General features: G+C 69.2%; 194 protein-coding genes, 2 tRNA genes, 1 other RNA gene and 1 pseudogene (1 of these 198 cut by a window edge). 111 read left to right on the top strand and 87 right to left on the bottom strand.

What is annotated here, in order from left to right:
- A protein-coding gene (gene rho, locus WG922_RS06285; RefSeq protein ID WP_340281430.1) for a transcription termination factor Rho crosses the window boundary here: on the bottom strand, positions 1–12 show its 5' portion. The gene continues 1,254 nt to the left of window position 1, outside the view; 12 of the gene's 1,266 nt are visible here — the first part of the coding sequence; the start codon lies at positions 10–12; its stop codon lies off the left edge, out of view.
- 228 nt (positions 13–240) lie between these two features.
- A complete protein-coding gene (trxA, locus tag WG922_RS06280) occupies positions 241–573 on the bottom strand; it encodes a thioredoxin TrxA (protein ID WP_340281428.1) in 333 nt (110 codons plus the stop codon).
- Between the two features lie 89 nt (positions 574–662).
- On the opposite strand from trxA, the gene WG922_RS06275 reads away from it, so the two are divergent.
- The 3 genes from WG922_RS06275 to WG922_RS06265 are packed head-to-tail and all read left to right on the top strand — an operon-like array spanning position 663 to position 8,199.
- Entirely contained in the window at positions 663–3,224 is a 2,562-nt protein-coding gene (locus WG922_RS06275) for a PD-(D/E)XK nuclease family protein (protein WP_340281427.1), read from the top strand.
- Positions 3,221–6,859, top strand: coding sequence for a UvrD-helicase domain-containing protein (locus tag WG922_RS06270; protein WP_340281426.1), 3,639 nt, complete (start codon positions 3,221–3,223; stop codon positions 6,857–6,859). Before WG922_RS06275 ends, WG922_RS06270 begins: the two co-directional genes overlap by 4 nt.
- A gap of 2 nt (positions 6,860–6,861) precedes the next feature.
- Positions 6,862–8,199: a TIGR03862 family flavoprotein gene (locus WG922_RS06265; RefSeq protein ID WP_340281816.1), complete on the top strand. Its 1,338-nt coding sequence runs from the start codon at positions 6,862–6,864 to the stop codon at positions 8,197–8,199.
- Between the two features lie 78 nt (positions 8,200–8,277).
- Here the strand turns inward: WG922_RS06265 and WG922_RS06260 are convergent, their stop codons facing one another.
- Complete coding sequence (locus WG922_RS06260) at positions 8,278–8,703, bottom strand: hypothetical protein (protein ID WP_340281425.1); 426 nt, start codon at positions 8,701–8,703, stop codon at positions 8,278–8,280.
- Positions 8,704–9,007: 304 nt separating this feature from the next.
- On the opposite strand from WG922_RS06260, the gene WG922_RS06255 reads away from it, so the two are divergent.
- A complete protein-coding gene (locus WG922_RS06255) occupies positions 9,008–9,529 on the top strand; it encodes a superoxide dismutase family protein (protein WP_340281424.1) in 522 nt (173 codons plus the stop codon).
- A 30-nt stretch (positions 9,530–9,559) separates the two neighbouring features.
- On the opposite strand, the gene WG922_RS06250 is transcribed toward WG922_RS06255, so the two are convergent.
- Complete coding sequence (locus tag WG922_RS06250; protein WP_340281423.1) at positions 9,560–10,792, bottom strand: hypothetical protein; 1,233 nt, start codon at positions 10,790–10,792, stop codon at positions 9,560–9,562.
- Positions 10,793–10,990: 198 nt separating this feature from the next.
- On the opposite strand from WG922_RS06250, the gene fusA reads away from it, so the two are divergent.
- Positions 10,991–13,039, top strand: coding sequence for an elongation factor G (gene fusA, locus WG922_RS06245; RefSeq protein WP_340281421.1), 2,049 nt, complete (start codon positions 10,991–10,993; stop codon positions 13,037–13,039).
- A gap of 853 nt (positions 13,040–13,892) precedes the next feature.
- On the opposite strand, the gene ffs is transcribed toward fusA, so the two are convergent.
- An RNA gene (gene ffs / locus WG922_RS06240) (signal recognition particle sRNA small type) lies at positions 13,893–13,989 on the bottom strand.
- A gap of 138 nt (positions 13,990–14,127) precedes the next feature.
- Here ffs and dnaX point away from each other — a divergent pair.
- From dnaX to WG922_RS06215, 5 genes are all read left to right on the top strand, one after another.
- Positions 14,128–16,353, top strand: a complete 2,226-nt coding sequence (gene dnaX, locus WG922_RS06235) for a DNA polymerase III subunit gamma/tau (protein WP_340281419.1) — start codon at positions 14,128–14,130, stop codon at positions 16,351–16,353.
- 12 nt (positions 16,354–16,365) lie between these two features.
- Complete coding sequence (locus tag WG922_RS06230) at positions 16,366–16,698, top strand: YbaB/EbfC family nucleoid-associated protein (protein ID WP_340281418.1); 333 nt, start codon at positions 16,366–16,368, stop codon at positions 16,696–16,698.
- Between the two features lie 25 nt (positions 16,699–16,723).
- On the top strand, positions 16,724–17,311 hold the full coding sequence (recR, locus tag WG922_RS06225) for a recombination mediator RecR (RefSeq protein WP_340281417.1): 588 nt from the start codon (positions 16,724–16,726) through the stop codon (positions 17,309–17,311).
- Between the two features lie 49 nt (positions 17,312–17,360).
- Positions 17,361–17,774: an MAPEG family protein gene (locus WG922_RS06220; protein ID WP_340281416.1), complete on the top strand. Its 414-nt coding sequence runs from the start codon at positions 17,361–17,363 to the stop codon at positions 17,772–17,774.
- 122 nt (positions 17,775–17,896) lie between these two features.
- Entirely contained in the window at positions 17,897–18,943 is a 1,047-nt protein-coding gene (locus WG922_RS06215; protein WP_340281415.1) for an ABC transporter substrate-binding protein, read from the top strand.
- An 81-nt stretch (positions 18,944–19,024) separates the two neighbouring features.
- Here WG922_RS06215 and WG922_RS06210 read toward each other — a convergent pair whose 3' ends face one another.
- Positions 19,025–20,023 carry a Bug family tripartite tricarboxylate transporter substrate binding protein gene (locus WG922_RS06210; RefSeq protein ID WP_445322796.1) on the bottom strand — a complete coding sequence of 333 codons (999 nt, stop codon included), beginning with the start codon at positions 20,021–20,023 and terminating at the stop codon, positions 19,025–19,027.
- Between the two features lie 349 nt (positions 20,024–20,372).
- Between WG922_RS06210 and clpB the strand changes: the two genes are divergently transcribed.
- Complete coding sequence (clpB, locus tag WG922_RS06205) at positions 20,373–22,994, top strand: ATP-dependent chaperone ClpB (protein ID WP_340281414.1); 2,622 nt, start codon at positions 20,373–20,375, stop codon at positions 22,992–22,994.
- An 88-nt stretch (positions 22,995–23,082) separates the two neighbouring features.
- Positions 23,083–23,415 (top strand): hypothetical protein, encoded by a 333-nt coding sequence (locus tag WG922_RS06200; RefSeq protein ID WP_340281413.1) that lies wholly within the window; start codon positions 23,083–23,085, stop codon positions 23,413–23,415.
- A gap of 27 nt (positions 23,416–23,442) precedes the next feature.
- On the opposite strand, the gene WG922_RS06195 is transcribed toward WG922_RS06200, so the two are convergent.
- The 4 genes from WG922_RS06195 to WG922_RS06180 all read right to left on the bottom strand — a co-directional run bounded on the left by WG922_RS06195 (position 23,443) and on the right by WG922_RS06180 (position 35,285).
- Positions 23,443–24,783 (bottom strand): HlyD family type I secretion periplasmic adaptor subunit, encoded by a 1,341-nt coding sequence (locus tag WG922_RS06195; protein ID WP_340281411.1) that lies wholly within the window; start codon positions 24,781–24,783, stop codon positions 23,443–23,445.
- On the bottom strand, positions 24,780–26,501 hold the full coding sequence (locus tag WG922_RS06190; protein WP_340281409.1) for a type I secretion system permease/ATPase: 1,722 nt from the start codon (positions 26,499–26,501) through the stop codon (positions 24,780–24,782). The genes WG922_RS06195 and WG922_RS06190 overlap by 4 nt, the downstream gene beginning before the upstream one ends.
- Positions 26,502–26,598: 97 nt before the next feature.
- Complete coding sequence (locus WG922_RS06185) at positions 26,599–34,083, bottom strand: beta strand repeat-containing protein (protein ID WP_340281408.1); 7,485 nt, start codon at positions 34,081–34,083, stop codon at positions 26,599–26,601.
- Positions 34,084–34,460: 377 nt separating this feature from the next.
- Positions 34,461–35,285 carry an SDR family oxidoreductase gene (locus tag WG922_RS06180; RefSeq protein ID WP_340281407.1) on the bottom strand — a complete coding sequence of 275 codons (825 nt, stop codon included), beginning with the start codon at positions 35,283–35,285 and terminating at the stop codon, positions 34,461–34,463.
- Positions 35,286–35,401: 116 nt separating this feature from the next.
- On the opposite strand from WG922_RS06180, the gene WG922_RS06175 reads away from it, so the two are divergent.
- The 4 genes and pseudogenes from WG922_RS06175 to WG922_RS06160 all read left to right on the top strand — a co-directional run bounded on the left by WG922_RS06175 (position 35,402) and on the right by WG922_RS06160 (position 41,416).
- A complete protein-coding gene (locus WG922_RS06175) occupies positions 35,402–36,643 on the top strand; it encodes an MFS transporter (protein WP_340281406.1) in 1,242 nt (413 codons plus the stop codon).
- Between the two features lie 26 nt (positions 36,644–36,669).
- Positions 36,670–37,851, top strand: a pseudogene (locus tag WG922_RS06170) (AAA family ATPase); the annotation flags it as partial.
- Between the two features lie 988 nt (positions 37,852–38,839).
- On the top strand, positions 38,840–40,045 hold the full coding sequence (locus WG922_RS06165; protein ID WP_340281405.1) for a general secretion pathway protein GspB: 1,206 nt from the start codon (positions 38,840–38,842) through the stop codon (positions 40,043–40,045).
- A gap of 459 nt (positions 40,046–40,504) precedes the next feature.
- Positions 40,505–41,416, top strand: a complete 912-nt coding sequence (locus WG922_RS06160; RefSeq protein WP_340281404.1) for a hypothetical protein — start codon at positions 40,505–40,507, stop codon at positions 41,414–41,416.
- A 191-nt stretch (positions 41,417–41,607) separates the two neighbouring features.
- On the opposite strand, the gene WG922_RS06155 is transcribed toward WG922_RS06160, so the two are convergent.
- Positions 41,608–42,318, bottom strand: coding sequence for a hypothetical protein (locus WG922_RS06155; RefSeq protein ID WP_340281402.1), 711 nt, complete (start codon positions 42,316–42,318; stop codon positions 41,608–41,610).
- A gap of 232 nt (positions 42,319–42,550) precedes the next feature.
- Between WG922_RS06155 and WG922_RS06150 the strand changes: the two genes are divergently transcribed.
- On the top strand, positions 42,551–43,108 hold the full coding sequence (locus WG922_RS06150) for a bactofilin family protein (protein ID WP_340281401.1): 558 nt from the start codon (positions 42,551–42,553) through the stop codon (positions 43,106–43,108).
- Positions 43,109–43,259: 151 nt separating this feature from the next.
- Here WG922_RS06150 and WG922_RS06145 read toward each other — a convergent pair whose 3' ends face one another.
- Together WG922_RS06145 and WG922_RS06140 are read right to left on the bottom strand one after the other, a co-directional pair.
- The gene (locus tag WG922_RS06145; RefSeq protein WP_340281814.1) at positions 43,260–43,739 is read right to left on the bottom strand and encodes an SWIB/MDM2 domain-containing protein; all 480 of its coding nucleotides are present in this window, start codon (positions 43,737–43,739) and stop codon (positions 43,260–43,262) included.
- Positions 43,740–43,932: 193 nt separating this feature from the next.
- Positions 43,933–44,847, bottom strand: coding sequence for a DMT family transporter (locus tag WG922_RS06140; protein ID WP_340281399.1), 915 nt, complete (start codon positions 44,845–44,847; stop codon positions 43,933–43,935).
- Positions 44,848–45,145: 298 nt separating this feature from the next.
- Here WG922_RS06140 and aceA point away from each other — a divergent pair, with 298 nt between their 5' ends.
- From aceA to WG922_RS06090, 10 genes are all read left to right on the top strand, one after another.
- Positions 45,146–46,471 (top strand): isocitrate lyase, encoded by a 1,326-nt coding sequence (gene aceA / locus WG922_RS06135; protein WP_340281398.1) that lies wholly within the window; start codon positions 45,146–45,148, stop codon positions 46,469–46,471.
- A 248-nt stretch (positions 46,472–46,719) separates the two neighbouring features.
- A complete protein-coding gene (gene thrS, locus WG922_RS06130) occupies positions 46,720–48,627 on the top strand; it encodes a threonine--tRNA ligase (protein WP_340281397.1) in 1,908 nt (635 codons plus the stop codon).
- A gap of 19 nt (positions 48,628–48,646) precedes the next feature.
- Positions 48,647–49,243, top strand: coding sequence for a translation initiation factor IF-3 (infC, locus tag WG922_RS06125; RefSeq protein ID WP_340281813.1), 597 nt, complete (start codon positions 48,647–48,649; stop codon positions 49,241–49,243).
- A gap of 175 nt (positions 49,244–49,418) precedes the next feature.
- A complete protein-coding gene (gene rpmI, locus WG922_RS06120; RefSeq protein ID WP_340281812.1) occupies positions 49,419–49,622 on the top strand; it encodes a 50S ribosomal protein L35 in 204 nt (67 codons plus the stop codon).
- Between the two features lie 24 nt (positions 49,623–49,646).
- Positions 49,647–50,006 carry a 50S ribosomal protein L20 gene (gene rplT, locus WG922_RS06115; RefSeq protein WP_340281396.1) on the top strand — a complete coding sequence of 120 codons (360 nt, stop codon included), beginning with the start codon at positions 49,647–49,649 and terminating at the stop codon, positions 50,004–50,006.
- 93 nt (positions 50,007–50,099) lie between these two features.
- Positions 50,100–51,146 carry a phenylalanine--tRNA ligase subunit alpha gene (gene pheS / locus WG922_RS06110; protein ID WP_340281394.1) on the top strand — a complete coding sequence of 349 codons (1,047 nt, stop codon included), beginning with the start codon at positions 50,100–50,102 and terminating at the stop codon, positions 51,144–51,146.
- 33 nt (positions 51,147–51,179) lie between these two features.
- The gene (gene pheT / locus WG922_RS06105; RefSeq protein WP_340281393.1) at positions 51,180–53,600 is read left to right on the top strand and encodes a phenylalanine--tRNA ligase subunit beta; all 2,421 of its coding nucleotides are present in this window, start codon (positions 51,180–51,182) and stop codon (positions 53,598–53,600) included.
- A 48-nt stretch (positions 53,601–53,648) separates the two neighbouring features.
- Positions 53,649–53,996, top strand: a complete 348-nt coding sequence (locus WG922_RS06100) for an integration host factor subunit alpha (RefSeq protein WP_340281811.1) — start codon at positions 53,649–53,651, stop codon at positions 53,994–53,996.
- A 131-nt stretch (positions 53,997–54,127) separates the two neighbouring features.
- Positions 54,128–54,631 carry a MerR family transcriptional regulator gene (locus tag WG922_RS06095; protein ID WP_340281392.1) on the top strand — a complete coding sequence of 168 codons (504 nt, stop codon included), beginning with the start codon at positions 54,128–54,130 and terminating at the stop codon, positions 54,629–54,631.
- 229 nt (positions 54,632–54,860) lie between these two features.
- Positions 54,861–54,937 (top strand) — tRNA-Pro (locus WG922_RS06090).
- A 292-nt stretch (positions 54,938–55,229) separates the two neighbouring features.
- Here the strand turns inward: WG922_RS06090 and WG922_RS06085 are convergent.
- Positions 55,230–55,643, bottom strand: a complete 414-nt coding sequence (locus WG922_RS06085) for a hypothetical protein (RefSeq protein ID WP_340281390.1) — start codon at positions 55,641–55,643, stop codon at positions 55,230–55,232.
- Positions 55,644–55,935: 292 nt separating this feature from the next.
- Between WG922_RS06085 and WG922_RS06080 the strand changes: the two genes are divergently transcribed.
- Positions 55,936–56,688: a PRC-barrel domain-containing protein gene (locus tag WG922_RS06080; RefSeq protein WP_340281389.1), complete on the top strand. Its 753-nt coding sequence runs from the start codon at positions 55,936–55,938 to the stop codon at positions 56,686–56,688.
- Positions 56,689–56,717: 29 nt separating this feature from the next.
- Here the strand turns inward: WG922_RS06080 and WG922_RS06075 are convergent, their stop codons facing one another.
- Genes WG922_RS06075 through coxB form a run of 3 tightly spaced genes read right to left on the bottom strand, consistent with a single transcriptional unit; the run spans position 56,718 to position 60,417 of the window.
- Entirely contained in the window at positions 56,718–57,164 is a 447-nt protein-coding gene (locus WG922_RS06075; protein ID WP_340281388.1) for a hypothetical protein, read from the bottom strand.
- Positions 57,161–59,701 (bottom strand): cytochrome c oxidase subunit I, encoded by a 2,541-nt coding sequence (gene ctaD / locus WG922_RS06070; protein ID WP_340281387.1) that lies wholly within the window; start codon positions 59,699–59,701, stop codon positions 57,161–57,163. Before ctaD ends, WG922_RS06075 begins: the two co-directional genes overlap by 4 nt.
- Positions 59,698–60,417, bottom strand: a complete 720-nt coding sequence (gene coxB / locus WG922_RS06065; protein WP_340281386.1) for a cytochrome c oxidase subunit II — start codon at positions 60,415–60,417, stop codon at positions 59,698–59,700. Before coxB ends, ctaD begins: the two co-directional genes overlap by 4 nt.
- 9 nt (positions 60,418–60,426) lie before the next feature.
- Between coxB and WG922_RS06060 the strand changes: the two genes are divergently transcribed.
- The gene (locus WG922_RS06060) at positions 60,427–60,891 is read left to right on the top strand and encodes a DUF2231 domain-containing protein (RefSeq protein ID WP_340281384.1); all 465 of its coding nucleotides are present in this window, start codon (positions 60,427–60,429) and stop codon (positions 60,889–60,891) included.
- A 68-nt stretch (positions 60,892–60,959) separates the two neighbouring features.
- Here the strand turns inward: WG922_RS06060 and WG922_RS06055 are convergent, their stop codons facing one another.
- From WG922_RS06055 to WG922_RS06020, 8 genes are all read right to left on the bottom strand, one after another.
- The gene (locus WG922_RS06055; protein WP_340281383.1) at positions 60,960–61,388 is read right to left on the bottom strand and encodes a CopD family protein; all 429 of its coding nucleotides are present in this window, start codon (positions 61,386–61,388) and stop codon (positions 60,960–60,962) included.
- A gap of 324 nt (positions 61,389–61,712) precedes the next feature.
- Positions 61,713–62,258: an NUDIX hydrolase gene (locus WG922_RS06050; RefSeq protein ID WP_340281382.1), complete on the bottom strand. Its 546-nt coding sequence runs from the start codon at positions 62,256–62,258 to the stop codon at positions 61,713–61,715.
- A 101-nt stretch (positions 62,259–62,359) separates the two neighbouring features.
- Complete coding sequence (locus WG922_RS06045; protein WP_340281381.1) at positions 62,360–63,427, bottom strand: TRAP transporter substrate-binding protein; 1,068 nt, start codon at positions 63,425–63,427, stop codon at positions 62,360–62,362.
- Between the two features lie 66 nt (positions 63,428–63,493).
- Positions 63,494–64,813 (bottom strand): TRAP transporter large permease, encoded by a 1,320-nt coding sequence (locus tag WG922_RS06040; protein ID WP_340281379.1) that lies wholly within the window; start codon positions 64,811–64,813, stop codon positions 63,494–63,496.
- Entirely contained in the window at positions 64,810–65,286 is a 477-nt protein-coding gene (locus WG922_RS06035; protein WP_340281377.1) for a TRAP transporter small permease, read from the bottom strand. Before WG922_RS06035 ends, WG922_RS06040 begins: the two co-directional genes overlap by 4 nt.
- Before the next feature lie 126 nt (positions 65,287–65,412).
- Positions 65,413–66,114, bottom strand: coding sequence for a fumarylacetoacetate hydrolase family protein (locus tag WG922_RS06030; RefSeq protein ID WP_340281376.1), 702 nt, complete (start codon positions 66,112–66,114; stop codon positions 65,413–65,415).
- A complete protein-coding gene (gene gtdA, locus WG922_RS06025) occupies positions 66,111–67,166 on the bottom strand; it encodes a gentisate 1,2-dioxygenase (protein WP_340281375.1) in 1,056 nt (351 codons plus the stop codon). The genes WG922_RS06030 and gtdA overlap by 4 nt, the downstream gene beginning before the upstream one ends.
- Positions 67,167–67,185: 19 nt before the next feature.
- Positions 67,186–68,376: a 3-hydroxybenzoate 6-monooxygenase gene (locus WG922_RS06020; RefSeq protein ID WP_340281374.1), complete on the bottom strand. Its 1,191-nt coding sequence runs from the start codon at positions 68,374–68,376 to the stop codon at positions 67,186–67,188.
- A 143-nt stretch (positions 68,377–68,519) separates the two neighbouring features.
- Between WG922_RS06020 and WG922_RS06015 the strand changes: the two genes are divergently transcribed.
- A complete protein-coding gene (locus WG922_RS06015) occupies positions 68,520–68,975 on the top strand; it encodes a MarR family winged helix-turn-helix transcriptional regulator (protein WP_340281373.1) in 456 nt (151 codons plus the stop codon).
- 111 nt (positions 68,976–69,086) lie between these two features.
- On the top strand, positions 69,087–69,770 hold the full coding sequence (locus WG922_RS06010; protein ID WP_445322795.1) for an OmpA family protein: 684 nt from the start codon (positions 69,087–69,089) through the stop codon (positions 69,768–69,770).
- A gap of 157 nt (positions 69,771–69,927) precedes the next feature.
- On the opposite strand, the gene WG922_RS06005 is transcribed toward WG922_RS06010, so the two are convergent.
- From WG922_RS06005 to WG922_RS05995, 3 genes are read right to left on the bottom strand one after another with little or no spacing between them, the layout of a single operon-like run.
- Positions 69,928–70,227, bottom strand: coding sequence for an antibiotic biosynthesis monooxygenase family protein (locus WG922_RS06005; RefSeq protein WP_340281372.1), 300 nt, complete (start codon positions 70,225–70,227; stop codon positions 69,928–69,930).
- Positions 70,228–70,272: 45 nt separating this feature from the next.
- Complete coding sequence (locus tag WG922_RS06000; protein ID WP_340281370.1) at positions 70,273–71,757, bottom strand: glutamine synthetase family protein; 1,485 nt, start codon at positions 71,755–71,757, stop codon at positions 70,273–70,275.
- A complete protein-coding gene (locus WG922_RS05995; protein WP_340281369.1) occupies positions 71,754–73,142 on the bottom strand; it encodes a Rieske 2Fe-2S domain-containing protein in 1,389 nt (462 codons plus the stop codon). Before WG922_RS05995 ends, WG922_RS06000 begins: the two co-directional genes overlap by 4 nt.
- A 133-nt stretch (positions 73,143–73,275) precedes the next feature.
- Here WG922_RS05995 and maiA point away from each other — a divergent pair, with 133 nt between their 5' ends.
- Both maiA and pgeF read left to right on the top strand, forming a co-directional pair.
- Entirely contained in the window at positions 73,276–73,917 is a 642-nt protein-coding gene (gene maiA / locus WG922_RS05990; protein ID WP_340281368.1) for a maleylacetoacetate isomerase, read from the top strand.
- A 28-nt stretch (positions 73,918–73,945) separates the two neighbouring features.
- Positions 73,946–74,716 carry a peptidoglycan editing factor PgeF gene (pgeF, locus tag WG922_RS05985; protein WP_340281367.1) on the top strand — a complete coding sequence of 257 codons (771 nt, stop codon included), beginning with the start codon at positions 73,946–73,948 and terminating at the stop codon, positions 74,714–74,716.
- On the opposite strand, the gene WG922_RS05980 is transcribed toward pgeF, so the two are convergent.
- Positions 74,648–74,944: a hypothetical protein gene (locus tag WG922_RS05980; protein WP_340281366.1), complete on the bottom strand. Its 297-nt coding sequence runs from the start codon at positions 74,942–74,944 to the stop codon at positions 74,648–74,650. The genes pgeF and WG922_RS05980 overlap by 69 nt on opposite strands.
- A gap of 131 nt (positions 74,945–75,075) precedes the next feature.
- Here WG922_RS05980 and WG922_RS05975 point away from each other — a divergent pair, with 131 nt between their 5' ends.
- The 3 genes from WG922_RS05975 (at position 75,076) to phbB (ending at position 78,825) form a co-directional block, all read left to right on the top strand.
- Complete coding sequence (locus WG922_RS05975; protein ID WP_340281365.1) at positions 75,076–76,773, top strand: PHA/PHB synthase family protein; 1,698 nt, start codon at positions 75,076–75,078, stop codon at positions 76,771–76,773.
- A gap of 51 nt (positions 76,774–76,824) precedes the next feature.
- A complete protein-coding gene (locus WG922_RS05970) occupies positions 76,825–78,006 on the top strand; it encodes an acetyl-CoA C-acetyltransferase (RefSeq protein ID WP_340281364.1) in 1,182 nt (393 codons plus the stop codon).
- Between the two features lie 81 nt (positions 78,007–78,087).
- Positions 78,088–78,825 (top strand): acetoacetyl-CoA reductase, encoded by a 738-nt coding sequence (gene phbB, locus WG922_RS05965; RefSeq protein WP_340281363.1) that lies wholly within the window; start codon positions 78,088–78,090, stop codon positions 78,823–78,825.
- A gap of 297 nt (positions 78,826–79,122) precedes the next feature.
- On the opposite strand, the gene WG922_RS05960 is transcribed toward phbB, so the two are convergent.
- The 3 genes from WG922_RS05960 to WG922_RS05950 form a co-directional block, all read right to left on the bottom strand.
- A complete protein-coding gene (locus tag WG922_RS05960) occupies positions 79,123–79,524 on the bottom strand; it encodes an RNA-binding protein (RefSeq protein WP_340281362.1) in 402 nt (133 codons plus the stop codon).
- Between the two features lie 120 nt (positions 79,525–79,644).
- The gene (locus tag WG922_RS05955; protein WP_340281361.1) at positions 79,645–80,325 is read right to left on the bottom strand and encodes a hypothetical protein; all 681 of its coding nucleotides are present in this window, start codon (positions 80,323–80,325) and stop codon (positions 79,645–79,647) included.
- A 351-nt stretch (positions 80,326–80,676) separates the two neighbouring features.
- Positions 80,677–81,756, bottom strand: coding sequence for a TauD/TfdA family dioxygenase (locus tag WG922_RS05950; RefSeq protein ID WP_340281360.1), 1,080 nt, complete (start codon positions 81,754–81,756; stop codon positions 80,677–80,679).
- Between the two features lie 107 nt (positions 81,757–81,863).
- On the opposite strand from WG922_RS05950, the gene WG922_RS05945 reads away from it, so the two are divergent.
- Entirely contained in the window at positions 81,864–82,838 is a 975-nt protein-coding gene (locus tag WG922_RS05945; protein WP_340281358.1) for a LysR family transcriptional regulator, read from the top strand.
- A gap of 274 nt (positions 82,839–83,112) precedes the next feature.
- Here WG922_RS05945 and WG922_RS05940 read toward each other — a convergent pair whose 3' ends face one another.
- The 12 genes from WG922_RS05940 to WG922_RS05885 all read right to left on the bottom strand — a co-directional run bounded on the left by WG922_RS05940 (position 83,113) and on the right by WG922_RS05885 (position 94,309).
- Entirely contained in the window at positions 83,113–83,850 is a 738-nt protein-coding gene (locus tag WG922_RS05940; RefSeq protein ID WP_340281357.1) for a sulfite exporter TauE/SafE family protein, read from the bottom strand.
- Between the two features lie 34 nt (positions 83,851–83,884).
- Positions 83,885–84,883: a Bug family tripartite tricarboxylate transporter substrate binding protein gene (locus tag WG922_RS05935; protein ID WP_340281355.1), complete on the bottom strand. Its 999-nt coding sequence runs from the start codon at positions 84,881–84,883 to the stop codon at positions 83,885–83,887.
- The gene (locus WG922_RS05930; RefSeq protein WP_340281353.1) at positions 84,880–85,839 is read right to left on the bottom strand and encodes a LysR family transcriptional regulator; all 960 of its coding nucleotides are present in this window, start codon (positions 85,837–85,839) and stop codon (positions 84,880–84,882) included. The genes WG922_RS05935 and WG922_RS05930 overlap by 4 nt, the downstream gene beginning before the upstream one ends.
- Positions 85,840–85,885: 46 nt before the next feature.
- Positions 85,886–86,719, bottom strand: a complete 834-nt coding sequence (locus WG922_RS05925; RefSeq protein WP_340281351.1) for an amidohydrolase family protein — start codon at positions 86,717–86,719, stop codon at positions 85,886–85,888.
- Between the two features lie 40 nt (positions 86,720–86,759).
- Positions 86,760–87,458, bottom strand: a complete 699-nt coding sequence (locus WG922_RS05920; protein ID WP_340281350.1) for a fumarate hydratase C-terminal domain-containing protein — start codon at positions 87,456–87,458, stop codon at positions 86,760–86,762.
- Positions 87,452–88,390, bottom strand: coding sequence for a fumarate hydratase (locus WG922_RS05915; RefSeq protein ID WP_340281349.1), 939 nt, complete (start codon positions 88,388–88,390; stop codon positions 87,452–87,454). Before WG922_RS05915 ends, WG922_RS05920 begins: the two co-directional genes overlap by 7 nt.
- Before the next feature lie 26 nt (positions 88,391–88,416).
- Positions 88,417–90,168, bottom strand: coding sequence for an L-aspartate oxidase (locus WG922_RS05910; RefSeq protein WP_340281348.1), 1,752 nt, complete (start codon positions 90,166–90,168; stop codon positions 88,417–88,419).
- 1 nt (position 90,169) lies between these two features.
- Complete coding sequence (locus WG922_RS05905; protein WP_340281347.1) at positions 90,170–90,520, bottom strand: succinate dehydrogenase; 351 nt, start codon at positions 90,518–90,520, stop codon at positions 90,170–90,172.
- Complete coding sequence (locus tag WG922_RS05900; protein WP_340281345.1) at positions 90,517–90,852, bottom strand: succinate dehydrogenase; 336 nt, start codon at positions 90,850–90,852, stop codon at positions 90,517–90,519. The genes WG922_RS05905 and WG922_RS05900 overlap by 4 nt, the downstream gene beginning before the upstream one ends.
- A 1-nt stretch (position 90,853) precedes the next feature.
- Positions 90,854–91,594, bottom strand: a complete 741-nt coding sequence (locus WG922_RS05895) for a succinate dehydrogenase/fumarate reductase iron-sulfur subunit (protein ID WP_340281344.1) — start codon at positions 91,592–91,594, stop codon at positions 90,854–90,856.
- Positions 91,595–91,618: 24 nt separating this feature from the next.
- Positions 91,619–93,244 carry a thiamine pyrophosphate-binding protein gene (locus WG922_RS05890; RefSeq protein ID WP_340281342.1) on the bottom strand — a complete coding sequence of 542 codons (1,626 nt, stop codon included), beginning with the start codon at positions 93,242–93,244 and terminating at the stop codon, positions 91,619–91,621.
- A gap of 87 nt (positions 93,245–93,331) precedes the next feature.
- Positions 93,332–94,309, bottom strand: coding sequence for a LysR family transcriptional regulator (locus tag WG922_RS05885; RefSeq protein WP_340281809.1), 978 nt, complete (start codon positions 94,307–94,309; stop codon positions 93,332–93,334).
- Between the two features lie 163 nt (positions 94,310–94,472).
- Here WG922_RS05885 and WG922_RS05880 point away from each other — a divergent pair, with 163 nt between their 5' ends.
- The 5 genes from WG922_RS05880 to WG922_RS05860 all read left to right on the top strand — a co-directional run bounded on the left by WG922_RS05880 (position 94,473) and on the right by WG922_RS05860 (position 99,786).
- Positions 94,473–95,987, top strand: a complete 1,515-nt coding sequence (locus WG922_RS05880; RefSeq protein WP_340281341.1) for a CoA-acylating methylmalonate-semialdehyde dehydrogenase — start codon at positions 94,473–94,475, stop codon at positions 95,985–95,987.
- A gap of 197 nt (positions 95,988–96,184) precedes the next feature.
- Positions 96,185–96,889 carry an MEDS domain-containing protein gene (locus WG922_RS05875; RefSeq protein WP_340281340.1) on the top strand — a complete coding sequence of 235 codons (705 nt, stop codon included), beginning with the start codon at positions 96,185–96,187 and terminating at the stop codon, positions 96,887–96,889.
- Positions 96,876–98,069 carry a PAS domain-containing sensor histidine kinase gene (locus WG922_RS05870; protein ID WP_340281339.1) on the top strand — a complete coding sequence of 398 codons (1,194 nt, stop codon included), beginning with the start codon at positions 96,876–96,878 and terminating at the stop codon, positions 98,067–98,069. The genes WG922_RS05875 and WG922_RS05870 overlap by 14 nt, the downstream gene beginning before the upstream one ends.
- Positions 98,070–98,130: 61 nt before the next feature.
- Complete coding sequence (locus WG922_RS05865) at positions 98,131–98,454, top strand: 2Fe-2S iron-sulfur cluster-binding protein (RefSeq protein ID WP_340281338.1); 324 nt, start codon at positions 98,131–98,133, stop codon at positions 98,452–98,454.
- A 399-nt stretch (positions 98,455–98,853) separates the two neighbouring features.
- Positions 98,854–99,786, top strand: coding sequence for a Bug family tripartite tricarboxylate transporter substrate binding protein (locus WG922_RS05860; protein WP_340281337.1), 933 nt, complete (start codon positions 98,854–98,856; stop codon positions 99,784–99,786).
- 173 nt (positions 99,787–99,959) lie between these two features.
- Here WG922_RS05860 and WG922_RS05855 read toward each other — a convergent pair whose 3' ends face one another.
- Positions 99,960–101,114 (bottom strand): acyl-CoA dehydrogenase family protein, encoded by a 1,155-nt coding sequence (locus WG922_RS05855; RefSeq protein ID WP_340281336.1) that lies wholly within the window; start codon positions 101,112–101,114, stop codon positions 99,960–99,962.
- A 467-nt stretch (positions 101,115–101,581) separates the two neighbouring features.
- Here WG922_RS05855 and WG922_RS05850 point away from each other — a divergent pair, with 467 nt between their 5' ends.
- Both WG922_RS05850 and WG922_RS05845 read left to right on the top strand, forming a co-directional pair.
- Complete coding sequence (locus tag WG922_RS05850; protein WP_340281335.1) at positions 101,582–102,589, top strand: acrylyl-CoA reductase family protein; 1,008 nt, start codon at positions 101,582–101,584, stop codon at positions 102,587–102,589.
- A gap of 48 nt (positions 102,590–102,637) precedes the next feature.
- Complete coding sequence (locus WG922_RS05845) at positions 102,638–103,612, top strand: Bug family tripartite tricarboxylate transporter substrate binding protein (RefSeq protein ID WP_340281334.1); 975 nt, start codon at positions 102,638–102,640, stop codon at positions 103,610–103,612.
- Positions 103,613–103,660: 48 nt separating this feature from the next.
- Here the strand turns inward: WG922_RS05845 and WG922_RS05840 are convergent, their stop codons facing one another.
- The gene (locus WG922_RS05840) at positions 103,661–104,470 is read right to left on the bottom strand and encodes an IclR family transcriptional regulator (RefSeq protein WP_340281333.1); all 810 of its coding nucleotides are present in this window, start codon (positions 104,468–104,470) and stop codon (positions 103,661–103,663) included.
- 75 nt (positions 104,471–104,545) lie between these two features.
- On the opposite strand from WG922_RS05840, the gene WG922_RS05835 reads away from it, so the two are divergent.
- Positions 104,546–105,541 (top strand): LysR substrate-binding domain-containing protein, encoded by a 996-nt coding sequence (locus WG922_RS05835; RefSeq protein WP_340281332.1) that lies wholly within the window; start codon positions 104,546–104,548, stop codon positions 105,539–105,541.
- Here the strand turns inward: WG922_RS05835 and WG922_RS05830 are convergent.
- Both WG922_RS05830 and WG922_RS05825 read right to left on the bottom strand, forming a co-directional pair.
- Positions 105,538–106,620 carry a CaiB/BaiF CoA transferase family protein gene (locus WG922_RS05830; protein ID WP_340281330.1) on the bottom strand — a complete coding sequence of 361 codons (1,083 nt, stop codon included), beginning with the start codon at positions 106,618–106,620 and terminating at the stop codon, positions 105,538–105,540. The two genes, WG922_RS05835 and WG922_RS05830, sit on opposite strands and share 4 nt — an antisense overlap.
- The gene (locus tag WG922_RS05825; RefSeq protein ID WP_340281328.1) at positions 106,617–107,864 is read right to left on the bottom strand and encodes a CaiB/BaiF CoA transferase family protein; all 1,248 of its coding nucleotides are present in this window, start codon (positions 107,862–107,864) and stop codon (positions 106,617–106,619) included. Before WG922_RS05825 ends, WG922_RS05830 begins: the two co-directional genes overlap by 4 nt.
- A gap of 254 nt (positions 107,865–108,118) precedes the next feature.
- On the opposite strand from WG922_RS05825, the gene acdA reads away from it, so the two are divergent.
- The 4 genes from acdA to WG922_RS05805 all read left to right on the top strand — a co-directional run bounded on the left by acdA (position 108,119) and on the right by WG922_RS05805 (position 112,454).
- Positions 108,119–109,324, top strand: coding sequence for a 3-sulfinopropanoyl-CoA desulfinase (gene acdA / locus WG922_RS05820; RefSeq protein ID WP_340281327.1), 1,206 nt, complete (start codon positions 108,119–108,121; stop codon positions 109,322–109,324).
- Between the two features lie 20 nt (positions 109,325–109,344).
- A complete protein-coding gene (locus tag WG922_RS05815) occupies positions 109,345–110,373 on the top strand; it encodes an NADPH:quinone oxidoreductase family protein (protein WP_340281326.1) in 1,029 nt (342 codons plus the stop codon).
- A gap of 162 nt (positions 110,374–110,535) precedes the next feature.
- Complete coding sequence (locus WG922_RS05810; RefSeq protein ID WP_340281325.1) at positions 110,536–111,525, top strand: oxidoreductase; 990 nt, start codon at positions 110,536–110,538, stop codon at positions 111,523–111,525.
- Positions 111,526–111,608: 83 nt separating this feature from the next.
- On the top strand, positions 111,609–112,454 hold the full coding sequence (locus WG922_RS05805) for an NUDIX hydrolase (protein ID WP_340281324.1): 846 nt from the start codon (positions 111,609–111,611) through the stop codon (positions 112,452–112,454).
- A 35-nt stretch (positions 112,455–112,489) separates the two neighbouring features.
- On the opposite strand, the gene WG922_RS05800 is transcribed toward WG922_RS05805, so the two are convergent.
- The 5 genes from WG922_RS05800 to WG922_RS05780 all read right to left on the bottom strand — a co-directional run bounded on the left by WG922_RS05800 (position 112,490) and on the right by WG922_RS05780 (position 117,637).
- Complete coding sequence (locus WG922_RS05800) at positions 112,490–112,711, bottom strand: hypothetical protein (RefSeq protein WP_340281323.1); 222 nt, start codon at positions 112,709–112,711, stop codon at positions 112,490–112,492.
- Between the two features lie 90 nt (positions 112,712–112,801).
- Positions 112,802–113,038 carry a hypothetical protein gene (locus tag WG922_RS05795; RefSeq protein WP_340281322.1) on the bottom strand — a complete coding sequence of 79 codons (237 nt, stop codon included), beginning with the start codon at positions 113,036–113,038 and terminating at the stop codon, positions 112,802–112,804.
- A gap of 275 nt (positions 113,039–113,313) precedes the next feature.
- Positions 113,314–114,288, bottom strand: a complete 975-nt coding sequence (locus tag WG922_RS05790; RefSeq protein WP_340281321.1) for a Bug family tripartite tricarboxylate transporter substrate binding protein — start codon at positions 114,286–114,288, stop codon at positions 113,314–113,316.
- 55 nt (positions 114,289–114,343) lie between these two features.
- The gene (locus WG922_RS05785) at positions 114,344–116,320 is read right to left on the bottom strand and encodes a flavin-containing monooxygenase (protein WP_340281320.1); all 1,977 of its coding nucleotides are present in this window, start codon (positions 116,318–116,320) and stop codon (positions 114,344–114,346) included.
- A 48-nt stretch (positions 116,321–116,368) separates the two neighbouring features.
- On the bottom strand, positions 116,369–117,637 hold the full coding sequence (locus WG922_RS05780; RefSeq protein ID WP_340281319.1) for a carboxylesterase family protein: 1,269 nt from the start codon (positions 117,635–117,637) through the stop codon (positions 116,369–116,371).
- 162 nt (positions 117,638–117,799) lie between these two features.
- Here WG922_RS05780 and WG922_RS05775 point away from each other — a divergent pair, with 162 nt between their 5' ends.
- The 4 genes from WG922_RS05775 (at position 117,800) to WG922_RS05760 (ending at position 121,139) form a co-directional block, all read left to right on the top strand.
- On the top strand, positions 117,800–118,729 hold the full coding sequence (locus WG922_RS05775; RefSeq protein ID WP_340281317.1) for a LysR family transcriptional regulator: 930 nt from the start codon (positions 117,800–117,802) through the stop codon (positions 118,727–118,729).
- 170 nt (positions 118,730–118,899) lie between these two features.
- Positions 118,900–119,574: an isochorismatase family cysteine hydrolase gene (locus WG922_RS05770; protein ID WP_340281316.1), complete on the top strand. Its 675-nt coding sequence runs from the start codon at positions 118,900–118,902 to the stop codon at positions 119,572–119,574.
- A 10-nt stretch (positions 119,575–119,584) separates the two neighbouring features.
- A complete protein-coding gene (locus WG922_RS05765) occupies positions 119,585–120,088 on the top strand; it encodes a MarR family winged helix-turn-helix transcriptional regulator (protein WP_340281315.1) in 504 nt (167 codons plus the stop codon).
- A gap of 31 nt (positions 120,089–120,119) precedes the next feature.
- A complete protein-coding gene (locus WG922_RS05760; RefSeq protein WP_340281314.1) occupies positions 120,120–121,139 on the top strand; it encodes a TRAP transporter substrate-binding protein in 1,020 nt (339 codons plus the stop codon).
- Positions 121,140–121,354: 215 nt separating this feature from the next.
- Here WG922_RS05760 and WG922_RS05755 read toward each other — a convergent pair whose 3' ends face one another.
- A complete protein-coding gene (locus WG922_RS05755) occupies positions 121,355–121,972 on the bottom strand; it encodes a glutathione S-transferase family protein (protein ID WP_340281313.1) in 618 nt (205 codons plus the stop codon).
- 923 nt (positions 121,973–122,895) lie between these two features.
- Here WG922_RS05755 and WG922_RS05750 point away from each other — a divergent pair.
- Together WG922_RS05750 and WG922_RS05745 are read left to right on the top strand one after the other, a co-directional pair.
- A complete protein-coding gene (locus WG922_RS05750; protein WP_340281312.1) occupies positions 122,896–123,594 on the top strand; it encodes a hypothetical protein in 699 nt (232 codons plus the stop codon).
- 360 nt (positions 123,595–123,954) lie between these two features.
- Positions 123,955–124,938, top strand: a complete 984-nt coding sequence (locus WG922_RS05745) for a tripartite tricarboxylate transporter substrate binding protein (protein WP_340281311.1) — start codon at positions 123,955–123,957, stop codon at positions 124,936–124,938.
- A gap of 29 nt (positions 124,939–124,967) precedes the next feature.
- Here the strand turns inward: WG922_RS05745 and WG922_RS05740 are convergent, their stop codons facing one another.
- Positions 124,968–126,407, bottom strand: coding sequence for an aminotransferase-like domain-containing protein (locus tag WG922_RS05740; RefSeq protein WP_340281310.1), 1,440 nt, complete (start codon positions 126,405–126,407; stop codon positions 124,968–124,970).
- A gap of 126 nt (positions 126,408–126,533) precedes the next feature.
- Between WG922_RS05740 and gabT the strand changes: the two genes are divergently transcribed.
- From gabT to WG922_RS05690, 10 genes are all read left to right on the top strand, one after another.
- The gene (gene gabT / locus WG922_RS05735; RefSeq protein WP_340281308.1) at positions 126,534–127,838 is read left to right on the top strand and encodes a 4-aminobutyrate--2-oxoglutarate transaminase; all 1,305 of its coding nucleotides are present in this window, start codon (positions 126,534–126,536) and stop codon (positions 127,836–127,838) included.
- 11 nt (positions 127,839–127,849) lie between these two features.
- The gene (locus WG922_RS05730) at positions 127,850–129,421 is read left to right on the top strand and encodes an acetolactate synthase large subunit (protein ID WP_340281808.1); all 1,572 of its coding nucleotides are present in this window, start codon (positions 127,850–127,852) and stop codon (positions 129,419–129,421) included.
- A gap of 37 nt (positions 129,422–129,458) precedes the next feature.
- On the top strand, positions 129,459–130,442 hold the full coding sequence (locus WG922_RS05725; protein ID WP_340281307.1) for a Bug family tripartite tricarboxylate transporter substrate binding protein: 984 nt from the start codon (positions 129,459–129,461) through the stop codon (positions 130,440–130,442).
- A gap of 17 nt (positions 130,443–130,459) precedes the next feature.
- A complete protein-coding gene (locus WG922_RS05720) occupies positions 130,460–131,854 on the top strand; it encodes an amidase (RefSeq protein WP_340281306.1) in 1,395 nt (464 codons plus the stop codon).
- Positions 131,855–132,200: 346 nt separating this feature from the next.
- On the top strand, positions 132,201–133,151 hold the full coding sequence (gene dusA / locus WG922_RS05715; protein ID WP_340281807.1) for a tRNA dihydrouridine(20/20a) synthase DusA: 951 nt from the start codon (positions 132,201–132,203) through the stop codon (positions 133,149–133,151).
- 273 nt (positions 133,152–133,424) lie between these two features.
- Positions 133,425–135,761 carry a bifunctional salicylyl-CoA 5-hydroxylase/oxidoreductase gene (locus tag WG922_RS05710; RefSeq protein WP_340281305.1) on the top strand — a complete coding sequence of 779 codons (2,337 nt, stop codon included), beginning with the start codon at positions 133,425–133,427 and terminating at the stop codon, positions 135,759–135,761.
- A 30-nt stretch (positions 135,762–135,791) separates the two neighbouring features.
- The gene (locus tag WG922_RS05705; RefSeq protein WP_340281304.1) at positions 135,792–136,652 is read left to right on the top strand and encodes an enoyl-CoA hydratase family protein; all 861 of its coding nucleotides are present in this window, start codon (positions 135,792–135,794) and stop codon (positions 136,650–136,652) included.
- 1 nt (position 136,653) lies between these two features.
- Positions 136,654–137,805: an acyl-CoA dehydrogenase family protein gene (locus WG922_RS05700; protein WP_340281303.1), complete on the top strand. Its 1,152-nt coding sequence runs from the start codon at positions 136,654–136,656 to the stop codon at positions 137,803–137,805.
- Positions 137,802–138,230, top strand: coding sequence for a RidA family protein (locus WG922_RS05695; protein ID WP_340281302.1), 429 nt, complete (start codon positions 137,802–137,804; stop codon positions 138,228–138,230). Before WG922_RS05700 ends, WG922_RS05695 begins: the two co-directional genes overlap by 4 nt.
- A gap of 10 nt (positions 138,231–138,240) precedes the next feature.
- Positions 138,241–139,419 carry an acyl-CoA dehydrogenase gene (locus WG922_RS05690; protein ID WP_340281300.1) on the top strand — a complete coding sequence of 393 codons (1,179 nt, stop codon included), beginning with the start codon at positions 138,241–138,243 and terminating at the stop codon, positions 139,417–139,419.
- A gap of 176 nt (positions 139,420–139,595) precedes the next feature.
- Here the strand turns inward: WG922_RS05690 and WG922_RS05685 are convergent, their stop codons facing one another.
- Together WG922_RS05685 and WG922_RS05680 are read right to left on the bottom strand one after the other, a co-directional pair.
- Entirely contained in the window at positions 139,596–141,875 is a 2,280-nt protein-coding gene (locus WG922_RS05685; RefSeq protein WP_340281299.1) for a hypothetical protein, read from the bottom strand.
- Between the two features lie 129 nt (positions 141,876–142,004).
- The gene (locus WG922_RS05680; RefSeq protein ID WP_340281298.1) at positions 142,005–142,640 is read right to left on the bottom strand and encodes a DNA-3-methyladenine glycosylase; all 636 of its coding nucleotides are present in this window, start codon (positions 142,638–142,640) and stop codon (positions 142,005–142,007) included.
- Positions 142,641–142,772: 132 nt separating this feature from the next.
- Between WG922_RS05680 and imuA the strand changes: the two genes are divergently transcribed.
- The 8 genes from imuA (at position 142,773) to copM (ending at position 154,648) form a co-directional block, all read left to right on the top strand.
- On the top strand, positions 142,773–143,501 hold the full coding sequence (gene imuA, locus WG922_RS05675; protein WP_445322802.1) for a translesion DNA synthesis-associated protein ImuA: 729 nt from the start codon (positions 142,773–142,775) through the stop codon (positions 143,499–143,501).
- The gene (locus WG922_RS05670) at positions 143,470–145,095 is read left to right on the top strand and encodes a DNA polymerase Y family protein (protein ID WP_340281296.1); all 1,626 of its coding nucleotides are present in this window, start codon (positions 143,470–143,472) and stop codon (positions 145,093–145,095) included. Before imuA ends, WG922_RS05670 begins: the two co-directional genes overlap by 32 nt.
- A complete protein-coding gene (locus tag WG922_RS05665; protein WP_340281294.1) occupies positions 145,088–148,417 on the top strand; it encodes an error-prone DNA polymerase in 3,330 nt (1,109 codons plus the stop codon). The genes WG922_RS05670 and WG922_RS05665 overlap by 8 nt, the downstream gene beginning before the upstream one ends.
- Complete coding sequence (locus WG922_RS05660; protein WP_340281293.1) at positions 148,404–149,003, top strand: MOSC domain-containing protein; 600 nt, start codon at positions 148,404–148,406, stop codon at positions 149,001–149,003. The genes WG922_RS05665 and WG922_RS05660 overlap by 14 nt, the downstream gene beginning before the upstream one ends.
- Positions 148,981–149,535, top strand: a complete 555-nt coding sequence (gene thpR / locus WG922_RS05655; protein ID WP_340281292.1) for an RNA 2',3'-cyclic phosphodiesterase — start codon at positions 148,981–148,983, stop codon at positions 149,533–149,535. The genes WG922_RS05660 and thpR overlap by 23 nt, the downstream gene beginning before the upstream one ends.
- Positions 149,536–149,910: 375 nt before the next feature.
- On the top strand, positions 149,911–151,890 hold the full coding sequence (gene ligD, locus WG922_RS05650; protein ID WP_340281291.1) for a DNA ligase D: 1,980 nt from the start codon (positions 149,911–149,913) through the stop codon (positions 151,888–151,890).
- Between the two features lie 690 nt (positions 151,891–152,580).
- Positions 152,581–153,168, top strand: a complete 588-nt coding sequence (locus WG922_RS05645; protein WP_340281290.1) for a hemerythrin domain-containing protein — start codon at positions 152,581–152,583, stop codon at positions 153,166–153,168.
- A gap of 16 nt (positions 153,169–153,184) precedes the next feature.
- Positions 153,185–154,648: a CopM family metallochaperone gene (gene copM / locus WG922_RS05640; RefSeq protein ID WP_340281288.1), complete on the top strand. Its 1,464-nt coding sequence runs from the start codon at positions 153,185–153,187 to the stop codon at positions 154,646–154,648.
- 132 nt (positions 154,649–154,780) lie between these two features.
- On the opposite strand, the gene WG922_RS05635 is transcribed toward copM, so the two are convergent.
- Positions 154,781–156,079 (bottom strand): SGNH/GDSL hydrolase family protein, encoded by a 1,299-nt coding sequence (locus WG922_RS05635; protein WP_340281286.1) that lies wholly within the window; start codon positions 156,077–156,079, stop codon positions 154,781–154,783.
- Positions 156,080–156,377: 298 nt separating this feature from the next.
- On the opposite strand from WG922_RS05635, the gene WG922_RS05630 reads away from it, so the two are divergent.
- On the top strand, positions 156,378–158,366 hold the full coding sequence (locus WG922_RS05630) for an acyltransferase family protein (RefSeq protein ID WP_340281284.1): 1,989 nt from the start codon (positions 156,378–156,380) through the stop codon (positions 158,364–158,366).
- 166 nt (positions 158,367–158,532) lie between these two features.
- Here the strand turns inward: WG922_RS05630 and WG922_RS05625 are convergent, their stop codons facing one another.
- Positions 158,533–159,558 carry a uroporphyrinogen decarboxylase family protein gene (locus tag WG922_RS05625; protein ID WP_340281283.1) on the bottom strand — a complete coding sequence of 342 codons (1,026 nt, stop codon included), beginning with the start codon at positions 159,556–159,558 and terminating at the stop codon, positions 158,533–158,535.
- A gap of 288 nt (positions 159,559–159,846) precedes the next feature.
- Between WG922_RS05625 and WG922_RS05620 the strand changes: the two genes are divergently transcribed.
- Positions 159,847–160,296 (top strand): PACE efflux transporter, encoded by a 450-nt coding sequence (locus WG922_RS05620; protein ID WP_340281281.1) that lies wholly within the window; start codon positions 159,847–159,849, stop codon positions 160,294–160,296.
- Positions 160,297–160,372: 76 nt separating this feature from the next.
- On the opposite strand, the gene WG922_RS05615 is transcribed toward WG922_RS05620, so the two are convergent.
- Both WG922_RS05615 and WG922_RS05610 read right to left on the bottom strand, forming a co-directional pair.
- Positions 160,373–161,059: a hypothetical protein gene (locus WG922_RS05615; protein ID WP_340281279.1), complete on the bottom strand. Its 687-nt coding sequence runs from the start codon at positions 161,057–161,059 to the stop codon at positions 160,373–160,375.
- Between the two features lie 356 nt (positions 161,060–161,415).
- Complete coding sequence (locus WG922_RS05610; RefSeq protein WP_340281278.1) at positions 161,416–162,822, bottom strand: PRC-barrel domain-containing protein; 1,407 nt, start codon at positions 162,820–162,822, stop codon at positions 161,416–161,418.
- A gap of 834 nt (positions 162,823–163,656) precedes the next feature.
- Here WG922_RS05610 and WG922_RS05605 point away from each other — a divergent pair.
- On the top strand, positions 163,657–164,322 hold the full coding sequence (locus WG922_RS05605; RefSeq protein ID WP_340281277.1) for a hypothetical protein: 666 nt from the start codon (positions 163,657–163,659) through the stop codon (positions 164,320–164,322).
- A 314-nt stretch (positions 164,323–164,636) separates the two neighbouring features.
- On the opposite strand, the gene WG922_RS05600 is transcribed toward WG922_RS05605, so the two are convergent.
- Positions 164,637–164,710: transfer RNA gene (locus tag WG922_RS05600), tRNA-Gly, on the bottom strand.
- 491 nt (positions 164,711–165,201) lie between these two features.
- Positions 165,202–167,514, bottom strand: a complete 2,313-nt coding sequence (locus tag WG922_RS05595; RefSeq protein WP_340281275.1) for a hypothetical protein — start codon at positions 167,512–167,514, stop codon at positions 165,202–165,204.
- A 323-nt stretch (positions 167,515–167,837) separates the two neighbouring features.
- Here WG922_RS05595 and WG922_RS05590 point away from each other — a divergent pair, with 323 nt between their 5' ends.
- Both WG922_RS05590 and WG922_RS05585 read left to right on the top strand, forming a co-directional pair.
- Positions 167,838–168,116: a hypothetical protein gene (locus WG922_RS05590; RefSeq protein WP_340281273.1), complete on the top strand. Its 279-nt coding sequence runs from the start codon at positions 167,838–167,840 to the stop codon at positions 168,114–168,116.
- Positions 168,113–168,994, top strand: coding sequence for a YihY/virulence factor BrkB family protein (locus WG922_RS05585; RefSeq protein ID WP_340281272.1), 882 nt, complete (start codon positions 168,113–168,115; stop codon positions 168,992–168,994). Before WG922_RS05590 ends, WG922_RS05585 begins: the two co-directional genes overlap by 4 nt.
- A gap of 38 nt (positions 168,995–169,032) precedes the next feature.
- Here the strand turns inward: WG922_RS05585 and WG922_RS05580 are convergent, their stop codons facing one another.
- Both WG922_RS05580 and WG922_RS05575 read right to left on the bottom strand, forming a co-directional pair.
- Positions 169,033–169,611: a DNA-3-methyladenine glycosylase I gene (locus tag WG922_RS05580; RefSeq protein WP_340281271.1), complete on the bottom strand. Its 579-nt coding sequence runs from the start codon at positions 169,609–169,611 to the stop codon at positions 169,033–169,035.
- Positions 169,612–169,729: 118 nt separating this feature from the next.
- Positions 169,730–170,146 carry a helix-turn-helix transcriptional regulator gene (locus WG922_RS05575; RefSeq protein ID WP_340281269.1) on the bottom strand — a complete coding sequence of 139 codons (417 nt, stop codon included), beginning with the start codon at positions 170,144–170,146 and terminating at the stop codon, positions 169,730–169,732.
- Positions 170,147–170,255: 109 nt separating this feature from the next.
- Between WG922_RS05575 and WG922_RS05570 the strand changes: the two genes are divergently transcribed.
- Positions 170,256–171,311, top strand: coding sequence for a class I SAM-dependent methyltransferase (locus WG922_RS05570; RefSeq protein ID WP_340281267.1), 1,056 nt, complete (start codon positions 170,256–170,258; stop codon positions 171,309–171,311).
- 191 nt (positions 171,312–171,502) lie between these two features.
- On the opposite strand, the gene WG922_RS05565 is transcribed toward WG922_RS05570, so the two are convergent.
- On the bottom strand, positions 171,503–172,420 hold the full coding sequence (locus WG922_RS05565; protein WP_340281265.1) for an N-formylglutamate amidohydrolase: 918 nt from the start codon (positions 172,418–172,420) through the stop codon (positions 171,503–171,505).
- 207 nt (positions 172,421–172,627) lie between these two features.
- On the opposite strand from WG922_RS05565, the gene WG922_RS05560 reads away from it, so the two are divergent.
- Positions 172,628–173,851 (top strand): cation:proton antiporter, encoded by a 1,224-nt coding sequence (locus tag WG922_RS05560; RefSeq protein WP_340281263.1) that lies wholly within the window; start codon positions 172,628–172,630, stop codon positions 173,849–173,851.
- An 18-nt stretch (positions 173,852–173,869) separates the two neighbouring features.
- On the opposite strand, the gene WG922_RS05555 is transcribed toward WG922_RS05560, so the two are convergent.
- The gene (locus WG922_RS05555) at positions 173,870–174,295 is read right to left on the bottom strand and encodes a hypothetical protein (RefSeq protein ID WP_340281261.1); all 426 of its coding nucleotides are present in this window, start codon (positions 174,293–174,295) and stop codon (positions 173,870–173,872) included.
- 197 nt (positions 174,296–174,492) lie between these two features.
- Between WG922_RS05555 and WG922_RS05550 the strand changes: the two genes are divergently transcribed.
- Together WG922_RS05550 and WG922_RS05545 are read left to right on the top strand one after the other, a co-directional pair.
- Positions 174,493–175,221 carry a glutathione S-transferase gene (locus WG922_RS05550; RefSeq protein ID WP_340281259.1) on the top strand — a complete coding sequence of 243 codons (729 nt, stop codon included), beginning with the start codon at positions 174,493–174,495 and terminating at the stop codon, positions 175,219–175,221.
- A gap of 139 nt (positions 175,222–175,360) precedes the next feature.
- Positions 175,361–176,119, top strand: a complete 759-nt coding sequence (locus WG922_RS05545) for a hypothetical protein (RefSeq protein ID WP_340281258.1) — start codon at positions 175,361–175,363, stop codon at positions 176,117–176,119.
- A gap of 81 nt (positions 176,120–176,200) precedes the next feature.
- On the opposite strand, the gene WG922_RS05540 is transcribed toward WG922_RS05545, so the two are convergent.
- The 4 genes from WG922_RS05540 to WG922_RS05525 form a co-directional block, all read right to left on the bottom strand.
- The gene (locus tag WG922_RS05540; RefSeq protein WP_340281257.1) at positions 176,201–177,325 is read right to left on the bottom strand and encodes a hypothetical protein; all 1,125 of its coding nucleotides are present in this window, start codon (positions 177,323–177,325) and stop codon (positions 176,201–176,203) included.
- Positions 177,326–177,532: 207 nt separating this feature from the next.
- Positions 177,533–177,970, bottom strand: a complete 438-nt coding sequence (locus WG922_RS05535) for a hemerythrin domain-containing protein (RefSeq protein ID WP_340281255.1) — start codon at positions 177,968–177,970, stop codon at positions 177,533–177,535.
- Positions 177,971–178,229: 259 nt separating this feature from the next.
- A complete protein-coding gene (locus WG922_RS05530; RefSeq protein WP_340281253.1) occupies positions 178,230–178,682 on the bottom strand; it encodes a fasciclin domain-containing protein in 453 nt (150 codons plus the stop codon).
- A 69-nt stretch (positions 178,683–178,751) separates the two neighbouring features.
- Positions 178,752–179,249, bottom strand: coding sequence for a fasciclin domain-containing protein (locus tag WG922_RS05525; protein WP_340281252.1), 498 nt, complete (start codon positions 179,247–179,249; stop codon positions 178,752–178,754).
- Positions 179,250–179,338: 89 nt separating this feature from the next.
- Here WG922_RS05525 and WG922_RS05520 point away from each other — a divergent pair, with 89 nt between their 5' ends.
- The 3 genes from WG922_RS05520 (at position 179,339) to alaS (ending at position 185,224) form a co-directional block, all read left to right on the top strand.
- Positions 179,339–180,328 carry a MerR family transcriptional regulator gene (locus WG922_RS05520; protein WP_340281251.1) on the top strand — a complete coding sequence of 330 codons (990 nt, stop codon included), beginning with the start codon at positions 179,339–179,341 and terminating at the stop codon, positions 180,326–180,328.
- Between the two features lie 371 nt (positions 180,329–180,699).
- Positions 180,700–182,364, top strand: a complete 1,665-nt coding sequence (locus WG922_RS05515; RefSeq protein ID WP_340281249.1) for a hypothetical protein — start codon at positions 180,700–180,702, stop codon at positions 182,362–182,364.
- 223 nt (positions 182,365–182,587) lie between these two features.
- Positions 182,588–185,224 (top strand): alanine--tRNA ligase, encoded by a 2,637-nt coding sequence (alaS, locus tag WG922_RS05510; RefSeq protein WP_340281247.1) that lies wholly within the window; start codon positions 182,588–182,590, stop codon positions 185,222–185,224.
- 235 nt (positions 185,225–185,459) lie between these two features.
- Here alaS and trmB read toward each other — a convergent pair whose 3' ends face one another.
- On the bottom strand, positions 185,460–186,164 hold the full coding sequence (gene trmB, locus WG922_RS05505; protein ID WP_340281245.1) for a tRNA (guanosine(46)-N7)-methyltransferase TrmB: 705 nt from the start codon (positions 186,162–186,164) through the stop codon (positions 185,460–185,462).
- Positions 186,165–186,255: 91 nt separating this feature from the next.
- Between trmB and WG922_RS05500 the strand changes: the two genes are divergently transcribed.
- Positions 186,256–186,723: a CesT family type III secretion system chaperone gene (locus WG922_RS05500; protein WP_340281243.1), complete on the top strand. Its 468-nt coding sequence runs from the start codon at positions 186,256–186,258 to the stop codon at positions 186,721–186,723.
- Positions 186,724–187,228: 505 nt separating this feature from the next.
- Complete coding sequence (locus WG922_RS05495; RefSeq protein ID WP_340281241.1) at positions 187,229–188,410, top strand: hypothetical protein; 1,182 nt, start codon at positions 187,229–187,231, stop codon at positions 188,408–188,410.
- 17 nt (positions 188,411–188,427) lie between these two features.
- Here WG922_RS05495 and gluQRS read toward each other — a convergent pair whose 3' ends face one another.
- Genes gluQRS through WG922_RS05480 form a run of 3 tightly spaced genes read right to left on the bottom strand, consistent with a single transcriptional unit; the run spans position 188,428 to position 191,483 of the window.
- The gene (gene gluQRS / locus WG922_RS05490) at positions 188,428–189,318 is read right to left on the bottom strand and encodes a tRNA glutamyl-Q(34) synthetase GluQRS (protein ID WP_340281239.1); all 891 of its coding nucleotides are present in this window, start codon (positions 189,316–189,318) and stop codon (positions 188,428–188,430) included.
- Positions 189,319–189,332: 14 nt separating this feature from the next.
- Positions 189,333–190,451: an NAD(P)/FAD-dependent oxidoreductase gene (locus WG922_RS05485; protein ID WP_340281237.1), complete on the bottom strand. Its 1,119-nt coding sequence runs from the start codon at positions 190,449–190,451 to the stop codon at positions 189,333–189,335.
- Positions 190,452–190,511: 60 nt separating this feature from the next.
- Positions 190,512–191,483, bottom strand: coding sequence for a LysR family transcriptional regulator (locus WG922_RS05480; protein ID WP_340281236.1), 972 nt, complete (start codon positions 191,481–191,483; stop codon positions 190,512–190,514).
- Between the two features lie 114 nt (positions 191,484–191,597).
- Between WG922_RS05480 and WG922_RS05475 the strand changes: the two genes are divergently transcribed.
- The 5 genes from WG922_RS05475 (at position 191,598) to WG922_RS05455 (ending at position 194,872) form a co-directional block, all read left to right on the top strand.
- Positions 191,598–192,299 (top strand): pirin family protein, encoded by a 702-nt coding sequence (locus tag WG922_RS05475; protein WP_340281235.1) that lies wholly within the window; start codon positions 191,598–191,600, stop codon positions 192,297–192,299.
- A 77-nt stretch (positions 192,300–192,376) separates the two neighbouring features.
- Positions 192,377–192,820, top strand: a complete 444-nt coding sequence (locus tag WG922_RS05470) for a DoxX family protein (RefSeq protein ID WP_445322801.1) — start codon at positions 192,377–192,379, stop codon at positions 192,818–192,820.
- A gap of 60 nt (positions 192,821–192,880) precedes the next feature.
- The gene (locus tag WG922_RS05465; RefSeq protein ID WP_340281233.1) at positions 192,881–193,441 is read left to right on the top strand and encodes a flavodoxin family protein; all 561 of its coding nucleotides are present in this window, start codon (positions 192,881–192,883) and stop codon (positions 193,439–193,441) included.
- 10 nt (positions 193,442–193,451) lie between these two features.
- The gene (locus WG922_RS05460; RefSeq protein ID WP_340281232.1) at positions 193,452–194,375 is read left to right on the top strand and encodes a pirin family protein; all 924 of its coding nucleotides are present in this window, start codon (positions 193,452–193,454) and stop codon (positions 194,373–194,375) included.
- A gap of 278 nt (positions 194,376–194,653) precedes the next feature.
- Positions 194,654–194,872, top strand: a complete 219-nt coding sequence (locus WG922_RS05455; RefSeq protein ID WP_340281231.1) for a cold-shock protein — start codon at positions 194,654–194,656, stop codon at positions 194,870–194,872.
- Between the two features lie 87 nt (positions 194,873–194,959).
- On the opposite strand, the gene WG922_RS05450 is transcribed toward WG922_RS05455, so the two are convergent.
- Positions 194,960–195,301, bottom strand: coding sequence for a cupin domain-containing protein (locus WG922_RS05450; protein WP_340281230.1), 342 nt, complete (start codon positions 195,299–195,301; stop codon positions 194,960–194,962).
- A gap of 86 nt (positions 195,302–195,387) precedes the next feature.
- Here WG922_RS05450 and WG922_RS05445 point away from each other — a divergent pair, with 86 nt between their 5' ends.
- The 7 genes from WG922_RS05445 (at position 195,388) to WG922_RS05415 (ending at position 201,450) form a co-directional block, all read left to right on the top strand.
- On the top strand, positions 195,388–195,657 hold the full coding sequence (locus WG922_RS05445) for a hypothetical protein (protein ID WP_340281229.1): 270 nt from the start codon (positions 195,388–195,390) through the stop codon (positions 195,655–195,657).
- 147 nt (positions 195,658–195,804) lie between these two features.
- Positions 195,805–196,725: an alpha/beta hydrolase gene (locus WG922_RS05440; protein ID WP_340281228.1), complete on the top strand. Its 921-nt coding sequence runs from the start codon at positions 195,805–195,807 to the stop codon at positions 196,723–196,725.
- A gap of 114 nt (positions 196,726–196,839) precedes the next feature.
- Positions 196,840–197,991, top strand: a complete 1,152-nt coding sequence (locus tag WG922_RS05435) for an ABC transporter substrate-binding protein (RefSeq protein ID WP_340281227.1) — start codon at positions 196,840–196,842, stop codon at positions 197,989–197,991.
- 88 nt (positions 197,992–198,079) lie between these two features.
- Complete coding sequence (locus WG922_RS05430; RefSeq protein WP_340281226.1) at positions 198,080–198,970, top strand: branched-chain amino acid ABC transporter permease; 891 nt, start codon at positions 198,080–198,082, stop codon at positions 198,968–198,970.
- A complete protein-coding gene (locus WG922_RS05425) occupies positions 198,963–199,967 on the top strand; it encodes a branched-chain amino acid ABC transporter permease (RefSeq protein WP_340281225.1) in 1,005 nt (334 codons plus the stop codon). Before WG922_RS05430 ends, WG922_RS05425 begins: the two co-directional genes overlap by 8 nt.
- Entirely contained in the window at positions 199,964–200,719 is a 756-nt protein-coding gene (locus WG922_RS05420; protein ID WP_340281224.1) for an ABC transporter ATP-binding protein, read from the top strand. The genes WG922_RS05425 and WG922_RS05420 overlap by 4 nt, the downstream gene beginning before the upstream one ends.
- 2 nt (positions 200,720–200,721) lie before the next feature.
- Positions 200,722–201,450 carry an ABC transporter ATP-binding protein gene (locus WG922_RS05415; RefSeq protein ID WP_340281223.1) on the top strand — a complete coding sequence of 243 codons (729 nt, stop codon included), beginning with the start codon at positions 200,722–200,724 and terminating at the stop codon, positions 201,448–201,450.
- Positions 201,451–201,466: 16 nt separating this feature from the next.
- Here the strand turns inward: WG922_RS05415 and WG922_RS05410 are convergent, their stop codons facing one another.
- Positions 201,467–202,258, bottom strand: coding sequence for an SDR family NAD(P)-dependent oxidoreductase (locus WG922_RS05410; protein WP_340281222.1), 792 nt, complete (start codon positions 202,256–202,258; stop codon positions 201,467–201,469).
- A 113-nt stretch (positions 202,259–202,371) separates the two neighbouring features.
- On the opposite strand from WG922_RS05410, the gene WG922_RS05405 reads away from it, so the two are divergent.
- The 8 genes from WG922_RS05405 (at position 202,372) to WG922_RS05370 (ending at position 210,381) form a co-directional block, all read left to right on the top strand.
- On the top strand, positions 202,372–203,166 hold the full coding sequence (locus tag WG922_RS05405) for an enoyl-CoA hydratase-related protein (RefSeq protein ID WP_340281221.1): 795 nt from the start codon (positions 202,372–202,374) through the stop codon (positions 203,164–203,166).
- A gap of 26 nt (positions 203,167–203,192) precedes the next feature.
- The gene (locus tag WG922_RS05400) at positions 203,193–204,362 is read left to right on the top strand and encodes an acyl-CoA dehydrogenase family protein (protein ID WP_340281220.1); all 1,170 of its coding nucleotides are present in this window, start codon (positions 203,193–203,195) and stop codon (positions 204,360–204,362) included.
- A 26-nt stretch (positions 204,363–204,388) separates the two neighbouring features.
- Positions 204,389–205,087, top strand: a complete 699-nt coding sequence (locus tag WG922_RS05395; protein WP_340281219.1) for a TetR/AcrR family transcriptional regulator — start codon at positions 204,389–204,391, stop codon at positions 205,085–205,087.
- A 35-nt stretch (positions 205,088–205,122) separates the two neighbouring features.
- Positions 205,123–206,775 carry an AMP-binding protein gene (locus WG922_RS05390; RefSeq protein ID WP_340281217.1) on the top strand — a complete coding sequence of 551 codons (1,653 nt, stop codon included), beginning with the start codon at positions 205,123–205,125 and terminating at the stop codon, positions 206,773–206,775.
- 63 nt (positions 206,776–206,838) lie between these two features.
- On the top strand, positions 206,839–207,756 hold the full coding sequence (locus WG922_RS05385; protein WP_340281806.1) for a thiamine pyrophosphate-dependent dehydrogenase E1 component subunit alpha: 918 nt from the start codon (positions 206,839–206,841) through the stop codon (positions 207,754–207,756).
- Positions 207,753–208,724, top strand: a complete 972-nt coding sequence (locus tag WG922_RS05380; RefSeq protein WP_340281215.1) for an alpha-ketoacid dehydrogenase subunit beta — start codon at positions 207,753–207,755, stop codon at positions 208,722–208,724. The genes WG922_RS05385 and WG922_RS05380 overlap by 4 nt, the downstream gene beginning before the upstream one ends.
- Before the next feature lie 10 nt (positions 208,725–208,734).
- A complete protein-coding gene (locus tag WG922_RS05375; protein ID WP_340281214.1) occupies positions 208,735–210,084 on the top strand; it encodes a dihydrolipoamide acetyltransferase family protein in 1,350 nt (449 codons plus the stop codon).
- A gap of 30 nt (positions 210,085–210,114) precedes the next feature.
- Positions 210,115–210,381, top strand: a complete 267-nt coding sequence (locus WG922_RS05370; protein ID WP_340281212.1) for a DUF2164 domain-containing protein — start codon at positions 210,115–210,117, stop codon at positions 210,379–210,381.
- A gap of 67 nt (positions 210,382–210,448) precedes the next feature.
- On the opposite strand, the gene WG922_RS05365 is transcribed toward WG922_RS05370, so the two are convergent.
- Together WG922_RS05365 and WG922_RS05360 are read right to left on the bottom strand one after the other, a co-directional pair.
- On the bottom strand, positions 210,449–212,866 hold the full coding sequence (locus WG922_RS05365; RefSeq protein ID WP_340281210.1) for a beta-propeller fold lactonase family protein: 2,418 nt from the start codon (positions 212,864–212,866) through the stop codon (positions 210,449–210,451).
- Positions 212,867–213,093: 227 nt separating this feature from the next.
- Positions 213,094–214,131 (bottom strand): GlxA family transcriptional regulator, encoded by a 1,038-nt coding sequence (locus WG922_RS05360; RefSeq protein ID WP_340281209.1) that lies wholly within the window; start codon positions 214,129–214,131, stop codon positions 213,094–213,096.
- A 110-nt stretch (positions 214,132–214,241) separates the two neighbouring features.
- Between WG922_RS05360 and WG922_RS05355 the strand changes: the two genes are divergently transcribed.
- Entirely contained in the window at positions 214,242–215,540 is a 1,299-nt protein-coding gene (locus tag WG922_RS05355) for a tetratricopeptide repeat protein (RefSeq protein WP_340281208.1), read from the top strand.
- A 218-nt stretch (positions 215,541–215,758) separates the two neighbouring features.
- Here the strand turns inward: WG922_RS05355 and WG922_RS05350 are convergent, their stop codons facing one another.
- Positions 215,759–216,502, bottom strand: a complete 744-nt coding sequence (locus WG922_RS05350) for a phytanoyl-CoA dioxygenase family protein (RefSeq protein WP_340281206.1) — start codon at positions 216,500–216,502, stop codon at positions 215,759–215,761.
- A gap of 200 nt (positions 216,503–216,702) precedes the next feature.
- Here WG922_RS05350 and WG922_RS05345 point away from each other — a divergent pair, with 200 nt between their 5' ends.
- Positions 216,703–217,710, top strand: coding sequence for a cobalamin-independent methionine synthase II family protein (locus tag WG922_RS05345; protein WP_340281204.1), 1,008 nt, complete (start codon positions 216,703–216,705; stop codon positions 217,708–217,710).
- 190 nt (positions 217,711–217,900) lie between these two features.
- On the opposite strand, the gene WG922_RS05340 is transcribed toward WG922_RS05345, so the two are convergent.
- Positions 217,901–218,908: an ABC transporter substrate-binding protein gene (locus WG922_RS05340; protein ID WP_340281203.1), complete on the bottom strand. Its 1,008-nt coding sequence runs from the start codon at positions 218,906–218,908 to the stop codon at positions 217,901–217,903.
- Positions 218,909–219,235: 327 nt separating this feature from the next.
- On the opposite strand from WG922_RS05340, the gene WG922_RS05335 reads away from it, so the two are divergent.
- Both WG922_RS05335 and WG922_RS05330 read left to right on the top strand, forming a co-directional pair.
- Positions 219,236–220,003, top strand: a complete 768-nt coding sequence (locus tag WG922_RS05335) for an ABC transporter permease (RefSeq protein WP_340281202.1) — start codon at positions 219,236–219,238, stop codon at positions 220,001–220,003.
- Positions 220,000–220,818, top strand: coding sequence for an ABC transporter ATP-binding protein (locus WG922_RS05330; RefSeq protein ID WP_340281201.1), 819 nt, complete (start codon positions 220,000–220,002; stop codon positions 220,816–220,818). Before WG922_RS05335 ends, WG922_RS05330 begins: the two co-directional genes overlap by 4 nt.
- Positions 220,819–220,862: 44 nt before the next feature.
- On the opposite strand, the gene WG922_RS05325 is transcribed toward WG922_RS05330, so the two are convergent.
- The 6 genes from WG922_RS05325 to WG922_RS05300 all read right to left on the bottom strand — a co-directional run bounded on the left by WG922_RS05325 (position 220,863) and on the right by WG922_RS05300 (position 227,715).
- Positions 220,863–221,558: a Vgb family protein gene (locus tag WG922_RS05325; RefSeq protein ID WP_340281200.1), complete on the bottom strand. Its 696-nt coding sequence runs from the start codon at positions 221,556–221,558 to the stop codon at positions 220,863–220,865.
- A gap of 56 nt (positions 221,559–221,614) precedes the next feature.
- Positions 221,615–222,838, bottom strand: coding sequence for a helix-turn-helix domain-containing protein (locus WG922_RS05320; protein ID WP_340281198.1), 1,224 nt, complete (start codon positions 222,836–222,838; stop codon positions 221,615–221,617).
- Between the two features lie 220 nt (positions 222,839–223,058).
- Positions 223,059–224,438, bottom strand: a complete 1,380-nt coding sequence (locus WG922_RS05315; protein WP_340281196.1) for an aldehyde dehydrogenase family protein — start codon at positions 224,436–224,438, stop codon at positions 223,059–223,061.
- On the bottom strand, positions 224,435–225,211 hold the full coding sequence (locus tag WG922_RS05310) for a gamma-glutamyl-gamma-aminobutyrate hydrolase family protein (RefSeq protein WP_340281194.1): 777 nt from the start codon (positions 225,209–225,211) through the stop codon (positions 224,435–224,437). The genes WG922_RS05315 and WG922_RS05310 overlap by 4 nt, the downstream gene beginning before the upstream one ends.
- Complete coding sequence (locus WG922_RS05305; RefSeq protein ID WP_340281192.1) at positions 225,208–226,344, bottom strand: iron-containing alcohol dehydrogenase; 1,137 nt, start codon at positions 226,342–226,344, stop codon at positions 225,208–225,210. Before WG922_RS05305 ends, WG922_RS05310 begins: the two co-directional genes overlap by 4 nt.
- A 12-nt stretch (positions 226,345–226,356) precedes the next feature.
- A complete protein-coding gene (locus WG922_RS05300; RefSeq protein WP_340281190.1) occupies positions 226,357–227,715 on the bottom strand; it encodes a glutamine synthetase family protein in 1,359 nt (452 codons plus the stop codon).
- Positions 227,716–228,031 lie beyond the last annotated feature (316 nt).

Raw genomic sequence — 228,031 nt, 5'->3', positions numbered from 1 at the left:
GTTTAAGTGCATGGCGTGGGACTCGCGATGACACCCCTTGCGGAGTTCTTGTGGGATGGACGGGGAGGGTTCGCAAGCGAGGCGAGCAGTGTGCCTCGCGAACCGGGAGCTCGATCTGGGCGCCGTGCGGGCGACCAGTGAATGAGGGGCATTATAAGGACGAAAAAAAGGGCCCCAGAGGCCCTTTTCCGGTTGTGCTTGCGGGTTTACGCCGAGGCGCCCGCACGCCGCCGAAGGCGCTCAGGCCAGTTGCTGGTCGATGAAGGCCGTGAGCTGCGCCTTGCTCATGGCGCCCACCTTGGTGGCGGCCAGCTGGCCGTCCTTGAACAACATCAGGGTGGGAATGCCGCGGATGCCGAACTTGGCGGGGATGTCGCGGTTCTCGTCGACGTTCATCTTGGCGACCACCAGCTTGTCGCGGTAGGCGGTGGAGACTTCGTCGAGGATGGGCGCGATCATCTTGCACGGGCCACACCACTCGGCCCAATAGTCCACCAGCACGGGCTTGTCCGACTTGAGGACGTCGGATTCAAAGGAACTGTCGGAGATGTGCTTGATCAGGTCGCTGGCCATGATGAATTCCTGGGTGCTGCGGCAATGCCGCGTACGGGTACAGTTGCGGCCATTGTGACAGAAACGACGCCTTTCCTGCGGCCGCGCAGGTGCCCGCGGCTGCTATGGATGTGATAGCGGCGGGCGACACATCCCCGGGTCCTCTGGCCGCTTTGCTGCTGCGGCTGCACGAGCTGATCGGCGCACGCGGCGTGCACCCGGCGCGCGCCGTGGTGCTCGTGCCCTACGCCCAGCTGATGGCCTCGGCGCGCACGGCCTGGGCAGCGCTCGTGCCCGACGGCTTCGCGCCGCGCTTCGAAACCACCCTCAACCTCGCCGCGCGTTCAGGCTTCCACGGCGGCGTCGAAGACCTGGCGTTCGAGCGTGGCCTCGACCTGCTTGCGGCGCGCCACTGGCTCGAACGCGCGGGGCTCGCGCGCCTGGCTGCCGTGCTTGCGCCGCGTGTGGTCGATGCTGCCTGGCAGGTCGCCGCCCAGGCCGCCGCCGTGCATCCCGAAGCGCGCGCTGCCTGGGCCGAGCGCGCGCAGGCGGTGGCGAGCAGTGGCCTCGACCATCCCGTGCTCGCCATGGAGGCCGCCGTGGCGCGCATCGCGATCGCGTGGGCCGCAGCCTCGTCCTACGCCACCGACGCGCTGCTCGCAGGGCCGCTGCTGCACGACGTCGATCTGCTGGTGGTGATCGAGGGCCTGCAGCCCGACCCTGTGACGCGGGCCGTGGCCGCACGCGCCGGCCCGCGCGCCGTGACGTGGAGCCTGGACGACTCCGAGAGCGAAGTTGCACCGGGCGAGATCGTGTTGCACCACGCCGCCGATCCCGCCGACGAAGCCGAAATCGCCGCCGCGTGCGTGCTGCGCCACCTCGAGGCACGCCGCGCGCCGGTGGCGCTCGCTGCGATCGATCGCGTGCTCACGCGACGGGTGCGCGCGATGCTCGTGGCGCGGGGCGTCGTGCTGCGCGACGAGACCGGCTGGAAGCTCTCGACCACCCGCGCGGCGGCGCGGGTGATGGCGCTGCTTTCGGCCTGCGCCTGGGATGCGGGCAGCGACGCGGTGATCGATTGGCTCAAGAACACGCCGGCCGCCGCGCCTGCCACCGTGCAGGCGCTGGAGCGCCGCGTGCGCCGCGCGGGTCTTCGCAGCTGGTCTGCGGTGACCCCGGCGCGGCTGGGCGGCGAGCCGGGTGGCTGGAGCGCACTCATCGAGCAGGCCAACGGCTGGCGCGAACGCATGCGCCAGCCGCGGCCGCTGGCGGGCTGGCTGGATACGCTGCGCGATCTGCTGCAGACCGTGCAGCTGTGGGATCTGCTGGAAGCCGACAGCGCCGGGGCACAGCTGGTCAGCGAACTCGGACTTTCCGAAGACCCTGCCTTGCGTCCGTGGGCCCAGTGGCCGCAGGCGCAGCGGCGCATGGGGCTTGCCGAGTTCACCGGCTGGGTCAACGAGACGCTGGAGGCGGGCAGCTTCCTGCCGGACCGCGGCGGTCAGGAGGAGGTGGTGGTGCTGCCCTTCAGTCAGTTGCTGGGTCGCCGCTTCGCGGCCCTGGTGGTGCCCGGTTGCGACGAAGTGCGGCTCGACGCCGCGCCCGAGCCTCCGGGAGACTGGACCACTGCGCAGCGCGAAGCGCTCGGCCTGCCGCAACGCGAGCAGCTGGCGCGTGCGGTGCGCGGGGGCTGGCGCCATGCCATGCGCATGCCGCGCGTCGATCTGCTGGTGCGCCGCTGCGACGACAGCGGCGAGCCGCTGCTGCCGAGCCCGCTGGTGCAGGAGCTGGCGCTTGCCGGGTTCCTGCAAGAGGGGGACGACCCCCGCGCAGCGCGCGCCCTCGTTGCGGCCGCGGTCACCGCACCGGCGCCCGATGCCGCGGGATTGCCGCTCGCGCAACTCTCCGCCAGTGCCTACGAAGACCTGCGCCGCTGCCCCTATCGCTTCCACGCGCTGCGCCAGCTGGGACTGCACGAGGCCGACGAGATCGACGCCGATCTGGACAAGCGCGACTTCGGCAACTGGCTGCACGAGGTGCTGCTGCGCTTTCACCTTGCACTGCAGGCGCACCCCGGCGAAGCGGACCCCGCCGGGCGGCTGCGCCTTATCGACGAGGCCGCCGACCAGGCCAGCCGCAGCCTGCTGCTGCCCGAGGGCGAATTCCTGCCCTTCGCCGCCGCCTGGCCCCAGGTGCGCGATGGCTACCTGCAGGCGCTGGCGACGTTCGAGGCCGACCACGGTGCGCGCTTCGACAGCGCCGAGTCAGAGCACGAGATCCAGCTCGGACCGGTGCGGCTGGTCGGACGCATCGACCGCATCGACCGCCTGCCCGACGGCCGGCGCATGGTCATGGACTACAAGACCGAGTCCGACACGGTCACCGCCGCACGCGTGAAGAACCCGAGCGAGGACACCCAGCTCGCCTTCTACGCGGCCCTGCTCGAAGACGACACGCTGCGCGCCGCCTACGTCAACGTCGGCGAGCGCGGCATCACCCGCGTTATCGAGCAGGAGCAGGTGCACGAAGCCCGCGACGCGCTGGTCGAGGGCATCCTGCACGACCTGTCCCGCATCGCCGGGGGCGCACCGCTGCCGGCGCTGGGCGAGGGGCAGGTCTGCGAGTGGTGCGCCGCGCGCGGCCTGTGCCGCAAGGATTTCTGGGTCGCATGAGCAGCCACGATTTCGCCTACGAACACAACGCAGTGCGCGTCGAACGCGCAGCCTTCTACGCCATCGCCTGCGATCCGCGGCGCAGCGTCGCGGTGGAGGCCTGCGCCGGCGCCGGCAAGACCTGGATGCTGGTATCGCGCATGCTGCGCGCGCTGCTCGACGGTGCACAGCCGCACCAGATCCTCGCGATCACCTTCACGCGCAAGGCGGCCGGCGAGATGCGCCAGCGCCTGCATGACTGGCTGGCCGGCTTCGCGCAGGCCGACGACGCGACGCTGCGGATCGCGCTGGCGCAGCGCGGGCTGGTCGTGCCGCACGATTCGGCGCTGCCGCAGCGCCTGCGTGCGCTGCACGCCGAGGTGCTCGCCGCGGGCCGGCCGGTGCAGATACGCACCTTCCACAGCTGGTTCGCCGCGCTGCTGCGCAGCGCGCCACTGCGCGCGCTCGAGGACCTCGGTCTTCCCGCGCGCCACGAGCTGCTGGAAGACGATGCGCAGGCGGTGGCCCTCGTGTGGCGCCGGTTCTGGGACGTGGTGGTGGCCGACGAGGCGCTGCGCCGCGACCTGCAGGACAGCGTCGCCGCGTACGGCCGTGTGCCGACGCAAAAGGCGCTGGCCGCCGCCCTGAGCAAGCGCACCGAATTCGCGCTCGCCGACGCGCAGGGTGTGCTCGAGGCCTCCGTGCAGCCCTGGGCCGCGGTATTCCCCGACCTCGCCGGCCCGGAGCACCCGGCCGAGCTGCTGCAGGTAGCCGGCCCGCTGCGGGCGCTGCTGCAGGAGGCCGCAGTCCACCTGGGCCGCGCGCCGCAAAAGAGCTTCAGCGCCTGCGGCGAGCAGCTCGAGCGGGCGCTTGCCAGCGGCGACTTGAAGGGCGCGGTCGCCAGCCTCCTCACGCGCGAGGGCTCGGCCCGCAAGTTCAGCGACAAGCTGCCCGGACTCGAGCGCGTGCGCCTCGCCCAGGAGGCCGCCGAACGCCTGATGGCAGCCTGCTGCCAGCACGATGCCTGGCTGCACCAGGGCCGCATGACCCGGCTGGGGCGGGTGCTGTTGGCCGAGTACGCGGCCCTCAAGCGGGAGCGCGGATGGATCGACATGAACGATGTCGAGCGCGCGGCGCAGCGCCTGCTGTCCGATCCCGTGCTGTCCGGCTGGGTGCAGGAGCGGCTGGACGCCCGCATCGCGCACCTGCTGATCGACGAATTCCAGGACACCAACCCGCTGCAATGGCAGGCGCTGCACGCCTGGCTCAGCGGCTACGCCGGCGCGGGCGGCGGCAGCGCGCCCAGCGTGTTTCTGGTCGGAGACCCCAAGCAGAGCATCTATCGCTTCCGGCGGGCCGAACCCCAGGTGTTCCGGGCGGCGCAGCGTTTCGTCGCCCAGGCGCTCGGAGGCGACCAGCTCAGTTGCGACCACACGCACCGCAACGCGCCGGCCGTGCTCGGCGCCGTGAACGCCGTCATGGCCGCGGCGCAGGCGGCCGGCAGCTACGAGGGCTTTCGCGCCCACACGACCGAGTCCACCCACGCGGGCAGCGTCCGGCAGCTGCCCGCCGTGCCCCGCCCGCCCAGGACACGCCGAGGCACCGACGGGCAAGACGCGCCGCAGGACGAGCCGCTCACCTGGCGCGACAGCCTCACGACGCCCCGCGAGTTGCCCGAGGAGCGGCTGGTCACTCTCGAATGCCGCCAGGCCGCCCGCTGGATCGCCGCCCGGCTGGCCCAGGGTCTTGCGCCCAGCCAGGTGATGGTGCTGGCGCGCAAGCGCGACCGGCTGGTGGTGATGGAGGACGCGCTGCGCGCGCTCGGCATCCCCGCCCAGCAGCCCGAGAAAACGCGCCTGGGTGAGGCGCCCGAGGTACAGGACCTGGTGGCCCTGCTCGACGTGCTGGTCTCGCAGGGTCACGACCTGTCGCTCGCACGCGCCTTGCGCTCGCCCCTGTTCGCCGCCTCCGATGCGGCCCTGGTCGAACTGGCAGGCCGCGCCCGCCAAGCGCAGGCAGCCGGGCAGCCGCGCTCCTGGTGGGAGTTGCTCCAGGGCGGATCGCTCTCCACGCCAGGGCTCGATGCGGCGGGCACGACACTCGCGCGCTGGAAGCGCTGGGTCGATCGCCTGCCGCCGCACGATGCGCTGGACGCCATCTTCCACGACGGCGACGTGCTGGCCCGCTATGCCCGCTCGGCCCCGCCGGCGATGCGCGCGGGCGTGCTGGCCAACCTGCGCGCGCTGCTGGGTGCGGCGCTGCAGGTCGGCGGCGGTCGCTACGCCACGCCCTACGGTTTCGTGCGCACCTTGCGCACCGCCGGCGCGCAGGCGCCCGCGCTCGCCGATGCGGCCGCCGTGCGCCTGCTCACGGTGCATGGTGCCAAGGGCCTGGAGGCGCAGCTGGTGGTCCTGCTCGACACGGACGCGCCTGCCGCCCGCGCCGAGACGATGGGCGTGCTGGTCGATTGGCCCGGCGAGTCGCAGACGCCCAGGCGCTTCGCGTTCCTGGCCAACGAGAGCAGTCCGCCGACGTGCTGCGCTGGCGCACTGGCGCAGGAGCAGGCTGCCCGCGAGCGCGAGGAACTCAACGCCTTGTACGTGGCCATGACCCGCGCGGGGCGCGAGCTGGCGGTCTCCAGCGTAGAGCCGTACGTGGCGGCCGCGGGAAGCTGGTGGCAGCGCATCGCCCCCTGTGCGACGCCGGTCGATGCGGCGGCGCTGGAGGCGCTCCCGCAGGCCCCCGCCTGCACGACGGACGGGGGCCTGCTGCTGCCTGTGCTGCCCGGCGATCCGGAGCGTGTCGCGCAGGTCCAGGTGCGCACCAGCGCCGCCCCCTTGCTTGCGGGCGGTCCCACCAGCGACGAGGCGCGCTTCGGGCAAGCGATGCACCGGCTGCTCGAATGCGGTGCGGGCGCGGCAACGGGAGCAGCGTCTGCAGGCGGGATGGGAATCGGTTCCGCTCGCGGTGCTGCTTCGGTCGCAGCTTCAGGCGCAGGCGCAGGCACAGGCGTAGCAGAGGCCGAGCGAGGGGCGCGGGCACGCGCACCTACAGCAGCCGGTGAAGCAGCAGCAGATGCAGGTGCAGGTGCAGGTGCACGTGCAGGTGCAGGAGCACGTGCAGGTGCAGGAGCAGGTGCAGGAGCAGGAGCAGGAGCAGGAGCAGGTGCAGGAGCAGGTGCAGGTGCAGGTGCAGGTGCAGGTGCAGGTGCAGATGCAGGTGCAGGTGCAGGTGCAGGTGCAGGTGCAGGTGCAGGTTGTGCCGGCACTCCCTTCGCGCCCGGCCTGCTGCAGCGCGTGGCGCGGGAATTCCGCCTCTCGCCGCACGCCTTGCGGGACGCCGCCGCCATGGCTGCGCGCATCCTGCACGGGGAGGGCGCGTGGGCCTGGGACTCGGCGGAGATCGACTGGGGTGGCAATGAAGTCGAATTGCACCATCGCGGCGAGCTGCTGCGCCTGGACCGGCTCGTGCGCCGTCGCGAGGACGCCTCCTGGTGGGTGCTCGATTTCAAGTCCGCCGCCCAGCCGCAGCGGGACGAAGCGCTCGTAGCGCAGCTGCGCCGCTACCAGGAGGCGGTGCGCGCCGCCTACCCGGACGCTGTCGATGTGCGCTGCGCCTTCCTCACGGGCCAGGGCCGCCTGGTGTCGGTGTGCTGACCATGGTTGGCGGTGGAGCGATGGATGTCGTCGTGGTGGGCGCGGGTCCCGCCGGCCTCGCCGCGGCAGAGCGGCTCAGCGAGGCCGGACTGCGCGTGGCGGTCTACGACGCGATGCCTTCGGCGGGGCGCAAATTCCTGCTGGCCGGCCGCGGCGGACTGAACCTCACGCACTCCGAGCCGCTGCCGCAGTTTCTGGAGCGTTTCCGGCCGCCGGCGCCGCCGTTGCTGGACGCCGTGCGCGCATTCGATCCCACCGCGCTGCGCGAGTGGGCTGCCGGGCTGGGCATTGCAAGCTTCGTCGGCACGTCGGGCCGCGTGTTTCCCACCGACATGAAGGCTGCCCCGTTGCTGCGTGCCTGGCTGCACCGCCTGCGCGAACGCGGGGTCGTCTTCCACATGCGGCACCGCTGGATCGGATGGGCCTCGCCAGGCGAATGCGCAGACACCGACACCGAAGCACACGCCAGCGGGAATGCGAAGGCCGACGCCGAAGGTCGCGCCGGAGCCGCAGCCAACCCCGCGATCGCGCTGCGCATGGCCATGCCCGAGGGCGAACGCTACGTCGCCGCGCACGCCGTGGTGCTCGCCCTGGGCGGCGCGAGCTGGCCCCGCCTCGGCTCCGACGGGGCATGGCAGCCGCTGCTGCGGGATGCGGGCGTCGCGGTCTCGCCGCTGGTCGCTTCCAACTGCGGCTTCGACGTCGATGGCGGCTGGACTCCGCACTTCGCCACGCGCCATGCGGGCCAAGCTTTCAAGACGGTGGCGGTGGAGTTCGAGGGCGTGCGGCGACGAGGGGAATTCGTCGCCACCGCCACCGGCGTCGAGGGCAGCCTCATCTATGCGTTTTCGGCGGCCCTGCGCGAGGCCGTGGCCCGGTCGGGAGCAGCCGTGTTCCACATCGACCTGCTGCCCGGGCGCACGGACGAGCAGGTGCTGGCGCAGGTTGCCCATCCGCGCGGCTCACGTTCGCTTTCCAGTCACCTCAAGGGGCGACTCGCCCTCGATGGCATCAAGCTCGGCTTGCTGCACGAGGTGCTCGGGCGCGAGCAGATGCACGATCCGAAGCGACTTGCCGCGGCCATCAAGGCGCTGCCTGTGCGGCTGGTCGCGACGCGGCCCGTGCAGGAAGCGATCAGCAGCGCCGGCGGCGTGCGCTTCGATGCGCTCGATGACGCCTGCATGCTGCGCGCGCGCCCCGGCGTCTTTTGTGCGGGAGAGATGCTCGACTGGGACGCCCCGACCGGCGGCTATCTGCTCACGGCCAGCATGGCGACCGGGAGGCATGCGGCAGCCGGTGTGCTGCGCCACCTGCGCGCGGCGGGCGCGCCGCTGGCCTGACACCGGCCTCCGAGCCGCCTCGACCGCGCACGCCATCGGCGGGCGGGCAACGCCGGCACAACCCGTGGGGCGGACGCCTCAGAACTGCACCTTGTAGTACAGCCGCACGGCTCCGTTCTTGCGCCCGAGCGACAGCCTGGCACCGTTGTCCAGCTGCACGCCCAGCAGGTCCCGCAGGGACAAGCGCTTCGGCTGGGGCAGCTGCATTTCCAGTCCGGCGCCGTAGCGCGCCTGCGCAGGTCGGCCGTAGAGCAGGGCGTCCGCAGGGTTGTCCGCAGACACCCGGCGCCACACGGTCGCGTCCACCTGCCAGCCCGAGGCGCTGCTGCCTCCCTTCCACTGCAGCCCCAGCTTGAGCGCCTGTGCGCGGGCACTGGTGCCACGCTGCGCCCAGTTCAGCGGCGCAAGCTCCAGCGAGTCCGCAGGGTGCGCCAGCAGGATCAGGTCGGGCGTGGGCCAGACCCGGGCCGCGGCAGGGGGGTCACCGTCCTGCGCGGCGGCCATCGGAGCTGCCAGCAGGAGCAGCGCACCGGCTGCACAGCGCCGCCATCGTGGCACGGCCGCGACGCAGCGCTTGCGTCGCCCGAGGCGGGGGGCCTCGCGTGGGTCGCGGCGTGCTCGTCCTTCGGAATGACCGGGTTGCGGGCCGACGTGCTGCATTGTTCTGTACCTCCCGTGTGAGACTCAGCGTAGGAGCGCCCCCGCTGGGCTACGGTGGGAAGCCGGCGCGGGCGGATGTAGTCGCCGTCCGATTCAGCTTGCAGGCGCGCTGGCCCAGACTGGCGTTCCACAACAAGGAGACCGAACGATGAAGTACCCCCTACTTGCGGCCAGCGCCGCTGCGACCCTGGCGCTGGCCGGTTGCGCCACCGGGTTCGACCGCCCCACCGCGGTGGCCGAACTCCAACCCACCGCCGCCAACCAGGTGCGCGGCAGCGTGCGCTTCGAAGAGCGCGGCGGCGGCGTGCGCGTGGCGGGCGAGGTGCGCGGGCTGCGGCCCAACAGCGAGCACGGCTTCCATGTCCACGAGAAGGGCGATTGCAGCAGCCCCGATGCCAGCAGCGCCGGCGGGCACTTCAATCCGGCTGGCACGCCGCACGGGCATTTCGCGCGGACGCCGCACCATGCGGGCGACATGCCGAACCTGCAGGCCGATGGCGCCGGGGTGGCGCGCATCGACGTGCTGGTGCCGGCGCTGCGCGTGTCCGAAGGCGCCACCAGCGTGGTCGGCCGCGGCCTGGTGGTGCACCGCGAACCGGACGACTACCGCAGCCAGCCCGCAGGCGAGTCCGGCCCACGCGTGGCCTGCGCCGTGATCCGGCGCGGCTGAGGCCTTCCTGGCGGTCCGCTGGCCAGCGGATCAGGCCAGCGGGTCGCGGCGGCGCCGGCGCCAGTCGCGCCCCTCGAGGACCAAGGCGCCCGTCCCCGCCAGAACGAACAGCGCTAGCGCCAGCGCGCCCACTACCGGTACGTTGGACAGCAAGGTCAGCACCAGCAGCGCCAGGGCGATGAACACCATGTCGAGCACGAAGCCGCCGTCGGTGCGCCCGCGCCGCAGCGCACCTGACATCAGCCGTGCGAGGAACAGCACGCCCAGCAGCAGCCCCAGCAGCAACAGGCCCGGATACAGCGACAGCAGCATCAGGCCGATGGGGATGCCCAGCACCGTGATGAACAGCACGCCGGCGACCACCGGAACCGCGAGCGCCACCAGCAGTCCGAAACCCAGCGCCGGACCGGGCGCGATGCGGATGCGGTCGGCGGTGCGGGCGGCGAAGCCCGGCGCCACCAGCAGCATCACGGCAGCGAATGCAAGCACGCCCAGGAACAGCAGCGTGCCACCCACCCAGCCCGCGATGCGCAGGCCCCAGGTGCGCTCGCCCGCAGCCGCAGGCCCCTCGCGGCGCGCGGCGGCGGACGGCTCGGCGCGTCCCGACTCGCGTGTGATGGCGCCGGCAACGGTCGCGCCGGGCGCCATCACGAGTTCGGTCGGCGCGCTGTAGCGCAGCGCCCCCGCGACGCGCGCATTCGGCCCCAGTTCGATCTGGCGTGCGCTGAGATCGACATCGCCGCCGACCTCGCCGTCGAGCACGATGCGCCGCGCGCGGGCCTCGAGGGTTTCGCCGATGCGACCGCCGATCGTGAGCTCGCCGGCATACAGGCGGGCACCCCGCGCGATGCGGGTCGCCGGGCTGAGCGTCACGTTTCCGCCCATCACGAAAAGTTCGCCGCCGACGGTGCTGTCGAGCGAAACGTCGCCCGCACCGATACGCAGATCCTGCGCAACCGGTGCCCTCACCACGACCGAGCCGCCCGCCAGCGCCGCGTCGCCCGACACTGGCTGGTCCAACTCCACGCGGCCCGCGGCGCCGCTGAAATCACCGCGCACGGGCGCTTCGGGCTGCACCTTGCCGCCCGCGGCATAGACATTGCGCTCGACCTGCACCGATGCGGCGCCGTCCCCGGCGCTGGTGCTCACCTGGGCGTGCAGTGCGCCTGGTGCGGCGCAGCACAGCATCAGCAGGAGCAGGGGCACGAACGCCTGCATGCGGCTTGCGCGGCTCGGGTGCGGTGCGGTCGGGAACTGGCGCATGAGGTCCTCCCGGAGTGGAATGTCGCGACCATCGTAGTGGATGACGTGGCGAGCGCGACCAGCGGCTCTGCGAGAACCGCGCGCGGACGCTGCTGCTGCGGCCCGCCGGCCACTGCTTGTGCCGCCCGCGCGCTTGGCCTACGCTGGAGGCGTGCAGCGGCGCCGCCGTGGCGTCGGGCCCACCGGGGAGACTTGCCCATGCCAAGCCCATCGCGCGGCGGCACCGCCGCGATCCGCACCCTCGCCCTGGTCGGCCCCGCAGCGGCCGGCAAGACCAGCCTCTGCGAGGCCTTGCTGCACGCAAGCGGCGCGATCACCACCGCCGGCAGCGTCGAGCGGGGCAGCACCGTGAGCGATCACGATCCGCTGGAGCGGCGCATGCAGCACTCGCTCAACACCTCGGTGCTGCACCTGGAGCACGGCGACACCCGCATCCACCTCATCGACACGCCCGGAGCGCCGGACCTGCTGGGGCAGGCGCTGCCGGCGCTGGAGGCGGTGGAGACCGCGGCCATCGTCGTCAGTGCCGCCGCCGGACTCGAACCGATGGCCCTGCGCATGATGGAGTACGCCGCGGCCCGGCAGCTCGACCGGCTGGTGATCGTCAACAAGATCGATGCGGCCACCGACCTGCGGGCCCTGCTGGCGGACATCCAGTCGGCGCTCGGGCGCGAGTGCCTGCCGGTCAACCTGCCCGCCGACGGCGGCGCCCGGGTGGTGGACTGCTTTTTCAACCGCGAGGGCTCGAGCGACTTCGGCTCGGTCGAAGACGCGCACCGCGCATTGGTCGAGCAGGTGGTCGAGGTCGATGGCGCGTTCGTCGAGCGCTACCTGAACGAAGGCGATGTCGATCCGGGCGAGCTGCACGCGCCGCTCGAGCAGGCGCTGCGCGAGGGGCACCTGGTGCCGGTGTGCTTCGTCTGCGCGCGCACCGGGGCGGGCGTGGCGCAGCTGCTGGACGTCATCGATCGGCTGCTGCCCAACCCCACCGAAGGCAACCCGCCGCAGTTCCTGCGGGGGGAGGGCGCCGCGGCCGTGCCGGTGCGCGCGCAGCCCGATCCGCAGCAGCACGTGCTGGCGCACGTGTTCAAGGTGGCGGTCGATCCCTACATCGGCAAGCTCGGCATTTTTCGCGTCCACCAGGGCACCGTCACCCGCGACAGCGAGCTGTACGTCGGCGACGGTCGCAAGCCGTTCAAGGTCGGGCACCTGTTCATGCTGCAGGGCAAGGAGCACGTCGAAGTGTCCAGCGCGGTTCCCGGGGACATCTGCGCCATCGCCAAGGTGGACGAACTGCACCACGACGCGGTGCTGCACGACGCCGCCGAGGACGACCACATCCACCTCGCGCCGCTGGCCTTCCCGGTGCCGGTGCACGGGCTGGCCATCGCGCCGCGCCGACGCGGCGACGAGCAGCGGCTGTGGGACGTGCTGGCCAAGCTGGTCGATGAAGACCCGTGCCTCAGGGTGCAGCGCGATGCCGCCACGCACGAGACCATCGTCTATGGATTGGGCGAGCTGCACCTGCGCGTGCTGCTGGAGAGGCTGCGCGAGGCCTACAAGCTCGAAGTGGACACGCGGCCGCCGCGGGTGGCATACCGCGAGAGCGTCGGCGCCCCGGCCGAGGGACACCACCGGCACAAGAAGCAGACCGGAGGGGCCGGCCAGTTCGGGGAGGTGTCGCTGCGCGTCGAGCCGCTCGCGCGGGGCGCAGGGTTCGAGTTCGTCGATCAGGTCAAGGGCGGTGTCATTCCGACGCAGTTCATGCCGGCCGTGGAAAAGGGAGTGCGCCAGGCGATGGAGACCGGCGTCATCGCCGGCTACCCGGTGACCGACGTGCGCGTGGTGGTGCACGACGGCAAGCACCACAGCGTGGACAGCAAGGAGATCGCCTTCGTCACGGCGGCGCGCAAGGCCTTCATGGCCGCCGTGCGCGAGGCCCGGCCGGTGGTGCTCGAGCCCATCGTCGATGTCGAGATCACCGCGCCGGGCAGCGCCATGGGCGAGATCACGGGCGACCTGTCGTCGCGCCGCGGCCAGGTCAACGGCACCAGCCACGCCGCCGCGGGACAGATCGTCGTGCGCGGCCAGGCGCCGCTGTCCGAGATGATCTCCTACCAGTCGCGCCTGAATGCGATGACGAGCGGGCAGGGCCGCTACACGCTTTCGCTGTCGCACTACGACACGGTGCCGCCCAGTGTGCAGCAGGCGCTAGAAGGCCAGTGGCGCACCGGGGAGGAGGAGTGAGGCGGCGGAGACGTGGCTGCGTTGCAGCGGCGCCGACACCGCCGCGAGCGTGTGTGTGTCTGCATGAGTTTGGACGGTCCGGGGGGCAGCGCGGTGGCACAGCGGCAGCATGTCCCTCGAAAGCATGCGCCCTCCGATGCTGACTCCCGCTGCACGGCGAACATGGGTCAGCGTCCTACACCGCCGTGGGCCCGCGCCGGCTACGGTCAGTTCCCGCACTACGTGAAGTGACCTCATGTCCGACGTACCCGCTCCCGTCAATCCGTTTGGTTATCTCGTGGATCCCAGGCCTGCCGAAGAGGCCTCGCGCCGGCCCGGCAGGCTGCAAGGCCTGGTATCCCACGTCCACCGTCCCCTCATGAAAATCCGCGAGCCCGCTCCGCAGGTGGTCGCAGTTCCGCCTCGGCCGGCGCAGCCTGGCGTGCGCATTTGAGGCGCGGGCGCTCCGCGCAGCGACCTCGCGCGGGGCGTGCGCCAGCGCTGCCGGACGCATAGCGCGGAGATCGTTTCTCTCTCCACCTTTCGCGCGTTGAACTCTTTCGCCCGTCCTCGAGCCGGGCAAGCCGCTCCGCACGCAGCTTGGCTGCCTTGGTGCTGGCTTCCTTCAGGTCCTCAGTTTCCAAGGACGATCGGTGCGAGCACTCGGTGGCATGGAGGGAGGTGAGGTCGGCAGGGACCTTGATGCGCCACGGTCAACGGGTTGAGCGGGTGCGACGGCAGACGCCGGCATCCGCTTCGGCATCGAGTTGTCCTTGGTTGATGGCAAGGCGACACACTCTGGGTACACGCCGAAGCGGCTGAGAGGCCCCGCCAGCACGCACGTTGTTGCCGGCGCAGGTTTTCTAGGTATTTGGTTGACGAGCCTTACCCCCGGCACTGGCTACACAGTTAGGGCTGCTTGGTTCCCCACCTGACCCGTTTGGCCGCTTCACCATGCGGGGAGGCCCGTCAGCGGCGATTGTAGGCGAGGCGCCGCGGTCGGCCGGCGCGCGGGGTGCTGTTACCTCATGGTGCACAGGGCGATGGGCGCGGCGCGACTGCCGCGCCCGCGGTTGGGCAGGTGCGGGCGGCCCGTAGAATCCAGCGCCATGTCCTATCTCGTGCTGGCCCGCAAGTACCGTCCCAAGACGTTCAGCGAAATGGTGGGCCAGGAGCACGTGGTGCAGGCGCTCTCCAACGCGTTGACCCAGCAGCGGCTGCACCACGCCTATCTGTTCACCGGCACCCGCGGCGTGGGCAAGACGACGGTGTCGCGCGTGCTGGCGAAGTCGCTCAATTGCCAGGGCGCCGACGGCCAGGGCGGCATCACCGCGCAGCCCTGCGGCGTGTGCCAGGCCTGCGGCGACATCGACGCAGGGCGCTTCGTCGATTACACCGAACTCGATGCCGCCTCCAACCGCGGGGTGGACGAGGTGCAGGCGTTGCTGGAGCAGGCGGTCTACAAGCCGGTGCAGGGCCGCTTCAAGGTGTTCATGATCGACGAGGTGCACATGCTCACCGGGCATGCGTTCAACGCGATGCTCAAGACGCTGGAAGAGCCGCCCGAATACCTCAAGTTCGTCCTTGCCACGACCGATCCGCAGAAGGTGCCGGTGACGGTGCTTTCCCGCTGCCTGCAGTTCAACCTGCGCCCGATGGCGCCGGAGACGGTGCAAGACCACCTGGCCCGGGTGCTCGAGGTGGAGCAGGTGGAGGCAGAGCCTGCGGCCCTGCGCCTGCTGGCTCGCGCGGCCCGCGGCTCCATGCGCGACGCGCTTTCGCTGACCGACCAGGCCATCGCTTTCGGCAGCGGCCGGCTGGACGAGGCGGGTGTGCGCCAGATGCTCGGCAGCGTCGATCGCAGCCATGTGTTTCGCCTGATCGAGGCGCTGGCGGCGGGCGACGGTGCCAGCGTGGTGGCCACCTGCGACCAGCTGCGGCTGCATGGCCTGTCCGCGGCCTCCACGCTGGAAGAAATGAGTGCGGTGCTGCAGCGCATGGCGATCCTGCAGGCGGTGCCCTCGGCCGCGGACGACGCCGATGCCGAGTCGCGGGCGATGTTCGCGCTGGCGCAGGCACTTCCTGCCGACGAGACCCAGCTCCTCTACAGCATGTGCCTGCATGGGCGCGCCGAGCTGGGGCTCGCGCCCGACGAATATGCGGCGCTCACGATGGTGCTGCTGCGGCTGCTTGCCTTCAAGCCGCGACACGCCGCAACTTCGGCTCCGCAGGAAAAAAAAACTTCGCTTGATGCCGTGAGCGGCGCGCCCGCCGCGCCTCGTGCTTCCGGCGCCACGAACCCGACGGCGGCTGCTGGTTCCCCGGTCAAGCCCGAGCACACGGCGCGGGGCCCTGAGGCCGACTCGACGGCTGCGAAATCTGCTGGGTCGGCCAGTGGCAGCGTCGGCTCGCCCCACGAAACGCCCAGCCGCATCGGCGTCGGGGCGGGCGCAACGGGCGGCGCAGCCACCGCGGGGGCTGGCTGTCACGCGGCCGAGCACACCGCCACGCAGCCAACCACGCACCCGGCCGCTCGCCCCTCATCGCAGCGCCCGCCGCACGTCGCCGAGAGCTCCGCGGCCTTCGACGATCCGGACAATCTGCCCAGTCCCGGCGAGCCCGTGGACGACGATTCGCCCGAACTTTCAGCCGGTGTTGAGAGTGCAATCGCACAGGCCGCGCCTGGCCGCCGCGAACAGTCCGCGCCCGTGGAAGGCGCAAGGCCCGATGCCGTGCAGCACGCACGGGAAATCGCCGACGTACCTGCCGGTCACATGGTCCCCGTGCTGCGGCCCGAGGGGCGCCCGCAGCGCCAGGCGCAGCCGATCGATCAGGCGCGACCGCGCTCGCCGGTGCTGGGCGTGCCGGTGCGGCTTGCATCCGAGCCCCGGCGCGATGCGCCGGCCGCGCAGCGATCGGCGACGAGCTTCACTCCCACGGAAGAAGGCGATTTCTGGCACGCCACCGTGCAGCAGCTGGTGGCGGCCGAGGCGATCACGGCCCTGGTGCGCGAGCTGGCGCTGCAGTCGCAGCTGGTGGCGCGCGACACCGACCACTGGCTCTTGCGCATCGAACGCGAATCGCTGAACCAGAACTCCACGCGCGAGCGGCTGCAGGCCGCGCTCCAGGCCGCGGGCTTTCCCGTGACGCTCGGCGTCGAGATCGGCGCGGTCGTCGATAGCCCGGCGCGCCGCAACGCGCATGCCGCCGCCCAGCGCCAGCAGGCGGCCGAAGAGGTCATCCTGGCCGATCCGTTCGTGCAACAGATGATGCGGGACTTTGGCGCGAAAATCGTGCCTGGCAGCATCAAGCCGGTGAACGGCACCCACAGCTAAAGGAAACGACACATGTTCAACAAGGGACAGCTCGCCGGTCTGATGAAGCAGGCCCAGGCCATGCAGGACAACCTGAAGAAGGCACAGGACGAACTGGCCACCATCGAGGTCACCGGCGAGTCCGGCGCGGGCCTCGTCAAGGTGACGATGACCTGCAAGCACGACGTGAAGCGGGTGGAAATCGACCCCAGCCTGCTCGCCGACGACAAGGACATGCTCGAAGACCTCGTGGCCGCGGCCTTCAATGCCGCGGTGCGCAAGGCCGAAGAGACCTCGCAGGAGAAGATGGGCAAGATCACGGCGGGCATGCCTGGCCTGCCCGGCGGCATGAAGTTCCCCTTCTGACGCGCTACGCATCGTCCGCCCGCTCGTGTCCAGCAGCAGCCTGCCCGCGCTGATCGAGGCGCTGCGGCGCCTGCCGGGCGTCGGGCAGAAGTCCGCGTCGCGGATGGCCTACCACCTGCTGCAGCACGACCGCGAGGGCGCGCAGCTGCTCGCCCAGGCGCTGCAGCAGGCCGCGACGCGCATGCGCCATTGCAGCCAGTGCCACACCTTCACCGAAGACGAGGTCTGCGACACCTGTCGCAATCCGCAGCGTGACCGCGCCAAGCTCTGCGTCGTCGAAACACCGGCCGATCAGGCCGCCGTCGAGCGCACCGGCGCCTTCCGTGGGTTGTATTTCGTGCTCATGGGCAAGCTCAGCCCGCTCGACGGCATCGGGCCGAAGGACATCGGCCTGGCCACGCTGTTCGAGCGCGCCACCGCCGGCGAGGTGCAGGAGGTGATCCTCGCGACCAATTTCACCGCCGAGGGCGAGGCCACGGCGCACGTGATCGGCGAGGCGCTGAAGGCCCGCGGCCTGAAGGTCACGCGCCTGGCGCGCGGGGTTCCGGCTGGCAGCGAACTCGAGTACGTCGATCTCGGCACCATCGCACACGCGCTGGTCGATCGGCGTTGAAGCCGCGCCGACCAACCATGGTGCGAACCGCAAGCCAGGAGGGCCCGCGATGAACGGCATGCATTTCACGGTGGCCTACGGCTGCATCCTGGTGGCGGCGCTGCTGCCCTATGCCTGCGCATGGCTCGCCAAGGCGCACGGCTTCGGCAAGCCGCGGCGCGAGGGCGGCTACGACAACAACGAGCCGCGCGCCTGGCTGGCGGCGCAGACGGGCTTGTCGGCGCGCGCGAACGCAGCGCAGGCGAACAGCTTCGAGGCGCTGCCCTTCTTCATCGGCGCCGTCATCGTGGCGCATCAGCTCGGCGCCTCGCAGGCACTCATCGACACCCTGGCGGTTCTGTTCGTCACGCTACGCATCGTCTACGTCGCCCTGTACGTAGCCGGCCTGGCCGCGGCGCGCAGCCTGGTGTGGGTGCTGGCGCTGGCGGTCAACGTGGGCATCCTGCTCGCCGGCTGGCGCTGACGCCGGCACCTGCGGGGCCTTGAAGTGGGCCACGTTTTCCAACGGTGGAAACCCGAAGGGGGATGGTCCCGATGCAGTGGAAAGGCCGCGTGGCTAATCTGGCGGCTCCCAGGAGAGGAGCCATGTCCAGCCGCATCAGCCGCCGCGCCTTCGCCACGGCCGCCGTCTTCGTCGCGGCGGGCGCGGGCAGCGCCACGCTGCGCGCCCAGCCCCTGCGGCTCGAGAAGAATCGCATCGCGCTCGCTGTCGCCGGAAAGGCCAGTTTCTCGGCGCTTCCGCTGGTGATCGCTGAGCAGCTCGGATACTTTCGCTCGGAAGGCCTGGAGGTAGACCTCCAGGATCAGCCCACCGGCACCGGCCTGATGCACGATCGCCTGCCCGCAGCGGTCGATGTGCTCAGCGGCCCGTTCGAGCAGGTGGTGCAGCTGCAGGGGCGCAACCAGTTTTTCCAGGCCTTCGTACTGCAGGGCCGCGCGCCCCAGGTGGCGGTGGGCATCTCCACCCGCGCGTTGCCGGCCTATCGCACGGTGGCCGACCTGCGGGGGCGGCGCATCGGCGTCGCGGCGCCAGGCACTTCGTCCAACATGGTGGCCCGGCTGGTGCTCGCGCGCGGCGGCCTGACGCCGCGCGACGTGAGCTTCGTGGGGGTCAGCCAGATGTGGGACGCGACCAGTGCCTTCCGCACGGGGCAGATCGAAGCCATCAGCCACGTTGATCCGGTCATGACGCAGCTCGAGCAGCGCGGCGAGCTGCGCATCATCAGCGACACGCGCACGCTCAAGGGCACCCAGGAAGTCTTCGGAGGCCCGATGCCGGCGAGCTGCCTCTACGCCACCCAGGAGTTCGTGCAGAAGCACCCGGGCACCTGCCAGGCGTTGGCCAATGCCGTGGTGCATGCCCTCAAATGGCTGCAGACCGCCGGCCCCAGCGACCTCATCAAGACCGTCCCGGAGGCCTTCCTGCTCGGCGACCGCGCGCTCTACCTCGCGGCCTTCACCAAGGTGCGCGAAGCGATCTCGCCCGACGGCGTCATTCCCGTGGAGGGCGTGCGTACGGCGGTGCGCACCGTCGCCGCCTTCGATGCTGCAGTACGCGCGGATCGCATCGATCTCGCCCGCACCTACACCAACGATTTCGCCCGCCGCGCCAAGGACCGGTTCCACGCCTGAGGCCTGCCTGCACCGCCTGCCAGCCGCAGTGCGCCGCTCGAAGCGGTTGCCGCGGAGCGAGGCGTTCCGCGGTGGCGCCTACTACTTCGGCTGGAAGCCGCTCGCCTTGACGATGCGCGCCCAGACCTGGCCGTAGCGGCGCACCGATGCGGCGAACTGCGCCTGTGGCTCATAGCCGACGGTGAGCCCCATCGCGGTGAGGCGCTCGCGCACCTCGGGCGTTTCCACCACGCGTTGCAAGGCCTGGCCGAAGCGCTCCACCGTCGGCGCGGGCGTGCCGGCGGGCGCGAACACGCCGTAGTACGGCAGGTCGTCGAGGTTGGGCAGCCCCATCTCCGCGAACGTGGGGACCTGCGGCAGCAGGGGCTGTCGCTTGTCGCCGATGACGGCCACGATGCGCAGCTTGCCGGCGCGGTGGTTCTCGATGAAGTCGGGCACCGAGCCGATGCCCGCCTTGATCTGGTTGCCCAGCATGTCGGCCACCATCGGCGCACTGCCGCGGTAGGGCGCGGCCTGCACGTCGATGGCGTACTTGTCCTTGATCAGCCCGACCAGGAGCTCCGGGATCGAGGCTGGCGCCGGCACCCCGATGGTGTCCTTTCCGCCGGTGGCGCGCACGTGCTGCACGTACTCGGGGAAGGTCTTGGCCGGCGTGCCGCCGGAGAGGGCCAAGGCATTGGCGAAGGTGGCGAAGCCCGCTACCGGGACGAAGTCGGTTGCCGGGTCGAACCCCGGGTTGCGCGTGACCAGCGGGAGGATGGAGATGGAGTGGTCGTGGCTGATGAAGAAGGTGTGGCCGTCCGCCGCAGCGGCTTTCAGCGCCTGGGCCGCGAGCTGGCCGCCGGCGCCGGCCCGGTTCTCCACGACCACTGGGACTCCCAGCTGTTCCTTCAGCTTGTCCGCCAGGGTGCGCGCGATGGCGTCGGTGCCACCTCCGGGCGGGAAGCCCACCAGCAGCCGGATGGGCGCGCCCGACTGGCTCCAGGCGGGTGCGCCGGCCGTGAGGGCGGTCATGCCGAAGGCAGCCAGCAGGGCGCGGCGGCGCAGGGACAAGGAAGTGGCTGGGGCGGGGAAACTCATGGGTGGATCGACGTCGAGGAAATTCGGGTGCGGACGCGCTTGGCGCGGCGGGGCCGACAGAATACAAGAGGCCGGGCGTCCGGGCCGGGACGCCGGCTTCGGAGGTCAGGAGTGCAGGCCCGGGAGGCATGACCGCACCAGAGCTTGCCGGTGACCCGCCGCCGTGCCGGGCCGGGTGCTGCGCAGGTGGTACTTCGCCGCACTTGGGCGCCGACGGCGTGCCATCGGGGACAGGCGGCGCGGTGGCGCGCCGGCCACGCAGTAGCCTGTTGGGCGCACTCCGCTGGCGCTTGCCCCTTGAAATCGCGGGGTCAAGCCTAAAGCTGCGGTGCAACAAGGAGCGTTGGACATGCGACTCGACAAATTGACCACCAAGTTCGCCGAAGCATTGAGCGAGGCCCAGAGCCTCGCCCTGGCGAACGACCATGCCTACATCGAACCCGAGCACGTGCTGGTGGCCATGCTGCGCCAGGAGGACGGGCCGGCTGCGCTGCTGCAGCGCGCCGGGGTCAACGTGCCCGGGCTGCTGGCGTCGGCGGAAGCCGCCATGCACAAGCGGCCGCAGGTGCAGGGCCAGGAGCAGGTGCAGATCGGCCGGGAGCTGGTCGGCGTGTTGCAGGGCGCCGAAAAGGAAGGCCTCAAGCGGGGCGACCAGTTCATTGCCAGCGAACTGTTCATGCTCGCCATCGCCGACAGCAAGCAGGACATCGGCCGCATCGCGCGCGAGCACGGCCTCACCCGCAAGTCGCTGGAGTCGGCCATCGACGCGGTGCGCGGCGGCCAGAACGTGAACAGCGCCGATGCCGAAGGGCAGCGCGAGGCGCTGAAGAAGTACTGCCTGGACCTCACCGAGCGGGCCCGCATGGGCAAGCTCGATCCGGTGATCGGACGCGACGAGGAGATCCGCCGCGCCATCCAGGTGCTGCAGCGGCGCACCAAGAACAATCCGGTGCTGATCGGCGAGCCCGGCGTCGGCAAGACCGCCATCGTCGAGGGGCTGGCGCAGCGCATCGTCTCGGGCGAGGTGCCCGAAACCCTGAAGAACAAGCGCGTGCTCTCGCTGGACATGGCCGCGCTGCTGGCCGGTGCCAAGTACCGCGGCGAATTCGAGGAGCGCCTGAAGAACGTCCTGAGCGAGCTGGCCAAGGACGAAGGACAGACCATCGTCTTCATCGACGAGCTGCACACCATGGTGGGCGCGGGCAAGGCCGAGGGCGCGATGGATGCGGGCAACATGCTCAAGCCGGCGCTGGCGCGTGGCGAGCTGCACTGCGTGGGTGCGACGACTTTGAACGAATACCGCAAGTACATCGAGAAGGACGCGGCGCTCGAGCGGCGGTTCCAGAAGATTCTCGTGGGCGAGCCGACCGTGGAGGCGACCATCGCCATCCTGCGCGGCCTGCAGGACAAGTACGAGGCGCACCACGGCGTGGACATCACCGACCCGGCCATCGTGGCCGCGGCCGAGCTCTCGCACCGCTACATCACCGACCGTTTCCTGCCGGACAAGGCCATCGACCTGATCGATGAGGCGGCGAGCAAGATCAAGATCGAGATCGACTCCAAGCCCGAGGCCATCGACCGGCTCGACCGCCGCATGATCCAGCTGCAGATCGAACGCGAGGCCATGAAGAAGGAGACCGACGAGGCCTCCCGCAAGCGCATCGGCCTCATCGAGGAAGAAATCGCCAAGCTGCAAAAGGAAATCGCCGACCTCGAGGACATCTGGAAGGCCGAGAAGGCTGCGGCGCAGGGCAGCGCCCAGGTGCGCGAGGAAATGGACCGCGTGCGCTTCCAGATCGAGGAGTCCACGCGCAAGGGCGATTTCAACAAGGTCGCCGAGCTGCAGTACGGCAAGCTGCCGGAGCTCGAGCACAAGCTCAAGTCGGCGCAGGACCAGGAGAGCGGCAAGGCGAAGTCGGGGCGTCCGCAGCTGCTGCGCACCCAGGTCGGCGCCGAGGAGATCGCCGAGGTGGTGGCGCGGGCCACCGGAATTCCGGTGTCCAAGCTGATGCAGGGCGAGCGCGAGAAGCTGCTGCACATGGAAGAGCGCCTGCACCAGCGCGTGGTGGGGCAGGACGAGGCGATCAGCGCGGTGGCCAACGCCATCCGCCGCTCGCGCTCGGGCCTGTCCGACCCGAACCGCCCGACCGGATCGTTCCTGTTCCTCGGGCCTACCGGCGTGGGCAAGACCGAGCTGTGCAAGGCACTCGCCAATTTCCTCTTCGACAGCGAGGAGCACCTGGTTCGCATCGACATGAGCGAGTTCATGGAGAAGCACTCGGTGGCCCGCCTGATCGGCGCCCCCCCGGGCTACGTAGGCTACGAGGAGGGCGGCTATCTCACCGAGGCGGTGCGCCGCAAGCCCTACAGCGTGATCCTTCTCGACGAGGTCGAGAAGGCGCACCACGACGTGTTCAACGTGCTGCTGCAGGTGCTGGACGACGGCCGCCTCACCGACGGGCAGGGCCGCACGGTGGACTTCAAGAACACCGTGATCGTGATGACGAGCAACATCGGCTCGCACATGATCCAGGCCATGGTCGGCAAGCCGTACGAGGACGTGAAGGACGTCGTGTGGGACGAGCTGAAGAACCACTTCCGTCCCGAATTCCTCAACCGCATCGACGAGACGGTGGTGTTCCACGGGCTGGCCGCGGCGCACATCGCCCAGATCGCACGCATCCAGCTGCAGGTGCTGGAGCGCCGGCTGGCCAAGATGGACCTGTCGCTGCAGGTGTCCGAGGCGGCGCTGGAGGAACTCGCCAAGGTGGGGTTCGACCCGGTGTTCGGCGCCCGGCCGCTCAAGCGCGCCATCCAGCAGCGCATCGAGAACCCGCTGTCCAAGCTGATTCTCGAGGGGCGTTTTCCGCCCAAGAGCACCATTCCGGTCGAGGTCGATCCCGTGCTGGAGCCGGGGGTGTTCAAGTTCGGTAATGCGCAGTCGGCGCCGGAAGCGGCCGAGGCGTGAACTATCAGTGGGCGCCGTGGTCACAGGGGCGGGGAACGGTTCCCCGTCCTTTTTCATGCCTGCACCTTCTGATTCTTCACCCTACCTCATGAGCGATCTGTTCGAGCGGTTCGTCCGCGTCATCGTCCGCTGCGTGCTGCTCGTGCTCGGCCTCGTGGTGGCGGCCAGCCTCGCTTTCGCGGGGCTGGTCCTGCTGGGGGGCTGGGCGCTCTACGCCGGCTGGGCGCGCCTGACGGGGCGCCCGGTGGCGCCGTTCGTCATGCGCATGGATCCACGCGCGGGCTTCGGCCGCTTCTGGAGCCAGGCCGCTCGCGCGGAGGCACCCAGTCGCACCCCGCGCGCCGACGCGAACCGGGGAACTTCACCCGCTGCACGCCGGCTGGAGGTGACTGACGTCGAGGCGCGGGCGCCGCAGGACTGAACGGTCACGCAGCCCGGGGCGCCCGGCTCACCGTTCCCGCGCGGCGCGGTGCATCAGCAGGGTGATCGGCTCCAGCAGGTACTGCAACGGGGTGCGCTCCTCGCCCTGGATGAACACCTCTGCCGGCATGCCGGCCTGCAGCGTGAGCTGCCCGGCCTGCTGCAAGGAAGCCGCATCGGCCTCGATCAGCACGACGTAATACGGCTGCTGCGTCTCGCGCTGCACCAACCGGTCGGCCGAGACATAGAACACCTTCGCATCCACCATGGGCGTCGTCAACGCGTTGAAGGCGGAAAAGCGGATGTGGGCTGGCTGGCCCGGCTGCACGCGACGGATGTCCTCGGGACGAATCTGCGCCTCCACGACCAGGCGGGGATCGGCTGGCACGATGTCGGCAATCGGCTCGCGCGGGCTCACCACACCGCCCGGGCTGGTGTAGCGCAGGTTCATCACCTCGCCGGCGACGGGCGCGACGATCACCTGCCGCTCGGACGCGTCGGTGGACTTGCGCAGTTCCTGCTGAATCTCGGAGACGCGCACCAGGGCGACCTTGAGCTGGTCGCTCGCCTGCTGCCGGTATTCGCTCTCCAGGGCCCTGATGCGCAAATCGGTATCGACGGAGCGCTGCTCGGCGCGCGCCAGTTCGGAGCGCCGCTCCTCCAGCTTGACACCGTAGTCCGCGACGCCCGCCTCCAGCTGCGCGATGCGGGTGTCGGCGATGAAGCCTTCCTTGAGCAGCTGGCGATTGCGATCGAGCTCGAAGCGCTGGTGCTTCAGCGACGCCTGCGCCTGCTCGATCTGCGCCCGCAGGGCCGCTACCTCCTGCGCAATTTTTTCCCGCTGGGCCCGCAGCAGTGCGACCTGGCCCTGCAGCGCGTCGCGGCGGGCCTGGAACAGGGACCGCTCCTTGGCGAGCTGCTCCGCCAGGCGCGAGTCGGACCTGGCCGCCTCCAGCAACTGAGGCGGGAACATCAAGCGCGCCGCGCCGGCCTGCTCGGCCTCGAAGCGGACCACGCCAGCCTGCTCGGCCAGAAGTCGATAGCCCAGGCGGTTGACGTCGGCGTCCACCGCCACGTCGCCCAGCACCAGGAGGGGCTCGCCCTGGGCCACGCGCTGACCATCGCGCACCTTCACCTCGCGCACGATGCCGCCCTCCGCGTGCTGCACCGGCCGGCGGTCCAGATCGACCTTGACGTGCGCCTGTGCCACCACGGCAGCCGCCAGCGGTGCGAGCGCAAGCCAGGCGCCCATGGGCACCAGCGCCAGCCCCAGGATCAGCATCCCCGTGCGGATCAGGCGGCCGGACTCGGCCAGATGGCCGGCGACATTGCCGGCGGGCGGCAGTGCGGAAGGGGCAAGGGCATTCATGAAGTAACCGTCTCGATTGCCGGTGCGGCTGCCGGCATGGCTGCGACAGCGCCGCCGGACACAGGCGTCGCACCGTGCAGCGCTTTCAGCACCTCGGCCACGGTGCCGTAGTGCTGCGGTTTGCCGGCCTCGATCACCAGCATCTTGTCCACGTGCTGCACCAGCGCGCTGCGGTGCGTCACCACCACCACCGTCACCTGTCCGCGCAAGGCCTTCAGCGCCTCGGCCAGCGCAGCTTCGCCCGCGCCGTCTAAGTTGGAGTTGGGCTCGTCGAGCACCAGCAGCTTGGGGTCGCCATACAGCGCGCGGGCCAGGGCGATGCGCTGGCGCTGTCCGGGCGAGAGCAGGGCGGACCGTGGATCGATCATCGTGTCGTAGCCCTGCGGCAGCGACTGGATCATCTCGTGCACGCGCGCGCGCTGCGCCGCCTGCACCACCTTGGCCGGGTCCGGCAGGCCCAGGCGGGCGATGTTGTCGGCCACCGACCCTGCGAACAGCTCCACGTCTTGCGGCACATAGCCCAGCCACGGGCCGATCTGCTCGCGCGGCCACTGGGACAGGTCGAACCCGTCCAGCCGCACCACCCCCGCCGTGGGCTGCCACACGCCCGTGAGGAGGCGCAGCAGCGTGCTCTTGCCGGCGCCGCTCGGGCCCACGATGGCGAGCGACTCGCCGGCTTCCAGCTGCAGGGACACGCCCGCGAGCAGCAGGCGTTCGCCGCCCGGTGCGCGGTAGACGAGCTGGCGCCCTATGAGCTGGCCGCGTGGCGTCGGCAGCTCCATGCTCGGATCCTGCGCGGCGTCGGCGGCGAGCAGCTGCGCCAGTCGGCCGAACGCGGCGCGCGCCTCGGACAGGATCTTCCAGCTGCCCACCAGCTGCTCCACCGGCGCGAGCGCGCGCCCGAGCAGGATGGTGCAGGCGATGGTCACGCCCGGCGAGGCCTGGTTCGAAATGACCAGCCACGCGCCCACGGCCAGCATGCCCACCTGGACGGCCTGGCGCAGGCCGCGGGTGAGGGCGGCCATGCCCAGGGTCTTGCGCGCCGTGGGCAGTTGCAAGGCGGCGACCTCCGCGTTTTTGCGCTGCCAGCGCGCGAGCAGGGCGTCGGTCATGCCGAGGGTTTGGACGATCTCGGCATTGGCGAGGGAGGTTTCCAGATAGCGCGTGGCGGCCGCGGCCGAGCGCTGCAGGGCCTCGATGTCCTTGCGGGTGATCCAGTCGTTGACCAGCGTCAGCGCCAACATCAGGGCAGCGGCGCCGAGGGCTGTCATGCCCAGGTAGGGATGGGCCAGCCAGATAACGGCCACATAGAAGAACAGCCAGGGTGCATCGAACACCGCCAGCAGCCCCTGCGCCGAGAACGCCGACCGCAGCGCCTGCACGTCGCGCAGCCCCTCCGACGTGTTCCGGCCGCCGGTGAGCCGAGCGCCCTGCGCCACCGACAGCCGGGTGACCACCGGAGCCAGCGAATCGGCGATGACGTTGCCCGCCACGCCCTGGAGCCGCGCGCGCACGTAGTCGAGCGCCACCATCAGCGCCAGGCCCAGCGCCGCGCCCAGCGCCAGCACCACCAGGGTGTCCATGCTGCGCGAAACCAGCACCCGGTCGAACACCTGCAGCATGAAGATGGCCGGAACCAGCATCAGCAGGTTGATGAACAAGGAAAAGCCCGCAACGGACAGCAGCGGGCGTTTCAGGAGTTGGAGCAGGGGCTTCATACGACTGACCGAGCATCCGCAGCAAACCGAGGCAGGTCAAGCATGGGAAGCCCGCGAACGTGAACGATTCCGGGGCCGCAGCCCCGGAATCCACGCATCAAGCCAAGGGATAGGCGTTGATGTGGGGCGCGAGCGTCGTGAGGTCGATGCCGGTGACGCCTTGCAGCAACACCAGCTCCTGGAAGGACTCACCGGAGCCGCTGGCGTCGATGCTCACCATCGTGCCGGTCTCCGTGCTTTCGACGCGCACGAACTGCGACAGGTCGCCACCGGCGGCTTCTGGAAGGAGTCCGCCCAGGGCCAGCACATCGCCGCCTTCGCCGAGGGTGAAGTCGCTGATGGAATCGACCGCACCACCGAAGTCGCCGGTGCGCCAGACGAAGGTGTCGCTGCCCGCTGCGCCGGTGAGGATGTCCGCACCCTTGCCGCCGACCAGGATGTCGTCGCCCGCCGTGCCGGCAAGGATGTCGCTGCCGACGGTTCCCAGCACAGTGCCGTGGTCGGTGGCGGTGCTGGTGATGCGTGCCATGCCGTCGGCGCCGATCACGACCTGGAAGTCGCCTTCGGTGTAGCGGCCGATCACCGAGAACTGCGCCGCATTCGTACCATCGCTCACCATGAGCGTGCCGCCCGCGCCGGACGGCCCGGCGGCGTAGCTCACCTGGCTGCTGCCGGTGAACAGCACATCGGACAGGGCGATGGTGTCGCCACCGAGCAGACCGGTGATGGTCCCGGTGAACGCGGCGGGCTGGCCGAGCACCAGGGTGCCCTGGCCCGGACCTGCCCCGAAGTCGATATCTGCGTCGGTGGCCGCCGCGAAGGTGAGGGTGGAGCCGTCGCCGACCAGGGCGCTGCCGTTGCCCGTGGTGGCGCTGGCGACCACCAGCCCCGCGGCGCCCAGGGCGGCGAACAGGCCGCTGTTGACGACCACATTGCCGGCGGTATCGATCACCAGCGCGTGCTGCGTGCCGGTGGCGGCGATGGTGCCCTGGTTGATCAGCGTGAGCTGGCCATCGCCGATACGGCCGGCGCCGGAAATGGTGTTGTCGATGTTGGTCAGAGTCACCTCGGCCACGCTGCCGGCGATCACATTGCCGTCGCTGTCGGACAGGGTCACCTCGCCACCGCCTTGCAGCGTCACGCCCTGCTGCATCATCTGCAGGAGGGTGTAGGCGCCCTCGGATTCGAGGCTGATGGTGCCGGTGTTGTTCACGACGCCTGAAAAGGGAAGCATCGAGCCGGTGCCCAGGGTCATCGTGCCGGTGTTGTTCAGGACCGGGATTTCGTCGAACGTGAAGTTGGCCGCCGAAAGCTGGGCCGCGCTCACTCCCAGGATGGTCACGGTCATCCCGTCGCCGAAGGTGATGTGGGCATTGCCGTTTCCATCCTCGCCGAGGTGCGCCTGCAGGTCTACGAAGCTCGACGCACCGAAGGCGATGAGGTTGACCTTGTCGGCCGACGCGTCGAAGTGGTGGATGACGTGCGCGCCGATGGGGTTGGCGATGACGAAGGTGTCGGCGGCGGAGGAGCCGGAAAGGTGGTCGTCGCCGGACCAGCCGAAGATGGGGGAGCCGGGGGGGAAGGCTTCGATGTTGCTTGTAAGGATGTGCGTGCCGTGTGATCCGTCGAAGTGAACTGTGCTCAGGACGAGTTCCACGACGATTGCGCCTTGAAAGCTAGCGAGCGAGGTGATCGCTAGCGTGCCCAACTCGGGCGATTCGATCTGCCAAGACCCGTCGCATAAACGAACGCCCTGGTTAATGGACCAACCTTCAGGCACGCCGTGAACGATCATGCTGCTCACGTGTTGACCCGGCAGTTGATCTGCCAGCCCGAGCAGAATCGGCTCACCCGCAGCTCCCGCCGGGTACATCTGGAACGTGCTGCGAGATGTTGTAGCCCCGGCGCTCCCGTCGGCGAACTGATATGAGTTGAGCAGCGTCAGCGTGCCAGTTTGCGATGTGTTTCCGGTGAATCCTTGGAACTCGACAGTCAAGACCGTGTTACCGACGCTAAAAATAGAAGATTCGATTTGGGGTGTCAGCGTGGTGGACGAGCTTCCGTAGACGAACTGAAAGTCCACTTCAGAAATGGTGGAGACATCCACAGGTTTCGAGAATGTGATCGAGACAGTGGTCTTGTTCCCGCTCATGGTCGGCATGCCGATTGTTGCCGAGCCAGTAACTGCTGCATTGACCCTAACGGTCGCGGTGTCGGTAGCCGCAGAGAAGGCCGTCGTTCCTCCATTTACCGCGGTGGAAACTCTCGTTCCGGAGTCTCCGAAGCTTTGGTCCCATGCCCTGAACAACAACTCGCCTGTTCCGCCCGTGGTCGATTGAAAAAAGACCCGTGCGTTCGCGTCGGCCGCTAGCAGTAGCGCGGCCCCATCGCTGACGCTTCCGACGGCGGTCCAGTTTGTTCCGTTGTCGAGGCTGTAAAACCAGATACCAGAGCCACTTGTGCCGGTCAGCGCTACACCCAGGTGGGCGCTAGCATCGACATCGGTGACGTTGTCCACTTGTCCCGATGGCATAGCGAAGTCCACGAGTGAAGAGACAAGGGAGCCGACGGCTCCAGTCGGTACACCCGTGCTGGCGTTGACGTCTGCGAGTACTGGCGTCCTGCTGGCATCGAGAATTGGCGCATCGTTGGTTCCGAAAATCGTGACCGTGACCACTTGGGCGACGGTTCCGTCGATGGACGTGGCCGTGAACGAGTCGGTGAGCGACTGTCCCGCGCTGAGCTGCTGGATTGCAGCCTGGCTATTGGAAGCCGTATACGTCCAGTTGCCATTGGCATCTAGCGTGAAGGTTCCGAATCCATTGGAGCCCGCGCTAGCGGTCTGGACAATGAAGTTGGATTGCCCGGTATCGGCATCAACGATCGTGAGGGCACCGCTGGTAGTGATGTTGTCAGAGGCCACGGAGGTGTCCTCCTTTACCGTGCCGCTGAAGGTGCCGCCGATCACCGGGGCGTCGTTGGTGCCGGAAATGGTGATGGTCACCTGTTGATCGTCGGTCTCGGAGCCATCGTCCGAGACGATGGTGTAGGTCAGCGTCAGCGTCTCGCCCTCGGCCAGGAAGTCGAAGGCCTGGCTGCCGGAGCTGAAAGTCCAGGCGATGTTGGAGGAGTCACCGCTGTCGGCATCCACCGCGCCACCATCGACGCTCATCATGCCCAGGAGCGTGGCGCTGTTCGGAACGCTGGTGCCGCTATAGGTTCCACCGACGGACACGTTCGTCACTGCGTTGGTGACGGTGTCGCTGTCGTCGGCGTCGCGCACGGTGAGAGTGCCGCTGGCGGTGAGGCCGGCATCGTTCTCGTCAAGGGTCGAGGAGGCCGAGTCGCCCGTGTGCAGTGAGATCACCGGTGCGTCGTTGGTACCCGTGATGGTGACCTGGACCTGGGCGGTGTCGGTCAGCCCGCCGGTAGTGCGGTCGCGGACCGTGATGGTGAAGGTCTCGATGCGGGACTCGCCCTCGGCCAGGTAGGCCACATCGGCAGCGTTGACCGAGTAGCTCCAGGTCACGCCGTCGCCGGTGGCGTTGACGGCTGGGGTCAGCGTGCCCAGGGCCACGCCGCCTGGGGCGTTGGAGCCGCTGGCGGTCACTGCGACGTTGTGGCTGTCGCTGGTATCCGCATCGCTCAGCGAGATCACGCCGTTCAGAGCGATGGTTCCGGTGTCCACGTTCGAGCCCAGCTCGTTCGCGCTGACCGCCACGTCCGCTCCGAGGACCGGAGCGTCGTTGGTGCCGGTGATGGTGACCTGGACCTGGGCGGTGTCGGTCAGCCCGCCGGTAGCGCGGTCGCGAACCGTGATGGTGAAGGTCTCGACGCGGGACTCGCCCTCGGCGAGGTAGGCCACCGAGGCAGCGTTGACCGAGTAGCTCCAGGTCACTCCCTCGCCTGTGATGCTCGGGGTCAGCGTGCCGAGGGCCACGCCGCCGGCGGCGTTGGAGCCGCTGGCGGTCACTGCGACGTTGTGGCTGTCGCTGGTGTCGGCATCGCTCAGCGAAATCACGCCGTTGAGATCGATGGTTCCGGTATCCACGTTCGAGCCCAGCTCGTTCGCGCTGACCGCCACGTCCGCCCCGAGGACCGGTGCGTCGTTGGTACCCGTGATGGTGACCTGGACCTGGGCGGTATCGGTCAGTCCGCCGGTGGCACGGTCGCGGACGGTGATGGTGAAGGTCTCGACGCGGGACTCACCCTCGGCCAGGTAGGCCACCGAGGCAGCGCTGACCGAGTAGTTCCAGGTTACGCCGTCGCCGGTGGCGCTTACCGTCGGGGTCAGCGTGCCGAGGGCAGCGCCGCCGGGGGCGTTGGAGCCGCTGGCGGTCACTGCGACGGTGTGGCTGTCGCTGGTGTCGGCGTCGCTCAGCGAGATCACACCGTTCAGAGCGATGGTGCCGGTGTCGATGTTCGAGCCGAGTTCGTTCGCGCTGACCGCCACGTCCGCCCCGAGGACCGGGGCGTCGTTGGTGCCCGTGATGGTCACCTGAACCTGGGCGGTGTCGGTCAGACCGCCGGTAGCGCGGTCGCTGACCGTGATGGTGAAGGTCTCGATGCGGGACTCGCCCTCAGCCAGATAGGCCACCGAGGCAGCGTTGACCGAGTAGCTCCAGGTCACTCCGTCGCCCGTGGCATTGACGGCCGGGATCAGCGTGCCGAGGGCAGCGCCGCCGGGCGCGTTGGAGCCGCTGGCGGTCACTGCGACGTTGTGGCTGTCGCTGGTGTCGGCGTCGTTCAGCGAGATCACACCGTTCAGAGCGATGGTTCCGGTGTCGATGTTGGAGCCGAGCTCGTCCACCTGGACCGCCACGTCCGCTCCGAGGACCGGGGCGTCGTTCGTGCCGGTGATGGTCACACGCACGATGGCCGAGTCGCTCAAGGGAGTGCCATGGACGTCCAGCACGGTGACGGTGAACTCCTCGACGCGAGACTCGCCGGCGGCCAAATAGGCCACCAGGCTGGCATCGACGCTGTAGGCCCAGCTCACGGTGCCGGTGCCGTCGCCGGTGGCGACGTCGGAGATGCTCAGGCTGGTCAGCGTGCCCAGCGTCGTGCCCACCGCAGTGAAGCCCACGGTGTGGGTGTCGGACAGGTCGGCGTCGGCGAACTCGAAGGTGCCGGTGGCGCCGATCGGGCCGGTGTCGATGTTGGAGCCCAGCTCCGCGACGGTGCCGGAGAAGAGCTCGCCATCGATCACCGGTGCGTCGTTGGTACCCGTGATGGTGACCTGGACCTGGGCGGTATCGGTCAGTCCGCCGGTGGCACGGTCGCGGACGGTGATGGTGAAGGTCTCGACGCGGGACTCACCCTCGGCCAGGTAGGCCACCGAGGCAGCGCTGACCGAGTAGTTCCAGGTTACGCCGTCGCCGGTGGCGCTTACCGTCGGGGTCAGCGTGCCGAGGGCAGCGCCGCCGGGGGCGTTGGAGCCGCTGGCGGTCACTGCGACGGTGTGGCTGTCGCTGGTGTCGGCGTCGCTCAGCGAGATCACACCGTTCAGAGCGATGGTGCCGGTGTCGATGTTCGAGCCGAGTTCGTTCGCGCTGACCGCCACGTCCGCCCCGAGGACCGGGGCGTCGTTGGTGCCCGTGATGGTCACCTGAACCTGGGCGGTGTCGGTCAGACCGCCGGTAGCGCGGTCGCTGACCGTGATGGTGAAGGTCTCGATGCGGGACTCGCCCTCAGCCAGATAGGCCACCGAGGCAGCGTTGACCGAGTAGCTCCAGGTCACTCCGTCGCCCGTGGCATTGACGGCCGGGATCAGCGTGCCGAGGGCAGCGCCGCCGGGCGCGTTGGAGCCGCTGGCGGTCACTGCGACGTTGTGGCTGTCGCTGGTGTCGGCGTCGTTCAGCGAGATCACACCGTTCAGAGCGATGGTTCCGGTGTCGATGTTGGAGCCGAGCTCGTCCACCTGGACCGCCACGTCCGCTCCGAGGACCGGGGCGTCGTTCGTGCCGGTGATGGTCACACGCACGATGGCCGAGTCGCTCAAGGGAGTGCCATGGACGTCCAGCACGGTGACGGTGAACTCCTCGACGCGAGACTCGCCGGCGGCCAAATAGGCCACCAGGCTGGCATCGACGCTGTAGGCCCAGCTCACGGTGCCGGTGCCGGCGCCGGTGGCCACGTCGGAGATGCTCAGGCTGGTCAGCGTGCCCAGCGTCGTGCCCACCGCAGTGAAGCCCACGGTGTGGGTGTCGGACAGGTCGGCGTCGTCGAACTCGAAGGTGCCGGTGATGCCGATAGGCCCGGTATCGACGTTGGAGCCCAGCTCCGCAATGGTGCCGGTGAAACTGGAGCCATCGATCACCGGGGCGTCGTTGGTGCCGGTGATGGTGACAGTCACGATCTGGCTGACGAAGCCGCCGTTGCCGTCATCGAGGGTGACGGTATATACCAGCGTGAGCGTCTCGCCCTTGGCCAGGTACTCCACGGCAGCCGGTGCGACGCTGTAGGCCCAGTCGATGTTGCCGGCGGTGCTGGTTGCGGTGTCGCCGGAGACGGAGGCCGAGAAGGTGCCCACTGCGGCGGACAGATCGGCGGTGTTGCCGTTGATGGAGGTGAGCATGAAGCTCACTTCGTTCACATCGGTGACGTCCACATCGCTGAAGGCGATCAAGCCGGAGGCCGCCAGTGCCTCGGCGTCCTCGGCGGGGGTGCCGGTGACTTCGGTGATAGCGCCCTCGCCGGCTGCGCCGGTGATGACCGGTGCGTCGTTGGTGCCGGTGATGGTGACAGTCACGATCTGGCTGTCGAAGCCGCCGTTGCCGTCATCGAGGGTGACGGTATAGACCAGCGTGAGCGTCTCGCCCTTGGCCAGGTACTCCACGGCAGCCGGTGCGACGCTGTAGGCCCAGTCGATGCTGCCGGCGGTGGTGGCGTCCGTGTCGCCGGAGACGGAGGCCGAGAAGGTGCCCACTGCGGCGGACAGATCGGCGGTGTTGCCGTTGACGGAGGTGAGCACGAAGCTCACTTCGTTCACATCGGTGACGTCCACGTCGCTGAAGGCGATCGAGCCGGAGGCCTCCAACGCCTCGGCCTCCTCGGCGGGGGTGCCAGTGACTTCGGTGATAGTGCCCGCGCCAGCTGCGCCGGTGATCACCGGCGCATCGTTGGCACCCGTAATGGAGAACGTCACTTTAGCCCACGCCAGTGTCCCGTTCCCGAGCTGGATGGCGTAGACAAACGTGTCCTCGAAGGCCTCGCCCGCGCCCATCGCGCGGAGCTTGGCAAGGTACGCCTCGTCCACCCGAACCTGCACCTTGCCATCGACGATGCGCAACTCAGCACCTTGAGCGGTGCGTCCGTCGCATGCCGTGGCTACGTTCGTCGTGTCCGAGACCGTCAGGTCCTTCATGAACTCTGTAGTCGATCCAGTCCCGTCATCGACAGAGTACAGCGTCTTGGCCTTGCCGCCCAGGTCATTGGCCATGACATCGAAATAGAAGCAGCTGCCAACCTCCAACGCATCTTCTGCCATGTAGTCCAGGTACGAATCGCCGTTCGCCTGCGGCGTCTTCGAGAAGGAGACGGTGTTGACACCGTTGACCGTGTTCGTGCTGCTGGTCGCCATCGTCTACTCCATGTCCGGAAACGTCGCCGGAAGTGCTGCCACAAAACGCTGAGGTAAGCGCGGGAAGCGGAGTTTAGGAGTTGGCGCGACAACCTGTGTCAGGTTGTTACATATATCCGGGTTTGCACGGATGCAGGTTTGCGCGTCTGCAAGTTGGGTCGTAGACGAAAGATGTGGTGTGGAGCTAAAAAGTGATCGGAAAAAGATCCGACATCTGTAGCTTTAGCTCTTCAATCGAGCTGTCACATATAACGTATATCGCGCGCCGCTCGGTCCGCGCTTGCCTCGCGTGCGTCGCTTGTCTGCTCAGGGACGGCGCCAGGAAGGCCTGCCGACGGGTGCCGGTAGGCTAGCCGTCGGGCGTGTTACTCGGAGCGTTACGCCGACTGCGGCTTGGCTCCCCCGGCCTGCCTCGACGGCGGCTTGATCCCGTCATTCGCCTGCATGTGCTGCGCATAGAGCTTCTGCATCCCACCGATCCAGCGGTCGTAGTCCTGCGCCTTGGCCTGCACATACTGCGCTACCTCCGGGTGCGGCAAGGCGAGAAAGCGCTCGTCGCGCATGGTCTGCACCACCACCTCGGCGACCTGTTGCGGGGTCAGCATGCCGTCGTGGCCGGCCGATCCGCCGCCCGCGCGCGTCATCTCGGTGTGCACACCTTGCGGGCACAGGCAGGAGACGCGCACGCCGCGCCGGCCGTAGGCGATGCGCAGCCACTCGGCGAAGGCCACGGCCGCGTGCTTGGTCACGCCGTAGGGCGCCGACTCCACGATGTTGAGCAGGCCTGCCGCCGACGCGGTGACCACGAAATAGCCGTCGCCGCGCGCCACCATCTCCGGCACCACCGCACGCGCCGCCCAGACGTGCGCCATGGCGTGCACCTGCCACATGCTGTCCCACAGCGCGTCCTCGAGTTCGAAGCCGCCCGTGCGGCCCAGGATGCCGGCGTTGGAGACGAACACATCGACCTGCCCGAAGCGCGCGCGTGTGGCGTCCACGAGCGCGCGCAGGGACGACTCCTGGCGCACGTCGCAGTGCAGCGCGTGCGCACCGGCTTCGCGCGCGACGCGTTCGGCCTCCTCGAGCCGCAGGTCCGCCGCCACCACCGCGCGCGCGCCTTCCGCCACGAAGCGGCGCACGAGCCCCTCGCCGATGCCGCTGCCCCCGCCGGTCACGATGGCCACTTTTCCCTGCATTTCCATGGTGCTGTCCTTTCTGCGGCGGCCAGTATCGAACGCCACGACCCGGCGCGGCAGCCGCCGCCGCGACAGGACGACGGGCTGGGCCGGGGAGCGCGAAGCCGCTAGCATTCGCTTCCATGAACAGCAGTACCCACGGCAGCGCCCCCGCAGCGCCCTCCGTCCCGTTCCGTCAGGACGCCAGCGTCATCGGGCTCGTGGGCATTGCCCACCTCATCAGCCACTTCAGCCAGCTCCTGCTGGCGCCGCTGTTCCCCTGGCTCAAGGACGCCTTCCAGGTGAGCTACACCCAGCTCGGCTTCCTGATGACGCTGTTTTTCGTGGTGTCCTGCGCGGTGCAGGCTTCGTCCGGTTTCCTGGTCGATCGGCACGGGCCGCGGCCGGTGCTGTTCGCGGGGCTGGGCCTGCTCGGCGCCGCCGCCTTCGGCATGGCCACGGCGCCTACCTACTGGGCCCTGGCGGGTTGGGCAGTGATGGCGGGCATCGGCAATGGCGTGTTCCACCCCGTTGACTACACCCTCATCAACCGCAAGGTCAGCCAGGCGCGGCTGGGCCATGCGTACAGCTTTCACGGCGTGACCGGAAGCCTCGGCTGGGCGCTGGCGCCGGCGCTGCTGGTGCCGCTGGCCATCGCGTTCTCGTGGCGCGTGGCCCTGGCGGCCGCGGGCGTGCTGGCGTATGCCGTGCTGCTCGTGCTCTGGATCAACCGCGAACGCCTGCTGCTGGCGCCCGTCACGCCGCGCGCCGGCGGCGCCGACGCTGCGGGGGGCAACTTCGGCTTCCTGCGCATCCCCGCCGTGTGGATGTGCTTCTGGTTCTTCCTGTGCTGGGCCGCGGTCCTCACCGGCATCCAGGCCTATGCGCCACAGGCGGCGCGTTTCATCCATGGTGTGCCGGTGGCACTGGCGGCCATGTGCCTCACGGTCTACATGGTGTGCAGCGCCGGCGGCATGTTGCTGGGCGGCTTCCTCACGGCCGATGCGCAGCGCTGCGAGCGGGTGGTCGGCGCCGGCTTCGGCGCGGCGGCGCTGGTGGCGCTCGCAATCGCCTTCGTACCGATGCCGGGCTACCTGGTGCCCGTGCTGTTCGGCCTGATGGGCGTGGTCTCGGGACTGGCCGGGCCGTCGCGCGACCTGCTGGTCAAGCGCTCGACGCCCGAGAATGCCTCGGGCCGCGTCTATGGGGTGGTGTATTCGGGCCTGGACATCGGGCAGGCCGTGGCGCCACTGGCCTTCGGCATGCTGATGGACCGCCAGAACTACCAGGGCGTCTGGCTGGCGCTGGTGGCGGTGCAGCTGCTGCTGGTGGCGAGTGCGCTGCGCATGCGCCACGTACCGCGGGGCATGCCCGTTCCCGCCTGAGCAAGGGCGGGGGTATCCTGCTGCCCATGTACGCACCGTTCTTCGGCCTGCGGCACGAGCCGTTCTCCATCGCGCCCGACCCGCGCTACCTGTACATGAGCGAGCGCCACCGCGAGGCGCTCGCACACCTGCTCTACGGCGTCTCCTGCGGTGGCGGGTTCGTGCTGCTCACGGGCGAGATCGGCACCGGCAAGACCACCGTCTGCCGGGCCTTTCTCGAGCAGATTCCGCCGCATTGCGACGTCGCCTACATCTTCAATCCCAAGCTCACCGTCGTCGAGCTGCTGCAGACGATCTGCGAAGAGTTTCACGTGTCCGTGGCGCTGCCCGAGGGACGCGCCACCACGGTCAAGGACTACCTCGACCCGCTCAACGCCTACCTGCTGCGCGCGCATGCAGCCGGGCGCAACAGCGTGCTGATCATCGACGAGGCGCAGAACCTCTCGGCGCAGGTGCTCGAGCAGCTGCGCCTGCTCACCAACCTCGAGACGCCCTCGCGCAAGCTGCTGCAGATCGTGCTGATCGGCCAGCCCGAGCTGCGCGACTTGCTCGCCCGCCCCGAGCTGGAGCAGCTGGCGCAGCGGGTGGTCGCACGCTTCCACCTGCTGCCCCTGAACGAGGCCGAGACCGGCTGGTACGTGCGCCATCGGCTGGAGGTGGCGGGGCTCGACCGGGTGCCCCCCTTCGACCGCCGCGCGATCCGGCGCGTGCACCGGCACGCCCGGGGCATTCCCCGGCGCATCAACCTGCTGTGCGACCGCGCCCTGCTCGGCGCCTATGCCCACACCCGCGACCGCGTCGATGCGGCCACGGTCGAACAGGCTGCGCGGGAGGTGTTCGGTGGCCCGGGCGAGCGGGCCCGGTCCCGGCGGCCGCTCATGCGGCGTGCCGGCCTGGCGCTCGCCGGCGCCGGGCTCGCGCTGGCAGGGTGGGGCGCCGGCTCCGGTGCCCTGCACGCGGTGCCGATGCCGCCCGTGGACCGCTGGCTCGCGACGGCCTCCTGGAGCTGGTTGCCGGCAGCCGCGGTGTGGCAGGCGAGCGCCCCGGCGCAGCCGCCTGGACAAGCCGCGTCGGGGCCGCTGGCTGCGGCGCCGCTGCGGCCGTCTTCGGCGGGAGCCGATCAGGTCGGCGCGAACGGTGAAAGCCGCGGCATCGATGCGGGAAGGCGCGGCATGCCTGCGCTGGCTGTCGCGGCGGCAGCGCCGGCAGACCGCGCTGGCGACGCGTCTGCTACTGGGCCGTCCCGGGGCGGTGTCGGCGCGAGCGTCACCGCCGCCGGCGGCACGGTGAGAGCGGGTACGCATGGCGCCAGCAGCGAAGGCCACACCACGGTCGGCGCAGGGAAGGTCGGCCAGGCCGGTGCGGTCGGCGCCACGGGCTCCACGCGCGCCACAGGCATCACGGGAACTGCGGACGCCGCAGGCACCGCAGTCGGCAGTAGCACCTCGGGCGGCACAGGCAGCAGTGGCAGCGGCAGCGGCAGCGGCAGCGGCAGCGGCACCGCTCGCCTGGCCGAGGGTGTAGGTGCCACCAGCGAACCCACTGGTGCCGGCCGCTCAGGCTTCGTCGATAGCGTCTATAGCGGCGGAAAGAAGCCGACCCTGCTGCGCGACGAAGACTCGGCCTGGCGCGAGCTTGCGCGCCGCTGGAACATCGACATCCCACCGGGCGTGTCGGCCTGCGATGCGCTGGGCGGTCAGCAGCTTCGATGCTTCGCCGGCGTCAGCACCCTCGAGGAGATCCGGCGCCTCGACCGTCCCGGCATCCTCACCCTCGACGTGGCAACCGGCAGCCCGTCCTATGCGCTGCTGCTGGCGCTGACGCCGCACAGTGCCACCCTGCAGGCCGCGGGAACGCAGCAGACCGTCACGCTGCAGGCGTTGAAGGCCCGCTGGAGCGGCGACTTCGCCACCTTGTGGCGCACGCCGCCGAGCTACACCGGCACCGAAGGCGACCTGCGCCGCGACAGCGAGACGCTGGCCTGGGTGGCCGCGCAGCTCGCACAGAACGACGCGCGCGCAAGCGCCGAGATCGTCCGCTCGCCGAGCCTGCTGCGCAGCCGTGTGCGCCGTTTCCAGACGGCGCAGAACCTGCCCGTGAGCGGCATGCTTACGCCGCCCACCTACATGCAACTGAACCGGGTCGCAGGCGCAGACGAGCCGCGCCTGCACACCGCACCTTGAGCCCCGTACGACCATGTCCTTCATCCTCGATGCGCTGCGGCGCGCGGACGCCCAGCGCGAACGCGATGCGTCCCGCGGCATCCACGCCCAGGCGGGCGACGCGAACCAGCCTGCGGTGCCCGACGGGCGCACGCCTCCATCCGCGCTGCTGCGTTGGGGCGTCCCTGCGCTGGGCGTCGGCCTGCTCGCCGCGGCGGCATGGCAGTGGCTGCCCGTCGGCCATGCGCTGCCGCAGCTTGCGCAGGCGGCGCAGCCCGCCGGCGGCTCCCTCGTGGCGAGCGCCGGTGTGGAAGGCATGGCTGCGGCATCGCCGGGCGGGTCGGTGGGCGCATCGCCGGGCGGACCTGCGCAAGCTTCCGGACACAGGGAGCCACCGGCGCCCGCCGCGCCCGTGGTTTCCCGCGTGCCGGTGAACGCGATCCACCCGCCGCCGCCGCCCAGCCTTCCCGCCGCACGCCCGGTGCCGGCTGCTCCGGATGTGGCGCAGCAGGCGGCAGCCGGCATGCGCCGGGTGGGGGCCACCGCCGATGACGCAGCCGCCGCGGCCCGCGCGGCGGCCGACGCCCGCGCCCGCTCGCGTCCGGGGCTCGGTGCGGCGCCGGCTGCGGGGCAGGTCGGCGATGCTCCGGCGTCCGTGCAGCCGACACAGCAACCGGAGCAACCGCAGCAACCGGAGCAACCGCAGCAACCGCAGCAACCGCAGCAACCGCAGCAAGCGCAGCAAGCGCAGCAAGCGCAACCGGCGACACAACCGACCCAGCCACCGCAGGCTGCGCAGCCACCGCAACCGACCGAGCCTGCGCAGCCTCCGTCCCCGCCACGGTCCGTGCGCTCGGCTCCGGCCGGTCAGCGTGCCACACCGACTGCGCCTCTGCCGCCCGGGCAGCCTGCGCCTGGCGCTCCAGCGGCGGCCTCCGCAGGCCAGCCCGGGGCCGGATCACCGCCATCGCGCACGTCGCCAGCGCCGCAACAGCTGCCGCCGAGGGCGCCTGCATCCGCTCCGGCGGCGGCCGCCGCCAGCGTGCTGCCGCCCGACGCCCCCGCGGTCGCCATCAGTGGCGGTGTCTACTCCCGCGACCCGAGCAAGCGCATGCTGATCGTGAACGGCCAGGTGCATGGCGAAGGGGCCGAGCCGGTGCCCGGAGTGGTCATCGAGGCCATTCGCCCGAGCGGCGCCGTGCTGCGCTATCGGGGCCAGGAGCACACCGTCTCCTTCTGATGCGGTGCGCGCGCGTGCCGATAGAGCGCAGCGGCGCGAGGAAACCGCGCTTGCGCCTCGGCGCAGGCGCATTTCAGCCGCAAGGGCCGACAGCGCGCGCATCGCCGATGCGCGATGCGAACGGCACCTGGTAACCGCGGCGCCTTCGGCGCCACCCGGTGGATGCGCATGGGACACGGAGTGCCGGCGCCGGCACTCCGCGCGCTGCCGAACTGCCTGTTCAGGCGCCTCGGACTGCGTCAGCGACGAACTTTTGAGGTGAGTGCATCGGCCGCGGATCGGGGCGAATTGCACAGGCGGCCCACAAGCGCCCCACCAGCGCCATTCGGTCAGGTATCAGCAAGGGTGGAATCGCTTCGTCGAGAACTCGATCGCTCGCCGCGGTACCCATGCGCGCGCCCGCCGATTTGCCGGCCGGTGCACCGGTTCCGATCCGATTCCCACCGATTTCTACCTTCCATGAACAAGTACATCCGTGTGCAGCTCGCATTGTTCGGCTGCTTCCTCCTTGCAGCTTGCGCGTCTCCCCCGTCACCTCCTTCGCTCAAGGACCACAACAAGGCCCAGATCGAGGAGGGCACCCAGAGAGTCGAAATCTTCTACAGCCCGGAGGAGCACGGCGTTGTGCACATGTTCGGGGAGTCGGGCGCGAGCAGCATGGTGAACGCGGGCGCCCTCTTCGGCGCTGGTGGTGCGCTGTTCGGCGCGGTGCTGGCTCTTGCGGCCGAACGGCAAAGCGCCGAGGACAGCGCCGAGCGAAGCCGTGAGTTCGGCCGGCTTGCGTCCGAAGCCGCCGCGAGCGCCGGGCAGGACATGAACCGCGAATTCGCCGAGCAACTCGCCTCGCACGTGCGGGCGTCCGGCCGTGAGGTGCGCTTGACGCAGGTGAAGCGGCTGCCCGGGCACCTCCCCGGTAGTGGCGCCGACGCCGCCCGAGCGAAACCTGCGGCGGATGCGTGTGCAGGTGCGCAGTGCCCGACGCCGCCCGCTGCAGCGCAGCAGCCTCCTGCGCCCGCCACGACCGAGCCACCTGCAGTCGCCGCCGCGCAGGCCGGCGTGGGTTACTCACCCACCCCCGGCTACACGCCCTTGCTGGTTCGCATCACCACCGGGTATGGCGCCGCAAGCGTCATGAACAGCTATCGCCCGCTGGTCGTCGTGGAGTCGGCTCTGGTGGGCGCCGAACGCGGCGAGTACCTGGCGCACTCCAGGATCAGCCAGTCCCCCGAGGGCGACGATGCCAGGCAGTACCTGCGGTGGACCGAGCTGAAGGAGGATGTGCCGGCCGCCCGCCAGCAGCTCGCAACGCGCCTGTTCGGGCTGAGCGCGGGGGTGAAGGCAGCGCTTTTCGATTTCAGCGCTGCTCCCTGAGCAGACGCCGGCTCGCGCTGCACTGCCGGCGTCCTACGCCGGGGAAGCAATGGCGGTCCAAGGGCGCATGCGTGCGGCCTGCGTCACTGCCTTGGATCGCTGCTTTCGGACGAATGCGTTGCGCGGTGCTGGTTGGCAATTGCTTCTCGGCCTTGCTTTTTGCGGATGCGCGTCGGCCAGGCCCGGTCTGCTCAGTGCCCTCTCGGAGGCTGGAACACCGACCATTTGCCCTCCCGAAATAGGTACAGGGCAGAGGAAATGCGCGCGTGGCGGGCTCCGGCGTGCAAGGCCACGGCGCTGAAGCGCAGCTTGTCGACGGCCGCCTGGTCGTCCAGCGGCGCGAACACCAGCCCACCCTGCTGCGGGACAGCCGCGACCAGCCCGTTGGGATGCTGGCGCTGCTGGTCCAGCCAGAACTGGCGATCCAGGAAATAGCTGCTGCTGAGGTCATTGGCGCGGCCATCGACGCGCATGAGACCGCTGGCCCAGGGGCGCACCTGCGGCTCGCCGTAGATGCGGCGCAGGTTGCGTGCGGCGAGGGTCAGTGCCTGCTCGGCGTCGAGCCGCATGCGGACCAGGTCTTCGGGAGTGGCGCTCTGGAGCTTCTGTGGTCCGTCGAATACGAGCCGAATGTGCATGTCACCGAGGTAGTGGAACCAGCTGGCCTCGATCTCCAGCTCTCGCCCGTCTTCGAGCTGCATCGTGACCTTGCCCCAGGGCTCGAGCCGCTCGTCCTGCTTGTTGGCGCCAGCGCTCTCACGCAGGACGGCCATCAACGTAGCCGCGCCTGCATCGAGCGATTCGGAGGAGGCGGCTGCCGGAGATCCGCCACCCGAGAGGGCAGCGGCCAGCAGCAGGGCGGCGCCGGCGGAACGGACCGCCGGAACCCGGTGGCGTGTCATGCGAATCCCCTTCTCGTCACTGAAACTTTGTTGGCAAGCTCATCGTGCCCTGCCATATGTCACGGCGCAACGACGCTTACATTTTGGACGTGGGGCTGTAGCGTGCAATGCACGCGAACGATGACACAACGGACGTGTTTGGTTACCGAACTTGCGCATCTAAGCATGCGTTTGTGCTCAGCGGTTCTTAGCATTGCCGCTCCACTTTCAACCCGAGCGAGAGGACGTCCCCATGGCTTTGCAGTCTCCCTTCTTCAACAACAACAAGCGTGATGTGCCGGGCGACGCCCCTGCCACCGGTTCGCGCGCTGCCTCGCCGATCCTGGCCTCGCATGTAGCCGCACAGACGGCGCAAGCACAGACGGTCGCGGCCACCCCGGTGCCCGCCGCCATCTCCGCGCCTGCGGCCGTACAGGAGAGCGAAAGCCGCCTGACCGTAGGCCCCAACATCAAGCTCAAGGGAGTAGAGATCACCGACTGCGACACCCTGGTGGTGGAGGGCTCGGTCGAGGCGACGATGGACTCGCGCGTCATCCAGATCGCCGAGCGGGGCTCGTTCAAGGGTTCGGCGGAAATCGACATCGCTGAAATCCGTGGCCATTTCGACGGCAACCTCACCGTGCGCGAGAAGCTCACGATCTTTGCGACGGGCAAGGTCACCGGCCGCATCCGCTACGGCAAGGTGGTGATCGAGGAGGGCGGCCAGCTCTCCGGAGAAGTCGAGTTCGGCACGGCGCCCAAAGCTACCGCCACGCTCCCCGCGCGTCCGCTGCAGCAGGTCAACGGCTGATCCATCCCGCCTGTCCGCTGCCCCTCTCGACGGGGCGGCGACTGCCAGCGTCCTGCGCCGTGGCTGTCTGCGGCGGGGGCACACTCCGCACGCAGCGGAAAAAGAAAAGGGGCCGCGAAAGCGGCCCCTTTTCCTTGCCTGCAAAGGCGGCTTACTTGACGTGCTTGCCGATCAGGCCGGCCATCTCGAACATCGACACCTGGTTCTTGCCGAACAGCTCCTTGAGCTTGGCATCGGCATTGACCATGCGCTTGTTCTGCGCGTCCTGCAGCTTGTTCTTCTTGATGTAGGCCCACAGCTTGGAGACGATCTCGGTGCGGGGCAGGGGCTGGGAGCCCACCACCGCGGCGAGCGCGGGATCGGGCGTCAGGGGCTTCATGAAAGCGGCGTTGGGGGTGCGCTTCTTGGCGGGGGCCTTCTTGGCGGCAGCCTTCTTGGCCGGTGCCGCTGCCTTCTTCGCGGGAGCGGCCTTCTTCGCCGGAGCCGCCGCCTTCTTCGCGGGTGCGGCCTTCTTTGCCGGTGCCGCCGCCTTCTTCGCCACCGCCTTCTTGGCGGGCGCCGCCTTCTTCGCCGGAGCCGCCTTTTTGGCCGCCGGCGCTTTCTTCGCCGCAGCTTTCTTCGCAGTTGCCATTTGACTTTCCTTCTTGAAGTTGATCGTGACCACCAATGAAACGTGATTCACATTGGCAGTGCGGATGCTAAATGAGAAAAAACGCCGTTCCAAGGGAAAAATGGCTTTTTCCATTGGGGGCCGTTGCGTTTTTCCCCCGGGGCGGAGGGACTCGTTTGGCGCGTGTGGCGAGTGCGGGGATGCCGCGGATGTCTCAGCGGTCGCCGGACCGCCGCGAAGGCAGCGTCGCCAGCACGACGCCGAGGATGGCGAGTGCGAGGGCGGCAAGCTGCAGTGCCCCCCATGGCTCGTCGAGTGCAACGACTCCGACCAGCGCCGTGGACACGGGCAGCAGGACGGTGAAGACACCGCTCTCGGACGCAGGCACGTGGCGCAGCCCGGTCATCCACAGCCATACCGTCCAGACGCTGGCGGCCAGTCCGTAGAACAGCAGCAGCAGCCACAACGCCGGCGTCACCGAGGCGAAGTCGAAGCGCAGCGAGGCGTGCAGGCCGAAGGGCGTGACGAGTGCCAGTCCCCAGAGATTGATGAGGGCGCTGATGCGCCTGGGCCCCAGTGCTCCGGTGAGCCGCTTGCCGATCACGGCATAGGCCGCTTCGCAGAGCACCGCTGCGAACACGAGCAGGTTGCCGAGCCAGTACGTGCCGCGGTGCGCAGCGCCGGGGGCATCGATCTGCGCCAGCCCGAGCAGCCCGATTCCCGACGCGGCGCAGGCAAGCGCGAGCAAGGTGCGCGGAGCGATCCGCTCGCCGAGAAAGGCCCAGCTCATGACGGCCACCGCCGCCGGAATGGCCGCAAGGATGACGCCCGCCGAGACGGCGCTTGTCATGCTCACGCCCAGCAGCATGCAGACGGTGAAGAGAAAGTTTCCCAGGAACGATTCGAGGAACAGCAACAGGCGCGTACGCGGCGAGAGCGGCCCCTCCAGAGCGGGCTTGGGCAGCCAGTGCAGCATGGCAACGGCGCCGATTCCGAATCGCAGCCACGCCAGCAGCATCACCGGGAAGACCACGAGCAGTGGCTTGGACAGCGCTACGTAGCTGCCCACCAGCGTCATGCTGAGGGCAAGGCAGCCATAGGCGGCGAGCCGTTGCGAGCGGTTGGACATGCGGCGGTGAACTATCGGGGTGGCCGATCATGCATGAGCCGCGCTGCGGCTTTCCACATGCGTGTCGTCGTTTCACGATGCGACATATCGCCATGCTGCGTTGCCGCATTTTTTCTCAATATAAGAATGGCAATTCCACATTGAGGAAATAGAACGCCAAGTCATTGAAGTACATGGATATTTATTTTGTCTTGTATAAGACAGAAGAGGCGTTGCCGGTCTTCTATAAGACTAGAGTAGGACCCAGTAGCTCACGCACTTACGTCACCACTTTTCAGCAACCTCAAGGAGCGTTTTTATGACCGACTGGACCTCACTCTCGCGCGACCAGCAGATCGCCCAACTCGAGCAGGATTGGGCCGAGAACCCGCGCTGGCACGGCATCAAGCGCGGCTACAGCGCCGCCGACGTCGTGCGCCTGCGCGGCTCCCTGCCGATCGAGCACACGCTGGCAAAGCGCGGCGCGCAGAAGCTGTGGTCGCTGCTGCAGTCCGAGCCCTTCGTCAACTCGTTGGGCGCCTTGACCGGCAACCAGGCCATGCAGCAGGTGAAGGCCGGGCTGAAGGCCGTCTACCTCTCCGGCTGGCAAGTCGCGGGCGATGCCAACAGCAACGGCGAGATGTACCCCGACCAGTCGCTCTACTCGGTCGATTCCGTGCCGAAGGTGGTCAAGAAGATCAACGCGACTTTCGCCCGTGCCGACCAGATTCAGTGGAGCGAGGGCAAGACGCAGGAAGACCAGGGTTATATCGACTACTTCGCTCCCATCGTTGCCGATGCCGAGGCCGGCTTCGGCGGCGTGCTCAATGCGTTCGAACTCATGAAGGCCATGATCGAGGCGGGCGCCGCGGGCGTGCACTTCGAAGACCAGCTGGCTGCGGCGAAGAAGTGCGGCCACATGGGCGGCAAGGTGCTGGTGCCTACCCGCGAGGCAGTCTCGAAGCTGGTCGCCGCCCGGTTGGCTGCCGACGTGATGGGTACGCCCACCGTTCTGCTGGCGCGCACCGACGCCGAAGCGGCCAATCTCGTCACCAGCGACATCGATCCGACCGACCACGCCTTCCTCACCGGAGAGCGCACGGTGGAAGGCTTCTACCGCAGCCGCAACGGACTGGAGCAGGCGATCAGCCGCGGCCTCGCCTACGCCGAGTACGCCGACCTGATCTGGTGCGAGACGGGCACGCCCGACCTGGGTTTTGCCAAGGCGTTCGCGGACGCCATCCACGCCAAGTTCCCCGGCAAGCTGCTGGCCTACAACTGCTCGCCTTCGTTCAACTGGAAGAAGAACCTCGACGACGTGACCATCGCCCGCTTCCAGAAGGAACTCGGCGCCATGGGATACAAGTTCCAGTTCATCACGCTCGCCGGCTTCCACAGCCTGAATTACTCGATGTTCAACCTGGCATGGGGTTACGCGCGCCAGAACATGACGGCCTTCGTCGAGCTCCAGCAAGCCGAGTTCGCGGCGGCCGAGAAGGGATTTACGGCCGTCAAGCACCAGCGCGAGGTCGGCACGGGTTACTTCGACGCCGTCACCACGACCATCGAAGCGCAGGCCTCGACGGCTGCGCTGAAGGGCTCCACCGAAGACGAGCAGTTCTTCGAGCAGCGCAAGGCGGCATAAGGGCGCGGGGCGCCGCTCGCAGACGACGGCACGCTAGAATGCTTGCCTCGTCCGCCTACCTCGGGCGGCGCCACAAGAGCGAGAAAGGCACCCTGGTTATGACACCGCGAACTACTCCGGAAGGAAGCACCGTCGCCTGACGGTCGGGTAGTCGCGACTCGTTCCACGCTCCGCCTGGGGCAGCAAGAAGCAGAAGCGCGGCAATCGACCGCGCTTTCTTCTTTTTCTCGTTCTTCCATCTCCAGACCATGATTCAAGTCACGCTTCCCGACGGCTCACAGCGCGCATACCCCGGCCCCGTAACGGTCGCCGAAGTGGCCTCCTCGATCGGGGCCGGGCTGGCGAAGGCGGCCCTGGCCGGCAAGGTGGACGGCAAAGTTGTCGATACCGCGCATCTGATCGAGCACGACAGCAGGGTCTCCATCGTCACCGCCAAGGATCCCGACGGCCTCGACGTGATCCGCCACTCGACCGCGCACCTGCTGGCCTATGCCGTGAAGGAGCTGTTTCCCGATGCCCAGGTGACCATCGGGCCGGTTATCGAGAACGGGTTCTATTACGACTTCGCCTACAAGCGGCCCTTTACGCCCGAAGACCTCGCTGCCATCGAGCGGCGCATGGCGGACCTTGCGGCCAAGGACGAGCCCGTCACGCGGCGCGTGTTGCCGCGTGACGAGGCGGTCGCGCACTTCAAGGGCCTGGGCGAGCAGTACAAGGCCGAGATCATTTCCAACATTCCTTCTGGCGAGGATGTGTCCCTCTACCGGGAAGGCGGCTTCGAAGACCTGTGCCGCGGTCCGCACGTGCCGAGCACCGGAAAACTCAAGCATTTCAAGCTCATGAAAGTGGCCGGCGCTTACTGGCGCGGCGACCATCGCAACGAGATGCTCCAGCGCATCTACGGCACGGCCTGGTCCACCAAGGAGGAACTGCAGCAGTACCTCACCATGCTGGAAGAGGCTGAAAAGCGCGACCACCGTCGGCTCGGGCGCGAGCTCGACCTGTTCCACATCGACGACCATGCGCCAGGGGTGGTGTTCTGGCACCCCAAGGGCTGGACCGTCTGGCAGGAGGTCGAGCAGTACATGCGCCGTGTCTACCGCGACAACGGCTACCAGGAGGTCAAGGGGCCGCAGCTGCTCGACAAGACGCTCTGGGAGAAGACAGGCCACTGGGACAAGTACCGCGAGAACATGTTCACGACCGAATCGGAGAAGCGCGACTATGCGCTCAAGCCGATGAACTGCCCTGGGCACATCCTGATCTACAAGCAAGGCGTCAAGAGCTACCGCGATCTGCCGCTGCGCTACGGCGAGTTCGGCCAGTGCCACCGCAACGAGCCCACGGGCGGGCTGCACGGCATCATGCGGGTGCGCGGCTTCACCCAGGACGACGGCCACATCTTCTGCACCGAAGACCACATCCTGGGTGAATGCACTGCGTTCACCGCGCTGCTGCAGAAGGTCTATCGTGACTTCGGCTTCACGGAGGTGATCTACAAGGTGGCGACGCGGCCCGAAAAGCGCATCGGCTCCGATGAGAGCTGGGACAAGGCCGAGCACGCGCTCAAGGAAAGCCTGCGCGCATCGGACTGCGAGTTCGAGATCGCCCCGGGCGACGGCGCGTTCTATGGTCCGAAGATCGAGTACACGCTCAAGGACGCCATCGGGCGCCAGTGGCAGTGCGGCACGATGCAGGTCGATTTCTCCATGCCCGAGCGGCTGGACGCCGAGTACGTCGGAGAGGACGGCAACCGGCACCGGCCAGTCATGCTGCACCGGGCCATCGTGGGCAGCATGGAGCGTTTCCTCGGCATCCTCGTCGAGCAGCACGCCGGTGCACTGCCGGCGTGGCTCGCTCCGGTGCAGGTGGCCGTGCTGAACATCACCGACGCGCAAGCCGATTACGCCCGCGAAGTCGGCAAAACGCTGCTAAATCAAGGGCTTAGGGTAGAGCTCGACCTTCGCAACGAAAAAATCACGTATAAAATACGGGAGCATTCGCTGCAGAAGCTGCCCTACATCCTGGTCGTGGGCGACAAGGAAAAGGCTGCAGGCGCTGCATCGGTTCGCGCCCGGGGCAACAAGGATCTTGGCGTGATGGCGGTCGAGGAGTTCGTCCGCATCATCGCCCGAAACATTGCCGACAAGACCTGATTTTCAAAGGAAGCACACCATCGCTACTGATTTTCGCGACCGTCGCCACCGCGAGGAACGCAAGCACCGCCTGAACCGTGAAATCATGGCCCCTGAGGTTCGCCTCTCGGGTCCCGAGAACGAGCCGCTCGGCATCGTGAGCCTGCAGGAAGCTCTGCGCATGGCTGGCGAACTGGACGTGGACCTGGTCGAGATTGCGGCCACAGCCAATCCGCCGGTGTGTCGGCTGATGGACTACGGCAAGTTCAAGTACCAGGAGCAGAAGAAGGCGGCGGAAGCGAAAGCGAAGCAGACGGTCATCGAGATCAAGGAAGTCAAGTTTCGCCCGGGCACGGACGACGGTGACTACAACATCAAGATGCGCAACATTCGGCGGTTCCTGGCCGAGGGCGACAAGTGCAAGATCACGCTGCGCTTCCGGGGCCGCGAGATCACCCACCAGGAGATCGGGATGGCGCTGTTGAACCGCATCCGCGACGAGCTCGGCGACACCATCCTCGTGGAGCAGTTCCCCAAGCTCGAGGGGCGTCAGATGATCATGATGATCGCTCCTGGCCGCAAGAAGCCGCAGCCGGCGGCCAAGTCGCCTTCCGAGGCGCAGGGCGCTTCGGCCTGACATCCGAGGCGCGCGTCGCCTCGCACCAATTGCAGGTTGGTCGCGAGTGGGTTGGTCGCCCGCTCGTATCAAGAAGGGCGCTCTTCGGAGCGCCCGAATAGAAGTGGCTCGGGGCCAGCAAGTCCGCGGAAGGTTCGCGGCGCCTCACGAGCACAAATGAAGAAGGAGCATGTACATGCCCAAAATGAAGACCAAGAGCAGCGCGAAGAAGCGTTTTCGCGTTCGTCCCGGTGGAACCGTCAAGCGTGGACAGGCGTTCAAGCGCCACATCCTCACGAAGAAGACCACCAAGAACAAGCGGCACCTGCGTGGTGCGGTGACTGTGCATGAGACCAATATGGGTCACATCGCGCAGATGCTCCCGTTCGCGGGCCTCTGATCAACGACGAACAAGGAGTAACGCATGCCTCGCGTCAAACGTGGTGTAACAGCCCGCGCTCGCCACAAGAAAGTCCTCGCCCTGGCCAAGGGCTTCCGCGGCCGCCGCGGCAACGTCTTCCGCATCGCCAAAGAAGCGGTGATGAAGGCGGGGCAGTATGCCTATCGCGACCGTCGTACCAAGAAGCGCGTTTTCCGTCAGCTGTGGATTGCGCGTATCAACGCCGCCGCGCGTGAACTGGGCCTGACCTACAGCCAGTTCGCCAACGGGGTGCGCAAGGCCGGTATCGAGATCGACCGCAAGGTCCTCGCGGATATCGCCGTGCACGACAAGGCCGCTTTTGCCGGCATCGTGGAGCAAGTCAAGGCCAAGCTGGCGGCTTGAGTTCACGTCGCGCGCCGGCCCTTGGGTCGGCGCCCGGTGCAACCAACCTCGACAGGGCTAGGGCTTGCAGGCACTAGCCCTGTTTTTTTCCCCATGAGCAACGAACTCGATTCCATTGTCGATGCCGCGCGGGCGGCCTTCGCCCAGGCCGCTGCGCCGGCACAGCTCGAAGACGCCAAGGCGCGCTTCGTCGGCAAGTCCGGCCGCATCACCGAGTTGATGAAGGGCCTGGCCGCCCTCAGCCCCGAGGAAAAGAAAGGCCGCGGCGCCGCCATCAACCAGGCGAAACAGGCCATCGAGGACGCGTTGAATGCCCGACGCAAGGCGCTGGCCGATGCGGAGCTGCAAGCCCAGCTGGAAGCGGAGGCGCTCGATGTGACGCTGCCGGGCCGCCGCCGGGAGCTCGGCGGGCTGCACCCGGTGAGCCTCACCATGGAGCGCATCGAGCAGATCTTCGCGAGCATGGGCTTCGACGTAGCCGACGGGCCGGAAATCGAGAGCGATTGGCACAGCTTCACCTCGCTGAACAATCCGCCGAACCATCCTGCGCGGTCGATGCAGGACACCTTCTACGTCGATATCGACGGCGAAGACGGCATCCCCTACAACCTGCGCCCGCACACCAGCCCGATGCAGGTGCGCTACGCGCATGCGCACATCAAGAAGTTCGCCGGACGCGAGGACATGCCCGAGATACGTGTGATCGCGCCCGGACGCACCTACCGGGTGGACAGCGACGCCACGCACTCGCCCATGTTCCACCAGTGCGAGGGCCTCTGGCTTGGACAGAACGTGAGCTTCAAGGACCTGAAGGTCGTGTTCACCGCTTTCTGCCGCACCTTCTTCGAGAGCGACGACCTGGCACTGCGCTTTCGCCCGAGCTTCTTCCCGTTCACCGAGCCGAGTGCCGAAATCGACATCCAGTTCCAGAGCGGCCCGCTCGCCGGTCGCTGGCTCGAGGTGGCCGGCTCCGGACAGGTGCACCCGACCGTCGTGCGCAACATGGGACTCGACCCCGAGAAGTACATCGGCTTCGCGTTCGGCATGGGACCGGACCGTCTGACCATGCTGCGATACGGCGTGAACGACCTGCGCCTGTTCTTCGAGGGCGACATCCGCTTCCTGCGCCAGTTCCGCTGAGCCCGTTCCGCCAACCGACAACGACGACCCGACATGCAATTCCCCGAGTCCTGGCTGCGCGAATTCTGCAATCCGCCGCTCACCACCCGCGAACTCGCCGACACCCTGACCATGGGTGGCCTTGAAGTTGAAGATCTGCGGCCTGTGGCGCCGCCCTTCAGCCGCGTTGTGGTGGGTGAGATCCGCGAGGCCGCGCAGCACCCCAACGCCGACCGGCTGCGCGTCTGCCAGGTGGACGTTGGACAGGGCGCGCTTCTCAACATCGTCTGTGGGGCGCCGAACGCGCGTGCCGGCATTCGCGTGCCTTGTGCGCTGGTCGGCGCCGAGCTGCCGCCGGGCGAAGACGGCAAGCCTTTGCAGATCCAGCTGGGCAAGCTGCGCGGCGTGGAAAGCCAAGGGATGCTGTGCTCGGCCCGTGAACTGCAACTCAGCGAAGACCACGGGGGGCTGCTCGAACTTGCCGCAGACGCGCCGCTCGGCGCGGACGTGCGTTCGGTGCTTGCCCTCGACGACACCCTGTTCACGCTCAAACTCACACCCAACCTGGCGCACGCCTTGAGCGTCTATGGCGTCGCACGCGAGCTGTCCGCGCTCACCGGCGTGCCGTTGAAGGCGCCGCGATTCGCGCCGGTCCAGCCGCAGCACGACGCGCGGCTACGGGTGCGGGTCGAAGCCGCCGACCTCTGCGGGCGTTTTTCCGGCCGCATCGTGCGCAACGTGGACACGCGCGCGCGCACGCCGCAGTGGATGGTGGACCGGCTTGCGCGTTGCGGTCAGCGCAGCGTCACGGCGCTCGTGGACATCTCCAACTACGTGATGTTCGAGTTCGGGCGCCCCTCGCACATCTTCGATCTCGACAAGATCCACGGCGCGCTGGAAGTCCGCTGGGGCCGGGCGGGCGAAACGCTCAAGCTGCTCAATGGCAACGTCGTGGAACTCGACGAGCGCGTGGGCGTCATCGCGGACCAGGCGCAGGTGGAGTCGCTGGCCGGCATCATGGGCGGTGATTCGAGCGCCGTGTCGGACGCCACGCGCAACGTGTACGTGGAGGCTGCCTTCTGGCATCCGCAGGCCATCCAGGGCCGCTCGCGTCGCTTCAATTTCTCGACCGACGCCGGCCACCGGTTCGAACGCGGCGTGGACCCGAGCCAGACCGTCGAGCACATCGAGCACATCACCCGCCTGATCCAGGAGATCTGCGGCGGCGAAGCGGGCCCCATCGACGACCATGTGGTCGCGCTGCCCGAGCGCCAGCCGGTGCGGCTGCGGGCAACGCGCGCGGCCAAGGTGATCGGGATGCCGCTCACCGCCGCACAGTGCAGCGAGGCGCTGGGCCGCATGGGTCTGGACGTGGACATCGACGGTGACGTCCTCACCGTCGTGCCGCCGCCCCACCGATTCGATCTGGCGATCGAAGAGGACCTCATCGAAGAAGTGGTGCGCATCGTCGGGTACGACAATCTGCCCACTACTCCGCCGCTTGCGCCGGTCGTCGCCCGCCCGATACCCGAGTCTCGGCGCGGTCGCTTCGCCGTGCGGCGCCTGCTTGCCGCGCTCGGCTACCAGGAGACGATCAACTTCAGCTTCGTCGAGGAGGCCTGGGAGCGCGACCTCGCCGGTAACGCCAACCCCGTGCGCCTGCTCAACCCCATCGCCAGCCAGATGGGTGTGATGCGCTCCTCGCTCATGGGCTCCTTGCTGCAGGTGCTGCGACACAATCTCGATCGACGCGCGGAACGCGTGCGGGTGTTCGAGCTCGGGCGCGTGTTCCTGCGCGACGAAGGCGTCGAGACCACGGACACGACCGTGCGCGGCGTGCGCCAGCCGATGCGGATCGCCGGGCTCGCGTACGGCACCCCGGATGGCTTGCAGTGGGGTCGCAAGGGGCAGCCCGCGGCCGATTTCTTCGATCTCAAGGGCGACGTGGAGTCGCTGCTCGCACCCGCACGGGCCGAGTTCCGGGCGGCCGCGCATCCCGCACTGCATCCCGGGCGCTGCGCGTCCGTATGGTTCGGTGACCAGGAGATCGGCGTGCTGGGTGAGTTGCACCCGCAGTGGCGTCAGGGCTGGGAGCTGCCCGGTGCGCCGCTGCTGTTCGAGCTGGACCTCGACGCCGTCCTGGCGCGTCGGCAGCCGGTGTTCGAGCCAGTGCCGCGCTTCCAGCCGGTCGAGCGCGACCTGGCCATCATCGTGTCGGACGACGTGCGGCACGACGCGCTGCTGCAGGCGATCCACGCCGCAGATACCGGTGGGCTGCTGCGCGACGCGCTCCTGTTCGACGTGTACAAGCCGCAGCAGGCGATGGGTGGCCTTGCACCCGACGAGAAAAGCCTCGCGGTGCGCTTGACCCTGGGCAGCGCGCTGGCCACACTCACCGACGACCAGATCGACGCCGCCGTGCGTGCCGTGGTCGATCGCATCGCCTCCGACCTCGAGGGGCGGCTGAGAACCTGAGGCATGGACGCACGCACCAATCACAACGATGAGCTCGAGGGCGACGGGATGGATTTCACCGTCGAGAGCCTGGAGACGCCGGCCCTCACCAAGGCCCAGCTGTCCGAACTGCTGTTCGAGCAGATCGGCCTGAACAAGCGCGAGTCCAAGGACATGGTCGATGCCTTCTTCGACCTGATCGCCGCCAGCCTGATCGAGGGCAAGGACGTGAAGATCAGCGGCTTCGGCAACTTCCAGATCCGCACCAAGGCACCGCGCCCCGGACGCAATCCGCGCACGGGCGAGTCCATTCCGATCGAGGCACGCCGCGTCGTCACGTTCCATGCGAGCCACAAGCTCAAGGAGCAGATCCAGGGACCCGGGCCGGACTTGCTCGACGGGCGCGACGCTGAGTGAGGTCGTAGCGATAAAGGCACGGGCCGCACCCACACGTCTCCCAGCCCGGTGGTCGGCGCAGCTCGCGCTGGCGTGGTCCATGCGGCTGGAGTAACCTCGCAGCTCCCCGCTCACCCGCTTGCTGATCCGCCATGGAGAAGACGCTTCCTCCGATCCCCGCCAAACGCTACTTCACCATCGGCGAGGTCAGCGAGCTGTGCGGCGTCAAGCCCCATGTGCTGCGGTACTGGGAGCAGGAGTTCACCCAGCTGCGCCCGATGAAGCGCCGCGGCAACCGGCGCTACTACCAGCACCACGAGGTGCTCATGATTCGCCGCATCCGTGACCTGCTCTATGACCAGGGCTTCACCATCAGCGGCGCGCGCAACAAGCTCCAGGAACTGGCACAGGGCGATCGCGATCGCCGGCGCATCGGCGAGGCGATGCTGGCGGGCGACGAGTTGGTCGATCTGGATGCAAGCGACTCCGGTTTCGGCGGCGAGAGCGACTTCGGAGAGTCCGAACTGCAGGCAGCAGCGGAACCGGGCGACACTGCGCTCTCGGCTGGACTCGCAGTCGATGAGTTGGCGCACGCGCTCGGCCAGTTGCGGCAGGAACTGCGCGAAATCCGCGATCTCCTGTCGCCGCCGCGGTGAGCCTTGCCGTTCGGCGCCAGCGCGCGGTTTTCAGTGCGGTGCGGGAGTCGGCTGCGTTTGTGCAGGCAGTTCGTGCAGCATCGCGGCTGCAGGCAGCGACACTTCTGGCTTGTTTCTCGGCCGTGCAACCGGCAGCCCGATGCGTTCGAACACAGACCCACATTTAGTCGCCCGCTCTCGTCGAGCTGCAAAGAACGGCGCCAAACGCCGGCTATAATCTGAGGCTTGTCGGCGTGTAGCGCAGCCTGGTAGCGCACTTGCATGGGGTGCAAGGGGTCGCGAGTTCGAATCCCGCCACGCCGACCATTGACTCGAAAGCCCGGTACCTGAAAAGGTACCGGGCTGTTCTGCTTGTGCGCTCATCCCGCTGGGTGAGGGCAGTGGCCGCGCTATCAGCCGCCTGAAGGCGTGTGGAAACGCGACGTGCAGGGCACTCGAACATGCAGACGCGCGCCGCAGCGGGTTCGCATCGGAGCAATTGGGTAGAAGCCGTCCGGGCAAGCGACCAGGGTGCGTGGCTGTCGGGGAGGGCGCCCCGAGCGTGCGCTGGGGGCCCTTGCTTCGACTGCGCGCTCGCGCAGAGGGCGTCGAAGCTCTATCAGTTGCGGTCGGCACGCATGCGAGGCGCTTCGAACGTGCGTGCCGGCTCCTGTGGCGTGAACACCGGTGCCTGCGCCACCTGCGGCTCAGGCTGGCGCGGTTCGGGCTGCGCCTGGGCAACCCGCTCGGCCTCGGGCGGCGTCACGATGATGACTTCGGCGGGCGCCTGAACCACCGGTTGCGCCGGGGTCACCACGGCGATGGGCACGAATACGGCTGCCGGAGCCGCCTCGACCACTTCGTTGATGCCGGTCTCGCCCATCGGGGCGCCATAGGCATTCTGCTGGCCGGCTCCGATGGCTTCGTTCGCGACGTCGGCATCAGGGGGCACCGATTGGGCCAACGCGCCGCCCACGGCAAAGGCGGCGGCGGCAGCGGCCATCAGACCTTTCAGCTTGAATTGATCAGTCATGTCGTACTCCTTCTTGAATTGCTGGCGTATGGACAGGCGTTTTCGCCTGTGCCCCCATGGGACTGCATAGGGGCTCAGCATTGGCGTCGGGCCGCCGGGACGATCGGCGTCGGACGGCTGCGCACGGGTCGGTTGGCCCTGTCCTAACGATCCGATGCCCTGTCGGACGCCAGGCCGGACATCCCGCGCAATCGGCCCCGTCCTGCGCACGCGCTTGCAAGCGCATGTACGGTTGCGAACGAGCGATGCGGCTGCGCGTCCAACAGGATTGCAGACAACCGAGGAGAGCCACATGACATGCAGCATCAGCGAACTGACCAAGTTCGAAGTTCATGCACGCGACGGTCGCGTGGGGCGTGTGAAGGACGTCTATTTCGACGACGACCGGCTGATCGTGCGCCATCTGGTGGTGGACACCGGCGGCTGGATCACCGGACGCCAGGTGCTGGTGTCGCCCCATGCGGTCGAACGCCTCGACCACGACAGCCGCACCATCGTCGCCAATCTCAGCCGCGATCAGATCGAGAAGGCGCCCGGCATCGACACCGACAAACCGGTATCGCGGCAGCACGAGATGGAGCACTACGACTACTACGGCTACCCGTACTACTGGACCGGCTTCGAGACGTGGGGCGCACTGGCCTATCCCATGGCCTACGCAGGTCAGGCTGCGGGTGCCGGCGCTGCCGGTGCCATCGCCGCCGACCAGCGCGACGCGGCGCCGGCCGATCGCGTGGCGGCCGAAGAGCGCGAAGCCCTGCGGCGTGCGTCCGACCCGCACCTGCGCAGCAGCAGCGAAGTCATCGGCTACCACATCCGCGCGGTGGACGGCAGCATCGGCAGCCTGGACGATCTGCTGTTCGACGAAGGCACATGGCGCATCACGCAACTGATCGTCGATACCGGCAAGTGGCTCCCGGGCAAGCGCGTGGGAGTGGCCGCCGAGCGCCTGCACGGCGTCGATTGGGCGCAGCGCGAGGTGGAGGTCAACCTCACCCGCGAAGACATCAAGGCCAGCTCCCCTGCCGACGCGGACGGGACCTGACCGGCTCGCGCCGGAGCCCGTCGTTGCGCTCAGACGCAGGGCGGCACCATCAGCAGCGTCGCGGCAACGAACAGCGTCTGGGCCGACGCAGCGGCATAGAGCCAGCCGCTGGTGCGCGCGATGAAGCGCGTGCGCGCCGCCGGAGTCGAGGCCTTCGCGGGCGCCTCACCGGAGCGCGCTCCCATGGCGGCGACGGTGCTCGGGCGTGGCGTGATCGCCGGCTCCTCCTGCGAGGTGTCCGGTTGCGCGCGCGCGGCGCGCCAGCACGTCCAGGCTGCCCAGGCGAGGCCGGCCGCCACCGGCGCGGACAGCGCGAGCAGTGTGAAGTTGATCGCGTTCAGCGGACCGCGCGCAGGGTCGGGCGCCGCGAACACGCAGGCCACCGCCTGCGCGCCGTACACCAGGGCGAACCACAGCAGCCACGCCGACTGGCCCGCCACGAGTTGCAGCGGATGGTGGGGTGCGAAGAACCTCATCCTCCGTACGCTCCCATCAACGGCGGCAGCAGGGCCATCGCGCCCCACGCCACAAGCGCAGCCAGCGCGGTGAATTGCCACAGCATCAGCACGATGTGCGGCTCGTAGGGGGCGTCGGTGGACACGTAGCGCCAGCGCACGTGGGCACGTAGGGCCTGCAGGGCGCTGGCCACGCTGCACATCCCGCCGTGCACCACCAGGAACCACAGCGTGAAGGCCAGCAGGGCGTCGTGGGCGGTCTGCGTTGGCTGCAGTGGCGCGAAGAGCAGCAGCCAGGCCAGTCCGGCGCAGCCGGCGAGGCCGAGGGCGGCGGCCAGCAGCATGTGCCCACCCAGCCCCTTGCCTTCGCCGCGGCGCAGGCGCATGACGCTGCGGCGCGTCACCAGCATCGCGCAAATGAAAGCGAGCGCCACGCCGGCCAGCGGCACCATGCCGATCGGCGACTCTGCCGGCGGGTTCCACGCGGGCGCGACGGTCCACAGGTAGGCCCACGCGAACACCAGCGATGCGTAGAGGGCGGTGTCCGCCAGCAGCGTGAGGCCGGTGCCCCAGAGGCCGGGGCCGTCGAAGGTGCGTGGATGCAGTTCCAGGCCCTGCGGAAGGTCGGGGTCGTCCGGCGTTTCACCGAGTGCATGCTCCCCGTTCTCCCACGACCAGCGCAGCAGCACCAGCACCGCGAACACCGCCAGCCCGAGCGCCACCCAGTAGGTCTTGAGCAGCAGGCAGATGCACAAGGCGGCCAGCAGCAGCCCAGCCAGCAGCGGCCACCAGGAGTTGCCGGGCAGGTGGATCACCTCGCGCGGCTCGCCGCTGATCGGGTTGCAGCCCAGCGTTTCGCGCCGGCCGTGCGCAGCGTGCGGCAGGGCGTGCCGGCCGGTGGCGATCTCCTGCGCCAGCATGGGGTCGTCCCAGAGTGGGTGACGGGTGGGCAGCGGCGGCAGGCTTGCGAAGTTGTACGAACGCGGCGGCATCCCGGCGCCCCACTCGAGCGTGTCGGCCTGCCACGGATTGAAAAGCGCCTTGCGTCCCCAGCGGAAGTGCAGCAGCCAGTCGAGCAGCACCGCGGCGGTGCCCATGGCGAGCACGAAGGAGAAGATCGACGAGACCAGGTTGGGCATGGACCAGCCCAGGCCCTCGGCGTAGGTGAACACCCTTCGCGGCATGCCGATCAGCCCCGTCCAGTGCATGATGAGGAAGGTGCCGTTGAAGCCGATGAAGGTGAGCCAGAAGCCCACCTGCCCGAGCCGCTCGGAGGCCATGCGGCCGCTGAACAGCGGCAGCCAGTAGTAGATGGCCGCGACCAGCGGAAACAGCATGCCGCCGATCAGCACGTAGTGCAGGTGTGCCACCACGAAGTGCGTGTCGTGCACCTGCCAGTCGAAGGGCACGAAGGCGACCATGACCCCGGTCAGCCCGCCTGCCACGAAGATCGCCACGAAGCCCGCCAGCCACAGCATCGGCAGTGACCAGCGCGGGCGGCCGCTCCACAGGGTGGCGATCCAGGAGAACACCTGGATGCCGTTCGGGATCGCCACCAGCATGCTCGCCGCCGCGAAGAAGGCCTGCGCGAGCGCCGGGATGCCGACGGCGAACATGTGGTGCACCCACAGGCCGAAGCTCAGGAACCCGGTGGCGATCAGCGACAGCACGACCCAGCTGTAGCCCACCAGCGGCCTGCCTGCGAACACCGGCACCAGCGTGGAGACCACCCCCGCGGCGGGCAGGAAGATGATGTAGACCTCCGGATGGCCGAACAGCCAGAACAGGTGCTGCCAGAGCAACGGGTCGCCCCCGCGCTGTGGATCGAAGAAGGCCCAGCCGGCCGCGCGTTCGATCTCCAGAAGGATCGACCCGAGGATCAGCGGCGGAAAGCCCAGCACGATCATGAAGGAGCTGACCAGCACGGCCCAGGCGAAGACCGGCAGGTGCTGCAAGCCCATGCCCGTGGCGCGGGTGCGCAGGATCGAGACGATCAGGTCGATGGCAGCCGACATCGTGGAGATCTCCACGAAGGTGACGCCGAGCAGCCAGAAATCGGACTGCAATCCGGGCGTGAACTGGCTCGACAGGGGCGTGTACATGAACCAGCCGGCATCGGGCGCGAGACCCATCAGCAGGCTCGAGGTGAGGATGACGCCGCCGAACAGATAGCACCAGTATCCGAAGGCGGACAGCCGCGGAAAGACGAGGTCGCGCGCGCCCAGCATCTTGGGCAGCAGGTAGCCGGCGAGCCCCTGCAGCACCGGCACCGCGAACAGGAACATCATCATCGTCCCGTGCATGGTGAAGGCCTGCGCGTACGCCTCCCCGGTCATGAAGTGGTGCTCGGGCCGCGCCAGCTGCGCGCGCATGAGCATCGCCAGCAGACCTGCGATGAGGAAGAAGATCGCCGCGGTGACCATGAAGCGGCGCATCACGATCGTGTGGTTCACCACGGACAGCGCGCGCCATCCGGTGGGGTTGCCCCACACCCGCTCGAACTCTTCGTGCAGGCGGTCGGGGTCGCGCGCCGGGCCCTGCGCAAGAGGCTCGCTCATCGTGCGGGCTCCTGCATGGCAGCGCCGCGGCGCTGCGCGAGCCATTCGTCGAAAGCCTGCGGCTCCATCGCGTAAACCTCGAATTTCATGAAGGGGTGTTCCACGCCGCAGTACTCGGCGCATTGCCCCAGGAACCGGCCAGCCTGCTCGGGGTGCAGACGCAGCACCTGCACGCGCCCCGGCAGCGCGTCCAGCTTGCCTGCCAGGCGTGGAATCCAGAACGAGTGGATCACGTCGGCACTGGTCACGTGCACGTCCACGGCGCGTCCTACCGGCAGCCGCAGCTCGTTGCGCAGGCGAACCCCCGCCTCGGTGTAGTGCATCTCCCACCAGAAGCGGTTGCCCGTCACGCGTACCTCCAGCGCTTGCGGGCCTTCACCCGCGCTGCGTGCAAGCGGCAGCTGGTGCGTGCCGGCGGGTGCGCCGAAGAACATCAGCGCCAGGATGGCCGCCCCCGGCAGCAGCACCCCGCCGCCGATCAACCACCAGCGCGCGGCACGCTGCGCCTGTTGCGGCGTGTGGTCGCGGCGCGAGCGCATGGCCAGCAGCCACAGCACCAGCACCCCGGTCAGCACCACCACCGAAATACCGAGCATCCACCACCAGACCAGCGCGATGGCATCGGCCGAGCGGCCCATCGGAGCGAGCGTGGAGAGCGGCCCACCGCAGCCGGTCAGCGCGAGGAGGGCCCCCGCGCACCCCGCACGCGCTCCCATAATGCGTCCATGTCCGCCAACCCCGAGCCGATCCTCAGCGTCGCCGCGATCAAGGGTCATCCCCTGCATCCGATGATGATCCACTTTCCCGTGGCCGCCCTCATCGCGCTGGTGCCGGCGGACGTGGGCTTCCTGTGGAGCGGCGATCCGTTCTGGGCGCGCGTCGGACTCTGGCTGGCCGGGGTCGGCGCGGTCGGTGGATGGATCGCGAGCATGGCCGGCCTGGTCGATCTGTTGTTCGTGCGGCGCGTGCGCCGACTCATCACGGCCTGGGGGCACGCCTTGATGGCGGTCATGATGCTGTCGCTCGCCAGCATGAACTGGCTGCTGCGACTGAGCGTCGGTCCCGGCGATGCGGTCTATCCCTGGGGCGTCGGTGTGTCGGTCATCACGGCCGGCTTCATCGCACTGGCGGCGTATCTCGGCGGACGCCTGGTGTACGAACACGCCGTGGGCGTCGATACCACCGAATAAGGGCTGCTGCCTGTGCAGCGCCTGCAAGGGCGCGGCGCAGTGCGCGACGGAGGGTTCTCTCGCCATCGTCAAAACGGTTTCCCGAGCACCAGCCAGGCGATCAGTCCCACCCACAGCACCGAGCCCATCCCCACCAGGGTGCAGAACGTGCGGGTGAAGCGCGGCGGATGAGGCTGCGAGGCGCGCTCGGCCCGCAGGATGAGCATGCCGCACATGCCGTGCCCCAGCACCAGCAGGCCCACCACCGCGAGCTTGGCGATCAGCCACTGCGCGACGGGCCCGTACAGCAGGAAGATGGCGGTGCCCGATGCGATGGCGACCAGGGCGGCCGGCGTGGCGACCTGCGTGAACAGCATGCGAAGGCGGCCGCGCTGGTCCGGATCGACGACCTTCGCCGGCTGCGGTCCGGCCGCCACGGCGATCGCGGCGGGCAGGTACAACAGGGATCCGCACCACAACACGATGGCCGTGATGTGCAGCAATTTGAGCCAGGGCACGAGAGACTCCGCAGGAAGGGTGTGCCGCTGCACGCGGACGGCGAAACGACTCGGCCATATTGAGCCGTGTGGGCAGCCTCCTACGCTCCGGCAGGATGAAATTCTTGTAGGACGGCGCGCCTGCGGGCGACGCCTGTCAGGGGCAGCAGCGAAGCGGCTGCGGCAGTACGGGCGCAGGTGCCGCGCAGCGTCGCAGGAGCCTGGGGCGGGAGAACGCAGGAGGGAAAGGGCGAGGGGGTGGTCGAAGCAGGGGATTGCTCCGCCGTGCCCGCGCGGCAACCCCTTGTGCAGGGGCGTGTCCTTGCCGGGGGTGCGCGAGTGCGCCTAGTCGATGTCCAGGGTATGCACGCCGATGCTCCCCCGGCGGCGGTCATCGAAGTAGCGCATCAGGGTCTCGCGGACGGTGCGAAAAGCGATCTCGTCCCAGGGCACCTCGGCCTCGGTGAAGAGCCGCGCTTCGATGGTCTCTATGCCCGGCTCGAAGCGATCGCTGGTCAGTCGGGCGAGGTAGAACAGATGCACCTGGCTCACCCGGGGCACGCTCAGCACCGACAGCAGGCCTTCGAGCTGGAACTGCGCGCCGGCTTCCTCGACGGTCTCGCGCGCCGCACCTTCGGCGGTCGTTTCACCCAGCTCCATGAAGCCGGCCGGCAAGGTCCACTTGCCCCAGCGTGGTTCGATATTGCGTTTGCACAGCAGCACGCGATCGCCCAGGTAAGGCACGGTGCCCACCACGTTGAGCGGGTTTTCGTAGTGGATGGTGGCGCAGGAGGTGCAGACCGCGCGCTCGCGGGTGTCGCCGTCGTCGGGGAGCCGGTAGGCAACCACCGTGCCGCAGTTCCGGCAGTGTTTGATGGGGCTGCGCAGCATGGCCAAAGTGTAAGGGCGAAAAAAAAGCTCCCCGGGGGGAGCCTTGGAGAAACCGTTGCTGCGGATGCGTGGCGGGCGCAACCGCTGGCTGCTCGGCTCGGTCAGGCCTTGCGGGCTGCCGCGCCGCTGTTCTTGCCGTGCTTGTCGATCAGTGCGCGGGCGGTCTCGAGCAGCTTCTTGCCGTCGTAGCCGCGCTTGTCCATGTCGGCCGCCCACTCGACCTCGACCAGGCGCGCCTTGCGGCGGAACTCCTGGGCATCGGCCGCCGGGATGGTGTAGATCGTGTTCTTGCGGTCTTCGGCCGCCTTGCGGCCCACCGGGTCATTGCCCTGCTGGACCTTGCCCAGCCAGGCCGAGGTGGCCTGGCCCGAGTTGGCGTCGATCACCTTCTTCAGCTCGGGCGACAGCGACTCGTACTTGTTCTTGTTCATCGCCATCACGAAGGTCGTGGTGTAGAGCGCCCCGCCGGCCGGATCGAACTCGCTGTGGTACTTGGTGAGCTCGTGCACCTTGACGGAGGGCACCACCTCCCAGGGAATCACGCAGCCGTCGATGGTGCCTTTGGACAGGGCATCTGGAATCTGCGGCAGCGGCATGCCCACCGGCACCGCGCCCAGGTAACCCAGCATCTTGGTGATCTGGCGCGTGGGGCCGCGCACCTTCATGCCGCGCAGGTCGTTGGCGCTCCTGATCAGCTTGTCGCGGGTGTGGAACATGCCCGGGCCGTGCACGTGCAGCGCCAGCACCTGCGTGTCCTTGAATTCGTCCGGCGCCATCGTCTGCACGTAGTCCCAGTACGCCTTCGAGGTGGCCTCGGCGTTGTTCATGATGAACGGCAGCTCGAACACCTCGATGCGCGGGAAGCGCCCCGCGGTGTTGCCGGGCAAGGTCCAGACGATATCGACCACGCCGTCCTTGGCCTGGTCGTACAGCTGCACCGGCGTGCCGCCCAGCTGCATGGCGGGATAGCCCTCGAACTTGATGCGGCCGCCGGAGTCCTTCTCGACCTTGTCCATCCATGGCTTGTGCATGGTGAGCCACACGTTGGACTGCGGCGCCATGAAGGTGTGGAACTTGAGGGTGACGGCCTGCTGCGCCAGGCCGCTGAGGCCGGGGGCGCCCAGGGCCACGGCGGCCGAGGACTTGAGCAGGGTACGACGCTGGATCATGCTTGTCTCCGAAAGGGATGGCCGGACCATACCCTCTGGAGAGCGCCCCGGCTTCGGGGCTTTCCCTCAAACGAGGTACTGCACCAGCCAGAGCGAGATCGAGGGAAAGAACAGCAGCAGCAGCGTGCGGACCACATCGCTAAGCAGAAACGGCAGCACGCCGCGGTAGCTTTCGCCGATGGGGACGTCCTTGGCCAGCCCGTTCACGACGTACACGTTCAGGCCGACCGGCGGCGCAAGCAGGCCGAAGCCGACGGTCATGAGCACCATGATGCCGAACCAGATGGCGACCGAATCGGGCGGCATGCCGAAGTCGAGGCCCATGACGACCGGATAGAAGATCGGGATCGTGAGCAGGATCATGGACAGCTCGTCCATCACCGCGCCGAGCACCACGTAGAGCGCCAGGATGGCTGCGACCACCACGAGCGGGGAGACGTCCCAGCCCTTGACCAGATCGCCCAGCTGCGCGGGCACCTGCGTCAGCGCCAGCGCCGAGTTCATGAGGTCGGCACCGAGGAAGATCATGAAGATCATGGCCGAGGCCTGGGCAGTTGCGTAGAAGCATTGCTTGAACTTGCCCCAGGTCATCTCGCCCTTCAGGAGCGCCGCCACGAAGGTGGAGGCGGCACCCACGGCCGCACCCTCCGTGGGCGTGAACAGGCCGCCGTAGATGCCGCCGAAGACCAGCATGAAGATCACGGCGATCGGCAGCACGCCCACCAGCATCGAGCCGGTCAGGCGCGGGCGGTCATCGTCGTGTTCGGGCGCGTGCCCCGGGAAGATGCGCACGTACAGCGCGATGGCGATGATGTAGCCCAGCACCGCGATCAGGCCCGGCACCATGGCGGCGGCGAACAGCTTGGCGATGTTCTGTTCGGCCAGGATGGCGTAGATCACCAGCGGCACCGACGGTGGGATGAGGATGCCCAGCGTTCCGCCGGCTGCCAGCGTCCCGGTGGCGAGCCGGCCGGAGTAGCCGTGGCGCTTCATCTCGGGCAGGGCCACCGAGGTGATGGTCGCCGCGGTCGCCACCGACGATCCGCAAATGGCGCCGAAGGCTGCGCTGGCGGTCACGGCGGCCATGGCCAGGCCACCGCGGAAGCGCCCCATGATGACGCTGGCGAACTCGAACAGCGCTTTCGAGATTCCGCCCTGGGTGGCGAAGTTGCCCATCAGGATGAACAGCGGAATGACCGAGAGGTCGTAGCTGGCGAAGCGCGCGAAGGCCTGCGTGTTGAGGAAGTTCGCCAGCGGCAGCCAGCCCGCCTGCAGCACATAGCCGATGGCGCCTGCAACGAACATCGCGATGGCGATGGGCGTGCGGATCGCCATCAGCAGCAGCATCATCGCGAAGATGAGGATGGTCAGGGCGAACGGGCTCACGGACGATCCTCCGGGCCGAAGCCCTGCACGGCCTGCACCAGGCCGATGACGGCCGTGAGCGCGATGGACGGCACCATGACCGCATAGACCATCCACTCGGGAAAGCCGAGCATCATCGTTCCCGAGCCGGTTTCCCAGGCGTTCAGGCCACCCACGGAGGTGCGCCAGGTGAGCAGCGCCATGGCAATCGCGAGCAGCAGGGCGCCGAAGCGGTCGAGGGTGCGGGTGGTGCCCGTGCCCGCCCGCGCGGTGAAGAAGTCGACGATGATGTTCGCGCGCGTCGCCTGCGCCCAGGGCAGGAAGAGTGCGATCGCCGCGCCGGTGGCGACGCCGGTGAGCTCGAAATCACCGACCAGGGTCGTTCCGGTCGTGTTGCGGCCGATCAGGCTGGCACACGTCATCAGCGTGATGAACGTGAGCAGCACACCGGCCAGGATGGCGCACAACTTCGCCAGGGCTTCCAGAAAGCGCAAACGGGTCTCCTCGATGTTCGTGGCATGTCGAGGCGCAAGACACCGGCGCATCCGGGCGCCCCTGCGCCCCGGCGCATCCTGCGGGCGGCGGCGGCGAAAAGCGCGAGCCCCTCACCGCACAGGCGATCAGGCCGCCTGCACCTTCACGCTGATCGGCGTCAGGCCTTCGACATGGCCCGCGAGCGTATCACCTGGCTGGACCGCCGCGACACCTTCGGGCGTTCCCGTGAAGATCAGATCGCCCGGTTGCAGCTCCCATGCGGCCGAGAGGTGCTCGATGGTTTCACCGATATTCCAGATCAGCTTGGAGATGGTGCTGCGCTGGCGATCGCTGCCGTTGACCTGCAGCCAGATGGCGGCGTTGACGATATCGCCGGCCTGCTCGGCGGGCGTGATCGGGCCCATCGGAGCGGACTGGTCGAAGGCCTTGCCGATGCACCAGGGGCGGCCCTGCTTCTTCATTTCGCCTTGCAGGTCGCGGCGCGTCATGTCCAGGCCCACGGCATAGCCGTAGATGTGGCGCTGCGCGTCAGCAGCCTTGATGTTGCGCCCGCCCGTGCCGATGGCCACCACCAATTCGATCTCGTGGTGGAAGTTGCTGGTGAGCGTGGGGTAGGGAATGGAGGCGGTGCTGCCGGCATCGACCACCACCAGCGCATCGGCCGGCTTGAGGAAGAAGAACGGCGGCTCGCGGCCGGTATAGCCCATCTCCTTGGCATGCTCCTCGTAGTTGCGGCCCACGCAGTAGATGCGGTGTACGGGGAAGCGCTCCGCGCGGCCCACGACGGGGGCCGAGACGGGGGCGGGGGGTTGGAATACGTAGCTCATTGCAGCCTTTCTTCTTTGTGGATGCCCAGCGCCTGGTGCACCGGACGGTCGGAGTAACTGAAAAGCACGCAGCCGGCGTCGGATTCGAAGCGGGCCGTGTGCCAGGAAGGAACGACGAAATGGTCGCGCGCGCCGACCTCGAATTGCTGCGTGCCGCGCGGCGAATCGAGGTGCACCACGGCAGCGCCCTCGACCACGCTGTACACCGCGCCGTCGGTCTGGCGCCATCCGCGGCCGCGGAAACCGGCCGGCAGCCTCTGCATGAAGGTGGCCATCGTCGGCATGGGCGAGCCGCCGGTGAGCGGATTCACGTAGCGCAGCTTGACGCCGTCCCACGCGTCCACCGGCGCGTCGCGCTCCAGCCGCTCCAGGGCCTCGCGGCTGCGTTCGTACGGGTAGCTGAAGATCGGCGACGTCGCGCCGAAGGGAGCGTCGTGGCGCACGGGCGCCATGTTGTGCCCGTAGCGCGCGAAGCTGGTGCCCTCGCGTCGGGTGACCTCCTGCGAACGCGCCGCACCGTTTTCGGCGAAGCCGGCGTCGAGGAAGCGGATCATGGGGATGTCCAGCCCGTCGAGCCAGACCACCGGCCCTTCGGCCTCGCTGCCATGGTCGTGGAAGGTCCAGCTGGGCGTGATGATGAAGTCGCCGGGCCGCATGCTGGTGCGTTCGCCGTCCACCGCGGTGTAGGCGCCGGTGCCTTCGACGATGAATCGCAGCGCGCTCTGGGTGTGGCGGTGGGCGGGAGCGACCTCGCCGGGCAGGATCAGCTGCAGCCCGGCGTAGAGCGACTGCGTGATGGCCGACTGTCCGCGCAGCGCCGGGTTCTCCAGGATCAGCACGCGCCGCACGGCCTCTTCGGCCGTGATGGCGGCGCCGGCGCGCAGCAGCAGCGGGCGCACCGTGTCCCATTTCCAGAGCGCCGGCACGCAGGGCGTGGCCGGCTCGCGCGGCACGAGCGCATGCAGCACTTCCCACAGGGGCGTGAGGTTCAGCGGATCCATGTCGCGATACAGCTGCTCGCGCTCGCGTGCCGACGGATGGGGAGCGTTCATGGGGTCTCCTTTGAAGCGTTCAGTCGAACAGGCGATCGGGATCGATGCCCTCGTACATCCACTTGAGGCCGGCGAAGCCGGCGGATTCGGTGCCGCTCTGGAACATGCGGTTGCGCAACTCGCGCTGGACGCCGCTTGCATGATAGATGTCGCCGTAGAAGCGCGCGGTGAGCTGCACGCGCCCGGTGCGCAGGTAGCGTGTCTTCTGGTACAGCTCGAACGCCGCCTCGGGCGTGCTGGCCGCCTTCAGCGCCTGGCCGAGCACCACCGCATCCTCGATGGCCTGGCCGGCGCCCTGCGCCAGGTACTGCAGCATGGGATGCGCGGCGTCGCCCAGCAGCGTCACGCGGCCCTGCGTCCAGCGGGCCACCGGATCGCGGTCGCACAGCACCCACATCTTCCAGGTCTCGATCTTGCCGAGCAGTTCCCGCACCTGCGGCACCGCGTCGGCGAAGCGCTCGTTCAGCTCGGCGGTGTCGCCGAAGGTGTTCCAGCCCTCGTCGTACTTGCTGCTGTGGAAGACGGCGACGAGGTTGAACAGCTCGCCGCGTCGCAGCGGGTAGTGCACCAGATGGGTCTTTTCGCCGCCCCACAGCAGCACGTCGTCGTTCCACAGGTGCGTCGGCACGTCTTCGCGCCTGAGCACGGCGCGGTAGGCGATGTGGCCCGACACCCGTGGCTTGCCGTCGCCCACCACCGCTTCGCGGATGCGGCTCCAGAGCCCGTCGGCACCGATCAGGGCGTCTGCCGCGAGCTCTTCGCCACCGGCCAGGCGCACCCGCACGCCGCGAGCGTCCTGCGCGAAGGACTCCACTTTCGCTCCCGTGCGCAGCGTGACGCCGGGCAGGGCCCGGCAGGCTTCGAGAAACACGTCGTGCAGGTCGGCGCGGTAGATCACGCCGTAGGGATAGCCGTAGGCGGCGCGGGCGGTGTCGCCGAGCGGCACGCGGACCACGCGCTCGCCGGTGCGCACGTCGTTCATGCCCAGTCCGGGCGGGAAGTACGCCACCGCGCTGACCGCCTCGGTCAGGCCCAGCCACTCGAACATCTTGAAGATGTTCGGCCCCAGCTGGATGCCCGCGCCGATCTCGCCGAAGGCCGCGGACTGCTCGAGCACGGTGACCCTGTGGCCGCCGCGCGCCAGCACGTAGGCGGCCGCCAGGCCGCCGATGCCGCCACCGGCGACGATGAGGTGAAGTCCGTGTTGCATGGCCGTGTCTCCAGGAGCCCATGTGGGCGCGGCAGGAAGTGCTCGCCCGCGGTGCGTGTGCCGCCGAGCGCTCGAGGTTCATAAGCATACATACGATATGCACGCATTGCAATCCGGGCGGCGGCGCCACTACACTGTCCGCCATGGCGAAGGGCTTCGATTTCCAGGACGCGCCGGGCCACCTGATCCGGCGTGCCCAGCAGGTGGCCGTGGCCGTCTTCAACGAGGAGACGGCCGCCTTCGAGGTCACGCCCGTGCAGTTCGCCATTCTCAACGCGCTCATCGACGGCCCCGGCGAAGACCAGGTCACCCTGGCCGCGAAGGTGGCATTCGACGCGGCGACCTTCGGCTCGGTCATTGCGCGCCTCGAAGCGCGCGGCTGGGTGCGCCGGGAGGCCGACGCCATCGACCGCCGCCGCAAGCGCCTGTGGATCACGGCCGAGGGGCAGCGTGTCGCGCTGCAGATGAAGCGCGCCGTGGCGCGCGCCCAGACGCGCATCGTCGGCCCGCTGGACGATGCCGAGCGGGCGCAGCTGGTCTCCTTGCTGGCCAAGCTGGTCGCCGGCCACGAAGCGGCATCGACCGGAACCGCCGGCTGAGCGCGGGCTGCGTCCCGCCTGCGTCCTACGGCAATGTCGGAAGGGGACGGCAGCTCCAGGCTCAACGGGTGCGTTGAATATGGCTTTGGAACTTCAAGAAAGGATGACTCCATGAACACCCTGCCAGCTCCACGCGCGGGCAGCCGCGTGCTGCTCGCCACCGCGATCGTGGTCGGCCTTGGCGCCGCGGGATGCGCCAACATGGACATGGGCGCGATGACGCCCACGCAACGCAACGCAGCCATCGGCGCCGGCATCGGCGCGCTCGGCGGCGCCGCCATCGGGCGCGACGTGAAGGGCGCTGCCATCGGCGCCGGCGTCGGCGCACTCGGCGGCTATGTCTGGTCGCAGCAGATGGAGCAGCGCCGCCGCACCATGGAACGTGCCACCGTCGGCACCGGGGTGCAGGTGTCGCAGACGGCGGACAACCAGCTGAAGCTGGACATTCCGAGCGACGTGTCCTTCGACACCGGCCGCGCCGACATCCGTCCGAACCTGCGGCCCATCCTGGACCAGTTCGCCGCCGGCCTGGCCAACCAGCCCAACACCGAGGTGCGCATCATCGGCCACACCGACAGCACCGGTCCCGACGACCTGAACGAGCGTCTATCCCTGCAGCGTGCGCAGTCCACGCGCGACTACCTCAGCGCCAGGGGCGTCGATCCGCGCCAGGTAGTCATCGCCGGACGCGGCGAGCGCGAGCCCATCGCTGACAACACCACGGACGCGGGTCGCGCGAAGAACCGGCGGGTCGAGATCTACCTCGGCGAGCGTTCCAGCGTGGCTGCTCGCTGAGGCTGCCGCTCGGGGCGGCAGCACCGGTGCAGCGCCGCGCAGGTGGACGACGCACGGTCGCGTGGCCTGGACACGGCTGGAAGACGGCGCCAGGCGCGGCTACGAACAGGGCGTCCGGCTGCGAGCCGGGCAGGGCCAGGCGAGCGCGCGAGCTCCCTCAGCTCTTGGCGAGCAGCGTGAAGTGCTCCACCACCGGAGGCGCTGCGAAGAAGGGACCCACGATCGCGCGCCACTGCGCGAAGAGCGGGCCTTCGCGAAACGCTACGGTATGGTCCTCCAGACGCTCCCAGAAGATCTGCAGCACATAGCGCTGCGGCGTCTCGATGCACTTGTCCACCTTGTAGCCGCGCATGCCCTGCGCCTGCGCGATGACGGTGCTCAGGCCGCGCTGGATGGCTTCGTCGAACTCGGCTTCGCGGCCGGCGTGAATGCGGATGTCGGCGATCTCGAGAATCATGGAATCGGTCCTTCGTGGTCGTGATCGGCTCGGCGCGGGGCGCGTTCAGATGCGGCTGAAGTACTCGCGGCGCTGGAAGGCGTCCTTGTCCTCGGCCTGATCGAAGCGCTGCAGTTCGCTGCGCTTGACCTGCACCAGGTAGTCGATGAACGCGGGGCCGAACGCCGTGCCCAGCCCGTTGTCGTCCTGCAGCGCCTGCAAGGCTTCGCCGAGGCTGGTGGGCAGCAGCTCGCCACCACTGGCATACGGTGCCTCGGTGGCGGGCGGCGGCTGCAGCTTCCGCTCGATGCCGTCGAGCCCCGCGTGGATCTGCGAGGCCAGGTACAGGTACGGGTTGGCCGCCGGCTCGCCGATGCGGTTCTCCAGGCGCGTGCCGGGGTCGCCGCACTGGCCCACCAGGCGCAGCATCGCGCCGCGGTTGTCGCGGCCCCAGAGCACCGATTGCGGCGCAAGGGCGTTGGGGCGAAAGCGCCCGTAACCGTTCGCCGTGGGCGTGCAGAACACCGCCATGCCGCGCGCGTGTGCCAGCAGGCCGGCCAGCCACTGGGCGCCCAGGTCTGACAGCACCTGGCGCGCATCGCGTGCGTCGCCGCCGGCGGCGGGCTGCTCGCGCCGGAACAGGTTGGCGCCGGTGGCTGCATCCACCAGCGACTGGTGCAGGTGCCAGCCGCTGGACATGATGTTGGGGAAGGGCGGCCGGCACATGAAGGTGGCGTGATAGCCGGCGCGGCGCAGCGCCTGCTTCACGCCATTGCGAAACAGCACCATGTTGTCCGCGGCGGTGAGCGCATCGGTCGCGTCGAACACGGCTTCGACCTGGCTCGGGCCGAGCTCGATTTCGAGCGAGCACAGCGGCAGGCCCAGTGCCTGGGCCGTGCGTTGCACGATGCGCAGCGGCTCTTCGGCCATGTCGAACCAGCCTTCGGTGAGCAGGTTGTAGCCCGGGTGCACGAGGCTGACCTCGGGCGGCAGGCCCGGCCAGTCGGCCCGCTGCGGGTCGCGCTGGGCCGCGTCGTCGTCGATGCGGTAGATGTGGAACTCGACCTCCAGGCCGCAGCGCAGGCCCCAGCCGCGTGCTGCGAGCCGCTCGAGTGCCCGTTCGAGCACGCGTCGCGTGTCGATTTCGACCGCGCGGCCGTCGGGGAAGAAGGGCTGGGCGCGCACCCAGCCGCTGCCCTCGGACCAGGGCAAGGCCCGCAGGCTGGCCGGGTCGGCCAGCAGCATGACGTTGCTCGCACCGGCAAAACCGGGCAGCTGGTCGGTGCCGCCGCGTTCGAACACGCGAAAGGCCGTACGGTCCGAGCTGTCCTTGAGCATCAGCGTGCCGACCATGCCCAGTCCCTGGCGCATGGCCTGCACCGCGGCCTGCGCGGTGAGCGTCTTACCGCGGGTCACGCCGTGCAGGTCGCACCACGCGAAGCGCACGAGATCGAGCCGACGGCTCTCGATCTCCTTCTCGAAGCGCTGCAGCGCCTGCTCGCGTGCGCCGTCGTGGATGCCGCAGCGTTCGGCGAAGCTGCCCGCGCTCATTCGGCCGAGACGGCAGCGGCCGGCGTGGCGGCGGCCCAGGGCGCGCCGTCGCGCTTGGCCTGCACGCGCTCGCGCCACCACTGCGGCCAGGTGCCGGCGGGGGCGATGCCATCGACGGTGTCGGGGCCACGCAGCGCGTCGTGGCAGGCGAGGTCGGCCGCGCCGGGGGGCGTGCCCCCCGCGCGCACGGTCTCGATGGCCTGCAGCAGCATCCGGCGGTTGGCCATGATCACCTTGTCGCTGGTGCCCAGGTGCTCGCGGGTGCGGTCCTGGATGGGGCCCATGCTCTCGACGGCCCATTGGTCGTGGACGTTGATGTCGTCCTCGCCCATGCCGAGGAAGGTACGCGTGTTCTGCTCGGCCGCGTCGAAGCCCCAGTTGTCGTGGCGCCCCGATGTGGGCACGTAGTCGGGCAGCTGCGTGTACTTCAGGCGCTGCGCCCGCATGGCCTCCTTGTCAACGGGCCCGGCAAAGCTCGTGAAGATGGAATACCAGTAGGTGTGCGTGTCGTCCACCGGCACGTGCATCTGCGTGATGGTGAGCGTCTCGGACAGCGGGATCACGAAGGTGTGCGGGAACACGGCCTGGGTGACGCGCACGTGCGTGAGCTCGGGCGTCATGGGCCGCAGCGTCGTCAGCTGCAGGCCCCAGGGCCGCGGCTCGAAGCTGATGTCGGGCTGGTGGAACTCGCGCATGATGCGCGTCATCGGCCAGCGTTCGCCCTCGGCCTCTCCCACGCTCGCGCTGCGGAACTGCTTGCCGCCTGCGTTGTCGCCTATCGCATCGAGCGATTCGTCGCTCAGGAACCGGTGCAGGAAGGACGGATGCGCAGGATCGATCCCCACTTCGAAGGCCTGCAGCCAGTTGCAGTGCCACAGCCCCTTGAACGCAAAGGTGTGGCTGCCGGGCGCCACCAGGCAATCGAAGCCGGGCAGCGGGGGCGGCTCAACGCCCGGCTCACCCATCCAGGCGAACAGGATGCCGCTGCGCTCCTGCACCGGGTAGCTGCGTTGGCGCACGCGTTCGCACAACCGGCTGCCGGCCGGCTCGGCCGGCGTCTCCAGGCAGCGGCCGGTCGCCTCGAACTTCCAGCCGTGGAAGGGGCAGCGCAGGCCGTCGCCCTCGTGCCGGCCGAAGGACAGGTCGGCGCCGCGATGCGGGCAGTCGCGGTCCAGCAGTCCCCAGCGGCCCTGCTGGTCGCGAAACAGCACCAGGTCCTGACCGAGCAGTTTCACCGCCTTCACCGGCCGCTCGGCCATGCGCGGATCGAGCGCCGCATTGAATTCATCGAGCAGCGCCACCGGCTGCCAGTAGCGCCGCATGAGTTCGCCGCACGGCGTGCCCGGGCCGATGCGGGTCACGAGTTCGTTCTGTTCTGCTTTCATCTCGAGAGGGTCCTGTGATCGAATGTCTCCAGACCCCATTCTGGCCCCGTCGCCCCCGAGGCGGTCAACCGTGCTTGCCCCTTGTCACCCGTGCCGGTGCGGATGTGCCGTGTCCGCGGTTTATCCTTGACCCATGAAGCTGTACAACTACTTTCGCTCCTCGGCCTCGTTCCGCGTGCGCATCGCGCTCGAGCTCAAGGGCCTGCCCTACGAGTACGTTCCCGTCCACCTCGTCAAGGGTGAACACCGGCAGCCGCACTACAGCGCCATTTCCGCGACGCAACTCGTGCCCACGCTGGTCACGCCCAGCCAGGAGCGGCTTGGGCAGTCGATGGCCATCATCGAATACCTCGACGAGGTGTATCCCCAGCCGGCCCTGCTGCCCACCGACGCGCTGGCCCGCGCGCAGGTGCGCGCCCTCGCACAGCTGGTGGCATGCGAAATCCATCCGCTGAACAACCTCCGCGTGCTCAAGTACCTCGTCAAGGAACTGGGAGTCGACGACGACGCCAAGAACACGTGGTATCGCCACTGGGTGCGCACCGGCATGGAGGCCTTCGAGGCCGAGCTGGCGCAGCTGCCGCCGTCCACCTTTTGCTATGGCGACACGCCCACGCTGGCCGACTGCTGCCTGGTGCCGCAGATCTTCAATGGCCAGCGCTTCGGATGCGACTTCTCGGGCCTGCCGCGCACCATGGCGGCTTTCGAAGCCTGCATGCAGCTGCCGGCCTTCCAGAAGGCGCAGCCCTCCAGCTGCCCCGACAACGAACCCTGAAGCGCCGCGCCGCGCCGCGCCCGTCACCATGACGCTGCTCCCCGACTGGCCCGCTCCCGCCCGCGTGCGGGCGCTGTGCAGCACGCGCGCGGGCGGCGTCAGCGCGCCACCGTGGGACAGCCTCAACCTCGGCGACCACGTCGGAGACCGTGCGGACCACGTGGCCGCCAACCGCACGCGCTATGCAGAGCTCCTCGGTGCCCGGCCCGTGTTCCTGCGGCAGGTGCACGGCAGCGCCGTCGTGCGCGTAGCGTCGCCAACGCCCGACGGTGATGCGGCCGACGCCTGCGTGAGCACCGGCCCCGGCGTGGCCTGCACCATCATGGTGGCCGACTGCCTGCCGGTCCTGCTGTGCGACGTGGAAGGGCGCGCCGTCGCGGCGGCGCATGCCGGCTGGCGCGGCCTGGCCGGCAACGACGGAAGGGGCGTGCTCGAAGCCACGCTGGACGCACTCGGCGCCTGCCTCGGCGAAGCGGCGCCCGAGATCGCGCCGGGGCTGCTGGCCTGGCTGGGTCCCTGCATCGGCCCGGACGCCTTCGAGGTTGGTGCGGAGGTCCGCGCCGCCTTCACCGCACACGACCCCGGCGCGACCGCGCTGTTCCGACCCCACGGCGAACGCAAGTGGCTCGCCGACCTGCCCGCGCTGGCTCGCCGGCGCCTGCTCGCGCTGGGGGTCGGGGGCGTGTACGGCAACGACGGCACTGCATCCTGGTGCACCGTCGGCAACCCCTCAGTCTTTTTCTCGCACCGGCGCGACGGCACCAGCGGGCGCTTCGCCGCCAGCATCTGGCTGACCTGAGGCCGGCGTGCGTGCCTCGCGCGCGGCAGCCGCTTCGGCGGCTTCGCGCGCCTTGATCGCGCGCTTGCGGCCCGGCGTTCCCATGATGTAGATCAGCAGCGCAATGGGCAGCAGTCCATAGAGTAGGAATGTCACGATGGCGCCGAGCACGCTGCCGGTGGTGTTGGTCGCTTCCGCCACGGACATCATGAGCGCGACGTACAACCAACCGATGATTACGAGGTACATGGAATGATTTTTTCTACGGATGAGCTTTGCCGGCTGATCGAGTTGCGGTGATACTCAAATCAAACGCTCGGCGAGACCGGGGTGGCGACGCAGCCGACGATGTGGAAATAAGAAAGAAGGCAGGAGACGTGATGAATTCTCAAGCAGACTGGGCGCAGGCCGCGAGCCAGCTTCCGCAGCAGATGGCGCAGGGCTGGGCGCAAGCCCTCGAATCCTTCCAGCGCATGGCCGGCGCCACGCCCGGTTCGCTTGCCCCGACACCCACGATCGGGTTCGACACGAATCGCCTTCAGGAGTTGCAGCAGGCGTATGTGCGCGAAGCCGCCGAACTCTGGAACCGCAGCCTGCAGCCCGGCGGCGGCGCTGCCGACCGGCGCTTCGCCTCCGAGGCCTGGACCAGCAACCCGGTGAGCGGTTTCTCCGCTGCGGTGTACCTGCTCAACGCCCGCACCCTGCTCGGCCTGGTCGAGGCGAGCGAGGCCGACGAGAAGACCAAGTCCCGGCTGCGCTTCGCAGTCGAGCAGTGGCTCGCAGCTTCCGCGCCCAGCAACTTCCTCGCGCTCAATCCCGAGGCGCAGAAGAAAGCCGTCGAGACCAAGGGCGAGAGCATCGCCCGCGGCCTGCAGAACCTCTGGCGCGACATCCAGCAGGGGCACGTCTCCATGACCGACGAGAGCGCCTTCGAGGTCGGCCGCAACGTCGCGACCACCGAAGGTGCCGTCGTGTTCGAGAACGCGCTGTTCCAGCTCATCGAATACAAGCCGCTCACGGCCAAGGTCCACGAGCGCCCCTTCCTTGTCGTGCCGCCCTGCATCAACAAGTTCTACATCCTCGACCTGCAGCCCGAGAACTCGCTCGTGCGCTTCCTCGTCGAGCAGGGCCATCGCACCTTCGTGGTCAGCTGGCGCAATGCCGACGACACCCTGCAGGACGCCACCTGGGACGACTACGTGGGCGAGGGTGCCCTGTGCGCCATCGAGACCGTGCGCGCCATCGCGAACACGCAGCAGATCAACGCGCTCGGCTTCTGCGTGGGCGGCACCATCCTGGGCACGGCGCTGTCGGTCCTGCGTGCACGCGGCGACGATCCGGTCGCTTCGGTGACGCTGCTCACCACCTTTCTGGATTTCAGCGAAACAGGTGTCCTCGACCTGTTCATCGACGAGAACTTCGTCAAGTTGCGCGAGGCGCAGATGGGCAAGCGCGGCCTGCTCAAGGGCCAGGAGCTGGCCTCGACCTTCAGCTTCCTGCGGCCCAACGACCTCGTCTGGAACTATGTCGTCGGCAATTACCTGAAAGGCGAGACCCCGCCGCCGTTCGACCTCCTCTACTGGAACAGCGACTCCACCAACCTGCCGGGGCCCATGTACGCCTGGTACCTGCGCAACACCTACTTCGAGAACAACCTTGCCAAGCCCGGCAAGCTCACCGTCTGCGGCCAGAAGGTCGATCTCGGCAAGGTGGACATGCCCGCCTACATCTACGGCTCGCGCGAGGACCACATCGTTCCCATTGCCGGTGCCTATGCCTCGGTCAACCACCTCAGCGGAAAGAAGCGCTTCGTGATGGGCGCTTCGGGACACATTGCCGGCGTGATCAACCCGCCGGCCAAGAAGAAGCGGTCCTACTGGACCAACACCAAGCTGCCGCGCAGTTTCGACGAGTGGCTCGCCGGCGCCACCGAACACCCGGGCAGCTGGTGGACCGACTGGAGCGAGTGGCTCAAGCCGCACGCCGGCAAGCAGGTGCCTGCGCCCAAGTCCTACGGCCGCGGCAAGTACAAGGCCATCGAGCCGGCCCCCGGCCGCTACGTGCAGGCCAAGGCCTGAGCCGCGCCGGGCCCCAACCATTTGGATTTCTGGACATTGAAGGAGTACCCCATGGAAGACATCGTCATCGTTTCGGCCGTCCGCACCGCGGTCGGCAAGTTCGGCGGCTCGCTGGCCAAGGTTCCGGCGCCGGAGCTCGGCGCAATCGTCATCCGCGAGGCGCTGGCGCGTGCCCGCGTCGAGCCGGGCCAGGTGGGCGAGGTCATCATGGGCCAGGTGCTTGCCGCCGGAGCCGGCCAGAACCCGGCGCGCCAGGCCCTCATGAAAGCCGGACTGCCCAAGGAGGTCCCCGGCCTGACCATCAACGCGGTCTGCGGCTCGGGCCTGAAGGCGGTCATGCTCGCCGCGCAGGCGATCGCCTGGGGCGACTCCGACATCGTGGTCGCCGGCGGCCAGGAGAACATGAGCGCCGCACCGCACGTGCTGCTCGGCTCGCGCGACGGCCAGCGCATGGGTGACTGGAAGATGGTCGATTCCATGATCGTCGACGGGCTCTGGGATGTCTACAACCAGTACCACATGGGCATCACGGCCGAGAACGTCGCCAAGGCGCACGGCATCGACCGCGCCGCACAGGATGCGCTGGCCCTGGGCAGCCAGCAGAAGGCCGCCGCCGCCCAGGAAGCGGGCCGCTTCAAGGACGAGATCGTGCCGGTCTCCATTCCGCAGCGAAAGGGCGATCCGCTGTCCTTCGACACCGACGAATTCATCAACAAGAAGACCAGCTCCGAAGCGCTGGGCGGGCTGCGGCCTGCCTTCGACAAGAGTGGCACCGTCACGGCCGGCAACGCCTCGGGCATCAACGACGGCGCTGCGGCAGTGGTCGTCATGAGTGCCAAGCGGGCCGCCGCGCTGGGCCTGAAGCCGCTGGCGCGCATCGCGTCCTTCGCCACCTCGGGCCTTGATCCGGCAACCATGGGCATGGGACCGGTGCCGGCCTCGCGCAAGGCCCTCGAGCGGGCCGGATGGAGCGCGCAGGACGTGCAGCTGTTCGAGCTCAACGAAGCCTTCGCCGCCCAGGCCTGCGCCGTCAACAAGGAGCTGGGCATCGATCCCGCCAAGGTCAACGTCAACGGCGGCGCCATCGCCATCGGCCACCCGATCGGAGCGTCCGGCTGCCGCATCCTGGTCACCCTGCTGCACGAGATGCAGCGCCGCGAAGCCCGCAAGGGGCTGGCCGCGCTGTGCATCGGCGGCGGCATGGGCGTCTCCCTCGCGGTCGAGCGCGCTTGAACGACAACCGAGTGAACCACGACGAACGGCGCGTCCTGCGCCCTCGCGGTGTGCTTTGCAATCACTAGCAAGGAGAACGATGTGAGTAAAAAAATCGCGTATGTGACCGGCGGCATGGGGGGCATCGGCACGGCGATCTGCCAGCGCCTGCACAAGGAGGGCTTCACCGTCATTGCCGGCTGCGGCCCGACCCGGGATTTCGCCAAGTGGATTGGAGAGCAGAAGGCGCTGGGCTATACCTTCTACGCCTCGGTCGGCAACGTCGGCGACTGGGACTCGACCGTCGAGGCGTTCACCAAGGCCAAGGCCGAGCACGGCCCCATCGACGTGCTGGTCAACAACGCCGGCATCACCCGCGACCGCATGTTCCTCAAGATGTCGCGCGAGGACTGGGACGCGGTGATCGAGACCAACCTCAACTCGATGTTCAACGTCACCAAGCAGGTGGTCGGCGACATGGTGGAGCGGGGCTGGGGCCGCATCGTCAACATCAGCTCGGTCAACGGCGAAAAAGGGCAGGCGGGGCAGACCAACTATTCCGCTGCCAAGGCCGGTATGCATGGTTTCACCATGGCCCTGGCACAGGAGCTGGCGAGCAAGGGTGTGACGGTCAACACCGTGAGCCCCGGCTACATCGGCACGGACATGGTCAAGGCGATCCGACAGGACGTGCTCGACAAGATTGTCGCCACCATCCCCGTCAAGCGCCTGGGCCAGCCCGAAGAGATCGCGTCCATCATTGCGTGGCTGGCGTCCGAAGAGGGCGGCTACTCCACCGGCGCCGACTTTTCGGTCAACGGCGGCTTGCACATGGGCTGACGCGGCTCGGGGCTGCTGCGGCCGAAAGGCTGGCGCGGCCCCCGCCACTGCCGACCCTGCGCGGCTGCGCGAGGGGCACGCGTCATCGAGGGCGGTTCACCACGCACCGCCCAGGCGTTGACGACCGGACGTGCGACGCACGACGCCGGTGGCAGACCAGCAAAGCGCCCCGCACCTCACGCAGTCGCACGACGCGGCCTGCGGGGTGCGCGCCAAGCCGTACATGGGGGGTGCTTTTGTACGAACACACCCACCTGCCGCACCGCGTGTGCGGCCTGGACGCGATTCTCAGCGTCCTTACAAGTCTTCGATCACCAGCTGCCGGTACTTCTGCGCGTAGCTCATCGGCACGCCGCGCAGCGCTTCCATGATCACGTCGCCGTCCTTCTGGTGGGGCGCGTGCACCATGAGCCCCCAGTGCCCCTGCGCGGCCAGGTGCGTCATCTGCCGAACGGTGTCGGCCTCGGTGCCTACTGAAGGCATCGGGATGTCGGCGCTGCCGACCGTGCGTGCCACATCGTCCAGGATCACTTCGGGCGACATCACGGAGATATCGTCCTCGGCAACGCCTGCGTCGGTCAGGGTCTTGGCGGCGCGTCGCGCCTCGTCCTTGCTGGGGAACATGAGCACCGCGTGGCCGGTGGGATAGAACACGCCGGCCATGGTCGTCATGCTGGAATCCAGGATGAAGGGTTTCATGGGTCCTCCTTTGTCTTCGCCTGCAAAAGCAAGCCGATGAGTCATTAGGCGCACGATTGCGAACCGCCGCTGTCAGCACCGCCGCCAGCGGGTTGTAGGACAGGCGCCGCGAGGAAAACGTCAGGGCTGGGCCGGTGGTGCCTCGAAGCGAACTTCAAGCGGGTGCGGCAGCGGGATGCGCTGCTCTCCGAGCCACTGGCGCGCGAACTCCTCTACCGTCTTGCGTGCGGCAGGCGCCTGGGCCTCCAGATAGTGCGGCTGCTTTCCGCGTGCGTTGAGCTCGGGCCCGAGATGGCGCACCACGTTCTCTCGATTCGCGGCGGCCGGCGGAGACAGCCAGCCCTTGACCGGCGTCTCCAACTCCATGGTGGACGTGTCGAACGCCACCGGCTCCTGCAGCTGCGGCCGCGGAACGCTGAGCACGTAGCGGTCCCCCTGCCATTGCAGCCGCCACTGCTCGGCCAGCGGCACCCGATAGACGTAGTGCGCCCGCACCCGTACGCGCGAGATGGTCGGCGTCAGCACCTTCGAGCAGTCGATGAGCGGACAGGTGTAGCGCGAACTCCAGCCGAAGGACTCGGTGCGCTCCAGCGTCGCCACCTCCAGCAGCCCGCCGGGTGTGCGCACCAGCACGACCTCGGCGGGGTCGAGCATGGGCTGGGCCTGCTCGCGCATCGGCGTCCACCCGCGCACCAGCAGCAGGGCCACCCCTGCAGCCACTGCGAGCACCAGCAGGGCGACCAGTGCGGGAAGCACCCAGGTGGGGCGCTGCCTCGGGCGAAGAGACGGTTCGGACGTCACGTTGCGCAGGTGGAATGGTGGTGGGTGCCGGTGCGCCCGGCCGGCCCATTCTAGGAGCCGCGCGAGGTTCGGGGAGAGACGTGAGGGACGGGAGAGACAGGAGACGCGTAGATCGCGGGGCCGGGCGGCGCTGCAAGCGCTTCGCCCTGGCCAACGCCAACGCCAACGCGCCTCCTGCTGGAGCGACACCGTCAGATGCACCTCCCGCAGCGCCCGCACCGCCAGAGGCCGGCCCTCACATGGCAGGAGTCAGCCGCTGTGTCCACACTGCGCGCGCCGCGCCGAGCACGCGCAGCGAAGACTCGCATGTCTGCGGAGAGTGCCGCCCGCATCCCAGGGCGCGAAAGGAGCTCAGTCCGGATTGACGGCGAACGTGAGCTCCGTGCCTTGCACGATGATGCCGCCGCGCTCGCCCGGGGTGAGCGAGCCGTAGCGCGCCGCGAAGGAAGCGGGCAGGCTGCGGCCTTCGCGCGGAGCCAGCCACAGCCGGAACAGGTGGCGCCGGCGCTCCGGTTCCGGCCAGTCCTCGAAGTCGGTGCGCGCGTGCAGGATCTGGTGGTTGTGCAGGAACTGCATGTCGCCGGGGCGGAACTCCATCTTCAGACACAGGGCCGGGTCGTTGGCCAGCGTGTCCAGGAAATCCAGCGCCTCGATTTCCAGGGGCGTCAGGCGCCGAGCAGCGGGGAAGTTCTCCTGTGCGCTGCGGATGTACTGGCCCACGTAGATGGTGGTGAGCTGCCCGTCGAGCCAGTTGAACACGGGGACGTCGAACCACGGATCGGCGCCCACCGGGACCTCGCCGCGGCGATCGGTGGGGAAGGCGTGGAACAGCTGCGCGGCCAGATCGGGCCGGCGCCGCATCATCTCGTTGTACAGCGTGACCGAGCTCACGATGCGGCTCTCGCCGCCCGACTTGGAAGCTTTCAGGCACAGCAGGCCGACGATGTCGCAGGAATCGGTGTGGAACTCGAGCTCGCGGTTGGTCTGGTAGTAGCGCGTGGTCGGCTGGCGGATGTCGGCGCCGGTGTCGCGCACGTGGCCCAGCAGGTGGCCTCTCGCGTTCTGCGATCGGAAGCTCCCGAGCCAGCTGCCCACGCCCAGGTAGGCGATGGCGGCCTGCTCGACGCTGTAGCGGCTGAGGTCCAGGCCGCGCAGCAGCACGAAGCCGCGCCCGTGCAGCAGCTCGCCGAGGATGCGCTTGAGGCGCGGGCCCAGCGTGGGCAGCTCGAAGCTGGCGGGGCTGATCGCGCCGAGGCCGAGGCCGCTCGCCTGCAGGCGGTGCACGGCGGTGTCGATCTCCTCGAGTTCGCGCGCATCGAGCCGCTCGATCCAGTCGCTTCGCTGCTGCAGCTGCGGCCCGATCCAGGCCGCGGGGCCGTCGATGTGCGTGGGCGGGGCGGTCTCGGAGGGCGATTGCAGCACGGCGTTCATGGTGTCTCCTTCAGGTCTGCGGCGGTGTTCGATGGGCCGGACTCTAGGCCGTCCGCGCCATCCAGTCCAACGAGTAATATCGATTCATAAATCGATCGGAGCGATGGATGAACGTCACCCTCAAGCAGCTGCGCGCCTTCGTGGCAGTAGCGCACGCGCAGAGCTTCACCGGCGCCGCCGCCCAGCTGCACGTGACGCAATCGACGCTCACGGCGTCCATCCAGATCCTCGAAGGCGAGATCGGCATGCGCCTGTTCGACCGCTCCACCCGCGCGGTGCAGCTCACGGCGCAGGGGCAGCAGTTCCTGCCGGCGGCGCAGCGCCTGCTGCGCGAGCTGCAGCAGGCGCTGGACGACATGCGTCAGACGGCCGACCTGCAGCGCGGCACCGTGGCAGTGGCGGCGGCGGCCTCGTTCATCGACTACGTGCTGTCCGCGGCCGTGGCGGACATGGCGCACAGCTATCCGGGCATCCGCGTGCGGCTCACCGAGGCCACCACCGACGATGCCTGCGCGATGGTGCTGGACGGCGAGGTGGATTTCGCCGTCACCACGCTGGTGGAGCGGCCCGCGCTGCTCGACGCGGCGCTGGTGCTGACCGACACCTACGGATCCGTGCAGCATGCGGAGCATCCGCTCAGCGCCGAGACCGGGCCCATGCGCTGGAGCCGGCTCGCGCCGCACGTCATGGTGGCATTGCCGAAGGCCAGCGGCATTCGCGCGCTCGTGGACCAGCAGCCGCAGATCGCGGACCGGCTGAAGCAGCCGGCCTACGAAGTCGCCTCGATGTCCTCGCTCTCGCCGCTGCTCGCGCGCGGCTTCGGCTATGCGGTGCTGCCGGCGCTCGCGGCGCAGCCGCTGGTCGAGGACGGCCTGCGCTTCGTGCCGCTGCGCGAGCCGGTGCTGCGGCGCAGCCTGTTCGTGTTCAAGAAGCGCGGCCGCGCACTCACGCCCGCGGCCCAGGCGCTCCTGGAGAAAACCTGCGGTGCGCTGCAGGCGCTGGCAACGGCACGCCACGTCAAGCTGTACCTCGACGAGGCCGCCGTACGCGTGTTCGCGCAACCCGGCCGACCAACTGCGTGACGGCGGCGAAGGGGGGAAGCCGGGTGCGGGGCCGGCGCCGTGCGGTGCGGTGCGGTGCGGTGGGGTGCGGTGCGGTGGGGTGCGGTGCGGTGCGGTGCAGTGCGCGGGCATTTGCGGCAGGCGCGCCGCGCGTCCGTACGGCGGGGCCCGCAGCGCTTGATCGTGGCGCGGCCGGAGCTCGCCGGCGCGCAGCTTTGACGACGGCATCAACGCCGCAGCGCCGCCGCGCCGCCGCGGCTCGGCTTGATTCGGTTCAGAAAGGAGTCGGGCGCGCTCAGGCGAGGCCGCGCAGCAGCACGCCGCAGCCGCCGGCGGTCAGCAGCAGCAGCACCACGCGCTTGCGCGCCGTCGCCGAAATGCGGTGGCGCAGCCGAGAGCCGAAGGCCAGCCCGACCAGGCAGCAGGGCAGGGCGAAGGCCGCGGTGAGCCACAGCTGCTTTTCCAGCAGCAGGCCGGCGGCGGCGAACGCCACCAGCCGCACGATGGCGCTCATGAACACCACCGAGGAGATCGTCGCGCGAAAGCGCTCGGGCTCTTCGATGCGGCGCGCCAGGTACATGGTGTAGATCGGCCCGCCAGTGCCGAAGAGCGCGCTGAAGACGCCGCCCACCGTCCCGGCCGGCACCACCCAGAACCCGTGCAGCCCCGAACCCGGCACGGGCGGCGACAGCAGGCTGCGCAGCGCGATGAAGATCACGAAGATGCCCAGCACGACCAGCAGCCAGCGCGAATCGGCCGAGGCCAGCACGCCGGCCCCGAACGCGATCCCCACCAGCATGAAGGGCAGCAGGCGCCCGAGCTCGCCACGGGCGATGAGCTTGTGATTGCCCACCCCCACGCTGGCGGTGGACACCAGGTCCATCAGCAGGATCAGCGGCACGGCCAGCTGCAGCGGCATGAACTGCACCAGCACCGGCACGGCCACGATGGCCGCACCGAAGCCGGTCATGCCGAACACTGCGTAGGCAGTGGCGACGGCGCCCGCGAGCAGCGCGTACTCGGCGGGGCTCACCGCGCAGTGTCCGTGCCGTAGCGCATCTGCGGGCCTACTTCAGCTCGATCCCGGTCTTCTGGATCAGATCGACGTAGGTCTTGTAGTTCTCGGCGATGTACTTCTCGGTCTCCTGCGGCGACAGGATCTTCGGAATGCCGCCGTAAGTAGCGTTGCCCGCGATCCAGCGCGGATCCGTGGAGGCCTTCTGCAGCACCTCGGCCCAGCGTTTGACGGCTTCGGGCGCCATGTTCGGCGGGCCGTACAGCGCGCTCCAGCCGACCACCGCTTCCATGGGCTGGAAGCCCAGCTCGCGCGCGGTAGGCACGTCGGGGAACTGCTTCAGGCGCTCGGGCGTGGTGGTCACCAGCGCGCGCAGCTTGCCGCCGGCGATCTGGCCGGTCATGGAGCTGAGGTTGTTGCAGGTGAAATCGACATCGCGGCTCACCACGGCGAGCGTGGCGTCGCCGCCGCCCTTGTAGTTCACGGCGACGGCGCCGTCCGGCTTCATGTCGAGGTTCTGCAGCAGCAGCTGGGGCGCGAGGCTGGGCACCGTGGCGGGGCCCGAGGTGCTGTAGTTCAGCTTGCCGGGCCGCGCCTTCAGGTCCTTGGTGAGATCGGCGAAGGTCTTGTAGTTCGACTCGGGGTGGACCACGCAGACCACGGGGTTCAGCTCGAGCAGGCCGATGAAGGTGAAGTCATTCCACTTGTACGAAAGCCCCGGCGGCTTGAGCGCAGGCAGCAGCACGTTGGAGCCGATGCGCGCGAGCAGCAGGGTGTGGCCGTCCGGTGCGGCGTCCTTGACGACCTGCGAGCCGATCGCGCCGTTGGCGCCGGCGCGGTTGACCACCACCACGGGCTGGCCGAGCACGCCGGTAGCGGTGGCTGCCAGGTTGCGCGCGGACTGGTCCGAGTCGCCGCCCGCGCTGAACGGCACGATGATCTGCACCGGGCGGCTGGGGTAGCTCTGCGCGTGCGCCGCGACCGCGGCGGTCGCCACGAGGGCAAGGGCGAGCGGCTTCACGAGGCCGACCCGAGATAGGTGCTTTGTCATTGCAGTGTCTCCTTGGTTGTCATGTCGATCACATCGACGTTGGGGGAATTTCGCGGCTGCACCGGAGCCTTCTTCACGCGCCGCTCGCCGGCGCCCGAGACGGCGCACAGCGCATCGTGCAGCAGGCGCGACAGGTGGGCGCGGGGGTTCTCGCGCGGCACGAGCACGCCCAGGCGGCGGGTGAGCGGCGGCGAGCCGAACGGAATGGTGCGGATGGCGGCGGGGAACTCGTTCTTCACGTCGCGCGCCGGAACGACCGAGCTGCCCAGGCCGTTGGCCACCATGGCGATCACGCCCTCGAGGTTGTCGATCTCCATCACCGAGCGCACCTCGATCTTGCGCCGCACGATCTCCTCGTGGATCAGGTAGCCGACGCGGGCGGCGCGGTTGAAGCGCACGTACGGCGTGGACTGCAGCACCTGCTCGTCGGTGTCTCCCGGCGTGCTGCGGTGGGTGATGACCACGTAGGGTTCGTCGGCGAACGGCAGGAACTCCAGGTCGCTGCGCAGCGCCTCGGGTTCGGTGACGACAGCCACGTCGAGCTGGCGGTGGTGGACCGCCTTCTCCAGTTCGTGGGTGAGCCCGGTGGTCAGGTGGATATCGACCCGATGGCCCTGCTGCTGCATGCGTTTGAGGGCCAGGGGCAGCACGCCCGACACGCAGGTGTGGACCGAGCCGAGCTTGAGCAGGCCGCCCGCGGCATCCTTCTTGAGCGCCGCACTCATGCTCTCCCAGTGCGCGATCAGCTCGCGCGCGCGGTGGGTGAGCGCCAGTCCCGCGTCGGTCAGCACCGGGGGCCGGCGGCTGCGGTCGAAGATCGTGGTGCCCAGCTCCTCCTCCAGCGCGCGCATCTGCATGCTCACGGCCGACAGCGACAGGCCGATGGCGTTGCCGGCTTCGGCGAAGCTGCCGCGGTCGGCGATGGCGATGAGCGTGTAGAGGGTCTTGACGTCCATGGGGTGCGTGGTGCGGGCCGGGAAGCGCCTGCGCTCCCGCGGTCGCTCAGAGCTTCAGCAGCCTGCGGGCGTTGCCGCCCATCACCTTCTCGAGGTTCTCGGGCCGCATCGGCAGGCGCTCGAACCACTCCTTGTATGGCTTGACCGGACAGAACGGGAAGGAGCTCGCATACAGCATGCGGTCGGCCAGGAAGGTGTCGGCGGCCTTCACGTACTCCTCCCAGCCGGGCATGCGCGAGAAGTACATGTCGGGGGACAGCCACATGTTCTGGCGGCGAAAGCCCAGGTGCAGGATTTCGGTGACCCACGGCCAGCCGCCGTGGGCGACCACCACGTCCAGGCGGGGGAAATCCGTCAGCACGCGGTCGGTGCGGATCGGGTCGGAATAGCTCAGGTCCGGCCCGGCGGTGCCGCCCACCATCATGATCACCGGCACGCCCAGGTCTTCGCAGTGCGCGTAGATCGGGTAGAGGCGCCGGTCGTCTGCGTACATGGGAATGGGGTAGGAGCCCGGCTCGATGTTGACCAGCTTGAAGCCGTCCCGCACCGCCTGCGTGATGGTGTCGCAGGCGCGCCGGCGGTCCGTGGGGTCGATCGAGGCCGCGCCGATGAAGCGCTGCGGATGGTCGGCCACGATGCGCTGCACGTCCTCGTTGGGCACGCTGCCCAGCACGCCGGCCAGCCGTCCGACGACCACGCCCCTATCGACGCCGGCCTCGTCCATCTCGCGCAGCAGCAGCTCCATCGATTGCTCCTGCGCCGCTCGCGAAGGCTCGAAGCCCACGGTGCGGGTGAAGCCGTCGCGGCGCTCGCCGGCCGAGTACATCAGCGTGTTCAGGAAGCCGCCCACGGGCGGGCGGATGCGGAAGTCGATGATCATGGAATGCTTCGTGTTCTGGCCGGGGGTGCGCCGCGCGGGCTCACATCACTTCGTTCTTGCGGTCGCTGGTCTCGCCGTAGCGGTGCAACGCCGGCGGCTTCAGGCCCGCGTAGAGCTTCTCGATGCCGGCGTTGATCTGTTCGCCGTGCAGCGCGAAGAGCGAATTGCCTGCGATGTCGCTCTCGACGATGAAGGGGCCGAAGTTCTGCACCTCGAACATCCACATCGCCTGTGCGATGCCGAGCTCGTCCAGCCAGTGCACGGCGCGCACCTTGCGGATGCCGCGCCCGAGCAGCGCGCCGGTGCCGTAGCCCACCGTGGTGAGGTAGACGGCGCCGAGCGGCGCCAGCACCTTCTTGTAGTCCTCGGCGGGCATGCCGCCCTTGCCGATGATGATGCGCGCGCCGGTGCGCTCGATCCACTGCGGCAGCCACTTGGAAAAGCGGAAGCTCGCGGTGGCCGTGACGGCGCCCACCTTGTAGCCGCCCTGGCCGTCCTCGGCCGCGGCCGGCGAGCAGTGGAAGTTGACGTTGCTGATCGACGCCAGGTCGGGCTCGGGCAGGGCCTCGCCCTGCTCCAGCACCTTCTTGTAGACGCCTTCGCGGGCGGTGTAGACCACGCCGTTGAGGTACACGGCCGAGCCGAGTTCCAGCTTGGCGATGTCCTCCTGCCGGGCGGGCAGGTCCAGGTGGACGACCTTCATCTCGTCGTCCTTCTCGAAGTTGGTGCTCTCTACCATTCGACCGTCTCCCTGCGCATGTAGGGCGTGAACCATTGGGGATCCGTGCGGTACTCGATCCGCCCGTCGGGGTGGATGCGGGCCGTGGCACGGCGCGAGGACAGGCAGAAGGTGTGGATGCTGATCGGCATGCCCCCGGTGTGGGTGTAGCCCACCTCGATGTGGCAGTCCACCACCATCGAGGTGCCGACGAAGCCCATGGCGCCCATGCCGATGGAGTTGCCCAGCTTCATCAGCTCCAGCTCCAGCTCGGCGATCTTGGGGTCGGGGTTGCGGTCGCCCACCGTGCGCAGGCAGGCCGCCTGCTTGCCCAGCTGCATGCAGGTGTCCTTGGAGCCGCCCAGACCGATGCCGACGATGGCCGGTTGGCACGCGAGGCCGCGCTTGCCAAAGGCGATGAGGGTGTCCAGCACGAAGCGCTTGATGCCGTCGATGCCGTCGCCCGGGAACAGCATGCGGTAGTCGGTGCCGAACAGGCCGCCCTTGTGCACCGTGGTGACGTCGATCCAGTCGGCGCCCGGCTCGAACGACCACTCGATCTCGGGCGCGTTGATACCGACGTTGTTGTTGTGGTCGGTGCGCCAGAGCGGATGCACGCGGTTGGGCCGCAGCGGGATCGCGGTGGTCGCGTCGGCGGTGGCCTTGCGCAGCGCGTGCTCGACGGCCACGAAGCCCTGCTCGATGGCGGCGTCGTTGCCCACCTTCACGTAGTAGCGCGGCACGCCCGTGTCGGCGCACATGGGGCGGCGGTCTTCATCGGCCGCGTCCCAGTTGTCCTGCATGGCGTGGATGACGAAGCGCGCGAGCTTGCCGGTCTCCACCTTCTGCAGGGACTTGATGCCCTCGCGGTAGTCCTGCGGGATCTCGATGGCCGCGCGCTTCATGATTTCGAGCGCGGCTTCTTCGACTTTCTGGATCGGTATCTTGGTCATGGTGTGTCTCTCTCGGGCGGCGGGCTTCAGGCGGCCAGGGCAACCGGCGGCGCGCCCGCCTCGCCGGTGATCAGGGATTCGCCGGGTCGCACGATGTCGAACTTCACCGGCACCATCTCCAGGCTGATGTCGTCGCCGTCGGCGCCCACGCGGGTGTAGCAGCTCGTGTGCAGATCGCCTGCGTCGGGGAAGTCTTCGCGGTAATGTGCGCCGCGGCTGTTCTCGCGGGCCAGCGCCGAGACGGCGATGACCTTCGACATGATGACCAGGCTTTCGAGGTTGAGCCAGTCGTGCCAGCTCACGTTGTAGCGGCGGTCGCCGTCGGGCAGCCCCATGGCGTACAGCGCCTCGCGGTGGCGCGCGATGCCGGCGAGGCCCCGCTCCATGTCGGCGTGGTTGCGCAGCACGCCCACGTCGTCCCACATGGTCTGCGCGAGCGCGTCGCGCAGCTCGTGGATGGGGCCGCTGCGGCGCGAGAAGGGGAATTCGGCCCGCTCGATGCCCGCCTGGATCACGCGCTGGTCCGGGTCGCGCCAGCGGCCTTCGCGGCCCACGTAGGCGGCCATCGAATCGCCGGCGATGCCGCCGAACACCGTGGAGTTGGCGACGCCGTTGCCGCCGAGGCGGTTGGCGCCGTGCACGCCGCCGCAGTCCTCGCCCGCGGCGAACAGCCCGGGCGAGGCAGTGGAGCAATCGACCTCGAACTCGAGCCCGCCCATCAGGTAGTGCGCGGTGGGGACCACCTCGACCAGGCCGCCGGCGAGGTCGAAGCCGCAGTCCTTGCAGCGGTTCACCATGCCCGGGAAGGACTTGGCGACCTTCTCCGGGCCGAGGTGGCTCATCTGGATGTAGACGCCGCCCATCGGGCCGGTGCGGCCCGCGCGCATCTCGGCGTAGATGCCGCGGCTGACCACGTCGCGCGTGGCGCGCTCGCCCCGCTTGTCGTAGTTGGTCATGAAGCGCTCGCCGTCGCCGTTGAGCAGGTAGCCGCCCGCGCCGCGCAGGCCTTCCTCGAGCACGGTGCCGGTCATGCGGGTGTCCGGTCCGCCGAGCAGGCCGGTGGGGTGGAACTGCACCATCTCCATGTCGCGCAGCTTGAGCCCGTAGCGCAGCGCCATCGCCAGGCCGTCGCAGGTCTTGTCGCCCGAGGGCGTGTGGTAGCGGTACATGGTCGGGCCCGCGCCGGTGGCCAGCAGCACGGCCTTGGCCTGCACGAAGCGGTAGGTGCCGGCGCGCGTGTCGATGAACAGCACGCCGGCGATGCCCGAGCCGTCGGCCGCGGGCACCAGCTCGATGGCGCGGTGCTCCTCCATCTCGTCGACGTTCACCGCCCGCACCTGCTCCATGAGGCGGTTGATGATCTCGATGCCCGTGAGGTCGGCCTTGTGCACCGTGCGGTCGAAGCTCTGGCCGGCAAAGGCCTTCTGGTGGAGCGTGCCGTCGGGGTTGCGGTCGAAGAAGCAGCCGATCTCGTTCTCGAGCTCGCGCACCCGCTCGATCGCACCCTCGACCAGGCGCCACGCCAGGTCCTGGCGCGGCAGCCACTTGCCGCCCTCGATGGTGTCCATGAAGTGGCGCTCGACCGAATCGCCGGCCGAGAGCGCCACGTTGTAGCCGCCCTGCACCATGCGCGTGCAGCCGGATTTGCCCAGCAGGCCCTTGGCCGCCACGGTGACCTGCAGCGCGGGGTTGGCCTTCTTGGCATGCAGCGCCGCGAACAGGCCGGCGCCGCCGGTGCCCAGGATCAGGATGTCCGTTCGGTAGTGCTCGATGTCCATGTCAGATGATTCTCGCGACGAAAACGAAGCCGATGGCCAGCGACAGCGCGCCACCCCAGCCGATCCACGACAGCCGCGCGTCGCGCGTGCTGCTCCAGGGCAGCAGCTCCAGCGCCAGCAGGCGCAGGCCGAAGAACATGTGCAGCGACAGCAGCAGCACGAGGCCCCATTCGCCGACCTTCACCACGGCGAGGTCGGAAAACTTCAGGAAGCCGTCCAGGCGCTGCCCGTCTTCCTCGAGCGCCAGGCCCAGCACGTAGAAGTGCACCGGCAGGAAGATGGCCAGGGCGAGGCCGGAGAGGCGGTGGCCCAGGAAAGCCCAGTAGCCGCGGTGGTTGCGGGGCGACTTCATGCGGCGAGCCCTCCCACGGCGACCACGGCGCGCAGCCCCATGGCCAGCAGCACCAGGCCGAGCGCCAGCGCCAGCGCGGTGGCGGCCGGCCGGCCGATGCGGCCCCACTCGATCAGGATGTTGCGCACGCCGATGGGCACGTGCACCGCCACGGCGATCACGAACAGCCCGTAGAACGCGATCCAGCCCCAGTTGCCCTGGGTGCGCGCCAGGATCTCGCCGGTGGTCAGGCCGCCGCGCACGGCGTAGACGATCACCGCGAGGTGGATCAGCACGAAGGGCGCCATGACCATCGCCGAGAGGCGTTGCAGCGCGAAAAGCCGTTGCTCCATCTCAGCCTCGCTTGAAGAAGCTCAGGAGCGCCTGCTTCTTCAGGCCCGCGATGCTGCCGGTGGGGCTCAGGTCCACCGGGCAGTGCGTCATGCAGCTGCCCTGCGTGTGGCACGAGTTGCAGCCGCTGCCGGAGGTGGCTGCCTTGAGCACGCCCTTGGGGTCGGCGTGGCGCTCGTCGTTGTAGAGGGTCCAGGCGCGGTTGAGGGCGGCCGGGCCGAGGTATTCCTTGTCCCAGCTCACCACGTCGCAGGCGGCATAGCAGACGCCGCAGTTGATGCATTCGATGGCGGCGTCGGCCAGCTTGCGCTTCTTGCTTTCGGGCGAGACGTTGGCGGGCGGGTCCTCGCGGGTCGCGGTGCCGACGAAGGTGTTGCCCGCCTTCTTCCACTTCTGGAAGAACTCGCTCATGTCCACCACCAGGTCCTTGATGCGGGGCATGTTGCGCAGCGGCTCGATGACGATCACGCCGTCTTCCTCGACGCGGCTCACGTGCGTGCGGCAGGTCCAGCGCGGCTTGCCGTTGACGGTCATGGCGCAGGAGCCGCACACGCCGACGCGGCAGGCGAAGCGGTAGGACAGCGTGGGCTCCAGGCGCCGCTGCACCTCGGTGACCACGTCGAGCACGGTCTGGTTGTCGCGCCAGGGGATCGAGTAGGTGCTGTACTCGCCCTCGGCCGTGCCGCGGGCGATGCGCACGGTGAGCATGCGCTGAGCCTGCTCGGCGACAGGGCTGTCTTGCATGTAGGTTTCTCCGGAAGTTCGGGTTCAGTGCACGGCGGCGGCCTGCGAGAAGGCGGGCGCCGGGCGGCCGTCGATGGCGACGTTGAGGCAGGCCGGCTTGCCGCTCTCCAGCGCAGCGCGCAAGGCGCCGTCGAGCGCCTGCGGCTCCTGCACCGCGGCGCCGAAGCCGCCGAGTGCCTGGGCCGCCTCGTCATAGCGGGCGGTGGGGCTGAGGCTGCAGCCGATCAGGCGGTCGGGGCCGTAGCTGCGCATCTGGATCACGTGTTCGGCGTTCCAGCGCAGGTCGTTGCCGATCACGCCCAGGAAGGCGGCGTTCTCGCGCACGGCGGTGTCGTATTCGGTGAAGTGGAAGCCGGCGGTGCCGTCGCCCATGAGCAGCACCACCGTGGCGTCGGGTTGTGCGATCTTGGCGGCCAGCGCATAGCAGATGCCGCCGCCGATGGCGCCGGACATGCCGTTGACGATGCGCACCGGCGCCTTGCAGAAGGCCTGCGCCCACTGGCCGAACTCACCTCCGTCGCACACCAGGATGGGGTTGGGCGCGGTGTCCAGCACGCGCTGCACCGCCTCGCACAGCGCCTGCGAGCCGATGGCGCCCTGCGGCGCGGCGGGCGCGTCCTTCAGGCTGCGCACCGCGATGGCACGGGCCACCGCGTTCATCCAGGCGGTGCGGTCGCCGCCGGGCTTGGCACTGCGTGCAATGGCATCGACGGTGGGCTGCACGTCGCCCTGGCAGCGGGCCACCAGGCGTTCGCCGAGCAGCCGCCCGGCGCGTTCGAGCATGTCGGCCTGCGGATCGATGGCGACCACGCGGGCGGTCTCGCCGAAGGCCGCCTTGCGGCCGAAGCCGACGGTGAAATCGAGGCGCTTGCCGGCCAGCACGATCAGGTCGGCCTCGGCGATGCGGTCCGACACGCAGCCGAGCGACGGATCGCGCAGGCCGCGCGGGCTTTCCATAGGGACTACCGGCACCTGCAGCGCGCTGGCCAGGGCTTCCCAGCGCGCGCGATGGCGCTGGCGTGCCTGCGAGGGGCCCAGCAGCAGCACGGGACGCTGGGCGGCGGCCAGCAGCGAGGCGATCTGCTGCACCACCTCGGAGGGCGGCTGGGCGGCGGCGGCCTTCTCCGCAGCCGGCGGCAGCGCGTCGAAGCCGCTTTCGTCGTTCAGCAGGTCGAAGGGGAGGGCGAGGTGCACCGGGCCGGGACGGCCGGCCAGCGCGAGAGTCACGGCTTCGTCGATCGAGGGGGCGAGTTCCGCGGCCGACCCCACGCGGCGGGAGAGCTTGGTCAGCGGCCGCGTGATGGCGGCCTGGTCCATCTCCTGGAACGAGCCCATGCCGTCTTCCGACAAGGGCGAATCGCCGGACAGCAGCAGCACGGGGCTTTCGGACTGCAGGGCCGAGAACAGCGGCGCCACGCCGTTGGACAGGCCGGGGCCGGCCGTGAGCATGGCCACGCCCACCTCGCCGGTGACCTGCGACCAGGCGTCGGCCATGAACACGGCCGCGGCCTCGTGGCGCACGTGCACGATGCGGATGCGTGCGTCGATGCACGCGTCGTACAGCGGCATGATCTGGTTGCCCGACAGGCTGAAGATCGTCCTCACACCGCGCCGGGCAAGGGCACGCACCACCAGATCAGCTCCACGCATCGCGTTGTCTCCTCAGGGGCAGGCGCCCCTGTGGCGCCGCCTTCGTTTGCAAAGATGGCGGCAGTCTAGTGATTCAATTCGTCGCGATCAAGCTTTTTTTGGTTGCGATTCTTTGAAGATATTGCCTGCCGGGCTGCGTGGCGCGAATCCCTGGCCGAACCATTGGCGCAGGTGCGTGACGAAGGCCTGCAGCGCCCTGGAGGGGTGGCTCGCGTGGGGGCGCACCGCGTAGAGCGCGTCGCCGAAGGCGCCGGTCGAGCGCCAGCGCGGCAGCACCTCCACCAGTTCTCCGGACTCGAGCGCGGCCTGCGCGGTGAAGTCCGGCAGCAGGGCGATCCCCAGCCCCGCCGCCGCCGCGTCGCGCAGTGCCTCGCTGTTGTTGACCGCGAGCGCTCCACCGATGGCGACGGTGACCGACTCACCGGCGGCGCTTCGTGCCCCCCGGGCGGCAGAGGCCGGCGCGAAGCTCCAGGCCGGGGTGCCTTCGGCGCGCGGGTAGTGCAGGCACGCGTGCGCGCGCAGCTGCTCGGGCGACTGGGGCGCGCCGCGCTCGCGCAGGTAGTGGGGGCTGGCCGCCAGGATGGTGCGGGTTGCGGTCAGGCGCTGCGCGATGTGGGTCTCGGGCGGCGTGCTGGTGTGGCGAACCGCCAGGTCGAACCCCTCGACCGCCAGCGACGCCAGCCGGTCGGACATGTTCAGTTCGAGCCGCACCTCGGGAAATGCCTGCAGGAACTGCGGCAGCCGCGCGACGAGCTGCTGCCGCGCGAAAGCCACCGGGGCGGTGACGCGCAGCAGTCCGCGCGGGGCCGCCGCCAGATCGCGCACGCCCGCGAACGCGTGGCCGATCTGCTCGAACGACTCGCGCGTCTGTTCCACCAGGCGCTCGCCGGCTTCGGTGAGGCGCACGCTGCGCGTGGTGCGCTGCACCAGCGCGACCCCGGCGGCACGCTCGAGCTGCGCGATGTGCTGGCTCATCGCCGCCTTGCTGACCCCCAGGCGAGCGGCCGCCGCGGTGAAGCTCTTGTGCTCGTGCAGCACCGTGAGCCAGTGCAGGTGGTCCCACATCGGGGCGTTTTCTATTTTGGTTTTCACGCCCGCATTGTTTGCGCATGTGAACAAAGAGTTCAACTGCGGCGGCTAGGCGGGCGCCGGCCATGTGCCTAGACTCGAGGCTTCCGGCAGGCCTGTGTGTCCTGCGTCCGTCCCCGTTTTTTCTGCGAGATCCACCATGGTCCAAGCTTTCACCGATTCCAGCGAAGTCGCCCATTTCGTCGCCGGGGCGCCGCTGCGCGGCAGCAGCACGCGCACCCAGGCCGTCTACAACCCGGCTACCGGCGAGCAGGCGCGCCAGGTGCGCCTGGCCACGCGTGAAGATGTGGACGCGGCGGTGGCCAGCGCCGTGCAGGCGTTTCCCAAGTGGGCCGATACGCCGCCGATCCGGCGCGCCCGCATCATGCTGAAGTTCCTGGAGCTGATGAACCAGCACAAGGACGAACTGGCCGCGATCATCACCGCCGAGCACGGCAAGGTCTTCAGCGATGCCCAGGGCGAGGTGATGCGCGGCATCGACATCGTCGAGTTCGCCTGCGGTATCCCGCAGCTGCTCAAGGGCGACTACACCGACCAGGTCTCCACCGGCATCGACAACTGGACGATGCGCCAGCCGCTGGGCGTGGTGGCGGGCATCACCCCCTTCAACTTCCCCTGCATGGTGCCGTGCTGGATGTTCCCGGTGGCCATCGCCGCGGGCAACTGCTTCATCCTCAAGCCCAGCGAGCGCGATCCGTCGGCGTCGTTGTTCATGGCGCGGCTGCTGCAGCAGGCCGGCCTGCCCGACGGCGTGTTCAACGTGGTGCAGGGCGACAAGCTCGCGGTGGACACCCTGCTCGAGCACCCCGACGTGCGCGCCATCAGCTTCGTCGGCTCCACGCCGATCGCCAACTACATCTACGAGACCGGCGCGCGACACGGCAAGCGCGTGCAGGCCCTGGGCGGCGCCAAGAACCACATGGTGGTCCTGCCGGACGCCGACATCGACCAGGCCGTCGATGCGCTGGTGGGCGCGGGCTACGGCTCGGCGGGCGAGCGCTGCATGGCCATTTCGGTGGCGGTGCTGGTGGGCGACGCCGCCGACCGGATCGTGCCGAAGCTGGCCGAGCGGGCTCGCCAGCTGGTGGTGAAGAACGGCATGAACCCCGACGCCGAGATGGGCCCCGTCATCACGCGCCAGGCCCTGGAGCGCATCGAGGGCTACATCGCCCTGGGCGTGGAAGAGGGTGCCGAGCTGGTGGTGGACGGCCGCAACTTCAAGGTGTCCGGCCACGAAGGCGGCTTCTTCACCGGCGGCACGCTGTTCGACAAGGTGACGCCGCAGATGCGCATCTACAAGGAAGAGATTTTCGGGCCGGTACTCGCCTGCGTGCGCGTGCCCGACTTCGCCGCCGCCATCGAACTGGTCAACGCGCACGAGTTCGGCAATGGCGTGGCCTGCTTCACCCGTGACGGCAACGTGGCGCGCGAGTTCTCGCGCCGCGTGCAGGTGGGCATGGTCGGCATCAACGTGCCGATTCCGGTGCCCATGGCCTGGCACGGCTTCGGCGGCTGGAAGAAGAGCCTGTTCGGCGACATGCATGCCTACGGCGAAGAGGGCGTGCGCTTCTACACCAAGCAGAAGTCGATCATGCAGCGCTGGCCCGAGAGCATCGGCAAGGGCGCCGAGTTCGCGATGCCGACGGCGAAGTAAGTTCGCGGGCGCCGGCGCACCCGGCGCTCGCGCAGCCCGACGCGACGTTGTTCGGCGTGCGTCACGGGCTTCGGGCATGCAAGCGCCCGGTGACGATGCACGCGGGCGGCGACATCGGGCCGTGTAAAGTGCCGTGTCCATTCGGCGCGGCATGCCGCGTCGAGTGTTTCCCCCTCCTGCGTTTCCTGGAGCAGTGCATGCAGCAGTCCGACAGCCGCGAATGGAGCCGACTGGCCCAGACGCGGATTCCACCTCCCGACACCACCCGCCCCCTTCAGGCCCACGACCACGCCGCACTCGTGTACTGGAGCCGCGAAGAGTTCCTGCAGACCATCGTGCCCTTTCTCGCCGACGGGCTGCGCGCCGGAGACCTGGTGGTGCATGTGGCGCACGACGAGCCGATCGAGCCGGTGGTTGCCGGCCTGGAGGCGCTTGGTTTCGACACCCAGGCTGAAATCGCGCGCGGCAAACTGGCGTTGCTGACCGCATCACAAGCCTTCGCACCTCTGGGGCACTTCGATCTCGAAGGTGCAGCGGCCGGCCTGAAGGACATGATCCGCTCGGCACAGGCGGCCGGCGCCCCCCGGGTGCGTTTTTCGGTGGACCTCAGCTACATCCTCTCGAGTACGCCGGGCATCGAAGATTTCATGGTCTTCGACGCGCGCGCCAACGAGGACATATTCCCGACTTTTCCCTTCATTTGCATCTGCGCCTACGACGCCGCGCGTGGCGTGAACACGCTGGTCGAGGACATGTTCCTGACCCATCCGCTGGTGTACGTGCGGGGCATCCCGATGGCCAATCCCTACTACCAGCCGTGGCAGCAACTGCGCGGGCAGGGCGCGCTCCTGCATCGCTGGAAGAGCCGCTACAGCGCCGCCGCCGCACGTGCACGGGCCTGATGCCTCGGACGATGCGGGGGCGTCGCGCGCGGCGTCACCCGGCGGCGACGTGGTGTCGGCCTTCGAGCAGCTGCGGCGTACCCGCCAGCGGATCGACGGCATCCTGCAGGTCGTCGTGGGCGACGACGGCGTCCTGGTGCAGGACTTCACCGGCCGCATCGCCTATGCCAACGCACCGGCGGCGCTCATGCTGGGAGCCGCCTCGCCCGAAGCCTTGCTGCGCACGCCGCAGGAGGAGCTGCTCGGCGCCCTGGTGATCCGCGACGAGGCCGGCAGCGATGTCTCGGGTGAACTGCCTGGCACCGCAGTGCTGCGGGGCGGGGAGGGCGGCGAGCGCGTCCTGCGGATGTCGGCGGCGCCGGGGGGCGAGCGCTGGGTGCGCGTGCGCACCGCACCGATGCGCGACGACCGGGGCCTGGTCGCATCGGTGGTCACGGTGCTGCGCGACGAGACCGGTACGCGGCGTGCCGCCGAATTCCGGGACAACCTGCTGGGCATCGCGAGCCATGACCTGCGCGGGCCGCTGTCCGCCATCGTGATGGGAGCCAGCGCCGTGGCGCAGCGCGCGCACACCCTGGACCCCAACATCGCCAAGCTCATGGGACTGATCCAGTCGTCCGCGGAGAAGGCGGGTCGCATGGTCCATGACCTGCTCGACCTCACGCAGGCGCGGCTCGGGGGAGGCATTCCGGTGACGCGGCGCGAGTCGTCCGCCGAGCAGCTGCTCAAGGAAGTGATCGACGAGCTCGCCGCCATCCACCACGGCCGCGCCATCGTCGCACGCTGCACCACGCGCGCTCGCACCGTGTGCTGGGACCCCGACCGCGTAAGCCAGGTGATCGCGAACCTCGTGAACAACGCCATCACCTACGGCGACCCCGGCACGCCGGTGACCGTCACCGTGGCCGATGCGCAGGCGCAGGCGCAGGAGGGCCGGGCGCAGACGCAGGAGCGGGTGGCGATCAGCGTCCACAACCATGGTCCGGAGATTGCATCGAGCAATCTCGAAAGCATGTTCGAGCCCTACACGCGCGGCAGTGCCGCCGGGCGCCACCAGCGCAGCGTCGGCCTGGGCCTGTACATCGTCAAGGAAATCGTCGCCGCCCACGGCGGGGTCGTCTCCGCCACCTCGAGCCGGCAGGAGGGCACCTGCTTCACGGTGCTGCTGCCGGTGGGGTGAGTGCGCGACGTGCGCGGGCGATGCATGCGCGAGAATCGCGGGCTTTATCTGCCCCTCAGCCATGACCCTCGTGACCTTTCTTTCCCCCGACGGCAACCCGGTGTGCGATGTCGAGGTGCCGGCAGGCGAGTCGCTGATGCTGGCGGCCCTGCGGACCGACGTGCAGGGCATCGAGGCCGAATGCGGCGGCTGCGCCACCTGCGGCACCTGCCACGTGTATGTGGAGCAGGGCCTGGAGGCGCTGCCGCCACCGGCTTACGACGAAGCGGCCATGCTCGAATTCGTGGCCGACGAGCGGCGCGCCAACAGCCGCCTCAGCTGCCAGCTCCTGGGCGCCACGGATCTGCCGGCGCTCACGGTGCGACTGCCCCGGCGCCAGGTCTGATGCGCTGGCCGGCATAGCGCCGCGCGGACGTTCCATCGTCCGCGTGTGCGCGCGGGCAGGCGCCGGCCCCGCTGAGCAGGTTGTACGCGAACGGGCAGGCCTCGCCACACGATGTGCTGCGGTGCAATGCCGCGCACGCGAGCGCGCCGCCCGTACCGCCGAGCGCGCCGAAGCGTCTGTCACGGTTGCGTTTGGCCGCGGCGAACGCCGCCTTCGGAAAGCTGAAATTCCTCGGGAGGGACCACCTGCCTACACTGACCTGCGCCAAGCTCGACCGACTAAGCGGAGTGACACGCCCAGGGTCGGCCCAGATGCCTTCGCACACTACAGGAGACACATCCGATGTCGATGACCCTCAGCAGACGCCGCCTGCTCCTTGGCGCTTCCCTCCTTTCAACCATGCCTGCACTGGGATGGGCGCAATCCGACAAGTGGCCGTCCAAGCCGGTGAAGGTGGTCGTGGGATTCCCGGCAGGGCAGGCGACCGACATCATCGCCAGGACCTTCTGCGACGAACTCGGCAAGGATCTCGGGCAGAACTTCATCGTCGAGAACCGCCCCGGCGCGGGCAGCATGCTCTCGGCGCAGACGGTGATGAAGGCGCCCCCGGACGGCTATACCCTCATGTGGGGAGGCAGCGGCAATCTGGGCATCGCGCCCTACCTGTACAGCAACGCGGGGTACAAGCCCGTCTCGGACTTCGACACCATCATGGTGAGCGGCGTCGTCCCGATGCTGCTCGTGGTGAAGGCCGACTCCGAATTCAAGAGCTTCGAGCAGCTGCTCGCGGCCATCCGTTCGCGGAGGCTCAACTATGGCTCCGGCGGAAGCGGGGTGACCAACCATCTCGCGACCGAGCTGCTCAAGTTGATGGCCAACCTCAACATCGATCACGTCCCGTACAAAGGCGACGCGCCCGCCCTGCAGGACCTGATGGGTGGACAGTTCGACTTCATGTTCGCCAGCCTGCCGGCGTGCATCAACCAGATCCGCGCGGGCCGGCTGCGGGCCTTGGCGACGTCCACCGCCAGGCGGCTCGACCCGATCGAGATCCTTCGCGAGGTGCCGGCAGTCGCCGAGCACGTCCCCGGCTACGAATGCGTGGCCTGGACGGCGCTCGTCGGGCCGAAGGGGCTTCCCGAGGACGTGAAGGCCCGCCTCGCCACCGCGACGGGCAAGGTGATGCAGAACCCGGCGATCCGGTCGAAGTTCGAGCAGATGGGCAACTTCGTCGATCCCACGATGACCATGGAGCGCAGCCGCGACTGGATCAGGTCCGAAGGCGAGAAATTCAGCCGCATCATCTCCTCGGCGAAGATTTCGGTGACCTGATCGGGTCGGGCAGTGCGGCCGGGGGGCGGGGCTTTCCGGCCGCTTCGCCGCTGCCCCGCCAATCGCCCCGCGTGCGGCATGCAGCGAAGGGTACGCAGCACGCAGTACGCAGTACGCGGCACGCCAGCTGCAAGGGGACCAGCCGCGTCAGGACGCCTGGTCCGTGAAGCCCGTCAGCGGAACGCGTCCAGGCCGGTGAGCTCCCGCCCCTGGATCAGGGCCAGGATGCCCGGGGTGCCGTCGGGCATGGTCAGCGTCCGCACGTCGCGCGCGAGCTGCTCCAGCCCGAGTTCCCGGCTGAGGCCCATGGCGCCGTGCACGCGCATGGCAATGGCGATCGCCTTTTCACTGGCCTCGACGGCATAGCGCTTGGCCATGGCAGACAGGCCATTGGCCCGCTCGCCGCGATCGATCGCGGCCAGGGCGTGGTAGCACGCGAGGCGCGCGGTAACGACCAGCGTCTCGATGTCCGCCAGGTCGTTCTGGATGACCTGGAACGCTCCGATGGGCTTGCCGAACTGCTTGCGCACGCCCGCATATTCGCGCGCCATGTCCAGTGCGCGCTGGGCGAGGCCGACCGCCATCAGACCCACGGCGGGCCGGTTGGCCAGCCAGGTGATGGTCAGCAGGCGCGCGGCATCGGCGCTCTCGGGGCAGAGGTTGTGCTGCGGAACGACGCAGTTCTCGAACAGCACCTCGCCCAGCGGCGCCTGGCACAGGCCATGCATCTCGAGCTCGCGCGTCTCGAACGGCGTTTCGCTCCGATCGACCAGCACGCGGGCGGGCTTGAAGGCTCCGGCTTCGTCGGGCATGCGACAGGTCACATACATCAGGTCGCAGATCGGCGCGTTCGAGATCCACTGCTTGCGACCCTTCAGGATGACATTGCCCTTGCCGTCCGGAGTCACGGTGGTCTTGATGCCGCGCGGGTCCGATCCATGGTCGGGCTCGGTGCTGCCCGTCGCGCCGATCCTGCGCCCCGCCATCAGGTCGGGCAGGAAGCGTTCGCGCTGCTGCGGCGACCCGCCGAAGAAGATGCGGGTGGTGGTGGCTTCGTGCGGCTGCACCATCAGCATGATGGTCGGCGGAAGCTGCTCGACCATCAGTCCGTAGTCGAGCATCTTCAGGCCCGCACCGCCGCCTTCCTCGGGAATGCGTGCGGCCGTGAGCCCCAGGTCGGCGACCTTCTGCATGACGCTGAGCACCGCCTCTTTCGGCAGGGGCTTCAAGCGGTCATGCGCATCGAGCAGCGGTTGCACGAACTTCTCGTTCAGCCGCCGCGCGGCATCCACCATCATCTGCTGGTCATCACTAAGCGCGAAATCCACTGCTGCTCCTGGCTGTCTGTGAGAGGGGAGCGCGCCGCGCCACCTGCGCGCCACGCGGTGCCTTTGCTCCTGGTTGGTCTGCAATGCAGACCTGGTCATTGCGCAGGCGATGGACCGATGCTAAAAGGCGGCTTTTCGGGATGTCAAAGGGTTTTCACCCGAAAAGGGTTTGTGAAAAATGGCTTGGTCTGCATTGCAGACTGTCGTGTGCGCGGCTGACCCGCCCTAGGTCCGCGTGGCGCAACGGCAATCGGCCCAGCCGTGGCGCCGCATGGTGCAGGCGGCGTTCGGGTCAACCGAATGCGGCCTTCCAGCGATCCAGATTCACAGGGGGAGGTCCGGGTCCAAGAATCGAAGCTCACTATCCGGCAACCCGCGAGGCACCGGGCGCGAGCGCCTCGTGCGAACAGCCGGCGAGCAACCGGGAAGGCGCCCAGGCGCCCGCCCTCACGACAGCGACATTCACCATGGAAACGTTCAAGGCCTTTCGTGTCCACACCATCGACGGCAAGCCGGTCTGCAAGTTCGAGCAGCTGACGATGGAGCAGATCGACCCCGGTCCGGTGGTCATTCGCACCGCGTTCTCCGCGATCACCTACAAGGACGCGATGGCCGCGCGCGGCGTGGGAAAGAACGTGCGCACCGACCGGCCCTGCGTGACCGGGGTGGACCTGTCGGGGGTCGTCGTGACGTCCGAGGACGAGCGGTTCAAGGAAGGCGACCAGGTGGTCGTCACCAACTACCAGCTGGGCACGCAGCACGACGGTGCCTACGCCGACTACGCACGCGTGCCCGCCGAGTGGATCGTGCCGCTGCCCCCCGGGCTGTCGCTGTACGAGGCGATGGGGCTGGGCACCTCGGGGCTGACCGCCGCACTGGCGGTGGACCGCTTCGAGAAAGCCGGGCTCACACCCAGCGATGGCCCTGTCGCGGTTACCGGCGCGAGCGGCGGCGTGGGCAGCCTGGCGGTGAACATGCTGGCGGGCAAGGGCTATGAGGTGGTCGCCATCTCAGGCAAGGCCGACCAGACCGAGTTCCTCAAGGCCATCGGCGCCTCGCGGGTGCTGGCGCGCGACGAGTTCATGAAGGACAAGTCGCCGCTGGTGAGCTCGCCCCCCTTCGCCGGTGCCCTCGACAACGTCGGCGGCGCGATGCTGGACCGGCTCGCAGCCAACCTCATGCCGCACGGCAAGGTGGCCGTCGCCGGCATGGTGGGCGTCGAGATGACCACGACCGTGCTGCCGCTGGTGCTGCGTTCGATCGACATCCTCGGCATCAACGTGTCGCGCCAACTGAAGATGCCCGAGCGGCGCCGGCTCTGGGAGCGCATGGGCAGCGACCTGAAGCCGCGCGATTTCGACAAGATCTGCCGGCCCATCCCGTTCTCCGAACTCGACAACACCATGGACAGCTTCTTCAAGGTGTCTTCGGTGGGGCGCGTGGTGGTCGAGGTGGGATCCAAAGCACCCAGGTAATCCGGCCTGATGTGAAAGCGCAAGACGAGAACCAATGAAGGAGACGCAATGAACAGACGCACCGTCCTGATAGCTGCCGCGTGCGCGGCCATGTCGAGCCTGGCGCATGCGCAGGCATTTCCGGCCAAGCCGGTGACCTTCGTGGTGGGCTACCCCGCGGGCGGCTCCGTCGATGGCGTCGCGCGCTCGCTCGGAAACCGCATGGCGGAGAAGCTGGGCCAGAGCATCGTGGTGGAGAACAAGCCTGGCGCCAGCGAGACGCTCGCCGCGAGCCAGGTGGCGAAGGCCCGGCCCGACGGCTACACGCTCCTGATCTCCACCGAGGCGCCCATCACCCAGAACCAGTTTCTCTACAAGTCCCTGAACTACAACCCCGACACCGAACTGCTGCCGGTGAGCATCCTGGTGCGGGTGCCGGTGGCGCTCGCGGTGCCGACGCAGTTCCCGGCCGAGTCGTTCACCGCATTCCTCAAGGACGTCAAGGCCCGCAAGGCCGGGCAAGAGGTGAAGTTCGGATCGGCCGGCGTCGGCGGTGTGACCCACCTGCCGGCGGCCATGCTGGCCACCAAGGCCGGATTCGAGTGGGTGCACGTGCCCTACAAGGGCTCGCCGCCGCTGCTGCAGGATCTGATCGCCGGGCGGGTCGATGCGGCCTTCACCGGCTTCTCGAACGTCCTGCCCCACCACACCAGCGGCAGGCTGCGCATCATCGGCGTGGGGGCCGGCTCGCGGATCAAGTCGATTCCGAACGTGCCGACCTTCCGCGAACTCGGCCTGCAGGAGATCGGGGCCGAATACATCATCATGCTGTCCGCCCCCGCCGGCACGCCCCCCGACGTTCTCGAGAAACTCTCAGCCACGGCCAAGGCGGTCGTGCAGGAGAAGGAGTACCAGGACAAGTACCTGGAGCCGGTCGGCCTGGAGCCCATCGGATCGACAGCGGACGAAGCGGTCAAGTACATCGCCGCCGACCGGCCCCTGCAGCGAGAACGCATCAAGGTCTCGGGCGCCAAGCTCGATTGACGGGTGCCGGCACGATGAAGGGCAGGGGGCGACGCAGGTCGCCCCCTTTCACGTCTGGAGCGCCGCGCGCGCGCCGGACGCCGCGGGCAGGCGATAGCCCAGGTCCCGCGAGATGGTGTCGGCGGCCTGCTGGACGTGGGGAATCGTGGTCCGCACGACTTCCGCCGTCATGCGGTAGATCGGCATGGCCACGCCCACCGAGGCCACGACCTCGCCGGTGTGGTCGCGAATGGGGGCAGCGATGCCGCCCATCTCGGGGTGGTTCTCGCCGCGCGTCACGGCGTAGCCCTCATGGCGAACGCGGGCCAGCAGGCGGCGCAATTCGTGCACGTCGGTGACGGTGCGGGGCGTGCGCTGCTCCAGCGGTTCCGACAGCACGCGCTCGGTCGCAACGGCGTGATGCGCCAGGAGCGAACGGCCGGTGGCCGTGCACCACGACGGGCTCAGCTTGCCCAGGCGCGTCTGCGCCGCGATCGATTTGGGGCTGACGACCTTGGCGACGTAGACGATCTCTGCGGACGGCTCGAGCACCGCCAGGTGCACCGTTTCGCCCGACTCGGAACGCAGCCGGTCGAGGGTGGGCCGCGCCAGGTGCACGAGGTCGAAATCGCGCAGGGCACTGGAGCCGATCCACCAGGCCTTCAGCGTGAGCGCGTAGGTGCCCGAGGCGCGCGAGTAGGTGGCGAAACCCGTGTTCACGAGTGTCGAAACCATCCGGTGCACGGTCCCCTTGGGCCTGCCCGTCGCCTGCACCAGCCGTGCGAGCGTCATGGGCCCTTCGGCACGCCCCAGCGCCTCGAGTACCTCGAGGGTTCCTGCGGCGGCAGCGATGACCTGGTTTCTGGTGAGTGCGGCCATGGTCGGCAGTGTAGGGCGAGGGTGCGTTTCTATAATCCTGCGCAGGATGCAACCTCTACGCTGAAGGATCCCGGTTTGCACTTCGACCTCGCAGATCTCCGGCTGTTCCTTCACCTCGCCGAGCGCAAGAACCTCACCCGCGGCGCCAGCGCAGCGTCGCTGTCACCGGCCGCGGCCAGCAGCCGCCTGAAGGCGCTGGAAAACCAGCTCAACGCCCGCCTCTTCTACCGCGACAGCCGCGGCCTCGCGCTGACCCATGCGGGCGAGATGCTGCAGCGCCACGCGCGGGCCATCCTGCGGCAGGTCGAGCACGTGCGCAACGATTTCATGGCGCTGTCCAGCGACAGCGTCGGCCACTTCCGGATCTTCGCGAACACCACCCCCATCACGGAGACCCTGCCTCCGGTTCTCGCCGCCTTCATGAAGGATCGGCCGAGCGTCACGGTGGACATCCAGGAGCGCAACACGCGCGAGGTCGTGCGCGGGGTCCTCGACAGTGCGGCGGACATCGGCGTGCTGTCCGTCCCCGGCCCGTTCGATGCGGGGGACCTCCAGAGCCGCTTGTTCACCACCGACCGGCTGGTGCTGGTGGTGCCGAAAGGACATCCGCTCGGCGAGCGCGGCACCCTGAGCTTCGAGGAGTGCCTCAATGTTCCGCATGTCGGTTTCCGCGAGAGCACGCTGCAAAGCTACATCACGGAGCAGGCGAGTCTCCTGAACCGCAAGCTGACCATGAAGGTCCTGATGAGCAGCTACGAGACGATGTGCAGCATGATCGCCGTCGGCATCGGCATCGGCGTGGGCGTGCTGCCCGAGAGCTGTGTCACGCGCTACATCCGTGCCGGCATGCCGTTGCAGGTGGTGCAGCTCTCGGACGCGTGGTCTTTGCGCGAGCGGCACATCATCTACCGCGACCTCGACGCGCTCCCGCTCTGCGCACGGGCCTTCGTCGATACGCTCGTGGGCATGCAGGCTTCTGCGCAGAGCAATGGCGCGCCGCCTCGGCCCCCAACCGCGAGCGAGGCGCCCGAAGGCGGGGTCGCCCCCCTGCCTACACACACCGCCGGCTAACGCGCCTGGGCCCATTGGGCCAGCACGTCGTCGAGAGACATCTTGCGCGACTCGACGGCCACCGCGGGGCGCTCGCCGTCGAAGCGCGGTGCCGACGCCGGTACATGCCCGCCGCCCCAGGCCACGAACGTTCCGCGGGCCGCCAGGTGCGCGTCGTGGGGCGCTTCCACGAGCGACAGCACCGGCGAGACGCAGGCGTCGCTGCCCTCGAAGTGTCGGGCCCATTCGTCGCGGCTGCGTCCCGCGAAAACCTCCTCGAAACGCTGCCGGATCGCCGGCCAGTTCTGCGGATCCGCGCGGTCGGGCACGCTGCCCGCAAGCCCGAGCCGTTCGAGCAGTTCGGCATAGAACTGCGGCTCGAGCGCGCCCACCGCGACGAATTTTCCGTCGGCGGTGCGGTAGGTGTCGTACCACGGCACGCCGCCGTCCAGCGGGTTGCTGGCGCGCTGGTCCGTCCACTGGCCCATCAGCAGGCGGCTGTAGATCATGGCCATCAAAGTGGCGCTGCCATCGACCATGGCGGCGTCCACCACATGGCCGCGTCCGCCGGCGCGCACCTGCCACAGCGCCGCGAGCAGCCCGATCACCAGGAAGGCCGCGCCGCCACCGAAATCGCCGATCACGTTCAGCGGCGGCACGGGCTTGTCCTTGCCGCCGATGGCGTGCAGCGCGCCGGACAGCGCGATGTAGTTGATGTCGTGGCCGGCCTGCTGCGCCATCGGGCCGTCCTGTCCCCAGCCGGTCATGCGGCCGTAGACCAGCTTGGGGTTCAGTGCGAGCGCCGCGTCGGGGCCGAGCCCCAGGCGCTCCATGACGCCGGGGCGAAGCCCTTCGAGCAGCACGTCGGCCTGGGCGATGAGCCGGCCGGCCGCCTCGCGCCCCTCGGGCGACTTGAGGTCGAGTTCCACCTGCAGGCGCCCACGACGCACGGCGCCGAGCGTGTCGCGCTCCGCTGCGCTGTTCGGTCGCTCGATGCGGACCACGCTCGCGCCGAGGTCGGCCAGCAGCATGCCCGTCCAGGGGACCGGGCCGATGGCGGCGAACTCCACCACCCGCAGGCCGCGGAGGATGCCGGTCACCGGAGCGCCTTCTGCGGGTCGCAGGAAATCACGCCTTCGGCCTGGAGGGCGTCGAGTTCGCTGTCGGTCAGGCCGGCGAGTTCGCGCAGCACCTCGCGGGTGTCCTGGCCCAGCCGGTGGCCCGACCAGCGTATGCGCCCGGGCGTGGCCGAGAGCTTGGGAACGACGCCGGCGAGCGTGACCGAGCCGAGGTCGTCGTCGGGCGTCGGCACCAGCATGTCGCGCTCCTTGAAGTGCGGGTCCTGGAAGATGTCGGCGACGGTGTAGATGGTGGTGGCGGGCACCTCGGCCGCCTCGAGCTTCGCCTTCAGCTCGGCCGCGTCGTGCGCCATCGTCCAGTCGGTGATCATGCGCTCGAGTTCCGCCTCGTTCTGGTTGCGCGGCGCCTGCAGGGCGAACCTGGGATCGGTCCCGAGCTCGGGTCGGCCCATGGCGGTGGTCAGGCGCCGGAACACGGCGTCGGCCAGTGCGGCGATGTGGATCCAGGTTCCGTCGCGCGTGGGAAAGAGGGTATTCGGCGCGCTGTTGGCAAGCTTGGGGCCCGAGCGCATCCCGATCTCCCCGGTCTTCTCGAACGCCGGCACGTGCGCTTCCATGAAGCTGAACGCCGATTCGAGCAGGCTGGCATCGACGTACTGGCCCTTGCCGGTGCGCTCGCGGGCCAGCACCGCCATCACGGTGCCCAGCGCCGCATACAGCCCGGTGATGTAGTCGGTGAGGGGCATCGCCACGCGCGAGGGCGGCCGGTCGGCGTCGCCGATGAGGTGGCGCAGCCCGCTCATGGCTTCTCCGATCACGCCGTACCCCGGCCGGGCGCTGTAAGGGCCGGTCTGCCCGAAGCCGCTGACGCGGGTCAGCACCAGCTCGGGCCGCAAGCGCGTCAAGGTCTCGTACGACAGCCCCCACTTCTCCAGCGTGCCCGGGCGAAAGTTCTCCACGACGATGTCGAAGCCGGGGATGAGCTGGGTGAGGATTTCGCGGCCCTTGGGGGTGCGCAGGTTCAGCGAAATGATCCTCTTGTTGCGCAGGATGGAGGCCGCGTAGAGGGACTTGCCTTGCACCGTGTGGCCCAGCTCGCGGATGGTGTCGCCCTCCTGTGCCTCGACCTTGATGACTTCCGCGCCGAAATCGGCGAGCAGTCGCGCGCAGAACGGGCCCGCCGCGGTAGAGCCCAGCTCCAGGACGCGGTAGCCCGTCAGCGGCCCGCTCGGCGCTGACGGGGTGGAGGTTGCGTGCGTGTTCATTCGGGATTCACTTCCTGTCATTGCGGGGAAATTCTGTCAGGGCACGCGCGCGAGATGAATCCGCATTCTCGGAACGCGCCCTTCGGCTCTGCCGAACGTCGTGCGCAGCTGCGCATTCCGCTGGGGCTAACGCTCTCTTCGGATTTGCGGAATTCCACGCGCGAAAGGCCGCACCTACACTGAGCCGCGGCAAGCCCCACGTCGCCCGCAGCACCCGGATGGGGAAGCCTGCGGCCAACCGCTTCGAGGTCCTCATGGTTGAACTCTCCCCCGAACAGCGCGCACTGCAGCAACGTGCCCGCGAACTCGCCCAGACCCACTTCGCCGGCAAGGCCGCAGAGATCGACCGGACGGAGGAGTACCCCTGGGACCAGGTCGCTTTGCTGCGCGACGCCGGCTTCATGACCATGACCCTGCCCAGGCACATGGGCGGCATGGGGCTGTCGTATTTCGACGCCGTGCTGGTCATCGAGGAGGTCTCCAAGGCCTGCGCGACCATGGGTCGCATCACGGTCGATGCCAGCATGGGCTGCGTCGGCGCCATAGGCAAGTACGGCACCAAAGAGCAGTTCCAGCTGGCGGCCGACCTGCTGAAATCCGGCGACAAGCCGGCGCTGTGCATCACCGAGCCGGAGACGGGCAGCGCCGCCACCGCCATGGCCACGCGGGCCGACCGCAAGGGCGACCACTACGTGCTCAACGGAGAGAAGTACTGGATCACCGGCGGCGGCGTGTCCCGGCTGCACCTGGTGTTCGCCCGCGTATTCGACGACGGCGTCGAGCAGGGGATCGGCGGCTTCATCGTCGTGCGCGACGGCAGCAAGCCCGACGGCTTCGTGGTGGGCGAGCGCATCTACGCGATGGGCGTGCGCGGCATCCCCGAGACGCACCTCCACTTCAGGGACCTGCAGGTGCACAAGTCGATGCTGCTGATGCCGCCGGAGGGCCTCAAGCGCGGGTTCGCTTCGCTGATGGCGGCCTACAACGCGCAGCGCGTCGGCGCGGGCACCGTCGCGCTGGGCATTGCGCAGGGCGCCTTCGAAGAGGCGATCGCCCGCGTCAAGTCGCGCGAACAGTTCGGCCGGCCGATCGCGGAGTTCCAGGGGCTGCAATGGATGCTGGCGGACATGTCCGTGCAGATCGAGGCGGCACGCCTGCTGCTGTGGCGCGCGGCGCTCAGCGGCGGCGAGTTTCCCGACATGGACAAAGCCGCGCAGGCGAAGATCTTCACCGCGGAGATGGCGTTCAAGGTGGCCAGCGACGCGCTGCAGATGTTCGGCTCGAGCGGCTATGGCCGCAACCTTCCGATGGAGCGCCACGTGCGCGACGCCCGCATGTTCACTATCGCCGGTGGCACCGCGCAGATCCTGCGCACGCAGGTGGCGAGCGCCATCCTGGGCATGAAGCTGCCGCAGACGCGCACCGGCTACGCCGAGCTCGCGCAGCGCAGCCCCGCGTGATGCACGGCACAGGGGCCGCCATGAAAGCGATCGTTTGCGAGGCCTATGCGCCGCTGGAAGCGCTGCGGTGGCAGGACACGGAACTCCCGGCAGTCGGGCGCGGCGAGGTGCGGCTGCGCGTGTGCGCGGCCGGCGTCAACTTCGCCGACACCTTGAAGGTGCAGGGCAAGCACCAGACCAGGCCGCCCCTTCCGTGGACGCCCGGGGCCGAGGTCGCCGGGGTGGTGGAGCAGGTGGGCGAGGGCGTCGGGCAGCTGCGCGAGGGCGACCACGTGCTCGGCGTGCCGGACGACCGCGCGGGCGGCTTCGCCGAGGCCATCGTGCTGGATGCCGAACGCGTGCTGCGCATTCCGGACGGAACGTCGATGGTGCATGCGGCGGCGCTTCCCGCGGCCTATGGAACCGCGCTGTACGCGCTCAAGCAGCGCGGACGGCTGATGGCGGGCGAGCGGGTGCTGGTGCTCGGCGCGGCCGGCGGCGTGGGGCTTGCAGCAGTGCAGATCGCCGTCGCGATGGGCGCAGACGTCATCGCGGGGGCGAGCACGCAGGACAAGCGCGACCTCGCGCTGCGGCACGGTGCGTCCGCCAGCATCGACTACACGCAGGCGGGCTGGCGCCAGCGGGTGCTGGAGCTCGCCGGCCCGGGGGGCATCCAGGCGGTGTTCGATCCGGTCGGCGGCGACGTGTTCGACGAAGCCGTGCGCACCGTGGGCTGGGACGGACGCTACCTGGTGGTGGGCTTCGCGGCCGGGCGCATTCCGGAGCTCAGGATGAACCATCCGCTGGTCAAGGGCTACGACGTGGTGGGCATCCGCTACGACGTGTGGCGCGACCGGTTCTGGCCGCAGGCGCGCGCCAACCTCGAGCAGATCCTGGCGTGGTGCGCCGAAGGAAAGGTGCGGCCGGTGGTGGCACGCACCGAACCGCTGTCGCGGGCCGTGCAGGCCATGCGCGCGCTTGCAGATCGGCAGGTCGTCGGGAAGGTGGTCTTGACTGCGCCAGCCGACGCCGGCGCTGAGGCTGCTCCTTCCGGCGCGCCCGATGCGTGACCGGAAGGCATGCCGCAGCGCCCGGGCAAGCGCCCGGGCCGCGCGGCTGCGGTGCGCACCGGGGTCTTGCCGCCTCGTTCGCGGAGAGCGAAGCTTGTCGATCGCCGCAGGTGCGTGCCCTGACGCGCGCATGCCGAGTCAATCGTCATCAAGGAGAACACCATGAAGGCCTATCTCATCGACAAGGACGCCGCCAGCGGCAAGGCCCGCGGCCGCTGGGCCGAGCTCGACCCGCAGCAGCTGGACGCCGGAGAACTCACGCTGCGCGTGCTCTATTCGAGCGTCAACTACAAGGACGCGCTCGCGGCAACCGGCGCCGGCAAAATCATCCGGCGCTTTCCCTGCGTGGGCGGCATCGACATGGTGGGCGAGGTGACCGAGAGCCTCGATCCGACGTTCAAGCCGGGAGACAAGGTCATCGCGACCAGCTTCGACATCGGCGTGGCGCACCACGGCGGCTACGCCGAGCAGGCGCGCGTGCCGGCCGCATGGGCCGTGCCGCTGCCGCCCGGGATGACGCCCTTCGAAGCCATGGCGCTGGGAACGGCCGGATTCACCGCGGGGCTCGCCGTCGTCCGCATGGAAGACAACGGCCTCACGCCGGGCAAGGGCCCCGTGGTGGTGTCCGGCGCCACCGGCGGCGTGGGCAGCCTGGCGATCAACATGCTCTCGCGGCTGGGGTACGAGGTCGTGGCACTGACGCGCAAGAGCCAGGAGGCGGACTACCTCAAGAGGCTGGGCGCTGCGCGCATCCAGCCCCTGGACGAGCTGAAGCTGGACCAGACGCGGCCGATGGAGGCCGGGCAATGGGCAGGCGCGGTCGATAACGTCGGAGGCGCCGTGCTGCACTGGATGCTCGCGACGATGCACCAGGCCGGCTGCGTGGCGAGCATCGGCAACGCCGCCAGCGTGGAGCTGCACACCAGCGTGTTCCCCTTCATCCTGCGCGGCGTGAGCCTGCTGGGCATCGACTCGGGCTACATGGGATTTCCCACGCGCGCCAAGGTCTGGCAGCGGCTCGGCACCGATCTCAAGCCGACCTGCCTCGAGCAGGTCACCCGCACGGTCGATTTCGCCGACCTGCCGCCGGTCTTCGACGACCTGATCGCCGGCCGCGGGAAGGGGCGGTGCGTCGTGCGCATCGGCGGTTGATGGGGGAGGCACCGCGTGGGGGCCGCACACGCATGGTCGGCGTTGCAGCGGGTGCCGAGGGTGTTGACGCCCGCGCCCCCGCCATGAACATGCACGCCGGCGCCCCACCTCCCACACCCGCGGCGACGGTCGTGGTCGTGCGCGATGGCGCGGGTTCGCTGGAGGTCCTGATGCTGTGCCGCCAGGTGGGGCTCGCGGTCCACGGCGGCGCCTACGTGTTCCCCGGCGGCAAGGTCGAGAGCGGCGACGCGCTGCTGGAGGAAGCGTTGTGCCACGAGCGCCCCCGTGCGTTGCGCGACGCCCTTGGCGAGCCGGAGCTCTCGGAGGACGAGGCGGTGGCGCTGTACGTGGCGGCAGTGCGCGAGACCTACGAAGACGCCGGGATCCTGCTTGCCGAGAGCGCGTCGTGCGAGGGGGCTTGCGCCGTCGCGGTGGAACGCGCAGAGCCCTTCGCGGACATCGTGCGCCGCTACGACCTGCGGCTGTCGACACTGGTGCCCTGGTCGCGCTGGATCACGCCGGCCGCGTCGTTCACCTCGAGCCGTCGCTTCGACACGCGGTTCTTCGTGTGCGCCGCACCCGAGGGCCAACTGGCTCGCCATGACGTGGGCGAATCGAGCGAGGCGGTGTGGCTCACCCCGCAGGAGGCCCTGAGGCGCTTCGCGTGCGGTGAGATCAAGCTGTTGCCGCCGCAGTTCATGACCTTGACCCACATCGCCACGTTCATGGACGTGGCGTCCGTCATTGCAGCGGCGCACGGCAGACGCCCGTATGTCGTGCGGCCGGTGCCGCTGGGCGAGGGCGATCACAGGATGGTGGTGTACCCCGGCGACGAACTCCACCCGCAGCGAGAGCGGGTGATGCCGGGGCCCACGCGGCTGTTCTTCGTGGACGGGCGCTACGCGCCGGCGGTGCCGCGGCCGGGCTGAGGCGGCTGGGCGTTCGTCGGCGTTTCGCCGGTCCCTCAACCTTTCGGAAGGTTGCGAATAGTGGCCGCGGCCACGAAGTTGGCCGCGATCACATGGGCCATTGCGACAACCAGTTGGGCGCGGGTGTCGCCGCTCACGTTACGGAACCGCTCCTTGACGAGGCGCTCTGCCTCGGCCAACTGCGCTTCAGAGCTTTCGATGGCGCTTTCAAGCAATCTCTGGGCCGTGCCGCCAAACTCATCAGGATGTGTGGACATGAAGCTTCTCCGAGCGAAAGCCGGTAGACCCGAGTAGGCGACACGGCGTTCCCGGCGGCGCAAGACGCCCGGTGAGAGCAAGAACCCGGATCAGATAGTCAATGGCCGGCGACATGCCTGCAGCGTGCGGTGCGTGACCTGTGCAACGAGGTCCCTTAGCTCGGCCTGTGTCATCGGCACACAGCCGCCGCCGCTGATGCACGCTTCTGCGTAGCCCGGCTTCATCTGCAACCAGTCGGGGTACTCGGAAGTGTTGGCTTCGGTGCTTGAGTACCCGCCGAAGGCGGACAACAGGAGGACGACGAGGACAGCGAGAAGTGGTCTCATGGAAATCCTTTGGCTCAGTACGGAACATCGCCAGACGGCTTGGCTGGCGGCGCCTCCGACCCTCCCACGAGGCCGGGACGAACTGGCGTCGGAGAAGCCCGCCGAATTCGGTGCGGCTGCACGCCATGTCGCTTCCGTTACGGGATGCTGCGCTTCCCGTCGTCGATCCTGCCGCGGCTTGGCGCCTGTACGCCGCGCCAAAAAAGGGGGGCGAGCTGCAGCTCGCCCCCTCAAGTGAATCGCTCACCCGGACGTCTTGCGACGTGCGAGCGGGATCAGTTGATGCGGATGCCGGCGCCCCGGATCACGCCGCGCCATTTCTCTGCTTCGGTGGTGACGAAGCTCTGCAGGGCATCCGGCGTCGAGCCGACGGCTTCCATGCCTTTGGCCGCGGTGCTCTTCTTGAAGGACTCTTCCGCCAGCACGGCGTTGATCATTCCGTTGAGCTTGTCGATCTGCTCGCGCTTCATTCCTTTGGGGGCGACCAGCGAAATCCAGGTCATGGCTTCGTAGTCGGGATACCCTGCCTCGGCCACGGTGGGAACGTTCGGCAGTGCGGAAGGCCGCTTGCTTCCCGTGGTGGCCAGCGCGACGATCCGTCCCGAGTTGATCAGCGGCAGGGAGGCCGTGAGGTCCAGGAATCCGACCTGCACCCGTCCGCCTGCGATGTCCTGCAGGGCGCCTGGCGTGCCGGTGTACGGAATGTTCAGCATGAAGATGCCGGCCTTCTGCTTGAACAGCTCGCCCGCGAGGTGGTGGCTGGTGCCGACGCCGTTGGTGGCATAGGACAGCTCGCCGGGCTTTGCCTTCGCCCGCTGGACCAGTTCCTTGATGGATGTCAGCCCCGACTCGCGGCTGGCAACGATCGCCACGGGCGCCTGCGCCAGCATCGAGATGCCGGTCAGGTCCGTTTCCGGGCGATACCCCAGGTTGGGGTAGAGCTCCGGGTTGATCACCATCGCGCCGGTGACACCCACCAGGATGGTGTAGCCGTCGTTGGGGGACTTGACGACGTAGCCCGTGGCCAGGTTGCCGCCGGCACCCGGCTTGTTCTCGATCAGGAAGGTGCCGTTGCCCTTGGCCTGGAGCCTCTCGGCAAGCTCCCGGGTGACTGCGTCGGCCGAGCCGCCCGGCGGGAAGGGCAGGACGAACCTGACCGGCTTGTCGGGATAGTCCTGGGCGGCAGCGAGCGTCGTCATCAACGCGCCGAGACTGATCGCGACGACGGATCGGATGGCTGATCTGAACATATGTCTCCTTGGGATTGGATTGGTTGGTCGGGTGACGGGGAAGCAAACCTCGAGCTCACGAGAGCACGTGGTCCTCAGGTTTGAACTCGGATGTGAGGTTCCAGTATTCCAGCATGCCGAACGGCCAGGTCTGTGCGGCGCGCCCGCTCTTGTTCTTGTACCAGCTGGTCGTCTTGGCAACGGCCCATGCCTTCGTTTCGTTGCCCTGGTCGATGTAGGCGTTGTAGCGGACATAGGGCTCCGGCCGGCAATCGACCGCCTTGAACCCGTGGCTCAGCACGTGGCGCAGCGCGCGCATCGTGTACTCCACCTGGTACTCGGCCGAGCAGATGGCGCTGCCGTTGACTACCACGCCGGTGTTCGGGCCGCTGGTCATGAACAGGTTGGGGAACCCGGGCACCGAAATGCCGAGGTACGCGCGGCAATCCCCCTCCCAGTACGCGTGCAGGTCCTGCGAGCCGCGGCCGGTCACCTTCAAGGGGTAGAGGAAATCGGCCGCCTTGAACCCGGTGGCGCAGATGACCATGTCCACCGGATAGGACTTGCCGTCCTTGGTGTGGATGGCGTCCTCCGTCAGGTGCGAGATCTCCTGCGTGACGAGGCCGACCTGTTCGGCCTTGAGCATCTCGGGCCAGGTGCCGTTGTCCCGCAGCATGCGCTTGGCTCCCGGGGGATAGTTCGGGATCACGTGCTGCAGCAGGTCCGGGCGATCGACGTACTGTTTCTGCAGCTCGACCAGGCACTCCTGGCGCAGCGCCTCGTTGCCTGCGCTGATCGACACCTCGTGCTTCCAGGCCGGATCCACTTCCACCAGGTGCAGACGGCCTTCCACCCCGATCCAGAACTGCCAGAAGCGAACCCAGCGGCCGTAGTAGGGGACGTGCTTCAGCAGCCACTGCATTCCCGGCTTGAGGTCGTCGTGGTAGGTGGGCGTCGGCAGCATCCAGGCGGGGTTGCGCTGGAACACGTACAACTGCTTCACCCGGGAATAGATCTCGGGACCGATCTGGAACGCGCTGGCGCCCGTTCCGATCAGCGCGACGCGCTTGCCACGGACGTCCACATCCTTGCGCCACGCGGCGGAGTGGACGATCTCGCCCTTGAAGGAAGCGATTCTCGGGAAGTCGGGGATATGGGGCCGGTTCAGGAGTCCCATGGCGGTGATGACGAAGTTGAAGTGCTCGACGTGCGCGCTGCCGTCGGAAGCACGGGCCGTCACCTTCCAGGACGATCGCGCCTCGTCGAACTCCAGCTTTTCGACTTCGGTGTTCAGGCGCATGTGCTCACGGATGCCGGCGCGACGGGACACGTCGAGGAGATAGCGCAGGATCTCGGGCTGCTGCGAGAACTGCTGGGTCCAGTCCTGCTTCTGCGCGAACGAGAGGCTGTAGGCGAAGTTGGGCGTGTCCAGGCGGCACCCCGGGTAGGTGTTCTCCCACCAGACGCCGCCGATCTCGCTGTTCTTCTCGAACAGCGTGAAATCGAGGCCGGCCTGCTTGAGCCGATACGCCGCGGCCAGGCCCGCGAAGCCCGAACCGATCACCGCCACCTTCACGCCTGCTGCGTGGGGAAAGTCGCGCACGTGCCATCCGGGGGCGCCCCGGTCGTCCGGAACGTTGACCTCGTGGCGCAGCAGGTCCATCAGCTCGTCATGGCCGGGGCGGATCAGGAACTTCACGATCCGGTCGAGCCATTCCTGCGGGGGTGTGGGAGCGGCGGGACAGCCCGCGTCGCGATAACGGATCAAGGCCTGTGTCGCCAATGCGCGGCCCCTGGCCTGTGCTTGCGCGGACATGCCGCCTTGCGGCGCGATGCGGGCGGTCATCGACGGAGACGGCGGCTTGAGCTCGTCCGCGAGCAGCGCCGGATCCTGGGTCAGCATCGCCAGGGTCGCCAGGAGCGCGGGAAGGTCGGCATCGCGCACGGCGGCTTCGATCTCGGCGTCGGAGGCGACGAGCGGCTGCACGCGGTCGAACGCAGCAAGGGTTTCGTCTTCGGACATCGTGGGCAGGTCTCCTGCTTTCAGTCGCATGGGATTGTCTCGGCTGGGGCGTTTAACAAAGGAAGAGGGTGAACGGACTCACGCGAAGACGTGGACCTGCGGGCTCGGCGCCCACTGCAGGGGCTTGCCACGCACGAAGTCGAGCCAGGCACCCTGCATGTCGTGCGTGAGGCGGCGGGCATCGGCGGGGTCGATCCCCGCGAACATCGGGGCCGACGTGAATGCATCGACCGTGCCGAAAACGAAGGGCAGTTCCGCGCAATGGCAGGCGCCCAGCGGCAGCCCCGGTGGGCCGTCGAATCGGTAGAGCCAGGCCGAGCGGCCGGCGTGCGCCGCCTGCGCTGCCCACTGGCGCGCCGGCGCCGCAAAGCGCTGCTCCGTCTGCTCGTCGCTCGCCGGTGTGCCGGGCGGCGTGAAGGCGCGCATCTCGTCGTGGTTCCAGCCTGCGAGGACATCGACCCGGGTTGCCGCCGCGGACGCCAGGGGTGTGGGAAACCGCGCCACCGTCTGGCCATCCAGCACCGGGCCAAAGAGGCCGTGACCATCGGCCTGCGCGCGCACCGCGGCAGTGACCTCCGGGGCCGATTGGGCGCGCAGCAGCGCCTGCACCGGCAGGGCGCGCGCCTGCTCGAGATCGGGCGCGCCTGCGGCGTGCAGCAGCGTCTTGCCGATCGACAGCGCGGCGGCGGCCGAGCGGAAGCTGCGGCCCAGCGGCGCGCTCTGGAGAATCGCGCGCTGGAACAGCAGCGGGTCCCCGTCCATCAGCAAGGCCGCGATGTTGACGCCGCCCGCGGACTGCCCCATCGCCGTGACCTGTGCAGGATCGCCGCCGAAGGCCGCGATGTGCTGCGAAACCCACTGGAAGGCGAGCTTCAGATCGAGCAGGCCGACGTTGGCCACGCCGCCCTCGGCCAGCAGCCAGCCCAGGGGACCCTGGCGGGCGTTCACCGCCACGACGACCACGTTGCCGCGGCGCGCCAGCGCTTCACCGTCGTACCAGTCCAGCACGCCGCCGTTCTGCCAGGCGCCCCCGTGGCACCACACGACGACGGGGCGCTGCTCCGCATCCGCGCCAGGAGTCCAGACGGTCAGGTGCAGGCAGTCCTCGGACTGCGGCGCCTCGCAGGGGCCCATCACGTGGGAAAGCTGTGAAGGCAGCTGGGGCGCGATGGGGCCGATGCCGGTCGCGTCCACCCCGCCTTGCAAAGGCGCCGGCACGGGCGGCGCAAACCGCAGTTGGCCAACCGGCGCACGTGCGTAGCGGAGCCCGCCGAACCGTGCCACGCCCGGACGCTGGATCCCGGTCAAGGTGGCCGGGCCAAGCTGCAGCTTCACGATTTCACGCATGCGGACGTGCCGGGGCTGCGGCGTAGAACTGCTGAGCGGAGCGAGCGGTTGTGTGGTTCACGGGAGGGGCAGGGGCGCCAACGAATGAGGAACCAACCTATTGAAGTCGAGAACCGTTCATTCGTAAATCGACAAATATTCAACCATCCATAAAATGACCTGATGAATAAAGACCGCGTGACCGGGCTGACCTTGAAGCAGTTGCGCGCCTTCGTGGCGGTCTACAAGCTGCGGCGCCTCAGCGCGGCGGCAGCCCAGCTCTACGTCACGCAGTCCGCGGTGAGCATGTTGATCCGCCAGCTGGAAGAGGAGCTCGGCGTGCGCATGTTCGACCGCACGACGCGCTCGCTGCAGCCCACCCCGGCAGCCAACGACATCATCGAGATCGCGCAGCGCGTACTGCGCGACATCGACTCCCTGAGCGCCGGCATCGACGACGTGTCGGCGCTGCGCCGCGGACGCGTCATCGTGGCCTGCACGCCGACCCTGGCCGAAGTCCTGTTGCCGCCGGTGATCCGCGAGTTCAGCCAGCTGCATCCGCACATCTACGTCAACGTCGACGACAGCGCGCCCGATCAGTTCGTCGCGCGCCTGATCGGCGAGCACGCGGATTTCGGCATCGGCACGCCCGACCGGGCGGAGGAGGGCGTGCGTACGGAGCGCCTCGTCGGCGATCACCTGAGCGTGGTCTGCCGCGCGGACTCCCCGATGGCTGCGCGCAAGTCGGTGCGCTGGAAGGATCTGGACGGCGTTGCCGTGATCACCGTGCGGCCGGGCTTCGGCGTGCGGCCGCTGATCGACCAGTCCGCTGCGCGGGCGGGAATCCGGCTCAACGTGGCACGGGAGGTGTCCTTGCTCTCCACGGCCCTGTGGATGACGTCGTGCGGCATGGGGCCCTCGCTCATGCCCGCGGCCTACGTGCGCTACTCCCGCGACCCGGACCTGGTGACGCGCCCCTTGATCGGGCCGCGCGTGTCGCGCGACATCTACGTGCTGGTCAAGGAAGGGCGCTCGCTGTCGCCGGCGGCGCAGCAATTCGTCGATGTGCTGCATGCGCACGTGGGCACGCTGTCCCGCACGGGGAACGGCTGAGCCCGCGACTCGCCTCGCCGATGACGGCGTGCAGGTGCCGCGTTCCAGGGTGTCCGGATCGGCCCCTACTCGGAAACCAGCGTTGACATCGCGCGCGACCCGACTAGTATGGTTTCATCTGAAACTTACGTCTGTCCGTGGTTCTTCGCGGCATAGGAAGGGTCTCCGCCATGGCTTTCACTCCCCGTGTTCAGGATGGCATCCTTCGCCGGCGCGAGCAGGTTCCCATCTACGACACGCTCGATCCTGCCCGCACGGCCCTGGTGGTCGTGGATATGCAGAACGCGTTCTGCAAGCCGGGCGGAATCCTGTCCGTCGATTCTGCGAGGTCGATCGTTCCGAACATCAACACGCTGGCCGCGAGCCTGCGCCGCGCGGGCGGGTCGGTGTTCTGGATCCAGATGAAGATCGCGTCCAAGGCGCATTGGCCGGTCTATCTGGGAGACCTCGTTTCCCGGCCGGACGCCGTCGAGGCCATCCTGGCAGACCTCTCGCCCACGGGCGAGGGAACCGAGCTGTGGCCGGAACTGCAGGTCGATCCAGCCGATACGGTGCTGCCGAAGGATCGGTTCAGCGCCTTCCTGTCGAAAGCCTGCACGCTGATGGAGCATCTGGACCGCAAGGGGATCGACACCGTCATCATCGCCGGCACGCTGACCAACATCTGCTGCGAGAGTTCGGCCCGCGACGCTGCGATGCACGACTACAAGGTGGTTTTTCCGTCTGACGCCAATGCCGCCCGCTACGAGGACGTGCACGAACGCTCGCTCGAGACCATCGCGCAGTGTTTCGGCGACGTGCGGACCACCGAGGACATCGTCGCAATGATCGACCGCGGCCGGTGAGATGCCAGCCATGGCTGCCCTGCGCCCCGACGAATGGAACGTCACCCATCAGCTTCTCTATCACCTGAGCTTCACCAGTGAGCTCATCGGGATCCAGGAAGAGGTCATGCTGCAGCGTGAATGCGCCCTGACGCTGTCGGAGTGGCGGATCATGAGTGTCATCGCGTCCTTCACGCCCATCGCATCGAAGGACATCACGAAGGTCACGACGCTGAACAAGGTTGCGGTAAGTCGCTCACTGGCGAAGCTGGTGGGCGAGGGTCTGGTCGAGCGGACGGTGTCCGACGGCGACAGCCGCATGCAGTACCTCGCGCTGTCCCGCGCGGGCAAGCAGCGCTTCCGCAAGGCGCAGGGCCATTTCCTGCGGTGGTCGGAGTCGCTGTTCGGCGCCTTGAGTCCTGCGGAGACGAAGGCCCTGAAGCTGTCCCTCACGAAGGTTCGCCGGCGTCTTGCAGAGATCACGGACGAGGAGCGGGCCCTCAGCGAAGAGTTCATTTTCGGCGCAAGCCCCTAGCGCGCCTTTCTTCAAACCCCAGGAGTTCTTCATGCGCATATCCGTCGCAACTCGTGCGGCTGCAGCCGCGGCCTTCATCGCAGTGTCTCCTGCACAGGCGCAGACCGTTCTGACCGTCTCCAGCTGGGTGCCCGCCAGCGTGCCGCTGAGCCTCGTCCAGAAGGAGTGGTGCGACCTGCTGGAAAAGAACACGGGCTCGAAGATGCGCTGCAATCATCTGCCGCGCGCCGTCGCCAACCCCCCGGGCACATACGACGCGATCAAGTCGGGGCTCGCCGACATCTCCTTCGCAGTTCCCGGGTACACCCCCGGCCGCTTCGTGCTGCCCCAGATTGCGGAGTTCCCGTTCCTCGGCGATTCGGCCGAAGCGATCTCCGCAGCATTCAGCCGTGTTGCGGCCAGGTACCCGCAGTTCTCGAAGGAGATGGACGAGGTGCATGTGCTCGCGTACTTCACGGATGCGCCCGGCATGCTGCTCAACACCAAGCGCCCGGTGACCAAGCTGGAGGATCTGCAGGGCCTGAAGTGGCGCATCACCGGCGGCATCGTCGGTGAGATGTCGCAGGCCCTGGGCATGAACGGGACGCTCAAGCCTGCGACCGATACCTATGAGCTGCTGTCGAGCGGCATCATGGATGGCACGCTCTTCCCCGCAGATGCCATCGAGCCGTGGAAGCTCGAGAAGCTGATCAAGCACGCCACGGTGATTCCCGGCGGGCTCTACAACACGGGCTTCGTGTTCATCATGAACAAGGCGCGCTACGACAAGCTGGCGCCCGAGGAGAAGAAGGCGATCGACGCCATCTCGGGCGAAGTTGCCGCGCGGATGTTCGGTCGTGGCTGGGACAAGGCCGACCGCCGCGGCTACGCGCTCATGCAGGCGAACGACGTGAAGATCGTCAAGGCCGATCCGAAGTTCGTGGCGGACATCAAGGCGCGCGTCGCTCCCGTGGAGAACGCGTGGGTGGAGCGGGCCAAGGCCAAGGGCCTGCCCGACCCCGCCAAGGTGCTGCAGGAGTTCCGCACGGAGATCACCAAAGCCGCAAAGTAGGCGATTCAAGCGCCTGCAGGGGCAGACGCTCTGCCGCGATCGGCGGCGATCTTTTCGATGTCGGTTGACTGCTCGGCTCGCCAGGTGCGGCGGCTTCATCGATTCGCGCCGTTCGCGCCGTTCGCGCCGTCGAACAGGCGAACAGGCGAACAGGCGAACAGGCGAACTGCGTCGGCGCCGTGATCGCGCCGGATCGCACGCCCTCGCAGGGCCGCTCAGGCGTGCAGCGCCATCACCTTCTGCACCTGCGGCTGCGCATTCATCCGCTGCAGCAGGGCCGCGACCTTGGGAAACTGCGCCACGTCGATATCGTTCGCGTACAGCCAGCGCGCCACGGTGAACAGGTAGATGTCGCTCGTGCTGAAGCGCTCGCCCAGCACCCAGGGACCCTGGAGGTAGCTGCCCTCGATGAGCGAGAAGTTCTCCGTGAGGTTCTGCGCCACCTTCCGTTTCATCGACTCCCACGCCGCCTCGTCGTCTGCCCAGCGCGCGCCGCGGCCCTTGTGCGCGTGGTTCACATGCACCGTGGAACAGAGGTAGGCGTTGATCTCGTTCATTTTCGCCAGCAGGAAATGGTCCTCGAGCGGTGCGAGCGCAGCCCGCGGGTATTCCTGCGCCACGTACAGCAGCAGCGCCGGCGTTTCGGTGAGCACGCCCCGCTCGGTGACGAGCGCCGGTACGCGCCCCTTGGGGTTGATGGCCAGATAAGCCGGGTCTCGCTGTTGCTGTCTCTGGAAATCGATCAGCTCCGCTTCATAGGGCGCCTGGGCCCACTCCAGGGCAAGGTGCACGGCGAGTGCGCAGGTGTTCTTGGCGTAGTAGAGCTTGAGCATGGGTTCGTCGGGGTGGGTTGAGCACTTCCCAGCGCACGCCGGGTCCGTCGCCTTCTTGGCAGCAGCCGGGGTCCGCAGCGTGGGGGCGTGCGGCCATTGTGCGGGAGGCCCGGAGCCGGCGAACACGGCGCGCGTATTGCATGCCTGTTGCTTCGCCGCAGACGCGGGCGCTATCCGCGAAGCCCCGCAGCCCGTCCGGTTGCAACGCCGCCGGCCGAGAAGCGCCCACGTCCGGCTCTTGCGCGGCCGAACGTATGGCGAACACGATCCGGCGCATCCATCGGGTTCGTGGTGGGAGGGATCTACTGGATCACCCAGGAGGTTTGCCCTATGCCGCCACAGGAGCTCCCGGGCATTTACCAGCTTCGTCCTCGGCCGTGAAATGGACTCAGGCAGACCGCATCACCTGTGCTTGCATTCAGCGGTCCGATTTGCTGGAGCGATGGATGAGAAGAGCAGCCGGGCGGAGGACTTCTGAAATCCTGTCACTGATGGCGTTGGTGGCGCTGGCGGGATGTGGCGGGGGAGGTGGCGGCGGGGATGATGCCGCTGCCGCTGCCGCTGCCGCTGCCGCTGGCACGCCGTCCCTACCGTCTGCCCCGATCGCCCAGGCTCCCTCCGACTCGCCGTTCCCCTCCGCGAACTCGCCAGCCCCGGCCCCGACGACGGCAGCGCCAGGACCAGCGCCAGCGCCATCGCCATCGCCATCGCCATCGCCATCCCCATCCCCATCCCCATCCCCATCCCCATCCCCATTACCTGTGCCGTCGCAAGCGCCGCCGCTACCACCGTCGCCTTCGCCCGACCCCACGCCAGCGCCAGCGCCGGAGCCTGCACCTGCACCTGCACCTGCACCTGCGCCTGCGCCTGCGCCTGCGCCTGCGCCCGCACCCGCGCCCGCACCCGCACCGCTTCCGAACACGGTGCAGGGCACCGACTTCTCCGATCGGCTGGAGGCGTCCGACACGCCCGCCACCCTGATCGGCGGTCTTGGAGACGATGTGTATGTCGTCCGCCAGCAGGGCGTCCAAATCCTCGAGTACCCAAACGAGGGGATCGATACCGTCGAGACCTGGGTGCCATTCACGCTGCCAGACCACGTCGAAAACCTGCGCGCCGTCTATTCGCACCTGGAGGGGGGCGACACGCTCATCGGCAACAGCCTCGACAACCACATCGTCGGTGCACCGTTCACCTACGACCGCATCTTCGGGCTCGAAGGCAACGACATCCTCGACGGTGGCGGCCGCCACGGCGGCTACCTGAGCGGTGGCCCCGGCAATGACCGCCTGATCGTGAGCTTCGGGGAACTGCTCGGCGGCCCCGGTGCGGACACCTTCGTCGCCGGCGGCCGGGGCGCACACACCTCGCCCGACGCCGCCATCGACATCCTGGACTTCACGCCCGGTGACGGCGACCGCATCGAGATCGACGCGATGGACCCAGGCCTCTCGGCCGCGGACCTGTTTGCGCAGGGCTACCTGCAGTTCGACCCGTCACGGAACATGCTTGTCCTGTATGCCGGGCCCGCGGGAGAAGGCCCGCAGAACGTGGAGCAGGTCTTCATCCTGCGCGGCATCACGAGCTTCGATCCGGCCTGGCTCACGCTCGTATCGCGCTGACCCGCGGCTCGATGACGGCGGGGCGGTGCACCTCCGCGGCGGCCTATCTCCAGAACCGGGGAGCTACGAGCCTTCGCATTCCACCCGTGCAACGTTCGTGCTTGCGTGCCTGCCAGGACTATCGGCAGACGGAGCCCGCGTGATCCGTCACGCATAAAGACGAAGCGCGCCGCAAGCCGCAGTGACCCCCGGGGCACGCGCGAGGCTTCTATTCAGCTGCTGTGCGTGCGGGTTTTCATGTACTGGTCGCGGGCTCGGTACAGAGCGATCGAAAAGCCGGCCTTCTGTACCTGTTGGCGAGAACGGGCGATTCCTACAGTGGCCTCAAGTTGCCTTCCGCTTTTCGACAGGAGATCCCACGTGATTCGAAAATTGCTCGCATCCGGCATCGCCGCCATCTTCGGCCTCGCGCTCGCCCCGGCCGCGTCCGCACAGGCCGAAGCTGCTTATCCGACGCGCCAGGTCACCATCGTCGTGCCCACCACGGCGGGCGGCATTGCGGACAACATGGCGCGGCTGCTCGGCTCGAAGCTCGCCGAGCTCTGGGGCCAGCCCGTGGTGGTGGAGAACCGCGCCGGTGCGGGCACCCAGATCGGCTCCGAAGTCGTCGCCCGGGCGAAGCCAGACGGGTACACGCTGATGGTGGCCTACACGGACCTGGCCATCCTGCCGGCCCTCAATCCGAAGCTGCGCTTCGACGTGCTGAACGACTTCACCCGCATCGGGAAGCTCGGAAGCGTGCCGGCCGTGGTGCTGGTGCACCCGTCGATGAAGGCGAACAGCCTGCAGGAGCTGGTCGGCGTGCTCAAGGCAGAGCCCGGCCGCTACAACTTCGGCTCCGGCGGGCCGGGGTCGATCCTGCAGTTGTACGGCGAGATGTTCAAGCAGGCCGCCGGCGTCGATATCGTCCACGTGCCCTACAAGGGGTCAATCGAAGCGACCTCGGCCCTCATGGCCAACCAGGTCGATATCGTGTTCCAGCTCGCGTCCGCCAACGTGGCTCAGCAGATTGCTGTGGGCAAACTCAAGGGGCTGGCGGCGAGTTCGCCTGCCCGTATCCCCACGCTTCCGGACATTCCGACCACGGCCGAGGCGGGGCTGAAGTCGTTCCAGGCCGGCGCCTGGTATGGCGTCTTCGCACCGGCCGGCGTCCCGCGTTCCATCGTCGATAAAGTCAACGCCGACGTGGCACGCGTCATGGCCATGCCGGACGTGCGGGCCAAGGTGGCTACCCTGGGCATGGCGGTCGAGGGCGGCAGCGCCGACGACTTCGATCGCTTCTTCCGGGCGGACCACGACCGGTGGAGCCGCACGGTGAAGGCCGCCGGCATCAAGGTCGATTGAAGGCGCGCCCGCTTTTCAAAGCCGGCTCCCTACGACGCGGCACCGTCCGTGGCGTCCTCTGTGGCGGTGCCCGTTCCTTCGCGCAGCGCCGCTTCGAGGAAGGCGAAAATGGCTTCGTCGCCGCAGTACGCGACGTTGAAGCGAAGCCATGGGCTCGGCTGCTGATCGACCTGGAACAGGTGCCCGGGGCCGAGGAGGATGCTTTGTTGCGCCGCCGTCTTCGCGAGCACGCCGGCATCCGGCGCGGCCGGATGCCGCACCCACATGAACAGGCCGGCGCCCGGTTCGCAGAAGATCTCGAATCCCAGGTCGGCGAGGCGCCCGGACACCCCCTCATGCGCCAGGGCCAGGCGGTTGCGCAGGCTTTTGTTGTGCCGGCGTGAACGCCCGTCGATGAGCGCGCCGTGGACCAGCCGTTCGCTGAATTCGGACGACGTCAACCCGGAGAGCAGCTTGAGCCGGGTCAGCCCCTCGATCACGTCCGGCCGCGCCGTGACGTAGCCCACCCGAAGGTTGGGCGAGATCGTCTTGGAAAAGCTGCTCAGGTAGATGACGCGTCGCAGCTGGTCGAGGCTGGCCAGCGAGGGACGCGGCTCTGGGTCGAGGTCGGCATAGATGTCGTTCTCCACCAGGGTCAGGTCGTACTTCTCGGCGAGCTGAACCAACCGATGCAGCTGGGAGAGCTGCGCCGTCGAGCCCGTGGGACTCTGGAGGCGCGGCTGGGTGAAGAAGACCTTGGGCCGCTCCTGCTGCAGGTGATGCTCGAGCTGCTCGAAGTCGTAGCCCGTGGGTGTGCGCGCGACGCCCAGCAGGCGTGCGTTCTGGTGCCGCAGCGACACCAGCTGGTTGGCGTAACCGGGATCATCGACGAGCACCGGATCGCCGTCCCGCACCAACAGGCGGGCCACCAGGTTCATCGCCAGGCTGGAGCCGGCGGTGAGCAGAATCTGTTCGGTGGCCACGGCGACCTGATGCTCGGCCAGCGCGTCGCGCACCCACTGGCGAAGCGGCGGGTAGCCCTTGGGCTCGCCGTAGCCGCCGAGGTCCACCTCGTCGTGGGCGAGGTTGCGCAAGCTGCGGCGCAGGCCATCCTGGAACAGCCACTCGCCAGGCAGCCAGCCGCAGCCCGGCTTGATCTTCAGGAGGCGGTTTTCGAACATCTGGCGCAGGTACCAGTCGGAGCCGAAGCTGGGCTCGGCGGCCTTCGGCGCGGGCTCCGCGCCCTGGTGGGACGGCTGGCGTCGCACGAAAAAGCCCGACTGCGGCTGCGAAACGAAGTAGCCCTGGGCCACCAGGCGGTCGTAGGCATCGGCTACGGTGTAGATGCTCACCTGGTGGGCGCTGGCGAGCTGGCGGATGGAAGGCAGCTTGCTCCCTGGTCGCAACTTGTTCTCGTCTATCAACCTGCGGAATCCGTCCACGATCTGGGTGACCAGAGGGGTCGAGGACTTGGGCGTCAAAGAAAACATGAACGAGGGTAATCCTGTAGTGGCGCGCGGCACGGTACAGAAGGTCCGCCCGAGCCGTCGATCTGTATCTGTCGCCCCGCGAGGGCAGTCATTACATTGCGTCGAAGTTCAAGTACCGAAGAGCCCATGCAACGAGATAACTTCCCCACCAGCGCCGACCTCATGTCCCGCCGCCGCGCGGCGATCCCCCGCGGCGTGGGTCATACGCACGACATTTTCGTGGCCCGCGCGGAGAACGCCGAGGCCTGGGACGTGGAAGGACGGCGGTACGTGGATTTCGCGGGCGGCATCGCCGTGCTGAATACCGGGCACCGCCACCCCGCGGTCATTGCCGCCGTGAAGGAGCAGCTGGATCACTATACCCACACCTGTTTCCAGGTCTTGGCGTACGAACCCTATGTGGAGCTCGCGGAGAAGCTCAACGCGCTCGCCCCCGGCGATTTCGAGAAGAAGACCCTGTTCCTCACCACCGGTGCCGAGGCGGTCGAGAACGCGATCAAGATCGCGCGTGCGTATACCGGCAGGCCGGGTGTGATCGCCTTCTCCGGCGGCTACCACGGTCGCACGCTTCTCACTCTGGGTCTGACCGGCAAGGTCGTTCCCTACAAGTCGGGCTTCGGCCCGTTCCCGGCCGACGTGTTCCATGCGGCCTTCCCGGATGCCCTGCAAGGCGTGACCGTGGACGATGCGATGGCCTCCATCGAGGGCATCTTCCGACACGGGATCGAGCCTTCGCGCGTGGCCGCGCTGATCGTGGAGCCGGTCCAGGGCGAAGGGGGCTTCAACATCGCCCCGCCCGAGTTCCTGCAGCGGCTGCGCGCGCTGTGCGATCGGCACGGCATCGTCATGATCGCCGACGAGGTCCAGACCGGGGCCGGCCGCACCGGCCGATGGTTGGCCATGGAACACAGTGGCGTGGCCGCCGACCTGGTAACCATGGCGAAGTCCCTGGCGGGTGGGTTCCCGCTGTCGGCCGTGACTGGCCGCGCCGAGATCATGGACGCGCCGGCAGCGGGCGGCCTGGGCGGCACCTACGCCGGCAATCCCCTGTCCTGCGTGGCCGCGCTGGCCGTGCTCGCCGCCTTCGAGCAGGAGCAGCTCCTGGACCGCAGCCGCGCCGTCGGGGAGCGGCTGATGGCCGGGCTGCGTGCGCTCCGGCAGCGGCATCCCTGCATGCTGGACGTGCGGGGTCTGGGCGCCATGGTCGCCGTCGCCTTCCACCAGGGCGGTGACCCCCATCGGCCTGACGCGGATCTGGCGCGCCGCCTTTGCGCCGAGGCCGCGCGACGTGGACTGATCCTGCTGACCTGCGGCACCTACGGGAACGTCGTGCGCATCCTGGTGCCGCTGACGGCCAGCGATGCCGTGCTCGACGAGGGACTGGCCATCATCGGCGCGTCGCTCGACCATCTCGAGGCGACATCGGCGTGAGCGGGGCGCTCGTGAACGGGGCGGACAGCCTCTGCGAAACACTGTTGGCCAACGGCGTGGAGGTCTGCTTCGCCAATCCGGGCACATCGGAGATGCACTTTGTCGCCGCGCTGGATCGGCAGCCGCGCATGCGCTGCATCCTGGGCACCTCAGAGGGCGTGGTAACGGGCGCGGCTGACGGCTGGGGGCGCATGAGCGGCCGCCCTGCGGCCACGCTGCTCCATCTCGGACCGGGCCTGGCCAACGGCCTGGCCAACCTCCACAACGCCCGCCGCGCGCGCACCCCGCTGGTGAACATCGTCGGCGACCACGCGTCCGATCACCTGCAGTACGACGCACCTCTCACCAGCGACATCGAGTCCCTCGCCCGGCCCATGTCCCACCACGTTCGCCGGATCGCCTCGGTCGGCGACGTGGCCGCCGCGACGGCGCAGGCCGTCGGCATCGCCCGACAGCCGCCCGGCAACGTGGCGACCTTGATCCTGCCCGCGGACACGGCGTGGACGGCCCTGCCGGCGACGCAATCCCCCGGCCGGACACCACCGGTCGCCGCGCTCCGCGGCCCGACGGCTCCGGCCGCCGATGCCGTCCGGGCCGCGGCCGATGCCCTGCGCCGGCACGGCGCTGCCACCACGCTGCTGATGGGGGGGGCGGCGCTGCAGGGGCGTGCCCTGGTGCAGGCCGGGCGCATCGCGAGGGCCACCGGCGCGCGGCTGCTGGCGGAAACGGCCAACGCACGCATGGCGCGCGGGCGATCGCGCACGCCCATTGCGCGGCTGCCGTATGGCGTGGACCTGGCGCGCGCCACGCTCGCTCCCGTGCGCGCGCTCGTGCGCGTCGGTGCCCGCGAGCCCGTGGCGTTCTTCCGGTATCCGGACAAGCCCAGCGTGCTGGTGCCGGACGGCTGCGAGGGTGTCGAGCTGGCCGATGTCGGAGTCGATCTGGCGCTGGCGCTGGATTGGCTCGCCGATGAGCTTGGCCTGGGGCCCGCTGCGCCGGGCCTGCCGTCCGCGGCGCCGGTCGCAGCCTTCGACCCCACCGCGCCACTGAGTGGACGGCAGATCTGCGCCGTGGTCGCCGCACTGCTGCCCGACAACGCGATCGTCTGCGACGAATCGATCTCACAAGGCCGCGACTTCTGCCCGTTCAGCGAAGGTGCCAGCCCGCACGACTACCTGCAGCTGACCGGCGGCGCCATCGGGATCGGCATGCCCCTCGCCACCGGCGCCGCCCTCGCGTGTCCCGACCGCAAGGTGGTGACGCTCCAGGCGGACGGCAGCGGCCTCTACACCTTGCAGGCGCTGTGGACGCAAGCGCGCGAGTCGCTCGACTGTCTCACCATCATTTTCGCGAACCGCAGCTACGCCACGCTGCACGGGGAAATGCGGGGAGTGGGGGCGAGCGGAGCGGGTCGCAACGCCCGCCGCATGCTGGACCTCGTCGAGCCGGCCCACGACTGGGTGGCGCTGGCCCGCGGCATGGGGGTGCCTGGCATCCGGGTGGCCGACACCGCAGCCTTCGCCCGCGCGTTCGCGGCGGCCTGCAGCGAACGCGGACCTTTCCTGATCGAAGCCCACATCTGACCGACCCTTCAATGGCCCTCAAACCCAAGGAGAACTCATGAAAATCAACCTGCGTCGCCGTGACTTGCTGGCGCTCACCGCTGCCTCCTGCCTTCCCGCCGCGAATGCCTTCGCGCAAGGCGCCACGTATCCGAACAAGGCAATACGCCTCATCGTGCCGTACCCCGCGGGCGGCAGCACGGATATCCCGGCCCGCATCATCATGGAACGCGTCTCCCAGATCCTCGGCCAGCCCGTCGTGGTGGACAACCGGGCGGGTGCCGGTGGCCGCATCGGCGCGGAGCTCGTCGCCCGCGCGGCTCCCGACGGCTACACGCTGGCGATCGCCAACTCATCGACGCATGTACTGCCGGCCGCCCTGCACAAGACCCCGCCGCCCTACGATTCGCAGCGGGACTTCACGCCCATTGGCCGCACGCTCATCGCCTCGGTGATGGTGATGGTCAATCCGCAACTGCCGGTGAAGAACATCCCCGAGTTCCTGGCCTACATCAAGGCCAACCCCGGGAAGGTCACCATCGCCAGCCCCGGACTCGGTACCCTGACGCACCTGTCCGGAGAAATGCTCAAGCTGCGCACCGGCATCGACGTGCCGTTCGTGCACTACAAGGGCGACGTCGCCGCGATGACCGACACGATCGCCGGGCACGTGATGGCCATCGTGACGCCGGCCGGCGAGCAGCAGCACAAGGCCGGCAAGCTGCGCGCCATCGGCGTTACCGGAAGCAGTCGCATGCCCGGCATGCCGGACGTCCCGACGATCGCCGAGCAGGGTGTCGAGGGATTCAACGTCGTGGGGTGGAACGGAGTCGTCGGTCCGGCAAACCTGCCCAAGCCCATCACCGATAAGCTGAACAAGGCGCTCGTCCAGGCCTTGCAAGCGCCCGATGTGCTGTCGCAGCTGCGCGAGAAGGGCTTCGTTGTTTCCACGAGCACCCCCGATGAGCTGGAACGCCAGATCCGCGACGAGGTCGCGCTCTGGCGCGACGTCGGCAAGAAGGCCAACATCGTTCTCGAGTGAACACCAGGAGACCCGTCGTGACGTATTCCCCCCGCAGCTTCAAAGCCCTGTCCTTCCATGACGCCCGCGCGGCTTTCCTGGACGGCCGCGACACCCCCCGCGCCTACCTGGAGCGTTGTCTCGAGACCATTGCTGCCCGCGACAGCGTGGTGCAGGCCTGGGTGGTCCGCAACGAGGAAGGCGCCCGCGCAGCGGCCGACGCGGCCACCGAACGGTATCGGCGAGGCCAGACGCTGTCGCCGCTTGACGGCATGCCCATCGGTATCAAGGACCTGTTCGAGACCCGCGACATGCCCACCCAGATGGGCAGCCCTCTGTACGCCGGAAACCACCCCAAGCGGGACAGCGCGCTGGTCCAGGCCCTGCGGCAGTCGGGTGCCATCGTGCTGGGCAAGCTCGTGACCACCGAGCTGGGCATGTCGACCGCAGGGCCCACCACCAACCCCTTCGACCCGAAGCGCACGCCGGGCGGGTCGTCCAGCGGCACGGGCGCCGCGATCGGGGCGCGCATGGTTCCGGCGGCAATCGGCTCCCATGCCTGGGGCTCCGGGCTCCGCCCGGCGAGCTTCTGCGCGAACTACACGCTCAAACCCACCTTCGGCGCCATCAACCGCGGCGAGCGCCAGGGCTCCAGCCTCTCGCACATCAGTGTGCATGCCGGCTCGCTTGAGGACATGTGGCGGGTCGCCATCGAAATCGCCAACCGGGCAGGCGGCGACGCCGGCTACCCGGGCCTGTATGGGCCCGTGGAGCCGCCCGCTACCGTGCGGCCCAGCCGCCTGATCCTGATGCAGACGGCCGGATGGAGCGACGTGGACGCCGCCACGCATGCCGCATTGGACGGCTTGCTTGAGCAATTGCGCGGGCAGGGCGTGAAGATCGTCGATCGCACCGACGATCCCCTCATCGAGGCGTTCGAGAACGCGGTGGTCGATAGCTCCTTCATCGTGCGGGACCTGCTGTCGTATGAATCGCGCATGGCCTGGGAGAACCTGTACGCCCAGAACCCCGACAAGCTGAGCCCCAGCCTGATCGGCCGGCTGGAAGTGGGGCGGCAGTTGACGCCGCGGGATTACCGCAACGTGCTCGCGCAGCGGGACAACGCTCGGCGGCTGCATGCGGCCCTTGCGCCGTTGGCAGATGCCATCGTTACGTTGTCTTCGGTCGGGCCGGCCCCGCTCATGGGCACCACCGGCGGCAGCGACGGCAAGATCACCCACACGACCGGCGATCCGGTGTTCAACGCACCGTCATCCATCCTCGGCGCGCCGGCGATCTCCATTCCCCTCATGGGTGTCGGCGGCATGCCCGTGGGCCTGCAGCTCATGGGGCAGCCGCATGCGGATGCCCGCCTGGCGGGAATCGCCCGCTGGATGGGCGAGAACCTCGTTCCGGTGGAGGTCGAGGGCTGAACGGCGAGCACGGGCGCACGGGGCGGTACACGACTGCTCCCCTCGGCAGGAAACGTCCGTCGAGTGCCGGAAGCCGGCGGGGCCCGCGCTGCAGCGATACGCGATCGGATCGGCGGTTTCGGCCTGGCCTCTCCACGCCGCCGCAAACACGCGACGCGGCGCCAGCATGGGTTTCCGCGCGGGGCGCGCGCCATGCCTCAAGAGCTGGAAAAATAGAGCCTCCGCATGCGGGGCCGTGCACCGCGCGCACGTGCAAGCCGCACTCCTGACCAAGCCTCGCCGAAGCCCAACAGCAACAGTATTCGTGAACCACCAGATCACGCAGTGGCGCCTGTCCGTCGCCCCCATGATGGATTGGACGGACCGCCACTGCCGCTATTTCCACCGCCTGCTGACCCGCCGGGCGCTGCTCTACACCGAGATGGTGACCACCGGCGCCTTGCTGCACGGGGACGTTCCGCGCCACCTCGAATTCCACCCCGAGGAGCACCCGGTGGCGCTGCAGCTCGGCGGCAGCGAGCCGGCCGATCTGGCACAGGCGGCGCGGCTGGGCGAGCGCTGGGGCTACGACGAGATCAACCTCAACTGCGGCTGCCCCAGCGAACGGGTGCAGCGCGGTGCCTTCGGCGCCTGCCTCATGGCCGAGCCGCGGCTGGTGGCCGACTGCGTGAAGGCGATGCGGGACGCCGTGGGAGTGCCGGTCACGGTCAAGCACCGCATCGGCATCGACCGCGGCGAGAGCTACGACTTCGTGCGCGACTTCGTGGGCACGGTGGCGCAGGCCGGTTGCGGCGTCTTCATCGTGCATGCCCGCAACGCATGGCTGCAGGGCCTGTCGCCCAAGGAGAACCGCGAGATACCGCCGCTGCGCTACGAGGTGGTTCACCGCCTCAAGCGCGACTTCCCCGATCTGGTGATCGCGGTGAACGGCGGCTTCACCGACACCGGGCAGGTGCAGCAGCAACTGGCCCTGCTCGACGGCGTGATGATCGGTCGAGAGGCTTACCACAATCCCTGGTGGCTGGCCTCCTGGGACGAGGCGTTTTTCGGCGCCGGGGAGGCGTCCGCCAGCAGCCGCGAGTCCGTGGAGGAGGCGATGGTCGCCTACATGCTGCGCGAGGCAGCGGCGAATGGCACCCCCTGGAACGCCATTGCCCGCCACATGCTGGGCCTCTATAACGGCCTGCCGGGTGCGCGCAAGTGGCGCCAGGTCTGGAGCGACCACCGACTCAAGCAGCTCCCTGCCCACGAGGTGCTGGCACTGGCCCGCGCGGCGCGCCAGCCGCTGGCCGCCTGAGCAGCCGCGCCCGCGCCCCAACCCTGGGGGCAGCCGAAGCTGCCCGCCTGCGGGGCGGCGGCGCAGACTCGTGCGGGCGGTGCCGCTCGCCCGCTTCTGCACAGCGTCCACCCAGGCGCGCCGCGACCGTGCGCGCCCGTTCAACCCGCCGGCTCGCGCCGGGCAACGCAGCAAGCCGGCACATCCTTGTAACCGCCCCTGGTTTACCGATTCCGGGCTAGGAGCCCGCGCGCAAAAGCTTTAAACTTCAAATATCCAGGCTGGGAGCAATCCATGAATATCGTCTGCATCGGCGGCGGCCCCGCGGGTCTCTATTTCGCTCTGCTGATGAAAAAGCAGAACCCCGAGCACCAGATCACGGTGGTCGAGCGCAACCGCCCCTACGACACCTTCGGCTGGGGCGTGGTCTTTTCCGACCAGACGCTCGGCAACCTGCAACAGGCCGACCCGCCCACGGCCGACGAGATCCTCGGGGCGTTCAACCACTGGGACGACATCGAGGTGAACATCCGCGGCCACCGCGTGCGCTCGGGCGGCCACGGCTTCTGCGGCATCGGCCGCAAGCGCCTGCTCAACATCCTGCAGCGCCGCTGCGAGGACCTCGGCGTGCGCCTGCAGTTCGAGACCGACGTGCAGGGCGACGAGCAATACCCCGAGGCCGACCTCATCATCGCCTGCGACGGACTCAACAGCCGCATCCGCACGAAGTACGCCGAGACGTACCAGCCCGACATCGACCTGCGCGATTGCCGCTTCGTCTGGCTGGGCACGCATAAGAAGTTCGAGGCCTTCACCTTCGCCTTCGAAGAGACCGAGCACGGCTGGTTCCAGGCGCACGCCTACCAGTTCGACGAAGACACCGCCACCTTCATCGTCGAGACGCCAGAGGAGGTCTGGAAGAAGGCTGGCCTGGACACGATGGAAAAAGAGGAGGCCATCGCCTTCTGCGAGCGCCTGTTCGCCAAGTACCTCGACGGCCATTCCCTCATGTCCAATGCCGCCCACCTGCGCGGATCGGCGCAGTGGATCCGGTTTCCGCGCGTGGTGTGCCAGACCTGGGTGCACCACAACGGCCGCCAGCCGGTGGTGCTGATGGGGGATGCCGCGCACACGGCGCACTTCTCCATCGGTTCAGGCACCAAGCTCGCGCTGGAAGACGCGATCGAGCTGGCGCGCTGCATCGGCCGCCAGCCGCAGGACCTGGGCCAGGCGCTGCGGGAATACGAGGCGGTGCGCAGCGTCGAGGTGCTGAAGATCCAGAACGCCGCGCGCAACTCCACCGAGTGGTTCGAGAACGTGGCGCGCTACGTGAGCCTGCCGCCCGAGCAGTTCGCCTACTCGCTGCTGACGCGCAGCCAGCGCATCAGCCACGAGAACCTGCGCTTGCGCGACCGTGAATACGTGGAAGGCTACGAAGACTGGCTGGCGTCGCTGGCCGGCGTGCGCCGCGCGCAGGGCCGCCAGCCGATTCCGCCGATGTTCACGCCATTCACGCTGCGCGGCACCACGCTCAAGAACCGCGTGGTCGTCTCGCCCATGGCGCAATACCTCTGTGCCGACGGCGTCCCCGCCGACTACCACCTGGTGCACCTGGGCGCGCGGGCACTCGGTGGCGCGGGGCTGGTGATGGCCGAGATGACCTGCACCTCGCCCGACGCCCGCATCACCCCGGGATGCCCGGGCCTGTGGAGCGACGAGCAGCAGGCCGGCTGGCGGCGCATCGTCGATTTCGTGCACGCGAACTCGGACGCGAAGATCGGCATGCAGCTCGGGCACGCCGGCCCCAAAGGCTCGACCCGGGTGCCATGGGAGGGCGAAGACCAGCCGCTCGCCGAGGGCAACTGGCCGCTGCTCGCGGCGTCGCCGCAGCAGTACCTGGACGGCGTGAGCGACTGGGCCCGCCCCATGACGCGCGAGGACATGGACCGTGTCCGCGACGACTTCGTGCGCAGCACGCGCCATGCGGCCGAGGCGGGCTTCGACTGGCTCGAGCTGCACTGCGCCCACGGCTACCTGCTCTCCAGCTTCATCTCGCCGCTGACCAACCAACGCACCGACGACTACGGCGGCTCGCTCGAAAACCGCCTGCGCTACCCGCTGGAAGTGTTCCGCGCCATGCGCGCCGCCTGGCCCGCGCACCTGCCCATGTCAGTGCGCATTTCGGCCCACGACTGGGTCGAGGGCGGCATCACGCCGGACGACGCCGTCGAGATCGCCCGCGCCTTCAAGGCCGCCGGCTGCGACATGATCGACTGCTCCTCCGGCCAGGTGAGCAAGCGCCAGAAGCCGGTGTATGGCCGCATGTACCAGACGCCGTTCGCCGACCGCGTGCGCAACGAGGTGGGTATCGCCACCATGGCGGTGGGCGCCATCTCCGAGGCCGACCACGTCAACAGCATCATCGCGGCCGGCCGCGCCGACCTGTGCGCGGTGGCGCGCCCGCACCTGGCCAACCCGGCATGGGCGCTGCTGGAGGCCGCCAAGATCGGCTACCGCGACGTGGCCTGGCCGGTGCAGTACCGCTCCGGCAAGCAGCAGCTCGAGCGCAACCTCGAGCGCGAGAAGGCGATGGCCGCCATGCCCGCACCGGTGCGCGCGGAAGAAGGTTGATCCGTTCGAGCGCACAGCAGAAAGGCACGCATGACTCCCTCCACCCCCGAACTCGATCCGGCGCTGGCCGCCGGCAACCGCCAGCAGCTCGCCGCCTACCAGGCGCAGCATTTCCGCTGGGAAGCCGACGCCGGCGTCGCCACCGTGACGCTGAACCGCCCCGAGCGCAAGAACCCGCTCACCTTCGAGTCCTACGCCGAGCTGCGCGACCTGTTCGGCCGCCTCAGGTACGCGACCGACATCCACGCCGTCGTCCTGGCCGGCGCCGGCGACAACTTCTGCTCGGGCGGTGACGTGCACGAGATCATCGGCCCGCTGGTGCGCCTGAAGGCACCCGAGCTGCTGATGTTCACCCGCATGACGGGCGACCTGGTCAAGGCGATGCGCGCCTGCCCGCAGCCCATCGTGGCTGCCGTCGATGGCGTGTGCGCCGGCGCCGGCGCCATCCTCGCGATGGCGTCCGACATGCGCCTGGGCACCGCCCGCAGCAAGACCGCGTTCCTGTTCAACCGCGTGGGGCTGGCCGGCTGTGACATGGGCGCGTGCGCCATGCTCCCGCGCATCGTGGGCCAGGGCCGCGCCAGCGAGCTGCTCTATACCGGCCGCGCACTGGGCGGCGAAGAGGGCGAACGCTGGGGTTTCTTCAACCGCCTGTGCGCGCCCGAGGACCTGCTCGCCCAGGCGCACAAGCTGGCGGCCGACCTGGCAGCAGGGCCCACCTTCGCCAACGGCATCACCAAGACCATGCTGCACCAGGAATGGGCCATGACCCTCGAGCAGGCCATCGAGTCCGAGGCCCAGGCCCAGGCGCTGTGCATGCTCACCGGCGACTTCCGGCGCGCCTACGAAGCGTTCGTCGCCAAGCAGAAGCCCCGCTTCGAGGGGAACTGAGATGCGCGACGCCGCCTACCTCGACTGGCCTTTTTTCGAGGACCACCATCGCACGCTGGCGCGCGAGCTCGACGCCTGGGCCACCCGGCACATCGCTGCCCACCACGGCGACGATGTGGATGCCGAGTGCCGCGCGCTCGTGAAGGCGCTGGGCGCGGGCGGCTGGCTGCGCCATGCGGTCGCCGGGCCGGGCCAGGCGATCGACACGCGCGCCATCTGCCTCATCCGCGAGACGCTGGGCCGCCACAGCGGCCTGGCCGACTTCGCCTTCGCCATGCAGGGGCTGGGGTCGGGCGCGATCAGCCTGCAGGGCACGCCCGGACAGCGCGCGCGCTACCTCGACAGGGTGGCGCGCGGCGAGGCCATCGCGGCCTTCGCGCTGTCCGAGCCGCAGGCGGGCTCGGACGTGGCCGCCATGCAGTGCGCCGCGCGCATCGAGGGCGACCACGCCGTGATCGATGGTGAAAAGACCTGGATCTCCAACGGCGGCATCGCCGATTTCTACGTGGTGTTCTGCCGCACCGGCGAGGCGCCCGGGGCGCGTGGAATCTCGGCCTTCATCGTGGACGCCGATACGCCCGGGCTGCACATCGCCGAGCGCATCGAGGTGATCGCGCCGCACCCGCTGGCGCGGCTGCGCTTCGAGAACTGCCGCGTGCCGCTCACGCAGCGCATCGGCGAGGCGGGCGAGGGCTTCAAGGTCGCGATGCGCACGCTCGACGTGTTCCGCACCTCGGTGGCGGCCGCCGCGCTCGGCTTCGCCCGGCGCGCGCTCGACGAAGGGCTGGCCCATGCCACGCAGCGGCGCATGTTCAACCAGGCGCTGGCCGACTTCCAGCTCACGCAGGCCAAGCTCGCCGACATGGCCACCACCGTGGACAGCGCGGCACTGCTGGTCTATCGCGCGGCGTGGCAGCGCGACCAGGGCCGCCCGGTCACCCGCGAAGCCGCCATGGCCAAGCTCAGCGCCACCGAAGGCGCGCAGCGCGTCATCGACGCGGCGGTGCAGATGTTCGGCGGCCTGGGCGTCACGCGCGGCCAGATGGTCGAGAGCCTCTACCGCGAAATCCGCGCCCTCCGCATCTACGAGGGCGCCAGCGAGGTGCAGCAGCTGATCATTGCGCGCGAACTGCTCAAGGAGATGAAGTCATGAGTGATGCCAAGCAAGCCCCCGCCGCCAAGCAGGCGATCCTGCCCGAGGGCTGGCCCCGCCCGAAGGGCTATGCCAACGGCGTCGCCGCCAGCGGGCGCCAGATCTATGTGGCCGGCATGATCGGCTGGGACCCCGACGGCGTGTTCCACACCGACGACTTCGGCGGGCAGGCGCGGCAGGCGCTGGCCAATGTCGCCGACGTGCTGCGCAGCGCCGGCGCGACGCCGCACAATATCGTGCGCATGACCTGGTATGTCACCGACAAGCGCGAGTACCTGGCGGCCGGCCGCGAGATCGGCCGGGCGTTTCGCGAGATCATCGGAGACTACGACATCGCCATGACGGCGGTGGAGGTCAAGGCCCTCATCGAGGACCGCGCCAAGGTCGAAATCGAAGTAACGGCCGTCGTGCCGGATCAGGAGTAACAGCATCACCATGGCCACCAAGGCAAGCTTCAACTGGGCCGACCCCCTGCTGCTGGACGCGCAGCTCACCGACGAGGAGCGCGCCGTGCGCGAAGCCGCGCACGCCTACTGCCAGGACAAGCTGGCCCCGCGCGTGTTGGAGGCCTTCCGCAGCGAGACCACCGACCCCGGCATATTCCGCGAGATGGGCGAGCTGGGCCTGCTGGGCCCGACCATCCCCGAGCAGTACGGCGGCGCCGGCCTCAACTACGTGAGCTACGGGCTGATCGCCCGCGAAGTCGAGCGCGTCGATTCGGGCTACCGCTCGATGATGAGCGTGCAGTCCTCGCTGGTGATGGTGCCGATCAACGAGTTCGGCAACGAAGCCACCAAGGAAAAGTACCTGCCCAAGCTCGCGACGGGCGAGTACATCGGCTGCTTCGGCCTGACCGAGCCCAACCACGGTTCGGACCCCGGCAGCATGGTCACCCGCGCGCGCAAGGTCGATGGCGGCTACAAGCTCACCGGCAGCAAGATGTGGATCTCCAACTCGCCTTTCTCCGACGTGTTCGTCGTGTGGGCCAAGGACGATGAAGGCGCCATCCGCGGCTTCGTGCTGGAGAAGGGCTGGAAGGGGCTTTCGGCGCCCAAGATCCACGGCAAGGTGGGCCTGCGCGCCTCGGTCACCGGCGAGATCGTGATGGACGAGGTGTTCTGCCCCGACGAGAACGCCTTCCCCGAAGTGCGCGGCCTCAAGGGTCCGTTCACCTGCCTCAACTCGGCCCGCTACGGCATCGCGTGGGGCGCCCTGGGCGCGGCCGAGGACTGCTGGCACCGCGCCCGCCAATACGTGCTCGATCGCAAGCAGTTCGGCAAGCCGCTCGCCGCCAACCAGCTGGTGCAAAAAAAGCTGGCCGACATGCAGACCGAGATCACGCTGGGGCTGCAAGGCTGCCTGCGCCTGGGGCGCATGAAGGACGAGGGCACGGCCGCCGTGGAGATCACCTCCATCATGAAGCGCAACTCCTGCGGCAAGGCGCTCGACATCGCGCGCCTGGCCCGCGACATGATGGGCGGCAACGGCATCAGCGACGAGTTCGGCGTGGCGCGCCACCTGGTCAACCTCGAGGTGGTGAACACCTATGAGGGCACGCACGACATCCACGCGCTGATCCTCGGGCGCGCGCAGACGGGCATCGCGGCGTTCTGAGCGCCGGCGCCGGCTCTGTCCGGCGCCCTTGCGACGCAGCCGCACGGGAACCGGCTCCGGCAGCCGGCCCCTGAACGCGCTTGCATGTGCCTTGCAAGCGTCGCCTCACCCGAGGGTCTGTCCGCTCCGTGGCAGCAGGCACGGAACACGAGTCCACGCGCCGTGCGAACGCCGCATCACCCCAGGGGCCCGTCCGCCGCGCCGCTTCGGTGAGGCGGCGCTTCGCTCGACGCTTCGCCATTCTTCGACCCTTCGGGGCCGCAGGCCGGTGGCTGCACTTCCCACGCTCGCGCGTGTGCCTGCGCCTGCCTGATGGCCTCCATCTCGGCGGCATGGGCGCTGATCTGCGGGCGCAGTTCGGCCAGCGACCGTCCGCGCGCGCCGACGATCGCCGCCCGCTTCTGCGCGCCTGCAGCCGGTTTCGCCTCGCCGTGTCCCGGGCCGGTCTTCGCGTCGGCCCGCGCCGGCGCCTGGGAGCTGCGCGAATCGCGGGGCGCGTGCAGGACGACGATCCGCTCGCTGGCCTCGATGACGTCGTCCAGCAGCTTCTGCCACGCCTGGCTGGCCGACCGCAAGGTCTCGCTCGCCGTGAGGCGCTGCAGCTGCGCCTGCAGCGTCGGGATGTGCGGCCGCAGCAGCAGGCATGCCTCTGTCGAGCGGGCGCGGTCCATGGCGGCTGCGATCACGGGCGAGAGCCCGGCGCGCAATTTCGCAGCGAGCAGCTCCAGTGCGGCAAGCGCCTGCGCGGCGGGCTGGTCCGCCGTGAGCGCCTCGTGCGCACTGGCCAGCCACGCGCCGGAGACCTCGTGACCACACAGCAGAGCGACGTCCGCGATCGTCTCCGCGAGTTTCCTGGGAGGCAGTCCTGCCTGTTGCAGCCGCTGCGGCAGGTCGTCCGGCAGGGTCGCTCCGGCCGCCAGCCGCGCCGCATGGGCGGCGGCCAGGCAGCTGGCTACGGGAGCAGCCATTTCAGGCTGCAGCCGGAGGTGGGCTGCAGGCCCTCGCGCGGCCATCCAGTCGAGTGTCCCTGTGTCCTTGACGAGGCGCGCGAGGTCACGCCCGTTCTCTACGACCAACTGCAGGCACCAGCGCAGCTGCTCGCGTCCGTACGACACGGCAGTGTCCGCGACGGCGTCACCAGCCCCGCCATGCCACTCGCGCAGAACGCGCGAACCTCGCGTCGGCTCGCCACCCGCGACGTCGCCTCTGCGAGGTACGGCCGATGCGAGCGCGATCCCCAGGTGCGGGCGCCGCGTCTGCAGCCCCTTGGGCAGATTCAGCCGCAGCAGGAACTGATAGAGGAAATCGATGGCGTCGTCGCTGTCGGCGGCCGCGCTCAGCCCCCGCATGACGGCGATGCTCCAGGCCTGCGGATTGGAGGCGTGCAGCAGTTGCTCCAGCAGCTGCATGGTGCGGGGACCACCTTCGGCCAGCACCGCCCGGCCGATGGCACCGGCGAGTGAGGCGAGGGGCTGCGCCGGCCACCAGGCGCAGCAGACCGCGAATTCGGCGATCAGGTTGCCGGGCGCCATGTGGCAGGCCCCCCGGACGTCCTGCATCGCGCTGCGTTCCAGCCAGCTGCGCAGCACCAGCGTGAGGGCCGCTGCCTTCCAGCCGGGTTCGTGCGTCCACGCGGGCAGGGACAGGAAACGCTCGCAGAACCACCGGTTCGGCGCACCTGCCTCGAGCTGTGCACTCTGGCTGAGCGCTTTCACCAAGGCCGGGGTCAGCTCCGGCGCGGCGCGCTCGCAGATCACTCCGAGGATCTGGTCCAGGCGTGAAGCGGTGAGGCGCGGTCCCCCGAGCCACCGCATCACCAGTCCCGCTGTCGCGTGGATGCGTTCACGGAACTCGTCCGCTCCGAGGGTCGGCGGGCAGGTCTGCGTGGCCAGCTCCGCCAGCAGAGCCACACCCCGGGCGAAACGCTTCTCATCGACCGCGCCTGGCGGACCCACCCGCTGGGCAATGTGCCGGCGGAACGCTGCCGTGAAAGCAGCGTCCGGCAGGCCGAACAGTTCGGCGCAGCTCTTGTTCGCGCCTGCCTTGAACGATGCGAAGGAGGCGAAGGAGGCGAAGGATGTGGCGACCGTGGCAGCGAAGGAGCCGGGGAGGCTCGATATGCGTGGCGGGCGCACGCTCTCGGCCTTGCGATCGCGCAGTGCCGGGCGCAGGTCCGGTTGCAGGGTCCGCTCGAGAGCCGGAAGCGTCGCGTCGCGCATCTGCTGCGTCAGGAGCAGGTCGGCCCGAGGTGTGGCGCCGCAGCGGTAGCGGCCGTACGTATAGAGCGCTGTATCGATCCGCAATTGCTGGAGCGAGGCGCGGGAGCGGGGAGCTGTCTTGGCGTCGTCGATGGCCTGCGCCTTGGGGTCCGCGGCGACGGCCGACGCGTGGGGCGAGGGGGCCGAAGAAGAGGGCGGGGTGCCGGGCCGGCTGGACAGGCGGTTGGACGGGTGCATGCGATTTCTCTCTCCTGTGAGGCTCGGGGCCGGTGTGGAATCGGATCCAGAGAGGAAATGTAGCCTTTGGTGTTCACGCCTCCCCTTGTGCGGACCTCGCGCGCTCCACGGCTGGCCGCGACGAGAGGCTCAGAACGCCTTCGCCGCCCTGGCCGGCAGCTGCATCGCCCGGCTCAGGAACTTCGAGCCCGCCCAGCCGAAGCGCCAGGGCACGTCCACGGCCTTGGAGATCCCGATGCGCGGCCCCGTGGCCACGGGCACGTCCGGCGGCCCCCATGACAGTGCGAATGGCGGCTCGTCCAGGCGCCAGCCGTTCATGCCGTGCGTGATGCCCAGTGCCTGGCCGACCCGCCCCGGGCCCGAGCACAGCAATCGGGGGTCCTCCAGCCCGCGCCGCTCGCGCATGCGCTCCAGCCCCTGCGTCGGCTCGATGGCGCGGATCAGCACCCCCGCGCCATGGCCCTGTTCCCGGCAGACGAAGTTCAGGCACCAGTGGATGCCGTAGGAGCGGTAGACGTAGGCGCGGGCCGGCGGGCCGAACATGGCGGCGTTGCGCGGGCTGGGGCCGGTGAACGTGTGCGAGGCCGGGTCGCCCTGGTCGTAGGCCTCGGTCTCCACGATCACCCCGCCCACGCCGTCCACCAGGAAGGTCGCGCCGATGAGCCGGCGGGCGATCTCCCAGGCGTCTGCGGCGAAATCCTCAGGCTGGATCGGGCGGGGCGGGGAAGACAGCAGGGACGACAGCGGGGACGACGGTTGAGGCATGTGAAAAAGGCGGACAAGTCGCAAGCTTGAGCGCAGGGCAGGGTCAAACCGGCTTTCCTGGATGGCGAATAACTGTATAAACAGACAGTTGTTTTCGTCTTCCCGGCTTTGCCGCTGCACCCCGTGTCCGCCATTCTGTCTCCATCGTCCCCTTCCGATTTCGAGTTGCCCGAGCACGTCTGGCGGGTCGATCAGCTGGCTGCGCGCGAGGAGCAGACCCTGTCCACCGGCCTGCCTGCGCTCGACGCCGTGCTGCCCGGCGGCGGCTGGCCGGTGGGGCAGCTGGTGGAGCTGCTGCAGGCGCGGCCGCAGCAGCACGTGTGGCGCTTGCTGGTGCCGGCGCTGGCCCGTGCGGTGCAGGGGCAGGGCGGGCCGGTGGTGCTGGTGGCGCCGCCGCACCCGGTGTTCGCGCCCAGCCTGCAGGCGCAGGGGCTGCCTGCGCAGCGCCTGCTGTGGGTGCGGGCCGACAAGCCCGCGGCCCGGCTCTGGGCCAGCGAGCAGGCCCTGCGCTGCGCCGAGGCGGCGGCCGTGCTGGCCTGGCTGCCGCAGGCGCAGGCGTCCGATCTGCGCCGGCTGCACCTGGCCGCCCAGCAGCACCGGCGCCTGCTGTTCGTCCTGCGTCCCGAGGCCGCGCGCCAGCAGAACTCGCCGGCGCGGCTGCGCCTGCTGCTGGAATCGGGCGAGGCGCTCAAGGTGCACGTGCTCAAGCGGCGCGGCCCGCCCCTGGTCTCGCCCGTGCTGCTGCCGCCTCTGCACGCGCTGCTCGCCGCCTTGCTGCAGGCGCGGCGGGCCCCCGATCCGCAGCCGGCCCCCCCACGCAAGGAGCTCCATGCACTGGATCGCGCTGCAAGTGCCGCATGAAGACGTGGCGGCCTGGGGCTGGCACTGCCTGCGGTTCACGCCGCGGGTCACCCGGCTCGAAGAAGCCTGGCTGCTGGAAGTCTCGGCCAGCGAGCGCCTGTTCGGCGGGCGCGAGGCACTGCTGCACCAGCTGCTGTCGCCCGAAGCCCTGCCCGAGGGGCTGGTCCAGCCCGCACAGCCGGGAGAGCCCGGGCGGCCTGCGCGGCTCGCGTCGCCTGCGTCGCCTGCGGCGGCTGCGGCGCCTGCGGCGACTGCGGCGGATGTATCCGCGTCATCCGCAGCTGCATCCGCGTCTGCCTCCGTACCAACCGCACCTGCGTTCCATGTGCCTGTATCGGCATCTCTTGAGCAGCCCCCGGCCCTGTACGCCGTTCCCTGGTCCGAGGGCCCCAGTTGCCTCGTGGCCCTGGCCCTGTTGCGGCTGAAGGTGGCGGGCGCCGCGCCGCCGCCGCGGGTGCCGCACGACCTGCCCCTGCCCCTGCTGTCGGCGGCCGCGCCGCACGCGCCGCTGCTCGAGCGCACCGGCTGCCGCAGCTGGGGGGCGCTGCGCGCCTTGCCGCGCGGCCCGGTGGCGCGGCGTTTCGGTGCGGCCCTGCTGGAGGCGCTGGACGTCGCCTGGGGTGAGCGGCCTGCCCGCCACGCCTGGCTGCAGCTGCCCGAGGTGTTCGACCTGCGGCTCGAGCTGCCCGCGCTGGCCAGCAGCGCGCCCGAGCTGATGTGGACCGCCCAGCGCCTGCTGGCCCAGCTGCAGCTGTGGCTGCGGGCGCGCCACCGGGGCGTGCTGGGGCTGGAGCTGGAGTGGACGCTGGACCTCAAGCGCCTGGACGGCGTCGCGCTGCCGCCGCACGAGCGGCTGGTGGTGCGCACGGCCGAGGCGGCGCAGGAGATGGCGCACCTGCGCCGCCTGGTCGGCGAGCAGCTGGCCCGCGCCCGGCTGGCCGCACCCGCCAACCACCTGCGCCTGCGCACCCTGGAGACCGCGCCCTGGTCAGACGCCAGCCGCAGCTTCCTGCCCGAGGACAACGTCACCGGCGAGCGCCTGCACCAGCTGGTGGAGCGGCTGTCGGCCCGCCTGGGCGAAGACCGGGTGCTGGTGCCGCTGCCGCGGGCCGACTGGCGGCCCGAGCGCATGCAGTGCTGGGAGCCCGCGGTGCGGCACCTGCCCGCGTTGCTGGCACCGGGCAAGGCGGCCGGCCGGGCGCGCGTGGCCTCCCGGCTGCGGGTGGGCGAGGCGCGCGGCGGGGAGCGCACCGCCGGGAAGGCAGGGCTTCCTGCGTCGCTCCCGGGCTCCGGCTCGCCTGCGCAGGACGGCGCGAAGGATGAAACGGCTTGCCCGCGCAGCCTCTATCCGCCCTGGCTGCTGCCGCAGCCGCTGCGGCTCGAAGTGCGCGGCGAACGGCCCTGGTACGAGGGGCCGCTGCGCCTGCTCACGCAACGCCAGCGGATCGAGACCGGCTGGTGGGAGGAGGGCGGGGCGGTGGTGCGCGACTACTGCATCGCCCGCAGCGAGCGGGCGGGCCTGCTCTGGATCTACTGCGAGCACGGCGCTCCCGGCGTTGCGCCGCGCTGGTACCTGCAGGGGCTCTATGCCTGAGCGCCAGCTGCCGCCCCTCGAGCCCGAGGACGCGAGCGAAGACGACATCCCGCCGGTGCTGGCCCCGGGCGCGGACCCGCTGCCCGCCTATGCCGAGCTGCACTGCATCAGCAACTTCAGCTTCCAGCGCGGCGCCTCGCATCCGCACGAGCTGGTGCAGCGCGCCTACAACCTGGGCTACGAGGCGCTGGCCCTCACCGACGAGTGTTCGGTGGCCGGCGTGGTGCAGGCCCACGTGGCGCTGCGCGATCACCTCAAGGAAGCCGCTCGCCTGCAGTCCGAAGACTCCGCCCGCCCGCGCGTGCGGCCGTTCCGCCTGCTGTTCGGCAGCGAGTTCCGGCTGCCCGGCGGCACCGTGGTGGCGCTCGCGCGCAACGCTTTCGGCTGGGGCGACCTGTGCGAGTTCATCAGCGCCGCGCGGCGCCAGGCCCCCAAGGGCGACTACGCGGTCGACTGGGACGCGAGCGACTGGCGCCTGCTGGCCGGATGCGAGCGCCTCTGGGTGCCCGATCGCGATGCGCCGCAGGCCTTCGACCTGCACCGCCTCACCGAGCAGTTGCGGCGCGCCCGCGAGCACCTGGGCGAGCGCCTCTGGCTGGGCGTGCGCCTGAGTGGCGAGCTCGGCGACGCGCTCTGGCTCGCACTGCTGCGCCAGGCCGGGGCGGCCTGCGGCGTGCCGCTGGTGGCCACGGGCGGGGTGCTGATGCACCGGCGCTCGCGCAAGCGGCTGCACGACGTGATCACCGCCGTGCGCGAGGGCCGGCCGGTGGCCGAGTGCGGCTTCGCGCTGCAGCCCAACGCCCAGCGCTATCTGCGCTATCGCGCCCGTCTCGCGCAGCTGCATCCGCCCGAGCTGCTCGCGGCCACGCGGGCGGTTGCCGCGCGCTGCCGCTTCACGCTCGACGAGATCCGCTACAACTACCCGCTGGAGACGGTGCGCGCCGGCTGCACGCCCATCGGCATGCTCGTGCGCCTGACGCTGCGCGGCGCGCGCCGGCGCTACCCGCAGGGCCTCGCGCCCGAGCACCGGGCCCAGCTCGCCAAGGAGCTGCGCATCATCCGGGCCAAGCGCTACGAGATGTTCTTCCTCACCGTGGAGGACATCGTGCGCTACGCCCGCGACCAGGGCATCCTGTGCCAGGGCCGCGGCTCCTCGGCCAACTCGCTGGTGTGCTATTGCCTGCACATCACCGAGGTCTCGCCCGAGCGCACACGCATGCTGTTCGAGCGCTTCATCAGCATGGAGCGGCACGAGGCGCCCGACATCGACGTCGATTTCGAGCACCAGCGCCGCGAGGAGGTCATCCAGTACATCTACCGCAAGTACGGCCGCGAGCGCGCCGCCATCGCCGCGGTGGTGGTGCGCTACCGCAGCCGCATGGCGATCCGCGACGCGGGCAAGGCGCTGGCCATCGACGAGCGCCTGGTCGATGCCTTCGCCAAGGACCACCACTGGTTCGAGGTCGATATCCAGGCCGACCGCCTCGCGGCGCTGGCACGCGACATGGGCATCGACGAGACGCCGCACCGCATCGGCCTGTGGATGGCCCTCGCGCAGCAGCTGCGGGGGTTTCCGCGCCACCTGAGCCAGCACGTGGGCGGCTTCGTGCTCACGCAGGACAAGCTCACGCGGCTGGTGCCGGTGGAGAACGCCTCCATGCCCGAGCGCTCCATCATCCAGTGGGAAAAAGACGACCTGGAGGCCATGGGCATGCTCAAGGTCGATGTGCTGGCGCTGGGCATGCTCAGCGCGCTGCGCCGCTGCCTGCAGCTGTCCAACGCCTGGCGCGGCCGCAAGGACGACGCGGCCTGGCACCTGCAGCACATCCCCGAGGAAGACCCGCAGGTCTACGAGATGCTGTGCCGCGCCGACAGCGTGGGCGTGTTCCAGGTCGAGAGCCGCGCCCAGATGGCCATGCTGCCCCGCCTGCGGCCACGCCGTTATTACGACCTGGTGGTGCAGGTGGCCATCGTGCGGCCCGGCCCCATCCAGGGCGGCATGGTCCATCCCTACCTGCGCGCGCGCCAGCGCGAGCGCCAGGGGCTGGCGGTGCGCTACGTCAAGGACGAACTGGCCGTGCCGCTGGGCCGCACGCTGGGCGTGCCGATCTTCCAGGAGCAGGTGATGCAGCTGGCCATGGTGGCGGCCGGCTTCAGCGCCGACCAGGCCGACGCGCTGCGCCGCTCGATGGCGGCCTGGTCGCGCCGCGGCGGCGTGCACAAGTTCCGCGTGCCGCTGGTCGAGGGCATGGTGGTGCGGGGCTACCCGCGCGATTTCGCCGAAGGCATCTTCAAGCAGATCGAAGGCTTCGGCGAATACGGCTTCCCCGAGAGCCACGCCGCCAGCTTCGCGCTGCTGGTGTATTTCAGCAGCTGGTTCAAGTGCCACGAGCCGGCCTGCTTCCTGGCCGGCATGCTCAACGCCCAGCCCATGGGTTTCTACACGCCCTCGCAGTTGATCCAGGACGCCCAGCGCCACGGCGTGGAGGTGCGGCCGGTGGACGTGACGGCCAGCCGCTGGGACTGCACCCTGGAGGCGCCGGGCACGGCCCGCGAGGCCGGCGAGCCGCTGGACGGGCGGGGCAGCGGCACCCTGCAGCCCGCCGTGCGCCTGGGCCTGCGGCAGATCGGCGGGCTGAGCGAAAAGGGCGGCGCGCGCATCGAGGCCGCGCGCGATGCGCGGCCCTTCACCGACGTCGAAGACCTGGCCCTGCGCGCCGCGCTCGATCGCAAGGACATGGGCCTGCTGGCCGCGGCCGATGCGCTGTCCAGCCTGGCGGGGCACCGGCGCCAGCAGGTCTGGGCCGCCACCGGCGCCCGGCGCGCGCATGGCCTGCTGCGCGATGCCCCCATCCAGGAAGACCTGCTGCACCTGCCGGCCGCGGGCGAGGGCGAGGACATCGTCTTCGACTATGCCGCCACCGGCCTCACCCTGCGCCGCCATCCGCTCGCGCTGCTGCGGCCCCGGCTGGACGCCCAGGGCTGGCACAGCGCGCAGCGGCTCAACCGCCTGCCGCACGATGCCCCGGCGCGGGCCTGCGGCATCGTCAACATGCGCCAGCGCCCGCCCACCGCCAAGGGCACGCTCTTCGTCACCATCGAGGACGAGACCGGCACCGTCAACGTGATCGTCTGGAACGACCTGGTCGAGCGCCAGCGCGACGCGCTGCTGCGCTCGCGCCTGCTCGCCATCGAGGGCGTGTGGCAGCGCGATCCGCACAGCGGCGGCCGGGTGCGCCACCTGCTGGCCCACCGCGTCGAGGACCTCACCGCCTGGCTGGGCCGCCTGGCGGGGCAGGGCCGCAGCCGTGATTTCCACTGAGGCACCCGAGCTCTCGCATAAGCTGGCCGCCATGGACGACCTGCGCCGCCTCACCGCCTGCTTCCCCCACTGCGGACGCCTCGACGCGATCCTGTTGCGGCCTGCCCGCGCGTTGGCCGTGCAGTCCGTCGCCGAGGCCACCGCCATCGCAGGCCGCGGCCTGGAGGGCGACCGCAGCGCGGCGGGCCGCGGCGGCGGCAAGCGCCAGGTGACGCTGGTGCAGGCCGAGCACCTTGCGGTGGTCGCCCACATGCTGCGACGCGAATCGCTCGAGGCGGACCTGCTGCGCCGCAACCTCGTGGTCTCCGGCCTGAACCTGCTGGCCGCGCGCCCGCTGTTCGCCGACCAGCCGCTGCGGCTTGCCCTGGGCGCCGACGTGCTGCTGGAGATCACCGGCCCGTGCGAGCCCTGCTCCAAGATGGAGCGGGCGCTCGGCCCCGGCGCCTACAACGCCCTGCGCGGCCACGGGGGCCTCACCGCACGCGTGCTGCGCGGCGGCGTGCTGCGCAGGGGCGACGCCGTGGGCGTGCTCGTCGGCCACGCGCAAGCCCATGATGGTGCCCATGGAACCCGCTTCGCCTCCTGAAGCCGAGCGCCGGCTGTTCGTCGGCCTCATGGCCCCGCCGACCGTGCGCGAGGCGGTTCTCGCATGGCGGGGGCAGTGGCAGTGGCCGCACCGCAGCGCGCTGTCCGCACCGGCGCACCTGCACCTCACGCTGTTCTTCCTGGGGCAGACACCCGAGTCCCGCATCGATGCGCTGGTGCAGGCCCTCTCGGCGGTGCCCTTCGAGCCGTTCACCATCCACCTGGGACGGCCCGAGCACTGGCCGCGCGGGCTGGTCGTGTTGCGCCCCGCGCCGCAACCGAAGCTGGACGCGCTGCACGCGGCCGTGGTTCTCGCCCTGCGCTCGGCCGGCTTCGATGCGCCCGAGGCACTCGCCTGGAAGCCCCATCTCACCCTTGCGCGCAAGGCCGTCGCAGCACGTCCGCCCGCGCAGGGCCTCCAGGTGGACTGGCCGGTGGGCCGCTTCGCCCTCGTCTGGTCGCGCCTGCCGCCGAGCGTCCCGCGCGCGCACTACGAGCCCATCGCGCAGTGGCCCGACGCGCCGTCGGCGTGAGGGGACGCAGGCCTGGCAGGCAGGCGGGGTGACAGGCAGCCAGCCCAGCAAAGCCGGCCGCCAGCCCGCCAGGCCAGCCCTCGACGAAACCGTCCACCCGACCGTCCTGCTCACGAATTAAGCAGCTCGGCCGTACACCTTATGCAACGGGGCTTCCCGACGAAGCCACAGCGCTTTCTCACAGAGTTATTCACAGAAGCTGTGGGAATCGGGCCGTCAGAAGCGTAAGGCTTTGTCCTACATACGCCGTGGCCAGGCACTGCGCGGCGCCGCGCGCGCGATCGGGGGCTGTCCTACACGCCCGCGCTGCCCCGGCTGCCTATGCTGAGCCTGCAAACCGTTCCCAGCCTCCGAGTCACCACACCACCCGGTCCCATGCCCCGCCTCCGCCTCTCAGCGCCCGCCGGAGCGCAGCCCGCGCCGCTGCCGGCCGTGCTGCAGCCGGCCTTGGCGGCGCTCGTCGCGCAGCCGCCTGCCGGCGCCTGGCTGTTCGAGATCAAGTTCGACGGCTATCGGATGCTGGCGCGCATCGTCCGGCCAGGCGGGCCGGTGCAGTTGCTCACGCGCAATGGCCATGACTGGACCGAGCGTTTTCCCACCCTCGTTCGGGCCCTGCGGGCCGCCCGGCTGCCGCCTGGCTGGTACGACGGCGAGATCGTGATGCCCGATGCGCAGGGGCGCCCGAGTTTCCACGCGCTGCAGGCGGCCATCGCCGGGGCCGACAACAGCCGCATCGTCTACACCCTGTTCGACTTGCCCTTCGCCGACGGACTGGACCTCAGGCGCGTGGCGGTGGAGCAGCGGCGCGCGATGCTGCAGGCGCTGGTGCCCGAGGGCGAGCAGCTGCGCTTCAGCCATGCATTGGAGGCCCCCATCGACTCCCTGCTCGCGAGCGCCTGCGACATGGGGCTCGAAGGGCTGATCGGCAAGCGCCTGGGCTCACCCTACGCCGACGGCCGCCGCACCGGCGATTGGATCAAGCTCAAATGCACCCGCCGGCAGGAGTTCGTCATCGGCGGCTTCACACCGCAGGAAGGCACCGGCGCCGGCATCGGAGCGCTCCTCGTCGGCACCTGGGACGCGGCCGGCGCCCTGCACTACGCAGGCAAGGTCGGCTCGGGCTTCGGCGGCGACGAGTTGACGCGGCTGCGCCAGCGGCTCGACGCCATCCGGCAGCCGCACCACCCCTTCGCCGAAGCCACTGGTCACGAGCGGCGTGCCACCTGGGTGCGGCCCGAGCTGGTGTGCGAGCTGGCCTACGGGGAATGGGCCGAGGGGCGCCAGCTGCGGCATGCGGCGTTCAAGGGCCTGCGTGAAGACACGCCGCCGCGCAGCGTGGGGCGCGAACGCCCGCTGGAGCGCGTGGCGGCCGCGGCGCCCCCGGTACGGGCCCGGGGCGCGGCGGCGTCGGCCGGCCTGAGCACCACTGCTGCCGAGGCGGCGCAGCCGGCCCGCCGTGCGGCGCTGCCCGCGAGCGCGCCCGCCGTGCTCACCCACGCGCTGCGGGTCATCGATGCGTCCACCGGCCGCACCAAGCAGGACCTGTTCGACTACTACGAAGCGGTAGCGCCGCTGATGCTGCCGCACGTGCAGGACCGGCTGGTCTACCTGCTGCGCGCGCCGCAGGGCCTGTCGGGCGCGACTTTCTTCCAGCGCCATCCGGGCGCGCTGAAGGGCCTGCGCGCGGCCGATCCGGCGCTGTGGCCGGGGCACGCGCCGGGCATCGTGATCGACTCCGCCGCCGATCTGCTGGCGGCGGTGCAGCTGGGCGCCATCGAATTCCATGTGCGCAACACGCGCAACCGGCACATCGACCGACCGGACCGCGTGGTGTTCGACCTCGACCCTGGCGAGGGCGTCGCCTGGCAGGAAGTGCAGGAGGCGGCGCTGCTGGTGCGCACGCTGCTGCACGAGCTGGGCCTGCAGGCATGGCTCAAGACCAGCGGCGGCAGGGGCCTGCACGTGGTGGTGCCCTGCAGGCCCGAGTTCAGCGTGGAGACGGTGCGGGACTGGTCACAGGCCGTGGTGCGGCACATGGCGCGCACCATCGCGCAGCGCTTTGTCGCGCGGCCCGGCGCGGCGCGGCGCGTCGGCCGCATCTTCATCGACTGGCTGCGCAATGGCCGCGAGCAGTCCACCGTGGCTGCCTACTCGGCGCGGGCACGGCCCGGGCTCGGCGTATCGATGCCGCTTGCATGGGAACTGCTGGACGGCGTCACCGGCGGCGCGCATTGGGACACGGCAAGCGCCCCCGCACACCTGGCGCAGCGCGCGCAGGACCCGTGGGGTGGGGCCACGAGCGGGCGCCAGAGCCTGCGGGCGGCGCTCGGGCGGCTCGGTGCGGGCGCGGGCTGAAGGGCCGCCGCTTGCCCGCTGCCGGCGGGTGCAATCAATGCCCGCGCGCGGTGTCGCCCTGGTCCTACGCCTGCCGCATCGAGCCATCGCCAGCATCGCCCGTTTCCTGGAAAGGCAAGCGAATGGAGTGCAGTGTGGTGGCTCGGTGGGGTGAGGGCGATACCTGGGGGCGGGGAATGGGTGGGGCGTCCGTCCGACGCCTTGCGCGCGGGGTGCATGTGCGCCCCTACGGTGGCGCGTCGGCTTCTCACGCGGCGCTTGCGTTCGCGGTGGACGCAAGTGCGCCCGCGCCGTTGCTGGTGGGGGCGCTGGTGGCTGCCTCGGTCGCATTCGGCGCAGGCGCCGCGCGCATGCGGGCGCGGCTGCGGCGGCGACGGATGCAGGAGGATGCGGCCTTTCGGCGGGAGCAGGAGTACAAGCGGCACTGAGGGGCGTCTGGGTTTGCTCGTTGCGCCGGCGCGTGTCGGATCGGGTTGGCGTTGAAGTGGGAGTTACCCGGGAATCGCCAGCTTGTCTTTAGGCGCTTTTCGCTGTAGCGGCGTGCCGGGGTTTCGCCCCGGCGGGCGGGTCACTTTCTTTTGCTTTGTCAAGGACGAAGCTCCGGCTGCATGCTCTGCCGTCGGGTGCGGAAAGCGCGGCGTGAGGCGTGCGCCTACGCGTGCGATGAAGCACTTGCGCGAGCATCGCGGCATGGACAACAAATCCGGCGGCGACGACTCGGCGCGGCGCGAGGAACTCGGCAGGCGAGTTTTGCTGATGGGCAGTGGCGCGGCGTTGCTCACGCTGCTGGCGGTGCAGGCACAGCGTGATCCCGTGGGCTCTGCCGCCGCGCCGGCGGGCGCAGACACCATCGCGCGCCACCACGCACTGCTCGCGCAGCTGCTCAAGGAGTTGCCGTACCAGGAGCACCCCGGCCGTGCGCTGGAGACCGCCCGACGCATCCGCTATCTGGTGAGTGCGCATCTGTATGCCGAAGAGCATTCGCTCTATCCGCTTGCACACCAGAGTGGCCTGCACGAGGACATGCGCGAGGTGTTCGCGGATCACGCCGACCAGACGCTGAGAGCGGCGGAGCTCGAGCGCCTCCTGCACGCTGGTGAGATGGCGCGCGCCCGAAGTGCCGCCGGCGCATTGCGCGAGCAGGTCGTGCGGCATTCGACCGAGGAAGAGCGGGGCATCTATCGCGACGTCACCGACCGGTGGGGCTCCGAAGTCGTGTATCAGTACGAACGTGCTTTCGCATCGGTGCGGCCCGGCCAGGTGCGCTGGCTGCCCTGACAGACAAGGGATCACGATGCATCGTCTGCTGTGCCATGACCGCCCGACCGCGTCGCGCGGGGCTTTTCGCCTCGCGGCTGCGGCGACCTTGTTCGCCGCCCCCATGACGGCGGCGGCCCACGTGAAGTGGTTCGCCCCGTACATCGTCGAGGCGCCGCCGCAGCGCATCATGGAGACGCTGACCGACCGCTGGTTCTGGGCCGGGATCGTGCTGGTGGTCGTCTTCTTCCTCGCCACGCGGGCTCTGGAGCGCACGCGCGCGGGCGACGCCATCCTGGGGGGCTTCGACAAGGTGTCCGGCCCGCTGTGGGCCCGCGGCGACGACTTCATGCGCTTCGTGATCGCCGCCTTCTTCGTGGCGATCTTCGCGGTGGGCGGCGTGTATCTCACGCCGGACCTCAAGACCCCGCACGAGTGGGTCTCGTGGATGCAGCTGGTCATCGCGGGGCTGGTGTTCTCGCGCAAGACCATGCCGCTCGCGGCGGCCGGCATTATTGGCCTGTGGCTGCTGGCGCTGAGCCAGTACGAGCTGTTCCATCTGCTGGACTACCTGGCGCTCGGCGTCGGCGTGGCGGCCTACCTGGTGCTCGCGGCCTCCGACAAGCCGCATTGGCATGCCTACCGTTTCGTGGTGCTGCGCTGGGGCGTCGCGATCGCGCTGATGTGGTCGAGCCTGGAGAAGTTCGCCTATCCCGACTGGTTCTATCCGCTGGTCGAGGAGAAGCCGTTCCTGACGTTCGGCATGCCGCGCGACGTGTTCATCCCGATGGCGGGCGTGGCCGAGTTCACGATGGGGTTCGGGCTGCTGTGGACTGCGCTGGTGCGGCGCCTCTCGGCGCTGGCGCTGTTCGTCATCTTCAATGCGGCGGTGTACCCCTTCGGGCGGCTGGACCTGGTGGGGCACGCGCTCATCATGGCCGTCATCGTCATCATCTTCGCGGATCCGACGCCGCAGGTGCGCTTCGCGCTGCGGCGGACCCTGGCCGCGATTCCCGCCACGCTGGTGGCGACGATGGCCGTGTTCGCGCTGAGCTACTGGGGGCTGCACCTCGCGCTGTACGGCGCGGACGGCCGCTCCGGCATCGCGGCGGTCAACAACCCCGCGCAGTCTCGCGCGACCCACACGCACGATCCGGAGCGGCCGCACGCGGCCCCTGCCGAGCCCGTGCATCGCGGCCACACGGTCGCTGCGCAGCCCGGCACCGATGGCAGTGCGCAGGCGGCCTACCTGGCCAGCATGCAGCGCATGCACGAGGACATGGACACGGGCATCCGGCACCCCGATCCCGACCAGGCCTTCGTGCGCGGGATGATCGCCCACCACCGCGCTGCCATCGAGATGGCCGAGATCCAGTTGCGGCACGGCAGCGACGCCCAGCAGCGCAGGCTGGCGCAGGACATCATCGCCACGCAGCGGCGCGAGATCGAGCAGATGCAGGAGTGGCTCAAGCGGCGGGGCGGAACGGGAGACGCTTCGTAGCCGCGCCGGGGCTCGCCCGACTCGGGCCCATTGGATCGCGTCGCACCGCGTCATCGTTGCCCAGCATGCGTGCGGTGGGCCTGCAGGCTCCTGGCGAACGTCCTCTCGGCCGTTCGCCGCGACAGCGCTTCATCACGGGGTGACGCCGGCGGCGCGCAGCCGGGCGGCGATGGTCCGGCCCAGGTGACGGTGGCCCTCGGCGTTGGGATGCACGCGATCGGCGTTGGTATAGGTGTCCATGTTGGCGGCCGTCACGATGCCCTCGAGATCGATGAAGGTCACGCCGTTGCGTTCGGCGCCGGCGATCAACAGCTCGCGCATCGCCTGCGTCTCGCGCGCTGCTCCGAGAGGCGTCCAGGGGCCGAGCGTCACGATGCGGGCCTGCGGCCATGCCGCGCGGATGCGTGCCACGGTGGCGTCGTAGCGCGCAGCCACCGCGGCGAGATCGCCGAAGCGGTCGTTGTAGCCGAGCGCCGTCACGACGATTGCGGGTGCCTTGTTCAGGAGCGCGAGCGTGCCATCGACCCGCGCCCCCGGGTCATGCGCGCCGCCGCTCAGCCAGCCTGTGCCGCCGACGCCTTCCGTCCAGAGCTCCACCCCCAGCTCGTCGGCTGCGACGCCGGCGTAGGTCTGCCGCGCCGAGGGTGCGCCGCTTCCCTGGGTGTAGGAGTCGCCGGGCGCGAAGGCCACCAGCGGGCGGGCATCTTCGGCAGCCGGGTAGGTGAGCGTGCTGCCGGCGGGAACCCAGGCGCCGCCGAAGGGCAGAAAGCGTCCGAAGAGCTCATAGCTGCGGCTGCGGGCGCCAGCGGGAAAGTCCAGGCGGACGACGCGCGGCCGCCAGTCGTCGCCGAGCCGCAGCGCAGTGGCGGTCACGGGCACACCATCGACGCGGATTTCGACCTGGGTGTTGCCCCAGGCGAGCAGGCGCAGCTCGATGCTGGGCGCATCGCTCACGAAGGACACCTTCAGGCTCTGCGAGGGCAGGCCGGCGGCCATGCGGAAACTCGCGTCGGCACTCCACGGGCGCGGCGCCGCTGCAATGGTGCGGAAGGCCCGATCGTCGGCAGCGACCTGGCGCGCACCGGCGATGCTCGTGCCGTCGGCCTGCGCCACGCGCACCGTGGGCGCCGGATCAAGCGCAGGCGGGGGAGGATCTTCCACCCCCGGCGTGGTGGGCGGCGGATCGATGGCGGGTGGCGAGGACGGAGCATCGACCACCGGCGTGCCGGGCGGCTCCTGCCCGTCGGCGGGCTCCGGTGCGGCGGCGGGTGGCGCGGTCCCGGGCTGCGGCGCGGATGGCGTCGGCTCGGAAGGCGGCGCCGATGCGAGCGGCGACTCGTCGCCTGCTCCGATGACGCGATCTGCGGAGCCGCCGCCCCCGCAGCCCGCCAGCAGCAGCGCGAGCCAGGCAGCGATGAAGGGGGAGGGCATGGACTGCATCGGGCGTTTCGATGAATGGTCGGGTTCATCGTAGGGAATCGATCAGCCACGGCGCGTGGGACAAGGGCGCATGCGCAGCACTGCCGTTCGCCGCGCCTGCACCCTGCACCACGCACCGGGCAGCGGGCACCGCAAGCGATTCGCGCGCGCAGCGTGCATCGCACGATCGCCATTGGCTCAGGTTGCCTCGTCGTGCTTTCACCTCATGCGTGCTACCTCATGAAGATGACAGCGCGCATGGCAGCAGGACTACGCCTCGTGTGGCCCGGGCGCTACTCACAATCCGGCCATGATTGCAACGTCGGCGGCCTCGCTGCGTGCCACGACGAAGGACCAGTCCTTCCCCCATGTGGCGTATCGCGCAGACATCGACGGACTGCGTGCGGTTGCGGTGATGGCGGTGGTCATCCACCACATCGCACCGGAGCTTCTGCACGGCGGCTTCGTCGGTGTCGATGTGTTCTTCGTCATCTCCGGTTTCCTCATCACGAAGATCATCCACACCGAGATGCGCGAGCAGCGCTTCTCGTTCCTGGAGTTCTACGCGCGCAGGGCGCGGCGCATCCTGCCGGCGCTGCTCGCCGTCGTCGTGGCCACGCTGGCCGCCGGCTGGCTGCTGCAGCTGCCCAGCGACTACCGCGCCACGCTGCGCAGTGCGGTGGCGGCGGTGTTCTCGGTCTCCAACATCCTCTTTTCCACCACCACCAAGGGGTACTTCGACGAGACAGACGAGCGGCTGAATCCCTTGCTGCACACCTGGTCGCTCGGGGTGGAGGAGCAGTTCTACCTCTTCTTTCCCTTCGCCCTGCTTGTCTGGATGCGTCTGCCGCGCAGCCTGCGCGTCGCGGCCCTGCTGGTCGCCGGAGTGATCAGTCTCGCGGCGGCACAGGCGCTGGTGCAGCGCTATCCCGACTACGTGTTCTACCTGCTGCCGTTCCGGGCCTGGGAATTCATGGTGGGCGGAGCGCTCGCCATCGGCCTGGTGCCGGCGCCGAAGCGCGCGGTCATGCGCTCGCTGCTGGTGGCCTGCGGCCTGGCCGCCATTGCGTGGAGTTGCCTGTATCTGAGCGCCGCCACGCCGTTCCCCGGCCTGGCGGCCCTGCTGCCGGTGTGCGGCGCCGCGGCCGTGATCCACGCCGGCAGCGGCGGCGCGATCTCCGGGCTCGGCCGGGTGCTGGCCTGGCGACCGGTCGTGTTCGTGGGGCTGGTCTCCTATTCGCTGTACCTGTGGCACTGGCCGGTTCTGGTGCTGGCCGACTACACGGCGCTGCTGCCGTCCGGTGCGGCTGGCGGCGCCATCGTGTTCGGCATGTCTTTCGCACTGGCTGTCCTCTCGTACCAGTTCGTCGAGCGGCCGTTCCGCGCCAAGCAGCCGCAGCGGCTGCCGGTGCGCTTAGCCCTTGCGTTGTCGCTGGTGGGCGCCGTGTCGCTCGCTGCCGCGGCGGGCGAGCAGACGCGCGGTTTCAGCGGGCGCTTCGCGCCGGACGTCGTGCGCCTGGACGCGGCGCGCACCGCGCTCGGCGAATGGCGCCCCTGCTTCAACAAGCCGTTTGCATCGGCGTGCACGATCGGAGCGTCCGATGCGCCCCCCGACGCGCTGCTCTGGGGCGACAGCCATGCGCTGTCGTGGGCTCCGGCGGTGCATGCCGAGTTGCAGAAGATCGACCGCAGCGCGTTCATGGTCTCCGTAGCCGGCTGCCCGCCGCTGCTGGATATCCGCAACCAGATCAATCCCGGCTGCGCAGCGCACAACGCGGAGGTGCTCGCCGAGTTGCGAGCCGACCCCGCGCTGCGTACCGTCGTGCTGGCCGGTTACTGGAACACCTACTTCCGACCCAACGGGCCGATCGAGTACCGCGGTGGCCGCACGAGAGCGCCTGCGGGCCCGCTCGACGGGGTCGAGGCTGCCAGCGTGGCCCTGCGCCGCACCGTGCGCCAGCTGACCGAACTCGGTATCGAGGTGATCGTGATCGGCCCGGTGCCTGTCTATCCGCGCAGCGTGCCCACGGTGGTGGCACTGGAGCGCCTCCTGCGCCGGCCGCTGCTCGACCGGTCGGCGGCACCGCAGCAGGAGAAGCACGCAGCGTTCTTCTCGGCGCTCGCCGGGCTGGAGGGGCAGCCGCGCGTCCGTGTGGTGCGGCCGCTGGACTGGCTCTGCGTAGATGGCGAATGCAAGGTGGTCGATGGCGCGGAATCGATGTACCGCGATGCGCACCACCTGAGCGTCCACGGCGCGCAGTACCTCGCAGCACGTCTGGGCCCCGCGCTGGCGCGCTGACCGAGTCGATGAGGTGCCCGCCCCGGCGCGCGTTGAAGATGCCGGAGCTGCACGTCCGCGCATGGTGCGCGGTCACGGTGGACGTCGCGCGGTCTGCACCAGACCCGCCCGGCCAGCATGGCACGGCATCGGGCGCGGCGGCAGGCCCGCCGCCCCGACGCGCTGCTTACGCCCCGTGCTCCTGGCGCAGCTGCCGCGCCGCGGCCACCATCGCCGCCAGCTTGCCCTGCGCGACCTCGCGCGGCAGGTACTTCATGCCGCAGTCCGGCGCCAGGATCACCTGCTCGGGCGCGATGTGCCGCAGCGCCTTGCGGATGCGCTCGGCGACCACCTCGGGCGTCTCGACGTTCATGTCGGACAGGTCGATGCAGCCCACCATCACCTGCTTGCCCTGCAGCTGCTCCAGCACGGTGGTGTCCAGGTTGGATTGCGCGGTCTCGATCGACACCTGGGTGCAGCGGCAGCCCGCCAGCTCGGGCAGGAACGAGTAGCCACTCGGGCGCACGTGGATCACGGCGGCGTAGCCGAAGCAGATGTGCACGGCGGTGGTGCCCTGCACGCCTTCGAGTGCGCGGTTCAGCGCCGCCAGGCCGTACTGGCGCGCCTTTTCGGGCCGCGCCTGCATGTAGGGCTCGTCGATCTGCACCACGTCGGCGCCCGCGGCGAAGAGGTCCTTGATCTCGGCATTGACCGCGTCGGCATAGTCCATCGCCGCCTCTTCCTCGGTGGCGTAGAAGTCGTTCTGCGCCTGCTGTAGCATCGTGAAGGGACCGGGCACGGTGATCTTGGTGCGGCGCGTGGTGTGGCGCTTGAGGAAGAGGAGGTCTTCCACCTCCACCGCGTGCCGGCGGCGGATGCGCCCCACGATGCGCGGCACCGGGTTGGGGTGCCCCGAGCGGTCCAGGGCGGTGCCGGGGTTGTCCAGATCGACGCCGTCCAGCGCCGTGGCGAAGCGGTTGGAGTAGCTCTCGCGCCGGATCTCGCCGTCCGAGACGATGTCCAGCCCGGCCTCTTCCTGCGCACGGATCGCGAGCAGGGTGGCGTCGTCCTGGGCTTGTGCCAGCCAGGGCTCCTGCAGGCGCCACAGCTCCTGCGCACGCACGCGGGGCGGAAAGCGGCCGGCGAGCTTGGCGCGGTCGATCAACCAGTCGGGCTGCGGAAAACTGCCGACGATGGTGGTGGGGAACAGCATGAACGGGGTCCTTGGGCGCGTATGCGGAACGCACAATGTATCGGCCCGCCGCAGCCACGGGCGCGCGTGGAATCCCGGATGCCTGCTCAGGCAAACCGCGCTGCCCGGCCGGCGGGCCGGCGGCCGCCGGCGCGGGAACCCTCTCCACCGTCGGGCATCTCGTCTTGCCCTACCATCGGTGCCTGTCGCGGGGACGGCCCCGCCCCTTGATCGAGGGCAACGATTGCCGGGACGGCCCGGCCCACCGCGGCGCCTTTCTCCGGTGCCGCCATCGCCCACTCAGCACACATGCGCACGGTACGGGACCGCATCCGGCACGCGGTCAGCTTCGAACTCATCGGACTCGCCCTCATCACGCCCCTGGGCGCCTGGGGCTTCGGTCTTTCGCTTCACGACATGGGCATCGTCGGCGTGGTCAGCGCCACGCTGGCCACGCTGTGGAACTACGTCTACAACGTGGCTTTCGACCACGCGCTGCTGCGCGCCAGCGGCACCACGCTCAAGGGGCCGTGGACGCGCGTGCTGCACGCGGTCGCCTTCGAGCTCGGCCTGCTGGTCGTGCTCATGCCCTTCTTGGCCTGGTACCTGCAGATCAGCCTCTGGGACGCGTTCGTCATGGACGCGGCGATCGCGCTGTTCTACATGCTCTACGCCTGGGTGTTCAACTGGGGCTACGACCGCGTCTTCCCGCTCGCCGAATGGCAGGAGCAGGCGCAGGCGGGGCACCACAGCACGTAAAGGGCCCGCCGCAGAAGACCGCGGCGGCGGGCGGATGGATACAGGCGCAGGGACACCTGCGCCTGCGGGCTCGACCTTAGTTGCGGTCCGGGCGCATGCGCTGTGCCGACGCCATGGAGCCGTCGGAGGCGCCTGAGCCCGCGCGCGCTGCGCCCTGGCCCGAGCCGCCGCTGCCCTGTGCACCCATCATGCGCGAGGCGCGCGCCGAGGACGGGTCGTAGGCTGCGACCATGGCCTGCTGCGAGTCCCACAGCGCCTGGCGCGCCTGTTCCATGGCCCGGTTGCGGCGCTCACCCGCGGGTTGCTGCGCCATGGCCTGGATCGATTGGCGCAGGTTGTCGGCCGCCTGCATCAGCTGGCGCACCGATGCCTGGTACTCGGTGTCCGACGCAGCGGCGGAGCCCCGCCGCTGCGAAGGAGGCGTGCGGTCGATCTCGGGAATCGCGCCCGAGCCGCGCATGTCGGGCGGCAGGGCGATCATGGCCGACTGCGTTTCGAGAAGCGCCTCGTGCGCCTGGTCGATGGCGCGGTCACGGTCGGGGCCGGCCTGCTTCTGCGCCATGGCCTGGATGGACTCACGGAGGTTCTGGGCCGCCTGACGCAGCTTCTCCATCGAGGGCGCCGCGTTGTCGCTGGAAGCAGCGGCGGAAGACGCCGCAGAGCCGCCTTGCGGCGATCCGGCGGCGCCCTGCGCCAGGGTCGCTGCCGAAGCGGTGAACAGCGTGGCCGAGATGATCGGGACCAGGATGCGGTTGTTGCGCATGTCTATCTCCTTTCAAGGTTCCGGCGAGGAAGCGTCTGCCCGAGGTCGAGCGGCCGCAATTACCTCAAGCCGTGATGATTGTGGGAGCGCGGGCTGGAGCAGGAGTTTCGGCGTGGACACCTGCCGATACGCAAGTGACATGGGCCGAGCGGGCGCTGCGTGGTGCGTGCAGAGCTGCTTCGGCAGGGGGATGGCGGCACGACCACCGCAGCTGCCGCACCGCGGGTGCATAGCACCGGATCGCAGCCCGCGCGATAAATAAACGAGAGGCTCAGGCGCACAGCCGGCCTCTCGCGGGAAATCGCAAGGCGGGCAGCGGACCGGCCTGTCAGCCGGTCGTGCGCCGCTCACCTTCGTTATCGCTGCTGCTGTCCGGAGGACTGCTGCTGCTGCTGCTGCGGACGGTTCTGGAATTCCTGCTTGCTGATCCAGCCGTCGCCGTCCGCGTCCACCCGGTTCCAGTTCTCCGCAATTTGCGGTGCGGACATCACCTCGCTGCGGTCGAGGCGGTCGTTGCTGTCACGGTCCAGCTGATCGAACTGCGGCGTGCCACCCGCGCCCATGCGCTCGGTGGAGCCCTGCTCCTGCTGTCCCGACGACTGCTGCCCGGAAGACGACGCCGACTGCTGGCCCGAGGAGCCGGACTGGCTTTGCTGCTGCTCCTGCTGATGGCGCTGGAACTCCTGCTGGCTGATCCAGCCGTCGCTGTCCCGGTCTACCTGGCTCCAGTTGTCGCGGATGCTCTGGGCCGACTGCACCTCGCTGCGATCCAGGCGGTTGTCGCCATTGCGGTCCAACTGGCTGAACTGCGGGCTGCCGCCGGCTCCCATGGCCTGCGTGCCGCCGGACTGCTGGCCCGGCTGGCCGGCGGTGGTCACGACCGTCACCACATAGCGATCGACCTCGGCAACGTAGCTCGGCTCGTTCATGTTGGCGAACCAGTTCTCGTCCAGGGCCTGCATCCGCCGGGCCTGGTTGCGGTCCACGTTGGCGATCAGGTCTTCCCCATTGCGCGCGAGCTCGAAGTTGGACAGGGGCATGGCAACTCGCCGACTTGCGGTCAGCCAACCCGGATCGAAGTCCACCACCACGTAATGGACCTGCTGGTTCGCCATGTTGATCACGATCGATTCGATTTCACCGATGTCCTCGCCTGCCCGGGACACCAGATCTCGATCCAGCAGATCGCTCACGCGCATGGCGCTCGCCGTTTCCGTCGGCTGCTGGATGTTGTATGCCTTGTCGATGCGGTTCCAGGCTTCCTGGTCGCGCATGACGCCCGGTTCACCCCACTGGGTGCGGCGGATGGCCGCTACGGCCAGCCGTTCCTTGTCCATGTTCTGATAGATCACGGCCTCCCGGCGGCGGTCCATGCGCAACTCGCTCAGGGGAACCGCGAACAGGGTTTCCTGGGTGAGGATCTCGGGATTGAAGCTGAGGATGGCGTAGCGCACCGCGCCCGTGTTGACGTTAACCACGAGGTCGTTGATCTCGCCGAGATTGGCGCCCTGGGCGTTCGTCACCTGCATGCCGATCAGCTCGTTGGCACGCACGGCGCGGTACTGGCTTTGTTGTTGCTGGCCGGACTGGCTCTGGCCGGCCTGCATCTGGCCCGACTGCTGCTGGCCGGAGGTCGCCTGGCTCGACGCCGACTGGCCCGACTGCTGTGCCGACGCGACGCCCTGCGCGGCGGCAAGGGCGACGGCGAGCACGCCGCCGGCGATGGCCGTGGCGCGCAGCTTCGTGGGTTGCTTCGTGTTCATGAGCGAGTTCTCCTGGTGTGTTGGACTTGAAGGGGGGAAGGGCGCGTTCCTGCGGGAACGGCCGCGTCTGTGCATCACGCAGAGCCATGCATCGCGTGACGTAGGGCCATGGTCACGCGCCGCCATGGAGCGAATGCGCAAGGAGGTAACACCCGCCAGAAAATATGCGTGCCGAGAGGCGCACCCGACGGTGGAGGCGGCCGCACGCCGGTCAAGCGGGCTGCTGCGGCAGCAGGTGAAAACACTTCACGCTGAAACGACGTTTACCAGCGAATGAGTTCGCCGGGAACTTCTGGAAAGGGATGGGGAGAAATCGGCTGTGGCTCACGGGCCGGGCTGACGGGCAGCCGGAGAAGAAACCGGTCCAGAGAGAGGTGGCCGGTGTTCCCGTGTCCAGGAGAAGGTGTGTGGAGCGGGCGATGGGAGCCCGCCACTACTCTTCTGCCTCTGAGAGCGAGCGGTGAAAGGGGCATTTTGTACGTGGGGTTGTACTCCGCCAAGCTCGGCAAGCGCAATCAGGAGAGGCTCACGGGGGTGTATGCCTGGGCCCTCGGTCCCTGAATCAATGGAAGGACTCGAACAGTACGCGCCGCGCAAGCGTCACCATTTCCACCCGGCTGCGACGCCGACCTGCGACGCGCATGCGATAAGCGCTGCTTCATCTCGTACGATCGGCAGGGCACCAGCAACAGTGCGTTATCTTCCATACACAGACACATCAGAGCGCCCATGTCACAGTCCACCGCATCCGCCGACGGTCCGTTCACGACGTCCGCAACGCGAGCGGCCTCGCCATCTGCGGTTGCTGGCTCCGCGTGCATTTCCGTCACCTCCGTGCTTCGCACCCTTGCGTTCGCTATCGCCCTGCTGCTGCTGCTTCACCTCTTCGTGGTGTTCGCCTACATCATTGACTGGCGCCTGCCGGGCATCGAGCGCTTCTACTTCGACAGCGAGGGCAACGTGCCTACCTGGTTCGGTTCGGCGCTCCTGCTCGCAGCGGCCCTGGTGCTGGCGGTGATCGAGGCGGTAAAGCGCGGGGTACGTGATCCATACTGCAGGCACTGGCTGCTCCTGGCGCTGCTCTTCCTGGCCCTGTCGATCGACGAGGCGGCCAGCTTTCACGAAGTGCTGATCAAGCCCATGGTCAGCATCTTCAACCTGAGCGGCTTCTTCCGCTTCGGCTGGGTTGTTGTGGGTGGCCTGTTTGTTGCAGCGGTGCTGGCCTACTACCTGCGCTTCCTGGGCAGCCTGCCGGCCCGAACGCGCATGCTGTTCCTTTTGGCGGGCGGCGTGTATGTGATCGGCGTCCTGGGCATGGAGATGGTTGGAGGCTACTTCTTCCTGGAAGGCGCCGCGGCGACGGGAATGTCGTTGGTGCCCTACATGGTCGCGATGACGATGGAAGAGACGCTGGAGATGGCGGGCGTGCTGCTGTTCATTTACGCGCTGCTGGACTACCTGCGCAGTAGTGCGCCTTTCATCGAACTCCGGCTGCGGTGACGTCTGGGAATCCGGCCGCAAGTGGCTCCCGCTCTGTCGCCTGAGCTCATTGCCAAGCGAGTCGGTTCCACGCCAGCGCCTTGTGCAGTATCTCTCCTGGGCTCGTTGCGCGGCGTCAGCCGTGACGCTCGCCGCCAGGATACGCCGCAGTTGGTCTACAGCAGTTGCACATGACGCACGACCAGGCGGGCGAAGTAGATGCCGCTCTTTCGTCTGTAGATGCTACCCACAGCGAAACTCCTTCTGTATGAGGCCGCTGTGCGTTTCGAGGGGTGCTGCTAAGAATCCTTAGGGATCAAGCAGTTGGGTAGAAATGGAGCGGGCGATGGGAATCGAACCCACGTCTTGAGCTTGGGAAGCTCAGGTCCTGCCATTGAACGACGCCCGCGAGGCAGCCCGGGATTCTAAGCGCAGTTGAATCAGTGTCTTCTGCGATGTGGGATCAGGGGGCAGCATCGACGGGGCTCCGTCCGCTGCGCAGGCGTGAATTCGACCACGCTGCTTCGTCGGAAGGCGCAGTGCTTGCCGCGCGCTAACCCTGCGGCCCGGACGCGCCCGGGTGCCCCGACGGGCTGCCAGCTCCTGAGCAAGGCTCCGCTTTCCTCAGGTTCATTTCACCGGCTGGTGCCGAGTCGCAAGTGGCGCGTCACGTGGTCACAGATCAGGCTGCGCGCGGGCATGGCGGCGTAGCAGATGTTCGAGCCGACGAGCGCGTGAATCGCCCCGGGATTCCTGGAGGCCAGTTGGTTCGCGCGGTGAGAATGGTGCAGGAGCGGGGGTCACATGCTCCGGTGCGCCACGCTTTCACCGGCTCTTGCAGATCTGCTTCGCGCTCCATGCGCCCCGCACTTCCGGCGCGGGGCGCCTTCTTTCGCGCGACTAGTTCACGATAAATTCACCCGACGAGCTTCGTACTTGGAAGCGGCCTTCCCCGGCGTACTCCAATTCGATCATCTCGCCTTGGCCGCCGACGACCGCACCGCCGGCGCCCGTGGCCGTGCGGTTGCCGTAGCTCAGGTAAAGGGGACCATCGTCTCCGGCGTTGTCGCCGCCCACTTCGGCAACGTTGTTGCCAGCCAGGATCACGTTGCCGTCACCGGACACCGTAACCGCCCGCCACGCTCGCCGGGCCTCCACGGCAGTGAACGTGGCACCACCGTCGAAAGACATGCGAAGCTGGTCTCCCCCACTGGCGACTGCGATGACCTGGCCGTCGGCGGACATTGCAACCTGATTCACAGCCGCCGGCGTGGTAATCGGCGTCCAGGTTGCGCCGCCGTCGCTGGATCGCAGCACCAGTCCATCCTTTTCGGCGACGAGCATTTCCATGCCGTCAGCGGAGGTCGCGGCGCGGTACCACCTGGTGCTCGTGGTACCGGGCGCGGCAGTCCAGGTCAGGCCACCGTCGGCAGAGGTGTAGACGCTGTCTGACGAAGCGACGGCCACCAGCCGCTGTCCGTCGTCCGAAGCCGCGATGGCTTCCCAGTTTCGCGCAACGCCACCGCGCGCCGTCCAGGTGGCACCAGAGTCCCTCGACACGTAGATGAAGCCTCCGCGGTCGGCGACAAGCAGAGTAGTGCCGTTGTCGGCTATGGCGGTGCTCAGCCAAAAACCGCCCGCACCTACCGGTTCGACGCTGGTCCAGGTCTGTCCCGCGTCCCTGGAGTAGTAGACGCCACCGAATGCTGCCGTGGCGATCATTGCGCTTCCGTCCGGGGAAATGTCGATGGCCGTCCAGTTGATGCCGGAGGGGCCCGTCTGGCTCCAGGTGGCTCCGCGGTCCCGCGACACGTGGACGAGACCGCGACCGCCGAGCACGACGTTGGAAACCGCTGCCAGTGTGTTGCCGTCTTCCGATGCGGCTGCGAAGTGCCAGCCATCGTTCGGCCCTGCGGTGGACCAGGACGCACCAGGCACGGGATTGCCGCCGAGCCCGGACGTGACCACGTACTGAAGCGGGTTCTGCACGACACGCCAGTCGTTCGCGCTCTGGCCGGTGATCTTCACCGTCGAACCGACGGCGGGAGATGCCGGCAGGACGAGGTCTACAGTGCCCGCAGCGCTGGCGTTGACGACATAGTCACCGCCGCTCGCCAGCTGCTGCGACAGGCCGGAAACGATGGTCGTGCCAGGCGCGGGCGCGGGCGCGGGTGCGGGTGCGGGTGCGGGTGCGGGTGCGGGTGCGGGTGCGGGTGCGGGTGCAGGTGCGGGTGCGGGTGCGGGTGCAGGTGCGGGTGCGGGTGCGGGTGCAGGTGCGGGTGCGGGTGCGGGTGCAGGTGCGGGTGCAGGTGCAGGTGCAGGTGCAGGTGCAGGTGCAGGTGCAGGTGCAGGTGCACCTCCACCTGCGCCAGAAACAGGCGCCGGCTCCTGTGCAGGAACTGGTGCCGTCGCCACGACCAAGCCGCCCAGGCTGGGCGGGGGCACCGGTGCCGAAGAGGGTGGTGCCATCGTTGGTGAGACCGAGACCGACCGCAGTTCCACAGTCATGTCATCGATGCGGCCGGCCGACCAGAGGCGAACGATCCTGTAGCCGGCGTCCATCGAAACAGCCCAGGTCGTCTTCGATTGCGTGGAAGAGCCGTCTGAGAAAGCCAGGTTTTCCGTTACTTCGACATGCAGTTCCCCGCGGGACCCCATCGAGGTTCCGTACGAGGAACGCAGTAGCCCTTGCCTCGAAGATCTATCCGGGCCGCGCCAGCACTGCATCTCGAACAATTGCCCCGACTGTCCGACGGACAGGGTTTCGGGAATTGAATTCCCGGTGGGTGCGTCGCAAAACAGCGGAATAGAGGGGCCGAATTGCGCAAGCGGCGCCAGAGACCCCGAGTCCGCATATTGATAACTCGTCGAAACGTCGGGAATTGTCTGCCCATCGAGATAGAGCGTCGTGCGAGCGGTCGCGACGTTCTGCCACGCATTGCGACCATTGAAGGTAACCAGCTGGCCTTTGCTCAGCGTCTGCGTGATATCGCCTCTAAAGGGAACGGATTCACCATTGGCGGAAGCTGTTCCAGCAACGCTGAACGAGACCTGATATCCGTTCTCCGCCGCGTGCCGCAGCACTTCCTTGAAGGGGTACTGCGATTGTGCAGATACTGCCTGACCTGCATCCTCACCGCCCCCACCGCCGCCGCATGCGGTAAAGAGCACTGAGGTTGTAGCGGCTGCGGTAAGCCTAGCAAAATTAATCAAGGTGCTTTCCTTCGTCGATGCGAAACACGTACTGCTTCAGCGGCGTATGGATCGCAATGTCGCGAACTCACTCCGCGCCGGACCCCAGTGCTTTAGCAGTGACGGCTGCCAATTGCTTGGTATGCACGAGCATCAGCCGGACTCCCCCTACGTCGATGTAATCGACTGCGCCCCCTGTTTGTCGGAACTGGCCGACCGTGGTCCCGAGGTCTTTTGCGCGGCCGCGGTCGCGTGCACCTGCAGCTCATCAAGTCACTTGCGTGCTCGTTGGCCGCGAGTATTTCCGGGCCCTCTGTGCGCAAGCCGTTGGCACAATCGCAGCCTTGATTGCCTACGCGTCCCGCATGCGGAACCTCCTCCTTTCGTTCCATCTGGCCAGCGCCATCCACTGGCTGTGCAGCATGCGGTCCTTGCTGCCGGCCCTGCGTCCGCCGGCGACCGCGGCGCTCCATTCCGCCGAGCGGCAAAAACTGCTGGTCAGTGTCCTGCGCCGCTTCTGCTGGACGCGCGGCGTGTCACCAGAAGAGGGGCGAGGCATGAGCGCGATCGCCCCTTGTGGCCCGCAACCGCGGCCGTGCTCCTCCGGCGCTGAAGCCCCTTGAGCCGCCTGCGCAACGCCTGGAGCCGCGTCCGTTCCGCCGCGCTGGCCATCCCCGGCCTGCGCGTGATGGCGCTGGCCATCCGCAACTACGTGATGCACCAGAGCGCCAACCAGGCCGGCAGCCTGGCGTTCTCGTGGGTGCTGGCCATTTTTCCGCTGCTGGTCCTGCTGTCCGCGTCCGCCGGCTATGTGGCGAATCCCGGCGACGCCGCGGCGCTGGTCGAGCGCGTCATCGGCTATGCCCCTCAGCTGGTGCAAGAGGCGTTGCAGCCGGTGATCCGGCAGGTGCTGGCCCAGCGCAACCAGGTGCTGGTGACCATCGGCATCGTGGCGACGGTGTGGACGGCTTCGTCGGGCATGCAGGCGATCCGCTCGGCACTGAACCGCGCCTACGGCATCGAGCGCGGCCTGTCCTTCTGGAGGGCCCGCATCAAGGTCACGCTGTTCACGGTGGTCGCCGGCGCGATTCTGCTGACGGCCTTCAGTTCGGTCGTCGTCATGCCCTATGTGTGGCACCTGCTCGCACAGGCCGGCATGGGGCGGGACACGCTGTGGCTGCACTACGGCGTGCGCTACGGCGCGGCTTTCCTGGTGATGGTGGTGCTGTACTCCCTGCTGTACGGGTGGCTGCCCGACATCCGTCAGCGCGTCTCCACCGTGCTTCCCGGCGCGCTGGTGGGGGCGGCGTTCTGGGTGGCCGCGGCCGCCACGCTTTCCTACACCCTGCGCACGGCAGGCAAGCTGGCGCTGCTCTACGGCAGCTTCGCCGGGGTGGTCGCCACGCTGGTGTTCCTCTACATCACCGCCACCACGCTGATCTTCGGCGCGGAGATCAACGGGGTGTTGCGGGGAGGGCCGGAACGATCACCCCGGAAGTAGGACGCAGCCTTCGTGCTCGGCGGCACCTCGGCCTCGGCTCACCGCATGGCGCCGTGCCGGAAGCAACCCGTCTCGTGGTCGTTGACCAGGCCGGCCGCCTGCATGAAGGCGTAGCAGATGGTCGAGCCGACGAACTTGAAGCCCCGCTTCTGCAGGTCCCGGCTGATGCGGTCCGACTCGGGTGACCTGGCCGGGACGTCGCCGCGCTTCTCGATGCGGTGATCGATGGGCCGGCCGTCCACGAAGCCCCAGATGTACGCGTCGAAGGAGCCGAGCTCGCGCTGCACCTGCAGGAAGGCCCGGGCGTTGACCAGGGTGGATTCGATCTTCCCCCTGTGCCGCACGATGGACGCATCGCCCAGCAGCCGCTCGACGTCGCGGTCTCCGAAGCGCGCCACGCTCTGCGGGTCGAAGTTGCTGAAGGCCTTGCGGTAGCCCTCGCGCTTCTTCAGCACCGTCTCCCAGGACAAGCCGGCCTGGGCTCCCTCGAGCGTCAACATCTCGAAGAGCAAGCGGTCGTCGTGCACGGGCACGCCCCACTCGGCATCGTGGTAGGCCAGGAGCAGCGGTCGGTTGGCGCACCAGGCGCAGCGCGGGGGGGCAGAAGGAGCGCTCATGAGGGCGGGGGCAGGGCGAATGGGGCAGCGTACCAGGGGCGCCCGCGCTGCCCTCGGAACGTATTGCGCCCGCTGCATTGCGGCGCCAGTTCGCTGCGTCGCTCCCGGCTTCCCAGCCTCAGCCACGCGCCTCCCGCTTTCCGGGCATGCTGGACGTCGCCTGCAAGCGCATCACGGCCGCGGTGCGTGTCTCGACGCCGAGCTTCTCGTAGATGTGCTCCAGGTGCTTGTGCACCGTGCGTGGGCTGATGGCAAGCATGGTGGCGATGTCGGCGTCGGTCTTGCCGCAGGCGAGCCAGCGCATGACGTCCACTTCGCGCGGGGTCAGGTGCGTCGCCGCCGCAGCGCGAGGCGTCTCAGGTGCTTCGCTGCACCGCTGTGCCAGGCGGGCCATGCGCTCCAGGCGCGGCTGCAGGCGCTCGAGCCGGCGGCGCTCGCGTGCGGCGATGCGGGGGCGGCGCCGCACGGCCAGCTCTACCAGCTGCAGCCCGAGTGCGAGGGCTTCGGCGTAATCGCGTGCGGAGAGGTGTGCCACCGCGGCCTCCTTCTGGGGGATACGCAAAGCGGCGTATGGAAGGCGCTTCGCGGTCGCACCACGATGGCAGTCCATCCACCCCATTCAGTATTCAAGCGAGGAGCGGAGCATGGCCATTTCGGAATCGAAACTCAATGTGTTCATGGAGAATTTCGTGCGCGATGCCGGCGCCGTGATGCATGCCGCCACGGTGTTCGTCGGTGACCAGCTCGGCTTGTACAAGGCGCTCGCGCAGGGCCCGGCCACCGCCGCCGAGCTGGCCGCGCGCACCAGCACCGACACCCGCTACCTGCTCGAGTGGCTCTCGGCCCAGGCTGCGAGCGGCTATGTCGAGTACGACGGCGCGACCCAGCGCTTCTTCATGACCGAGGAACAGGCTTTCGCGCTGGCCCAGGAGGACAGCCCGGCCTTCGTTCCGGGCGCCTTCCAGATCGCGGTCGCGCAGTTCAAGGCGATCCCCAAGATGATGCAGGCGATGCGCACGGGCCTGGGGCTGGGCTGGCACGAGCACGATCCCAACCTCTTCCGCGGCACCGAGCGGTTCTTCCGCCCGGGCTACGCTGCGAACCTCGTCGATCAGTGGATTCCGGCCATCGAGGGCTTGCCGGCCATGCTGGAGCGCGGCGTCCGCGTGGCCGACGTGGGCTGCGGCCACGGAGCCTCGACGCTGCTCATGGCGCGGGCCTATCCGGCTTCGCGCTTCGTCGGCTTCGACTACCACGCGCCTTCCATCGAGCACGCCTCCACCATCGCGCGGGAAGCAGGGTTCGGATCGGACCGCCTGGACTTCCAGGTTGCGGGCGCTGCCGACTACCCCGGCCGCTGGCACCTGGTGACGTTCTTCGACTGCCTGCACGACATGGGCGATCCGGTGGGCGCGGCGCGCCACGTGCGCGAGGCGCTGGAACCCGATGGCGTGTGGATGCTGGTGGAGCCGTTCTCCAATGAGCGGCTGGAGGACAACATCAATCCCGTGGGCCGCGTCTTCTATTCGGCCTCCACCTTCATCTGCACGCCGGCGTCGCGCTCGCAACCGGGCGCCCGCTGCCTGGGCGCGCAGGCCGGCGAGCAGCGGCTGCGCGAAGTGGCGCAGGAAGCGGGCTTCCGCCACTTCAGGCGGGCGGCGCAGACGCCGTTCAACCTGATCTTCGAAGTGAAGCCCTGAAGACCTCCGGCGCCGCGGCTGCACCCATGGGCGCGTCCGTGGTGCACCCGGGGCGCCTCGCCGCGCCAGGGTGCAGGCTTCACGCCGCGACGCGCGAAGGCATCGGGGTGCGGCTCTGCGTGCGCCCCTCGATGGAAAGCCGCGCCCGGTTGGATCCCCTGGCGGGTGGCGCGCACCGCCGCCTTCGACGCTCAACGTGCGCCGCCGATGCCTTGCAGTTGCGAGCGCACGTAGGCGGCGATGTGCCCGGCGAGTCGCCCGAGGTCGGCCTGCAGCACCCCGAAATCCGTGTGCGCCTCCAGCGTGCGCTCGTCCATGTAGCGGCTGCGGTTGATCTCGATCTGCAGGCTGTGCCGCCCCTGTGCGGGCCGGCCGTGCCGTGCCACCAGTTCGGCCCCGGCGTAGGGATGGTTCACCGCGACGCTGTAGCCCATGTCCTGCAGCGCCCCTCGCACCAGGGCAGTGAATTCCGCGGCGCAGGAGATGCCGCCGCGGTCGCCCAGGACGAAGTCGGGCCGCACGGCTCCCGCATCGGGTGCGCCCGCCGGCCCGATCGACCACATCGAGTGGCAGTTCACGTGCCACACCTGTCCATGGCGCCTGTGCGCGTCGTCCAGCGCCGCCTGCAGGGCCTGGTGGTAGGGGCGCCAGAAGCGCTCGATGCGCCGGCGGGCCTCGGCGACGGACAGGCGGCGCTCGTAGATGGGAACATCCGGATCGAGTACGCGCCAGATCAAGCCATGGCCGCGCTGCCCGGCGGCGCTCTGCACCGCCTCGTGCGGCCACGGCGCATCCAGCAGGGCTGCGTCGAGATCGCTGTCGAGCCGGTTCGGGTCGATGTAGGTGCGCGGGAAGCGCGCGGCAACCAGCACGGCCGCATGGCGGGGAGCGTGCGCGAACAGCTCGTCCACCAGACGATCCTCGCCGCGCCGCAGCTGTTCGATCGACACCGCCGCGTCGAAGTCCGGCGGGTACACCGAGCCGCTGTGGGGCGAGTCGAAGACGAGCGGCAGCGCGGGTCCCTGGGGGGCGGTGCAGGTGACCGGCTGCACCTCGGGCGGCGTGGCGCTGCCGGTTCGCTCCGTCCCGGACAGGAACTGCTCGGTCATCGCGCGACTTGCGGTCGGCTGGGGTGCATGGCGTGCATGCGGCGAACAATCACATCCGGCACGGCGGCGCGCGGTGCGCGCTGGCTGTCGGTGGCTGTAGGAGCGTGTCGCGGGGCCGCGTCCGGCGTGCGCGTCACCCCACCGTCCTGCCGAAAACCCTTATGGTGGTGCGCAGGGCCTGCCGCCCGCCAACCACGAATCCCCTTCATGGCGCTCTCGTTTCCAATCGAAAACCACATCCTGCAGTTCACGCTGCTGGTGACCGCGGCCTTGCTGGTGCAGATCACCGTGGAGCGGGTGAAGCTGCCTGGCTTGATCGGCCTGCTGCTGATCGGCATTGCGATAGGGCCCGGCGCGCTCGATGTGCTGCCGCGCGAGCCGGTGGCCGAACTGATGGGGGAGATCGGCCTCGTCTACATCATGTTTCTCGCGGGTATCGAGATCAAGCTCTCGGTGCTGCGCGAGCACCGGCGCGAGGTCGCGGGTTTCGGAACGTGCAGCTTCGCGCTGACCTTCGCAGCGACGCTGGCGGCAGCGTGGTGGCTCGACTTCTCCTGGCAGGGCGCGCTGCTGCTGGCCACCGCCTTGTCCTCGCACACGCTGGTCGCCTATCCGGTGGTCAAGCAGATGGGGCTGCTGCAGCGCCAGCCCGTGGTCACTGCCGTCGGCGGAACGCTGCTGACCGACACACTGGCGCTGGTGGCGCTGGCGATCCTCGTGGAGGCCAGCGCCAAGGGGGACGGCGGGGCCTGGGCCTGGCTGCAGCCGCTGGCGCTGCTGGCGGTGCTGGTGGCGGTCTCCGCGCTGACGGTGCCCTGGATCGCTCGCCGGCTGTTCGCCAGCGAGCGGATCCCGCGCGCAGAAAAGGCGCTGTTCGTGCTGGTGGTGCTGCTGGTGTTGGCGTCCGCAGCGCGCGTGATCGGGACGGAGTCGATCCTGGGCGCCTTCCTTGCGGGCCTGTGCCTGAATCCGTCGATCCGTGGTCGCCACGAACTGCACGAGCACCTCGGCTTCGTCGGGCGGATGGTGTTCATCCCCTTCTTCTTCATCGACACCGGCATGCGCATCGAGTTGTCCGTGCTGCTGCAGCCGCAGGTCTGGACCATGGCTGGCGCGATGCTGGTCGCGGTGCTGGCGGCCAAGTCCGCGGCGGCCTGGGCGATCGGCGCCTGGTGGGGCTATGGGCGCAGCGACCGGCTGCTGATGATCGGCCTGACGACGCCACAGGCGGCGGCCACGCTGGCGGTGACCGTCACCGCGAACAGCGTGGGCGCACTCGATGCGGTGGTGGTGGACGCCGTGGTGGTGGTGATCCTGCTCACCTGCCTGTTCGGCCCGCTGCTGGCGCGCTACGCCGGGAACAAGGTCGTACAGCGCAAGGAGCCGGCGCAGCAGTCTCCGGTGAAGGAGCCGCAGCAGGAGATGGAGTAGGTCGCCCGCCGTGCACCCTCAGGGTGCGGAGCCAGCCGGCGTGGCGGCGCCCAGCTTTGCCGGCTGGGCTGCGAGCACCTGGACCAGCATCAGCACCACGCCCAGCAGCGCGGCGATGGAGCCGGCGCCGAGCACCGGGCCGACGGCGGCCTCGCTGGCGATGCCGCCGTACAGCAGGTACAGGCCCACCGACAGCACTGCCGCGCCCACCTGGTGCAGCGCGGTCTGGGCGATGGCCATGCGCACGCTGGAGGCCGACAGCCACAGCCGGTACACCACCGCATAGATCGCCGAGACCACGAAACCCAGCAGCATGATGTGCGCGTGCGAGACGTGCTGGCCGTGGTTTTTGGACGTTGCCATCACGATGCCCAGCACCATGCCGGCGATGGCAAACACCAGTCCGAAGAGAAGATGCCAGCGCGAAATCTTTTCGATGCTCATGAGATGTCTCCTGCGTTGTCGTTACGTCGGATGCAGCGCTGCAGTGACCGATCGTGGGCGTCGGTCGCGGCCTGCGCCAGGTAGCCCGTCTGGGGGGCCGAGCAGATCATAGGCAGCCGCGCGGCGGCAGGCCAGTGGCGCGGCAGCCGCATGGCGCGGGGCCGCATCCGCGCGGCGGCCGGTCCTATAGTCACCGCATGGCGTATGAACTGCACTACTGGCCCGGCATCCAGGGCCGAGGCGAATTCGTCCGACTCTCCCTCGAGGCGGCGGGCGCCGAGTACGTGGACGTGGCGCGCGGCGAAGGCGGGCTCGAGGCCATGCGCCACTTCCTGGAGCATCCCTCGGTGCAGCGGCCGCCGTTCGCCTCGCCCTTCCTGGTGGACGGGTCGCTCGTGATCGGCCAGACGGCGGCGATCCTTCTGTACCTGGGGCCGCGTCTGCGGCTGGTTCCGGCCTCGCTGGCGGACCGGCTGTGGGTGCACCAGATCCAGCTCACCATCGCAGACCTGGTGCAGGAGGTGCACGATCTGCACCATCCCATCGCCAACGCGCTCTACTACGACGACCAGAAGGACTCGGCCTTGCGCCGCAGCGAGGATTTCCGGCGCAACCGGCTGCCCAAGTTCCTGGCCTGGTTCGAGGCCGTGCTGGCGCGCAACGCGCGCAACGCCCGCCGCACCGTGCCCCGGCTGGTGGGCGCCCGCCTGAGCTATGCCGATCTGTCGCTGTTCCAGGTGGTGGACGGCCTGCTCTACGCGCTGCCCGAAGCGAGCGGGCGCGCGCTGCGCAAGACGCCGCTGGTGGCGGCGCTGCACGCCGGCGTGGGCGCGGAACGCCGCGTGGCGCAGTACCTCGCCAGCGAACGCCGGCTGCCGTTCAACGAGGAGGGGATCTTTCGCCACTATCCGGAACTGGACGGCTGACGACGCGGCGGCCGCGGCGCAACGGGCTGCCCGTGTAGTCACATCGGCGGGACAAGGAGCAGGCAGCAGGGTTGATCCTCCATCGCCGCTGCGGGCTCCGGTGGCCCACGGCAGCCAGTTGCGATGGCACATTGGCAGCATGTCTCAACTTTCTCAACCTTCCGGCCGGCCGCCGCTCGTTCCACCCGCGCCGCCGATAGTCGCTGCCGGCGCGACGGAGGTCGAGGTCTCATCGCGCTGGATCGTGCGGACACTGGCATCGATCACGGCCATCCTGCTGGCGCTGCACCTGGCGGTGGTCTGGAGCTACCACACGGGCGTGTCGTTTCCGCTGCGCGCGCGCCTGTACATGGACGCCGAGGCGAACCTTCCGACCTTCTTCTCCACTGCGCTGCTGCTGCTGGCCGCATTGCTGCTGTGGCTTGTCGGATCCAGAGCCGGTGCCGGTGCGCCGTCGCGTCCGTGGCGCGTGCTCAGCCTCGTTTTCCTCGCGATCGCGGCAGACGAAGCCGGCGGCTTCCACGAACTGCTGATCGATCCGCTCGCGGCGGCGTTCGATCTGTCGGGCGCGTTTCGCTTCGCGTGGGTGGTGGTCGGCATCGCGGTGGTGGCGGTTTTCGCGGCGGCCTTCCTGCCGTTCCTGCTGCGCCTGCCGCCGCGCACCCGGCGGCTGTTCGCAACCGCCGCGGCGCTCTACGTCGGCGGCGCACTGGGCATGGAGATGGTCGGCGCCAGCCTGTTCCAGGAAGAGGGCACGCCGGGGCGCAACATGCTGCCCTACATGCTGGCGGCCACGGTGGAGGAGTTGCTGGAGATGGTGGGCGTGCAGGTGTTCATCTACGCCTTGCTGCGACACCTGCGCGAGACCGCACCGTTGCTGGATCTGCGCATCCGATGATCGACCCTGCACACGGCTGAGTCGCCGCGCCCCGGCCGAGCCGAAGCGGCCGGGGGACTGGACCGGGCGTCGCCCAGTCGTTCAGTCGTTCGCCAGCCGCCGCAGTGCGTCGCGCAGGAAGGCGCCGTTGCGCACCTGCTGCTGCAGCGCGCGTGCGTTGCGGGTCATCTGCCGGTACGCCTCGGGCGTGACGCGCTGCGGCAGGTCGCCGAGTTCGCCCAGGTGGGCGACGGTCACACCGATGCGGCGCTCCCGCACGAAGCGCGCGATGGCCGCCTGCTCCCACACCACGACCGGCAGACCCAGAGCGGCATAGAGCGAGAGCTTGTGCGGGTTGTTGTATCGCATGTACTGGCCGTACATGCCGCTGCACTCGGTCACGCCCTGGCCGTCCCAGATCAGACCGAAGTGGGCCGCGGCATCCAGCCGGGGGGCGTCCGGGCTGAAGGCACCGTGGTAGTACGGGCGCAGCGACGGAGCGCGCTCGGGCTCGAAGAAGGCGCCGTACAAGGCCAGCTCCACGTCGCCGCGCCGTGCGAGCTCGAGCAGTTGGGGGTGGTAGATGTAGCCGGCCTTGTCGTGGGAGAGGTTGCCGGCGCACACGATCTTGACGGGCGACGAGAGCTCGCTCGCGTGCCAGGGCGCGTGGGCCGGCGCAAGGTAGTCGAACAGCTGCAGATCCACGATGCGGCTGCGGATGCCGCCCTCGCGCAGCCAGTCCGTCATGCTGGGGTTGTGTGAGATGAGACCGTCGAACAGGCGCAGCACGGCGAGCTCGCGCCGCGCCGGTGAGTCGGGATAGCGCAGCGAGTTCAGGTCGTGCAGGAGGGCATAGAGCGGCACGCGCAAAAGCCGTTTGAGCAGCCCCAGCATGACGAGCCGCTTGCGCTGCTCGACCGGGTATTCGATCAGCAGGTGGTTGCCCGGGCGCAGGTGCGAGCGCAGGCGCGCAAAGAGCCGCACCCAGTCGGCAGGGTTGGCGGACCAGGGCAGCGGCACCACCTCGTAGCCCGAGTCGAGCACCTGGTGCCGCACGTCGGCACGGGCCTTGGTCCACGCGGTCTTCTGGTCGGGCACGGGGGTGGTGAGCAGCACGTTGCCGGTGCGTGGACGCGACTGCTCGCTGGAGCCGGCTGCGGGTTCATGCGCTTGTCGGCAGGTTTCGTTTTGCTGGGGCCATGTCGCGTTCAGGGGGCGGTGCTTCATCGTCGAAATGCGTGTGAACGGGTGTGTAAGCCGGTGCGGCGGGCGCGCGACGAAAGGCCGCGCGCACACGCCGTCCCCGCGGGGGCCCACGGCGTGCGGGATGCGCGGTGGCGCAAGTGCGAAAGTGGCGGCCTTGAAACGGCCGGCATCGTGGTGCCGGCCTGCGGGCGCTGACGTTCCGTCGTGCGCCGCCGCCGGACAGGCCGGTCAGACGGTCTGCTGCTCCATCAACTCCTGCTTGCGCTGTTCGAGCCGGGTGCCGAGTGCGTCCAGGTCCATGCCGGCACTGCGCGACTGTGGAAACATCTTCTCGCGCTCGTCCTGGACGTGGTGCTCGATCAGCTTCTGCAGTTCGAGGACCATGTCGTCCTTCACGCCCTGCGATTCCAGCTTGGAGACCAGCTGCTTGGCTTCCTGGTGCTCGTGCACGGCGTCGTCCGCAACGTCCTTGTCGCCGACCTTCTGGCGGAACGCCGGATAGAAGATCTCCTCTTCGATCTGGGTGTGCACCGTGAGCTCGGTGCAGATGGTGCGCACGATGTGCTCCTTGCGGCCACGATCGGTTTCCGACTGGAAGTCCTTGAACAGCTGTTCGACCTTCTTGTGGTCGTCGTCCAGCAGCGTAATGGCGTCTTTCTGGGGCATCTCGAAACTCCTTGGGGTGTTAGTGGCGCCAAGGTATCGCGGCGGATGGGCAGGCCGCGCGCGCGGTATTCCGGCTTCGGTGTCGTCGTGCACTGACGGCCTGTGCGGGACAGCGGCCTGCGCCTGGGCAGTGGGCTTCGCCCCGTGTGCACGGCGAAAAAAAACCGGCGGGCGATCTCGCGATCGCGGCGCCGGCCAAGCTTCACGCAGGAGGGAACTGCGCAGGAGCGAGAGGAGGAACAGCAGGGTGCGGGGCTGCCTACTTGGGCATCACCACGCTGTCGATGACGTGGATCACGCCGTTGTCGGCGGTGATGTCGGTCTTGACCACGTTGGCGTTATCGACCTTGACGCCCCCTTCGGTGCGCACCATGAGCGAGCTGCCCTGAACGGTCGGCACGCTGCCGGCCTTGACGTCCTTGGCCATCACGCGGCCCGGGACCACGTGGTAGGTCAGCACGGAGGTCAGCTTGGCCTTGTCGGCCAGCAGGGCGTCGAGCTGGTCCTTGGGCACCTTGGCGAAAGCTGCGTCGGTGGGCGCGAAGACGGTGAACGGGCCCTTGCCCTTGAGCGTCTGGATCAAGCCGGCCTTTTCCAGGGCCGTGGCGAGCGTCTTGAACTCGCCTGCCGCGACGGCGGTCTCGACGATGTCCTTGGCCTGGGCGCCGACGGCGGCGAGGGACAGGGCTGCGATCAGGATGGTCTTTTTCATGGGAACTCCTTGGTGGGGTGGATGGGACTGCGTAGGGACTGCGGGGTCGTTGAAAGGCTGCGCGAATGCTCAAGGGCTCGGCAGGATCACGCGGTCGATGGCGTGGATGACGCCGTTGGTGGCTGCGACGTCGGTCTGCACGATGCGGGCGGTGCGGGCGCGCTGGTCGGTGATGACGAGGTTCGAGTTCACGGTGAAGGTGTCGCCCTGCACGGTGGTGATGGGCACGCCCACGGGCACCTGCGAGCTCAGCACCTGGCCGGGTACCACGTGGTAGGTGAGCACCTGGGTGAGCAGGGCGGGGTTGGCCAGCAGCTGCTCCTTGGTCACGCCCAGCTCGGCCAGCAGCGCCGCGAATGCGTCGTTGGTCGGTGCGAAGACGGTGAAGGGGCCGGGGCCGGAAAGCGTGGGCACCAGGTCGGCCGCCGCCACCGCTTCGACGAGGGTCGAGAAGCGCGGGTCGGCCTGCGCGGTCTGCACGATGTTCCGGTCTTCGGAGCCGCCGCCGCAGGCGGCGAGGACCGCGACGGCGGAGACGGCGGTGAGGCGCTTGATCCAGTTGAGCATGATGTGACTTCCTTCGGTTGATTTGTCCAGGACAAAACTAGAATGGAGCGGATCGTAGGCGCCGAAAACCGGCATGTCAAGGATTTGTCTTGGACAAAGAAACAAACTGTGAGCCTCAGTTCAGCATCGCCGCCGTGGAGCGGGAGGTGGGACTGTCCAAGGACGTGCTGCGGGTCTGGGAACGGCGGTACGGCTTTCCGACGCCGTCGCGCGGCGTCTCCGGAGAGCGGCTGTACGCCGCCGATCAGGTGCTTCGGCTGCGCCTGATCCGGCGGCTGATGGACCAGGGGCTTCGGCCCGGCCGCTTGCTCGGCATGACGCCCGAGGCGCTGCACGCGCTGGCGAGTGCAGGCGGGAGTGGCGCGGGTGGGAACGGCGCGGGCGGAAATGGCGCGGGCGGCGGCGCAGGCGCGTACTCGGGCGTGCAGACCGGCGGGAGCAAGGACGGCGAAAACGCCCTGGGCGGAACTGCCGCCGACTTGCTCGCCAGCGTTCGCCGGCACGACGCCCCGGCGCTGTTCAGCGGGCTGCAGCAGCGGTTGGCGCAGCAGGGTCTGGCCAACTTTGTCCAGGACACCTTGGCGCCGCTGGCGTTCGCCGTAGGCGAGGAGTGGGCCCGCGGCAGCATGGAGGTGTTCGCCGAGCACCTGTTTACCGAGCAGGCCACCCGGCTGCTGCGGCAGGCCATCGCAGCCCTGCCTGCGGGCGGCGCGCCCGTGGTGCTCCTGACCACGGTGCCGGACGAGCCGCACGGGCTCGGGCTGCTGATGGTCGAGGCCCTGCTGACGCTGGAGGGCGCCCGCTGCGTCAACCTGGGGGTGCAGATGCCGCTGCTGGATATCGCCCGCGCGTCTGAAGCGCTGGGTGCCGACGTCGTGGCGCTATCGTTTTCGGCCGCCTTCGCGGCGCGTCGCATCCCGCCGCTGCTGCTGCAACTGCGCCAGGGGCTGTCGCCGCGGGTGCAGCTCTGGGCGGGCGGAGCTGCGGTCCAGCGCCTGGCCGGTCCCGACGGCGTGCGGGTGCTGGCGACTTTCGATGCCGCTGCGGCCGCGATCAAGGACTGGCGCCTGGAGAGCTGACCACGGGTGCCGCCCGAGGAGCCCGGCACCGGCACCGGCACCAGTCTTCAGGTGTTCTTGTGCTCGCCCTGGGGCAGGGAAGTTCCCCGGTCGAATGCACAGCCGAAGTGTCAATCCGTAAGTTGTGTGGCGGTGAGCGTCCAGCAGCGCACTGGCGTTGCACTGTCTTACGTGTTGATCCGTTCCTCCTACAGACCTGTGGGACGCGTCCTACTAGCATCCGCCTGCGTTATTGCTGAGCCTGAGCCTCCTCATCCGGCTACTGCTCGCAGAACGCTTCACCGCCGACCCCTTCCACGAGCACCGCGCATGGCGCGCACCGCATCGTTGGGCGAAGCCTTGCCTGTTGAAACCGAACACCTCGATCGACCATGCTGCAACGTCGCGAACTCCCCTCCCGCCTGGCAGGCACCCCGGCCACCGTCGCGGCCGCATCCCCACGCCGCCAGGCGCGCCGCACGCGCGGGGCCCATCGAGCCGGACTGCTGGTCGCGTTCTCCGCGTGCATGGCTCCCTTGGCCGGCGCGCAGACGGCGCCGTCCATCCCCATCGCCAGCAACCCCCACCTGTGGCTGCAGGCCGGCAACCCCAACGATGCCTACTTCGTGGAGGACAACCGCTGGGGCTCCAACGGCGTCACCGAAGGCGTGAGCGCCGGCCAGTACGAGCAGTACACGGGCCGCAGCACGCAGGTAGGGCCGAACGGCGAGGTGGCGTTCCGCACCAAGTGGCGCTGGCCGCAGGGCGTGAACGAAGTCAAGGGCTACCCCGCCATCCTGTACGGCCGCAAGCCCGGCTACTACAGCACCAACAACCTGATGGGCGGCAGCCCGGTCCAGCTGCCCAACGGCAGCATCTCCCAAACGGCCCCCGCCGGCCACACGCCGGGCACCATCCTGCCGGTGCGCATGCCCGTTCCCTCGCTCAAGGCCAAGTTCGCGTTCCAGCACAACGCCACTCCATCCGGCCAGGGCCAGCTGGCCTTCGACATCTGGTTGCAGTCCAGCCCCAACCAGGACCGTGGCTTCACGGCGGCCTCGATCACCCACGAGATCATGATCCCGCTGTCCAACTGGGGGAACTACGGCGGCCACAACGTGCCTGGCGGCCGCAACCCGGGGTGGTACGACCACACCGCCACCATCGCCGGCAAGCAGTACCACGTGTACGCCACCAAGGGATCGGACGGCTGCCTGCGCTACAACTTCGGCGGCCTCAACGGCGCTTACGGCAAGACCGGCTGGAAGATGATCGCGTTCGTGCCCACGGTGCTGCCGGTGGCGGCCGGCGAGATCGACCTGGCCGCGATCATCAACTACGTCGCCACGCGCACCGACCGCTGCGGCGAGCGCTGGGCGCTGGGCAACGAATACGTCTCCAGCATCGAGCTCGGCGTCGAGCCGGTGGTCGGAACCGGCGACATCACCGTGTTCGACTACAAGATCTCGACGGGAGCGGCTGCAGCAGCTCCCGCACCGGCCCCGGCCCCGGCACCGGCACCGGCACCGGCACCCGCACCCGCACCCGCACCCGCACCCGCACCGGCTCCGGCTCCGGCTCCGGCTCCGGCACCGTCTACGACGACCACGGGCGGCAGCTGCACGTATGCGGCCTGGGTTTCCACCACGCGCTACATGGGCGGCGCCAAGGTCAGTCGGCTGGGCAAGAACTACGTTGCGACGGCCGCCAGCTCCAACACCTGGAACGTGAACTCGCCCCCGGAGTGGACGCCCAGCCTGTGGGCGCTGGACAACTGCGCCGTGGTGGCATCAGCGCCTGCGCCTGCGCCTGCGCCTGCTCCCGCTCCCGCTCCGGCTCCCGCTCCGGCTCCGGCACCGGCACCGGCACCCGCGCCAGCTCCGGCCCCCGTCGCATCCACCGCTCCGGTGTGCAGCTTCACCGAATGGGTGCGCTACAAGGCGTACGCTGCGGGCGCGATCGTGCGTTACGAAGGCAAGCTGTACCGCGCCAAGTTCGCCAACCCGGGCTACGTGCCGACCATCAGCACCTACTACTGGGCGCCGCACACCTGCTGAGTCCGGGCAACGTGGGGTCGCGGGCATGGCCGCGACCGACCGATTGCCGTTCGAGAGCCGGTGCGCACGCGCAGCGCCCGGCCACCGACGGCAGGCCAGTCGCCACCCCCACGCCCGCGGCGTGGACGGGCGGCGCGCAGGCGGCCTGGTGGAAGCCCCAAACCTATAATCTGCGGCTTCGCCCGCACCCCTCGGGGCACCTTCCGGCCTGCTTCGACACCCCATGAGTTCCACCGCCCAACGCCCCACGTTCACCGTCGCCGACATCCGCAAGACTTTCCTGGAGTTCTTCGCCGCGCGGGGCCACACCGTCGTGGAATCCAGCCCGCTGGTGCCGGGCAACGACCCGACGCTGATGTTCACCAACTCGGGCATGGTGCAGTTCAAGGACGTGTTCCTGGGCGCCGACAAGCGCCCCTACGTGCGAGCGGCGTCGGTGCAGGCCTGCCTGCGCGCGGGCGGCAAGCACAACGACCTGGAGAACGTGGGCTACACCGCGCGGCACCACACCTTCTTCGAGATGCTGGGCAACTGGAGCTTCGGCGACTACTTCAAGCGCGAATCGCTCACCTGGGCCTGGGAGCTGCTCACGCAGGTCTACAAGCTGCCGCCCGAGCGGCTCTGGGCTACCGTCTATATCGACGACGACGAGGCCTACGACATCTGGACCAAGGAGATCGGCCTGCCGCCCGAGCGCGTGGTGCGCATCGGCGACAACAAGGGCGCGCGCTACGCCTCCGACAACTTCTGGATGATGGCCGACACCGGCCCCTGCGGCCCCTGCTCCGAGATCTTCTACGACCACGGCCCCGAGGTGTCCGGCGGCCCGCCCGGCAGCCCCGACGCCGACGGCGACCGCTACATCGAGATCTGGAACAACGTGTTCATGCAGTTCGACATGCAGACCGACGGCAGCCTCAAGCCGCTGCCCGCGCCCTGCGTCGATACAGGCATGGGCCTGGAACGGCTGGCCGCCATCCTGCAGCACGTCCACAGCAACTACGAGATCGACCTGTTCGACGCGCTGATCCGCGCGGCCGGGCGCGAGACGGGTACGGCGGACCTGTCCAACCCGTCGCTGCGCGTGATCGCCGACCATGTGCGCGCCACCGCATTCCTGGTGAGCGACGGCGTGATCCCGAGCAACGAAGGCCGCGGCTACGTGCAGCGGCGCATCGTGCGGCGCGGCATCCGCCACGGCTACAAGCTGGGCCGCAAGGCGCCGTTCTTCCACAAGCTGGTGCCGGAGCTGGTGGCGCTCATGGGCGAGGCGTATCCGCGGCTCAAGGCCGAGGAGAAGCGCATCACCGAGGTGCTGCGGGCCGAGGAAGAGCGCTTCTTCGAGACGCTGGAAAACGGAATGGACATTCTCGACGCCGCCCTGAAGGACGGCGCGCAGGTGCTGCCGGGCGAGGTGGCGTTCAAGCTGCACGACACCTACGGCTTTCCGCTCGACCTCACCCAGGACGTGTGCCGCGAACGTGGCGTGTCGGTGGACGAGGCCGGATTCCACGCGGCCATGGACAAGCAGAAGGCCGCTGGCCGCGCTGCCGGCAAGTTCCGCATGGACCGCGCGCTGGACTACACCGGCAGCGGCCACCCGTTCACCGGCTACGAGCGCCTGGAGGAGCCGGCCAAGGTGGTGGCCCTCTACCGCGACGGCACGCCCGTGCAGCAGCTCGACGAAGGCCAGCCGGGGGTGGTGGTGCTGGACACCACGCCCTTCTATGCCGAAAGCGGCGGCCAGGTGGGCGACAGCGGCGTGCTGTCGGCCGAGGGCGTGCAGTTCGGCGTGGAAGACACGCAGAAGATCAAGGCCGACGTCTATGGCCACCACGGTACGCAGACGCAGGGCACGCTGCGGGTGGGCGACAGCGTCATGGCCAAGGTGGACGTTGCGCGCCGCGAAGCGACCATGCGCAACCACAGCGTCACGCACCTGATGCACAAGGCGCTGCGCGAGGTGCTGGGCGCGCACGTGCAGCAGAAAGGCTCGCTGGTCGATGCCGACAAGACGCGCTTCGACTTCACGCACAACCAGGCGCTCACCGGCGACCAGATCCACGAGATCGAGCGGCGCGTGAACGCCGAGATCCTCGCCAACGAAGCGACCGAAGCGCGCGTGATGGAGATCGACGCCGCCAAGGCGACTGGCGCCGTCATGCTGTTCGGCGAGAAGTATGGCGACAGCGTGCGGGTGCTCGACATCGGCTCCAGCCGCGAATTGTGCGGCGGCACCCACGTGCGCCGCACCGGCGACATCGGCCTGTTCAAGATCGTGAGTGAAGGCGGCGTGGCCGCCGGTGTGCGCCGCGTCGAGGGCGTGACCGGCGCGAACGCCCTGGTCTACCTGCAGCAGGTCGAAGCCACCGTGCAGAGCGCGGCGGCCGCCCTCAAGGCGCCGCCGTCCGAACTGCAGGCGCGCATCGGGCAGGTGCTCGAGCAGGTGCGCGCGCTGGAAAAGGAAGTCGGCGCACTCAAGGGCAAGCTTGCCTCCAGCCAGGGCGACGAGCTGCTCGCGCAGGCCGTCGATGTGAAAGGCGTGAAGGTGCTGGCCGCCACGCTGGCCGGCGCCGATGCGCGCACCCTGCGCGACACCATGGACAAGCTCAAGGACAAGCTCAAGTCGGCGGCCATCGTGCTGGCCGCCGTGGACGGCGGCAAGGTGCAGATCGCCGCCGGTGTCACGGCCGACCGCATGGCCCGCATCAAGGCCGGCGAGCTGGTCAATTTCGTGGCGCAGCAGGTGGGCGGCAAGGGCGGCGGCAAGCCCGATATGGCGATGGCCGGCGGCACCGACGCGGCGCAGCTGCCGGCGGCGCTGCGCTCCGTGCAGGCCTGGGTGGCCGAGCGCGCCTGAGGCGGGCCGGCGCGCAGCCGGCGTCGCTACACCAGCCGCCTGCGGGCGGCTTTTTCACGTGCGTCTCGCGTCGCAACGCGGCAACCCACATCGACACACGGACGCCGCGCGATCCGTGCGATCCAGCTCGCGAAGGCCGCTCATCGCGCCTGCGTAGAGCCCATGGCTGCGCCCGAGGACTGGCGCGCTCGCGAACAGCGTGCGGGCCGCCGGCGGCGGCGCGCGGGCCCGACGATCAGATGCGCCGGAACACCAAGTCCCACACACCGTGCCCCAGCTTCAAGCCGCGGTTTTCGAACTTGGTGAGCGGGCGGTAGTCGGGCTTGGGCGCGAAGCCCTCGGCGGTGTTGCGCAGGGTCGGCTCGGCCGACAGCACCTGCAGCATCTGCTGGGCGTAGGGCTCCCAGTCGGTGGCGCAGTGCAGGTACCCGCCCGGCGCGAGGCGAGTCGCCAGGCGCGCCACCAGGGCCGGCTGCACCAGCCGGCGCTTGTTGTGCCGCAGCTTGTGCCAGGGGTCGGGAAAGAAGATGTGGACGCCCGCCAGGCTGTCCGGGGTCAGCATCTGGTTGGTCACTTCGACGGCGTCGTGCGCCACGATGCGGATGTTGGTCAGGCCTTGTTCGCCGATGCGCTTGAGCAGGGCGCCCACGCCCGGCTCGTGCACCTCGCAGCACAGGAAGTCGGTCTCGGGCTTGAGCGCTGCGATGTGCGCGGTGGCGTCGCCCATGCCGAAGCCGATCTCGAGCACCGTCGGGGCCGCGCGGCCGAAGGCGGCGTGCAGGTCCAGCGGGTGCGGCTGGAAGGGGATGAGAAAACGCGGCCCGAATGCCTCGAAGGCCCGGGCCTGCCCTGCGGTGGTGCGCCCGGCCCGGCGCACGAAGCTGCGGATCACCCTCGGGTGCTCTATGCCCTCGGGCGGTTCGGTGTTCTGCGATGACATGCCCGCATTTTCGCGCGTCGTCAGTGCCAACTCGGGAACCGGGAAGCACGTGCGCCCACACATCGCAGCGCCACCGCGTCAGGAGTCGTGCATGAGTCATTCCCTTTTCGAAAGCTTCTGCTTGCGTGCCTGCGTGTCCATGGGAATTCCCATGCCCGCGCTCGATGCCACAGCGGATGGTGAACCCCCGGCGATCACCCTGACTGTGGAGGGCGTCGTGATCTGCCTCATGCAGCCGCCCGGCGACGAGCGTCACGCCGTGTTGATGGTCGAGTTCGGCGTGCTGCCGTCGGAGCGCACCTTGCAGGCCTGCCTTGCGCTGCTGGAGGCCAATTTCCTCGCCATGGGCAGCGAGCCTGCCGTGTTCGCGCGGCACCCGCTCTCCGGCGCCATCGTGCTGCACCAGCGTTTCGTGCTCGCCGACGCCGACGCCGGCAAGGTCGAAGCCTGCGTGCGGCAGGTCGCCCAGGCGGTGCTGCAGTGGCGAGAACACCACTTCCTGGCTGCCGAGGAAGACGCAGCCGCGAGCGCGGCGCCCACCAGCGGTGTGTTCGCCTGACGGCGCAAAGGGGCAGTCCATGGACCACATTCCCTCGCGCCGCGGCTCATTAATCGAGGCGGCCGACTTCCTCACGCGGCAGTCGCCCTCTTCTGTCATCACGAGTGAAAGCAAAACCGCGGTCGCAAGCGACTCGAGCAGCTCCATGTTCTCGGAGGAGCGTATCGATGTGCGCGCCGGCCCTGCGTTCTCGGACCAGAAGGGAATCGCGCCGCGCGGCTCACGCTGTCGCCACTGGCCAGGAGTCATTGGCGTGGCAGCGGTTAACTTGCTCCACCAGAGCCTCGCCCAGATCACTGGCGCTGCGGTGCGAGCCGCGTTTCAGACTGGGATGGAGATGCTGCCGCCGTGGGCCGGTAGGCTCGTAGGGGTCCCGATCGCTGCGTGTGCTGGTCTCGCCGGCGCCTCTCATTCCGCGGGCCTGGTGGTGGGGGCATACCGAACACTCTCCAGGCAAAGTGAACAGCCCATGCCGAGCTCACTGCGACGGTGGGAGAGTCTGGCCATGGTGCTGCAAACGACCCTCATCCTTACCCAGATTGTTGCGGTTCTGTATGACCGCAGTGATGAGGATGAGAGTTCACGCCTCAGCCACCTGCTGCTGACCGTGCAGGCTGGCCGAATGATCCAGAGCCTGCTGCGTGATACGTTTACCCACTCCACCCGGCGCGCGCTGCCGAGTCTTGAGTACGTGCTGGAGACGGATGCGGGGGAAACAGCACTGACTCTCGGAACTACTGCCTACCAGGAGAGCCTACTCCGTCCCGCCGTGCTGGCCGCGCGAACGGCCATGATGGTCGCAACCTATGCGGGCTGCATCTACTTGATCGCGTTCCACCTGCAGCCCGTGCTGAAGGACGCAGCCAACGTGCGCGACGCGCAGTTCGGGCTGCATGTGGATCCGTGGGAGTCGTTTCGCGCGAACGCGGTGGGAGGCGTGGTGTCGGCCCTGATCGAAGGGGCGGACGCCCTCACCGCCACTGTGAGCCGGGCTTGTGCCGCATGGGGGGGCGGGGTGACGGTGCGGGTGCGTCCGCCGGAGGGTTTCGGACGCATGACCCTCGCGGGTCTTGCCGCGGACGTGCGCGACCACGGCGGTGCACGCGTGGCCATCAATGGAGCCATCCTGGATACCGAGCGGGTCATTGCGGTGAACCGCGATTTCGATCGATCCCAGGGCCCTGGTTTCTACGGGTCCATCGGAGCACTCGCGATCACGCATTCGCGCGGTTTGATCGTCGAGCTCGCGCAGCACGACCGCGCCTTGCGCGCAGCCATCCAGCCGCAGCAGCGCGACGCGAAGCACGAGGTGCCCGAACCCGCGGGCGCAGGCGCACGCGCAGAGATCGAACTTGCCGACGTGCACCTCTTCGAAACCCGTGCTTCTGGACCGGACGACGCGGCGCCGGAGGACGTGGAAACCCAGCGCGTGCTGCTGCATTCTCTGGTGCCCGCCGCCGGCGGCTCACGCATGTCGGTGGCCAGCGCAATGGCTGCGGTGCCGACGGCCGCAGATGCGTCCGGTGCCGACTTTGTCGCTCCACTTCCTCCGGTCGTTGCCGAAGAGGCGTCTGATCCTCTTGCCGAACGGGCTCCGTCCGCGCCCGTCGCCGCAGGTGCGAGTTCACCGACGCCCCTGGCCGAGCGCGGTGCACTTCCGCCTGCCGCTGGCGGCGGCAGCGCCTGAAGGAAAGCAAATCGGGCTCAGGGTGGCGGGTAGCGTGCCGCCCAGGCGGGCAGGGCGGCGTGCAACCAGCCCTCGACGGTGTCCGCTTCCACGGCGGGCAGCCCCAGCACCTGCCCCGCCCGCTCCAGGCACGCAAGCGGCTCTCCCGTGTCCAGCGGGGCGGCACCGTTCTGCTTGGAAAGCTTTTCCCCGTCGGGTCCCAGCACCAGGGCCGTGTGCAGGTAGCGCGGCGTGCGCAGGCCGAGCGCCTGCTGCAGCAGGATCTGCCGCGCCGTGTTGTCTGTCAGATCCTCCCCTCGCACCACGTCGGTGATGCCCTGCGCGGCATCGTCCACCACCACCGCCAGCTGGTAGGCCCACAGGCCGTCGGCGCGGCGCAGCACGAAGTCGCCGACCGCCTGCGCCACGTCCTGGTGCTGCGGGCCGAGGCGCCGGTCGATCCACTCGATTGGCGCACAGGCGCCGGTGCGCATGCGCCAAGCCCGCGCCGGCCGCCCCTGCAGCCCGTCGCGGCAGGTGCCGGGATAGATCAGCTCGGCGTGGCGCTCGCGCGGGTGTCCGGTCGCGAGCAGGGCCTGCTCGATGTCGCGCCGCGAGCAGCCGCAGGGATAGGCGTGGCCGGCGTTCACCAGGGTATCGAGCGCCGCCTGGTAGGCCTCGCCGCGGGTGGATTGCCACAGCGGCGGCGCGTCGGGCCGCAGGCCGCAGGCGTCCAGCTGCGCGAGGATGGTCGCGTCAACGCCGGGCACGCAGCGCGGCGCGTCCACGTCTTCGATGCGCACCAGCCAGCGGCCACCCGCGGCCCGCGCGTCGAGCCAGCTCGCCAGCGCGGCCACCAGCGAGCCGGCATGCAGCGGTCCGGTGGGCGAGGGCGCGAAGCGCCCGGTGGTGCGCGCAGCCGGCGGCACGGCGGCTGAGGTCCTCAGGCGGCTGCGAGTGCCAGCTCGAGTCCGGAGACAAAGGCGTCTTCGACCCGGTGCCCCAGGCACCAGTCGCCGCACACGCCCAGGCCCAGTTCCGCATCGAGCAGGTGGCTGTGACCCAGCGGTACGTGCGTCTTGGCATGCCGCCAGCGATGCACCTGCGCATGCCCGGGCTCGGCGCGGATGCCGGTCACTTCGGCGAAGCCCTTGAGCAGCTTGGCGACCACGCGCTGCGGGTCGTCCTCGAGGTGCTCGGTGGACCAGCTGGCGCTGGCCTGGACGGTCCAGCGCTCGATGGCCTCGCGGCCCGGCTTGCTGGATTCGCGCGACAGCCACGCGATGCGGTGGTGGCTGCTGGAGGCGGCATTCCACTGCGGCCCCAGCCGGCCGGCAGGCTGGGCGTTCGGGAACGCCACCATCAGCGTCCAGCACGGTGCGACGCGCACCTGCTCGATCCGCTCCACGAAGGTGGGCGCCAGCGTCGAGGCGCGCAGAAGATCAACGGCCTGGGCGGCGGGCAAGGCGAGCAGCACCTGGTCGAAGCCGCCGTGGTGCGAGCCTGTGCCAGCGTGGTCCTCGGCTTGCACGCTCCAGGCGCCGCCGCCGGAAGCATGCCCGATGCGGACCACGCGCGCGCCGAGCTGCAGGCCGCCGCCCGCGGCCAGCGGCTCGGCCCAGGCGCGCGGCAGGGCGTCCATGCCCGGGAGGGCGACCCAGTGCGCCTCCGGGCGTCGCAGGGCGGCTTCGGTCACGCGCCCCGCCGGGTCGAGCACGCGCACCGCGTTCGCCCGCCACGGCTTGCACAGGCCCGGGTGCATCTTGAGCACGCGCGCGAAGCGCTCGTCGCGCACGGTGAAGTACTGCGTGCCGTGGTCGAAGCCGCCGAAGGGCGATTCGCGACAGGCCATGCGGCCGCCGACGCCCAGGCTCTTTTCGAACACCGTGACCGCGTGGCCCGCCTGCTCCAGTGTCCGTGCGCAGGCCAGGCCCGCGATGCCGGCGCCCACCACCGCGATGCGGCGAGCGGGCCCTCCGCTGGCGGAAGCGGCCGGCTGGTCGGCCTCGCGGGACGGGGTGGCTGGGGCGGTGGTGCGAGGGGGGCGGGTGGGGCGCTGCATGGCCGACGATTGTGGCATCAGTGCTCGTGCGGCACGGTCGCTGTTCGCATGGCCACGGGGCTATCGTGGCGCCGTGAGCCCTTCGGCCGGATGGCGGTCCACGCCGTGCTGCAGCAGCGCGGTGCGAGTGATCGGGCTTTCGAGTTGCTCCAGCCACCACTGCAACGCGCGCCCTGGCCCTTGCGGGCCCGCATCGCGCCAGGCGTAGCTCGGTCGCACCACGCGCGTCGGGCGCTGGACACGCTTGGCCACGAGGCGGCCGGTCTCGATGTAGGGGCGCGCCAGCGGCAGCGGCAGGAAGCCGGCGCCGATGCCGCGCAGCTGGGCCTCCAGCTTGGCGCCCATGGTGGGCACGGTGAGCACGTCCTGGCCCGCAAGCAGTCCCAGTGTCAGGCCGCTGCCGCGCGGCACCGAATCGGCCACCGCCACCGCCCGGTGCGTGAGCAGCAGTTCGTCGGACAGCGGCTCGGGCAGGCCGGCAAGCGGGTGGTGCGGCGCGACGGCGAATACGAAGCTCATCTCGCCGAGCGTGCGGCTGCGGACACCGGCGGTGTTCCCCGGCTCGTTCGACACGCCGAGGGCCAGGTCGGCCTGCCCGGACAACAGCGCCTGCAGCGTGCCCGAGAGGGCCTCGTCGCGCAGACGCAGGCGCGTGCCGGGAGCGACCTGCAGGAAGGCCTCGGCCAGCTCCATCACCGTGGCGCAGGAGATCACGGAATCCACCGCGACGGTGAGCTGCGATTCCCAGCCGGTGGCCACGCGTCGCACGCGGTTGGCCACGGCATCGATTTCGCTGAGCAGGCGCTCGCCTTCGCGCAGCAGCTCGCTGCCGGCGGCGGTGAGCCGCGCCTGCCGCGAGCTGCGGTCGAACAGCAGGGCGTCGAGCGCGTCCTCGATCTGGCGCACCCGGTAGGTCACCGCGCTGGGCACCAGCCCGAGCTCGCGGGCCGCACCGGCAAAACTGCCCGCGCGGGCGACCGCCTGCAGCAGGTTCAGGCTATCGGGGGTGAGGACTTCACGGGCACCAGGCATGGCGGAGAGGCGGCGAGCCTTCAGTTTTTTCGAATGATGCCATCAAGCCGGCTGGGCTCCATCACGGGCGCGGGCCGATAAATTCAGGACATCGCCACAAACCGAGGAAGTTCCATGCTCACCGTGCGCCGTTCCCAGGACCGGGGCCATGCCGACCACGGCTGGCTCGAGTCGTACCACAGCTTCTCCTTCGCGGGCTACTACGATCCGCGCCACATGGGGTTCGGCCCGCTGCGGGTCATCAACGAGGACCGCATCGCCCCTGGCACCGGCTTCGGCACGCATGGCCACCGCGACATGGAAATCATCAGTTACGTGCTTTCCGGCGAACTCGCGCACAAGGACACGATGGGCAACGTCAAGGGCATCCCGCCCGGCGACGTGCAGCGCATGAGTGCCGGCACGGGGGTGCAGCACAGCGAGTTCAACCACGCGAAAGACCAGGTCACGCACTTTCTACAGATCTGGCTCGAGCCCGATGTGCAGGGTATCGCGCCGAGCTACGAGCAGAAGTCGTTCCCCGAAGAAGACAAGCGCGGCCGGCTGCGCCTGGTGGCTGCGCCGCAGGGCGACGACGGTGCGGTGCGCATCCATGCCGACGCGCGGGTTTACGCAGGGCTGTTCGACGGCGCCGAGTCGGCCGAGCTGGCTCTCTCGCCCGGTCGCAAGGCCTATGTCCACCTCGTGCGCGGCGCGCTGGAGGTGAACGGTCAGGCGCTGGCGTCAGGAGACGCCGTCGCGCTCGAGGGCGAGTCGCAGCTGCGGCTGGCCAACGGCCGCCAGGCGGAAGTCCTGGTGTTCGATCTGGGCGGCTGAGCCGACCCTGTCCCATCCCGGGCGGCGACGCCCACCGACATGTCATCCACCACTTCGGAGCCACCATGAATACCACCATGTCCACCACCGCCACCAGCGCCGCACATGCAACGACGACAGGGCAGGATGCGCTCGCGCTTGCCGGGCGCGCGCTGATCGCGCTGCTGTTCGTTCCCGCCGGCTGGAGCAAGATCGGCGGTTTCGCCGGCACGGCCGGCTACATCGCCTCCAAGGGCCTGCCCCTGCCGGAGGTGGCGGCGGCGATTGCGATCGCGGTCGAACTGGGGCTGGGGCTCATGCTGCTGGTCGGCTGGCGCACCCGCTGGGCCGCGCTCGGCCTGGCGGTCTTCACCGTGTTCGCCACCTTCGTCTTTCACAACTACTGGGCCATGCCGGCCGAGCAGGTGATGATGCAGCGGCAGGCCTTCTTCAAGAACCTCGCCATCACCGGCGGCCTGCTCGCCTTCATGGCCTTCGGCGCCGGCGGCTGGAGCCTGGACGCACGCACGCGCCGGCGCTGAAAGCGCGCTCGCACAGTTCTCATCGCATCGACTTCCCATCTTTTTCAAGGAGCACGCTTCATGGCATCCATTGCCATCGTCTACCACTCGGGCTACGGGCACACGCAGCGCCAGGCGCAGGCCATTGCCGAGGGCGCGGGTCCCCGCGCGCAACTGATCGCCATCGACGCCGAGGGCAACCTGCCGCAGGGCGGCTGGGAGCAGCTGGCCGCGGCCGACGCGATCGTCTTCGGCTCGCCGACCTACATGGGCGGGCCCAGCTGGCAGTTCAAGAAGTTTGCCGACGCCACCTCCAAGCCCTGGTATGCCGAGACCTGGAAGAACAAGCTGTTCGCCGGCTTCACCAACAGCGCCAGCACCGTGGGCGACAAGACCAGCACGCTGAACTATTTCATGACGCTGGCCATGCAGCACGGCGGGCTCTGGGTGGGCAACGGCATGATGCCGTCCAACACCAAGGGCGCGACGCGCGACGACCTCAACTGGATCGGCGTGTGGAGCGGCGCCGCCGCCGTCTCGCCCTCGGATGCCTCGCCCGCCGAGATGTTCGCGGGCGACCTGAAGCTTGCACGCCAGTTCGGCGCCCGCGTCGCCGAAGTCGCGTCGCGCTGGGCCCGCTGAGGCAGACGCCATGGCTGCCGCACAGCTGCTCTCCGGCACCGAAAAGGACCTTGGCGGGGGCTTCAAGGTGCGCCGCTTCCTGCCGGCGGCAAGCCGTCGCACCGTCGGCCCCTTCGTGTTCTTCGACCACTTCGGCCCGGTCACCGAGGTGCCCGAGGTCAACCACGACGTGCGCCCGCACCCGCACATCGGGCTGGCGACGGTCACCTATCTGTTCGAGGGCGCGATGATGCATCGCGACAGCCTCGGCACCGAGCAGGTGATCGAGCCGGGCGCGATCAACTGGATGAGCGCAGGCCGCGGCATCGCGCATTCCGAACGACGCCCCGCGGCGCTTCAGCGGCAGTCCTTCGTCAACCACGGGCTGCAGCTCTGGGTGGGCCTGCCCACGGCGCGCGAGGACGAGCCTCCGGCGTTCGCGCACACCCCGGCGGCGGACATCCCCGAGGTGTCGGTGCAGGGGAGCGCGGTGCGCGTACTGGCGGGCGAGGCCTTCGGCGTGCGCTCTCCGGTCGTCCCGTCATCGCCGACCACCTATCTCGATGTGCGGCTGGGCGATGGGCAGGCGCTGGATCTGCCGCCGCTCGCCTCCGAGTTGGCCGCCTATGCGGCCGAGGGAACGCTGCTGCTGGATGGCCGGCCCGTGCCTGCGCAGCAGATGGTGGTGCTGCCGCCGGGAGTGGCGGTGCAGCTGCAGGGCCGAGGCGCTACGCGCGTGTGCATCGTCGGCGGGGAGCCGCTGGACGGTGACCGGCACATCTGGTGGAACTTCGTGCACAGCAAGCCCGAGCGCATCCGTCAGGCGGCCGCCGACTGGGAGGCCGGGCGTTTCGACCCTATCGCTGGCGAGACCGAGTTCATCCCGCTGCCCAGGCACCGTTTCATCGCGCCACCGGCGCCAGCGGGGCAGGGCGCGGACCCGCAGTACCTGTGAGATGGCGCCGAGCCACTGCAAATCGGCTGCCGCGCCCATCTCCTCGCAGCGACTTGTTGCCCCTTCTCGGCGCCCGGGCGGCCTAGGGGCATTGCGAAGCTGTTAGGATGCGCGGGCCAAGACGTTTCATAGGCGTTTCTACGAGTTCTCCCTCTCCAACCGCCGGCCCCGCCGGCGCGTCGTTGTTCCGAGTCTTCCCACTAATGCTCTCTGGCGTTGCGCACCGCGCGGCATGTTGCCGTGCGGTTATCTCCGTATCTATCCAAGGAAATATCCCCATGCAAAACACCCAGACCGGCATCGTGAAGTGGTTCAACGAGAGCAAGGGCTACGGCTTCATCGCTCCCGACGACGGCGGCAAGGACCTGTTCGCGCACTTCCGTGAAATCCAGGGCGGCGACGGCTTCAAGACCCTGGCCGAAAACGCCCGCGTGCAGTTCAGCGTGACCCAGGGCCCCAAGGGCCCGCAGGCTTCCAACATCGTCACCCTCGGCTGAAGCCGGGCGTTGGCCGCTGCGGTCCCGGCCAGTCCGGCAGCAGCAGCCAGCACGACACGGCGGTAACGCCGACCTCGCGAGGCGCCTTCAGGGCGCCTCGCCTCCTTCAGGACCCCAGAAAATCGCCCAGGTGACGAGGTCCTGCGAGAACTCCTCGAACCGGTGCGCGCGACGCGCCGCCACGAACAGCACATCCCCTGCCTCGAAGGGATGCCGCTCGTCCTCGATCCGCAGCACCCCCTTTCCCGTGAGCACCACGTAGAGCTCGTCCTGCGCGTGGGAGGACTGCCAGTCCTTGCCGCGTGGGGTGAACAACTGCACGGAAAGCGAGCCCCGGGCAAGGGCTTCGATATCCCAGACTCCATCGGGCCAGCTCGGGGTGGCCGGCAGGGGGAGGCGGGAGCGGACGTGGTCGAGTGAGATGCGCATGCCGCAATCTTGCCGCAGCCGCAGCCGCAGCCGCAGCCGCAGCCTCAACCTCAGCCCTTCGGTCCCGTCGTCGAATCTCCGTCCCCATGCCGCTTCGCCTGCACCGCGAAGCCGTTCTCGACCTCGACCTCCTACCCGGCAGGGTCGCGGTTCTTCCCGACCACCGCAGCCGCAGCCGCGACCGCCACCGCGGCGAGTGGCGCTTCGACGCGACTTTCACGCCGCGGTCGAGCCGTAAACGGCACCCGCGCGCCGCTGGATCGAAGCCGCACTGGCTGGAACTCCATCCCGGGTTTTTACCGATGAATACGAAGTCAATGAACGTTGACTCACCGAGTTTGCGCCGAACACAATGAACCGGCACGCAGCTCGCGACGGAGTCGCCGGGCAGGTGATTCCAGGGCCGCAGCTGCTTGTATCCGGTGGGCGCCGCACATCGTCGGCGCGCCTGCGCAAGCCTGCGCACAAGGTGGTTCGGTGGTTCGCATTCATGGAGACAAGCTATGACCGAGAAGGCCGTTGAATTCAGAAGCGGTGAGGACGTCTGCAAGGGCGTGCTGACCATGCCCGAGGGCGCCAGCGGAGACGTTCCGCTGGTCATCATGGCGGGCGGGTGGTGCTACACGAAGGAAATCGTGATGCCGCACTACTCGAAGTTCTTCCACGACATCGGGTGCGCCACGCTGCGCTTCGACTACCGGCGCTTCGGCGAGAGCACGGGCGAGCCGCGCCAGCACATCAACCCCTGGGACCAGATCGAGGACTACCGCAATGCGTTGAGCTACGCGGCGACGCTGCCGGGCATCGACAAGAAGCGCACCGGCATCTGGGGCATCTCCTACAGCGGCGGGCACGTGCTGGTCACCGCCGCACTCGATTCGCGCGCCGCCTTCGCCATCTCCACGATTCCCGTCGTCGATGGCTTCCAGACCATGCGGCGCTGCCACGGCGAGGTGAAGTTCGCGCAGCTGCTCGCGCTGATCCAGAAGGACCGCGAGGCGCGCTTCCGCGGGGAGCAGCCCGGCTACATGCCCATGTCGCCCGAGAAGCTGGGCGAGGAGCTGACCTCCTGGCCGTTCCCCCACGTCTTCGCCGGCTTCAAGGGCATCCAGGCGACCGAGGCGCCGCGCCACGAGCACCGCAACACCATCCAGTCGGTCGAGCTGCTGCTGCAGTACATGGTCAAGCCCTACGCGGCACGCATCGTGGAGACGCCCGTGATGATGACGCTGGCGCATGCGGACAACATCACTTCGGCCGACCTGGAGGTCGAGGTCTTCAACGCCATCGCAAGCCCGGACAAGCAATTCGAGTCGGTGCGCGGGGTCGATCACATGAGCCTCTACACAAACCGGGAACACCTTGCCAAGGTGGGTCGCGTGCAGTCCCGCTGGCTCAAGGAACTGCTCGACCGCGGCGAGTGAGGCCGAGGTTTTCGAGCGTCCGTCGGCCGCCGCAGCAGGCGGCCGCAGCAGCCACCAGCGCAGACGCGTCCCCCGCGCAGCGCCGGTTTCCCGAACCGTATCCGGAGACACGTGATGCAAGCTAGTTCAGGCAGCGGCCGCCTTCAGCGCCGCAAGGTCCTTCAAGCCATCGCCGCCGCAGCGGCGGTGCCACCCGGGGTGGTGTGGAGCCAGTCCGAGCCCATCAAGATCGGTGCCGTGCTGTCCCTGACCGGCCCCGGTGCCGGCCTCGGCGGTCCGGAGCGCGACGGCATCCTGCTGGCGGAGAAGGTGATCAACGAGCGCGGCGGCGTCGGCGGCCGGCAGATCAAGGTGCTCATCGACGACGACGGCTCCAAGCCCGACCTGGCCAAGAGCAAGGCCGAGGCGATGATCTTCACGGAGAAGGTGCCGGTGATGATCGGCCCGTCCCTCACCGCGAGCACCGGAGCGATCGCGGCCATCACCAACGCCGAAAAGATGGCGCAGCTCACCTTCACCGGGTTGGGGCCGCCGATCGAGATGAGCTACAAGACGCTCTACCACCTGCTGCCGCCCCAGAGCCTGAACGCCCGCGCCATGCTGGAGTACGCGACCAAGGGCGCCAAGGCCAAGAAGATCGGCGTGCTGCACGACACCGGCTATGGCCAGGCCGTGATGGCCAGCCTCAAGCAGGTCTCGGAGAAGTACGGCGTCGATTACGTCGCCGTCGAACGCTTCGAGGTCGGTGCCACCGACGTGTCGGCGCAGGCCGCCAAGGTGCGCGCTGCGCAGCCCGACGTCGTCTTCGTCATCGCCACCTCGCCGGTGCCGTTCCGCAACGCGCGCCAGATGCGCCTGACGCAGCAGATCGTCTCGGCCATCGGGTCTGCCTCGTACGACTACGTGCGCGGAATGGGCGAGTTCGCCGACGACATCGTCTTTCCCGAGTTCGTGGTCGGCGAGGCGCCGCTGCCGCGCCAGAAGGAGTTCGTGGAGCTCTATCAGCGTGCCTACAACGCACTGCCCAAGAACTTCGAGGCCGCGGGCTGGGATGCGGTGCACGTCGCGGCCAAGGCGCTCGCGAAGGCCGGCACCACCAACCGCGAGGCCATCGCGCAGGCCATGCGCCAGCCGCACGAGGGTGTCATGGCCGGCTACAACTTCTCGGCGCCCGACATGACCGGCATCGACCTGGGCAGCTACGTCTTCTCACGGCTCGACAAGGGCAAGTTCACCCGGCTCCCGTTCACCACCAGCGGCGCCTGAGCGCAGCGCCGGCGGCCGGCGGGCGCGGTTCCTCCGTTGACGGGGAGCGGCGCGGCGCCGGCGCATTCTCACGACGGAAGGAACGGATGTGATCACGACATCGCTGCTCGTGCAGTCGATCCTCACGGGGCTGACCAACGGCTTCGTCTATGCGCTCGTCGGGCTCGGGATCGCGGTGGTCTACCGCGGCTCTCGCATCATCAACGCCATGCAGGGCGAGTTCGCCCTTGTGGCGGGAATCGTGGCGTATGTCGTGCTGAAGTCGCTGCAGTGGCATCCGCTGCTGGCCTACGCCGCCGGGGTAGCCAGCGGCGGCCTGGTCGGCTGGCTGCTCGACGCGCTGTTCGTGCGGCCGGCCCGCAGACGCGGGGCCACGGACGACACCTACCTGCTGGTCACGCTCGGGGTGGCGTTCGCGATCTCGGCGGCCGTGCTGTTCTTCTTCGGTCGCGACAGCCTGCCCATGCCGGGCCTCGGAGGGGAGGGCAGCGTGCTGCTGCTGGATGCCGCCATGCGGGTGCATTCGCTCTGGCTGATCGCCATCAGCGTGGCGGTGGTGTCGCTGCTGCTGCTGTTCTACCACCGCACCCACCTGGGGCTGTCGATGATGGCGGCCTCGATCGACCCCGAGGGCGCCTCCATGACCGGCATCAGCGTGCCGCGCATGCGAGCCCTGACCTTCGTGCTCGGCGGCGCCATCGGCGGCCTTGCCGGCGTGCTGGTTGCGCCGCTGATCACCATCCACTACGAGATGGGCCTGCTGCTGACGCTCAAGGGGTTCGCGGCCGCCATCCTCGGCGGGCTGCTGAACCCGTCCGGCGCGGTGGTGGGCGGCGTGATCCTCGGCGTGCTGGAGTCGCTGGCCATCGTGACCATCTCATCGGGCTACAAGGACGTCGTCTCCATGGCGGCGCTGATCCTCATCATGATCCTCATGCCCAACGGCATCCTGGGACGCGGAGGCCGCCGTGGTGGCTGATCGCAGCAGCGCGGCGTGGGTGGCGGGCGGCCTGGTGCTGGCGCTTGCCTGGGCCGCCATTCCCCTGGTGGCCACCCGCGCGATGGTGGACCTGCTCGTGTTCACGGCGCTCTATTCCATTGCGGGCATCGGGGTCAGCTTCCTGCTGGGGCAGTGCGGCATCGTCTCGCTCGCGCAGAGCGCCTTCTACGGCATCGGCGCCTACGCCACCGCCTACTGCACGCTGCAACTGGGCTGGCCATCTCCTGTCGCCATGGCCTTCGGCATGGCGCTGTCCGGCGGCATCGCGGCGCTGCTCGGCTGGCCGATCCTGCGCTTGTCCGGCTTCTTCCTGGCACTGGCGACGCTGGCGCTCGCGATCATCGGGCACACCCTGTTCGTCGAGTGGGAGTGGATCACCGGAGGAACGCTCGGGACCGGCGGCATTCCGCGCATCGCGCTGTTCGGCTTCGCGCTCGACACCCCGCAGCGCTTCTACTACTTCGTCTGGCCCACGGTGCTGCTGGTCTTCCTCATGCACTACGCCCTGCTGCGCTCGCGCCACGGCTTCGCGCTGCGGGCCATGCGCGATGCGCCCGACGCCGCGCTCGCACTCGGCATCCCCGTGCACGCGCTGAAGGTGCAGGTGTTCGTGCTCAGCGCGGTGCTCGGCTCCTTCGCGGGAAGCCTCTTCGCGCACTACGTGAGCTTCGTCAGCGTGGACAGCTTCGGCGTCGGGCGGGCCATCAATTTCCTGCTGATCGCGGTGCTCGGCGGCGCGCAGACCATCGTGGGCACCGTGCTGGGGGCGCTGTTCGTGACCCTGCTGCCGAGCTTCCTCACGCGCTTCGGCGACATCCATGCGCTGCTGTTCGCGCTGCTGCTCGTGGCGGCCGTCATGTTCATGCCCCTGGGCATGGCGGGTTCGCTCGGCAAGCTCTTCTCGGCGCTCGGCATGCGGCCGCGCCGCCGGCGTGAGGATGCGGCGGCCGCGCGCCCGGTGGAGAGCAAGCCATGAGCGCCCTCTTAAGCGTCGCCGGCGTCGGGCACCACTTCCGTGGACTTACGGTCCTGAAGGACGTGAGCTTCGAGGTGCCGCCGCGCAGCATCACCGGCCTGATCGGCCCGAACGGCGCGGGCAAGAGCACGCTGTTCAACATCGTCTCGGGTTTCCTGCGCCCGTCCGCCGGCACCATCCGCTACGAGGACCGGGACGTCACCGGCTGGGACGTGACCCGCCGCAGCCACCAGGGGCTGGTGCGCACCTTCCAGACGCCCCAGGTGTTCAAGAACCTCACGGTGGAAGAAAACCTGGTGGCGGCAGGCTGGTCCGCCACCCGCGGTGGCTTCGTGCAGAGCCTGCTGCACCTGCCCGGCGCGCGCCGCGCCCGCGCGCGGATGCAGGAACTCGCCCGGCAGACCGCCGCGAGCTTCGGCCTGGAGCCGGTGTGGGCGCAGCGTGCGGGGGACCTGCCGGCGGGGCGGCAGCGGTTGGTCGAGCTCGCGCGCGCGGCCTTGCTCTCGCCCAGGCTGCTGTGCCTGGACGAGCCGTCCTCGGGCCTGAACCAGGAAGAAGTCGCGGCGCTGCGCCTCCTGCTGGAGCGGCTCAATCGCGACGGTGTGACGATCCTGCTGGTCTCCCACGACATGGAGCTGATGGAGGTCGCCTCGTCCGTGCATGTGCTGTGCTTCGGCGAGATCATCGCCGCCGGCGACTTCCGCACCGTCAAGCAGGACCCGCGCGTGCGCGAGGCCTACCTCGGAGTCTGAGCATGCAGGCACCCGTGCTCCAACTGGACCGCGTCAGCGCCGGCTACGGTCCCATTCCCATCCTCCACCGCATCGCGCTGCAGGTGGGGTCGAACGAGAGCGTCGCGCTCATCGGCGCCAACGGCGCCGGCAAGAGCACGCTGGTGCGCGCCATCAGCGGCCTGCTGCCGGTGTCCGAAGGGCAGGTGCTGCTCTCGGGCCAGGACATTTCCCGGCTTGCGCCGCACGAGCGCGTGGCGCGCGGCCTCGGCGTCGTCCTCGAGAACCGGCACCTGTTCGGCGAGCTGACGCTGCGCGCCCACCTCGAGCTGGCGCAGGTGCACGGCAGCCGCCGCGCGGTGCAGCAGCCCTTCACGATAGAGGACGTGCTGGCACTGTTTCCGTTCATGCGCGCGCGCCTGCAGTCGCCGGTGGAGCTGTTCAGCGGCGGCGAGCAGCAGATGGTGGCGATCGCGCGGGCGCTGTTGCTGCAGCCGCTGCTGCTGATCATGGACGAGCCCTCCACCGGGCTCGCGCCCAAGGTGCTGGGCCACATCGTGGATGCGGTGCAGCTGCTGCGCGAGCGCGGCGTGAGCATCCTGCTGGTCGAGCAGAACGTCGCGCTCGCCGCGCGCATCGCCGACCGCGGCTACGCCATCTCGGTCGGGCGCGTCGCCGCCGAGATCGCCGCCGAAAAGTGGCGCGGGATCATCGACGACGAGGCCCTGCTGCGGGTCTACCTCGGGGGCTGAGATGCGGACGCGAACGTCATGCGCCGCCCCGGTCCGGACCTCCGAAAGCGGACCAGCCGCCATCGACCGGCAGCACCGCACCGGTGATGAACGACGCCCACGGCGAACACAGGAACACGGCCGCCTGCGCGATCTCCTGTGCCGAGCCGAGACGGCCCATCGGGACCCGCCGCAGTGCGGCCTCCTGCGCGGCCGGCGCGCGGTCGAACAGCGCACGGCTCATATCGGTGGCCACGTAGCCCGGAGCGATGCAATTGACGCGGATGCCCAGGCGCGCCCACTCGCAGGCCAGGTTGCGGGCCATGTGGGTCACCGCAGCCTTGGTCGGCCCGTAGGCGTTGGATCCGGGAATGCCCACCAGCCCGGCGACCGAGCCGACGACCACCACCGCTCCGCGTCGGCGCGGCACCATGTGGCGACCGGCTTCGCGGCAGCACAGGAACGCGCCGCGCGCGTTGACGGACCAGACGTGTTCCCACCCCTCCAGCGACTGATCGACCGTGCGGGCGATCGGCTCGAGCACGCCGGCGCAGTGCACCAGGATGTCGGGGCCGCCCCACTCGCGGCCCACGCGCTCGAACAGCGAGGCCACCTGCTCCTGCGAGGTGATGTCGCAGGGCACGAAAGGCGCGCCATGGGCATCGCCCCGGGCAGCGGGGCGCAGGTCGCTGCCGACGACGGTCGCGCCCGCCTGGGCCAGCGCCCGCGCGCAGGCGGCGCCGATGCCGCCGCTCGCTCCGGTGACCAGCGCCACCTGTCCGGCGAGGTCGAATCCCGAGGCCGGTCCGTCTGCCTGCTGCTTGGCCATCTGCCACGCCCCTTCGTGAGGTTGATGCGAGCGGGGCAGTCTAGCAGCGGCCCCCGCCGCAAACGGGCCTGTGGCCCACGTCCGATCCATTCCCATCCTGCCCGCACCCCATCATGAACTTCGCAAGCTACGAGACCCTTCTCTTCAACCGCCGCGGTCGTGTGCTCGAGATCACGATGAACCGGCCGGACAAGCTCAACGCGGTCGATGAGGCCATGCATGCCGAGCTCGCGCGCGTGTTCGTCGATGCGTCGAACGACCCCGACAGCGACATCGTGGTGCTGACCGGGGCAGGGCGTGCCTTTTCCTCGGGTGGCGACATCGACTGGATGCAGCAGATGATCGACCAGCCGGGTGCCTTCGAGAAAACGGCGCGCGAAGCCAAGCAGATCGTCTTTTCTCTGCTCGACTGCGAGAAGCCGGTCATCGCCAAGCTCAACGGCCATGCCACCGGACTCGGCGCGACCATCGCGCTGCTGTGCGACGTGACCTTCGCGGCCGATTCGGCGCGCATCGGCGACCCGCACGTGAGCGTCGGATTCGTCGCGGGCGACGGCGGCGCCGTCATCTGGCCGCAGCTGGTCGGCTATGCGCGGGCCAAGGAATACCTCATGACAGGCGACCTGCTCACCGCCGCCGAGGCCGAGCGCATCGGCCTGATCAACCATGCGGTGCCGCGCGAGCAGCTGGACGAGCGCGTCGCGCAGTTCGCGGACCGCCTCGCCAGTGGCGCCACCAAGGCGATCCGCTGGACCAAGATGTCCGTGAACATCGGGCTGCGCCAGCTCGCGCACAGCATCATGGACGCCTGCATCGCCTACGAGGCGTTGTCGAACAAGACGGCGGACCACCAGGAGGCAGTGAACGCATTCCGCGAGAAGCGCAGCCCGCGCTTCGGCGGAAGCTGACCCCCCGGCCCGCAGAAGGACACGCCATGGACATCCGCCTTCCCGAGCACGTGCGCCAGATCCGCGAGACGGTCGCCCGATTCGTGGACCGGGAAATGCCACGCAGCGCCGCTGCCGACTGGGATGCACGCAACCACTTCCCGCGCGACGTATTCGCCCGGCTGGCGCAGCTGGGCGTGATGGGGCTCACCGTGCCGCAGGAGTACGGCGGGCACGGGCGCGACATCCTGGCCACCATGGTGGTGATCGAAGAGCTGTCGCGGCGCAGTCTGGCGGTGTCGGTGCCCTACATCATGTCGGCCTGCTACGCCGGCATGAACCTGGTCGATTGCGGCAGCGAGGCGCAAAAGCGCGCGCTGCTGCCGCGCGTGGTCGATGGCTCGCTCATCTTCGCCTACGGCTGGACCGAGCCCGACGTCGGCGCCGACCTGGCGAGCGTCAAGACGCGGGCGCGGCGCGACGGCGACTGGATCGAGATCACCGGCGCCAAGCGCTTCTGCTCGGGTGCCGACATCGCCGACTACATCTATGCGCTGGTGCGCACCGGCGACGAGGCCGCGCGCTACAAGAACCTGTCGATCGTGCTGATCCCGCCCGATGCGCCGGGCGTGAGCATCTCGCGCATCGAGAGCCTGGGCATGAAGGGCGCCGCCACCACCGACGTGGTGTTCGAGCAGGTGCGGGTGCCCTTGGAGAACGTGATGGGCGGCGAGGCCGGCTGGGACAACGGCTGGTCCATGATCGTCGGCTCGGGCCTGGACGTCGAGAAGCTGGAGGTCGCCGCCATCGCCACCGGCGTCGCGCGCGCGGCCCTGGAAGACGCCTGGAGCTATGTCCACGAGCGCCGGCAGTTCGGCCGTGCGATCGGCGAATACCAGTCCATCCAGCACAAGCTCGCCAACATGAAAACGCAGCTGCACGCAGCGCGCCTGATGCTCTATCACGCAGCCAACCTGGCCGATGCGCGCGAGAGCGCCGGCGTCGAGACATCGATGGCGAAGCTGTTCGCCACCGAGATGGCCAAGACCGTGGTGCTGGAATGCCAGACCATTTTCGGCGCCTACGGCTACGTCAAATCGCTGGACGTGGAGCGCTATGTGCGCGACGCGCTGCTGCTGCCCATCATCGGCGGGTCGTCCGCCGTGCAGCGCAATAACATCTTCAAGTGGTCCAGCCAGCCAGCCGCGGCACTGTGACCCGACCTGATTTCCATTCTTTCCCGATGCCCCGTTCCAAGTCCCTGGCCCGCTCCGACCAACCCGCTGCCGATCCGAACCCGGCGCCCGCGCTCGAGGCCGTTGCGCCCCCGCGCGAGCGGCCGTCCCGCAAGCGCCTGAGCCGCGCCGAGAAGGCGCCCGATGCGCGCAACAACATCTTCGCCGCCGCGGCGCGCGTGGTCGGGCGCGACGGGTACGCGGACGCCAGCATCAGCAAGATCACCACCGAGGCGAACATCGCGCAGGGCACCTTCTACCTGTACTTCACCTCGCGCCAGGAGCTGTTCGACGAGCTGCTGCCGCATGTGGGAGCGGACATGCTGCGCTTCATCCGCGACCGGGTGCACGGCTCGGCGACGGTGCACGAAATGGAGGAGCGCGGCTTTCGTGCCTTCTTCGAATACCTCAAGGGCAACCCCGGTTTCTTCCGCATCCTCAATGAGGCGGAGGTCGCCGCGCCCAAGGCCTTCCGGCGGCACTTCGACCTCCTGAGCCGGCACTACGTGTCGGCGCTGTCGCGCGGCGTCGATCGCGGCGAGATCCGCCACTACACCAAGGACGAACTGGTTACCGTCGCCTACATGCTCATGGCCGCGCGCAGCTACCTGTACCTGCGCTACGTGAAGAACCGCAGCGGCGCACGCACGCTGCCCGAAAAGGCCGTCCAGACGTACATGCGGATGGTGCGGCGAGGCCTGGACTGAAGACTGCGGCACACGCGGCCTCGAAGGAAACCCCGATGGACGAGAACCCCACCTGGAAGACGCGCCTTGACGCGTCCCTGATCGAGCGCTACGAACGCGAGGGGCTGTGGAGCGGCGTGACGCTGGCCCGGTGCGCCGCGCAGCGGGCCGCCGAAGCGCCCGACCTGGTGGCCGCGGTCGATCGCACCGGCGCGGTCGGATTCGCGACCCTGCATGCGCAGGCGCAGTGGCTCGCCGCGGCGCTCGCCGAGCGCGGACTGCGCCCCGGCGACGTGGTCAGCTTCCAGCTGCCGAACTGGCATGAGGCCATGGTGATCAACCTGGCCGCCTGCCTCGGCGGCTACGTCTGCAACCCCATCATCCCGATCTACCGCGACGCAGAGGTCGGCTACATCCTGCGGCATGCGCACACGCGGGTGTTCTTCATCCCACGCAGCTTCCGCAGCATCGACTACCTGGAGATGGTGCGCCGGCTGCAGCCGGGGCTGCCGGCGCTGCGCGACGTGGTGCTGGTCGGCGACGAGGGGCCGGCGCCGGACGGCTGCCTGCGCTTCCAGGACCTGCTGCGGGCGGTGGAGCCGCGCCCGTTCCCGCCGGTCGATCCGAACGCCGTGAAGCTGCTGCTCTTCACCTCGGGCACGACGGGCGACCCGAAGGGCGTGCTGCACAGCCACAACACGATCCGCGCCGAGATGGAGGCGGTGATGCGTTTCTGGTCGATCCGCCGCAGCGACGTCGTGCTGATGCCGTCGCCCGTGACCCACATCACCGGCTACCTCTACGCACTGGAGCTTGCGTTCGCGGCCGGCGTGAAGGTGGTGCTGATGGAGAAGTGGGATGCGGCGCAGGCGTGGGAGCTGATCGAGCGGCACGGCGCCACCTTCACCATCGCGGCGACGCCGTTCCTCATCGAACTCAGCGCCGAGGTGGAGCGACGTGGCATCGGGCTGCCCTCGATGCGCCTCTTCGGCAGCGGCGGCGCGCCCGTTCCGGAGGCGGTGGTCGCCCGGGCTCGCGCTGCGCTGCCCGCCTGCCAGGTGTTCCGGGTCTACGGCAGCAGCGAGGCACCAACCGTCACCCTGGGCGTGCGCGAGGGCGACCCGCCCTCCCTGGGTGGCACCACCGACGGCGCCATCTGCAACCACGAGGTGCGCATCGTCGATCCCGAGACGGGCCAGCCGGTCGCGACCGGTGCCGAAGGGGAGATCGTCACGCGCGGACCCGAGGTGATGCTGGGCTACACCAAGCCGCAGTACACGCAGGAGGCGTTCGATGCCGAAGGCTTCTTCCACACCGGCGACCTCGGCTTCGTCGATGCGCGCGGCTACATCACCATCAGCGGGCGCAAGAAGGACCTGATCATCCGCGGCGGCGAGAACATCAGCCCCAAGGAGATCGAGGACCTGCTGCACCAGCACGCTGCAGTGCAGGAGGCGGCGGTGGTGGCGATGCCGCATGCCCGCCTGGGCGAGACGCCGTGCGCCTGCGTGGTCCTGCGGCCCGGCGCGCAGCTCGAGTTGGCCGGGCTTGTCGCCTTCCTCGATGCGGCGCGGCTGGCCCGCCAGAAGTTTCCCGAGCGGCTGCTGGTACTCGAAGAGCTGCCGCGCACCGCATCGGGCAAGGTGCTCAAGCACGTGCTGCGCAAGCGGCTCGCCGACGAAGCGGCCGCCGGCGCCGCGGCGGCCTGAGCGGCGCCCGAGCACGAGAAAGACCGGACTGCCGTGACGACGCTGCAAAGCCTCTACCAGACGATGCTGCGCATCCGCGCCGTCGAGCAGGTGCTGGCGCGCATGTTCGCGGACGGCGAGGTGCCCGGCTTCATCCACCTGAGCATCGGGCAGGAGGCCGTCGCCGCGGGCGTATGCGCGGCGCTGCGCCCGCAGGACACGCTGGCGACCACGCACCGGGGCCATGGCCACGTCATCGCGAAAGGGCTGGAGCTGCCCGGCTTCTTCGCGGAAATCCTCGGGCGCGACGCCGGCGTGTGCCGCGGGCGCGGCGGCTCCATGCACGTGTCGGACATGCGCCGCGGCATCATCGGCGCCAACGGCATCGTCGGCGCCGGTATCCCGATCGCACTGGGCACCGCGCTGGCCACGCAGCTGCGCGGTGGCGACGACGTGGCGGTCGCGATCTTCGGCGACGGCGCGATGGCCGAAGGCGTTCTGCACGAAAGCCTCAACTGGGCCGCGCTGCGCCGGCTGCCCATGCTGTTCGTCTGCGAGAACAACGGCTGGTCCGAGTTCTCGCCCACCGAGCGCCAGGTGTCGGCCCGGCTCGCCGACCTGGCTGCGGCCTTCAGGCTGCGCTATGCCGAGGTGGATGGCGACGACGTGCAGGCCGTGTTCGACGCCGCCTGCGCTGGCGTGGCCGCAGCCCGCAGCACGGGCCCGCAGGTGCTGGAGTGCCGCACCCACCGCGGCCGTGGCCACTATGAAGGAGACAACCAGGCCTATCGCCAGGACGCTGCGCTGCCCCCGCAGCACGATCCGATCGCGCGGGCCCGCCAGACGCTGCTGCGCGAAGGCGTCGATCCCGCGCAGCTCGACGCGCTGGGACGCGCGGCGCACGAGGAAATCGAAGCGGCGCTGGCACAGGCCCGCGCCAGCGACCCTGCCGACTTCGATGCCGCGCGGGAGGCCGTCTACACGATGGAGACGGCGCGATGAGCAGCCTGCGCTACGCGCATGCCGTCAACCTGGCGCTTGCCGACGCCATGGCCGCGGACGAGCGCGTGGTGGTGCTCGGCGAGGACGTGGCGCAGGCCGGCGGCTCGTTCAAGGCCACCCGTGGCCTGCTCGAGCGCTTCGGGCCCGAGCGCGTGATCGACACGCCCATCTCCGAGGCGGCGATCACCTCGGCCGCCGTCGGCGCCGCCATGGCCGGACTGCGCCCGGTGCTCGAGATCATGTTCATGGACTTCATCACCCTCGCTATGGACGGGCTGGTCAATCAGGCGGCCAAGGCGCGCTTCATGTTCGGCGGGCGGTGCAGCGTGCCGATGGTGGTGCGCACGCCGCACGGCGGCGGACTGTCCGCCGGGCCGCAGCACTCCCAGTGCCTGGAAGCGTGGCTCGCGCACGTGCCCGGGCTGAAGGTGGTGTGCCCTTCGAATCCGCAGGACGCCTACGGCCTGCTGCGTGCCGCGATCGACGATCCCGATCCGGTGGTGTTCGTGGAGCACAAGGCGCTGTATGGGATGCGCGGCGAGGTCGATGCCGGCCTGCGGGCGCGCATCGGGGAGGCCCGCGTGGCGCGGCCGGGGCGCGATGCGACGCTGGTGTGCTACGGCGCGGCGGTGGGCACCTGCCTTGCGGCAGCCGGGCTGCTGGCCGATCGCGGCGTGGAGGTGGAGGTGATCGATCTGCGTTCGCTCCAGCCCTGGGACTGGGAGACGGTGCGCGCGTCGGTGGCGCGCACCCACCGTGCCTTGGTCGTGCACGAGGCGGTGCAGGCCTATGGCGTGGGCGCAGAGATCGCTGCGTGCATCGGTGAGCACGCGTTCGACGAACTCGACGCGCCCGTCATGCGCCTGGGAGCGCCGTTCATGCCGGTGCCTTTCTCCGCCACGCTGGAGGCGCGCTACGCGGTGGACGAGACCAAGGTGCTCGCGGCGCTCGAACGGCTCATGGCGTGAGGGAACGGGCATGAAACAGCCGCTGCGCCTGCCGAAGCTCGGCCTGACCATGGAAGAGGGCAGCATCGTCGAGTGGCTGGTGCGCCCGGGTGACGCCTTCCGCCGCGGCCAGGTGCTGTTCGTGCTGGAAACGGACAAGGCGGCCAACGAGATCGAAGCGCAAGCCGACGGCGTGCTGCTGGAGATTCGCCACGATGCGGGCGGGACCGTGCCGGTCGGCGAGGTGATCGCGTGGATAGAGGGTGCGGAGGCGGACGCATTGCGGCAGGAGATGGAGGAGACCGGCGGGGCGGAGGGGGAGGGCATGGTGGATGCGGGCGCCGGCTTGCTCGCCGTGGGCGCTTCGGGTACGTCAGGTGTCTCAGGCGTCTCTCGTGCGTCGGATTCGCCCGATGTTGCTCGTGTCGCTGATGTGGCCGAGAGTTCTGATGCCGCTGCCACCTCCGATGCGCAGCCGCAGCGCGGTCCGCAGGCGCACTCGCTTTCGTCGGCTTCGCCGGCCGCGCGCGTCATCGCAACTCCGTACGCGCGACGCCTCGCCCGGGAGGCCGGCATCTCGCTGGACCACATCGCCGGCTCCGGCCCCGAAGGGCGCATACGGGCCGCCGATCTTCCGAGCACGGCGACGGCTTCGAAGCCATCGGCCGATCGGGATGCAGGCGGTTTCTCAGAGGATGCGGGCACCACGGTTGAACCGAGTCCCACCCAACGCGCCGCGGCTCGCCGGCTCGCGCAGGTCAAGCACGGGGTGCCGCACTTCTATGCGGCCGCGGAGATCGACGCGCAGCCGCTGCTGGAGCTGCACGCCCGTCTGCGCAAGGGGGCAGCGACGCGGATCACGCTCAACGACATCCTGGTGGCGGCGGTGGGGCGTGCCTTGCGGCGCATGCCCGAGATGGACCGGCTCTGGCGCGACGAGCGCATCGTGGCGCTTGGCGGGGCCGACGTCGGCATCGCGGTGCACACCGAGCGCGGCATCTTCGTGCCGGTGCTGCCCGGCGCGGGCGGACTGCCGCTGGCCGAGGTGGCGACACGCGCGCGCGCCCTCGTGCACCGCGCCCGCGAAGGGCGGCTGGCAGCGGCCGACATGGCCGGCGGCGCCATCACCGTCTCCAACGCCGGCATGCACGAGCTGACCTGGCTCACGCCCATCATCAATCCCGGCCAGTCCGCCATCCTGGGCGTGGGCTCGGTGCGCGAGACCTTTCGGCCGCGCGACGGACAGCCCGTCCTGTGCCGGGAGATCGGTCTCGTCCTCGCGTGTGACCACCGCCTGCACGACGGCGTCACCGCCGCGCGCTTCCTGGCTGCGCTGCGTGCCGTGCTCGCGGCGCCCGAGCAGCTGGAGCGTGCGCCCTAGCGCGGCGCAGGCGCGGCGCACAATCGCCGCATGATCGAGCTTCCCAAAGACGCCCGCCAGCAGGCCGTCGCCTCCATCGAACGCTATTTCCGCGAGCACATGGACGAGCCCATCGGAAACATTGCGGCCGCGGGTTTGCTCAATTTCTTCCTTGAAGAAATCGGCCCGTCTGTCTACAACCGGGCCGTCAGTGACGTGCAGGAGCGCCTGCATGCGCGCCTCGATGAACTGGACATCGAGGTGCACGAGGAAGAGTTCGACTACTGGCGCAAGTTCGACAAGGCCAAGCGGCGATGAGATCGAACCGGCCGGTGCGCCAGTGCGCTTGCCGTTCTCGGCGTCGTTGCCGGCCTCGGGCTCTGCTCTATCGAGCCGGCCAAGGCTGTTTGATGAACCGGGCAGCCCGGGCATGCTGCGCGGACGAGGCATTGCTGATGCGCACGAGCCGTCCGTCCGCGCCCACGGTGGCGAAGAGGAATCCGCTCGGCGGGCCGCCGGGACGGCCGGTGCCGTTCGTGGCGGTGTAGTAGCTGGCCACGGCAAGGTCGCCGCCGGCGTTCAGGTGAGCCGACCGGTAGATCGTCTCCTCGCCGCCGAGGGTGGACGACCCGTCGTATTGCAGCTCCCCGGACCCGATCGAGGGTATTGCTGCGGCCAAGGTGGCGCCGTCGAAGCGGTAGGTCTTGATGCCGCCGGAGCCCGACGTCACCAGCACCCTGCCGTCGCGCGTGCTCACGCCCCGGCGTCCGGGCCGTGTCCGATTCGACGCCAGCGTTGCGGGCATGCCGGACGGCGTCGCGATCGAAACGGCATGGATCGCATCGGTGCTGTCGGTGAAGAACAGCACGTTGCCCACGATGTCGGCGCCTCCGACGGCCCCTTCAAAGGGACTTCGCGGATCGCCAAGGGACTTCACGTCCAGCACGTCGATGCCGTGGTGCAGGGTTCGGCCGTCGGGTGAGAACACCAGGCTGTTCCCGTAGGCTCGGTACGGCTGGGAATTCGCCACCCGGCTCAAGGTGCCCGTCGCGGGATCGACGTTCCACAGCACCACGTAGCCGATCGCGTGGTCAAGGTGGGCGAGCTGCGTGCCCGCCGCGTTGACCGCCATCCTGGTGGGAGCGGCAGGCGCAAGAACCTCACCCGTTCGGATCACGTTCAGAAGCGTGAGCTTGCCGCGGTGCCAGTCGATGCGATAGGTGGCGATGGTTTCCCCACCCCAGCAGAACGGAGGACCGTTCCAGCACTCGTATCCAGAGCTCACGTACAGCCACTTGCCCGAGGGGTGCATCACCGCGTCGTAGGCCATATGGTTGCTGCCGATACCCAGCTGCGCGTCGCCCGCAGCGTCGGCGGTGGCCGTCGTGTTCCGCTCCAGGGTGAAGGTATCGGCATCGAGCACTGCGGCAACCAGCGTTCCCACATCGGCAGCGCCGCCGGTGGTGGCCTTCAGTTCCACCGAGTCGCCACGCCGCAGGCCGTGCTGCGCAGCGGTGACGGTGATGAAGTCGTTGCCGCTGTGCTGAACGTAGGTGGCGAGCAGCCTGGTCGCAGGATCTCGAAGGAGCCTGCCGCCCGTGATGGTGCCGGAAGCCGTGTCGGCGACGGTGAAGGTGTCCGCATCTACTTCGGTCACCTTGTAGGTTCCGCTGGTGGCGCTGCCGCCCGTGCCGGCAGCGAACCGCAGCGAAATCCACAGGCCATTGCGGATGCCGTGCCTTGGCATCTTCACGGTGATGGTCGATCCGGAGCGCGAATAGCTGCCGGGTATCCCCGGCAATGTCGCGGTGCTCACCTGGACCACCTCTTGCCTTGTTGCCTTGAAGAGGTGCAGCAGACCGCCGTCCGTGCCGACCGCCAGTTCGACGCCCGGCGCAAAGGTGGTGTTCTTCGCGATGAGCGTGCCGGCGGCGATGTCGCTCACGATGTCGGCAAGGTCCGTCGTGTCCGTGCCGACGTAGACCGCGAGGTTCCCGAGCACCGTGGCAAGCGGTCCCGCGCCGGGTGAAGTCGCCGGGTCGGACGGTGCGGCGAAGTTGGCGGCGATGGGGGCGTACGACGCCGCGAAGGCGGTGGCAGAGAGCGCCCCGGACGATTGCACGGCTGCGGTCGTCAGCAGCGTCAGGTGCGCCTGCACGGTGCCCTCGGGCTGTGCCGTGACCACCGTGCGCAGCGCATTCGTCCCCATGGAGATCGGCGTTCCGCCGCCGGTGCAGCGGGTGCCGTCATAGCGCGTCTCGTCGCTGCAGTACGTGCCGCCGGTGGCTTCGACCAGCAGGTCCCCCTGGGTGCCGGCCGGCAGAACGAAGGAGTAGGTGCCGTCCGCCGCGGTGACGACGCAGCCGTCGGAGGGCGTGGGAGCGGAGTCCGGCTGGGCGGCCATCCTGGCGCCCCTCGCGCCGGCGTCGATGGCAAAGACGCACACCGACGCGCCGTAGGTCAGACCCTTGTAGACCTGGCCGCTGATCTTGGCAGTGGATGCGGGCGCGACAGGAGGGGTGGCGACGGGGGAGGTGGCGGAGGGGGATGTGTCGGTGGCTGGGGTTCCGGGTGCGGAGGTGCCGGGTGCGGAGTCGCCGGGTGCGGAGTCGCCGGTGGCAGAGGTGGCGCGGCCGGGTGTGTCATTCGCGGATGTGCCGGTGGTGGAGGTGTCGATGCTGGAGGCGGCAGAGGTGTCGGTGGACGGGGGGTCTGGTGGTGGTTCTGCGCCACCGCCACCGCAGGCGACGAGGGCAAAGCAACACGCGAGTACGCTGACTCGCCCCATCAGGCGCATGTTCATAAAGTTCTAGCCTCCCCGTGAAGGAGCGAACTCTAAGGTTCGTGGTGGGTGCCGTCAATCCGAGGTGGCGGGGCGCCTTCCTGTGCGGTGTTTGCATGGATGGGCGGGGCCCGAGCGTGCCGGCAGCCAGTGCTGGCGGACGAGGTCGCGCCGTGGAGAGCCAGCGCGATGGCGACGCGGTGTTCGCGCTCTGGGGCGGCGCGGCCGCGCGCCCGACTCCGCCGCCCTCAGTGCACCCGCCCCTGCACCTCGCGTGACAGCCGCCCGAAGCGCTGGCGGTATTGCGCCGGCGTGAGGCCGACCTTGCGGCGGAACAGGCGGCTGAAAAAGCTGGTGTCGCTGTAGCCCACGTCGAACGCGACGGATTCCACCGCCACCTCGCCGCATTCGAGCATCTGCTTGGCCTCTTCCAGGCGCACGTGGTGGATGTACTCCAGCGGCGCCATGCCGGTGGCGGCGCTGAAGCGGCGCTTGAAGGTGCGCTCGGCCATCTGCGACAGCGCCACCATCTGCGCGACCGGCGATGGGTGGGCGTAGTGCATCGCCACCCACTGCTGGCAGCTGGCGATGACCGGATCGGCCGCGCGGCTGCCGTGCGTGAGCGACGCGTAGGCCTGCGGCGTGGCGTCGTTCAGGTCCATGAGGTTGATGCGGGCCACCCGCATGGCTTCTTCGGCGCCGGCGAAGCGGGCGATCAGCGCCAGCACCAGCAGGTGCCACGAGACGCCGCTGCCGGCCATCAGGATGCGCTGTCCCTCACCGGCCACCACCAGGCCGCGGTCCGCCTGCCAGCCGATGCGCGGATAGGCACGCCGCAGGTGTTCGCAGTAGGCCCAGTGCGTCGTCGCCTGCAGTCCGTCGAGCAGGCCGGTGCGCGCCAGCAGGAGGGCGCCCGAACAGGCCGAGGCCAGCATGCCGCCGGCCGCGTGGCAGCCGCACAGCCAGCGCACCGCGGCGTCGAAGCGCGGGCCCGGATCGGCGCCGGGCGGGATGCCGAGGTCGGCGACGACGGCCACCTGCGGGGCGGGTACCTCGGCAAAGCACGCGTCGGGCGTGATGCGCACGCCGTTGCCCGTGGTCAGCGGCTGGCCGTCCTCACTGACCACCACGGGACGGAAGGGCGAGTCCTGCGCCGCGCCGCCGTGCAGCATGGCCCAGTCGCGCCGCGCGCTCATCAGCGCATCGTAGAAGCCGAAGATCGTCGCCGCCGACGACTCTTCAGCGGCGAGCAATGCCACCGTGACCGGAACGCTGGGATCTGCCATGGCAGGGCTGGCCGGAATGGCCGGTTTGTTGCACGAACGACCTTAGTGCAAGTGCCGCGGGAAATCCACACTTGCCGCCTCGCTGTCCCGAACACCCCGAAGGAAACACCATGCACGACGCACTCGGTCTCCCCGTCTCCGGCGCCAATGCGGCCGGACTGTCCGCCCTGCAGGCGGGACTCGACGATTTCCGCCGCTACATCGGCGATCCGGCGGCGAACGCCGCTGAGGCTGCGCAGGCCGCCCCCGGGATGCCGATGGCCCACCTGCTCACGGCCTGGCTGCACCTGCTGGGCACGGAGCCCACCGCACTGCCGGCGGCGCGGGCCAGCTGCGCCGCCGCCGCGCTGCTGCCCCTGAACGATCGCGAGCGCATGCACCTGCAAGCGGCAGAGGCGCTGACGCGCGGTCAGTGGCGGCAGGCCGGGCGGGTGCTCGAAGACCTCGGCATCGCCTATCCGCGCGACCTGCTGGCGCTGCAGGCCGGACATCAGATCGACTTCTTCACCGGAGATGCGCGCATGCTGCGCGACCGCATCGCGCGCGCTCTGCCGCACTGGCAACCCGGCATGCCCGGCTTCCATGCCATGCTGAGCATGCACGCCTTCGGCCTGGAAGAGACCGGCGACTACGCCCGCGCCGAGCGCTGCGGCCGACAGGCGGTGGAGCTGGAGCCGCGCGACGGCTGGGGCTGGCACGCGGTGGCGCACGTGCACGAGATGCGCAACGACCCGGCGGCGGGCGTCGAGTGGCTGGGCGCCCACAGCGCCACCTGGAGCGACGGCAGCTTCTTCGCCGTGCACAACTGGTGGCACCTCGCGCTGTTCAACCTGGAGCTCGGGAACGAGGCCGAGGTACTGCGCCTGTACGACGAGGCGATCGGCACCGGATCCAGCGTGCTGCTGGATCTGGTCGATGCGAGCGCCATGCTCTGGCGGCTGCAACTGCGCGGCGTGCCGCTGGGCGATCGCTGGTCGGATGTGGCCGACCGCTGGCTGGCGTCCGGTGCCCCGGGGCACTACGCGTTCAACGACCTGCACATGATGATGGCCTTCGTCGGCGCCGGCCGCGAGGACGCGCAGGCTCAGGTGCTCGCGGCGCAGCAGGAGGCACTGCACGCAGCGGACGACAACGCGCGGTTCACCGCCGAAGTGGGGCATCCCGCCGCCGCGGCCTTGCACGCGTGGGGCCGCGGCGACTACGCACGTTGCGTGGCGCTGCTGCGCGGCATCCGCAGCGGCGCGCATCGCTTCGGCGGCAGCCACGCGCAACGCGACGTGATCGATCTCACGCTGCTGGATGCCGCCGAGCGCGCGGGACAGCGCGAGCTGGCCCAGGCGCTGCGCTGCGAACGCGGCGAGCTGCGGCCCCGCACCGCCTCGGCCCCGCACCTGGCACTGGCTGCGTAAGGCCGCCCGGACCGCGCACCGGTGCCGAAGCGCCGTGCGAATGAGGTGCGATGGCGTGCTCGGGCGGTTCGGGCCGTAGGTGCGCGCGTACCGCGCGTGCGGCGCTTGAGGCGCGTGCGGCGTGTACAGCGTCGTGCCGCCGGTGCCGCGTGGTGCGCTCGGTGCGCGATGGCAGGTGCCGACTGCGCAACGCACCCGGCTGCAGCGCCTGCGCGCGCTCAACTCACCCGCAGCAACAGGCCATGGTCGTACGGCAGCGCCGGGTGCTCGAAGAACGTGCCGGCGTTCACGTAGTGCAGGGCGCAGGCGCGCCGCCAGCGGCTGGAGTGGTTCGGGCCCGACTGGTGGAAGGTGTTGCCGTGGTGGAAGGAGACGCCTCCGCGCATCACCGGAGCCGGGGACATGGGCTGCAGCGCGAGGATGGCGGCAGGCAGCTGCAGGTTGAAGGGCTCGTCGGGCGGGGCCTCGTGGGCATAGACCGGCCCGCGGTTGGTGCCGTCGCCGAAATAGAGGCAGCCGTTCTCGAGCGTCGCGTCGTCCAGGGCGATCCAGGCCGTGACGACCCCTTCGATGTCGTTGGGTCCGAAGTAGAAGTTGTCCTGGTGGGCCGGCTTGGGACCGCCACCCTCGGGGGGCTTGAAGAAAATCTGGCTGAAGGACACCGATACGCCCGGCCCGATCAGCGATTCGACCAGCGCCACCAGCGGCGGATGCGCGGCCAGCCGGCGGAAGGCCTCGCGGTGGTGGTGCGGGTTGTCCAGCTTGCGCAGCACGGTGCGGGCGGTGACGCCACCGTCGAGGTACCAGGCGCGCTGCTGTGGGGGCAGCTCGCGCAGGAACTCCTCGCCCCAGGCTTCGATGTCGTGCACCAGCGCCTGCGTGTGCGCGGCGTCGAGCACGCCGGGTACGGTCACATGGCCGGTGTGGCGGTAGATCGACCGGTCGAAATCGGAGAGTGTCATCGTGCGTCTTGCGCCGCGGGCACGAGGCGTGCCGCACGGCCGGTGCTGCTGTCGGATCGGCCCACTGTAGGGGGCGTGCCGCGCGCCGGTCAAGGCAGCGGCGGGCGGGGCGCCTGCGGGTCTTCCGCGGCTTGACGCGCTCGCAGGCGAACTCCTAGCATGCGCCTCCCATCACCTCATCGAAAGACGGAGTTCTGCCCATGCCCCGCATCCGGACCACGGTCGTCGGCTCGTATCCCATCCCCGACTGGCTTGTCACCAACCCGTCCGAGCAGGCACTGATGGACGCCACGCGCGTGGTGATCGCCACCCAGGAGCAGGCCGGGGTCGATGTGGTGTGCGACGGTGAGCTGTACCGCTTCGACATCAACCATCCCGAGACCAACGGGATGATCGAATACTTCGTGCGTCCGATGGACGGCATCACGCAGCGCTTCTCGTTCGACGACCTGATCGCCTACCGCTCCAAGAGCGGCATGAAGTTCCGCACCCGTCCGCCCGGCACCGTGGTGGGCCCCATCGGCCACGGCAGCCTCGATCTGCCGCTGGCCTGCGCGCGCGCCAAGGCGCTGGCAAGCCGCACCTTCAAGTTCACCGTCACGGGGCCGCACATGCTGGCCAAGACGCTGATCAACAAGCATTACGCCGATACTGCCGAGCTGGCCCACGCCATCGCCGACGCGCTCGCCGCGCAGGTACGCCACCTCGACGCCGACGTGGTGCAGATCGACGAGGCGAACCTGCCCGGCCACCCCGAGGAATGGGAGTGGGCCGCGTCCGCCATGAACCGCGTGCTCGACGCCGTGCCCGGCACGCCTGCGGTTCACCTGTGCTTCGGCAACTACGGCGGCCAGACCGTGCAGAAGGGCACCTGGGACCGGCTCATGAACTACCTCAACGCGCTGCACGCCGACCACGTGGTGCTGGAGTGCGCCCACCGTCCGCCCGAGGAACTGCTCGCCTTCCGCGACCTCAAGCCCGAGATCGGCTTCGGGCTGGGCGTGGTGGATATCAAGGCGACCGACGTGGAGAGCGCCGACCAGGTCGCGCGCGCGATCGAGCGCGCCGAGAAGGTGCTCGGGGCCGGGCGGGTGCGTTACATCCACCCCGACTGCGGCTTCTGGATGCTCAAGCGGCCCATCGCCGACGCGAAGATGCGCGCGCTGAGCCTGGGGCGCGATCGCTTCGAGGGCATCGCGACGCATTGATCGCCAAGCACGGAGCAGCAGTCACTCTGCTCAACAGCACCCGAGCAGCCGCTGGGCATCAAGCAATGCACGCTGCGACGCGCAGCGTCGGCCGGCTCCCAACGACGACGCGCCCCGGTCCGCCATGCGGCCCCGGGGCGCATCGTCATGGCAGACACATCCCGCGCAGGCGGGCGTGGGCCATCCGAACTTACTTGCTCATCTTGACCGAACGGTCCAGGAACTCGTTCGTGTAGGTGGACTTCACGTCGAAGGGCTTGTCGATCCCGACGTATTCCTTGACCAGCGCGTAGTCGTCCGCCATGCGCTTGTCGTCGTGGATGCCCAGCGCCACTTCACGCGAATGCTTGTCGCTCATGAGCTTCTCGACCAATTGCCAGTTGACCAGCTCGTTGTCGAACTTGAGCGCGCCGTTGGCATCGACCAGCGCCTGCACGCAGGGTTTGGCGTCCTTCACGCAGGCGGCGAACGCGCGCTGCGTCACCTTCACGAACTTGTCCACCAGCGGCCGGTTGGCTTCGAGGAACTTCGGGTTGACGATGACCGAATTGCCGTACGGGTTGAGGCCCGCGTCGCGCCAGGCCAGAAAGCCCATGTCGTCACCGAGCTCGCGCTCGAACACGTGGTGCAGGTTGTAGAACGACGTCGTCACATCGATCGACTTGGCCTTGAGCGCCGCGAGCTTGGCGTTGGCGTCGATGTTGACCCAGGTCACCGATTTCGGGTCGAGCTTGTTGGCCTTGGCCAGCGCCGGCCACATCACGCGCGCGCCGTCGGCCGCCGGGTTGCCGATCTTCTTGCCGGCAAAGTCCTTGACGCCGTTGATGCCCGAGCTCTTGAGCCAGTACATGCCCTGCGGCGAGTTGGCGTACACGTTGAACACGGCCACCGTGTCCGCACCCTTGCCCTTGGCCACCAGCACGCCGCCCATGTCGGCCAGGCCGATGGGCGTGGCGCCCGCCGCCACGCGCTGCGTGGACAGGGCCGATCCCTTGCCGGGCTCGAGGTTCAGGTCGATCCCTTCCTTGGCATACCAGCCCATCTTCTTGGCGTAGTAGTAGGGTGCGTGGTCGCCGCCGGGCACCCAGTTCAGGACGAAATCGACCTTCTGCGGGGATTGCGCCTGTACCGGCGCAGACACGACGGCGGCCGCCGCCGCGATGGCGGCAAGCAGGGTGGAAGCACGCTGAATCTTCATGTTGTCTCCTGGAGTAACGGGTGTGCGGCATGGCCGTGGGAGCACCGCGAATGCGGGCCGTTCACGTTGACGCACCATGACCGTTGGGCTAGAGTCAATTCACCAATTGGTTAGTCACCGGGTCAGTATTCACGTGCTGTCCGCGAGCGCGTATCCCGAGTTTTCCCTAGCCCTTCCCATGCACCACCGGTACGACGCGACGCCCGCGGCCCCGCAACCCTTTCGAGCACGATGGTGAGCCCCACCCGACCCATGCCCACCGCGCCGCGGGCGGCCGACAAGATCGAAGCCGCTGCGCCAGGCCAGGCGCTTCGAGAATCCGCCCCCATGGCACCCACCCAATCCAAGCTCGGCTCCTATGCCCTGGGCGTGCTGGCCCACTTGCTGCTGCTGCTCGCGTGGTACCTGTTCGTGCGGCTGGGTGACGTTCCGACCTACGTCATGCCCTCGCCGGCGGACACCTTCGCCGCCCTCATGGTGCAGGACTACGGCTGGTGGTCCAACACGCTGGTGACCGCCACCGAGATCTTCGGCGGCTATGCGCTGGCGCTGGTGGTCGGCGTGCTGCTCGCGCTGCTGTTCACCTGGTCGCGCCCGCTCGAGGCGCTGATGCTGCCCTTGCTGGTGACCCTCAACATGATCCCCAAGGTGGCCCTGGGGCCGCTGATCATCGTGTGGTTCAAGTACGGCGTGCTTCCCAATTCCATGATGGCGTTCGCCATCGCGGTGTTCCCCATCCTGCTGACCACGGCGCGTGGGCTGCGGGCGGTCGAGCCCGAGCTGCTGGACCTGGTGCGCTCGCTGCGCGGATCGCGCTGGCAGCTGTTCACCAAGATCCAGCTGCCCGGCGCGCTGCCCTATGTGTTCGCGGGCATGAAGGTCGGTGCCATCCTGGCCGTGGCCGGCGCCATCGTGGGCGAGTTCCTCGGCTCCGATCGCGGCCTGGGCTATCTGATGCTGCAGGTGCAGGTCACGCTGGACACGCCGGCCATGTTCATGGCCGTGATCCTCATCACGCTGCTCGGCATGCTGCTGTACGGGCTGGTCATCCTGCTCGAGCACCTTTTCATCCCCAAGGACGCGCGCGTCTCATGAACGGCTCCACCCTCGACGCCCCGCCCGACGCCGCCTACGCAGGCGACTCTGCCGGCGAGCCCTTCATCCAGCTGTCCGGCGTGCGCAAGGTCTACCGCACCGGCCGCACCGAGCACCTGGCCATCTCCGACGCGAGCTTCGACGTGATGCCCGGCGAGCTGGTGGCGCTGGTGGGGCCGTCGGGCTGCGGGAAATCCACCCTGCTGAAGATACTGGCCGGCCTGCACGGACACGACGGCGGCACGGTGCGCATCGGCTCGACCACCCATCCCTTCGATCCGGCTCGCGACATCGGCATGGTGTTCCAGGCGCCGCTGCTGCTCAAGTGGCGGCGCATCCTCGAGAACGTGCTGCTGCCGGCCGAGCTGCTGGGCCTGCCGATGGCCGCCGCCAAGGAGCGCGCGCGCGACCTGCTCGCGCTGGTCGGCCTGGCCGGCTACGAAGACAAGTACCCCTACGAACTCTCGGGCGGCATGCAGCAGCGTGCCGCCATCGCGCGCTCGCTGGTGCACGACCCCAAGCTCGTGCTGATGGACGAGCCCTTCGGCGCGCTCGATGCGCTCACGCGCGAGAAGATGAACCTCGAGCTGCTGCGCATCTGGAAAGAGGCCGGAAAGACCATCCTCTTCGTCACGCACGGCATCTCCGAGGCCGTCTTCCTGGGCTCGCGCGTGGTGGTCTTCACCGCCGGGCCGGCGCGCATGGCCGACAACTTCCGCATCGAGCTGCCGCACCCCCGCACGCTCGACATCAAGACGCACGAAGTCTTCGGCGCCTACACGCGGCGCGTCTACCGGCTCCTGGGCATGGAGTAGGGCGCAAAGCGCGCTCAGGGCTCCGCTTGCCCCATACCCGCGCCTCAGCTGCGCGTCGCGCGGGGCCGACGCACGGCGCGGACCTTGCCGCTCGGGCCGCCGCCGCAGTAGAACAGGTCGGCCCCGTCCGATTCGAGCCCGCTCACGCCGGTGCCCTGCGGCATCGCGAGCCGCGCGAGCACCGCGCCGCTGTGCGGGTCGATACGGCGGATCTCGCTGGCGTCGCTCTCCCAGGTCCCGTGCCACAACTCCCCCTCGACCCAGGTGACGCCGGTGACGAAGCGGTCCGACTCGATGGTGCGTTGCACGGCCCCCGTCGCCGGGTCGATCCGGTGGATCTTGCGCTGCTGGTATTGGCCGACCCACAGGCTTCCCTCGGCCCAGGCCAGGCCCGAGTCGCAGCCGCCGCCGGGCGCCGGGATCGAGGCCAGCACAGCGCCCGTAGCGGGATCGATCTTGTCGATCCGCGTTTCGGCGATCTGCCAGAGGTGGGTGCCGTCGAATGCGGTGCCGGCGTCGCAGGGGCGATCGAGCGTGCGTGTCACCGCGCCGCTCGCGGGGTCGAACGCGACCAGCTGCGCGCCGGTGGCGGCCCAGACCCGGCGACCGTCGTGGGTCACGCCGTGCACGCGCTCGGCGTCGCCGAAGGGGCCGTACTCGCGCACGATGCGCGCCGGCTGGGGCTCGTCGCCCAGATCGGAGCTGGTGTCGCTACGTGCGTCTGCAATCGTCGTGTCCATGGTGGTGTCCTCGTGGTGGGCTGTGGTGCGCATCGGATCGACGCGTCGGAGCCACTCTACGCAAGCGCCCGTGCGTGGGGGAGTAACAAGATTGGCGCGATTTCCAGCAGCGGGCTGGCCAGCCAGCGGCGCGCCCGTGCCTGGCCGACCGCCCGGACCTGCCCGGCTGCGGCCAGCTCCGCCAGCGCCCGCTGCACCGTGCGCTGGCTCGTGCCCAGCGCCAGGGCGAGCGCCGAGGTGGACCAGGGGGCGCCGTCGGACAGCAGCGCCGAGAGCGCCGCCTGCTCGCCCTCGATGGGCGGCACCAGCAGGGCAAGCTCCCGCGCTTGCACCGGTGTCAGCGCGAAGCCGCTTCCGGTCGCCTCGACGCGGGCCAGGCCGCGCAAGGCACTGCGAAGCCGCCCGATTTCGACGCGCAGGCGGGCGCGGTGCGTTGCGTCGGGCTCGCGCATGCGGAAGGTCTGCACGATCAGCGCGTCGCGATGCACCTCCCCCGGCCAGGCTGCGGCCAAGGCCCGCGCCAGCGCGAACAGCACCGGCTGCCGTGCAAGCGAGCGCATGGTGTCGCCGCTGCTCACGCGCCTGCGGCAGGCGTCCACTACGAGTACGTCGCACGAGAGCAGGGCCTCCACCTGCGACAGGGTCAGGGACTGCTCGCCGCCCGCAACGATGCGGCGCGCCGCCGGTTGGCCAAGCAGTGCCCGCGCCCGCGCAAGCTCCTGCAGCAGTCCGGGCACGCGCGACTGAACCGCCGCGAGCTGCGCGCGCTCCAGCGCCGCGCTGGCGGGGCCGGTGCGCAGGCGACGCAGGGAGAGCTCGGCCGTAACCAGCGCCGCGCGTGCGGCCAGCGCCGGCGGCAGGGCCAGCGTATCGAGCCCCTCCAGCACAGCAGCCGCCGCGTCGAGCCGTCCGAGCAGCAGGTCGCGGCGCGCGGTCAGCACGCGCGCATGCAGCGCGTTCGCGTGGTCGCCCCGCGCATGCAGCGTGCGCTGCGCCGCCGCCAGCGTGCGCGGCGCAAGGCCGGCAAATTCGCGCAGCGCCAGCTCGACCTCGGCCAGTGCCACCACGCAGCGCGCCCGCGCCAGCGGCTCGCGGCCTGCGAAGGCGCGCGCCGCGCGCTGCAGCAGCTCGCGCGCGCGGGCGAGTTCTCCGAGCTGGGCCATGGCAATGCCGCGCAGCGCGAGCGCCGGCGGATCCTCGCGCAGGGCGACGCGCTGCAGCGCACCGAGGGCGTCGCCCACGGCCAGCGCGCGGGCGGCCGCGGCTAAGAGCGATTCCATGGACCGCGGCCGAGGTCGGGCGCGACCGCCGGCCGATGGAAGGCAGCGGCCATCTGGTGGGCGCCCCGGCTGCCGCCGCAAGGCCGGACATGCTGGCGCTGGTCGGCGACGCATCGGCGAGGAGCCGCCCCCGCCGTGCATGGCGGGCCGGCACGCGCGCAGCCCGCGGCGCGGCACCGGCGCCGTGCTGCGCCGACCCGGTCGGTGCCCCGGCCGCGCATCAGCCGGACACGCTGCGCAGATGCCACGCCTTGGGACGCGTGAACGCCTGGATGCCGTAGGTCGAGAGCGTCAGGCCCAGGCCCGAATCTCCCACGCCGCTCCAGGGCAGGCGCGGGCTGACGCGGTCACAGCAGTTCCAGTAGACGCTGCCCGCCCGCACCCCGGACAGCAGGCGCCGTGCGCGGCCCTCGTCGGGCGTGTAGACGCCTGCCGTAAGGCCATAGCGGGTGTCGTTCATGAGTGCGAGCGCCTCGTCGTCGCCGCGCACCCGCTGGATGCCGATCACCGGCCCGAAGCTTTCCTCGCGCATCAGCGCCATGCCGTGGTGCACCTCGGTGAACACGGTGGCGTCGAACCAGTTGCCCGGGCCGGGCAGCGCCCCGCCGCCCAGTTGCAACTGCGCGCCCTGGGCGAGGGCATCGTCGACCTGCGCCTGCAGCACCCCGATCTGACCAGCGCGGGTGAGGGGCCCGAGATAGGTCGCCTCGTCGAGCGGGTCGCCGCGGCGCATGCCGCGCACCGCCTCGACGAAATGCCGCACGAAAGCATCGTGGATCGCCTCGTGCACGTAGATGCGCTCGACCGCGCAGCAGCTCTGGCCGGCGTTGTACATGGCGCCGTCGGCCAGGGACTCGGCCGCGGTCCGCGGGTCGGCGTCCTCGCAGACGTAGCCCGGGTCCTTCCCTCCGAGCTCCAGCTGCAGGTGCACCAGCCGCCCGGCCAGGGACTGCGCGACGCGCTGCCCCGTGGCGTGCGATCCGGTGAAGAAGACCCCATGGACGGGCTGCGCGAGCAGCGCGGCGCCGGTCTCGCCGCCGCCCACCACCGGCTGCAGCACGTCGTGCGGCACGCCCGCCGCGTGCAGCAGGCGGACGATCTCGCGCCCGGTGAGGCTGGCGAACTCGGAAGGTTTGTAGAGCACCGCGTTGCCCGTGAGCAGCGCCGGCAGCAGCACGTTGCAGCCGACGAACCAGGGGTAGTTCCAGGCCGAGATGTTGGCCACCACCCCGAGCGGCAGGTGCTGGATGCGCTCGCGCAGCCCCTCCTGCGCCAGGACGGTTTCGTCGGCCGTCACGCGTTCGACCTGCTCCAGGAAGAAGTCGATGCGCGGCAGCAGCCCGTCGAGCTCGTTGCGCGCCATGCGGATCGGCTTGCCGGTCTCCGTCGTGAGCAGGTGCGCGAGCGCCTCCCGCTCGGCGACAACCCCGGCACGGAAGCGCTCGATGCAGGCCCGGCGGTCGGCCAGCGAGCGCGCAGCCCACGCGGGTTGCGCGTCCCGCGCGGTGCGGGCCTTGGCGGCCACGGCGGGCGCATCGTCGGCTTCGAGCGTGGCCAGCACGTCGCCGGTGGCGGGGTTGTGGACCGTGAGGGCGTTCATCGGTTTCGGGCCGCGTCGGCGGCGCGCAGGAAATCGAGCAGCAGCGGCCGGTCGTCCAGCACGCCGAGCTCGGGAAAATGGAACTCCGGGTGCCACTGCACCGCGTGGATCCAGGCCGGGCCGCGATGGCGGATGGCTTCGATCAGGCCGTCGTCGAACGAGAACGCTTCGACCTCGAACTCGGGCGCGAGCTGCTTGATGGCCTGGTGGTGCACGCTGTTGACGCGGTGCCGCCGCGTGCCCAGCAGCTGCTCGAGCCGCGTGCCGGGCAGCACGTCGAGCGTGTGGAAGTTGCGGTCGTAGGCCTCGGCGTCGCGGTGGCGCTGTGCGCCCGGCTTCTGGGTGGCGATGTCCTGCCAGAGGGAGCCGCCGTGCGCCACGTTGATCAGCTGCAGGCCGCGGCAGATGCCGAACACCGGCCGGCCCGCGGCCACGAAGGCGCGTACCAGCGCCATCTCGTAGGCGTCGCGTTCCCGGTCGCCGACCCACTCGGGGCGCAGCGGCTCCTCGCCGTAGTGGCCGGGCCAGACGTCCGCGCCGCCGTGCAGCACCAGCCCGTCGAGCCATTGCGCGTAGTCGTCCACGCCGACCGATCCGCGCGCAGTCGCGCCGAAGGGCGAGGGAATCATCACCGGCACGGCGCCGCCCGCCATCACCCAATGTGCGGTGGACTGCTCGATCCACTGCAGCGTCTTCGACGGTGCGGCCTTGCGGGTCGGGTCGGGGTGGAACAGGCAGGCGCTGATCCCGACCTTCAGAGTGGGCGAGCTCACAGCGCAGCCTCGAAGAAGCGCTGGAAGTCGGCCGGCGTGCAGGGCCGCGGATTGGTCTTGTGGCAGATGTCGCGCGCGGCGACGTCCACCAGGCGCGGCAGGTCGGAGCGGGTGACGCCATGGTCGGCCAGCGTGCCGTCCAGGCCCACGCGCGCCTTGAGTGCGCGCAACCAGGGCACCAGCGCGGCGCCGTCCGCGCCCAGGCCGCAGGCGTGCGCGAGTTCGTCGAACTTGTGCGGCGCCGCCTCGTGGTTCCAGGCGAGGACGGTGTCGATCATCAGCGCGTTGGCCAGCCCGTGGTGCAGCCCGCGCACCGCCCCGAGCGCATGGGCGCAGGCGTGGACCGCGCCGAGGTCCTTCTGGAAAGCGATGGCGCCCATCATCGAGGCCATCAGCATGTCGCCGCGCGCGGCCAGGTCGCGGGGCTGGTGGACCGCGCGTTCCAGTGCGCCGGCCGCGAGCCGCGTGCCTTCGAGCGCGATGCCGTCGCACAGCGGATGCCATGCGGGCGAGAGGTAGCTCTCGATGTTGTGCGTCAGCGCGTCCATGCCCGTGGCCGCCGTCACCTGCGGCGGCAGGCCGAGCGTGAGCTCGGGGTCGGCGAAGACCTGCCCCGCGAGCAGGCGCGGACTGAACACCACGCGCTTGAGCTGCGTGTCGTCCTCGCTGATGACGGCCGAGCGGCCCACCTCGGAGCCGGTGCCGGCGGTGGTGGGCAGGGCCACGAACCAGGGCAGCGCGCGCGTGATCGGCCGCACTTGCGGATGGTCCCAGGCGTACTCCAGGATGTCGCCCTCGTGCGTCGCCGCCAGGCCCACCACCTTGGCGACGTCCAGCGTCGCGCCGCCGCCGAAGCCGACGACGCAGTCGGCACGGTGGGCCCGGAAGGCCGCGGCGCCCTCCATCACCTGCGATGCCGTGGGATTGCCGTGCACACCGCTGAACACCGCGGCGTGCAGCCCCTGCAGGTACTGCATGAGCTCCGACAGCAGCGGCAGGGCGGCGAGGGCGCGGTCGGTCACCACCAACGGGCGCGAGAGCCCCCGCTCGCGAAGATGCTGCGCCACCTCGCGGCGGGCGCCCAGCCCGAAGCGGATCGCGGTGGGAAAGGAAAAGCTGTGCAGGGTATGCATGCGCGGGTGCCCTCAGATGATCTCGAAATAGCGCTTGAGCTCCCAATCGGTCACCGCGTCGAGCCACTGGCGCCATTCCCACTCGCGGGTGGCGGCGAAGTGATCGACGAAGGTGTCGCCCAGCCAATCGCGGGCGACGGCGCTCTCGCGGAAGGCGCGCGTGGTCTCGATCAGCGTGCGCGGCGCCCGGGCAACCGCCTCGGCGCCCTGGTTGGTGCCGGTGACGGGCGGGGTGGTGAGGCTCAGTCCCTGCTCGACGCCGTGCAGTCCCGCCGCCACGACCGCCGCCATCGCGAGGTAGGGGTTCACGTCTGCGCCCGGGCAGCGCGTCTCCAGGCGCGTCGATCTGGGCGAGCCGGCCAGCACGCGAAAGCTCGCCGTGCGGTTGTCGATGCCCCAGGTCGGCTTCACCGGCGCCCAGAAGCCGTCCACCAGCCGCTTGTAGCTGTTGATGGTGGGCCAGAACAGCGGCGCGAACTCCATGAGGCAGGCCACCTGCCCCGCGACGTAGCTCTCGAAGAGGGGGCTCATGCCGCGCCGCCCCTCGGCGCCGAAGAACAGGTTGTCCTTGCCGTCCGAAAGGCTCTGGTGGATGTGGCCGCTGCAGCCCGGGTACTGCTGGCTCCACTTGGCCATGAAGCTGGGCATGATGCCGAATCGCTTGCCGATCTCGCGCGCGCCGGTCTTGAAGAGGATGGCGCGGTCGGCCTGTTCGAGTGCCGACGAGAACGCGATCGCCACCTCCAGCACGCCGGGGCCGGTCTCGGTGTGCAAGCCCTCGATCGGCACGCGGAAGGCTTCCATCTCGTCCATCAGCGCCTTGAAGAAGCCGGGGTTGTCCGCCATGCGCAGCACCGAATAGCCGAACATCCCCGGGCTCAGCGGCTCGGGGCCGACGCCCCGCTTGGCGGCCCAGCTCTGGGGCGTCTCGCGGAAGTTGAACCACTCGAACTCGAATCCGGTCATGACCTCGAAGCCGAGCTTCTCGGCGCGCGCCAGCACGCGCTTGAGCGTCTGGCGCGGGCACACCGGATAGGGGCTGCCGTCGGCGTTGACGAACTCCCCGAGGAAGAAGGGCACCTGGTCGTCCCAGGGCACGCGCCGCGCGGTGTCCGGATCGATCCGGGCGAGCGCATCGGGAAAGCCGTGCTGCCAGCCGGTCACGCTGGTGTTGTCGTAGGTGGTGTCCTGGCTGTCCCAACCGAAGACCACGTCGCAGAAGCCGAAGCCGCCGGTGGAGGCCGACTCGAACTTGTCGATGTGCAGGTACTTGCCGCGCAGGATGCCGTCGATGTCGCTGGCGGCCACCTTCACCCGCGTGGCGCCCGCCTTGCGCAGCGCCTCGACGTTGGGGTGAAGCTGGTTCGCCATGCAAGTGCTCCTCATCAAGGAAATTTCGATGGTGCCTGCCGGCCCGCCTGTGCGATGCCCAGCCGATGCCGGAAATCGTAGCGTGCTTCGCTGCGTCGCAGGGCCGTGTCCGAGCCTTTCCTGCTCAGTTCCGCTCGATGCTGGGCGACGGGGGCATCGCGGCGCAAGCCCTCGTGTAGGGGTTTGGTATGCGTCAGGATGTCGGTGTCGGTCTCGGTCTCGGCATCGTTAGCGGTAGCGGTAGCGGTTGCGTGAAGTGCTGGTGCAGGGACTGCTTCTGCGTTGCGACTCCTTTGCTATCGCGGCGTGCCGGGTC

Source organism: Ramlibacter sp. AN1015, assembly GCF_037726105.1.
In the GTDB taxonomy this organism is placed as follows: domain Bacteria; phylum Pseudomonadota; class Gammaproteobacteria; order Burkholderiales; family Burkholderiaceae_C; genus Ramlibacter.
The sequence above is the reverse complement of the archived record's forward strand: the minus strand, read 5'-3'. Positions and strand labels throughout refer to the sequence as shown.

What these genes read in the sequence shown, in the direction of transcription:
- trxA (WP_340281428.1), bottom strand. Translation starts at nt 573, where the DNA reads ATGGCCAGCGACCTGATCAAGCACATCTCCGACAGTTCCTTTGAATCC.
- WG922_RS06270 (WP_340281426.1), top strand. Translation starts at nt 3,221, where the DNA reads ATGAGCAGCCACGATTTCGCCTACGAACACAACGCAGTGCGCGTCGAA.
- WG922_RS06265 (WP_340281816.1), top strand. Translation starts at nt 6,862, where the DNA reads ATGGTTGGCGGTGGAGCGATGGATGTCGTCGTGGTGGGCGCGGGTCCC.
- WG922_RS06260 (WP_340281425.1), bottom strand. Translation starts at nt 8,703, where the DNA reads ATGGCCGCCGCGCAGGACGGTGACCCCCCTGCCGCGGCCCGGGTCTGG.
- WG922_RS06255 (WP_340281424.1), top strand. Translation starts at nt 9,008, where the DNA reads ATGAAGTACCCCCTACTTGCGGCCAGCGCCGCTGCGACCCTGGCGCTG.
- WG922_RS06250 (WP_340281423.1), bottom strand. Translation starts at nt 10,792, where the DNA reads ATGCGCCAGTTCCCGACCGCACCGCACCCGAGCCGCGCAAGCCGCATG.
- fusA (WP_340281421.1), top strand. Translation starts at nt 10,991, where the DNA reads ATGCCAAGCCCATCGCGCGGCGGCACCGCCGCGATCCGCACCCTCGCC.
- dnaX (WP_340281419.1), top strand. Translation starts at nt 14,128, where the DNA reads ATGTCCTATCTCGTGCTGGCCCGCAAGTACCGTCCCAAGACGTTCAGC.
- WG922_RS06230 (WP_340281418.1), top strand. Translation starts at nt 16,366, where the DNA reads ATGTTCAACAAGGGACAGCTCGCCGGTCTGATGAAGCAGGCCCAGGCC.
- WG922_RS06220 (WP_340281416.1), top strand. Translation starts at nt 17,361, where the DNA reads ATGAACGGCATGCATTTCACGGTGGCCTACGGCTGCATCCTGGTGGCG.
- WG922_RS06215 (WP_340281415.1), top strand. Translation starts at nt 17,897, where the DNA reads ATGTCCAGCCGCATCAGCCGCCGCGCCTTCGCCACGGCCGCCGTCTTC.
- WG922_RS06210 (WP_445322796.1), bottom strand. Translation starts at nt 20,023, where the DNA reads ATGAGTTTCCCCGCCCCAGCCACTTCCTTGTCCCTGCGCCGCCGCGCC.
- clpB (WP_340281414.1), top strand. Translation starts at nt 20,373, where the DNA reads ATGCGACTCGACAAATTGACCACCAAGTTCGCCGAAGCATTGAGCGAG.
- WG922_RS06200 (WP_340281413.1), top strand. Translation starts at nt 23,083, where the DNA reads ATGAGCGATCTGTTCGAGCGGTTCGTCCGCGTCATCGTCCGCTGCGTG.
- WG922_RS06195 (WP_340281411.1), bottom strand. Translation starts at nt 24,783, where the DNA reads ATGAATGCCCTTGCCCCTTCCGCACTGCCGCCCGCCGGCAATGTCGCC.
- WG922_RS06190 (WP_340281409.1), bottom strand. Translation starts at nt 26,501, where the DNA reads ATGAAGCCCCTGCTCCAACTCCTGAAACGCCCGCTGCTGTCCGTTGCG.
- WG922_RS06185 (WP_340281408.1), bottom strand. Translation starts at nt 34,083, where the DNA reads ATGGCGACCAGCAGCACGAACACGGTCAACGGTGTCAACACCGTCTCC.
- WG922_RS06180 (WP_340281407.1), bottom strand. Translation starts at nt 35,285, where the DNA reads ATGGAAATGCAGGGAAAAGTGGCCATCGTGACCGGCGGGGGCAGCGGC.
- WG922_RS06175 (WP_340281406.1), top strand. Translation starts at nt 35,402, where the DNA reads ATGAACAGCAGTACCCACGGCAGCGCCCCCGCAGCGCCCTCCGTCCCG.
- WG922_RS06165 (WP_340281405.1), top strand. Translation starts at nt 38,840, where the DNA reads ATGTCCTTCATCCTCGATGCGCTGCGGCGCGCGGACGCCCAGCGCGAA.
- WG922_RS06160 (WP_340281404.1), top strand. Translation starts at nt 40,505, where the DNA reads ATGAACAAGTACATCCGTGTGCAGCTCGCATTGTTCGGCTGCTTCCTC.
- WG922_RS06155 (WP_340281402.1), bottom strand. Translation starts at nt 42,318, where the DNA reads ATGACACGCCACCGGGTTCCGGCGGTCCGTTCCGCCGGCGCCGCCCTG.
- WG922_RS06150 (WP_340281401.1), top strand. Translation starts at nt 42,551, where the DNA reads ATGGCTTTGCAGTCTCCCTTCTTCAACAACAACAAGCGTGATGTGCCG.
- WG922_RS06145 (WP_340281814.1), bottom strand. Translation starts at nt 43,739, where the DNA reads ATGGCAACTGCGAAGAAAGCTGCGGCGAAGAAAGCGCCGGCGGCCAAA.
- WG922_RS06140 (WP_340281399.1), bottom strand. Translation starts at nt 44,847, where the DNA reads ATGTCCAACCGCTCGCAACGGCTCGCCGCCTATGGCTGCCTTGCCCTC.
- aceA (WP_340281398.1), top strand. Translation starts at nt 45,146, where the DNA reads ATGACCGACTGGACCTCACTCTCGCGCGACCAGCAGATCGCCCAACTC.
- thrS (WP_340281397.1), top strand. Translation starts at nt 46,720, where the DNA reads ATGATTCAAGTCACGCTTCCCGACGGCTCACAGCGCGCATACCCCGGC.
- rpmI (WP_340281812.1), top strand. Translation starts at nt 49,419, where the DNA reads ATGCCCAAAATGAAGACCAAGAGCAGCGCGAAGAAGCGTTTTCGCGTT.
- rplT (WP_340281396.1), top strand. Translation starts at nt 49,647, where the DNA reads ATGCCTCGCGTCAAACGTGGTGTAACAGCCCGCGCTCGCCACAAGAAA.
- pheS (WP_340281394.1), top strand. Translation starts at nt 50,100, where the DNA reads ATGAGCAACGAACTCGATTCCATTGTCGATGCCGCGCGGGCGGCCTTC.
- pheT (WP_340281393.1), top strand. Translation starts at nt 51,180, where the DNA reads ATGCAATTCCCCGAGTCCTGGCTGCGCGAATTCTGCAATCCGCCGCTC.
- WG922_RS06100 (WP_340281811.1), top strand. Translation starts at nt 53,649, where the DNA reads ATGGATTTCACCGTCGAGAGCCTGGAGACGCCGGCCCTCACCAAGGCC.
- WG922_RS06095 (WP_340281392.1), top strand. Translation starts at nt 54,128, where the DNA reads ATGGAGAAGACGCTTCCTCCGATCCCCGCCAAACGCTACTTCACCATC.
- WG922_RS06085 (WP_340281390.1), bottom strand. Translation starts at nt 55,643, where the DNA reads ATGACTGATCAATTCAAGCTGAAAGGTCTGATGGCCGCTGCCGCCGCC.
- WG922_RS06080 (WP_340281389.1), top strand. Translation starts at nt 55,936, where the DNA reads ATGACATGCAGCATCAGCGAACTGACCAAGTTCGAAGTTCATGCACGC.
- WG922_RS06075 (WP_340281388.1), bottom strand. Translation starts at nt 57,164, where the DNA reads ATGAGGTTCTTCGCACCCCACCATCCGCTGCAACTCGTGGCGGGCCAG.
- ctaD (WP_340281387.1), bottom strand. Translation starts at nt 59,701, where the DNA reads ATGAGCGAGCCTCTTGCGCAGGGCCCGGCGCGCGACCCCGACCGCCTG.
- coxB (WP_340281386.1), bottom strand. Translation starts at nt 60,417, where the DNA reads ATGGGAGCGCGTGCGGGGTGCGCGGGGGCCCTCCTCGCGCTGACCGGC.
- WG922_RS06060 (WP_340281384.1), top strand. Translation starts at nt 60,427, where the DNA reads ATGTCCGCCAACCCCGAGCCGATCCTCAGCGTCGCCGCGATCAAGGGT.
- WG922_RS06050 (WP_340281382.1), bottom strand. Translation starts at nt 62,258, where the DNA reads ATGCTGCGCAGCCCCATCAAACACTGCCGGAACTGCGGCACGGTGGTT.
- WG922_RS06045 (WP_340281381.1), bottom strand. Translation starts at nt 63,427, where the DNA reads ATGATCCAGCGTCGTACCCTGCTCAAGTCCTCGGCCGCCGTGGCCCTG.
- WG922_RS06030 (WP_340281376.1), bottom strand. Translation starts at nt 66,114, where the DNA reads ATGAGCTACGTATTCCAACCCCCCGCCCCCGTCTCGGCCCCCGTCGTG.
- gtdA (WP_340281375.1), bottom strand. Translation starts at nt 67,166, where the DNA reads ATGAACGCTCCCCATCCGTCGGCACGCGAGCGCGAGCAGCTGTATCGC.
- WG922_RS06020 (WP_340281374.1), bottom strand. Translation starts at nt 68,376, where the DNA reads ATGCAACACGGACTTCACCTCATCGTCGCCGGTGGCGGCATCGGCGGC.
- WG922_RS06015 (WP_340281373.1), top strand. Translation starts at nt 68,520, where the DNA reads ATGGCGAAGGGCTTCGATTTCCAGGACGCGCCGGGCCACCTGATCCGG.
- WG922_RS06010 (WP_445322795.1), top strand. Translation starts at nt 69,087, where the DNA reads ATGAACACCCTGCCAGCTCCACGCGCGGGCAGCCGCGTGCTGCTCGCC.
- WG922_RS06005 (WP_340281372.1), bottom strand. Translation starts at nt 70,227, where the DNA reads ATGATTCTCGAGATCGCCGACATCCGCATTCACGCCGGCCGCGAAGCC.
- WG922_RS06000 (WP_340281370.1), bottom strand. Translation starts at nt 71,757, where the DNA reads ATGAGCGCGGGCAGCTTCGCCGAACGCTGCGGCATCCACGACGGCGCA.
- WG922_RS05995 (WP_340281369.1), bottom strand. Translation starts at nt 73,142, where the DNA reads ATGAAAGCAGAACAGAACGAACTCGTGACCCGCATCGGCCCGGGCACG.
- maiA (WP_340281368.1), top strand. Translation starts at nt 73,276, where the DNA reads ATGAAGCTGTACAACTACTTTCGCTCCTCGGCCTCGTTCCGCGTGCGC.
- pgeF (WP_340281367.1), top strand. Translation starts at nt 73,946, where the DNA reads ATGACGCTGCTCCCCGACTGGCCCGCTCCCGCCCGCGTGCGGGCGCTG.
- WG922_RS05980 (WP_340281366.1), bottom strand. Translation starts at nt 74,944, where the DNA reads ATGTACCTCGTAATCATCGGTTGGTTGTACGTCGCGCTCATGATGTCC.
- WG922_RS05975 (WP_340281365.1), top strand. Translation starts at nt 75,076, where the DNA reads ATGAATTCTCAAGCAGACTGGGCGCAGGCCGCGAGCCAGCTTCCGCAG.
- WG922_RS05970 (WP_340281364.1), top strand. Translation starts at nt 76,825, where the DNA reads ATGGAAGACATCGTCATCGTTTCGGCCGTCCGCACCGCGGTCGGCAAG.
- WG922_RS05960 (WP_340281362.1), bottom strand. Translation starts at nt 79,524, where the DNA reads ATGAAACCCTTCATCCTGGATTCCAGCATGACGACCATGGCCGGCGTG.
- WG922_RS05950 (WP_340281360.1), bottom strand. Translation starts at nt 81,756, where the DNA reads ATGAACGCCGTGCTGCAATCGCCCTCCGAGACCGCCCCGCCCACGCAC.
- WG922_RS05945 (WP_340281358.1), top strand. Translation starts at nt 81,864, where the DNA reads ATGAACGTCACCCTCAAGCAGCTGCGCGCCTTCGTGGCAGTAGCGCAC.
- WG922_RS05935 (WP_340281355.1), bottom strand. Translation starts at nt 84,883, where the DNA reads ATGACAAAGCACCTATCTCGGGTCGGCCTCGTGAAGCCGCTCGCCCTT.
- WG922_RS05930 (WP_340281353.1), bottom strand. Translation starts at nt 85,839, where the DNA reads ATGGACGTCAAGACCCTCTACACGCTCATCGCCATCGCCGACCGCGGC.
- WG922_RS05925 (WP_340281351.1), bottom strand. Translation starts at nt 86,719, where the DNA reads ATGATCATCGACTTCCGCATCCGCCCGCCCGTGGGCGGCTTCCTGAAC.
- WG922_RS05920 (WP_340281350.1), bottom strand. Translation starts at nt 87,458, where the DNA reads ATGGTAGAGAGCACCAACTTCGAGAAGGACGACGAGATGAAGGTCGTC.
- WG922_RS05915 (WP_340281349.1), bottom strand. Translation starts at nt 88,390, where the DNA reads ATGACCAAGATACCGATCCAGAAAGTCGAAGAAGCCGCGCTCGAAATC.
- WG922_RS05910 (WP_340281348.1), bottom strand. Translation starts at nt 90,168, where the DNA reads ATGGACATCGAGCACTACCGAACGGACATCCTGATCCTGGGCACCGGC.
- WG922_RS05905 (WP_340281347.1), bottom strand. Translation starts at nt 90,520, where the DNA reads ATGAAGTCGCCCCGCAACCACCGCGGCTACTGGGCTTTCCTGGGCCAC.
- WG922_RS05900 (WP_340281345.1), bottom strand. Translation starts at nt 90,852, where the DNA reads ATGGAGCAACGGCTTTTCGCGCTGCAACGCCTCTCGGCGATGGTCATG.
- WG922_RS05895 (WP_340281344.1), bottom strand. Translation starts at nt 91,594, where the DNA reads ATGCAAGACAGCCCTGTCGCCGAGCAGGCTCAGCGCATGCTCACCGTG.
- WG922_RS05890 (WP_340281342.1), bottom strand. Translation starts at nt 93,244, where the DNA reads ATGCGTGGAGCTGATCTGGTGGTGCGTGCCCTTGCCCGGCGCGGTGTG.
- WG922_RS05885 (WP_340281809.1), bottom strand. Translation starts at nt 94,309, where the DNA reads ATGTGGGACCACCTGCACTGGCTCACGGTGCTGCACGAGCACAAGAGC.
- WG922_RS05880 (WP_340281341.1), top strand. Translation starts at nt 94,473, where the DNA reads ATGGTCCAAGCTTTCACCGATTCCAGCGAAGTCGCCCATTTCGTCGCC.
- WG922_RS05875 (WP_340281340.1), top strand. Translation starts at nt 96,185, where the DNA reads ATGCAGCAGTCCGACAGCCGCGAATGGAGCCGACTGGCCCAGACGCGG.
- WG922_RS05865 (WP_340281338.1), top strand. Translation starts at nt 98,131, where the DNA reads ATGACCCTCGTGACCTTTCTTTCCCCCGACGGCAACCCGGTGTGCGAT.
- WG922_RS05860 (WP_340281337.1), top strand. Translation starts at nt 98,854, where the DNA reads ATGCCTGCACTGGGATGGGCGCAATCCGACAAGTGGCCGTCCAAGCCG.
- WG922_RS05850 (WP_340281335.1), top strand. Translation starts at nt 101,582, where the DNA reads ATGGAAACGTTCAAGGCCTTTCGTGTCCACACCATCGACGGCAAGCCG.
- WG922_RS05845 (WP_340281334.1), top strand. Translation starts at nt 102,638, where the DNA reads ATGAACAGACGCACCGTCCTGATAGCTGCCGCGTGCGCGGCCATGTCG.
- WG922_RS05840 (WP_340281333.1), bottom strand. Translation starts at nt 104,470, where the DNA reads ATGGCCGCACTCACCAGAAACCAGGTCATCGCTGCCGCCGCAGGAACC.
- WG922_RS05825 (WP_340281328.1), bottom strand. Translation starts at nt 107,864, where the DNA reads ATGAACACGCACGCAACCTCCACCCCGTCAGCGCCGAGCGGGCCGCTG.
- acdA (WP_340281327.1), top strand. Translation starts at nt 108,119, where the DNA reads ATGGTTGAACTCTCCCCCGAACAGCGCGCACTGCAGCAACGTGCCCGC.
- WG922_RS05815 (WP_340281326.1), top strand. Translation starts at nt 109,345, where the DNA reads ATGAAAGCGATCGTTTGCGAGGCCTATGCGCCGCTGGAAGCGCTGCGG.
- WG922_RS05810 (WP_340281325.1), top strand. Translation starts at nt 110,536, where the DNA reads ATGAAGGCCTATCTCATCGACAAGGACGCCGCCAGCGGCAAGGCCCGC.
- WG922_RS05805 (WP_340281324.1), top strand. Translation starts at nt 111,609, where the DNA reads ATGAACATGCACGCCGGCGCCCCACCTCCCACACCCGCGGCGACGGTC.
- WG922_RS05800 (WP_340281323.1), bottom strand. Translation starts at nt 112,711, where the DNA reads ATGTCCACACATCCTGATGAGTTTGGCGGCACGGCCCAGAGATTGCTT.
- WG922_RS05795 (WP_340281322.1), bottom strand. Translation starts at nt 113,038, where the DNA reads ATGAGACCACTTCTCGCTGTCCTCGTCGTCCTCCTGTTGTCCGCCTTC.
- WG922_RS05790 (WP_340281321.1), bottom strand. Translation starts at nt 114,288, where the DNA reads ATGTTCAGATCAGCCATCCGATCCGTCGTCGCGATCAGTCTCGGCGCG.
- WG922_RS05785 (WP_340281320.1), bottom strand. Translation starts at nt 116,320, where the DNA reads ATGCGACTGAAAGCAGGAGACCTGCCCACGATGTCCGAAGACGAAACC.
- WG922_RS05780 (WP_340281319.1), bottom strand. Translation starts at nt 117,637, where the DNA reads ATGCGTGAAATCGTGAAGCTGCAGCTTGGCCCGGCCACCTTGACCGGG.
- WG922_RS05775 (WP_340281317.1), top strand. Translation starts at nt 117,800, where the DNA reads ATGAATAAAGACCGCGTGACCGGGCTGACCTTGAAGCAGTTGCGCGCC.
- WG922_RS05770 (WP_340281316.1), top strand. Translation starts at nt 118,900, where the DNA reads ATGGCTTTCACTCCCCGTGTTCAGGATGGCATCCTTCGCCGGCGCGAG.
- WG922_RS05765 (WP_340281315.1), top strand. Translation starts at nt 119,585, where the DNA reads ATGGCTGCCCTGCGCCCCGACGAATGGAACGTCACCCATCAGCTTCTC.
- WG922_RS05760 (WP_340281314.1), top strand. Translation starts at nt 120,120, where the DNA reads ATGCGCATATCCGTCGCAACTCGTGCGGCTGCAGCCGCGGCCTTCATC.
- WG922_RS05755 (WP_340281313.1), bottom strand. Translation starts at nt 121,972, where the DNA reads ATGCTCAAGCTCTACTACGCCAAGAACACCTGCGCACTCGCCGTGCAC.
- WG922_RS05740 (WP_340281310.1), bottom strand. Translation starts at nt 126,407, where the DNA reads ATGTTTTCTTTGACGCCCAAGTCCTCGACCCCTCTGGTCACCCAGATC.
- gabT (WP_340281308.1), top strand. Translation starts at nt 126,534, where the DNA reads ATGCAACGAGATAACTTCCCCACCAGCGCCGACCTCATGTCCCGCCGC.
- WG922_RS05725 (WP_340281307.1), top strand. Translation starts at nt 129,459, where the DNA reads ATGAAAATCAACCTGCGTCGCCGTGACTTGCTGGCGCTCACCGCTGCC.
- dusA (WP_340281807.1), top strand. Translation starts at nt 132,201, where the DNA reads ATGATGGATTGGACGGACCGCCACTGCCGCTATTTCCACCGCCTGCTG.
- WG922_RS05710 (WP_340281305.1), top strand. Translation starts at nt 133,425, where the DNA reads ATGAATATCGTCTGCATCGGCGGCGGCCCCGCGGGTCTCTATTTCGCT.
- WG922_RS05705 (WP_340281304.1), top strand. Translation starts at nt 135,792, where the DNA reads ATGACTCCCTCCACCCCCGAACTCGATCCGGCGCTGGCCGCCGGCAAC.
- WG922_RS05700 (WP_340281303.1), top strand. Translation starts at nt 136,654, where the DNA reads ATGCGCGACGCCGCCTACCTCGACTGGCCTTTTTTCGAGGACCACCAT.
- WG922_RS05695 (WP_340281302.1), top strand. Translation starts at nt 137,802, where the DNA reads ATGAGTGATGCCAAGCAAGCCCCCGCCGCCAAGCAGGCGATCCTGCCC.
- WG922_RS05690 (WP_340281300.1), top strand. Translation starts at nt 138,241, where the DNA reads ATGGCCACCAAGGCAAGCTTCAACTGGGCCGACCCCCTGCTGCTGGAC.
- WG922_RS05685 (WP_340281299.1), bottom strand. Translation starts at nt 141,875, where the DNA reads ATGCACCCGTCCAACCGCCTGTCCAGCCGGCCCGGCACCCCGCCCTCT.
- WG922_RS05680 (WP_340281298.1), bottom strand. Translation starts at nt 142,640, where the DNA reads ATGCCTCAACCGTCGTCCCCGCTGTCGTCCCTGCTGTCTTCCCCGCCC.
- WG922_RS05670 (WP_340281296.1), top strand. Translation starts at nt 143,470, where the DNA reads ATGCACTGGATCGCGCTGCAAGTGCCGCATGAAGACGTGGCGGCCTGG.
- WG922_RS05665 (WP_340281294.1), top strand. Translation starts at nt 145,088, where the DNA reads ATGCCTGAGCGCCAGCTGCCGCCCCTCGAGCCCGAGGACGCGAGCGAA.
- thpR (WP_340281292.1), top strand. Translation starts at nt 148,981, where the DNA reads ATGGAACCCGCTTCGCCTCCTGAAGCCGAGCGCCGGCTGTTCGTCGGC.
- ligD (WP_340281291.1), top strand. Translation starts at nt 149,911, where the DNA reads ATGCCCCGCCTCCGCCTCTCAGCGCCCGCCGGAGCGCAGCCCGCGCCG.
- WG922_RS05645 (WP_340281290.1), top strand. Translation starts at nt 152,581, where the DNA reads ATGGACAACAAATCCGGCGGCGACGACTCGGCGCGGCGCGAGGAACTC.
- copM (WP_340281288.1), top strand. Translation starts at nt 153,185, where the DNA reads ATGCATCGTCTGCTGTGCCATGACCGCCCGACCGCGTCGCGCGGGGCT.
- WG922_RS05635 (WP_340281286.1), bottom strand. Translation starts at nt 156,079, where the DNA reads ATGCCCTCCCCCTTCATCGCTGCCTGGCTCGCGCTGCTGCTGGCGGGC.
- WG922_RS05630 (WP_340281284.1), top strand. Translation starts at nt 156,378, where the DNA reads ATGATTGCAACGTCGGCGGCCTCGCTGCGTGCCACGACGAAGGACCAG.
- WG922_RS05625 (WP_340281283.1), bottom strand. Translation starts at nt 159,558, where the DNA reads ATGCTGTTCCCCACCACCATCGTCGGCAGTTTTCCGCAGCCCGACTGG.
- WG922_RS05620 (WP_340281281.1), top strand. Translation starts at nt 159,847, where the DNA reads ATGCGCACGGTACGGGACCGCATCCGGCACGCGGTCAGCTTCGAACTC.
- WG922_RS05615 (WP_340281279.1), bottom strand. Translation starts at nt 161,059, where the DNA reads ATGCGCAACAACCGCATCCTGGTCCCGATCATCTCGGCCACGCTGTTC.
- WG922_RS05610 (WP_340281278.1), bottom strand. Translation starts at nt 162,822, where the DNA reads ATGAACACGAAGCAACCCACGAAGCTGCGCGCCACGGCCATCGCCGGC.
- WG922_RS05580 (WP_340281271.1), bottom strand. Translation starts at nt 169,611, where the DNA reads ATGAGCGCTCCTTCTGCCCCCCCGCGCTGCGCCTGGTGCGCCAACCGA.
- WG922_RS05570 (WP_340281267.1), top strand. Translation starts at nt 170,256, where the DNA reads ATGGCCATTTCGGAATCGAAACTCAATGTGTTCATGGAGAATTTCGTG.
- WG922_RS05565 (WP_340281265.1), bottom strand. Translation starts at nt 172,420, where the DNA reads ATGACCGAGCAGTTCCTGTCCGGGACGGAGCGAACCGGCAGCGCCACG.
- WG922_RS05560 (WP_340281263.1), top strand. Translation starts at nt 172,628, where the DNA reads ATGGCGCTCTCGTTTCCAATCGAAAACCACATCCTGCAGTTCACGCTG.
- WG922_RS05555 (WP_340281261.1), bottom strand. Translation starts at nt 174,295, where the DNA reads ATGAGCATCGAAAAGATTTCGCGCTGGCATCTTCTCTTCGGACTGGTG.
- WG922_RS05550 (WP_340281259.1), top strand. Translation starts at nt 174,493, where the DNA reads ATGGCGTATGAACTGCACTACTGGCCCGGCATCCAGGGCCGAGGCGAA.
- WG922_RS05545 (WP_340281258.1), top strand. Translation starts at nt 175,361, where the DNA reads ATGTCTCAACTTTCTCAACCTTCCGGCCGGCCGCCGCTCGTTCCACCC.
- WG922_RS05540 (WP_340281257.1), bottom strand. Translation starts at nt 177,325, where the DNA reads ATGAAGCACCGCCCCCTGAACGCGACATGGCCCCAGCAAAACGAAACC.
- WG922_RS05535 (WP_340281255.1), bottom strand. Translation starts at nt 177,970, where the DNA reads ATGCCCCAGAAAGACGCCATTACGCTGCTGGACGACGACCACAAGAAG.
- WG922_RS05530 (WP_340281253.1), bottom strand. Translation starts at nt 178,682, where the DNA reads ATGAAAAAGACCATCCTGATCGCAGCCCTGTCCCTCGCCGCCGTCGGC.
- WG922_RS05525 (WP_340281252.1), bottom strand. Translation starts at nt 179,249, where the DNA reads ATGCTCAACTGGATCAAGCGCCTCACCGCCGTCTCCGCCGTCGCGGTC.
- WG922_RS05515 (WP_340281249.1), top strand. Translation starts at nt 180,700, where the DNA reads ATGCTGCAACGTCGCGAACTCCCCTCCCGCCTGGCAGGCACCCCGGCC.
- alaS (WP_340281247.1), top strand. Translation starts at nt 182,588, where the DNA reads ATGAGTTCCACCGCCCAACGCCCCACGTTCACCGTCGCCGACATCCGC.
- trmB (WP_340281245.1), bottom strand. Translation starts at nt 186,164, where the DNA reads ATGTCATCGCAGAACACCGAACCGCCCGAGGGCATAGAGCACCCGAGG.
- WG922_RS05500 (WP_340281243.1), top strand. Translation starts at nt 186,256, where the DNA reads ATGAGTCATTCCCTTTTCGAAAGCTTCTGCTTGCGTGCCTGCGTGTCC.
- WG922_RS05495 (WP_340281241.1), top strand. Translation starts at nt 187,229, where the DNA reads ATGGTGCTGCAAACGACCCTCATCCTTACCCAGATTGTTGCGGTTCTG.
- WG922_RS05485 (WP_340281237.1), bottom strand. Translation starts at nt 190,451, where the DNA reads ATGCAGCGCCCCACCCGCCCCCCTCGCACCACCGCCCCAGCCACCCCG.
- WG922_RS05480 (WP_340281236.1), bottom strand. Translation starts at nt 191,483, where the DNA reads ATGCCTGGTGCCCGTGAAGTCCTCACCCCCGATAGCCTGAACCTGCTG.
- WG922_RS05475 (WP_340281235.1), top strand. Translation starts at nt 191,598, where the DNA reads ATGCTCACCGTGCGCCGTTCCCAGGACCGGGGCCATGCCGACCACGGC.
- WG922_RS05470 (WP_445322801.1), top strand. Translation starts at nt 192,377, where the DNA reads ATGTCCACCACCGCCACCAGCGCCGCACATGCAACGACGACAGGGCAG.
- WG922_RS05465 (WP_340281233.1), top strand. Translation starts at nt 192,881, where the DNA reads ATGGCATCCATTGCCATCGTCTACCACTCGGGCTACGGGCACACGCAG.
- WG922_RS05460 (WP_340281232.1), top strand. Translation starts at nt 193,452, where the DNA reads ATGGCTGCCGCACAGCTGCTCTCCGGCACCGAAAAGGACCTTGGCGGG.
- WG922_RS05455 (WP_340281231.1), top strand. Translation starts at nt 194,654, where the DNA reads ATGCAAAACACCCAGACCGGCATCGTGAAGTGGTTCAACGAGAGCAAG.
- WG922_RS05450 (WP_340281230.1), bottom strand. Translation starts at nt 195,301, where the DNA reads ATGCGCATCTCACTCGACCACGTCCGCTCCCGCCTCCCCCTGCCGGCC.
- WG922_RS05445 (WP_340281229.1), top strand. Translation starts at nt 195,388, where the DNA reads ATGCCGCTTCGCCTGCACCGCGAAGCCGTTCTCGACCTCGACCTCCTA.
- WG922_RS05440 (WP_340281228.1), top strand. Translation starts at nt 195,805, where the DNA reads ATGACCGAGAAGGCCGTTGAATTCAGAAGCGGTGAGGACGTCTGCAAG.
- WG922_RS05435 (WP_340281227.1), top strand. Translation starts at nt 196,840, where the DNA reads ATGCAAGCTAGTTCAGGCAGCGGCCGCCTTCAGCGCCGCAAGGTCCTT.
- WG922_RS05420 (WP_340281224.1), top strand. Translation starts at nt 199,964, where the DNA reads ATGAGCGCCCTCTTAAGCGTCGCCGGCGTCGGGCACCACTTCCGTGGA.
- WG922_RS05415 (WP_340281223.1), top strand. Translation starts at nt 200,722, where the DNA reads ATGCAGGCACCCGTGCTCCAACTGGACCGCGTCAGCGCCGGCTACGGT.
- WG922_RS05410 (WP_340281222.1), bottom strand. Translation starts at nt 202,258, where the DNA reads ATGGCCAAGCAGCAGGCAGACGGACCGGCCTCGGGATTCGACCTCGCC.
- WG922_RS05405 (WP_340281221.1), top strand. Translation starts at nt 202,372, where the DNA reads ATGAACTTCGCAAGCTACGAGACCCTTCTCTTCAACCGCCGCGGTCGT.
- WG922_RS05400 (WP_340281220.1), top strand. Translation starts at nt 203,193, where the DNA reads ATGGACATCCGCCTTCCCGAGCACGTGCGCCAGATCCGCGAGACGGTC.
- WG922_RS05395 (WP_340281219.1), top strand. Translation starts at nt 204,389, where the DNA reads ATGCCCCGTTCCAAGTCCCTGGCCCGCTCCGACCAACCCGCTGCCGAT.
- WG922_RS05390 (WP_340281217.1), top strand. Translation starts at nt 205,123, where the DNA reads ATGGACGAGAACCCCACCTGGAAGACGCGCCTTGACGCGTCCCTGATC.
- WG922_RS05385 (WP_340281806.1), top strand. Translation starts at nt 206,839, where the DNA reads ATGCTGCGCATCCGCGCCGTCGAGCAGGTGCTGGCGCGCATGTTCGCG.
- WG922_RS05380 (WP_340281215.1), top strand. Translation starts at nt 207,753, where the DNA reads ATGAGCAGCCTGCGCTACGCGCATGCCGTCAACCTGGCGCTTGCCGAC.
- WG922_RS05375 (WP_340281214.1), top strand. Translation starts at nt 208,735, where the DNA reads ATGAAACAGCCGCTGCGCCTGCCGAAGCTCGGCCTGACCATGGAAGAG.
- WG922_RS05370 (WP_340281212.1), top strand. Translation starts at nt 210,115, where the DNA reads ATGATCGAGCTTCCCAAAGACGCCCGCCAGCAGGCCGTCGCCTCCATC.
- WG922_RS05365 (WP_340281210.1), bottom strand. Translation starts at nt 212,866, where the DNA reads ATGAACATGCGCCTGATGGGGCGAGTCAGCGTACTCGCGTGTTGCTTT.
- WG922_RS05360 (WP_340281209.1), bottom strand. Translation starts at nt 214,131, where the DNA reads ATGGCAGATCCCAGCGTTCCGGTCACGGTGGCATTGCTCGCCGCTGAA.
- WG922_RS05355 (WP_340281208.1), top strand. Translation starts at nt 214,242, where the DNA reads ATGCACGACGCACTCGGTCTCCCCGTCTCCGGCGCCAATGCGGCCGGA.
- WG922_RS05350 (WP_340281206.1), bottom strand. Translation starts at nt 216,502, where the DNA reads ATGACACTCTCCGATTTCGACCGGTCGATCTACCGCCACACCGGCCAT.
- WG922_RS05345 (WP_340281204.1), top strand. Translation starts at nt 216,703, where the DNA reads ATGCCCCGCATCCGGACCACGGTCGTCGGCTCGTATCCCATCCCCGAC.
- WG922_RS05340 (WP_340281203.1), bottom strand. Translation starts at nt 218,908, where the DNA reads ATGAAGATTCAGCGTGCTTCCACCCTGCTTGCCGCCATCGCGGCGGCG.
- WG922_RS05335 (WP_340281202.1), top strand. Translation starts at nt 219,236, where the DNA reads ATGGCACCCACCCAATCCAAGCTCGGCTCCTATGCCCTGGGCGTGCTG.
- WG922_RS05330 (WP_340281201.1), top strand. Translation starts at nt 220,000, where the DNA reads ATGAACGGCTCCACCCTCGACGCCCCGCCCGACGCCGCCTACGCAGGC.
- WG922_RS05325 (WP_340281200.1), bottom strand. Translation starts at nt 221,558, where the DNA reads ATGGACACGACGATTGCAGACGCACGTAGCGACACCAGCTCCGATCTG.
- WG922_RS05320 (WP_340281198.1), bottom strand. Translation starts at nt 222,838, where the DNA reads ATGGAATCGCTCTTAGCCGCGGCCGCCCGCGCGCTGGCCGTGGGCGAC.
- WG922_RS05315 (WP_340281196.1), bottom strand. Translation starts at nt 224,438, where the DNA reads ATGAACGCCCTCACGGTCCACAACCCCGCCACCGGCGACGTGCTGGCC.
- WG922_RS05305 (WP_340281192.1), bottom strand. Translation starts at nt 226,344, where the DNA reads ATGCATACCCTGCACAGCTTTTCCTTTCCCACCGCGATCCGCTTCGGG.
- WG922_RS05300 (WP_340281190.1), bottom strand. Translation starts at nt 227,715, where the DNA reads ATGGCGAACCAGCTTCACCCCAACGTCGAGGCGCTGCGCAAGGCGGGC.